The following is a 213,833-nucleotide window of genomic DNA, read 5'->3' as shown; positions in this document are numbered from 1 at the left end:
TGGCTGAATGACGACCCGGAGCGCATGTTCCTGCTGCCGTCCGCGAAGTACCCCGAGTCGCGCTATGGGCCGCCGTTCGACTACGCGCCCAGCTTGAAGGGCAAGGGCGGTAAGACGTCGCCGATCACGCCAACCTACACGCCTGTCACCACGGTATGTGATGGCACCGGCGGCGATGCGGGCGCGATCTGCTCGGACGTACCGGAAAAATTCCGGTACGGCGCCCAGGAGCGCATCTGGTCCGTTTTCGGGGTGACGCCGCCGTCTGGCCCCATGCCCGTCTGGACGGCGCCTGAGCGGGCTTGCTACAACCACGCCACCTGCGATGCCGAAGCCGCGCGCCGCAAGGTCTACGAAGAAGCCTATGCCGCGTACAAGGCGCCGCATATGGCGTTGGACGCGCGCATCCGGGAGTTCAACGCCGACTTCAACAACCGCCTGGTCGGCACGTTCACCTATTACCAGGTCCAGGAGACCGTCAGCGAGACCCGCACCCTGTCCTCCGACCCCGGCAAGATACTGTCGGGCGGGGCCATGACGCTCACCGGCGCCGTCACCAACGACAAGAGCCAGATCGCCGCGGGCGGCACGCTCACGGTGGCCGGCCCGGCCATCCACAATATCGGTGCGGGCGGCGAACGCATCATCACGCGGGTCGGGACCGCCACGGTCACCCAGGCGCGTTCGCGCGACCGCCAGGAATACACCAGCGCCTATCGCAATACCCTGGCGGGCCAGCCTATCGAGCTGCCGGTCGGCTCGGTCGGCGGGGACGTGGCCGTCCCGCTCGACGGCGCCGCGCCCGGTGCGGCCAGTGGCGGCGCCTCACCCGAGCCGTTGCGAGTGGACAGCGTCAGCCTGCCCGGCGCCACCGTGGTGCGCAGTGTCTCCAGCCCGGCCGCCGTCCCGGATAACCAATTATTCGCGGTCAACGGCCGGGCGGACGCCCCGTACCTCGTCGCGACCGATCCGCATTTCGTGGGGCAGCGTCCGGTCGTCTCCAGCGACTACCTGCTCAACCTGCTGGTCAAGCCTGGCGCGCAACCGGGTGCGCAGTGGGGCGATTGGGACACGCAGGTGCCCGCAGGCGCCATGTTCCTGACGCCTTCGGGCCAGCCCAAGCGCCTGGGCGACGGCTTCTACGAGCAGAAGCTCGTGTCCGACCAGATCCTGGCCACCACCGGCCAGCGCTTCCTCGACACGTACAGCGACAACGACAGCCAGTACAAGGCCCTGCTTGCCGCTGGCGCCCAGTTCGCCCGCGGCAACGGCATCCAGCTCGGCGTCGCGCTGACCGAGGCGCAACAGCGCCAGCTCACCACCGATCTGGTCTGGCTGGTCGAACAGACCGTCACGCTGCCTGACGGCACGACCGAGTCCGTGCTGGTGCCGCAGGTCTACCTGTTGGTGCGCGAAGGCGACCTCAAGGGCAACGGCACCCTCATGGCCGGCCGCAACGTCAAGCTGGCGGCCGAAGGCGACATCGCCAATAGCGGCACCATCGGCACCATCGGCGCGCGCGCAGCCACCGTCATGACCGCTGGCAACATCGTTAACCAGCGCGGCGGCCTGATCCAGGGTGCTACGGTCGACCTGGCCGCACGCGAGGACCTGACCAACCTGGTATCGCTGATCAAGGGCGACAACATCGCCCTGAAGGCGGGGAACGACATCGCGCTGACGTCCTCCTCGGCTGCCGAGAACTTCGGCAGCACATGGGGCACGCATGTCAGCGGCGTGGCCCGCGTGGATGCCGGCAGTCTCCTCCTACAAGCCGGACGTGACATCACGCTGACCGCGGCGCAAGTCGCCATCAAGGACGACGCGCGTCTGCAGGCCGGCCGCGCCATCGCGCTGGAAACGCTTACGGAGAACCATGGCGAAACGCTGGTTCTGAACAAGAACAACCGCCACGACCTGAGCACCAGTTCCGAAGTCGGCTCGACCGTCGCGGCGGGCGGAAACCTTACGCTGGTCGCGGGCCAGGACGTCAATGCGCGCGCGGCCGAAGTCACCGCCGGCAAGCAGCTGGCGGTGGGCGCCGGGCGTGACCTCCACCTGGCCGCGGGTGCAGAAACCGGCTCGGCCTACGACGAGGTCCGCTACAAGACCAAGCGCTTCCTCTCGTCCAAGACCACGCACACCATCACCTCCAGCGACTGGGAACAGGCCAAGGCCTCGACCTTCACGGGCGATACGGCCGTGCTGATGGCCGGGCGCAACCTGAACGTGGCGGGGTCGAATGTCGGCGCGCAGAAGGACCTGGTCCTGTCCGCCGAACGCGACGTGAACCTCCTGCCCGGCCAGAACACCGAGGACCGCTACGACTACAAGATGGTCAAGAAGTCCGGCTTCGGCGCAATGGGCGGCTTCAGTTATGGCACCCGCAAGCAAACCGACTGGATCGATGGCGAGAAAGTCTTCAACACCGCCAGCACCGTCGGCAGCGTCGAAGGCGATGCGCTCATCAAGGCCGGCAAAGCGCTGGACATTACCGGTAGCAATGTCCTCGCGCGCCAGGGCGACATCACGCTGATCGGCCAGGAGGTGACCATCGGCGCGGCGCTCGATACCGCGCAAGAGAAGGAGTTCCATGAGATCAAGCAGACGGGGCTGACGCTTACCGCCAGCAACCCTATCGTGAGTGCCGTGCAGACCGGCATACGCATGGCAGAAGCCGCGGGCAAGACGGATAACACCGTCATGAAGGGCCTGGCCGGGGCAACCGCCGGCGTCGCTGCCGTCAACGCCTACGACGCCGTGCGCGCCTCCGCCAAGGCGGCCGAGGCCGCCGAACTCGCCAAGGCCGGGTCGAGCAACAAGATCGATCAAGTGGGCGGCGTGAGCATCAAGCTCAGCCTGGGTACCAGCAAGAGTTCCAGCACCACGGATCGCAGTTCGTCCAGCGCCTATGGTTCGACGATCACCGCGGGCAAGGACCTGACCCTCGTCGCCCAAGGCGCGGGCAAGGACTCCGACATCACCGTCACCGGTTCCACCTTGTCGGCAGGCGACAAGGTGGCGCTCAAGGCCGAAGGCGATGTCATCCTGCAGGCCGCGCGCAATGCCTTCGAGCAGCAGACCGACAGCAAGAGCAGCAGCGCCAGCATCGGCATCGGCTACTCCACGGGCGGCAAGCAGAATGGCTTCACGCTGGAGCTGGGCGCGTCGCTGGGCCGGGGCAAGGCCAACGGCAAGGACGAAAGCTGGACCAACAGCCTCATCACCGCGGGCAAGGTGCTGGCCATCCAATCCGGCGGGGACACCACCCTCAAAGGTGTGACGGGCGAGGCGGAACGCATCATCGCATCCGTCGGCGGCAACCTGCTGCTGGAGAGCCTGCAGGACCGCAGCAAGTACGACTCCAAGAACCAGAGCGCAGGCTTCGGGCTGAGTCTATGCATCCCGCCGTACTGCCAGGGCGCCAGCAGCTTCTCGGCCAACGCCAGCGCCGGCAAGATGCACAGCGACTTCAAGTCCGTCATGGAACAGACGGGTTTGCGGGCCGGCGACGGCGGCTTCCAGATCGACGTCAAGAACGAGACCAAGCTCGTCGGCAGCGTCATCGCCAGCAGCGACCGGGCCGTGGCGCAAGGGCTGAACACGCTCGACACCGGCACGCTGATCACCGAGGACATCAAGAACCGCGCCAAATACAGCGGCGGCCAGGTGTCCATCGGCGGAGGCTTCGGCTTCGGAGGCGGCAAGGGCGCAGACGCAGGCCTGGGCACGACCAAGGGCGGCCAGGTGGCGGGCGGCGCCAGCAAGGAGCATGGCTCCTCCGTCGCCACTGGCAGCGGCGGCTTTGGCATGGGCACGCCCATCGTCGTGGGCGCCAAGGGCAGCAGCAGTTCGACCACACAAAGCGCCATCAGCGCCGGCACGGTCGTAATCCGCGACGAGGCGGCGCAGCAGGATCGGACGGGGATGACGGCGGCGGAAACGATCGTGGCGTTGAACCGGGATACCTCGGACAACTTGAATGCGCTGAAGCCGATCTTTGATAAGGAGAAGATCGAGGCGGGGTTTGAGATCGCGTCGGAGGCGCAACGGCAGGCGGGGCAGTTCTTAGAAAATCGGGCGAAGGAAGCGAAGGCGCTTTCTGATGAGCTGGCCACTGAGTTGAAGAAGCCAGGTGGCGGAGACCCCGCGCGTATTGCCCAGCTGACTGATGATCTGGGTGATGCGGCAAAGTGGGAACCTGGTGGTCAATACCGTTCGATCGCCACTGCGATCCTGGGCGGCGCGACTGGCAACGTTACTGGGGCTGTATCTGCCGTCGCGAAAGCCGGCGCGGTCAACTATCTCCAGGGTTTGACCGCGAAACAGATCAAGCTGTACTCGGATGCGCTGGGTGACGGTGCAGACGCGCAAGCCGCGCGTGCTGCGTTGCACACACTGGTGGGCTGCGCGGCAGGATCGGCGCGTGGTGATGGGTGCGGGGCTTCGGCGCTAGGCGCCGGAGCTGCCTCGGTGGTCAACGTCTTGTTGGACGCCACCAGCGGCAAGTCCGGCTCGGCCTTGTCGCCCGAAGACAAGGAGGCGCGTAGCAATCTGGTGTCCTCGTTGTTGGCTGGCGTGGCGGTCGGCCTGGGCGCTGACGCGAGCGCCGTGGTCAATAGCGGCAGGTCTGAGACCGAGAACAACGCGGTCGGAACCTTGCTCAAGCGCGGTGGCATGGCGGCGGTAGGCGCATGCTTCCGTTCGCCTGCCTGCGAAGAGAAGGTGATCGGGCCAATTGCGTTCGCAGCGATCACTGCGGTGACAGCGGACCTGATGGCTAAGACGCCCGGTTTGTCGGAGGACCAAGCGCTGTTGCTAGCGGTCGTTCAGTACATCGCGACCGGCGGTGAACCCCAGAGTATTCCCGGGAAACCTGGAGATCCGGTGCCACCGGTAGGTGTGCCTCCGGGTGGTGGTGTGGGTATGGCGCCGGACACGCAATTGCCTGGTAAGTCGGGGGATGTGCCTGAGATTGGTGCGCCGGGTCAAGAAGGGGCGGAAGTCGGGGGCGGAGAACTGATCAGCACGCCAAATGATGGCCCTATTATTGTTGATCCGATCTTAAGTTCGAATAAAGAACTTCAACGCAGGGCTAAGGAATTGGGGTATGCGCAGCGAATTCCGCCTCAAAAAGCGCCATTCAACTCGCACGGTCAGGTCGTCTTCTGGAATGGTAAGAATTACATCACGCCTGATGTGGATGCGCACAATGTGTCGGACGGTTGGAAAGTATTTAATCGTCAGGGGAAGAGAGTGGGAACGTACGATAGCAACCTTAATTGGGTGAAAGAATGAGCTTTAGAATCAGTTTGAGTGATGAGGTCATCGAAGAATTTGATGAGCCGGTATTGCGCGGTGAGATAGAAATTAATGGGTATAGGGAGAGTTTTTTTGCTCCGGTAGATTTTTGGTCGAAACTGGATTATGTGAAAAGTTGGAAAAAATCGCTGATCCAAGGATTGCAAACGTGTGGGCATGCAGTTTTGTTGACGTCGATGCGCGACCCCAAATTTTGTAATTTTGCTTTTTATTGGGTTGTTTACATTGAGGGGGAGGACGCATATATACAAAATGGCGTTTTTTTCATGGAAAGACTCCCATCCCCATTTGTGATTGATGACATAAATTCATATATTTCAGAAAGGCAGGAGATCGATGAGGATGGGTTTTCTATTTCTCAGTGGAAAGTTAATAAAAGATCGGTCGTTGATTTCCTATGTAAGTTGTGATTAGTTAAAGATTGTTGATAAGTCTCAGTCCTCTAGGATGAGTATCCACTGATGGATTAGAGATGGGAGAGATGAGAAAATTATCGGAGTCTGCCTCCGAGTGTGGCCATTTTGTTTTCTTCAATGAGTACGATGAGGAAAGGTTTGACGAATTTGTTGATTATGTTCTTCCGGCTATGAATGCTGAGGAGTAAAGGCGTGAACAAGGTCCTTATTCGACACTCGTCATTGCCGATTAAGAAGGGCATAGGCTGGCTTTGACAAGCGGTTGACATCGATTTTAATAAATACAATTTTTGAGATAATCGTGCTTATCAAAGATGAAAGAGAAATTGTCAGAGATTCATTCGTCTTGTGGATATACGGCGCCACGGTTTGATGACATGATTGGTCAAATTGATTATTTATAGAAAGGCGTCAGTCTGGTGCCCATTTAAGATGTTCATGCAATAAAATATTTGCCAGGAAAGTTTGGGCCGGATGTTCTAACTCGCTTGCTTAATTCTCATGAAAACATGTCGAAAAAGATACCGTCTTGCCCGTCAAGAGATTAGGCGTACTCCGGGCATAAGGCGAACGCGTTTTGAGCACGCCGAAGCACAGAGGAGAAAAATTTCTCATTGCAGCGCCAAGCGCAGAAATCTTGCTTTTGCTAGCGTCTGCAAAAAAGATGTCAGATTACATTTCCCATGGGGGAAAAAATGTAGTCTGACACTATTTTTGACGGCCGCTGCAGGTATAGTCAGTGCAACGAAAGGATCAAAAACCAATGGGCAATTGATAGGTGGGAGAAATCATGATGAGTGGGTCAACGCGGGTAAAGTGCTGGATCCCGCCGACAAGTCTGGACAGCTCTCGATGGCTGGTCGAGCTTTGCAAAAGCACGGAGGGCGAGAAGGAAGTGCGTTTCCTCCCGCAAAAGGAAACCTCTCCGAAATCAATGAAATCGGTCAGAGGATGGTCGAGGAAATTCCAAATGATCCAGCTAAGGCTGTGATTGTTAATAACACTGGCAGATTTGGTCGGGTTACTGACATCGTTGCATCCGATGGAAGAGGCGTCCGCTTCGATGCGACCGGGCGTTTTATACGCTTTTTGGAGCCCCGTAAATTATGACGACTTTTACGAAATTAATAGCGAGCCCTCCTGATAGGGAATGTGTAGTATATGAAATTTGGTTGGGAAATTCTCAGGTTGCCGAAATTTCTCGAGAACCAGGAAAATCGTTGGAAATTCAAATTTCTCCCTTGCCGGAAGGTGGGTGGCGATTTGATTTGGATGAGTTTTTGGCTGCGTTGGGAAATGGGGCAAAGGTGCTGTCAGAATCTAGAAAATAAGGTGCCAGCTTCTAAGCGTTTCCCGCGAATTCATCCTTATCATTCCATGGATTCCGCAAAAGGTGTCAGACTACATTTAGCTGGCTAGAAAATGTAGTCTGGCACCTTTTTTACTGAATGGCGTTGCTGACGAAGTGGCTATATCTGGCGGGAAGAGGACCGCAGTAGAGGCCAAGTTTGGAGAGGACTGGCACGGTTCTCTTCGAAACCCTCCGGGCCCCGCTGGCTCTAAACCTTGGTCAGTCGCAGAGCAGACCAAGATGGTAGTGACCTTAGCCCGCAAATTGGACAGTTTAAAACTGGAGAGTGGCTGCCTCTGACCTTCCCCCGCAAATTGGACATAATCCAAGTATCTAGTGGTTGCCCGCCACTAGCCTCAGGCTCATTCGCGCCGTTCCCCACAATTCGAGCAATAGTCCAAATCGCAGTGCACGCCCGTTCCATGTTCCGAAAGTCCGCAAACCGTACCGCGCAGAACTCCGGATCATCCGGCGTAGCCCACCGGTCATGAGTCTAAGGGTAATCGTCTATCCGCCGCTCCAGCATTGACATAATAAAGAGAGGGCAGTCGCCATTGCAGCGACCCTGTCGTCCGTCTTTTCCAACTGTCAATCTGGGCGATCTTTGTGGGATTGCGGTGCCAGTATCGAGCCCGACGGACATCGCAATCAAGCATGACGCGTGCCAGATTGAGCACACTTGAGCCTAAATCCGCGCCCAGCGATGCGGCCATTTCAAATTCAGACCCAGGTCACGCCAGCTCAGTCGTCATCTCCATCCCTTACACTTACATCGATCACCAGGGAGCGATATGTCGATTCAAAGATTAGGCCGTTGCAGCATCCTCTTGTTTCTCGCCGCCTTGAGCTCCGGTTGCTCATTAGGCGGCGAGTGCGGATGGAACCGCAGCAGTTGCATGTATGAAGGTAAGTACGAAGAGGGCGAGGAAGACTACGCGGAAGACGAGGCGAAGCGCTTGAACAAGAACTCGTCCGATCGGTTGCGCCGCAGCTCTGGCAATTGACCCGTGGAGCGAAAGTCTTTCGGCTCGCGAGGCCTTAGCCTGAGACCTGCCACTCTCGAAACTGCTTGAACAAGCGAAACCCCACATAGGGTTCGCTCCTGAGCCAGCGCCGCCGGTAGTAGCAGTCCCAGTAGCGGGTCATGCGCTGCTGCGCCAGATCCAGAAGGGCAAGCGCGCTTCGATGTCCTGCAGGATTTCAACGACGTATTCGTTGCAGAGCTGCACCACGAACGGCACAACCCAAGGCTCGGATGCCCCTGCCAGCCGCTCAATTTGGCGCTGGCGCACGTGGCCGTCATGATGGCGTGACTGTATGCACGTGTAGATCAGGGCCTGGGGTTCGGCCAGCTTGGAAGACCGGAAGTCGCTGCCCCGATGCTGAACGCGATAGGGCAGCGTCAATGACTCGTCCTGCACGATGACGGACAATCCGCGGCCGCGCATGACCCAGGGGCGGGATCTCCTCGGCGATATGTGCCACTTCGGCCCGCAGCCGCGCGGGGAAGGCCGCTGTTAGCAGCGCCGTCTGCTCTGGGGCGGCCTTGCGCGGGGGAGAGGGCATGTGGGGAAGGCTGCTTGCATGGCGTTTACCGTGTCATACGGTGCATCTGGCAGAAGACTGCCGCACGCACGGATGCTGACGCTGCGGCATGAAGCATGACAGGCGCTTACGCCGCCACCCCTGCTGAGTTCGGCAAAAAAAACCGGTCCTTCAACTCCTGCAACCCAATTCTATCCAGCATCTCCGTCAGCCGCTCGGCCGGCTTCCTGCGCGGCAAATCCTTGTATTGCGCAATAATGAGTTCATTCTTCATCGAATGCTCCCATCCCACCAGCTCAGTCACGCTGACCTGATACCCATGCGCTTCCAGCTGCAAGCAGCGCAGCACATTGGTGATCTGGCTGCCGAATTCCCGCGTGTGCAGGGGATGGCGCCAGATCTCGGCCAGCGGATCAGCCAGCGCCTTCGCCTTGTTCTTGCGCAGCACCGACGCCACTTCCGCCTGGCAGCAGGGGACGACGACGATGTACTTGGCTTTCTTTTCCAACGCGAAATGGATGGCGTCGTCGGTGGCGGTGTTGCAGGCGTGCAGCGCCGTGACCACGTCGATCGTGGCGGGCAGCTTGTCCGAGGTGATGGAGTCGGCTACCGATAGGTTGAGGAACGACATTCCGGTGAAGCCCAGGCGCTTGGCCAGTTCTTCCGACGACTTCACCAGTTCTTCGCGGGCTTCGATCCCGTAGATGTGGGAGCCGTTCTTCAGTGCCTCGGGCTGTTCCTTGAAGAACAGGTCGTACAGAATGCAGCCCAGGTACGACTTGCCCGCGCCGTGGTCGGCGAGGGTGACGGCACCGCGTTGTTGTTGGACGTCTTCGAGCAGCGGTTCGATGAACTGGAACAGGTGGTAGACCTGTTTGAGCTTGCGGCGGCTGTCCTGGTTCATCTTGCCGTCGCGGGTCAGGATGTGCAGGGCCTTGAGCAGTTCGATCGACTGGCCGGGGCGGATGTCGTGGGTTTTTTCGGACATGGGGTAAGGCAATGCGCCCCGCGGGGAGCGGGGCGCAGGAGAAGGCGGAAAGCGTCAGTTTAACGAAAACCCAGGCAAGGCCGGACCGAGGCGCCCGGCATCGCCTGGACGCGGCGGTCCTGCGATATCTGGATGGCCCACGCCCTTGGGCATGCGAGTAACATGCCCGATGCGATTGGAGCAGGTCATGCGTTTCTGAAAGCGTCTCGCCGTCAGGGCGGGCGCAGGGAGAGTCATCAAATGTTCAGCCACATCACTGTCGGGACGCGCGATCTTGAACGCGCGGGCCGTTTTTATGACGCGGTGCTGCTTCCGCTCGGATTGAAGCGCCGCGCAGTCACGCCGGATGGTGGCCCCGCGGCGCTTTGCTGGGTGACGGAGCATGCGCTGCTGCCGCGCTTTTATGTCTACATGCCCTACGACGGCGAGCCGGCGTCGGCGGGCAACGGCAGCATGGTCGCTTTTCTGGCGCCTACGCAGGTAGCGGTGAGCACGGCCCATGCGGGCGGGCTTGCGCAGGGCGGGACGGACGAAGGGGCGCCGGGGATGCGTCCACACTATGGCGACGGCTACTTCGGCGCGTATCTGCGCGATCCTGACGGGAACAAGGTGCATATCGTTCATCGCGGAGACCTCCCGCTGTAAGGCAGAGAGGCCCGAGATTCCTGGAGAAACGCAAATGCTCGTGAGTCAGCTTGCTCTTGTGTACGGCACTTATCTGATTGCCACGGCCAGTCCCGGCCCCAGCAATATGGCGATCATGGCTACGGCGATGCGTCACGGCCGTGTGCCGGCGCTTGCGCTGGCGGCGGGCGTCATTACGGGCTCGTTGTTCTGGGCGACGCTAGCGGCGACTGGCATTTCCGCCGTGCTGGCGGCTTCCGCCCAGGCGCTATTCATCATCAAGGTGGTTGGGGGAGTCTATCTGCTCTATCTGGCGTTCCGCACTGGCAGGTCGGCGCTGAGGCCGGGCGCGGCTTTTGCGAAGGTGGAAACGGGGCGCGCGACGCCGCGCTACCGGGCGCTCTACCGTCAGGGCGTGCTGATGCACATCGGCAACCCCAAGGCGGTGCTGGCCTGGATGGCGATCATGTCGCTGGGGCTTGGAGCTAATGCGTCGGACGGCACCTTGCCCGCGATCATTGGCGGTTGCGCGTTGCTCGGCGTGATGGTGTTCGGCGGCTATGCCGTCGCTTTTTCGACTGCGCCGATGATTGCGCTATACGCCAGGCTGCGGCGCTGGATCGAAGGGACGGTGGCCGTGGTGTTTGGCGTTGCGGGCGTCAAACTGCTGACCTGGCAGCGTTGATAGGACGGCTTGTCATCGCCGGCCAGTGCCGGCGACGACAAGCTCCAGACAAAGCGTCCGGCACGCAAGCGGCCGGACGTTTGCAGGATCAGGCAGCCGGGAAAACCGGCTCGCCCAGGTTCAGCATCAGGCGATTCGCCCAGGCGAAGATCGCATCCGAATGCAGCAGGTCCAGGATCTCGCCTTCATTCAGACCCGCATCCTTCAGTGCCTGGATGCTGTCGGCATTTACCGCGGCAGGCGCTTCGGTGATCTGGATGGAGAACTTGCCGATAGCGAGCTCACGCGCCGTGGTGCCAGCGGTGGCGGGATCCTCGAACACCTGCGCGATGACGTCGTTGCGCTTGGCCAGCTGCTCGAAGCGTTGGGCATGCACGGATGCGCAGTAGACGCAGCCGTTCACACGCGACACGTAGGTCGAGCCCAGTTCCCGCTCGGCACGGGACAAGCCGCCCGGCGCGTACATGATGGCGTTGAATGCCGTGGAGCGCTGGCGCAGGATTTCGGGCTGATGCACCAGGAACAGGTAGTAGTCCGAGACCTTGGCCTTGGGGTGGCTTTCTTCCAGGACGGCGACCTGCTCGGGCGTGGCGGTGTCGACGTTGACGACGTCGAGCCAGGCCTTCCATTCCAGGCTTTCGTTGGTGAAGCCGTGAGCCTTGATCAGCGCGCCGGGCGCGGTGGCGGCGGTGTTGGCGGGGAAGGGCGCGGGCGGGGTGCCAGCGGCGCGGTCGGGCTGTCCTTCCAGGTCCTTCATGGCCTGCAGGCCGGCGACCAGGCGCACCTGATAGGACAGGAAGGCGATGAGCTGGGACAGCGTGACCACGGCGGGCGTGGAGACGCCGGCGGCGGGCAGGGTCTTCAGCGCGGCTTCGTCGCCTTCGACGGGCTTCTCGATCAGCTTGCGCGTGAACTCCAGGATGGCGGCCAGGCGCGGGGTGGCGGCGTCCGACGGTTTGCCGGATTCGGCGACGGCGATGTCGGCCGGCGTGGCGCCGGCGTCCGTCAGGCGGGCGCGGTAGTGCGCGGCCAGGAGCGGAGACGGGGTAATGCGGGTGGCGTACAGCGCGACCAGCAGGCGCTCGGCCAGCGACAGGCCGGGAAGCTGAGGGTCGAACAGGGCGTCGTAGCTGCCTTGGGTGGCAGCGGCGACCTTCTCACGGAAGTGGCGCACTTCGTAGGTCTTGGCGCCCGGGGCCAGGCCGATCAGGCGGTCGACGAGGTCGTCCGTGACGTTGTAGACGATGGGTTCAGCCATGCGGATCTCCTTGATGCTTTACTTGGCGGCGCGGGCGGGGTTGGCGGCGTCGATGGCTGCGTCCAGGAACCGCTTCACGCCTTCCCAGGATTCCTGGTCGGCGCGGGCGTTGTCCTTGGGGTTGCCGCCGCTGGTGCTGATCTTGCCGGACACAGGATGGGCGTAGACGAGCTGGGTGGTGGGCACGTAGGGGAACAGGATGGAGTGCCCGCCGTTCTCGTAGTCCAGCCACTCGACCGGATAGGGGTGGTTCACCTCGGCCAGCTTGTCCTGCACCATCTTGGAATAGATGCTGGACGGCCAGGATCCGTCGTCGGTGCCGGACAGCAGCATGACGGGGCCCTTGATGTCTTCGACCTTGATGCGGGCGCGGGCCACGGCGTCGGGGTCTTGCAAGGCAGTGAGGATGGCTTTTTCGTGGCGGTGCGGCGAGGGGCCTTCATCAAATGGCGCCCAGGTGGCCGTGCGATTGTTTTCCCAGACGTGGGGGATGGGCTTGCCGCCCAGGAGCCACGTGGGGCCTTCGCGGCCGATCTTGGGGTCGCAGGCGTTCTGGCCGCTGTGGACCACGGCGCCGGGCACGTAGGCGACCACGGCGGACACTTCGTCGGGAAAGGTCGCGCCCAACAGCAGCACCAGTTCGCCGCCGCGCGACTGGCCGCTGATGGCCACGAAGTCGTGCTTGGGGCTTACTTTCTTGCGCAGCCAGCGCAGGCCGGTCTGGAAGTACTCCAGCGGGGTGTTGGAGATGTAGTCCGACAGACCGGGCGCCTTGAAGTAGGCCAACGCGAAGGCGGCGTAACCGCGGGACGCATAGAGCGCCGCGCGCGGTTCGTTGATGCCGCCGCCGGAACCGTTCAGGATCATGACGGCGGGATGCGGACCGGGGCCGGGCGGCAGGTACAGCGTGCCTACCAGACCTTCTTCGCGCACGTCCTGGCGGGTCACGCCTTCGGCCGCCAGACGCTGGGTGAAGCTGGCCTGGGCCTGGGAACCGGCGGCGCGCGCCACCACGTCGGTGACGAGAGCCTCGGTCACCGGGTGGTTGAAGTGTTCGCGGCTGGGCGAGTCCACGGGAGACTGCGACCAGATCAGCCCCATGGGCGACAGGCCCGCGTAGTCGCCGGACACCGGGGCGTCGCGGCTCAGGTCGACCGTGCCGTCCGGGCCCGCCACGAAAGCGGCCTGGCTTTGCCAGAGCACGCCGTTGCGGCGGGTCAGGGCGGTGATCTCCACCGTCTGGCCGGGTTCGACGTGTTCGACCCGGATCTGGCGCGGCACGTCGATCAGGTCGTCGGCCGGAGTGATGGCAAGAGTGGGCATCATGGCTTACTTGCCTGCTTCTTTGCCAGCTTCCTTGGTCACCATCATGGCGGCCGTGCGGTCGCTGGTCATGGGGGTAACCTTCAGGCCCTTCTTGGTGGCCCAGATGTTCTTGTAGTGGAACAGCGGAATGATGCCGACGTCGTCCGACACGATCTTGACCGAGTCGCGCAGGATGGCTTCACGCTTTGCCACGTCGAATTCCGAGGTGGATTGCTCCAGCGCGGCGTCGACCTTGGGGTTGCTGTAGCGGCCCCAGTTGGATGCGCCCAGGCCCTTCTTGGCGTCGGCGGTGGCCAGGATGTTGACCAGCGCGTAGCTGCCTTCGCCGGTGCCGTTGCCCCAGGCCAGCATGCTGACCGCGAATTCGTTCTTGTTGGCACGGCCCGAATACACAGCCCATGGCACGACTTCCACCTGGGTCTTCACGCCGATGCGGGTCCAGAACTGCGCCACGGCCTGGGCGGTTTCCGGGCCTTGCGGGTAGCGGTCGTTGGGCACGTGCATGGTCAGCTTGAAGCCCTCGGGGAAACCGGCATCCGCCAGCAGCTTCTTGGCCTGGGCGACGTCGTTCGGAATGTCCTTGACGTCGGGGTTGTAGCCGAAGGTGCCCTTGGGCATCCACTGGTTGGCTTCGGTGGCGGCGCCTTGCAGGATGCGGTCGGCGATGGCCTTGCGGTTGATGGCCAGGTTCAGCGCCTGCCGCACGCGCACGTCCAGGAGCGGGTTCTTGTCCAGCGCCTTGCCATTGTTGTCGGTGATGTACTGGTTGGGCGCCGGGTTGAAGCTGGGCTGCAGGATCATGACGCGCAGGCCGTCGTACGGGTAGACCGAGATGTTGGCGGCCTTTTGCAGCTTGGCCAGGTCCGACACCGAGACTTTGTCGATCACGTCCACGTCGCCGGCCAGCAGCGCGGCAGTGCGGGCGGCGGCGTTGTTGATGTAGCGGTAGTTGACCTTGTCCCAGATCTGCTTGTCGCCCCAGTAGGCGTCGTTGCGTTCCATGATGACGCGGTCGCCGGGAGTGTAGGACACGAACTTGTAGGGGCCGGTGCCGACCATGGCCTTGCCCGAGTTGTAGTCTTCGGTGGTGGACTTTTCACCGACGTGCTTGCTGACCACGTGCACCGAGGCCAGGTTCAGCGGCAGGTCGGGGTTGGGGGCCTTGGTCTTGACGATGAGCGTCAGGGGATCCTTGGCGGTCATGGTGTCGATGGTGCGCAGGTAGCCGGCGTAGGTGGCAACGCTGCCCGGAACCGCGCGCGCGCGGGTGTAGGAATAGATCAGGTCGTCGGCGGTGAAGGGCGTGCCGTCCTGCCACTTGACGCCTTCGCGCAGCTTGAATTCCCAGGTCGTGTCGTCCAGCGGCTTCCAGCTCACGGCCAGGCCGGGCTGCAGCTTGTTCCACTTGTTCTCGATCAGCAGGTCCCAGAAGTGCAGCGCCACCGAGCGGTCGCCGGCGTGGTTGTTCAGCTGGGGGTCCAGGGACGACAGCGGGTCGGCGAAGCCGATGGACAGGTCGTCCGCGCTGGCGGCGGCGGAGGCGCCGAGGATGGCGGCGGTCAGGGTGGTGAGAATCAGGCGTTTCATGTTCGGAGTCCTTGGTATAGGGGGAACGAGCGGTTAATTCGGAAAACCGTGGCGCGGGCGCCGCGGCGGATGCGTTTACGCCATGTCGTTCAGGTGACAGGCGCTCAGATGGTTGATGGCGATTCCCTTCAGCGTGGGAACCTCGGTCTTGCAGCGCGGCATCGCATGCGGGCAGCGCGGATGGAAATGGCAGCCGCCCGGCGGATTCAGCGGGCTGGGAATCTCGCCCTTGATCGCGGTAAAGGTCTTGTGGCGCGACTTCAGGCTGGGAATCTCGGCCAGCAGCGCCTGGGTGTACGGGTGGTTGGGGCGGCGGAACACTTCTTCTACCGTGGCCGTTTCCACCACGCGGCCCAGGTACATGATCACGACGCGGTCAGACAGGTGCTCGACCACGCCCAGGTCATGGCTGATGAAGAGATAGGTCAATCCCAGGTCTTCGCGCAGGTCCATGAACAGGTTCAGGATCTGCGCCTGGATGGACACGTCCAGCGCGGCCACGGCCTCGTCGCACACCAGCATGGTGGGCTGCACGGCGAGCGCGCGGGCAATGCCGATGCGCTGGCGCTGGCCGCCGCTGAACTGGTGCGGATAGCGCTGCCGCAGGGCCGGGTCCAGGCCGGCGCGTTCCAGCTGCGCGCTGACGTAATCGTCGAAGTCGCCATTGCCGACCAGGCCGTGGATGCGGGCCGCTTCGCCCACGATTTCATCCACGCGCAGGCGCGGATTGAGGCTGGCGTAGGGGTCCTGGAAGATCATCTGCACTTGCAGGCGCGCGGCATGGGCCTGCGCGGCGTTCATGTCCGCCGGGCGCACGCCGTTGATGCGGATCTCGCCGCCCGAGGGCGTGAGCAGGCCTGCGGCGATGCGTCCCAGCGTGGACTTGCCGCAGCCGGACTCGCCGACCAGGCCGACCACCTCGCCGGGGTTGACGATCAGGTCTACGTTGTCGACGGCGCGGGTCACGGCGGGCGGCTTGGACAGGCCCAGGCGCTGCATGGCGCGGACCGCGGGGCCGGCTGGGCGCTCGCCGAAGCGCTTGCTGACCTGGCTCAGGTCGATCAGCGGGGTTTGCTTGGAAGCGGGGGCGGTCGTACTCATGCCATCGCCTCGCTGGTCTGGATGCTGGGATGGAAGCAGCGCACTTTGTGTTCGGGCAGGGCCTCGGTGATGCCGGGTTGCTGGCCGCAGGCGGCGGTGGCGCGCGAGCAGCGCGCCGCGAAGGCACAGCCCGCGGGCAGGTTAAGCAGGTTCGGCGTCATGCCGGGTATCTGGCGCAGGCGTTGGCCGCGCCGGTTGTTACTGGGCAGGCTGTCGATCAGGCCCACGGTGTAGGGGTGCTGCGGACGGTCCAGCACGTCGTCGACGGTGCCGTGTTCGACGATGCGGCCGGCGTACATCACCGCCACGTCGTCGGCCAGGCCGGCCACCACCGACAGGTCGTGCGTAATCCAGATCAGGCTGGTGCCGTGCTGCTGCGCGAGCTTCTGCACTTCCGACAGGATCTGCGCCTGGATGGTGACGTCCAGCGCGGTGGTGGGCTCGTCGGCGATGATCAGGTCCGGCCGGTGCAGCATGGCGATGGCGATGGCCACGCGCTGGCGCATGCCGCCGGACAGCTGATGCGGATAGGCCAGCAGCCGTTCTTCGGGGCTGGGAATGCCCATCATGCCGAGCGTGTCGCGCGACAAGGCGCGAGCCTGGGCCACGCTCATCTTGTTGTGCGCGCGCACGGTCTCGATCATTTGCGCGTCCACCCGCAGCACGGGGTTCAGCGTCATCATCGGGTCCTGGAAGATCATGGCGATGCGGTTGCCTTGCAGGCGGCGCAGTTCGCGTGGCGCCAGCTTGGTCAGGTCGCGGCCCTGGAACAGGACCTCGCCACCCACGATACGGCCCGGCGCGTCGACCAGGCCCATGATGGAAAAGCCCGTGACGGACTTGCCGGAGCCGGACTCCCCGACCAGGCCCAGGATCTTGCCGCGTTCCAGCGTGAAGGAAACGTCGTCCACGGCGGGAAGCACGCCCGCTCGGGTATGGAAGTGGGTGCGCAGGTTGCGCACCTCCAGGGTGGCCGGCGCGCCGGAAGTGATGCTGGCGGCGGTCATTTGTGGGTCCTCGGGTTCAGCACGTCGCGCAGGCGGTCGCCCACCAGGTTGATCGCCACGATGGTGACGAGCAGCGCGATGCCGGGGTAGAAGCTGATCCAGTATTCGCCGGACAGCATGGTCTGGAAGCCGTTGGAGATCAGCAGTCCCAGCGAAGGTTCGGTCACGGGCACGCCCAGGCCCAGGAAGCTGAGCGTCGCTTCCAGCGTGATGGCGCGCGCGATCTGCAACGTGCCGATGACGATCAGCGGCGGCAAACAGTTGGGCAGGATGTGCTTCAGCATGATCCGCCAGTTGGGGATGTCCAGGCAGCGGGCGGCTTCCACGTATTCGCGGCGGCGCTCGACCAGGGCCTGGCCGCGAGCGGTGCGGGCGTAGTAGGCCCATTCCAGGATCACCAGCGTCAGCACCACGTTGCCCACGCCCTTGCCCAGATAGGCCAGGATCATCATGGCCACCAGGATGGACGGGAACGACAGGATCAGGTCCACCAGGCGCATGATCAGCGCGTCGACCTTGCCGCCGGCGTAGGCGGCCAACAGGCCCAGCAGCGTGCCGACGATGCCGGCGATGACGGCCGAGCCCACGCCCACCATCAGGCTGATGCGCAAGCCATACAGGATGCCCGAGAGCAGGTCGCGGCCCTGGCCATCGGTGCCCAGCCAGTAGTGGAAGGTGTCCAGGCCGTTCATGCTGCCCGGCGGCAGGCGCGCGTCCAACACGTCGATCTGCAGCAGGTCATAGGGGTTCTGCGGCGCGATCCAGGGCGCCAGGATGGCGGCCAGGATCAGCAGCGTGGCCACCGTCAGGCCCAGCACCGCCGTCTTGGACGACATGAACTCGGCCAGGTTGCGCCGCCACGGCGATTCGCGGCGCAGCGCGGGAGTGGGGTTTGTCGATACGGCGCTCATGCCGAGGCCTCCAGCCGCACCCGCGGGTCCAGCACTTTATAGAGAATGTCCACGATCAGGTTCAGGGTCACGAACAGGCACACCACCACGATCAGGTAGGCCACGATGACGGGGCGGTCCAGCGCGTTCAGGCTGTCCAGGATCAGCTTGCCGGCGCCGGGCCAGGCGAAGATGCTTTCGGTCACCACGGCGAAGGCGATGGTGGAGCCCAGCTCCAGGCCCAGCACCGTCACCAGCGGAATCATGGTGTTGCGCAGCACGTGCACACAGACCACGCGCAAGGGAGACAGCCCCTTGGCGCGCGCAAACTTCACGAAGTCCAGCGGCAGCACGTCACGCACGCCGGCGCGGGTCAGGCGGATCACCAGCGAAATCTTGAACAGCGACAGGTTGAACGCCGGCAGGATCAGGTGCCGCCAGCCGTCGGCCGTCAGCCAGGACCACTGGAAGCCCAGGAACTCCACCGTTTCGCCGCGGCCACTGGCAGGCAGCCAGCCCAGCGACACGCTGAAGGTCATGATCAGCATCAGCGCAATCCAGAACGTCGGCAGCGAGAAGCCGACGATGCTGCCCGCCATGATCATCTTGGAGAACCTGCTGTCCGGATACAGGCCCGCGTACAGGCCCAGCGGCAGCCCCACGACCACGGCCAGCATCATCGCGGCGATGGCCAGTTCGAAGGTGGCCGGCAGGCGCTGGATCACCAGCTCGACGGCAGGGATGTTGTAGACGAAGCTGTTGCCCAGATTGCCGTGCAGGGCGCCGTTCAGGAACGCCAGGTACTGTTCCCACAGCGGCTTGTCCAGGCCCAGTTCGGCGATGATGCGGGCGCGGTCCACCTGGTCCACGTCCTGGCCGATCAGGATGTCCACCGGGTTGCCGATGGCGTGCAGGCCCACGAAGACGATCAGCGTCATCAGGAAGACAACCACTGCGGCTTGCGCCACGCGGCGCAGCAACCAGCCGGTCATTGCGCGGTCTCCGCTTGGGGGGCGGGCGCCGGGGTCCATTCGTCGCCGAACACCTCGGGTTCCGAGAACGCTTCCATGTTGGCGTAGTGCGTCTCAACGTCCTCGCGGTAGAACAGCCCGGCGATGCCTTGCGCCAGGCGCTTGGCGCCTTCGCTGATGGCCGGGATGTCGCCCGAGATCGTGCCCTGCGTCAGCGCCGCGGGGTAGGAGAAGCAATGCACGCGGTCCAGGCCGGGACAGGCACCCGGGGTCTTTTCCTGCAGCTCGAACACGGCGCCCAGATCGGGCGAATCATGCAGTTCCTGGTCTTCGTCGCCGGCTGGCGGCACGTAGCGGTCGCCCCAGGCCCGCACGTGCGGCGCCAGCGCGGCGAATTCCGGGCGCACGGTCCAGTCGATGCGGAAACCCGTGGAGAAGATCAGGAAATCCAGCGTGAACACGCCTTTCGGCGTGGTGACGCGGATTTCGTCGTCAACCAGCGCCAGGTCCTGCACGCCGCAACCCAGGTTGAAGCGGGCGTTGGGGTGACGCGAGACGCGCAGCGTGCTGCCGCGCGGCGGCGGCACCTGGGCCGCGTTGATGTAGTGGCGGATCTTCCACTTCCATTCATCGGGCAGGGTCAGGTGGCCGTGGGTCAAGCCAGGGTTGCCTGCGCCCTTGCCCTTGTTGATGCGGGGGATGTCGTTGCGGCGGATCAGCAGGTCGACGCTGGCCGCGCCCGCTTCCAGCGCGGTGGCCGCGCTGTCCATGGCCGACGCGCCCGCGCCCACCACGCCCACGCGCTTGCCGGCCAGCGTGTTGTAGTCCATTACGTCGGACGAATGCGCCCAGCGGTTGCGCGGCAGCTTCTTCGCAAATTCAGGCACATAGGCACCACCCAGGCCGTCGCGGCCCGTCGCCAGCACCACGCGGCGCGCCAGTACCGTGCTGCGGCCGGCGGGGGATTCGATGTCCAGCTGCACCAGCTTGTCGGCGCGCGGCAGCACGGCCAGGATGCGGTGCTCGTTCCGGACGTCCAGTTCCAGCACGCGGCGGTACCAGCGCAGGTAGTCCATCCATTGCAGGCGCGGGATCTTGTCCAGCGCTTCCCAGGCTTCGGAGCCGAACTGGGCCTCGAACCAGGCGCGGAAGGTCAGCGCGGGCAGGCCCAGCGCAGGGCCGGTCAGTTGCTTGGGCGAGCGCAGCGTTTCCATGCGCGCCGTGGTGGCCCATGGGCCTTCATAACCCGCGGGCGCCTGATCGAAGATCGGGGCGTTGACGCCCAGATGCTTAAGCGAGGCGGCCGCCGCCAGACCGGCCATGCCGCCGCCGACGACGGCCACGTCCAGTACGGGCTGCCCGTCGACTAAACGGGGGATCACCCAGTTCTTGGCCGGGATTTCCAGCCAGGACAGGTCTTGCCGCAAGCGCGCTTCCAGCGCGGCTAAGCCTTGCGGCGGGTTGGCTAGGGGCAGGTTCATATAGCAGGGGATTCCGTAAGAGGGGCGTCGTCGCCATAGATCGACTGCAAGAGCGCCGAGTGCTCGGCGGCGTCATGCAGGGCGAAGCCGGGCAGCAAAGCGGCGGCGGCTTGGGCGAGCGCGTCCGCCATGGCCTGGCAGGCCGGCGTCAGCGTTTGCGACTGTGGGGTGATGACCCCGAAGAAAAAGGGAATGTCCAGGTCGATGGGGCGGATCGCCACGCCCGGCATGGGGGCGCCGTAGGCGGTGATCGGCTCCAGCACCGACACGCCCAGTCCGGCGCGCACGGCGGCCAGGGCATTGACGGACGAATTGGTTTCCATGGTGCCCGGCGTATGGGCGTTCTGCGCCAGCGCGGCGTCCAGGCGGCGGCGCAGCCGGTACGGGTTGGCCATCGTGATCATGCGTCGCCCCGCCAGTGCCGCCACCGGCACCACGGCTTGCTGTGCCAGCGGATCGTCTTCCGGCAACGCGGCTACGCAGGGCGCTTGGCCGATCCAGTGCACCGTCAGGCCGCGGTGTTCCAGCGGCAGGCTGGTCGCGCCCAGCTGGGCGGCGCCCGACAGCACGGCGTGTACCACGCGTTCCGGCGATGCGCTGCGCAGCTGTATGCGCGCGGCGCCAACGCGGTCTTCAATGCGCTTGAGCGCATCGGGCACCAGGCCCGCCGCCAGGGCGGAGGTGGCAGCCATCAGCAGCGGCTGGGCCTGGCCTCGGGCGATTTCGTCGGCGCGGCTGCGGATCTGCTGCAGGCTGGCCAGCGCGCGTTCCACATCGTCATACAGCAGGAAACCCTGCTCGGTAGGCGTCACGCGCGGGCCGCTGCGGGCAAACAAGGGGTAGCCGATCTCGGCTTCCAGCTCCTGCAGCAGGCGGCTGATGGCCGGCTGCGAGCGTCCCAACAACCGGCCGGCAGCCGTGACGCTGCCCGTGGACATGACGGCCGCGAAGGCCTCGAGTTGACGAAGTTCCATCTGAATTGATTTATGCCAAGGACGAATTCTTGCCCGGCAAGTATGCGCTTTGCAAATAATTAAAGCGCATAAGTAAATTCCCTGATGGGGTTTTCATCAGGGAATTTCATAACTAGCAGTTATTTCAAGGGCTTAGGAGGGGCGGGGCACGGGGCTCCGCAATTTAAGAATTGTCTTAGGCAAACGCTGGCCAGTCTTGATGAAAATTGAGTGCGAATCATTCGCATTCAATTGGAGTCTGTTTATGGCTTGCAAGCCTCTCTTTGCCCACACCCTCGCTCCTGGCGCGCCCTTCATCTCCGCCATGGCGGTAGTCGCGCTGGCCGCCCCGGCCCATGCGGATGGCGGCGCATCCACCGCGCCCCATGTCCTCGACCCGGTCACGGTCTCGGCTTCCCCCGTGGAGGGGTACAAGGCCAACCAGTCCAGTTCGGCCAAGTATCCCGTGCCTCTGCTCGACGTGCCCCAGACCATTACGGTCGTGCCGCGCGAGATCATCCAGGAGCAGAATGCGCAAAGCCTGCGCCAGGTGTTGTCCAACGTATCGGGCATTACCTTCAACGCCGGGGAAGGCGGGGGCGGCTCCGGCGATATGTTCAGCATCCGCGGCTTTGCCGCCACTACCAATATGCAGGTCGATGGCTTGCGCGACAGCGCCCAGACCAGCCGCACCGACATGTTCAACCTGGAATCGGTCGAAGTCATCAAGGGGCCCAACTCCGTGTATGGCGGCGCCGGCACCACCGGCGGCTCGGTCAACATGGTCAGCAAGGAAGCCCGCGAAGGCAGTTTCACGGAAGTTTCCGCCGGCCTGGGAACGGCCCGCTATCGTCGCGCTACGCTTGATGCCAACCATGAGCTTCCCGGTTCCGACGGTTTCGCGGCCTTCCGCCTCAACCTCATGGGCCACCGCAGCGACGTCGCCGGCCGCGATGAGATCTACCGGCACCGCTGGGGCGTGGCGCCTTCGCTCACGTTGGGGATGACCGGGCCCACCCGGCTTACCCTCAGCTACATCCACCAGCGCGACCACAACTTGCCCGACTACGGCCTGCCGGCCTTGCAGGGCTCCCGGCTGGACGGCGTGTCGCAGCATGCCTACTTCGGCTGGCGCAACCTCGACCGCGAGAATATCGATTCCGACGCGGTCACGGCCAAGGTGGTGCATACGTTCAACGACAAGGCCAAGTTGCAGAACCTGAGCCGTTACTCCCGCGTCAGCCGCGACACCGTCGTTTCCGCCTCGCACGTGAATACGCGGGCACTGGAGCCTGGCCGTTACCGGCCTGCGGGCCCGCAGGCCTACGGGCGCGACTCGGTCACCGATATGTGGGCCAACCAGACCACGCTGAGCACTGAATTCGACGCCTTCGGCCTGGGCCACACCATGGTCAGCGGTTTCGAGTTCTCGCGCGAAACCTACGAACGCGATACCTATTCGTACAATATCGGGCGCCATTTCCCCGCCGCGGGCTACGATCTGTCCCATCCGCCGGGGTACTGGACGGGCCCCACCGCCAAATCGTATTCGGGCCGCAACAAGACCAGCCTGGAGGTCAAGGCGCTTTATCTCATGGACACCATCGCGCTGGCCCGCCAGTGGGATCTAAGCCTGGGCCTGCGCTACGACTGGATCGACGCCGCGCTGCGCAGCACTACGCCCGCCGGCGACGTCACCAGCGTATCGGGCACCGACCGCAAGCTAAGCAGTCGCGTCGGCATCGTTTTCAAGCCCGCCCACAACGGCCGCATCTATGCGTCATACGGCACCTCGTTCAACCCGTCGGCGGAGAGCCTGGTCACCACAGGCTCGGGCTTCACTGCCACCACCAGCGACCTCGACCCGGAAAAGAACCGCGCGATAGAGTTCGGCACCAAGTGGGACGTGTTGGGTGGCAAGCTTGGGTTGACAGCGGCTCTTTTCCAGATCGAAAAAACCAATGTGCGCGAACGCATGGCCGATGGCACCCAGGCGCTAGTCGGGCGGCAACGCTCGCGCGGCCTGGAACTGGGCGCGGCAGGCGCCATCACCCCGCGCTGGAACGTCTTCGCCAACTACACCTATACCCAGGCCAAGACGCTGAGTTCGTCAGCGTACCCCGAGCGCGAAGGGCAGCGGCTGGGCAACACGCCTCGTTCTTCCTTCAGCCTGTGGACCACCTATAAGCCCGTCGATACATGGACGCTGGGCTACGGCGCGCGCTTCATCGGCTCTCGCAACGTCACGGGGCAGGGGAGCGGGGAACTGCCAAGCTACCTTGTGCACAGCGCCATGGTTTCCTATGACGTGGACAAGCACTTCAGGCTCCAGCTCAACGTGGACAACCTGGGCAACAAGGCTTATGTGGAGCGAGTGCGCCAGGTGCTGGGCAGCGAGTCGCGCTCTTCCGCCCTTGAGTATGGCGACGGCCGGGCGGCCATGCTGACCGCGAGCTACAAGTTCTGATCGCTACCGCCATTGGCAGGCCGCGGCTCATGAATGACCGCGGCCGCCTTCGCGGCGGTAATACAGATAGCGTTCGATCTCCGCCTGCTCCACCGCCGGTTCCAGCAGGCGCCACCTGACGACGTATCCACGGTGCACTGGCGGCATCCAGCCCAATATGGAGTACATCGTGACTTCGGTCTGGCCAGTATTGAATTCCGTCTCGAAGAATCCCTGGCGATCCGGCGGCTCGCTGCCGCAAATCCAGTTGGAATCTGGCATGGCGCTCTCCCGTACGGCTTCAATCCTACGCGCCAGCCTATGAAATGGCATACGTTCTAGCCCCGATGCGGGCTGCGCCGGCCTTGTGTTAGAAACACGGATGGGGCTGCGTCAGCACGATTTCCATGATCTTTGCGAACCTTTGCAGTTCGATCGGGCCAATGCCGGTAGTATTCGGTAATGGATACTCAGGAGCCCGTCATGCACAGCCAGCAACCCGCCCCCGAGCCGAACAAGCGCCGTTGGCCTTTCGGGTACGGCGAAGAGGAATAGGCCGGCAACGCTAGCCGATACGGGCAATCCGTTGGCCTGGACCGGACAACTCGTGATACACGTCGTCCAGGTACTCCGCCAGTTCATCGGCGGACACCTCAGAAGGAACGGTGAGGTCGGCAGCGCGTACGCGTTTGCCTGCATTCGATCTGTACACCACCCAGGCAGCGCCTTCGCGGTGGATGTCCAGCTGAAACCTGCCGTAGATGTCGAATCTCATGGATGCCCCGCGACGTTCATGACCACGTCAGTGCCAGTTCCTCAGCCACGTTGCGCGTAAATCGCCGCAAGGCTTGTGAGGCTGGGCTGAGCGCCTGTACAGCCGCAGGTTAGCAATTCCACGCCGTGCTCAGTGCTTGGGCAACACGAACTCCACCCGCCGGTTCTGCGCGCGGCCTTGCGGATTGTCCGCGCCATTGGCCAGCCGGTTCGATTGGACCGGTTGCGTGTCGCCCAGCCCCTTGACGGCGAGCCGCGACTTGTCCACGCCGTGGCTTGCCAACCATTGCGCCACCGCCTGCGCGCGGCGCAGGGACAGGTCCTTGTTGTACGAGGCGGATCCTTTGGCGTCGGTATGGCCTTCGATGGTCACCGTGCCGGCCGAACTGGATTTGATCAGGCTGGCGATATCCCGCAACGTAGGCTCGGCCGCCGGTCGAATGGCGGTCTTGTCGAAATCGAACAGCACATCGCCCTGCATGGCGACGGTCACGGCATTCTTGTCCTGTCGTACCGACAGGGCGTCGTGGCGAGCGGCCAACCCGTCGATCTGCGCATTCAGGTCGGATATGCCGCCGCTGGCATCCGAGGGCAGGCCCTTCAGGTCCAGGATGGTGGCCTGCAGATCGCGGATCTCGGCCTTGTAAGGGGGCTCTTGCGCCCAGGAGCCGCTGGCGGCAGCGAGTAGCGCTGCGGCCAGGAAGGTGGGCGCGCGCGTGGCGGCGGCCATGCTAGCGGTCGGTGATCTTGATGGCGTCGAAGGTCTCGACGCCCGGTATCGTCAGCGATACCTCCTTGATTTCCTTGGGCGGGGCAGGGAACTTGCCCTGCCAGGATCCGGCGATGGGGGCGTCCTTGGCGGTGCGCAGAAGCAGCTTGGGATTGGTCAGCGGCTTGTCGTTGCTGTCTTTCAGCAGCAAGTGCTTCTTGTTGCCAGCGATCACGTAGAAGCTGTCTTCATAGTCGCGCGGGCTGATCTGCGAATAGACCATCTCGGTCTTGCCCGCGACGATGGGCTTGAACCGTATCTTGATCGACAGGATGTCGCCGCTGCGCACGGCTTCGATCACCTGGCCTTCGGCGCTGCCTGAGTCGGTCAGGCCCGTGGCCAGGGGCGCGGGGGCGTCGGCCTGGCCTTGGGCGAAAGCGGCCGAGCCGGCTGCTGCCAGGGTCATGAAGGCGCCCAGCGCACAGGCGGCGGCGGTCTTTCTGATCGGAGTCACGGTAAGCGTCCTTTGTCGTTGAAAACCTTCAGGGCACGGTAGCCAGGCCGGAGCTCATGCTTTCGGCCTAGTCCAAAACTCAACCCCTGATGGTCCGACTTTCAGGCGCTTATTTCAGTTTGATGTTTTACCAAGACGTTACGGAATCTAGCGGCAAGCAGCCTTATCCGCCGCGGTGGCCGTGGTGGCGGGGGCGCGGCGACGCTGCGCATGTTGTCCTTGTGCTGCGAGCCGACCAAGGCCTTGCGACGGGCTTGCTCATGCTGCTGGTCCACGCGGGCGCGTTCTTTGTCGGCATGCGGGGCCGCGTGCGCGTCGGATGCCGGCTGGACAGGCTTGGAATGGGGGGTGTTGGGCGTCATGGTGCGTACCTATGCAGGTGCCGCGGCATATGCCGCGCTTTCACGTTACGCCCGCCGGGCGCGTTTCTCAAGCCTTCTTGTCGCGGCTTTTTTTGCGTTGCTGCAGCGCGTTTGCGCGCCGCTGGTTCCGCGGCAGCAACACAATGGTCATGCGCAGTTTTCCTAGACGTCCGTCTTTCAGGAGAGTCCCATGTGCGACTGTTCTTCTTGCGCGTATGCCCCTCAATTCAATCGCCGCCGGCTCCTGTTCGGCGCGGCCGCCGCGGCGGCGGCAGCCGGCGCTTCAGGCTGGCTGGGCGATGCCCGCGCGGCAGTGCCGTCAAACGACATCGGTCCCGACGAGGCCTTGAAGCGCCTGATGGCCGGCAATGCCCGCTATGCGGCCAACAAGCCGAACATGCGGGATTACTCCGCGGGGCGAGCTGCTCGCGCCGTGACGCAGAAGCCAATCGCCGCCATCCTCGGATGTTCGGATTCGCGGGTGGCGCCGGAACTGGCTTTCGATCAGGGGCCGGGCGACCTCTTCATCGTGCGCGTGGCTGGCAACTTCGTGAATGAAGACGGCCTGGCCAGCCTGGAGTACGGCACGCTGGTATTGCGCGCGCCGCTGATCCTGGTGCTGGGCCATGACAATTGCGGCGCGGTGGACGCGACGGTGAAAGCGCTGAAGGACAAGACCGAGTACCCGGGCCATCTGCCAGCGCTGGTAAACGCAATCAAGCCGGCCGTCGAGCTCGCGAGCAAGTCTGGCGCGAAGGACTTGATGGCCGCGGCGGTCCAGGCAAATGTGCGTCTGGCCGTCGAACGCCTGAAGGCCGCGCAGCCGCTGCTGCAAGAGATGGTGCAGCAGAAAAAGCTGGGCGTGGTCGGCGGCGTTTACAGCCTGGCCACGGGCAAGGTTGCCTTGGTATGACGCCTGGGTAGCGGTGAGAATTGCTGAGCTTTGAACGCTTTTCCCTTCGTAATATCCAGCTGAAAGGATATTGAAAGGGGAGAGGCATGGGGGCGTGCGAAAAATGCGAGGCGATCATAACGAACCGGCGCGATGCGCCCGGACATGAAAACCTGATCAGCCTGGGGGTGGTGAGATCGTTCGGGCAGGCGCGGCGGAACGTGCAACACGAAGCGTTTACCTGCGCCGCGTGCGGTACGGACTGGGACTATCTGCATGACAAGCGCGACCCGGCATCGGGGTGGCGGCGTTGCGGCGCCGATGCCGGCGAACAGATCGAGCCTGTCCAGGAGCCCTTGGCAAGAGCCGCGGGCGGCGCTTAGCTACATCTGCATCTTCTTTTTGCCCAGCAGCGTCAGCGCCAGGCTGCGGCCCGTGCGCATGAAAGGATAGAGCGCGGTCGACAGGCAGCGGTTGCGGAACACGGCTGCGTTGACGCTGTTAAACAGGTCATTGCCGGTGCTGATGAGCGCCAGCCGGTTGATGCAGTCCGCACCCCAATAATCCTGGCCGTCCAGGTGCAGCAGCATGCCCTGATTCAGGTCATAGCCTTGCGCCTTGTAGGCCACCGCCAGGTCGGGATGATCGCGCATATTCAGCATTTCGATGGGGCCGACGGCCTTCTGCAATTGCAGCATCCGCACATAGTTCGAGCAGAAAGGGCAGTCGCCGTCGTAGAGCAGGAAATTCTTTGCGATGGCCATGATGCACCGTGAGGGATTGCGCGGGCGCGGAAAGCGCGCCTGCCGCTTACTCCCGATTAAAACGCATATCGCGCGATACGCCCATCGGGCGGCAACCATGCGCGGGCGCGCGTCCGCCCTCAGCGCATCTGGCGCACGCCGTGGCCCAGGCGCCGGCGCAGCAGGTTGCGCAGCGTGGCGCCTGCAGTGGTTCAACATGGTCATGGGGGCGTTGCTGGCGCCCAGCTTGTGGCCGATGTTGAGGTGAGGAAATGCCGCAGCGGCATTTGGAAGCGCGGGGCGAAGCCGCCCCGCGTCCCGATTCAAGGGTGGGATTCGGCGGCAACCTCGTCCAGGCCGTCCCATGCCAACGTCATGGCGTAGTCGCGCACGTCGACGGGCCATTCGGCAATCTGCCGCGCAAATCGCTCCCGGTCCCCGGCATACAGCGCCCGCGTCGCTTCCTCGAACCCCGGCAGGTTGCCCGCCATGCTGGACATGAAATGGTAGGCGGCCTCCTGGCGCTTGCGCGCGCGGTCCCGCGCTTCGTTATCACGGCGCGCCTGTTCCACCAGCTTGCGCAAGGCGACCGAGGCGCCGCCCGGCTGCGCGCTCAGCCAGTCCCAATGGCGGGGAAGCAGGGTGATTTCGCGCGCCACCACTCCCAGCTTGGGACGGCCCCGGCCGCGCGGCTGTGTCTCGTCGGATGCGTCGGGCAGGGGTTCTGACGCCGGTGGCGACGGATCGGTCGGGACGTGATGGCGTTCGGCGATCGCGGCGGGGTCGCCGCTCAGGTCCAGGTCGGTCTGCTTGCCGGTCCGGTCGTCGAACACCAGGATGGTGGCGTCGGTTCCGGCGTCCATGGCCTGTTTGACGGCGAGGGCCACATCGGCCAGCGCGCCGGCGGCAAGTAGCCGGTAGCCGGCGAATGCGGTGTGCGGATCGAGAGGAGGGCGTGTGGAGGGAGTGTTCATTATTTAATCCGGGTAAAAATTGCAGTGGAATTATGATCCGGGTAGAAATTGAAGTCAATACACCCGGGTAAAAATAATTCAGAGGAGCGCGGGCCGGTTCCCAGCGCATAAATATCCCCCATAACCTAGGGTCAACACCTAGGCAAAACACGTGGGCGGCGTATAATCTTGCTTTGCGCCCGGAGTTACCCATGCGTCTCGTACAAAAAGCGCTCACCTTCGACGATGTGTTGCTGGTGCCTGCGTATTCCGAGGTCCTGCCTCGCGACACTTCCCTGGCTACGCGCCTCACTCGCAACATCACCCTGAATATCCCGCTCGTGTCCGCCGCCATGGACACCGTGACTGAATCGCGTCTGGCCATCGCCATGGCGCAAGAGGGCGGCATCGGGATCATCCACAAGAATTTGTCCGCTGATGCCCAGGCCCGTGAAGTGGCCCGCGTCAAGCGCCACGAGTTCGGCATCGTGATCGACCCGGTCACCGTCACCCCCCAGATGAAAGTGCGCGACGCCATCGCGTTGCAGCGCCAACATGGCATCTCGGGCCTGCCGGTGGTCGAAGGGCGCAAGCTGGTCGGCATCGTCACCAACCGCGACCTGCGCTTCGAAGAGAACCTGGACCAACCCCTGCGCAACATCATGACGCCGCAGGAACGGCTGGTCACCATGAAGGAAGGCGCTACGCTGGAAGAGGCGCAGTCCCTGATGCACAAGCACCGCCTGGAGCGCGTGCTGATCGTGAACGACGGCTTTGAACTGCGTGGCCTGGCCACCGTCAAGGACATCGTCAAGAACACCGAACACCCGATGGCCAGCAAGGACGCCCAAGGCCAGCTGCGCGTGGGCGCGGCGGTGGGCGTGGGCGCCGGCACCGAAGAACGCGTGGAAAAGCTGGTTGCGGCCGGCGTCGACGTCCTCATCGTCGACACCGCTCACGGCCACTCCAAGGGCGTGCTGGAAGGCGTGCGCTGGGTCAAGCAAAACTACCCCAAGGTTGAAGTCATCGGTGGCAACATCGCCACCGCGGCCGCCGCGCGCGCGCTGGTCGAGTACGGCGCCGACGGCGTCAAGGTCGGCATCGGCCCGGGCTCCATCTGCACCACCCGCATCGTCGCCGGCGTGGGCGTGCCGCAGATCCATGCCATCTCCGAAGTCGCCAAGGCGCTGGAAGGCACGGGCGTGCCCTTGATCGCCGACGGCGGCATCCGCTACTCGGGCGACGTCGCCAAGGCCCTGGCCGCCGGCGCTTTCGCCTGCATGATGGGCGGCATGTTCGCCGGTACCGAAGAGGCACCGGGCGAAGTCGTGTTGTTCCAGGGCCGTTCGTACAAGTCCTACCGCGGCATGGGCAGCCTGGGCGCCATGACGGACGGCTCGGCCGACCGTTACTTCCAGGATCCGGCCAACAACGCCGACAAGCTGGTTCCCGAAGGCATCGAAGGCCGCGTCCCCTACAAGGGCAGCGTGCTGGCCATCATTTACCAGCTGGTGGGCGGCATCCGCGCCTCGATGGGCTACTGCGGCTGCGCCACCATCGACGATATGCGCACCAAGACTGAATTCGTGGAGATCACCTCCGCGGGCGTGCGCGAGTCCCACGTGCACGACGTACAGATCACCAAGGAAGCGCCCAACTACCGCGCCGACTGATCCGTACAGTCAACTACAATGTCATGCATCACGCACCGGCAGAACCGCAAATGAATCAGCGGTTCTGCCGGTGCGGTTTTATTTACTGCGGTTTTATTCTTTACCGGTAGAGTCTCCATGCACCAGCGCATCCTCATTCTCGACTACGGTTCGCAAGTCACCCAGCTGATCGCCCGCCGCGTCCGCGAAGCCGGCGTCTACTCCGAAGTGCACCCCGGCGACGTCGACGACGCCTTCGTGCGCGACCAGATGGCGCAAGGCTTGAAGGGCATCATCCTGTCGGGCAGCCACGCTTCCGCCTACGAAGAAGGCTCCATGCGCGTGCCGCATGCGGTGTTCGAACTGGGCGTGCCAGTCCTCGGCATCTGCTATGGCATGCAGTCCATGGCGCAGCAATTGGGCGGCGTGGTCAGCTTCTCCGACCACCGCGAATTCGGCTACGCCGAAGTCCGCGCGCACGGCCATACCAAGCTGCTGGAAGGCCTGGAGGATTTCTCTACGCCCGAAGGCCACGGCATGCTGAAGGTCTGGATGAGCCACGGCGACAAGGTCACCGAACTGCCCCCGGGCTTCAAGCTGATGGCTTCCACGCCATCTTGCCCCATCGCCGGCATGGCCGACGAAGACCGCAAGTTCTACGCCGTCCAGTTCCACCCCGAAGTCACGCACACCGTCCAGGGCAAGGCCATGCTGGCCCGCTTCGTGAACGAAATCTGCGAATGCCAGGGCGATTGGAACATGCCCGACTACGTGGCCGAAGCCGTTGCCCGCATCCGCGAGCAGGTCGGCTCGGACGAAGTCATCCTGGGCCTGTCCGGCGGCGTGGACTCCTCGGTTGCCGCCGCGCTGATCCACAAGGCCATCGGCGACCAGCTCACCTGCGTGTTCGTCGACCACGGCCTGTTGCGCCTGGACGAAGGCAAGCAGGTCATGCAGACCTTCGCCGAAAACATGGGCGTGAAGATCATCCACATCGACGCCACCGCCCAGTTCATGGGCAAGCTGGCCGGCGTGGCGGATCCGGAAGCCAAGCGCAAGATCATCGGCCGCGAATTCGTCGAAGTGTTCCAGGAACAGGCCGGCAAGCAGAAGAGCGCCAAGTGGCTGGCCCAGGGCACGATCTACCCCGACGTCATCGAATCGGCTGGCGCCAAGACCGGCAAGGCCACCTCCATCAAGTCGCACCACAACGTGGGCGGCTTGCCGGACACGCTGAACCTGCAACTGCTGGAACCCCTGCGCGAACTGTTCAAGGACGAAGTCCGCGAACTGGGCGTGGCCCTGGGCCTGCCGCCGCAGATGGTCTACCGCCACCCGTTCCCCGGCCCCGGCCTGGGCGTGCGCATCCTCGGCGAAGTGAAGCATGAATACGCCGAGCTGCTGCGCCGCGCCGACGCCATCTTCATCGAAGAACTGCGCAACACCAAGGACGAGGCCAGCGGCCTGACCTGGTACGAGCTGACCTCCCAAGCCTTCGCCGTGTTCCTGCCGGTGAAGTCGGTGGGCGTGATGGGCGATGGCCGCACCTACGAATACGTCGTGGCCCTGCGCGCCGTGCAGACCTTCGACTTCATGACCGCCGACTGGGCGCCGCTGCCGCATCCGCTGCTGGCTCGGGTTTCGTCGCGGATTATCAATGAAGTGCGCGGTATTAATCGGGTCGTGTACGACGTGTCGAGCAAGCCGCCTGCGACGATTGAGTGGGAGTGATCCTGTTCAAGGGTTGAGGTAAACGAAAGAGCGCTTCGGCGCTCTTTTCATTCCAGCGACGGCAGTCGTTCATGTGATTTAAGGGACGAGTTATTATTCGGACCTTGCTCTGCTGATCGGTGTGCAACGTTTGCAGATTAGGTAAAAAAATAATCTGCGGCCGTAGAGATTTCAATGCCCGGTATTTCCGGCCGACCACATCCTTGGTCGTGTTGGACTGTCGACTGTTAACACAAGAGGGAACGCAATGGCGCGGATGTGGATGGTACGCGGCGATGGCGGCAGCTTGTATGACGCCTTTCGGGAACGCGGCGTAGCTGCCGTGGGCTGGAATCAGTTGGCGCCTCATGCCAAGCCCGGTGTCGGACGCAAGCAGTTGATCGCCCTGTACCATTCCGCTGAGCCCCTGGCCAAACAAGGCACGGTGGTTTCGGGCGCATCCCAGGTCTGGCGCTTCGTCAACGACATCCAAGAGGGCGACTGGGTCATCACCTATTCGCCCCCCAATCGCCTGTACTCGATCGGCAATGTCGCTGGACCAGCCGAGCACCACCCCGAGTGGGCAGAGCAAGGCATGCCCCTGGCGCGCAAGGTGCAGTGGCAAGCACAGGAACTGCCACGCGACAACTTAGGCACGAGCAGCAAGAACAGCCTGGGTTCGACCCTGACCCTCTTCGAGGTACCGTCCAGCGCGGCAGCGGAAGTGCTGGCCGCACTGAAGGGCAAACCAGCGCCAGCAGTCGAAGAGGAGGCCGAGGAAGTCGTCGCCGATCCACTGGCCGACATCGAGTCTCAGGCACTGGAACGCATCAAGGATCGGGTCAACGAACTGGACTGGGATGACATGCAGCAGCTAGTTGCCGGCATCCTGCGCGCCATGGGCTACAAGACCCAGGTTTCGCCGCCTGGCTCGGACCGTGGGAAGGACATCGTGGCCTCGCCGGACGGCTTCGGCTTCGAACATCCGCGCATCGTCGTGGAGGTCAAGCATCGCAAGGGACAGATGGGTAGCCAGGAAATCCGAAGCTTCCTCGGCGGCCGCCACAAGGATGATCGCGGGCTGTACGTCAGCACGGGCGGCTTCAGCAAGGATGCCCTGTACGAAGCTGACCGCGCCTCCATTCCGTTGGCGATGTGGACGCTGGACCACGTGGTGCGGGCGCTGATTGAGCACTACGACGGGACCGACGCTGAAACCAAACGGATCGTGCCGTTGAAGCGGCTGTACTGGCCGGCCTAACCAAACAAGAAGATGGTTCAATAACAATGAGCGTTAACTTTCAGCAACTCGCCAACTTCATCTGGTCGGTAGCCGACCTACTGCGCGGCCCCTATCGACCGCCGCAGTACGAGCGGGTGATGTTGCCGCTCACCGTGCTGCGCCGTTTCGACGCTGTGTTGGCACCCAGCAAACAAGCCGTGCTCAAGCGCCACCAGGAGCTCAAAGCCAAGAAGATCGCCAACGTTGACGCTATCCTCAACAACCTGGCCAAGGATGAAGACGGCACGCCGCTGGGCTTTCATAACCACAGCCAGCTCGACTTCCACAAGCTCAAGGGCGACCCCGACAACATCGGCCGCCACCTGGCCGACTACATCGCCGGCTTCTCCGAAAACGTCCGCAAGATCTTCGAGCGCTTCGAGTTCGACAAGGAGATCGAGAAGCTCGAAGAGTCCAACCGTCTCTACCAAGTGGTGTCCCAGTTCGCCGAGATCGACCTGCATCCGCGCAAAGTGGACAACATCACCATGGGGTTGGTGTTCGAAGACCTGATCCGGCGCTTCAACGAAGCCGCCAACGAAACGGCGGGCGATCACTTCACCCCCCGCGAAGTGATCCAGCTCATGGTCAACCTGCTGCTGGAACCCGACACCAGCGTGCTCACCCAGGCCGGTGTCATCGTCACCATCTGCGATCCGGCCTGCGGTACCGGCGGCATGCTGGCCGAGGCGCAGAACTGGATTCGCGCCCACAACGAGCAGGCCACAGTCAAGGTCTTCGGGCAGGACTACAACCCACGCTCCTATGCCGTGGCCGCCTCCGATCTCTTGATCAAAGGCCACAAGGACGGCCAGGTGGTGCTGGGCAACACCCTCACCGACGACCCCTTTCCGGAGCAGCGCTTCGACTACCTGCTGGCCAACCCGCCCTTCGGCGTGGACTGGAAGGCTGAGAAGAAGGTCATCGACCGCTGGCCTAACTTCCGTCGCTACAGCGGCAAGCTGCCACGCATCAACGACGGCGCCCTGTTGTTCCTGCTCTACATGATGAGCAAGTTCCAGGATTACAAGCCTGGATGCCGCGACAAGCCTGGCTCTCGAACGGCCGTCGTCTTCAATGGCTCGCCGCTATTCACCGGCGGTGCGGGCAGCGGCGAGAGCGACATCCGCCGCTGGATCATCGAGCGTGACCAGTTGGAGGCCATCGTCGCTTTGCCCGAGCAGATGTTCTATAACACCGGCATCGGCACCTTCATCTGGGTGGTCACCAACCGCAAGGCTGATCACCGCAAGGGCAAGATCCAGCTCATCGACGCCCGCGAACGCTACACGCCGATGAAGCGCAGTCTGGGCGACAAGCGCCGCTACCTTGACCCAGTCGCGCTTGATGCCATCACCCGCGAACACGGCACACTGGAAAACAGTCAGACCAGCCGCGTGTTCGACAACACGGACTTCGGCTATCGCCGCATTACCGTACTGCGCCCGCTGCGCTTGCGTTTCCAGATCACCGACGAAGCCCGCGAACGTTTCCTCAACACCTGCCCCGAGCTGTTCGACGCCCTGCAAGCGGTGCAGGACGAACTGGGCACCGAACCGCTTCTGGACTGGAACAAGACCTGGGCTACCGTGCAGCAGGTGTTCAAGACCCTGTCCAACGATATGGAAGCTTGGGCCAAGGGCGCCAAGGGCACGGCGCAGAAGAAAATCTTTCGTGACTGCTTTACCGCTGTAGACCCCGATGCGACGCCAGTGGTTGCCACACACCACAAAACAACCCCTTTGGAGGGTGCCCTTTACTTTCCGGGTCAAACCCTGCCCACCGACCTCACCACGCAAGGCCTGCATGCTTTGCTGGGCTTGCTTGGCGATGGCAAGAAAGGCTTCGTCGAGTACGAGCCCGACCCGGCGCTCAAGGATGCCGAAAACATCCCGCTGAAAGAGGACATCGTCAGCTACTTCCTGCGCGAGGTGCGTCCCTACGTGCCGGACGCCTGGATCGACCGCGAGACCCTGGACGAGCAGGACAGCGGCATCGGCAAGGTGGGCTACGAGATCAACTTCAACCGCGTGTTCTTCCAGTACCAGCCGCCGCGCCCACTGCATGAGATCGATGTAGAGTTGGCTGGCGTAGAGCAGCGAATTTTGAAACTGCTACGGGAGGTTACGGAGTGATGCAATCCGTTGGCCCGCAATCAGTTCAAGCAGCCGCGTTACTCGAAAACCTGCTGCCGGATGATTGGTCGGCAGTTCGACTTAAGTTTCTACTCGCAGCCCCGATCACGGATGGGCCTCATCTCACACCTGAGTTTACCGCTGAAGGATTTCCTTTTCTGTCGGTTGATGGCATCCAGAATGGTGAGCTCGTGTTTGAGGCGTGCCGCTATGTTTCGGAAGAGGATCATCGTGAGTTCAGCAAGAAAGCTGCGCCGCAACGAGATGACATTTTGCTTGGCAAAGCAGCTTCGACTGGGAAGATCGCAAGAGTAAAGGTCGACACTGAGTTCAGCATCTGGTCGCCATTGGCACTTATCCGGGCTGATGAGAGAAAAGTGGCAAGCGCCTTTCTTGAGCACTGTTTGAAGAGCAGTCTACTTCAGAGTCAGATTGATGATCTTTGCAGCTCGAACACTCAAAAGAACATAAGCATGGGAGATATCCCGCAGTTGACGTTGCCTTTGCCGAGCCTTCAAGTTCAGCACTCAATCGCCAACTACCTCGACCGCGAAACCGCGCGCATCGACGGGCTGATTGCCGAGAAGGAACGCATGCTGGCGCTGCTGGAAGAAAAGCGCGCCGCCCTCATCAGCCGCGTCGTCACCCGCGGCCTCAACCCCAATGCCTCGCTCAGACCCTCCGGACAGGAATGGCTGGGCGATATTCCAGAGCATTGGGATATGCAGCCGATCAAATACCTGGCTGTGGTTGGCAATGGCTCGACACCCTCGGTCGAGAACGCCGACTATTGGGATGACGAGGGATACCCTTGGCTGAACAGCTCCGTCGTCAATGCGTCACCCGTCACAACCGCAAGTCGATTCGTGACCGAAACCGCCCTTCGAGAATGCCACCTTCCCAAGATTCAACCACCCGCTGTGCTTGTGGGGATCACTGGCCAAGGGAAGACGCGAGGTATGGCTTCAGTATTGGGCATAGAGGCCACTATCAATCAGCATCTTGCGTTCATCAAGCCGCGCTCTCCAAAGCTCGACACTGAGTACCTGCGCTACTTACTGGGGCACGCCTACAAATTCCTTCGAAGCGACAGCGACGGGGCCGGTAGCACCAAGGGTGCTATTACTTGCGAGCAACTGGCGAACATGAAGATTCCCGTACCTTCAAGTAGTGAGCAGATAGATATTTGCGCTCGCATAAAGCAGTCGCTTGAAGTCTCGAAACCCCTTTGCTCCCAGATCCAGACGTCGCTCGATTTGCTGATTGAACGCCGTTCAGCACTCATCACAGCCGCCGTCACTGGCCAAATCCCGCTGGAGGATATGACTCCATGAAATTGAAAAGTCTAGGGTTGACGAATTTTCGGGGCTTTGATCGGCTGGACATCGACTTTGATGAAAAAATGACTGTGATTGCTGGCGTCAATGGTGTTGGTAAATCAACAGTTCTGCAAGCCATAGCAACCGCCTATTCCCACGCTTTGCCTGAGTTTACGGTCTCACGAGAAAAGCCGCTGACGCTACTCGACTCCGACATTCACCAAGGCAAGTCCTCCTGCACTATCGAAATGGAAAACAGTGTCTTGGGCGATGCTTCGTTGATCACTTTCCTTTTCAAGGAGAGCCTTGATCAAGGCGAAAAGCTGGAGCTTGCGCAGAAGCAAGCCATGATGAAGAAAGAGCTGGTTACTCTTGAGAGAAGATCGCCAGACTACAAAAATCTAAAAAACGAGATTGCGTGGACAAACAAACGTCTGCAAGGCAACTTCGAGAAACGCTTGAATTGGCTGTTCACCGATGCCCATGAATCCGAAATGCGCTTGAAGCGCCACTTAAAAAGTAGTCCGACTCAGTCGCTGGTTGTTTACTACGCAACGCACCGCTTGCTTTCAAGACTTCCGCCAAAGCTTCAAGGCACACTTCCGTTCAAGCAGGCTGCGGCATTTTCAAAATCCCTTGCGCAACTGGAAATTTCCCTCAATGAGTTCGCCAAGTGGCATCGCGCCATGGGTTCATCTCATGTAATTCGAAAAGACTCAAAACACGGCTTACGCATTCTGAAGCTGCTTCAGAAAGCAATTTCTGATCTGATTCCACAAATTAAAGAATTCTGGTTTCACGAGGAGTACCCGCCGCGCTACTCCGTCATGAAAGATTCAACGCTCGATGAGCAGGTCAACGGCAATAAAAGCGGAAAGCAGTTATTTTTGGAGCAGTTGTCCGATGGCGAGCGAGGATTGATTGCTTTGGTTTTTGATCTTACCCGGCGTCTTGCTATCGCTAATCCGAATCTCGAAAATCCAATTACAGAAGGCGTGGCGTTGGTGCTGATAGATGAGATCGAGCTGCACCTGCACCCGAAATGGCAACGAGATGTGATTAAGCGGCTCCCGGCAATTTTCAAGGGCTGTCAATTCGTTATCACAACACATTCGCCTCAGGTTATTGGTGAGGTTCAAGCTCGGTGCGTGCGGATACTTTCCATTAAGGATGATCGAGTCGTCAGTGAAACACCCGGCATGGCTTATGGTGCTGACTCGAACTGGATATTGAATGTTCTGATGGGTGCAGGCGAGATGAATGAATATGTCGAAAAGGATCTTCAGGAGATCGCGCACCTTGTTTCAGAGCGAAGCCTGAGTGAGGCCAGAATCAAAGCCGATGATCTTCGGAAACGTGTCGGAAATACCGAGGCGATTCAAAAACTGGCTTCAACTATAGAACGAATTGAGCGGCTCGGTAAATGAGAAGAATCGTAAAAAACCAGACTCCGGAGTGTCTACAGACTTTTATTGACGGACAACTTGCTATCGATCCCGAGCCGGTCAACGTAACTTATAGATGTTTCCCTAAAAAAGTGGAACTGTTAGCTATTTTGACAGCGGAGCAATTCGGCCTGTGCGGCTACACCGGAGTTGCTGTCGATGAGCGAATCTCAGCCCTTAAAAACTACTCCGAGCAGGTAACATTCGGAAACCATATTGAGCACTTGAAAAGTCAGACGGCATGCAGGCAGGAATTGGTTGATTGGGGTGGCGAATATGGAAGAGATCTTTGCGACGATCTCAGCTATGTAAACATGATTGCCGCTGTAGAGGTGCGGGGAGCAGAAAGAGAGCATTTCGGGGCGGTGAAAAAGAAAGCTTTAGCTTTGTCTGTACTTCCGACTCAAGAAGCGTGCGGGGAATACTTCAAGTTTCGTGAGAGCGATGGTGGCATTGAGGGGATGAATGATGCTGCTAAGCAGAGCATTACGGTTTTGGAACTGAATCACGACACCCTCAAGGGATGGAGAAAAGCAGCTATCGATGCTTGGTTAGATCCAGACGTTGTTCAGACTCGTGAAGATTTTGAAAAAGTAGCCCAAGCAATAGAAGAACCTGCTAACGGAAAGCTTCCAGAATTCGCGTTTGTCATCGGATCAATTGCAAAGAATTATCTGCCATGAAACAAACCTCAGAAGCCGCATTCGAAACCGCCATTGAAACCGTCTTGCTGGGCGACGGATACACGCGGATCAATCCCAGAAGCTTCGACCGCGAACGCGCAATCTTCCCTGATGAGGCACTGGCCTTCATCCGCGCCACCCAAGGCAAAGTGTGGGACAAGCTGGAAGCGCTGCACAGCGAGCACACCGGGGCGCGGGTGCTGGAATCGCTGTGCAAATGGCTGGACACACACGGTACTCTGGCCACGTTGCGGCATGGTTTCAAGTGCTTCGGCAAGACGTTGCGCATTGCGTTCTTTCGCCCGGCCCATGGCTTGAACCCGGAGCTGGAAGCGCGCTACAAGGCCAATCGGCTGGGGCTGACCCGCCAACTGCATTTCAGCCCCAAATCGGAAAAGTCGCTGGACGTGGTGCTGTCGGTCAATGGCATCCCGGTGGTCACGTTGGAGCTCAAGAACCCCTTGAGCGGCCAGACGGCGGCCAATGCCATCCACCAGTACCGCCACGACCGCGACCCGCGCGAACCGATCTTCGTGTTCACCAAACGCACGCTGGTGCATTTTGCGGTGGACACCGAAGAGGCGCACATGGCCACGCGCTTAGCTGGTTCATCGACCTACTTTCTGCCTTTCAATCGGGGCATGGATGGTGGTTCCGGTAACCCGCCCGACCATGAAGGCCGCAACTACAAAACGGCCTACCTGTGGGAAGAAGTGCTACATCGCGACAGCCTGCTTGATCTGCTTGCCCGCTTCCTGCATCTGAATGTGGAAGAGAAGACCACGGATGACGGCAAGAAGCTCCGCAAGGAAAGCCTGATCTTTCCGCGCTACCACCAGTTGCAGGCGGTACGCCAGATGGTGGCAGCCGCCGCAAGCGAGGGCGCAGGACACAACTATCTGGTCGAGCATTCAGCCGGCAGCGGCAAGAGCAACACCATTGCCTGGTTGGCGCACCGCCTGTCCAGCCTGCACAACGAAGGCGACGAACGACTGTTCGACAGCGTGGTGGTCATCACCGACCGCGTGGTGCTGGACCGCCAGTTGCAAAACACGATCTACCAGTTTGATCACCGGCAGGGTGTAGTGCAGAAGATTGACGAGGACTCGCGCCAGCTCGCCGAGGCACTCGAAGCGGGCGTGCCCATCATCATCACCACGCTGCAAAAGTTCCCGTTCGTGACAGGGCAACTGGCCAAGCTCAGCGAGGAACGTGGTGACGGCAGCAAAAGCCATCTGCCCACGCGCAAGTATGCGGTGATCATCGACGAGGCACACAGCTCCCAATCGGGCGAAACGGCAACCGAGCTCAAGGGCGTGCTGGGCGGTGCCGAGCTGCGCCGCAAGGCCCAGGAAATGGCAGAGGAGGAAGGAGAAGTCGAACTCGAACGGCTGTTCCGCTCCATGGCCAAGCGCGGCCACCAGCCGAACATGAGCTTTTTTGCCTTCACTGCCACGCCCAAACATAAGACGCTGGCGATCTTCGGTCGCAGCGGTGAACCCTTCAACCGCTACACCATGCGGCAGGCCATTGAGGAAGGTTTCATTGAGGACGTGCTGAAGAGCTACGTCACCTACAAGACCTATTACAAGCTGATCAAGAAGGCCGAAGACGATCCCAACGTCGAGCGCAAGAAGGCGGCCAAGGCGCTGGCTCGCTTCATGCGCCTGCACCCACACAACATCGGCCAGAAGACAGAAGTCATGGTCGAGCATTTCCAGCAGTTCACCCGCCACAAGATCGGCGGCCACGCCAAGGCGATGGTGGTGACTGGCTCGCGCTTGGAGGCGGTGCGCTACAAGCAGGAATTCGACCGCTATATCCTGGAAAAGGGTTACCCGATCAAGAGTCTAGTGGCGTTCTCGGGTGTGGTGGAAGACGACAAGATTCCGGAAAAGTCGTACACGGAGGTCGAGATGAATGGCGGCCTGAAGGAAAAGGAGTTGCCTGACACCTTCACCAAACCGGATTTCCGCGTGCTGCTGGTGGCCGAGAAATACCAGACCGGCTTCGACCAGCCGTTGTTGCACACCATGTACGTGGACAAGCGGCTGGCGGGCATTCAAGCCGTGCAGACCTTGTCGCGCTTGAACCGGACACACCCACTGAAGGACGATACCTTCGTGCTCGATTTCGTCAACGATCCCGACGAAATCCAGGAGGCCTTCCGTCAGTACTACGACGGCTCGGTGATGGGCGAGCAGGTAGATCCGGACAAGCTCTACGAGGTGAAGGCCAAGCTGGATGCCTCGGGCATTTACCTGCAAACCGAGATTGCCGCGTTTGCGCATGTGTTCTTTGCACCGAAGCGCCGCCAGAGCTCCGGTGACCATAAGCAGATGAATGCGATTCTTGATCAGGCTGTTGCGCGTTTTGTGCAGTTGCAGAACAGCGAAGAGGATGAAGCCGAGTTATGGCGCGGTAAGCTGCAGGCCTTTCGCAATTTGTACGGTTTCCTGAGCCAGGTGATTCCCTATCAGGACAGCGATCTGGAAAAACTCTTCACCTACCTGCGCCATCTCGCGCTGAAGCTGCCCAAGCGCAAGAGCGGGCCGGGCTATCAGTTCGATGAGGAAGTCGAACTTGATTACTACCGTTTGCAGAAAATCAGCGAAGGCTCGATCAGCCTCAATGAAGGCTATGCCAAACCGCTTGACGGCCCACGAGAGGTGGGCTCTGGCATGGTGCGTGAGGAACCCGTTTCGCTGTCACGCCTGATCGACATCATCAATCAGCGCTTCGGCGGCGAATTGAATGATGCAGATCAATTGTTCTTCGATCAGATCACCGAAGCCGCGAGCCAGAATGAGTCATTGCAGAAGGCGGCCGAGGTCAACTCTCTAGAGAAGTTCCAGCTCGTGTTTCGACAGGTCCTTGAGTCACTATTTATTGAGCGCATGGAGCTGAATGAAGAACTTTTCACTGATTACATGGGCAAACCAGAGATGCGGGAGCTGGTGTCCAAGTGGTTGGGTAGCCAAGTTTACGCTCGTCTTTCGGATAGGGCACCACAGAGCTAACTGTGCCTTTGAGCGAGCATGTGCTTGGTGGGCTACCGGTTCCTAAGTTAGGATATGAGGTGATTGACAATAGAGTCGAAAGAGTCGACGCCCCGCAAATCGCTCCATCTTCCGCGCCAGCATAAGATGGGCGGCTCTGACGGTAAAAGCGACGGTAAGGCCCCGTGTCGATCACTGCCAAGTCCTTTAACCATGCCGGTTCTGGGGGCCTGTTGATGATGGAGTGGGAATGACTTTCGCGGGACTGCCACTAGCGACCGCAAAAGGCCACAACCCATTGATTCTGAATATGTAGGTCTAGGCGACGGTCAGCCACTATTGCTGATCAGCTAAAGCGCTTGGCGGTAGCCCTTGCAGTAAGAGCGGGAGGACTCGGATTCGAGTCCTCCCGTTTTTTTTGTTCGAGCCTAAGCAATCTCGCAATGTCGCGTCGACGTCGCCAGCAAACTAGGGTTATCCGGGATTCTTTATGCTTAAACTTTTGTGAAGAATGAGCGGCAGATGCAGGGCTGCCGCCGCGATGAGGCATCACGGCGGTTCACCGGGGTGCGCGCCTGACGCACCGTACGCAGGATCGCGCGGTGGCGCCCTATGAGGAGAGTTGCATGCTGCGTAGACATTGCCTGGCCGTGATGATGCTGGCGCTGACGGGCTGGGCGACGGGCAGCCATGCGCAAACGCCGTCGCAGGCGTCGTGGCCCGCCAAGCCGGTGCGTCTGGTCGTGGGTTTGGCGCCTGGCGGGCTGGTCGACGTGCTGGCGCGCACGGTGCAGCCGCATTTGGCCGAAGCCTTGAAGCAGACCGTGATCGTCGAGAACCGGGGCGGTGCGGGCGGCAACGTGGCGGGGGCCGAGGTGGCACGCAATGGCCAAGACAATCATACCTTCTTGCTCAATCCATCGACGACCGAATCGGTGAACCCGTTGATGTTCGCCAGCATGCCATTCGATCCGCAGCGGGACCTGCGGCCGGTCGCCTTGCTGGCCAACAGCCAGTTGTTCCTGTTCGTCCGGTCCTCGCTGGGCGTCGATACGCTCGAGGCGTTTGTCGAATACGCCCGCAAGCGGCCCGAGCCTCTGAACTATGGTTCTGCCGGCAACGGCACGACGCCGCACCTGGCTGGCGAGCTGCTCAAGCAGGCTACCGGCATGCAGGCCACCCATGCGCCGTATCGCGGCGTGGCGCCGGCGATACAAGACCTGGCCGCCGGCCAGATCGACTTCGCGTTTGGACCGGCTACGGTCTTTCCCATGGTGCAAGCGGGCAAGCTGAAGGTGCTGGCGGTGGCGAGCCGGCAACGGGCCGCCGTGGCGCCCGACATACGAACCTTTTCCGAGGCAGGCATCGACGGCGTTTTCGCGGACAGCCTTTTTGGCGTGTATGCCGCCGCCGGCACCCGTGATGACGTGGTTGACCGCATGAACGCCGAAATCAACAAGGTGCTGGCGCGGCCTGAGATCCAGACCCGCTTCCTGGACGCTGGCGCCGAAGCGCTGCCGTTGAGCGTGGCCGACTATGCCGCGCGCGTGCAGGACGAGAAAAAGCTGTTCGCCCCGTTGATGAAGTCGTTGGGGCTGAAGGAACAGTAGTTGGATCGACGATACGATCGAACGCTCGGGTCAGGCCTGCTCACAATCCCATCTGCCCCCGTACCAGCGCCAGGTACTCGGGATCGCCCATCTGCTTGCGCGCCGCGATGATCTGCCTGGCATCTTCGCCGGCGATGTAGCGCAGTTGCTGGGTCCCGTCGGTGGCGGCTTCCCAGATGGTTTGCGCCACGACGACCGGCTCGGAGCCGCTGGCGGCGATTGTGCCAAATGCCCCCATCACTGCCTCGACGACGGGGTGGTATTCGGTCAGGCTCGGATCGAGGTTCATGTCGAATGAGCTGGTGGCGAAGTTGGTGTTGATGACGCCGGGCTCGACCAGCTTGATGGTGACCCCGATGGGAGCGAGCTCATAGGAAAGTGCTTCACTCATTCCTTCGACCGCGAATTTCGAGCCGTGGTAGAGCGTGCCCAGCGGGAAGGTGATTTTTCCGCCCATCGAGGAAATGTTGATGATCGTGCCTTGGCCGCGCTGGCGGAAGTGAGGCAGGATGGCTTGCATGGCCAGCATGGTGCCGATGACGTTGACGTCGTACTGCCGGCGCATCTTGTGCTCGGGCGTGGCCTCCAGCAGCCCATACGAGCCGTAGCCGGCATTGTTGAGCAGGACGTCGATGTTGCCGAAGCGCGAGATGCCTGCGGCGATGGCGGCGTCGATGGTGTCTTTCTTGGTGACGTCGAGCTGGGTGACCAGCACGTTGTCGAGCGCGTTGAGTTCCTGATCCTGCTCCGGCTGGGAGCGAACGGTGGCGATGACGTTCCATCCGCGTTCCTGGAAGTATTTGGCGGTCATGCGGCCGATGCCGCTGCTGCAGCCGGTGATGAGTATGGTTTGGCGGGGCATGGGTTGGTTCCTTCAAGTGTCGAGGGTCGACGGGGCGCGTCCCAAGGAATGGTGCGTCGCTGGTGGCGCCGCCGTAAAACACACTTTAAAAAGCAGGCCGCGACAGCGCTCTAGCGATGCGCGCCAATCCCGATGCAAGCCGCGCCAGCCTGGCGCTGGCGAATCCGAAAGGCGTCGAGTGGCGTGGTTTGCTGACGATGTGGCGCAATTTGAATTAAGCGGAACGCTCGGGTTCTCTATACTTTGCGCATGATCGGGGAAGGGCATGCGCCCCTTCGAATGACGATAGAGTTCCGGCGATGCAAACCAAAACCTTTTCCCTGGACATCGGCTGGCAGGCGCTGCTGAAGGATCTGGGTGTCCGGTCCGGACACGTGCTGCGCCGCGCTGGGCTGCCAGACGATTTGCTGTCCCGCGGCGGCAACGGGCTGTCGACGGAAGCGTATTTCCGCTTCTGGAACGCTCTGGAGGCCGAGACGGGCGATGTCATGTTCCCGTTGCGCATCGTCGAGGCTTTGTCGGCCGAGTCGTTCAGCCCGCCGTTGTTCGCTGCGCTGTGTAGCGCCAATCTTATGCAGGCGGTGCAGCGCCTCGCGAAGTACAAGCAACTTGTGGCGCCGATGAGCCTGGAACTGGACGTGGGCAAGGCTGGCGAGCTGTCGGTGGAGCCTCGTTGGCTCCCGGCGCCTGCCGAGGTGCCGTACTCGTTGCAGGTGGCCGAGATCGCATTCTTCCTGCGGTTGGCGCGACTGGCGACCCGGGAGCCGGTCAATGCGCTGCGGGCGACGCTGCCGCGACTGCCGCCCAGTGACTATGCCCGGCGCTATGAGAGTTTCTTTGGCGTATCGCTGCAAGCGGGGATGGGCCCGAGCATTACGTTTTCGGCGGCGGATGTCTCGCGCCCGTTTCTTACGGTGAATGAAGGCATGTGGCGCGTATTCGAGCCCGACCTTCGCCGCCGGCTCGATGAGCTCGATGCCACGGCGACGACGGCGGAGCGCGTGCGCGCGGTGCTGCTGGAGCTGCTGCCCGGCAACGCTGCCACCATCGAGAGGACGGCCGAGCGCCTGGGCTTGAGCAAGCGCACGTTGCAGCGCCGCCTGGAATCCGAAGGGGAGAGCTTTCGGGGGCTGGTCAATGCCACGCGCGAGAGCCTGGCCCGCCACTACCTGGAAAACACGCCGATGTCGGGCGGCGAAATCGCCTTTCTGCTGGGGTTCGAAGATCCGAATTCCTTTTATCGCGCCTTTCAGGACTGGACCGGGCAGACCCCGGACAGTGCGCGCCACGCCGCGCGCCTGAATTGAGAGGAGGCTCATCATGTCCACGCAAGCCGATCAACGAAAAGTATTGCTCGCCGGCGCCTCAGGCCTGGTGGGCGGCCGGATCCTGCAGGCGTTGCTGATGGACCGGACGGTTGCCAAGGTGCATGCCCTGGGCCGCCGGGCGCTGCCGGTCAGTCATCCCAAGCTCCAGGTGCACGTGGTGGATTTCGGCAATTTACCTGTGCTGCCACCGGCCGACGAGGTGTATCTGGCGCTGGGGACGACCATCAAGGTGGCGGGCAGCCAGGAGGCGTTCCGCGCCGTGGATCTGTCGGCCAATCTGGCGACGGCCAGGGCTGCGTACGCTGCCGGTGCCCGGCGAGCGGGGTTGGTGAGCGCGGTCGGGGCGAACTCGCAATCGTCGGTGTTCTATAACCGCGTCAAGGGCGAGTTGGAGGACGCTCTGAAAGCGCTGGGGCTGACGGCGCTGGTGATCGCTCAACCCTCGTTGTTGCTGGATTATCGGGAGGGACTGCAGCAGCCGCCGCGCATTGGGGAGCGGATCGCAATCCCGATCGCGAAGTTGCTCGCGCCGTTGCTGCCTGGCGCCTATCGCCCTGTGCGCGCGGAGGCGGTGGCGCAGGCGCTGGTCAAGACGGTGCCGACGGCCGAAGGCGTGGTGGTACTGCCGTCCAATGTGCTCGCGCAGATGGGTGAAGCGCGCTGACCGGGTAGGCCGAGCTTGCTCGGATTGTGACGCTGTCTTCGCCGCGGTCGCCCTTTCGTTGCGTAGCAAGCACCTGCTGCATGGAGGGCCAAGTACGCCTGGCGACTCCATGTGTGGGTTGGCATGTAGTCTGACTGCATTTTGTCGAGCGGCGGCTCTTGGCGTTGGAAAACCAAATCTTCTGCATCGGACGGAGCTCTGATCAAAAGCGGGCGTTGACTGAGGTCCCGCGACCACAAGCTCGGTCGACGGTCAACCGCCCCGATTCCCTTCAGGCATTCTATTTTCACGGCAATTAATGAAGTGATTATCGCCGCCCTAAATCGCGTGGCCGGTAGCGATTTTATTAGCGTCAATGCCGGAATTAATGATGTTTTTTATGGGCGATGGCGGAGGATTATCTTTGCATTCTCCTGGCGGAAGCATTTTGAATAGTATGACGTGATGGAATACTGCTCAAGCATATTGGAAATTGACAGAATACCGGGGCAACTTCAATCTTCAAGCCATGGAGTTTCATTTATGCGTTGATTTTCCACTGCTCCCAAAGGAGACAACTATGCGTGAACCCACGCCCGAATTGGTGGCGCGCCGTCGCAAGCTGGTCGAAGAAACCATGGCGCGCGTCCGGACCATCGAACAAGACCATGGCCAGACTCGCCAGGCTCTTGAGGCCATCAAGAACGAACTGCTTTCACTGGCGCGCCATAGCGATGTTTTCGTCACCACGGAATTCAAGCCAGCCGTGCGCGGCACGTTCAAGGATTTCGTCGCCTACCGCCTGAACGACGATGACGGCACCGGCCGCGCCTTATATCTCTCGCTGGCGCTGCCTGGAAAATCCAGCCCGCCGCATAACCACAAGAACTGGGCGGTGCTGGTCGGGATGGCGGGCGCGGAGGAAAACCGGCTGTACGAAGTCGACAGCTCGGGTGAATTCCGGCAGAGGGAGACCGTCATGGTCGGACCCGGCGTGGGCGTCGCCTTGCTGGGCGAGGACATCCACAGCATTCACGTGCAGGGCGTAGGCGACGAGCCCGTGTGGCAGCTGCGGTTCTACGAGCGCGCGCTGGAAGCCCAGGTCGACCGTGAACAGTTCGACCCCAGTGGCAAGCGGCAGACCTTCCCGCCGAATCCGAACGTCAAGCCAACGTAAGCGCGAGAACCGCTGGAAGGGGAAAAGAATGAAACGACGTGAACTCTTGAGTCTCTGTAGTAAATCCGTGATTGCACTGGGCTGTGCTGGTCTTCCGGGGATGTTGCGAGCCCAGCGTCGTTTCCCGGCGAAGGTCCTCACTTACATCGTGGCGTATACGCCGGGTTCCGCCAACGACATCCTCGTGCGAATTCTTGCGCCGGAGCTGGGCCAGCAGTTGGGGCAGAACATCATTGTGGACAATAAGCCGGGAGCGGGAGGCAGCATCGGCATGGCTGCGGTGGCACACGCCCGGCCGGACGGGTATACGCTCGGGCTGGGGTCGACGGCCACCATGGCGATCAACCGGGCGCTCTATAAGAATCTGCCCTATGACCCGCTGCGGGATTTTGCGTCAGTGGTTAAGTTTGCTTCGACCCCGAACGTGCTGGTGGTTCCGGCCGCCGGTCCGGTAAAGACGCTGAAGGACCTTAAACCCCGCGATGGCAAGTCGCTGATGTTCAGCTCGCCCGGCAATGGCACAACCCAGCACCTGGCGGGCGTGCTGTTCAGCAGCGAAACCAAGCTCCAGACTGAACACATCCCGTATCGCGGTCCAGCGGAGTCGGTAATGGCGGTGGCTTCGGGCGAGGTCGATTTTTCGATGGCGTCGCTGCCTTCGGCGCTGGCACAGATTAAGGCGGGGCGGCTGCGAGTGCTGGGCTGTACTTCGCTCAAGCCTCCACCGAGCCTGCCGGACGCCCGGTCTCTGGCGGACATGGGCTTGCCGGGCTTTGAGCGTACGGAGGTGTGGTTCGGATTGGTCGTGCCGACCAGCACGCCTGCGGATGCCGTCGAGGCGCTCGAGCAGGCTTCGATTCGCACACTGGCCTCCGCCAGGATCCGCGAGCAACTGGAGCAAGCGGGGTATCAGCCGGCGAATCCCAGAGATGAGGGAAAGTTCGACCCGTTTGTGCGAGAGCAGGTCGCGTTCTGGGCAGATCTGGTCAAGCAGGCTGGCGCGTCCATAGATTGAGCGCGAACAGATAGCGAATCAATTGGGCAAAGGGGACAGGAATGGTTGGGGAAGCAGTCAGTGCAGAGTGGCTGAAGCGGTGTCTGGAAAGCGGCGCGGAGTGCGCCGTGGTTGATCCAAGAGAGGAGGGGGCGCATTCGGTGTCGCCGCATCTGTTCCACGCGGTGAACCTTCCGCTGTCGCAATTGGAACTGCGGGCGGCCAGGTTGTTTCCCCGCCGCGATGTGCCCATAGTCGTCGCTGGCGCGGGCGATGAGCTGGACCGGCGCGCGCTGCACCGGCTACGTGAGCTCGGCTATTCGGGCGCGGTCCTGCTCAAGGGCGGTTCGCCGTCGTGGGGAGAGTTGGGCCTGCCTTTGTTCACGGGCTTCAACACGGCCAGCAAAGCATTCGGGGAGTATGTCGAGCATGGTTGCAGCACGCCCTCGATTTCAGCTGATGAATTGAAGGCCATGCAGGAGTCCGGCCAGCGAGTGGTGATTATGGACAGCCGCACGCCCGCCGAGCACGAGCGGGCGACGATTCCCGGTTCGGTGAGTACGCCGGGGGCAGAGCTGGTGCTGCGTTACGCGGAGCTGGCGGACGACCCGACGACGACGTTGGTGGTCAATTGCGCCGGCCGCACGCGCAGCATCATCGGCGCACAGTCGTTGATCAATGCGGGTGTGCCCAATCCTGTCTATGCCTTGCGCAACGGCACGATGGGTTGGTCGCTGGCGGGCCATCAGGTCGAGACCCGATCATCGCGCCGCGCGCCGGAGCCGAGCGCTAAGGCCCTGGAAGTGGCGCGCCGCCGAGCGGTGGCGATACGCGAGCGTTTTCGCATCGGCGAGATCGACGCGGCGGAGTGCTACCGCATACTCGAAAGCGGCGAGCGGTCGGTCTATCTGTTCGACGTGCGCTCGCAGGAGGAGTTCGAAGCGGGACATCCAGCGCACGCTGTTCATGCGCCCGGCGGCCAGCTGGTGCAGGCGACGGATACCTATGTGGCAGTGCGCAATGCACGCATCGTGTTGTACGACCCGCACGGGGTGCGCGACGTGATGACGGCCTCGTGGCTGCGTCAGATGGGCCACGCTGACGTGCTTACCTTGCGCGCCGCAACAGTGGATGCTGCGAGCCTCGTCAGCGGTCCGCAGGCGGCGATCGTCGCGGGGCTGGAGGGTGTTCAGGCTCGTTGGCTGGCTCCCGCCGAGGCGGCGCGCCGCTTGGATGAGTACGAGATCATCGATTTGAGCAGCTACCGGGATTACCAGGCAGGGCATCTGCCGGCGGCGCGCTGGCTCACCCGGTCCAGATTGGCCGATGCATTGAGCCCGCTGCCGCCAGGCCGTCCGCTGTTGCTGGTGTCGCCGGACCATGTGCTCGCGGAGCTCGGCTATGCGGACGTGGCTGGCCAGACCGACAGGGACGTGTACGTCCTGCGGGGTGGCATGAAACGTTGGCGCCAGGAGGGCTTGCCGCTGGAAGAGGGCGAGGGCCATCCCCTGCACGAGCCCGACGACGCATTTGTGAAGCCATTCGAGGCCAAGGATCGCGAGGCCGCGATGCGTGCCTACCTGGGCTGGGAAGTGGGCTTGCTTGATGCGGTGCAGCACCATCCCGCCGTGCATTTCGACTTGTACAAGGGCTGAGCCTCTGTTAGAGCTTTCTCTACCTACAGGAGGAGAAAGACGATATGAATCTCAGGCAGATCGAAGCGTTTCTGGCGGTGGTTGACCTGGGGACGGTGACGCGAGCGGCGGAGTCCATGTATGTGACGCAATCGGCCGTGAGCCGATTGTTGGCCCGCCTGGAGCGGGAGGTGGGATTCCAGCTGTTCGACCGCCGCCAGGGGGTGATGGTGCCGACCGTCGAGGCCAGGGCGTTGCATGTCGAGGCCATGCGCTCGTACATCGGTTTGAAGGATATTCAGCTCGCGGCTCAGCGCATTGCGCAGATCGGCAGCGGCACCTTAAAGATTTGCGTCATGAATTCACTGCAGCAGGGAGCCTTGCCCAAGCTGGTGACGGCATTCATGCGCGAACATCCGGGAATTACGGTGATGTTCGATGTGCAGCGACATTACGACGTGGTGTATGCGGTTTCGCGCGGCAGCGCGGAGATCGGTTTTGCGACGCTGCCGGTGGACCACCCGGACATTGAGTCGTTGCCGATCGCGCGTACGCCGGCGGTGTGCCTGCTGCCCGCCGGGCATCCCTTGGCGGAGCTGGAATCAATAGGGCCGATGGACTTGCAGGGAGTCGATTTCATCAATGTGCCACGCAAGCGCTTCAACGACCGGATCACCCGCGTGCACGATCGGATCACGCGCATCCTGGACGCCCATGGGGTGCGGCCGCGGATGCGTATCGAGGCGGGCACGATGCTCGCCGCCATGGCACTGGTGGAGGCTGGTGCCGGGGCTTTTGTAGTCGATGCCTTTACGTTGGGTGCCGTGCGCGATGCCAATGTCGTGATCAGGCCTTTCCATCCGGAAGTCATCGTCGAGGTAGGGGCGCTGTACTCCAGCTCCCAGCCGCTTTCCATCCTGGCATCCAAATTCCTGGATTACTGCCGGGCATTTCAACAACAGACAGAGACAACATGAATGCATCCCTGCCCGTAGCGGCATCCCAGACGACCGATATCCGTCCTCCTTCCGACCGCAAGGCGGTTGACGAGGTTGCCCGGATACTGAAGGCGGAAAATACTGAGCTGCTGTTCTGCTTTCCGATCAATTCGCTTATCGACGCGGCTACCGCGGCGGGCATACGTCCAGTGGTGGCGCGGACCGAGCGCGCCGTGGTCGGCATGGCCGATGGGTACGCCCGGGCCAGCCTAGGCGAGCGGGTGGGGGTGTGTGCGGTGCAGTACGGGCCGGGGTGCGAGAACGCTTTCGGCGCCATGGCGCAGGCCTATTCCGATTCGTCTCCGGTGCTGATGCTGCCGGGCGGGGTGAACGAGTCACGCCTGGATGTGCGGCCCAATTTTGAAACGGCCAAGCACTATCAGAACATCACCAAATGGGTCGCGCGCATCAACCGGCCGGACCGGGTGGGCGAAATGCTGCGACGCGCCTACACTGGCCTGCGCAACGGCCGGCGCGGTCCGGTGGCGCTGGAATTGCCGATGGACGTGATGGAACAGCCCATTGGCGCCTCGGTGTCCCGGCATGCGCCCATCAGGGCGATTCGGACACTCTGCGACCCGGATATCGTGCGAGAGGCATGCCGCCAGTTGCTGGCCGCGGAACGCCCCATCTTGCACGCTGGCGCTGGTGTATTGCAGTCGCAGGCTACGCCTGAACTTGTGGAACTGGCCGAACTGCTCTCGATTCCGACGATGACGACGCTGTCCGGCAAGAGCGGCTTTCCAGAGATGCATCCGCTGGCGCTGGGCAGCGGCGGCATGGCGTGGCCGGCGACAGTGTCGCATGGGCTGCGGCACGCCGACTTGATTTTCGGCATCGGCGCGAGTCTGACCAAATCGGTGTTTGCGGCGCCGCTACCGGCAGGAAAGCGGGCGATTCAGTTGGCGGTTGACGAGTCGGACCTGAATAAGGACTATCCGCTGGACTTCCCCCTCCTGGGCGATGCCAGGCTCGTGCTGAGGCAGATGATAGACATGTTGAAGGGCGAGTTCGGCGCGCGGCCAGACCGGGACCGGACGGCACGGATCGGCGCCGAGCTGGACACCATCCGTCAGGCGTGGCTCAAGGCCTGGCACGACAAGCTCACGTCGGACTCGACCCCCATCAATCCGTACCGCGTCGTGCATGATCTTCAGATCGCCTGGGCGGAGCGCGACGTCATCATTACGCATGACGCGGGTAGTCCGCGCGACCAGTTGAGTCCGTTCTACCGCTGCCGCCGGCCGGGGGAGTATATGGGTTGGGGGCGCTCTACCCATCTGGGTTATAGCCTGCCGCTGGCCCTTGGCGCCAAGATGGCGCGGCCTGAAGCGCTGGTGGCGCACCTGCTGGGCGACGCGGCGTTCGGGGAGTGCGCCATGGACCTGGAGACGGCCGTGCGTAACCAGATCGGCACGGTGACGCTCCTGATGAACAACGGCTGCATGGGCGGCTATGACAAGCACATGCCGCTATCGAGCACGACCCATCGTACCCGCTATCTGTCAGGCGACTACGAGATGATTGCGCGGGGCCTTGGCGCCTGGACGGCGCGTGTGGAGGACCCCCGCACGCTGATCGACAAGCTGCGCGAGGCCGCGAGAGTCGCCGACACGGGCCGCCCCGCGGTTCTGGAGATCATGACCGCCGAAGAGAAGGCACTGTCGCAGGAGGCTCCCTGACTGTCCCGTCCGCGTGGGTGTAGAGGGGGCGTCGCGCGGGGAGACATCGCCGGGCGCGTCGCTCGGCAAATGAAAAAGGCGCCTCGGCGCCTTTTTCATGACTACTCGGTGCGCAGAGGACAGTCCAACTACTGCTTCGGCATTCTTCGCACACGCTACGGTTTCAGCTCCGAATCAACCCAAGAGTTCCTTGCGAACGATCTCCGCGCCTTCGCTCAAAGCGAGCAACTTGCCGTGCGCAATGGCGCGCGACAGCGGCGCCATGCCGCAGTTCGTGCAGGGATACAGCTTGTCGGCATCGACGAACTTCAGGGCCTTGCGCAAGGTGTTGGCCACTTCCTCCGGCGTTTCAATCTTGTCGCTCGCCACGTCAATGGCGCCGACCATCACTTTCTTGCCACGAATGAGTTCAATCAGATCGATTGGAACATGGGAGTTGTGGCATTCCAGGGAGATGATGTCGATATTGGATTGCTGCAGCTTGGGGAAGGATTCCTCGTATTGACGCCACTCGGACCCCAGCGTTTTTTTCCAGTCGGTGTTGGCCTTGATGCCGTAGCCATAGCAGATATGCACGGCGGTTTCGCACTTGAGGCCTTCGATTGCCCGTTCCAGGGTGGCGATGCCCCAGTCGTTCACCTCGTCGAAGAAGACGTTGAACGCGGGCTCGTCGAATTGGATGATGTCCACGCCGGCGGCCTCCAGCTCACGGGCCTCCTGGTTGAGGATCTTGGCGAATTCCCAAGCCAGCTTTTCCCGGCTCTTGTAGTGGGCGTCGTACAGCGTGTCGATCATCGTCATGGGGCCGGGCAGGGCCCATTTGATGGGCTGCTTGGTCTGCTGGCGCAGGAACTTGGCGTCTTCGACGAAAACAGGCTTTTGGCGGCTCACGGCGCCAACGACGGTCGGGACGCTTGCGTCGTAGCGATCGCGGATCCTGACGGTTTCGCGCTTTTCGAAATCGACGCCGTCGAGATGCTCGATGAACGTGGTGACGAAATGCTGGCGGGTCTGCTCGCCATCGCTGACGATGTCGATGCCTGCGTGTTGCTGTTCTTGCAAGGCCAGGCGCAAGGCGTCCTGTTTGCCTTCGGTCAGTTCGTCGTCCTGCAATTTCCAGGGCGACCAGAGCTTTTCAGGTTGGGCGAGCCAGGAAGGTTTGGGCAGGCTGCCGGCGGTAGAGGTGGGCAGTAGTTTTTTCATGATTGGTGATTCCGTGTGTTTGGGTGATTAACGCGCGTAGTTGGCTGCCCAGGTTTCGAGCACGTTCTTGTACGGCTTGATGAAGTGCTCTTCCGTGAACTTGCCCTGCTTGACGGCCAGTTGGCTGCGTTCTTCCCGGTCATAGACGATCTGGGTCAACGAGTAGTCCTGGTTCTGCAGGCTCGGCTGATAGAGTTTGCCGGCCGCGGAATTGGCGTTGTAGATCTCGGGGCGGTAGATCTTCTGGAAGGTTTCCATCGTGCTGATGATGCTGATCAGCTCAAGGTTGGTGTAGTGGCCAAGCAGATCGCCCTGGAAATAGAACGCCAGGGGCGCGGCGCTGCCCGGCGGCATGAAGTAACGAACCTGCAAGCCCATTTTTTCGAAGTACTGGTCGGTCGACGAGAATTCGTTTTGTTGATACTCGACGCCCAGGATGGGGTGCTGGTTTTCGGTCCGATGGTAGGTCTTGCTGCTTGAGGCGCTGATGCAGATCACCGGCGGCTTGCTGAACTGCTCCTTGTATGCGCTGGAGTTCACAAAGTGCTTGAACAGCTTTCCGTGCAGGTCGCCGAAATCCTCAGGCGTGCTGAACGTGGGTTTATTGTTGTTGTGCTCCGGCAGCAGCACGCTGAAGTCGTAGTCGCGCACGTAGGACGAGAAATTGTTCCCGACGATGCCCTCGATGCGTTCGTTGTTGGTTCTGTCGACGATGTTCGTCTTCAGGATCTCGATCAGCGGAAAGGCGGCGCTGTTGCCTTCGGCTCCAATATTCATTTCAACGGAAATGATGTCGAGTTCGACAGCGTAGCGATCGCCCTTGGGGTTGTCCCAATGCGCCAGGCTATTGAAGCGCTTGTCGATCATCCGCAGGGTGTTGCGCAGATTCTCCTGGCGACTCGTTCCCCTGGCCAGGTTGGCAAAGTTGGTCGTTATGCGCGTGCTGTCTGACGGTTGATAATTTTCGTCAAAGCGGATGCTCTTGATGTTGAAAGTGAAGTCGTTGCTCATTTTGATGTGCTGCGCTGATTTCTGTGAAAAGTGTCGGCAGAGACTTAACGCCGTTTTTAATGGGCGCAAGGCGCTACAACTGCGTCTTGCGCCGGGCGTTCAAAGGGCATTGCCGGGTTGGAGGCGCCGGCAGCGGCTGCCGGGCCGGCGGTCCGGGTGTGGTCAGGCAGCGACCACTTCTTCCGCGGTGGCGGCTTGCGGTTGGCGCATCAATTCAACGAAGGGCAAGGCCCGTTGGATCGCCAGCCTGGCCCGCTCGATCAGGGCTTCGTCCTGCAGGCGGTAGCCGGCGAAGTCCTTGTCGGTCGCGTAGACGCCCAGCGGCAGGGTGCGGGCCTGGAAGAAGCTGAACAGGGGCCGCAACTGGTGATCGATCATCAGGGCGTGGCGTTCGCTGCCGCCGGTGGCCGCCAGCATGACGGGCTTGTCGATCAAGGCGTCCTGATCGATGAAGTCGAAAAAGTGTTTGAACAGCCCCGTATACGAGCCACGGTAGACCGGGGTTGTTACCACGACGACGTCAGCTTGCTCGACCGTGGCCAGTTCCCGCTCTACCGCGTCGGGCAGTTGCGAACGCCAAACCGCGCCAGCGAGTTGCGGGGCGAGCTGACCCAATTCAACCAGGTGCTGTTTACATGGGACTTCGCAGGCGATCAGGTCCAGCAGGTGCTGTGCCAGGGCGGCGGATTTGGAGGGGCGTTGCAGTCCGCCGGAAACGGCTACTAGACGGAGTGGACGAGTCATCTTGCTTCACATGAATGGGTCTGTGCGGTGCCGCGCCGGCTTTTGTGCAGGTGCAGCAGAGGCTGGCAGCGGATACTAGAGGAGGGTAATGATGAAGTAAAATGGTTTTATTTCACGAATCCATGAGCAGGAATCATCTGAATGCTTGAGCGCATCCACCTCAGCATCGTCCAGCAGGTCGAGAAGCAAGGGTCTTTGACGGCCGCTGCGGGCGTGTTGAACCTGACCCAGTCGGCCTTGAGCCACAGCATGAAGAAGCTGGAAGTGCAACTGGGCACCGACGTCTGGCTGCGCGAAGGCCGGAGCCTGCGCCTGACGCAGGCCGGCCAATACCTGCTGGCGGTGGCCAACCGCGTGCTGCCGCAACTGGATCTGGCCGAAGAGCGCCTGGGCCAGTTTGCGCAGGGCGAGCGCGGCGCGCTGCGCATTGGCATGGAATGCCACCCTTGCTACCAATGGCTGCTCAAGGTGGTTTCCCCGTATCTGGCTGCCTGGCCCGACGTGGATGTGGACGTCAAGCAGAAGTTCCAGTTCGGGGGGATCGGCGCGCTTTTCGGGTACGAGATCGACCTGCTGGTCACGCCCGACCCGTTATTCAAGCCGGGCCTGAAGTTCGAGCCCGTGTTCGACTATGAGCAGGTACTGGTCGTGGCCAAGGGCCATGCCCTGGCTTCGGTGGCATACGTGAAACCTCAGCAGTTGACCCAGGAAGTGCTCATCAGCTACCCCGTGGACATCGAGCGCCTGGACATCTACAACCAGTTCCTGCTGCCGGCCGGTGTCACGCCCAGGCGCCACAAAGCCATTGAAACCACGGACATCATGGTGCAGATGGTGGCGAGCGGCCGTGGCGTGGCCGCTCTGCCGCGCTGGCTGGTCGAGGAGTACGCGGCCAGGATGGACGTGGTGCCCGTGAGGCTGGGCGCGCGCGGCATCGCCAAGCAGATATTCCTGGGCGCGCGCGAGGCCGACACTGCGATTGACTACGTGCGGGCCTTCATCGAACTGGCTCGCCAATCAGCCACCGTCTCCGCCATTGCGCAAGGGAGCGAGGTCGGCGAGGTCCGCTAAAGCGGGACCTGCTGCCGGTCACGGCGGGCAGGCCCATACGCCAGTCACGCGTTACGGACGCGCCCCGCAAAGGTCCCGTAACAGCGCGATGTCCGGCTGCACTCCCAGGCCCGCCGCATTTCCGAGGTTTGCGCGTCCGTCGACGATCACATCCAATGCCGGGCTGAGAGCCACGCGCAGGGGATTCTCGTTGGAGTCGATTTCCAGCATGCCGCCGGTGCGTCCTTTGGCTGCGAGGACGTGCGCGGACGCGAGCTGGCCGACGCCCGCGCCGAGGAAGTGCGGGCAATAACACAGTCCGGCTTCGTGAATCCTGTCGATGACGGGCAGGCAGCCAGAGATGCCGCCCCATTTGGCCAGATCCGGTTGCACGATGTTCAGGGCCCGGCTGTTGATCATCGTCTCGAAGGCAGCCGCACCGATCAGGTTTTCTCCGGCGGCGAGCGGGATGTCCGTCCTTTCGGCCAGGTGCGTCCATTCAGCCGCCGGGCGGTCGGCCCGTAGGGGCTCCTCCAGCCACATCGGCGCGTACGCGCTCAAATGGCCGGCCATGCGCAGCGCGCCTTCCAGGTCCCAGGCCTGATTGGCGTCCAGCATGAGCTTATTGCCTTGGGGCAGCCGAGCCTGGACCGCCTTGACGTTGGCAAGATCCCGTTCGTCGCCAAAGCCCACCTTGAGCTTGAAGGCGCGATAGCCCTCCGCATGCTTGGCGAGCACCGTGTCCTCGGGACGGTCGGGGTTGATGCCGCTTGCATAGACGCTGATTGTTCCTGATGCGCCGCCCAGGAACTGCCATAGCGGCATGCCCGCCCGCCGGGACAGCATGTCCCACAACGCCAGGTCGATTCCAGCGATCACCTGGGCGATGGGGCCGGGCTCGCCGGATTGGATGGCAAGCACTGCGGTGCGTTCGCTCATGTGGGCAAACGCCGCTTCGGCCGAGGCGTGGGCCTGGCCGACGATCAGCGGCGCCACCACGGTTTCGAGCAGGCGGGCGCGGTGTTCCGCGCCGCAACCCGGGAAATTGCACCAGACCTCGCCCCAGCCCACGGCGCCGTCCCCGTCCTCGACCCGTACCAGCAGGGCGGGGCGGTCAAGCATGGTGCCGAACGAGGTCTGTACTGGGCGCTTGACCGGCCAGCGCAGGACGTAGGCGTCGACGCGCGCCAGCGTGAAAGGTCTGTGGGCCCAGCCTTGAGTCGTATTAGGGTTTGTCATGGCATAAAGATGTTAAGTGCTGGTCTATAGTATGTTTAGCACTTATGGTTTGCAACTCAGGTCTAACCCTCTATCCCAACCATGCGTCTTCCGTCCTTCATCTCGCGCCCCGCGCTCATCGCGGCGCCCTGGCTATGCCTCCTGGCGCTGTGGCTGGCGGTGCGGGCGAGCGGGCTCGTCAGCCCCGCTCTCGTGCCTTCGCCGGCCGAGGTCGTCGAGCAGTTCATTACCCTCTCCAAGGACCGGTTGTGGCAGGACATCTGGATGTCGGCTCGCCGCGTCTTTACCGGCGTGACGCTGGGCATCATCGTCGCGGTGCCCGTTGGCTTCTGCCTGGGCTGGTACCGCGGGTTGCGGGTGTTCATCGATCCCGTCATCAACTTCTTTCGAGCGCTCCCGCCGATCGCGCTGATTCCGCTGGTGATCGTCTACTTCGGCATCGGCGAATCGGCCAAGACGGTCATCCTGTTCTACGCCTCTTTTTTTGCGGGCGTCATCGTGATGTACGAGGGGATCGCCCAGATCAGCCCGATTTTCGTGCGCGTCGCCCGCACGCTCGGGGCCAATGACGTGGAAATCTTCATCAAGGTTATCGTGCCCCTGACCGTGCCGCACATCCTTACCGCCATCCGGGTGGCGCTGGGCGTGGCCTGGGCGACGTTGGTGGCATCCGAACTCATCGCGGCGCAGCAGGGACTCGGGGCGCTCATCCAGAATGCGTCGTCGTTCTTCCAGTTGGACGTGATCTACGTCGGGATCATTTGCATCGGCCTGATTGCAATGTTGATGGATCTTGCCCTGCGGGCGGCTACCCGCCGCCTGGTGGCGTGGCAAGACCGCATTGCCTGAGACCGATCCGGAATATCAGAGACCATGAGCATCAGCACTCCACTGCGCAGCGTAGACACGGCTTCGCCCAGTCCGTCCTCGGATCCGAAGGTCAGGATCCGTTTCGATAACGTCTCGGTGGACTTTCCCACCGCCACCGGCCCGATGAGAGTCGTGGACGGTGTAACCCTGGATATCCGGGATGGCGAGTTCGTTTCCATCATTGGCCCCTCGGGCTGCGGCAAGACCACCTTGATGAACATCGTCGGTGGATTCGTGCAGCCTACCGCCGGTGCCGTGACGCTGGATGGGCAGCCCGTTACGGCTCCCGGACCCGACCGCGGCGTGATCTTCCAGGAATACGGTGTGTTCCCGTGGCTTACGGTGCGCGGCAATATTGAATTCGGCATGAAGCTTGCAGCCAGCAAGGTGAGCCCGCGAGAGCGCGCCGAGGTCTGCCAGCGCTACATGAAGCTGATGGGCCTGGCCGACTTCGCCGACCACTTTCCGAAACATCTGTCCGGCGGCATGCGGCAGCGCTTGGCGATCGCCCGCGCTTACGCCGTCAAGCCGCAATTCCTGCTGATGGACGAGCCCTTTGGCGCGCTGGATGCCCAGACCCGTACCGCCATGCAGGATCTCTTGCTCGAAGTGCTGCAGACCGAAGGCAAGACGGTGATGCTGATCACCCACTCGGTGGACGAAGCCATCTATCTGTCGTCGAAGATCGTCGTGGTCACCGCCCGCCCTTCAAAGGTCCGAAAGGTGATTGAGGTTCCCTTCGGCTACCCGCGTTCGGAGCGGGTCCACGAGGATCCGCGCTTCGTCGAGTTGAGCCGCGAAATCCGGGAGCTGGTCATGTTCGAGTACCAAGCCCAGGCCCGCCAATCCGTTCGACCGACCGATTGAGCCGCCGTCAGCAGCGCCTACACAAGGAGACTCCATGAAACTGGACCGCAGAACCATACTCAAGGCCGGCGTTGCCGCGTCCATCGCGGGAATCGCCGCGCCCGTCATCGGCCAGGCCCGCAAGAAGCTGCGCGTCGGCTACCTGCATACGCCCGCTGTCGACGGGCACTTGTGGCTGGGACTGCAGATGGGAAGCTATGCCAAGCATGGCCTGGAACTGGAGCCCATCGTGTTCACCACGGGCCTTGAGATCTTTCAGGCCATGATAGGCGGCAGCCTCGACGTGCTGGCCACCGGCGCGGTCGTTTCGAATTTTCCCGCGCGCGGCCAGGGCAAGGTTTTTCTTGTGAACGACATCGAATATGGCACTGCCCAGCTCTGGGTGCGCGACGATTCGATCAAGACCGTAGCCGACCTGAAGGGCAAACAGATCTCGACGACGACCGGCACGACCGCCCATGTGTTCCTCGACAGGGCATTGCGCGCGGCCAAGCTGGAACCGGGCAAGGACGTGCAGATCGTCAATCAGCGCATGGCCGACGCCGTGACGTCGTTCGTCTCCGGCGCGGTCAACGCGGTCGCGCTCTGGGTTCCGTTCGATACGATCGTCAGGTCCAAGGTGCCGAACGCTCGCATGCTGATCGACGCTTCCGCCTTCTATCCCGAGGCGGCGATCATGGGTGGCTGGGCAGCCAGGAACGATTTTTACGAGGCGCAGAAGCCCGCCATCCGTAGCCTCATCGCCGCCTGGGGCGAGGCCAACGACGCCATCGTGAAAGACCCGGATGCGGCGGTGGAAACACTGCAGAAGTCTCAATACAAGGATGTGCCTCTGGCCGAGTTCAAGGCGCAGTTCAAGCAGGCGAAGTACTTTTCCACGGCCGAATGGCGCACCAAGTACGAAGACGGTTCCGTGACCCGTTGGCTGCAGCAGGTGACGGACTTCTTTGCGCGGGCGGGGAACATCCCGAATCCCGTTCCCGCTTCGCGTTACTTCGACCCCACGGCCTATCTTGAAGCGATCAAGGCATGAGCGTTCCGGCTTGCGCAGGCTTTGACTATATCGTCATCGGCGGCGGTTCGGCGGGATGCGTGCTGGCCAATCGCCTCAGCGCGGACCCTGCTGTGCGCGTGCTGCTTCTGGAAGCGGGCGCCGCCGCGCGCAATTTCTGGCTGAAACTGCCGGTGGGTTATTTCAAGACCATTTACGATCCGCGGTTCTCCCGGCAGTTTCCGATCGAAGCCCAGCCCGAGACCGGAAATCGCCCGATCCTGTGGCCGCGTGGGATAGCGCTGGGTGGTTCGAGCACCATCAACGGCCTGTTGTACATCCGAGGCCAGCATGAGGACTACGATGACTGGGCAGCGCTTGGCGCGACAGGCTGGGCCTATCGGGACGTGCTGCCGTATTTCAAGAAATCCGAACGCTACGACGCCGGCGAAACCGAGTACCACGGGGCCGCGGGCGAGCTCCGGGTCTCCAATCTTCGCAACCATCATCCCTACACGGCTGCCTGGGTGGATGCGGCGGTCGAGTATGGCTGCCGGCGCAATGAGGACTTCAACGGCGCGGAATCGGAAGGAGTGGGCCCCTACCAGCTGACCCTGGGCAGCCGCTGGCGCTGCGACGCCGCGACCGCCTTCCTCACCCCGGTGCGGTCCAGGCCGAACCTGGTGATCGAGACCCGGGCCCACGTTACGCGCATCCTGATCGAAGGCGGCAGGGCAATGGGCGCGGAATGGGTGCAGGATGGGCAGTTGAAGCGGGCGATGGCGGACGCCGAGGTGGTGCTTGCCGCCGGCGCGCTGCAATCGCCCCAGGTGCTGCAGCTCTCCGGCGTGGGCGACGCCGCGCTGCTCGCCAGGCATGGCATCACCGTGCATGCGCATTCGCCGGAAGTCGGCCGCAACCTGCAGGATCACTATCAGGCGCGCGTCATCGTCAAGCTGAAGCGACGCATGTCGCTCAATGACGCCGTGCGCAACCCCTTAAGCCTGGCGAGCATGGGCGCGCAGTGGTTGTTCCAGGGCAGGGGGCCGCTCACCGTCGGTGCGGGCCAGGTGGGCGGCTTGGCAAAGACCGAGCACGCGGTAGGCGGGCGTGCCGACATACTCTTCAACGTCATGCCGCTGTCGGTCGATAAGCCAGGCGATCCGCTGCATCGGTTTTCCGGCTTCTCGGCGTCGGCGACGCAATGCCGGCCCGATTCGCGCGGCACCGTGGAAATCGTGAGCCAGGACCCGCTGGCATCGCCTCGCATCGTTTCGAACTATCTGACCGAGCCGCGCGATGCGAAGGTGCTGGTGGCGGGTTTGCGCATGTTGCGCGATATCTATGCGCAGCCATCATTTCGCGACCTGGTGACCGGGGAAGAGTATCTGCCTGGAAACGATGTGACGACGGCCGCGGCCCTGGAGCATTTCGCCCGCAACAAGGGCGGAACGGTCTTCCATCCCGTGGGCACGTGTCGCATGGGGGGCGATGCCGAGTCTGTGGTCGACGCGCGATTGCGAGTCCGCGGAATCGAGCGGTTGCGAGTCATCGACGCGTCCGTCATGCCGCGGATGGTGTCGACGAATACGAACGCGGCCGCGATCATGATAGGCGAAAAGGGCGCCGCGCTTCTCCTCGAGGACGCGCGCGGCGGCGTCCGGCGACCCGTGCGTGATATAGTCGCGGACACTTTGACGCCATGATTCTCGACACCGCCCAAGCCCCTCTGTACGTTCAACTTTCGGATCTGTTCCGACAACGGATCCTTAAGGGCGTCTGGAAGAACGGCGACAAATTGCCGTCACTGGATGCATTGGCCGAAGAGTTCCACGTGGCCAAGGTCACGGTGCGGCAGGCGATCGAAAGGCTTACTCGCGATGGCCTGCTTTCGCCGCAGCGCGGACGCGGCACCTTCGTGACGGGCGCTCCCCAGGACAACCGTTGGTTTCGCGTCGAGACTTCGCTCGAGAACCTGTCCAGCGTCTACCGGGATACGCACCCGACCATACTCAACATCGACGAGTCGACGCGAACGCCTTTGCTGAACGAGTCCGATGGCGTTGCCGCGGAAAAGTATGTCTTCATGCGGCGTATCCATGCCCGCAACGGGCAGCCGTACTGCGTCATCAACATCTACCTGGATGCAGCCATCTTTGCGAAGCACCCTTCGCGTTTTCGCAAGGAGACGGTCATCCCCATTCTGATGGGCATGCCCTCGGTGGAGATCGTCACCGCGCGCCAGGTGCTGACCATTTCGACCGCCGACGTCGAAGTGGCGCGGCACTTGGGGATCAGCGTGAATGCGCCGGTGGCGGAAGTCCGGCGCGTGTTTACCGGACCCGAGCGTCGCGTCATCTACCTGGGCGAAGTGACCTATCGCGGCGATTTCGTGCGCATGGAAATCGACCTGAAGCCCTGACGTCGGGAAGACGCCAGCGCGTGGCTTCGCGGGCCAGGCGGCATCCCCGAGGCCCAGTAATCATCCAACATCGTCAAAGCGCTTCGATCGCGCGGCGCGCATAGGTAATGAAGGCTTTTGTCTCGGCCGGATATCGCGCCAGGTCGTCTTCCTCCAGCCCGAGATAGCTTGCGCGCGCCTTGGCCAGTATGGGGCGATAGGGCGCCTCTATCCTGTCCAGCAGCCACGTCGCTGCTCGTTCCTTGGAGGCAATGTCGCCGGACACGGCCGTGTACCAGATGCGTGCCAGCGCAAGAATGATGTTGCGTTCGTCGTCTGCCCAGTCCTCGGGCGTATTCCACTGCGCGACCGTATCGAGCAGCGCGCGTGTCAGGTCCTTACGGGGGACGGCTTCGAAAAGCTGGCTGGCCGACGGGCCAGCGATGGGGATGCTGTGGCCGCGTACCTTGGTAAGGAGTATGGCCAGGTCGTGGTCCGGCATGGGCGGTTCCATCAGCCCTGCCGTCAGGTCCGCGCGCAGCCATTCGCCGAATTGCAGCTCGCGCCTGGCAGGGTGTCGCCAGGGCACGATGTGCTCACGCGCAAGCACTGTGACTTCGAGCGCGCGCAGGCTTGCCGATGCGCCCGGCGGGGCCGAGACCGTCAGCAATTCCATGGCCAGCCCACGCAAAGCCGTCTCGCTTGGAGGTGTCGCGACGGTGACGAGCAGATCGATATCGCTGTAGCGTTGCAGCCCGTCGTCCACGGCCGAGCCGAAGAGATGGATGGCGACGATGTTGGCGCCGAGATGGCGTTCGATGACGCTTTTGGCTGCGGCGACCTGGGAAGCGATGGAGGGGGGAATAGTTGGGATCATGCTGCGATAGTAGCCAAGATTGCGCAGGCCGGCAGGTCGTCCGCGGGGGGCGTCAGGCGCGAGGGCGGGCCAGGTGCCATGGCGGGTTGCTCCGGCAATGAGGCCCGGCGCTGGTACTATGCCGGCGCAACGCCCACGTCCCAAGATCCCCCTTGTGTCCAAGACAGGCACCGAGATGACCCGTTCACTGTTTCGAGCAACCGCGCTGGCCGCGGGCATGTTCATGGCCAACGGCGGCGCGTCATTGAAGATCGAGGTTCCCATCGGGACTTATTGAGTAACGGAGTGGCGATCCGAGTGTGCCAGTCTTCAACGGGAGAGAAGTGTGTCCACACCCATAGACGTGTCTGGTGAGCCGGCGGGTTCGATATGCGAGGCTGGACGCTATCAGCTGAGCCTGACCGCGCCAGGCAGCCATGTGCTCGCCAGGGAAGCGGGGCGCGGCAACCTGATCATCGGGCCGGCCAGCCTGGGCAAGAAGGCGGATTTGCACGTGATGCCCGACGACAGCATCGACTGGACGGCGTTCAATCCTTTTTCCACGCCCGCCGGATCTCCGTGGCCGCGCCATTTCGATTATTGCGGCAATGACAGCAGCTTCTTCGGCTGGTCGCGACAACGCGGTATCGAGCAGTTCGGTTGGGCGCCGGTGTACGCCGGCAGGCGTGCCATCGACGCCAGCGAGGCCAGGATCCAGACGCTGCATATCCGGCTGGATCGCATGCCGGGGCATCTTGATGCCGCGCTGCCTCCGCTCCAGCACTTGGGGTTGTCCGGCGACCTCGCGCGCATTACCGTTGCGGGGCAGCTTCCCGGCATGCTGTCTTTGCATCCGACGCTAGGCCGCCGGCCCGGCCCGCCTGGCTATGCCTTGCCCGGTCTGGGTGTGCTACAGGACGTGGCCGCGCTGGCGTTGCACGGCGCGCCGCTGGGGCAAGCGATATCGCTGCGCGGGATCGAACGTTTCGGGGCGCTGGAAAGCCTGTCGCTTTGGGGGCGCTTCACCGACTGGGACGCGCTGGCGGGACTGCCTCGCCTGACGAATCTGGAACTGCGGTTCACGCCCGATCTGGAAGGCCTGCCGGCGCTGGGCAGTTGGCCATTGCTGGACAGGTTCATCGCGTACAACGTCGATGAGGCCGCGGGCAAACGATTGAAGGCGCAGATGAAGGCGCGCGAGAAGATTCGGGCATGGAGCGGCCACACGTCGGTTTCCAAGCTGCGCAAGCCCGATTGGTGGCAAAGCGAATATGGACGGCCTTTCGTGGGGTGGAGCGGGCGCATGGCGAAGGCCGCGAATGCGGCCTATGACGTGGCGCAAACCGCGCTGGAAGGCGCAAGGCACGTGGAAGACGCCCAGGCGGCCATTACCGAATTTGCCCGTCAGTTCAACGGGATGAAGGGCATCGAAACCACGGAACGGGAAGACATCGGCGAGGCCGTCTGGCAGTTCAGCCAGCTTGCCCGGCTTGGCCAATTGGGCGTAAGCGAAGCGCAGGCGCAGCGCTGGTTCGACGAGGCGCGGGACTACTGATCGTCTTCAGGGCAGAATCGGACCTCAGGCCAGCTACCTTTGCTGGCTCATGATGCTGAGCGCAACCGCTTCCGCGATCTTGATGCCGTCGACGCCCGCTGACAGGATGCCGCCCGCATAGCCCGCGCCTTCACCGGCCGGGAACAAGCCCTGGGTGTTGATGCTTTGCAGGGTTTCGGTGTCGCGCTTGATCCGGATGGGCGACGAGGTCCGCGTTTCGACGCCGGTGAGCACGGCGTCATGCATGCCGAAGCCCTTGATGGTTTTGTCGAAAACCGGCAGCGCTTCACGGATGGCGGTGATGGCGAAATCGGGCAGGGCGGCGGCCAGGTCGGTCAGATGCACGCCCGGCGTGTATGACGGCAGCACCGAGCCGAACTCGGTCGACGCCTTGCCTGCAATGAAGTCCCCGACCAGCTGGCCCGGCGCGCTGTAGTTGCGGCCGCCCAGTTCAAAGGCCTGGGATTCCCATTTGCGCTGGAAGTCCACGCCTGCCAGCACATGTTCGGGATAGTCCACTTCGGGCGAAATCCCGACCACGATGCCTGCGTTGGCATTGCGTTCGTTGCGCGAATATTGGCTCATGCCGTTGGTCACCACGCGATTGGGCTCGGACGTGGCTGCCACGACCGTGCCGCCCGGACACATACAGAAGCTGTACACGGAACGCCCGTTGCTGGCGTGGTGCACCAGCTTGTAGTCGGCCGCGCCCAGGATCGGATGGCCGGCGTTAGGCCCGAAGCGGGCCCGGTCGATCAGCGATTGCGGGTGTTCGATCCGGAAGCCGATCGAAAATGGCTTGGCCTCCATGAACACGCCCTGGTCGTGCAGCATCTGGAAAGTGTCGCGCGCGCTGTGGCCGATGGCCAGCACGACGTGGTCGGCCTCGATGTGCTCGCCGCTGGCCAGGGTGACGCCGGTGATCTTGCCGTTCTCGCGTTGCAGCATCTCCACCTTGCTGGAGAAGCGGACTTCGCCGCCCAGCTTGGTGATGGTGTCGCGCATGACTTCCACCATGCCCACCAGGCGGAACGTGCCGATGTGCGGCTTGCTCACGTACAGGATTTCCTCGGGCGCGCCGGCCAGGACGAATTCCTTGAGCACTTTTTCGCCGTAGTGCTTGGGATCCTTGATCTGGCTGTACAGCTTGCCGTCTGAAAACGTGCCGGCGCCGCCTTCGCCGAACTGGACGTTCGAGTCCGGGTTCAGGATGCGCTTGCGCCACAGGCCCCAGGTGTCCTTGGTGCGTTCGCGCACGGCTTTGCCGCGTTCGAGGATGATGGGTTTGAACCCCATCTGCGCCAGAACCAGGCCGGCAAACAGGCCACAGGGGCCGGTGCCGATGACGATGGGGCGTTTGGCGAGGCCGGCAGGCGCCTGGGCGACGAACTTGTATTCGGTGTCGGGAGTGGGCTTGACGTTACGGTCATCGTGAAAGCGCTTGAGCAGCGCCGCCTCGTTGTCGACGTCGACATCCAGCGTGTAGATCAGCAGGATGTTGTGCTTCTTGCGAGCGTCGTAGCTGCGGGAGGCCACGGTAAAGCCGCGCAGATCGCTGGCCGGAACGCCTAGTTTCTTGAGAATTGCGGCGGGCAATTCTTCGGGCGTGTGATTCAACGGCAGCTTGATTTCAGACAGTCGCAACATGCAGGGGTCCAGACAGAACGGGCGAGCACAACGTCGCCAAACGCGAATTGTACTGGACCTCGGTGGAGCTGGCGGGGACGCTGCGCGCCGCGTCAGGGGGCAGGCGGATTGATCCGCGCTCCGCGTCGCACGGTCTGGGGCGGCATGCCGAAGCCTCGCAGGAAGGCTTCGCGCAGGTGCCGCCGGTCGCGAAAGCCGGTTTCCCTGGCGACGATTTCCAGGGGATGCCGGCTGGTTTCTATCATCAGTCGCGCGGCCTCCAGCCGCAGGCCCTCGATGGCCTTGGCGGGTGACTGGCCGGTTTCCGCCGTGAACACGCGGCTGAACTGGCGCGGACTCAGGCTGGCGGCCTGCGCCAGATCCTCGACGCTCAGGGGGCGCGCGAGATTGCGCCGCGCGTGTTCCAGTGCCTGCTGGATGCGGTCGGATTTGGGCGCGAGCCTGAGCATTTCCGAGTGCTGGGATTGCCCGCCGGAGCGGCGCTGGTGCATCACCAGCCGGTGCGCCACCGAACGCGCGATGTCCGCGCCCAGGTCCTTTTCCACCAATGCCAGGGCCAAGTCCATTTCTGCCGTCATGCCGGCGGAAGTCCATACCGGGCCGTCAGCGATGTAGATGCGGTCGGCTTCGACCTGAATTCGGGGATGGCGCTGTTGCAGGGCCTCCGCCCAATGCCAGTGCGTGGTGGCGCGCCGTCCGTCCAGCAGGCCGGCCTCGGCCAGCAGGAAGGCGCCGGTGCACAGGCCGGCAACGCGGCGCGCGCGTGGGGCCAGCGTCTTCAGCAATTGGGGCAGCCCCGGCGCCACCGGCCTGGATACCGGAGACAGAACGCCGGTTACCAGCCACGTGTCCGCCTGGCTGCGGGCGGTGAGCGGGCGGGCTTGTACCGTCAGGCCCGTCGATGCGCGTACCGCGCCGTCCAGGGCATAGCAGTCCAGGGCGTAAAAGGGTTCGCGCGCAACCACATTGGCGAGCTCGAACACGGCCTGGGTGCCCAGGGCCAGGATCTGGAAGCCTTCGGGCAGCAGGTAGCCGATGCGATGCATGGAATCCGTCCTTGGGGAACGATGTCTTGATTAATGACTATATACGTCATTTACGCCATATGCCGCAAGCCGGAACATGGGCGCCATGGCAACCAACTTTCCTGGAGTCTCACCATGACACAAATCCACCATCCCGGCATCGCCCTCGTCACGGGCGCATCCAGCGGCATCGGCGCGTTGTACGCGGACAAGCTTGCGCAGCAGGGCTACGACCTGATCCTGGTCGCGCGCAACCGGGAGCGCTTGAACGCCCTGGCCAGCGACATCAGCACCCGCACCGGCCGCGCGGTCGAAGTGCTGCCTGCGGACCTGGGCGAGCGGGCCTCGTTGGCGCGCGTGGAAGCGCAACTGCGCGAAGACGCAAGCATCACCTTGTTGGTGAACAACGCCGGCATTGGCACGCACACGCCGCTGTTGCAGAGCGACGTGGAGCAGATGACGCGCATGGTCGAGCTGAACGTTACCGCCCCGATGCGGCTGGCATATGCGGCAGTCCCGGGCTTTGTCGCGCGCGGCAAGGGCGCGGTCATCAACATTGCCTCGGTCGTGGCATTGGCGCCGGAAGTGTTGAACGGCGTCTACGGGGGCAGCAAGGCCTTCGTACTGGCGTTCAGCCAGTCTTTGCAGCACGAGCTGGCCGGCACCGGGGTGCAAGTGCAGGCAGTGTTGCCTGGCGCCACGGCCACCGACTTCTGGGCCATAGGCGGCCGCCCGGTGGAAACGCTGGACCCGCGTATCGTGATGCGCGCGGAAGACCTGGTCGATGCCGCCTTGCTGGGGTTTGCGCGGGGGGAGAAGGTGACGATTCCTTCGCTGCACGACAGCGCGCAGTGGGAGGCCTATGACGCCGCGCGGCGCGCCATGGCGGGGAACCTGTCCAGCAACACGGTCGCATCGCGCTACGCGGCGGGCGGCTGATCCCATGAATACGCCTTCCTCCATTGCCGTCGCTCCCGGCGACGCCGCGCCCGCGCGTTTGACCGGGCGCCTGTTGGCCGTGCTGGCGGGACTGGCCGCCCTGGGCGCGCTATCCACCAATATCATCCTGCCGGCGTTCCCGAGCATGGCGTCCGAACTGGGCGCGGACACTCGCGACATGGGACTGGTGCTGTCGAGCTTTTTCCTGGCCTTCGCCGTCGGGCAACTGTTTGTGGGGCCGATCTCGGACCGCTGGGGCCGCCGGGCGCCGGTAGTGGGCGGCCTGGCGCTGTTCATTGCCGGCAGTCTGGTCTGCGTGTGGGCGCCGACGCTGCCTTTGCTGGTGGCGGGCCGGGTGGTGCAGGCGCTGGGCGTGTGCGCGGCCTCTGTGTTGTCGCGGGCGATTGCGCGCGATCTATTCGAGGGTGAGGCGCTGTCGCGGACCTTGGCGCTGACCATGGTTGCCATGGCCGCCGCGCCGGGCTTCTCACCGCTGCTGGGCAGCGCAATGGAGTATGGGCCGGGATGGCGCGCCAGCTTTGCGTTGGTTGCGCTCCTGGGCCTGTTGCTGGCCCTGGCCTATACGGCCGTGGTGGGTGAAACGCATCCGGCGGATCGGCGCGCGGCGGCCTCGCCTGGGGCGGTGTTGCGCGGCTACGCGGCCTTGGCGCTGGACCGGCGATTCATGGGGCCGGCGCTGGCCGTGAGCGTGATCGTGGGGGGGCTCTATGCCTTCTTCGCGGCCACGCCGGCAGTGTTGATGGGGCGCTTGGGCCTGAGCGCGCTGCAGCTTGGGTTGTTCTTCGCGTGCACGGTCTTCGTGGTGTTTGCCGCCGGCATGCTGGCGCCACGGCTGGCCCATCGCTGGGGCGCGGCTGCCGTGGCCCGCGCCGGCTGCGCGGTTGCGCTAGCCGGCGCGCTGGCGATGCTGGCGGGCGGGGAATCCGGCGGTCTTGCGTACTTCACGGGAGCGGTCGTCCTGTACCTGCTCGGCATGGGGTTGGTCAATCCGCTGGGCACGGCCATGGCGCTGGGGCCATTCAGCCGGCAGGCTGGCTTGGCCTCGTCCTTGCTGGGCGGCCTGCAGATGGGTTGCGCGGGCGCAATGACCGCGCTGGCGAGCGTGGCAGGGGGAAGTCCTGCATTGACGCTGGGCCTGGTACTGGCCGCGGCTGCGGTACTGGCATTCGCCGCGCTCATGGCGCGCGGGCGCATGGAATAGTATTTGCCTTTCTCTTGATAACCCTCTGTCCAGGAACACATCATGCTGCGCTCCAGTGAAATCATCGACCGCCTCATCGAACGCCAGCGCGGCACGCTGCCCGACACCTTCGGCGTGCGGCCGCTGTCCATCGAGGAGGGGCGCATGTCCATGGAGATGACTGTCGCATCGTGGATGATGGCGCCCAATGGATACCTGCACGCCGCTACCCAGGTGATGCTGGCCGATACGTGCGCTGGCTACGCCACGATGGCGCACCTGCCTGACGGCGCAAAAGGATTTACCACGCTGGAGCTGAAATCGAACTTCCTGGGTACCGCCAAAGAAGGGGTGCTGACGGTCGAGGCGGTGGCGGAACACATGGGCCGCACCACCCAGATCTGGTCGGCCACCGTGTTGGACGCGAGCGGCCGGAAGCTGTCGCTGTTCCGTTGTTCGCAGATCATTCTGTGGTGATGGCCTGCGCCAAGCCCCTGATTTCTTCCAGAAACCGTAATGCCGGACCCGGGAGTATTCCTTCACGCCGGTGATACGCCGAGAACCGGCGCTCATGGTCCAGGCCGTCCACCCGCAATTCCCGGATCAGGCCGGCCTTGAGTTCGGCGCCGTACATGGGCCGGGTCAGCCAGCTGACGAAACCCGAATGCGCGACCAGGCTTTTGAGCAGGGGAATCGACGTGCTGGAAACCGCGATGACGGGCAGGGCCAGGCCCTTGCTCTTGAAGAGCGACATGAGCCGATTATGCGGCTCGGTGCGTTGCGGCACGAAACACCAGCGCTCCGCGAGCAGTGCTTCCATGCTGATGGATGCATTGCCTTGCAGCGGGTGACCTGTGCCGACGACCACGTTCATGCTCTCGTGCCACGTGCAGTCCCTGGCGGAGACGATGCTAGGCGTCTCGGGCGCTTCCGGCGCGATTACGAGGTCGACCTGGTAGTTGTCCAGGGCTGTGGCCAGTTCGTCCCAGATGCCTTCGACCACATCGATGGCGATGCCGGGCCATTTGTCCAGGAACCCCCCTAGCGCCTTGGGAATAAAGAGGGCGGACGCGCCCGCCGTGACGCCCAGGCGCAGGGCGCCCGTGGCCAGGCCGCGCATGCGGTTCATTTCGTCGCGGGCGTTTTTTTCTTCGCGGCAAAGCAGTTGCGCATGTGGCGCAAGCGCTTTGCCATACGCCGTCAGGCGCATGCCGCCCGAATGCCGCTCGAACAGGGGTTCGCCGACGGCCGCTTCCAGGCGCTTGACGATCCGGCTCAGCGCGGGCTGGGTGAGGTTCATCCGGTCCGCGGCTTTGCCTAACGAGCCTTCGTCCAGCACGGCAAGGAATGCGCGCAGTTCATTGAGGTTGTAGGCCATACCGGACTGTAATGACTTTCGCGCTAAATAACAATTTTCAGGAATGAGTGGCGGCCTCACACTCTCGCCATCCGATACGGCACATCCTGCTGCCCTGCAACGGCTCAGGGACACGCGGCCGTTCAACCATGGAGAGTAGCGACATGCGGAAACGTTTGTTCCTGAAAGCGCTGTTGGCGTTGGCCGCCGGCTCGGGCGCGGCGACGTGCTGGGCCCAGGCGGGCGACAAGCCGATCGAGTGGGTCCATCCCTATCCGGTGGGCGGCGGCTCGGACGCCATTGCGCGCAAGCTGGCGGAAAGCGTGGGCGCGCAGATGGGGCGGAGTTTCTTCGTGAGCAACAAGCCCGGCGGGGCCACCAACATCGCCGCCGCCTACGTGGCCAATGCCAAGGGCAATGGCAATATCGTCTTCACGGGCGACTTCGCCACCCTGGCGGCCAACCCGCATCTGTTTGCCAACTTGCCCTACGACAGCGTCAAGGACTTCGTGTCGGCCGGCCTGTATGCCCGCTATCCGATTCTGCTGGTGGTTTCCAGCAAGGTGCCGGCTGGCAATCTGGACGAATTTCTGCATTGGGCTCGCGCCAATCCCGACAGCGCCAATTTCGCCAGTTCGGGAGTGGGATCTCCGCAGCACCTTGCCGCCGAGTTGTTCCGCGAGCGGACCGGTTTGAAGATGACGCACGTTGCGTACCGCGGCGGCGCGCCGGCGGTAACGGACCTGATGGCCGGATCGGTGTCGTTCGCGCTGATGGATGCGTCCACCGTGGTGCCGCAGATGAAGACGGGCAGACTCAAGGTGCTAGGCGTGGCGAGCCCGCAGCGCATGAAGCACTTTCCGGATATCCCGACGCTGCATGAACAAGGGCTGACGGATTTCGAGGCCTTTGCCTGGCAGGGCATGCTGGTCCCGGCCGGCACGCCGCGCGCGGCGGTGGACGCCCTGAACCGCGGGCTGGCGGCTGCGCTCAAGACGCAGGCGGTCATCGACTTCTACGCCAATATCGCAGTCGAGCCCTGGTTCAGTTCTCCGGACGAGATGGCTGCCTTCGTGGCAAACGAGAACAGCCGCTGGGGCAAGATCATCCGCGAACGCGGCATTACATTGCAGTAGGTGCCGCGTGTTGTTGACGGTGGAGGATTACCGGCGCCAGGCCAGGAAGGTCTTGCCCCGGTTCGTGTTCGAGTTCATAGACGGAGGCGCGGAGCACGAGACTTGCCTGCGCGCCAACCGGGACGATTTCGACCGGATCCGGCTGACGCCACGCGTGCTCAAGGATACCCGCGAGGTGGACACCACGGTCCAGGTCTATGGGGCGACGTGGCGCTTGCCATTCGCGCTGGCGCCCACGGGCTTGAATGGCGTGGTGCGCCCCGGCGGCGATGGCATGCTGGCCCGGGCTGCGGCGGAGCTCGGGGTGCCTTTCGTGCTGTCGACCGCCTCGAACCAGCGGGCCGAGGACGTGCGGGCGATGGCCAGCCATGGCGAGCAGTGGTTGCAGCTGTACGTAATGCAGGACCGCCGGCTGGCCGAGCAGCTCGTGCGCCGGGCGCGGAGGGCAGGGTACCGCGCGCTGGTATTGACCGCCGACGTGCCGGTGGGGGGCAGGCGTTGGCGCGACGTGCGCAATGGATTCTCCATGCCATTCCGAATCACGCCCCGGGTCGCGTGGGATGTGGCGCGCCGGCCTGGATGGGCGCTACGCATGCTGCGCGGCGGGTTGCCGCGCTTCGTCAATCTGGCCGAACACGCTTCTGAATCTTTGCCGATGGAGGTGCAGGCTTCCTTGCTTGCCCGCAGCATGGACCGCTCCCTGACCTGGGAGAGCCTGCGTTGGCTGCGCAGCCTGTGGGACGGCCCCTTGCTGCTTAAAGGCGTGCTGCATCGCGAGGATGCCGTTCTTGCCGTCCGCCACGGCGTGGACGGCATCATCGTGTCCAATCACGGTGGGCGCCAACTGGATGCCGCGCCGTCGTCGATCAGCGTATTGCCCGGCATTGTGGATGCCGTTCGCGATCGCATACCCGTGTTCCTGGATAGCGGCGTGCGCAGCGGCGCCGACATCATCCGCGCTCGGGAGCTGGGGGCGCGCGCGGTCTTTATCGGCCGGCCCGCGTTGTACGGGCTGGCCTGCGAGGGCGCGCGGGGCGTGGCAGCCGTGATGCGCCTGCTGGCTGCGGATTACGAGCGCGACATGGTCCTGTCGGGACTGGCGGGCTTGCCCGAATCGCCGCCCGATCACGCCTAGGCCGGGTTTGCCCCGGCGCGGCAACCGCCTCTACAATGTGAGATCAAACACACCTCAGGGAGTCATTCGCCATGCGTCATTGATGCCGCCGTCTTTTCGACGGCCAGTCTCCACCTACCCCCACAAGAGCAGGGGGAGTTCTCGGCATCCATGGAATCGCACATGACGAATCCCTATCTGACGCTGGAAGGCGTGTCTTATGTCCTGCCGGATGGCAGGACGCTATTCTCCGATCTCAACGAACAGTTCGACCTGCGGCCCACCGGTATCGTGGGACGCAATGGCGTGGGCAAGACTGTGCTCGCCCGCATTCTGGCGGGACTTGCGCAGCCCGCTGCCGGGCGTTGCATACGAACGGGCAGGGCCTATTATCTGGCCCAGCAGGCTGCGCCTTGCCCCTCCGCGACCGTCGCCGGCCTTGCCGGAATGCAGGCCATATTCGACGCGCTGGCGCGCATCGAGGCCGGCAGTACCGCCGCCCAGGATTTCGATATCGTGGGCGATCGCTGGGATGTGCGCCTTGCGCTACGGCACGAGCTGGAGCGCTGCGGCCTGGGCGGCCTGGACGCCTCGACGCCGGCCGCGGTGCTCAGCGGCGGCCAGGCCATGCGCGTCGCGCTGATCGGCGCCTTGTTGTCGGGCGCGGATTTCCTGATCCTGGACGAACCCACCAACCACCTGGACAGACCAAACCGGCAAGCGTTGATCGCGCAGCTGCAACGCTGGCCACGCGGTTTGCTGGTGATCAGCCATGACCGCCAGATGCTGGACGCCATGGAGCGCATCGTCGAGTTGTCCACGCGGGGACTGCGCAGCTATGGAGGCGGTTACCGTTTTTATGCGCAGCGCAAGGAGGAAGAACGAGGCAATGCGCAACTGTTGCTGGCGCAGCGCAAGCACGAGCGCATGCGCGAGCAGCAGTCCCTGCGCGAACAACGCGAGCGCCTTGAGCGGCGGCAGGCGCGCGGTAACCGCCAGGGACGCGATGCCAATCAGGCCAGGATCCTGCTGGACCGGCAGAAACAGCGCAGCGAAAGTTCGGCGGGCAAACTGCGTCAACAACATGCCGCGGCCGGCGCGCTATTGGACCAGCGGGTGCGCGAGGCCGCCGAGCAGGTCGAGGACGAGTGCGCCATCGTGCTGCACGCGCCGGCAGCCGCAGCGCCTGCGCAGCGACGCGTCGTGGAACTGGAATCGGCAGAGCTGCCCTTCGTGCCCGCCGCTACGCGCCGCATCGATCTCACGTTGTCCGGACAGCAACGGGTGGGCGTGGTCGGCCCGAACGGTTGCGGCAAGTCGACCTTGCTCAAATTGCTGTCCGGGCAGCTTCAGCCAATGAGCGGCACATGCCGGATCGCGGCCAAGACCGTGTATCTGGACCAGGGGCTGTCCTTGCTGTCGCCGCGGCACTCGGTGCTGGATCAACTGCGGGCCGCGAATGGCAAGGCGATGGAAGGCGATCTGCGCACGCGTCTCGCCCAGCTCGGCCTGGACGCGCGCAAGGTCACGGCGCCTGGCGGCGCGCTCAGCGGGGGAGAACGCCTGAAGGCCGCGCTGGCCTGCGCGCTGTATGCGGATCAGCCCGCGGAGTTGCTGTTACTGGATGAGCCCAGCAACCACCTGGACCTGCCGTCGATGCAAGCGTTGGAGACCATGCTGCGCGGGTACCGGGGCGCCTTGGTCGTGGTGTCCCACGATGACGCGTTCCTGGACGGACTGGCCTTGACGCATCGTCTCGTCGCGACGGGCGAGGGGTGGCGGCTGGAAATTATTTGAGCGACAGTTCCAGAATGTCGTCTCCGGCTTCGTCACGCTCTCCGGTGGGTTTCCAGCCCAGGTGCCGATAGAAGCCGTAGGAACGCACGGCGGGATCGCTTGCGCATGCGAGGAACAGGCGCGTGTGGCCCAGGTTTTTCAAAACCTGGATCGTAAGGCCCAGCAGCGTCTTGCCGGCGCCCTGGTTTTCGCTTTGCGGCAGCAGCGCCAGGACCACGATCTCGCCGGAATCCCGGTCGCCGAAGCAGTAGCCGGTCACGCGGCCTGCGTCGCAGGCGACGAAGCCAGGAACCTCGCCCGAACGGACGCCGGCGGCCCAGGACTCCCGGGTGATGCCCAGCGCGCGCAGCTCTTCCACGGAAAATGCGTTCTCTCGCGTCTGCCCCCGGATCTCGATGCAGGCGGCGACGTCATCGGCGGTGGCAGGGCGGAATGTCAGTGTGCTCATGCCCGTATATTGACACCCTGTGCGCTATCGTGGCGAGCGGTAACATCCGGCGCGCCCGCGCGGCATTAAGATCGTCGGCTTCGATCCGCGCACTGCAGGGTGTAGACATGCTCGAGTCCGTACTCGCGCCATGGGCGCTCACTGGTCGGCTGTGGCTGCGGTTCTGGCCGCAGTTGATGGCGCTGGTGCTGGCCGGCACGCTGGCGCGCGATGTGCTGCTGTGGGTGGCGGCCCACACCGGCTTTGCCAACCATCTGGCCGGCCTGGCCGTGCTCACGCTGGTGGCGTTGGCGCAACTGGTCACCACGGTCGCGATGTTTCTCGTGCTGCTGCCGGGCTTGCCGGCATTGCGCGGCGCGCAGGAGGCGGCGCACGCTGGCAATACCGCGGCCGCGGGGAGCAAAGGGAGGCTGGGGCAGGCGCTCACGGTGGCTTTGCTGCCGTTCTTCGCCTATTACGCCGCCTGGGGATTTCTGGGCGACATCGTCCGGCAATATTCGCGTCTGGCCTATGGGCTTGACCCGCTGGGTGAACACGGCAATGTGCTGGACGCCCTGGATTCGCGCTGGCTGCTTGTCTCGGTGGCGATTTCGTGGCTGGTGCGCAAGGCGGCGGTGGCGGCGCGCGACCGCACGGGCAAGGGCCGCTGGCAATGGCTGGTGGTGCTGTGTGAAACCAACTGGGTACTGATAGGCCTGTACGTCATCAGCCGCTGGAAGGACCAGGCCTGGCAATGGCTGGCCGACCCGCGTGGACTGGAGGCGCTGCTGCAGGGCCTGATGAATATGCTGACGCCCGTGTCGAGCGCCTGGGCGGCGGGTATGACGCCGGTAGAGGCGCAGGGGCCTGGCTTGGGCACGACCCTGCTCAGTCTTTTCTTCTATGCCTTGCTACCGGTGATATGGCTGGTGATGGCCGCGCTGGTCTACGGCTACGACGTGCGGGACGACGCCGACCTCCGGCGCTACGAAAGATTGGAACGCTACGGGGAGCGCTACCAAGCGGTGCCGCGGTTTCTGCGCGATTTCGTGGAGCATTTCGTGGCTGGCTACCGCAAGCGCTATCTGCCGCTGGCAAGCGGCGTGCGGCTGGCCTTTCATAGCAGCGCGCTGCTGCTCGTGACGCTTATCGTGGGCTACCGCCTGATCGACTGGGGCGCTGCGTGGCTGTGGTACGGCGCCGCGCGCTTGATCGGTCCGTACGATCTCGATACCTGGCAGGTGCTGGCGCATGGCGTATCGCTGCTGTTCGGCAGCCCGTTTCGCGATTCGTCCACGGGCTTGCTGATCGAGCCCTTGCGCATCTGCTTTCTCGCGGCGGTACTCGAATGCGCGTACGCGCCCTGGAAGGCGCGGCGTCCGGCGCCCGCGGCCGCGTCCTGATTCAGCCGGCTGGCTTCGGCGTTGTGAAACGCAGAAAGCCGGGCCGTTCCGCGTCGATCGATACGGTGATGGTCCAGGGCGCGACCGCGTCGGCCGGCACCATAAAGGCTTCCATGACATCCATGCTGGAACCGGGCGCGGTGCCGCGGTGGGCCGCTGCAACGCAGCCGCGCGCCGTGCCGGCGGGCAAGCGCAGCGCGGGTCCGGCGGCGGGCAGCCAGGTGCGTCCCGAGGCGTCGTGCAGGGCGATGCGGCAACCGCGCCAGCGCGTGGGCAGATCGGTGGCTTGGACCTGAATGGAAAAGGCCGCCAGCGCGGCGCGGGAGCCAGGCTGCCAGCCGCGGCCGGCGGGCGGCTCCAGCACGGCGAATTGCCGCAGTTGCCACTGCGCGCCTCCCAGCGGCGCCTGCGTGCCGGCGGCAACCTCGCGCGGCTGCAACTCGCGGCCTTCGAGCCAGCGCGCCACGCTTTCGCGGCCGCTCCAGTACAGGGTCAGCGCGAGCAAGGGCGGCAGCAACCAGAGGCAGCGCCGACGCCAAGCGCGTTCGTCCGGAGCCGCGTCATTCACGGGGCAGCCTCCTCCAGATCGTATCGGGCCACGGCCACGGGCTGGCCGGCGCCATCCACCGGAACGTCGTCCAGCGCGATGCGTACCTGCGAATCCAGGCGCGGGTCATAGCGGGCGGACAGCAGCAACGTGGCGCCGCGAGCTTGGTCGGGCCGGATCTCGAAGACCAGCCGTACGGTGCGCGGCAGGCCGGGTTCCAAGACATGGGGGGGCTGATTGCGCGCCAGTACGAGGCGATCCGTGTGGCGGTATGCCAAGCCGTCGGGTCCCAGCCAAGCTGCTTCACCCACCGTGGCGGAGGTATCCTTTGCCGCCAGGCGCAACCAGACTATGGCCCAGATGCCGCCGGTTTCGCGCGTTTGCGGTCCGCCCAGGCGTTGGTAGCTCAATTGCTTTGCGAACTGCACGCGCTGCACGGTGACGTCGAACTGCCTGGCGTCGAGGGTCTGACCCATGGCGCCGCGCACGGTAATGGGACCGGTCAAAGCCATGTAGCGCGGCGTGCTGTGTTGCATGGCGTACAGGGCCAGGGCCGCGGCCAGCACCAGCAGCAGCGTGCCCCATCGCGCGCTCATGGGGCGGCTCCTGGCGCACCGTCGGGCGCCACCGGCAATTCGATCCGGCCTACGCTCACGGGGTTGAACCAGCCAGGCGCGCCATACAGATTGTCGACGGGCTTGTACCTCTTGCTTTGCACGGCAAGCGCGGTCTTTTCCGGCACGGGCGCGGATGGCGGCAGTACCCAGACAAAGGCCATGCGCTCGGGCAGGCCGGGCTGCAGGTAGGGCATTTGCTGTGTATCCCGTAGACCGACCACCACGGGCTTGCCGGCGGTCGTCGCGGAGGGCGGGGCCCAGCGCAGCAGTCCCAGGTAATCGGCGCTGGATTCGGCGGTGCGGTTGGTAAGGTCCGCTTCGAGGACCAGCGCGCGGCCGCCGGGCTTGACCGGCACGCCGTAGACCTTGGCGGTGGACGAGGTCCAGGCCCGTTGCGGCACCACCTTCCATTGCCCGGTCTGGATCGAGGCGCCGGCGCTGTATACGGGTTCGGACGTCCGGTTCAATTTCCCGTAGGCGCCATACAACGCGACGCTGGCGGCGGCAACCAGAGAACCTATGCCCGCCAGGCTGGCGGCGACACGGGCCCTGAGCGAGTGCAGTACGCGCATCCGGACTCCTGGCGCGCGGGCGGCGCGCATCGAGAATTCCAGATCGTAGGCGCGCTGCGCCGGTGGGGCGTTGTCCTTATGTTTCCAGGCATGTCGGACCCTGTATGGGGCCGGACTTGCGCCAAGTTTTGAAACAATTCAATAGGCGAGGCCTGGCGCGTTCTGCTGCGTCAGAGCAGGTTCAGCGCGCGCGCTACCCACCAGCCCAGGCCGATCGCGATGCCGATCAGCAGCATTCTGCGCAGGCCGCCGCCGCTGGGCGGCACGGCCCCCGGAGCAAGGCCGGCGCGAGCGGCAGCCTGGTCAGATTGAACAGGCTGCGTTGTGGCGCGCGCCTGCGCTGTCGTGGGGTCGTCCGTCTCGATAACGAACTCGGGTTTGCCGTCCCGCGGCGTCATGCCCTGGGCGAGGTGGTCCACGTCGACGCCTGCATTGCGCAGCATTTCCCAGAGGCTGTCGTCGCCGTGACCGGCTCGCAACGCCTGGATGCGCTCGCGTTCCGGGCGGGGAACTTCGTCCAGGCTGTCGTACTTGCGGCCATTGACCGTGACTGCGCCGTTCTTGATCTCGACCTTGAAGGACTCGCCGTTCTCGGTGCCCGCATAGCTCCAGGTTTCGCTGACCGTGGCGCCATCGGTCCCGCCGTCCAGCAGCGCTTCGATGTTCGCGCGTTGTTCCGAAGACAGGGCCTTCGTGGAGCTCCAGCTGTGTGTGGTCGTGGTGCTGCGCCAGGTCTTGGTCTTTTCGTTCATGGGTCGTCCGTTGGTGTGCAAGCGCGGCAGGCCGCGTCCCTGGTGCTGTCATTAATGCAAAAGGCATTTCCATGTCAAGAAAATCGGGAGGGTGCACTGCTTGCCGCGGCGGGCGAATGCGTTGATATATCAGATCCGCGTGACGATAATTCTTCCACTGTTGCCAGCAAGGGAATCGTGATGCAGAAGCCTTACCCCGCCACGGCGGCTGATCGGATACGGCAGACGCTGGAGGATCAGATCGTCAATGCCGAGCTGCCCCCGGGTCTGGCGCTGGACGAAGCGCTGCTGGCGCAACGCTGCGGCGTTTCACGCACGCCGGTGCGCGACGCCTTGCTGCAGCTCTCGGCCCAGGGTTTCGTGCACATCAAGCCGCGCGTCGGCATATTCGTTGCCGCGCTTGAACCCGGCGAATTGGCCAATATGTTCGAGACCCTGGCCTACCTGGAAGGGCTGTGCGCGGGGCTGGCGAGCCAACGTATTACCAAAGCCGCCCGCCGCGACTTGTTGGCGGCGCATCGCGATGCCGAGCCTGACCGCGCCTCGGCACGGCCTGGCGGCTATGCCGCGGCGAATCTCGCGTTTCATGACGTGCTTTATCGTGCGAGCGGCAACGACTACCTGGTCCAGCAGATCATGGCGATCCGCAAACGCACTCATCCCTACCGCTTGCGGCACTTCGATCAGCCCGGCCGCCTCGCATGCTCCTGGCGCGAACATTCCAGCGTCCTGGATGCCGTGCTGGACGGAGACGAGCGCGCGGCCTCGCAGGCGGCCACGCGCCACATCGTCGAAGGCGGTCAGCAATTCCGCGAGTTTGCCGAACGATTTCCCCAGGGGCTGTACGCATCGGTAGGCAGCATGCGCTCGTCGGAACAGGCCGCGCCGGCCGCAACCACGCTCGCCTGGCTGTATGGCCCGCGCACGGCGGTCAGGCATACCAACCCCGTCAACTGAAGCCTTTCATGTGTTTACCGGCGTCGGCCGGGGCGTTGTGCTGCCCGGCGCATTTGTGCCACCGATTCAAAACAGAAGCAGGAGACCAGCCGTGATCCATCGAATTGCAGGCCTTGCGGCCGCCTTGTTCTTTACCGCCGTGGCTCCCGCCGTGCAGGCACAGACCACGCCGGTCAAGATCGTCGTCGGGTTTTCGCCGGGCGGTGGTGTCGACACGCTGGCGCGTTTATTGGCCCAGGGACTGGCGCAGGCGATCGACCGGCCCGTGGTGGTCGAGAATCGCGCGGGGGCGGGCGGCACCATCGCCGCCGATGTGGTGGCACGCGCCGAACCGGATGGCGCCACCTTGCTGTTGGCGGACACGTCGCTGCTGCTGGCGCCGCACATTTACCCCAAGGTCAACTACCGGATTGGCACGAGCTTCACACCCGTAGCCATGGTGGGCGATGCGGGGCTGGCGCTGGCGGTCCCGGCCAGCAGCCCGGCGCGCACGCTGCCTGATTTCCTGGCCATGGCGCGCAAGGAGCCCGGCCGCTATACGTATGCCTCGGTTGGCGTGGGATCCATGCATCATTTGGGTGGCGAACTGATCAAGTCCATGGCGAGCGTGGACCTCGTGCATGTGCCATACAAAGGCGGCAGTCCGGCTGTCCAGGCGGTCGCATCGGATCAGGTTTCGTCCGCCATTTCCAGCCTGCCGGCAGTGATCCCGCAAGCGAGCGCCGGACGCATACGCATCCTGGCGGTATTGGGCGCGGAACGATTCCCGGGCCTGCCGGACGTGCCCACGGTGGCGCAGACGCTGCCCGGCTTTGACGCCACACCGGCGATTTTCCTGCTGGCGCCCGCCAAGACGCCGGCCGCCGCCATGGAAAAGATCACGCAGGCGCTGCCCAAGGTCTTGGCCGAGCCCAAGCTGCAAGAGGCGTTCATCGCGCAGGGTTCGCTGGTGCGATACCAGCCCGCCGATGCGCTTGCCGCCTGGCTGCCCGCGCAGGAACAGCGCTGGGTCGACCTGATCGCGCGCGCCAAGCTGACGTTCGCCCCTTGAGCTTTTCGGTATTCATAGAAGGAGACGCTGTCATGCAGCAAACAAGTACGCCCGTCATCGGCATGATCGTGCCGCCCGCCGCAGGTCTGGTGCCAGCGGATGGGGCGCGCCTGTATCCCGGCCTGCCTTTCATTGCCAGCGGACTGGGCCTGGGGTCGGTCACGCCCGAGGGTTATGACGCGGTGATCGAATCGGTGGTGGACCATGCGCGCCGGCTGAAGGAGCAGGGCGCCGCAGTGGTTTCGTTGATGGGTACGTCGCTCAGCTTCTACCGGGGCGCGGCTTTCAATACGGCGTTGACGGAGGCAATGCGCGAGTCCACCGGCCTGCCGTGCACGACGATGAGCACCGCGGTGCTGAATGGATTGCGCGCGCTGGGTGTGCGGCGCGTCGCGTTGGCGACGGCCTATATCGATGATGTCAACGAGCGCTTGGCCGCGTTTCTTGCTGAAGAGGGCCTGGCTCCTGCCGGGTGCCGCAGCCTGGGCATCACGGGCGTGGACGCGATGGCCCGGGTGGATACGGACACACTGGTCGATCTTTGCGTGCGCGCCGCCGAGGCGGCGCCGGATAGCGACGGAATCCTGCTGTCCTGCGGGGGCCTGTTGACGCTGGACGCCATACCCGAGGTAGAGCGCCGCCTGGGCATGCCGGTGGTGTCGAGCTCGCCTGCCGGTTTCTGGGATGCCGTGCGGCTTGCGGGGTGCGAAGTCCAGGCGGCGCCGGGATATGGCCGTCTGTCCGGGGTCCATTGAGGATCTGCATCGCAATCCGCGACACCGCAAAGGCGCGTCAAACGCGCATTCATCCTGCCTGGAAACCCGCGTTGGCGGGTTTCTTACTTTGTCCTTAATGCAAAAGACATTTTCATGTCAAGAAAATCGATCTGATACGGTCATATGAGCGTATCAGATGGCTCAAAGAGCGCATAATGTGCGCACCCATTCCCAAGCTCAACGTTGTAGGGATCGGGTCGATTTTCTGTAAGCGAAGAGCGTGTTGTCGCTAGCTCGGCAGTTCGTGTTCCCAGGTTCATGTTCGGTAGCTAGGACAACTTGGAGTATTCACGGAGATGTCTATGACAGAAGACGCAAAGCCGCGCAGGCGGTTCCTTCAGGCGTTGGCCATCGTGCCGGCGTCGACGCTGGCGGTGGGCGCAATGACCACCGGCTGTACCAACGAATCGGACGCGAGTGCTGCGCGCGCGGCCAAGCCCTACGAACCCACTTATTTCACCAAAGCCGAATGGGCCTTCATCGTGGCCGCGGTGGACCATCTGATTCCCTCGGACCAGTACGGCCCGGGCGCGATCGAGGCCGGCGTGCCGGAATTCATCGACCGCCAGATGGAAACGCCGTTTGGCCACGGCAAGCTTTGGTACATGCAAGGTCCGTTCCATACCGATCAGGTGCCGGAACTGGGCTACCAGTTGGACCAGAATCCGCGGCAGGTCTACCGCCACGGAATCCAGGCCTGTGACGCGTGGTGCGTGAAGACGCATGGCAAGACGTATGCCGAATTGGACAAGCCGTTGCAGGAGCAGATCCTGAAGGATCTGCAGGCCGGCAAGATCGAATTCGAAACCGTGCCCTCCAGGACGTTTTTCAGCTTCCTGCTTTCCAACACCAAGGAAGGGTTCTTTGCCGATCCGATGTACGGCGGCAACAAGAACATGGTGGGTTGGAAGATGGTGGGTTTCCCGGGCGCGCGCGCGGACTTCATGGACTGGGCAGACCAGCCCAACGCGAAGTATCCCTACGGCCCCGTGTCGATCTCTGGGGAGAAGGGTTAAGCCATGGCGATCAAAAAAGACAAAGTCGATGCGGTGCTGGTCGGGTTCGGCTGGACCGGCGCGATTCTTGGCCAGGAACTGACCGAGGCAGGGTTGCACGTGCTGGCGCTGGAGCGTGGCGTCATGCAGGACACGCCCAAGGACGCCGAATACCCCAAGGTGATCGACGAACTCGCGTATTCCGTGCGCGGCAAGCTGTTCCAGGACCTGTCCAAGGAAACCGTGACCATCCGCCATGGCGTGGACGACGTGGCCGTACCGTATCGCCAGAACGGTTCCTTCCTGTTGGGCACGGGCGTGGGCGGCGCGGGCTTCCACTGGAACGGCATGCACTACCGCGTGCTGCCTGAGGAACTGGAACTGCGCACCCGCTACGAAACGCGCTACGGCAAGAATTTCATCCCGGAAGGCATGACCATCCAGGACTTCGGCGTTACCTACGACGAACTGGAACCGTATTTCTCCAAGTTCGAGTATGTCTGCGGCACCTCGGGCAAGGCGGGCAACCTGAACGGCAAGATCGTGGAAGGCGGCAATCCGCTGGAGGGCAAGCGCAGCAAGGAATTCCCCTTGCCGCCCTTGACCACCACCTATGGCGCGCAGCTGTTCGACAAGGCCGCCCGCGAAGTCGGCTTCCATCCGTATCCGGCTCCCGCGGCCAATGCCTCGGGTCCGTATACCAATCCTTACGGCGTGCGGCTGGGACCCTGCAATTTCTGCGGTTTCTGCGAGAACTACGGTTGCTACATGTATTCGAAGGCCTCGCCGCAGACGACCATTCTGCCGGTGCTGCTGAAGAAGCCGAACTTCGAGCTGCGCACGCAGTCCCACGTGATCAAGGTCAACCTGGACTCGACGGGCAAGAAGGCCGTGGGCGTCACCTACATCGACGCGGAGGGCCGCGAAGTGGAGCAACCGGCCGATCTGGTGATCCTGTCGGCCTATCAGATGCACAACGTGCGCCTGCTGCTGCTGTCGGGCATCGGTAAACCTTACGACCCGAAGACCAACGAAGGCGTGGTCGGCAAAAACTACGCCTACCAGATGAACGGCGGCGTCAACGTGCTGCTGCCCAAGGGCACGCAGCTCAATCCTTTCGTGGGCACGGGCGCAGGCGGCGTGGGCATGGACGACCTGAACGGCGACCAGTTCGACCACGGTCCGCTGGGCTTCCTGGGCGGCGCCAGTATCCGCCACGTGCGCTATGGCGGCCGTCCGATCAAGCAGACGCCTACCATGCCGGGCACGCCCACGTGGGGCACGGGATGGAAGGCAGGGGTGCAGGATGCCTACCAACGCCACATGACCATCGGCATTTCCGGGTCGGTGATGTCGTACCGCGACGCCTACCTGTCGCTGGATCCGACCTACAAGGACAGCTTCGGCCAGCCGCTCTTGCGCATGACCTTCGACTGGCATGACAACGAGTTCGACATGCTGGGCTACATGGGCAAGCGCATGGAAGACGTGGCCCGCGCCATGAAGCCCGAAAAGTACGCGGTGGCAGTGCGCAAGAAGGGCGCCCGCTACGACACGCGGGTCTACCAGAGCACGCACAACACGGGCGGCGCCATCATGGGCACCAACCCCAAGGAAAGCGTGGTTAACAAGTACCTGCAAAGCTGGGACGTGCCCAACCTGTTTGTGATGGGGGCCTGCGTGTTCCCGCAGAACATGGGCTACAACCCCACGGGCCTGGTCGGGGCGCTGGCCTACTGGTCTGCGCAGGCTATCCGCGACCAGTACTTGAAGAACCCCGGCCCGCTGGTCCAGGCTTAAGGAGACGGCACAATGATTAAGCAGACCATTGTTGCGGCCTTTTCCGCCTTGGCCGCCAGCGCCGCGCTTGCCGCGGACGGCACGCCGGCCGCCGCCGACGCGCAACTGATCAAGCAAGGCGAGTACCTGTCGCGCGCCGGCGACTGTATCGCCTGCCACACCGCCAAGGACGGCAAGCCGTTCGCGGGCGGCCTGGGCATCGATTCGCCGCTGGGCATGATCTATTCGACCAATATCACACCCGACAAGGAAACCGGCATCGGCGGCTATTCGTACGAGGACTTCGACCGTGCCGTGCGCCACGGCGTGGCCAAGGACGGGCACTCGCTCTACCCGGCGATGCCGTACACCGCTTACGCCAAGGTCACGCCCGATGATGTGAAAGCCTTGTACGCCTACTTCATGCACGGCGTGGAGCCCGTGAAGCAGGAGAACAAGGACACCGACATCATCTGGCCTTTGTCGATGCGTTGGCCTCTGGGCGTATGGCGCTGGATGTTCGCGCCGGACGTGGCTACCGCGCCCGTCACCGCCGATACCCAGGGCGCCGATCGCGCCGCGTTACTGCGCGGCCAGTACCTGGTCGAAGGCCTGGGCCATTGCAGCACTTGCCACACGCCGCGTGGCGTGGCCTTGCAGGAAAAGGCACTGACCGAGGCGGACGGCTCGGCGTTCCTGTCGGGCGGGGTGGTCGAAGGCTGGTTGGCGAAGAACTTGCGGGGCGATGCCACCGACGGTCTGGGCAGCTGGAGCCAGGCGGACATCGTGGCCTTCCTGAAGTCCGGCCGCAATGGCCATTCCGCAGCGTTTGGCGGTATGGCGCAGGTGGTGGGAGACAGCACCCAGCACCTGTCGGACGCGGACTTGAACGCCATCGCGGCCTATCTTAAGAGCTTGCCGCCGGTGAACAAGGACGCCACCCAACCGCTGGCCTACGACCCGTCTGTGGCGCAGGCGCTGCGCACGGGCAGCGACAAGGGCGATGGCGCCATGGCCTTCCTCAATAACTGCGCGGCCTGCCATCGCAGCACCGGCAAGGGCTATGCGGAGACCTTCCCGCAACTGGCGCTCAGCTCCACGGTGAACTCGGCGGATCCCGCGTCCTTGATCCACATCGTGCTCAAGGGCGCGCAGATGCCGGCCACGGCGGCGGCGCCCACCGCCTACGCGATGCCGGGCTTCGACTGGCGCATGACCGACAAGGAGGTCGCCGACGTGGTGACGTTCGTGCGGTCCAGCTGGGGCAACAAGGGGGCGGCCGTCACCGCCGCCGACGTTGCCAAGGTGCGCAAGGACGTAGGGGCGGCGCCGCAGCCCGCGCGTTGACCTTCCTCCGCCCGCGCGCCGGCTGAGGACGCGCGGAGCCGGCAAGCCTTGCCGCGGACTGCCCCCCGAGATTGGACCCTGGTCCAGTCTTCGGGGGGCGGAGTCGGTTGTCTCGTGGACGTCAGGCCGCAAATGGCCGTCCGCCCAGGGTCTCGATGACGTAGTCCACAAAACAGGTAATGCGCGCCGCCAGCGCGGTATTGCGGTAGTAGACCGCGTTGATGGATTGGCGCACGTCCAGTGTCTGGGTGGTAAACAGCTGCACGAGCTTGCCGCCCTTGCGGTCTTCGCGCGTCATGAAGTCCGACAGGCAGACGATGCCCAGGCCTGCCAGGGCCATGTGGCGCAGGGTTTCGCCGCTGGAGGAGGCGATGGTCGGCTGAATGCGCAGGATGTTGCCCGTCGCGTCGCGCAATGGCCAGTCGTTGAGCGTTTCGGGCTGGGTGAAGCCCAGCAGCGCATGCTTGGCCAGTTGCTCCGTGTCGATTGGCGTGCCGCGGCGCTTGAGGTATGCGGGGCTGGCCAGAACACGAACCTGGCTGCTGCCCACCGGCCGCGCGTGCAGGGTGGAATCCTTGAGGACGCCGATGCGAAACGCCACGTCGGTGCGTTTTTCGATCAAGTCGATGATGCCTTCGTTGGAGTTCAGCTCCAGCTCCACCTCGGGGTACCGTTCGCGAAAGCCCGCGATCAGCGGCACCAGCACATGCAGCATGAAGGGCGTGGCCGCATCGACGCGCAGCCGCCCGGCAGGCCGCATGCGCCGCGCGGCCATCTGCTCCTCGGCTTCGTCGACCGAGGCGATGATGGCGCGGGCGCTTTGCAAAAAGGTGGCGCCTTCCTCGGTCAACTCCAGCCTGCGCGTGGTGCGGCGCAGCAGCGTGGTCTGCAGCTTTTCTTCCAGCCGCCCCAGTGTGCGGCTGGTGGCTGAGATCGTGAGGCCCAGCAGTTCGGAAGCGGCTGTGATGGAGCCCGTATCCACGACTGCCACAAAGGCCTGCAATTCATCGAGGGTGGTCTTCATTATTGAATTTAATTCAAGAGAATTTATTTAATACGGGGCTTAATCCGCAAATATAAACGGAGGAGACTGCACTCCATCGAAAAATTTCACCGGATTGCAGCCATGCCTCTCGCCCTGCTTGCCCTGACCCTGGCGGCTTTTGCCATAGGGACCACTGAATTCGTTATCGTCGGATTGATTCCGACCATTGCCAACGACCTGAGCGTTTCCTTGCCTTCAGCTGGCCTGCTGGTCAGCCTGTATGCGCTGGGCGTGGCCGTGGGCGCGCCCATTCTGACGGCGCTGACCGGCCGTGTGTCCCGCAAGCTATTGCTGGTCGGCCTGATGGGCTTATTCACCGCAGGCAACCTGGTGGCCTGGCTGGCCCCGGGCTACGGCACGCTGATCGTGGCACGCCTGCTGACCGGCCTGGCCCATGGCGTGTTCTTCTCGGTGGGCACCATCGTTGCCACCAGCCTGGTGCCACGCGAGAAAGGCGCCAGCGCGATCGCGACGATGTTCAGCGGCATGACCGTGGCCTTTGTCACCGGCATTCCGCTGGGCACTTTCATCGGCCAGCACTTTGGCTGGCGCACTACTTTCCTGGTTGTCGCGGCTTTTGGCCTGGTAGCGATGATCGGCGCGCTGGCCTTGGTTCCGCGCAATATTGCGCATACCGAACCGGCGCCGCTGCGCCGCCAACTGCGCGTGTTGCTGCAACCGCGCCTGCTGCTGGTCTATGCCATGACGGCCGTGGGCTATGGCGGCTCGTTGATTGCCTTCACTTTCCTGGCGCCGATTCTGCAAGACATCACAGGCTTCAGCCCCGATGTGGTGAGTCTGGTGCTGCTGGCCTACGGTGTTTCGGTGGCTATCGGTAATTTCTGGGGCGGCCGTCTGGCCGATCGCAAGGGGCCGGTGGTGGCGCTCAAGCTCATCTTTGCGCTGCTGGCCGCCGTGCTGTTGGCGCTGACCTTCACCGCTCCCAGCAAGCCGCTGATGTTGCTGACTGTGCTGGCCTGGGGGGCCGTGGCCTTTGGCAACGTGCCCGGCCTGCAGGTCTATGTGGTGCGCCTGGCGGAGCAAGTCGCGCCTGACGCCACCGATGTCGCCACGGGCTTCAATATCTCTGCCTTCAATCTGGGCGTGGCCGGCGGTTCGTGGGCTGGCGCCCAGGTCGTCAGCCAGCTGGGCCTGGCCCACACCCCCTGGGTCGCCGCGCTGGTGACGCTGGCCGCCTTGGGCCTGACGGTGCTGTCCGGCCGATTGGACAGCCGTGCCGCCGCCCGGCAACTGGCCCGCGCCTGAAGCCAACCTCGGCTGGCGTGACTCTTTTACGGAACGCAGCCTCTCTTCTACGCAGGCGTGGCGCGGTCGCGTCATGCCGCAACTCTTGCTTCAAGGAATTTCATGAACATCACGCTGACGCAGGCGCAAGCGGCAATTGCCGCAGCCCGCAAGACGGCTGATCAGCTCGGCATTGCCGTGAACATTGCCGTGCTGGACAGCGGCACGCAGCTGACGGCCTTTGCCCGCATGGACGGCGCTTTTCTGGGCTCCATCGATGTGGCACTGAACAAGGCCAGGACCTCGGTCCTGTTTGGCGAGGCCACCGAGGTGGTGGGTGAATGGTGCAAGCCCGCAAGCCCGGCCCATGGGCTGGAGCGCACCAATGGCGGCCTGATTGTCTTTGGCGGCGGCGTGCCGGTACGCGGGACCGGCGGCCGGCTCATTGGCGCCGTCGGTGTCTCGGGCGGTTCGCCCGATCAGGACGCCGAGGTCGCCCGCGCCGCGGCCGATGCCGGGGCCCTGGACTGAGCCGGGGCAGAGGCAGATATGAGAGTCCCTCGCTATATCAAGACACCCACCGGCTATCTGATGGTTTTGCGCATGGGTGACAACGCCTTTGCAGAACTGACAAAGCTGGCCAAGGCCGAGAACGTTCCGGCTGCCAGCGTGAGCGCGCTTGGCTTCGCCCATGCCACTTTTGGCTACTGGAATGCGGACCGCAAGGAGTTCGATGCCAAGACTTTCTCCAATGTGGAGATGGGCAGCATCGTCGGCTCCGTGGCGTGGAAGGACGGCGCCCCGTCCATCCACCTGCATGGCGTGGCCGGCGACAGCAACTTCAATGCCTATGCCGGCCATCTGCTGGACCTGGAGGTCGGTACGGGATCGATGGAGATCACGCTCGTCGTCCACGACAAAAAGCTGGAGCGCGCCGTCGACGCCTGCATAGGCGCCAATGTATTGGGGCTCTGAGACCGATGCTTGCCCGCGCCGCGAACCCATGATCGGTCGTGCTCCTATATTTGACTTAATTTCAAAAGAGTTTGTTTGATATAGGGCTTAATTTGCAAATATGGAAAGCGCAAACTTCTGTCCATCGGGAAACAACTTTCGCTTTTCACATCATTCCAGGAGTCCTTCCATGAGCAATATTCCTTCCTTCGGCGTCGGCACCTTCCGCTTGAACGGCCAAGTCGTGATCGACTCGGTGCGCAACGCACTTGGCGTGGGCTACCGCGCTGTCGATACGGCGCAGATCTATGGCAACGAGGCTGAAGTGGGCCAGGCCATCGCCGAGAGCGGCGTGGCGCGCGAAGCGCTCTTCGTGACCACCAAGATCTGGACCGACAACTACGCCAGGACCAAGCTGGTGCCCAGCCTGCGCGACAGCCTGAAGAAGCTGCGCACCGAGTATGTGGACCTGACCCTGATCCACTGGCCCGCCCCGGGCAACGGCGTGGAACTGCCCGAATTCATGGAAGCGCTGGCTGAAGCCAAGGCCCTGGGCCTGACCCGCCAGATCGGCATTTCCAACTTCAACATCGAGCTGACCCGCCAGGCCATCGCCGCGGTGGGCAAGGGCGAGATCGCCACCAACCAGATCGAACTCAGCCCCTACCTGCAAGGCAACAAGCTGACTGCCTTCCTGAAGGAGCAGGGCATCCAGGTGACCTCTTACATGACCCTGGCCTACGGCAAGGTGCTCAAGGATCCGGTGTTGGCCAAGATCGCCGCCAAGCACCAGGCCACCGTGGCGCAGGTGGCTCTGGCATGGGCGCTGCAACTGGGCTACGCGGTGATTCCGTCATCCACCAAGCGCGAGAACCTGGCAAGCAACCTGCTGGCCCGCGACCTCAAGCTGGACGCGGAGGACATGGCCCTGATCGCCTCCCTGGAGCGCAATGGCCGCGAAGTCAGTCCCGAAGGCCTGGCCCCGGCGTGGGATTAAGGAGCGCCTGAAATGACTGCTCTGGCTCGTTTGACTGAAGGAGGCTTCAGCATAGGCATCGAAGCCCCTCTGGACAATGACTGGACGCTTGCGGGCGAACAGGCGCGGCGCCAGACTGGCCGCCTGCCGGGCGAGCCGGATCTGCGCCGCCATGCCGAACTGGCCCGGCTGGCCGACCGGCTTGGTTTTCGCGCCCTGTGGGTGCGGGACGTGCCACTGTACGACCCATCCTTCGGCGACGCAGCCCAGGTGTTCGAGGTGTTTTCCTATCTTGGCTATCTGGCTGGCGTCACGCAGAACATCCTGCTGGGCACCGCAGCCGTGGTGCTGCCCATACGCGAGCCGTTGCTTACGCTGAAGTCGGCCGCAACGGTGCAGCGCCTGAGCGGCAACCGCCTGCTGCTGGGCGTGGCCAGCGGCGATCGACCTGTGGAGTATCCGCTGTTCGGCCGAGAGTTCGAGGGGCGTGGCGCTAACTTCCGCGACCAGGTGGCGCTTCTGCGGGAAGGGCCGCAGGCCCGCCTGCCGGACGGACTGGATGTGCTGCCTCGCGTGGAGTCGCCCCTGCCGCTGCTGGTGGCAGGCCTGGCCCAGCAGACCCCCTCCTGGGTCGGGGAGCACATGGACGGCTGCCTGGCCTATCCGGGCACGCCAGAGAACCACGCGCGCCGCGTGGCGGCCTGGCGCGACGTGGCGGGCGACACGCCTCATACCAAACCCTATGCCAGCTTTATCCATCTGGATTTGGCGGAAAACGCCGACGAGCCGTTGCAACGCTGGCGCTTCGGCCTGCGCGGCGGCCGCAAGGCGCTGATTGCCGAACTGCACGCGCTGCGCGCCGCAGGCGTCGATCACATTGGGCTGCATTTTCGCCGCAACCAGCGCCCGCTGGACGAGACCTTTCACGAGATCGCCGAGCACGTGCTGCCAATTTTTCATCGTTCATCGGCCAAGGTGGCTGCACCGGCCGTGGAGATTTGCAATGTCTGATACCCAAGATTTCCTGTTCAAACCGTATTCCATGGGTGGGTTGACACTACCCAACCGCATCGTCATGCCGCCGATGACGCGTTCGCGCGCCAGCCAGCCCGGCGACGTGCCCAATGAGCTCATGGCCGAGTATTACGCGCAGCGCGCCAGCGCCGGCCTCATCGTCAGCGAAGGCACCTGGATCTCGCCCCTGGGCAAGGGATACGCCTGGACGCCCGGCATCCACACTGCCGAGCAATTGGCGGGATGGCGCAAGGTAACCGATGCGGTGCACGCGGCGGGCGGCCGCATCTTCGCCCAGCTCTGGCATGTGGGCCGCTTGAGCCACACCAGCCTGCTCGACGGTGCATCGCCCGTGTCTTCCTCGGCCATCCAGGCCAAGGGGGTGAATGTCTTCGTGGCCGATGCCGAGGGCAAGCCCGGTTTTGTCCAGGCCTCCGAGCCGCGCGCCCTGAGCGTTGCCGAGATCCATGCCATCGTCGGTGAATACCGCCAGGCTGCGCGCAACGCCATGGCTGCGGGTTTCGACGGCGTGGAACTGCACGCGGCCAATGGCTACCTGGTCAACCAGTTCATAGATTCGAACGCCAACAACCGCAAGGACGAGTACGGCGGCGCGCTGGAAAATCGCCTGCGCTTCCTGGGCGAAGTGGCGCAGGCGCTGGTCGAGGGCACGGGCGACGCCGCCCGCGTGGGCATACGCCTCGCGCCGCTGACCACGCTCAACGGCTGCGAGGACGCCGACCCCCAAACTACCTACCTGGGCGCGGCCAGGCTGCTGGCCGGCATGGGCGTGGGCTATATCCACATCGCCGAGGCGGATTGGGAAGATGCGCCGCACATGCCCGTGGACTTCAAGCAGCGCCTGCGCCAGGCTTTCCCCGGCACCATGATTTATGCCGGCGCCTATACGGCCGAGCGCGCCCGCGAGGCGCTGGAGCAGGGCTGGGCCGACCTGATCGGCTTTGGCCGGCCCTTTGTCGCCAATCCCGACCTGCCCGAACGGCTGCGCACCGGCGCGCCGCTGAACCTGCATGACCGCGCAACGCTGTTCGGCGGCGGCGAGCGCGGCCTGACCGACTACCCCGTACTGGAAACCGAAGAGGCCTGAGCCATGAACACGAAAACCGACAGGACCGCGCCCAAGCGCATGTCCGCGCCGACCGTAATCGGCTTCGGCACGGCGCCCTTGGGCAACATGTACCGCAACATTCCCGAGCAGGAAGCGCTGGCCACGGTGGAGTCTGCCTGGCAGCAAGGCATACGCTACTTCGACGCCGCCCCGCTGTACGGCGCGGGCCTGGCCGAGCTTCGCCTGGGCGAGGCACTGCAGCGCCATCCGCGCAGCGAATACGTGCTGACCACCAAGGTGGGGCGCCTGATCCTGGACGAGGTGGAGGATACTTCCAGGCGCGACCTGGGCGAGAAGGGCGGCCTGTTCGAGCACGGTCTGTCCAACAAGATCGCCTACGACTACACGGCCGACGGCACCATGCGCGCCATCGAGGGCAGCCTCAAGCGTCTGAAGACCGACCACATCGACCATGTCTTCATCCATGACCCGGCGGTGGACTTTCATGGCGACAGCTGGAAGGACGTGTTCCAGGTGGCCATGGATGGCGCCGCCAAGGCCTTGACCCGCCTGCGCGAGCAGGGCGTGATCAAGGGTTGGGGCCTGGGCGTGAACCGCGTCGAACCCTGCGAAATGGCGCTGGAGCAGTCCGATCCCGACGGCTTTCTGCTGGCGGGCCGCTACACGCTGCTTGACCACGCCGAGGCACTGCGCAAGCTGATGCCGGCCAGCCTGGAGCGCGGCGTGGGCATCGTGGTGGGAGGTCCGTACAACTCCGGCGTGCTGGCAGGCGGCGCGCACTACGAATACCAGAAGGCCACGCCGGAGGTGCTGGCGCGCGTGGAGCGGCTGCGCCGGCTGGCTGCCGATCATCAGGTCGACATCCGCGCGGCGGCGCTGCAATTTTCGCTGGCCCATCCGGCGGTGATCGCTGCCATTCCTGGCGCCAGCCGGCCGGAACGCATTGCCGAGAATCTGGCCTTGGCCAAGGCGCCGATTCCCGCTGCATTCTGGAATGCGCTGCGCGAGCAAGGCTTGGTGTCGGCGGACGCGCCCCTGCCGCTCTGATTGAAGCCATGAGCGCGGTCGATCCAGGACAGGGTCGGCAGCGCTCCCAGCCAACTTTTTTCGGGATTGACCATGAGCACCCCCAACACCTCCCGTCCGTTGTTCGCCGGCCGCAGCTTCCGTGTCGACTATGACGGTCTGTCGGCACACAACATCTATTCGGAAGACGGCAAGACGATCCGCTACGCCATCGTCTCCGGCGCCTATGCCGGCGCGAGCGGCGAGGCGCAATGCCAGTGGCAGGAAGTCAGCGACGGCGTTTACGCGATCTCCTGGCAGGAAGCAGACGGCGCCACGGTCGTGCATATCGACGATTTCGTCGGCGGCCGTTCGCAGGCCTATTTCACGGCCGCCGATCTGGGCTTTTACCGCATGCAGGGACCGCTGACCGAGCTCGCTATTCAGAACGCCCAAGACATTTGACAAGCGTGGACGGTGGGCGCAAGCTTCATGTCATGCGCCGATCCCTGACCCCGTTCGCCCTGATTATTACCACCATTAGGACCATGGTGGGTTAGCGCGCGTCAGTACATCGCTACACAAACCCGCCAGAGGCGGGTTTTTTGTTGGCCCGTCTCCTGCATGCAGTTTCCTCCAGGAGAGCCCCCCATGATGTCCAACACTGATGCTTCCCCTTCGGCCGCGCCCATGCTGCACTTTCTATGCGGCAAGATCGGGGCGGGCAAGTCCACCCTGGCGCGGAAACTGGCCGCGCGGCCACGCACCATCCTGCTCAACGAGGACAGCTGGCTGGCCGCGCTGTATCCAGGTGAGATTCTGGACCTTGCCGACTACGGCCGTTGCGCCAGCCGCCTGCGCAATGCAATGGGCAGCCACGTCGCCGCGCTGGTGAAGGCAGGGCTATCGGTGGTGCTGGATTTTCCGGCCAACACGCGGCGCAGCCGGGAATGGCTGCGGCAAGTGGCGCAAGCGGCAGGCTGCACGCATCAGCTGCATTACCTGGACCTGCCCGATGAGGTGTGCAAGGCCAGGCTGCGCGCGCGCAACGCCTCGGGCACGCACCCTTACACCACCACGGACGAGCAATACGATGCCATCACGGCGTACTTTGCCGAGCCGCACCCGGACGAAGGGTTCAATCTGCTGCGCCATTGGCAAGACTGAACGGGCGCGCGCGGGGCGGGCGCCTGCTATGATTGCTGGATAAATATCCAGTCTTCCGGCCCGGCCGATGTTTCCCGCCTACCGTTACTACTATCTGCACAACTTCCAGCGCGCGCTGGCGTGGGTCGGTGACCGCTACGCCGACCTGCTGGACGACGGCGAACGCCGCTTCATGGCCGAGTTTCCAGCCCTGCCGCAGGCGTCCCAGGCCCTGATGGTGCGCATGCTGATGCGGCGAGGCCCCTGGTTCCGCGCCAGCCGGCTGGTCTACGAGGAAATCGGCGCGGCGGAAGTCGCCGCCGAGCCGCTGTTGGCGCTGGGGTGGTTGGATGCGCACGCGCCGATGACGCTGGACGAGTTGTTCGGCCTTTACACCAAGCCGGAGCTCAACCGCATGTTTGCCGGGGTCTGCGTCAAATCCGGATCCCGCAAGGCCGACCTGCTGGAGGCCGCCCGGACGGCAGGCGCAGCCCCGCGGCCATGCACGGACTGGAACCCTGGCGCGCAAGAGCCAGTCTGGCGCGTGACCGTCACAGACATCTGCGAACGCTTTCGCCTGATGTTCTTTGGCAACCTGCACCAGGACTGGTCGGAGTTCGTGCTGGCAGACCTGGGCGTGTTCCAGTATGAGACGGTGCCGTTCGATGCCACATCCCGCGCATTCCAGACGCGGGACGATGTGGACTGTTATCTGGCCTTGCACGCCTGCCGCGTGGCGCTGGGCGAGGGCGCCGACCCTGACATGCTGATGCAGGCGGTGCAGGCCTGCGCCAGCGGCAATCCCTGGCTGGAAAAGCGCCGCGCCAAGGTTCTTTTGCGTATTGGGCAGGCTTGCGAGCGGGCGCAGGACTGGGACACTGCGCAACGCGCTTATGAAAGCTGTGCCTACCCGGGCGCGCGGCATCGCCGTATTCGCGTCTATGAGCGCATGGCGCGATACGGCGATGCCCTGGCCTTGGCCTTGCAGGCGCAGACAGCGCCCGAAAGCGAAGAAGAAGCCCAGCGCCTGGTGCGCATGTTGCCTCGCCTGCACCGTGGCGTCGGGCAGAGCGCGCCGGCGCGCGCGGCGGCGCCGGCCTTGCTGCGCACCGACCTGACGCTGGCGCGGCCGGCGGAGCCCGCCTCGGTGGAATTCGTCACGCGCGATCACCTGCACCGGGACGATGCGCCCGTGCATTACGTGGAAAATGCGCTGATCAATTCGCTGTTCGGGCTGCTGTGCTGGCCCGCGGTGTTCGCGCCCTTGCCGGGGGCTTTCTTCCATCCTTTCCAGCGCGGCCCGGCGGACCTGGACGCGCCGGATTTCCATCAGCGCCGCGCGGCGTTGTTCGCGCAATGCCTGGCGCAACTGGATACGCCTCACTATCGCGACTTGATCCTGCGGCGCTATGCGGACAAGTCGGGGCTGCAATCGCCCTTCGTGTTCTGGGGTTCCTTGTCCGAAGACTTGCTGAACCAGGCGCTGGACTGCCTGCCTGCCGCACATCTCAAGCTCTATTTCGAACGCCTCTTGCGCGACGTCAAGGCCAACCGGTCCGGCCTGCCTGACCTGGTCCGCTTCTGGCCGTCGGAACGCCGCTATGAGCTGATCGAGGTAAAAGGGCCGGGCGACAAGCTGCAGGACAACCAGATCCGCTGGCTGCAATATTGCGTGTCGCACGGCATGCCCGTGCGGGTATGCCACGTCAGTTGGCGTGAGGACGCCGCATGAGCTATGCCGTGGCGGTGCGGGCGTTATGCGAATTCACGGCGCGCGCCGGTGACCTGGATCTGCGCTTCACCCCCGCGCCCACGGGCCTGGAGGGCATGGCGGGCCACGCGGCCGTGACCGCCCGCCGCGGGCCGGCGTACGAGACCGAAGTGGTGTTGTCAGGCCAGCATGAAGGCCTGCTGGTCCGCGGCCGCGCCGACGGCTATGACCCGGTGGCCAACCAGCTCGAAGAAATCAAGACCTATCGCGGCCGGCTGGACAGCGTGCGCGACAACCACCGCGCCGTGCATTGGGCGCAGGCGCGGGTGTATGGGCATCTGCTGTGCCAGGCGCGCGGGCTGGATAGCCTGCGCGTGGCGCTGGTGTATTTCAATGTGGTCACCGAGGAAGAGACCGTGCTGGTGGAAACGCACGAGGCTCCGGCGCTCGCTGCGTTCTTCCGCGAACAATGCGCGCGTTTCCTGGCCTGGGCCGCCGCAGAACTGGAACACCGGCAGGCGCGCGACGTGGCACTGGAGCAACTGGCGTTTCCGCATGGCGAATTCCGCGCGGGGCAGCGCGACCTGGCCGTGGCCGCCTACCGCACGGCGCGGGACGGCGGCTGCCTGATGGCGCAGGCGCCCACCGGCATAGGCAAGACGCTGGGCACGATATTTCCGTTGCTCAAGGCCAGCCCGGGCGCGGGCCTGGACAAGATTTTCTTCCTGGCGGCCAAGAGCCCGGGCCGCGGCCTGGCGCTGGAAGCGCTGGAAACCGTCAACGCGCAGCCAGCGGCGCCCGGACTGCGCGTGCTGGACCTGCAGGCGCGCGACAAGACCTGCGTGCACCCGGACCTGGCCTGCCATGGGGAGTCCTGCCCGCTGGCCCAGGGCTTCTACGACCGCCTGCCGCAGGCGCGCGAGGCGGCGCTCGCGCACGCGCGGCTGGACGCTGCCACGGTGGCGGCGGCCGCGCGTGAGCATCAGGTCTGCCCGTATTACCTGTCGCAGGAACTGATCCGCTGGAGCGACGTCGTGGTGGGCGACTACAACTACTACTACGATGCCACGGCGATGCTGTACGCCATGACGCAGGCGTATCAGTGGAAGGTGGCTGTGCTCGTGGACGAGGCGCACAATCTGGTCGACCGGGCCCGCCGCATGTACACCGGCGAACTGGACCAGGCCTCGCTGGCGGCGGCGCGCTATGCCGCGCCCAAGGCCCTGAAGAAGTCCCTGGACGGCTTGCAGCGTTCCTGGAACGCGCTGAACAAAAAACAGGCGGAACGCTATCAGGCCTATGACGACGTCGCAGCCGGCGTGCTGGCCGCGGTGCAGAAGGCGGTGGGCGCAATCATGGATCACATGGCGGAATCGCCACTGCCGCAGGATGATCCGGTGCTGGCGTTCTACTTCGAGGCCCTGCAATTCATGCGGCTGGCCGAGCAGTTCGGTTCGCATGCGCTGTTCGACGTGACCCTTTCGGACGCAAGCGCCGCCGGCGCCAAGACGCGGCCGTCCGTTCTGTGCGTGCGCAATGTGATTCCTGCGCCGTATCTGGCGGCGCGTTATGCGGCGGCACACGCCACGGTGCTGTTCTCCGGCACGCTCAGTCCGCAGCAGTTCTACCGTGACACGCTGGGCCTGCCAGCGGCCACGCCCTGGCTGGACGTGGCCGCGCCGTTCCAGGCCGAGCAACTGGCGGTGCGGGTGGTGGGCAATGTCTCCACGCGCTATCGGGATCGCGAGCGTTCACTGGCTCCCATCGTCGAGCTGATTGCGCGCCAGTACGAGGAAAGGCCCGGGAACTACCTGGGCTTTCTCAGCAGCTTCGATTACCTGCGGCAGGTGGCCGACCTGATGCGCGAACGCCATCCCTCGGTGCCGATCTGGCTGCAGACCCCCGGCATGGACGAGGCCGGCCGCGCCGCGTTCCTGGCGCGTTTTACCGAGGCGGGGCAGGGGGTGGGCTTCGCGGTGCTGGGCGGAGCCTTCTCCGAAGGCGTGGATCTGCCAGGCAAGCGGCTGATTGGCGCTTTCATCGCCACGCTGGGGCTGCCTCAGGTGAACCCCGTGAACGAAAACATGAAGCGCGCCATGGACCAGCGGTATGGGGTAGACAAGGGCTACGACTACACCTATCTGTACCCGGGCATGCAGAAAGTGGTGCAGGCGGCGGGCCGTGTCATCCGTACCGAGCACGACGTGGGCACGGTGCACCTGATCGATGACCGCTACCGGCGCGCCAAGGTGCGCGGCCTGCTGCCCGGCTGGTGGCGCGTGGAATGATCAGGCCGGGCGCAGTTCCGTCAGCGGCTGGCTGGGGTCGCGGCTGAGCTGGTAGCCGTACCACAGGCTGCGCGCCATGCGCTTGGCCATTTCCTGGGCGGCGTCGGCCAGCGCGCGGTTGGGCAGGGCGTCCGTGGTTTCGCGCCACAGCGCCAGCCAGCGCTCGAACAATTCGGCGCTCAGGTTCGGCATGGCGGCGTGCTTGGGCATGGGCATGCCGGTAAACCGACGGGTGCCCAGCAACACGGCGGACCAGAAATCCGACAGCGTCGCCAGGTGCTCGTCCCAGTCATGCACCTGCCTGTTGAAGACCGGCCCCAGCTGCGCGTCGGCGCGCGCCTTGCCATAGAAGGTGTGCACCAGGTCGCGGATTTCGGCTTCCGTGCAAATGTCTTCGGCTGGGGTCAAGGTCGTCTCCTGTGGGGCGGAAGGCGATCTTAGGTCGAGTCTGCCAGCCCGCGGTTTGATCTGGCGCAAGTTTTCAGGCGCGCGTCGCGCGCGAACGCCGCGAGCGCGGCGCCTTCCGTTTGCGTAATATTGTCTGCCTGCGCGGCCGGCGTTCGGCTCGCGTCACCCGATAAGACAGCGCGCCCGGAACTCCCGGCGCCACAAGGAGACCCGCATGACCCTCGCAGCCCCGGCCGCCGCCGATGCATTGAACGACATCGTGGCCATGCCCGCCCACGCGCTGTCCGAGGCGATCCGGCAGCGGCAGGTTTCCTGCCGGGAGGTCATGACCGCCTATCTGTCGCACATCGACCGGATCAATCCTAAGCTGAACGCCATTGTCGCCCGGCGCGACAGCGACGAACTGCTGCGCGAAGCCGACGAGCGCGACGCCCAACTGGCGGCCGGCCAATGGCTGGGCTGGCTGCATGGCATGCCGCAGGCGCCCAAGGACCTGACGGCGGTGCGCGGCATGGTCACGTCCATGGGCTCGCTCGTCTACAAGGATCAGGTCACGGCGCACGACTCCATCATCATCGAGCGGATGCGCGCGGCCGGCGCCATCTTTATCGGCCGCAGCAATGTGCCGGAGTTCGGCCTGGGTTCGCATACCTATAACCAGGTGTACGGCACCACGGGCAACCCTTACGATCCGTCCAGAACCGCGGGCGGTAGCAGCGGCGGGGCGGCCGCGGCGCTGGCCGCCCGCATGCTGCCGGTGGCGGACGGCAGCGATTTCGGCGGTTCGCTGCGCAATCCCGCGGCGTTCTGCAACGTCTATGGCATGCGGCCGTCGGCCGGCCGCGTGCCTTACGGGCCGTCGACCGAGGTGTTCCTCAAGCAGCTCGCGTATGAAGGACCCATGGGGCGTTCGCCGCGGGACGTGGCCCTGCTGCTGTCCGTGATGGCGGGCCCCGACCGCCGCGTGCCGTTGTCCCTGACCGGCGATCCGGCGCAGTTCGCCCAAGCTCTGGATGCCGACTTGCGCGGCAAACGCGTGGGATGGTTGGGGGACTGGGAGGGTTATCTGCCGATGGAAGCGGGCATCCTGGAACTGTGCGAGCTGGCCCTCGCGGACTTGAGGCTGGCAGGTTGCGAGACGGTCGATTACCAGGTGCCGTTCGCTGGCGAACGCCTTTGGCGGATCTGGCTGGCGCATCGCCACCTCATGGTTGGGGGGCAGCTCCACCCGCTGGTCCACAACCCGGAGACGCGCAAGCTGGTCAAGCCGGCCGTGGTCTGGGAGGTGGAAGGGCTGGAAGGCATGACGGCGCGGCAGGTCTACCAGGCGACCGAAGAGCGCAGCGCCTGGTATCACACGGTGTTGCGCATGTTTGAGGACGTGGACTACCTGGCGGTGCCTTCGGCGCAGGTATTCCCTTTCGATGCGGCGCTGGACTGGCCCAAGGAAATCGGGGGGCGTCCGATGGACACCTATCACCGCTGGATGGAAACGGTCACGCCCTGGACGCTGGCGGGCTGCCCGGTGATCAGCGTGCCAGTGGGCTTTAACGCGGCGGGGTTGCCCATGGGCATGCAGTTGATCGGGCCGCCGCAGGCCGACCTGGCCGTGCTGCAGTTGGCGCACGCCTACGGCCAGGCCCGCGACTGGGTCGAATCCCGTCCGCCGGCGACGCTCTGGGGCGGAATCGCCTGAAAACGCGCTTGGTACGCATTGTTGCGGGAAAAGACAAGCCCTTGTAAGAGGGCTTTGCTTTTTTCCGACGACAACCGTCATATTTGGTGCAATTTCGGCCTTTCCCGTGGCTGGCGGGCTTCGCCTTTGCAATAATTGTCAACCAACTCACAACATCCCGTAATAAATGGACAGCCTTGTGTCCCTGGTTTGGTTCCAGAATATTTCGGTCCAATCGACGAGTTGAATTTGCATAGAGGTTTTCCGGCATGAAGAATCTGACACTACGCCAGCGCATCCTGGCCAGCTTCCTGGCGATTCTGGCCATCATGGCGTTGATGGTGGTGATGGATTACCGGCGGCTGCTGGTCATCGAGTCGGAAGTCGAGCTGATCAATAACGACGCCGTCCCCGGCATCTACTACAGCACCTCGATCCGCGCCTCGTGGTTCGCCGGCTTCGTGGTGGTGCAGGACGCCTTCAATATGGAGACCGAGCAGGAGCGGCGCAACGTCCTGGATGCGCTGCCGCAGAACGATCAGCTGCTCGAGGACCATATCGCGCAGTACCGTCGCACCATTGCGCGCGAGGACGACAGCCGGATGTTCCAGGATTTCGAAAAGGAGCTGCAGGATTACAAGCGCATCCGCGCAATGATCCTGGCGCCCGCCACACTGGCCGACCCGGCGCGGGCGCAAGCCCTGATCAAGGCCGAACTGCGGCCCGCGTTCTACAAGGGCCGCGACATCCTGGCCAAGATGGTGTCGGAGAACAAGAAGCAGGCGGACGAAGCCGCCGTCGCCATCAAGCAATCCGTGGACAGTGCTGAAGTGCGCATGCTGGTGTCCCTGGCGCTGGCCATCGTGGCCGCCATCATTTGCGGCATTCTGCTAATGCGCGCCATCGCCAACCCCATGCGCGCCATCGTCAAGACCCTTGAGGCCACGGGAGGCGGCGACCTCACTCGGCGCCTGACGCTGGCGCGCAAGGATGAGTTCAATGCCATCGAATCGGGTTTCAACGGCATGGTGGATGAACTGACCGGCCTGGTCGGCAAGACCCAGCGCTCGGCGGTGCAAGTGGCCACCTCGGTTACCGAGATCGCGGCGACTTCCAAGCAACAGCAAGCCACCGCCTCTGAAGTGGCTGCGACCACGACCGAGATCGGCGTCACCTCGCGGGAAATTTCCGCGACCTCGCGCGAGCTGGTCCGCACCATGGCCGAAGTCTCGGGCGCTGCCGAGCAGACAGCGGCGCTGGCGGGTAGCGGTCAGGTGGGGCTGGCGCGCATGGAAGACACCATGCGCAACGTGGTGGGCGCGGCGGGTTCGGTCAATGCCAAGCTGGCGATCCTGAACGAGAAAGCCGGAAATATCACACAAGTAGTAACTACAATCACGAAGGTGGCCGACCAGACGAATCTGCTTTCGCTGAACGCGGCGATCGAGGCCGAGAAGGCCGGCGAGTATGGCCGTGGCTTCGTGGTGGTGGCGACCGAGATCCGCCGTCTGGCGGATCAGACCGCCGTCGCTACCTACGACATCGAGCAGATGGTGCGCGAAATCCAGTCGTCCGTGTCGGCGGGCGTCATGGGCATGGACAAGTTCTCGGAAGAGGTCCGGCGCGGCATGGCCGACATGCAGCAGGTGGGCGATCAGCTGTCGCAGATCATTCAGCAGGTGCAGACGCTGGCGCCGCGCGTGCAGATGGTCAACGAGGGCATGCAGGCGCAGGCCACCGGCGCCGAACAGATCAACCAGGCGCTGCAGCAGCTGAGCGACGCCGCCCAGCAGACCGTGGAATCGCTGCGCCAGTCCACGCTGGCGATCGAAGAGCTGAACCTGGTGGCCAACGATTTGCGTAGCGGCGTTTCGCGTTTCAAGGTGTGATGGCAGCCATGGCGCAGCACGCTCCCTCCGCCGCGGCCGGACGCCGGCTGTACCTGCTGTTCCGCATCGGCGGCGACCGCTACGCGCTGGACGCGAGCGGCATCATCGAGGTGCTGGGCCTGCGAGAGCTGAAGCAGGTGCCGGGCGCGCCGGCCTGGGTAGCGGGCGTGCTGGACCGCCGCGGGGTACCCGTGCCGGTCATCGACATGAGCGCGCTGGCGGGTGGCCATGCCGCCGCGGCCGTTACCAGCACCCGCCTGGCGCTGGTGCGCTACCAGACGAGCCCCGCAGCAGCGGAGCATCTGCTGGGGCTGATCCTGGAGCAGGCGACCGAAACCGTGCATTACGATCCCGCTGCCTTCCAGTCCGGCGGCCTGGACAATCCGGACGCCCGCTATCTGGGACCGGTACTCAGCGATGCCGGCGGCATGGTGCAGGCGGTCAATGTGGACGACCTGCTGCCGGCGCCTGTGCGCGCGCGCTTGTTTCCCGATGATGCCGCTGGCGTGGCGCGCGGGGCGCGGCCATGATGCTCATCGACGATTTCAGCGCCTTGCTCAAGCGGCGCATGGGCCTGGACAGCGGTTCCATCGGCAAGGCCGCGGTTGAGCGGGCGGTGCGCCGCAGAATGGGCATTGCCGGCATCGCCGATGAGCAGGACTATCTGTGGCAGGTGCAGGCTTCCCCGGTTGAAATGCAGCAGCTGATCGAAGCGGTCATCGTGCCGGAGACCTGGTTCTTCCGCTATCCGGAATCGCAGGCGGCCATGGCCGCGCTGGCGCGCGCGCGCCTGTATGCCCCTGGCGCGGAGGGCCGCGTGCTGCGCGTGCTGAGCGTGCCGTGTTCCAGCGGCGAGGAACCGTACTCCATCGCCATGGCGCTGCTGGACGCCGGTGTCGCGGCCGAACGTTTCCAGATCGACGCGGTCGACATCAGCGTGCGCATGGTCGAATTCGCGCAGCGCGCCCTGTACGGCCGCAATTCGTTCCGAGGGGAAGAGCTCGGCTACCGCGACCGCTATTTTTCCGAAACGGCTGACGGCCATCAATTGGCAGCCCAGGTGGTCGGGCAGGTGCGTTTCCGCCCGGGCAATCTGTTCGATCCCGATCTGCTGGCGGGGGTTGCGCCCTATGACTTCGTGTTCTGCCGCAACCTGCTCATCTATTTCGACTCGGCCACCCAGGAACGCGCCGTGCAGCTGCTGCGCGGGTTCACGCGCGACGACGGCGTGCTTTTTGTGGGGCCAGCCGAAACCACGCTGCTGACCAGTCGCCGGTTGCCCGCGGTGGCGATGGCGCGCTCGTTCGCATTTCTGGCCAAGCCGCTGCCGCCGCCCGCAGCGCCTGTCGCCGCGCCGGCCGCGGCACGGCCCATCGTGCACAGCTGGACTCCGCCCAGGCGGCCGCTGGCCCAGACGCCGGCGCCCGGCCTGCCGGTGCCCCATGCCCCCATTCCCGCTGCGCCTGCCGCGTCGTCGGCCGCGCCAGACGGCGCGCAGGCGTCCTTGCGCCACATCGCAACGCTGGCCGACCAGGGGCGGGTACAGGACGCCATGGCGCAGTGCCGGGCGCATATCCAGAGTCATGGCGCCAGCGCGCAGGCCCTGTACTTGCAGGGCCTGCTGCAAGACGCAACGGGTGACGTGCGGCAGGCGCAGGCGGCGTACCGCAAGGCGCTTTATCTGGACCCGACGCATCGCGAGGCTCTTTTGCACCTCGCCGCACTGGTAGCCTCGGATGGCGACCACGAAGCGGCCCGCCGCCTGCAGGCGCGCGCGGCGCGCGGGGAGGCGCGACGTGGCTGAGACGATAAGCGCGCTGTCCGACGTGGACGATTGCTGGAACCGTATCGGTATCCGCGGCGACAAGAGCTGCGGACAGTTGCCGGAACACGTGCATTGCCGCAACTGTCCGGTGTATGCCGCGGCGGCCAAGCGCATCCTCGACCGCCTGCCGCCGCAGATGGACGAAGTGGACGGGGGCGCGGCCGAGGTCGTTGGCGCCAATCTGTCTTCGCTGCTGGTGTTTCGCGTGCATCGTGAATGGCTGGGGTTGCCGACGCGGGCCCTGGACGAAGTGGCCGGCACCCGCCGCATCCTGAGCCTGCCGCATCGCCGCGATCCGGCCATGCTGGGCGTGACCAACGTGCGCGGCTCGCTGACGGTATGCGTGTCGCTGGCGCGCCTGCTGGGCCTGGAAGCCGCGGCGGATACATCGCGCGAGCGGCCGGTTACCGCGCGCATGCTGATCCTGGGCGGGGCAGGCCGGGCGGTGGTGGCGCCGGTGGACGAGGTCGAGGGCATCCACGCCGTCGATCTGGAGCAACTGGAACCCCTGCCGGCGACCGTGGAGGGCGCAAGCTTGAAGTATTCGCGCGGCATGGTCCGCTGCGGCAGCCGCGCGGTAGGCGTATTGGATGACACCTTGCTGATGCAAGCGTTGGAACGGAGTCTGGCGTGAATCCGGAACAGATGCGCGATGCCTCGCTCCTGGAGCTGTTCCAGCTCGAAACCCGCACCCAGGTGCAGGTGCTGAACAACGGTCTGCTGGCGCTGGAGCACGATCCGACCTCGGCGCCGCAGCTGGAAGCCTGCATGCGCGCGGCGCATTCGCTCAAGGGCGCCGCCCGCATTGTCGACCTGCATCCGGCGGTGCGCATCGCGCACGCCATGGAGGACTGCCTGGTCGAAGCGCGTGAGGGCCGCCTGCGTTTGCAAGCGGCTGATATCGACGCCTTGTTGCTGGGCGCGGACCTGCTGCAGCGGGTGGCGACGCCGGGCGCGGAGTTGGGCAGCGAGATCGACGAGCTGGTGGAGCGCCTGAGCAACGCGCCGCACACGCCGCCGGCCGCGGTCTCGGTACCCAAGCCGTCGGATTTCCTGCCGCCGATTCCGGCCATGGACGAACCGCCCGCCGCCGTGTTGCAACGGCGCAGTTCCGATCTGGGGCTGGGCGAGGGCGAGCGGGTGTTGCGCGTGACGGCCGACACGCTCAATAAATTGCTGGGACTGTCCAGCGAGACGCTGGTCGAGTCGCATTGGATCGGACCCTTCGGTTCCTCGATGCTGCGCTTGAAACGCATGCAGGCAGGGGCGGTGCAGGCGCTGGATGGCGTGCGGGCCGCGCTGGCCGGACAGGTCCTGGACGCGCAAGCGCAGGCGGCGCTGGACGATGCGCTGCGCATCGTCGAACAATGCCAGCAGGAGCTCTCGCAGCGCACCAGCGAGGTCGACGAATTCGGCTGGCGCATGGGCCATCTTGCCCAGCGCTTGTACGACACCGCGCTGGCTTGCCGCATGCGGCCGTTTGGCGACGGGGTGGGCGGCATGGCGCGCATGGTGCGAGACATAGGCCGCGCGCTGGGCAAGCAGGTGCGGCTGGAAATCGAAGGCGAGTCCACCCAGGTGGATCGTGACATCCTGGAAAAGCTGGATGCGCCGCTGATGCATCTGCTGCGCAACGCGGTGGACCACGGCATCGAAATGCCGCAGGAACGCCTGGCGGCGGGCAAGCCGGCCGAAGGCCTGATCCGCTTGTCGGCGCGCCACGCGGCCGGCATGTTGCTGATCGAACTGGGCGACGACGGCGCCGGCATATCGCTGGACCGCCTGCGCACGGAGGTGGCGCAGCGCAAGCTGGCCAGCGCGGAAACCGCGGCGCGGCTTACCGAGGCCGAGCTGCTGGAGTTCCTGTTCCTGTCGGGATTCAGCACGCGCGGCGAAGTCACCGAGATTTCGGGGCGCGGCGTGGGCCTGGACGTGGTGCAGACCATGGTGCGCCAGCTGCGCGGCGCGGTGCGCATCCAGCAGCATACGGGCCAGGGCACGCGCTTCATGCTGGAAATGCCCCTGTCCCTGTCGGTGGTGCGCAGCCTGCTGGTCGAGGTGCAGGACGAGATCTACGCTTTTCCGCTGGCCTACGTGAACCATGCGCTGCAGGTGCGCGCGCAGGACATCGAACAGCTGGAGGGGCATCAGCATTTCCGTTTCATGGACCGCCAGATCGGATTGGTGTCCGCGCGCCAGATCCTGCGCAAGAGCGGGTCCGCGCCGGCATCCGAGACGGTGTGCGTGGTGTTGATCGGCGACCATGACAGGCTTTACGGCATCGCCGTGGACCGCTACGTGGGCGAGCGCACGCTGGTGGTGCAGCCGCTGGACCCGCGCCTGGGCAAGGTGCAGGACGTGATGGCGGGCGCCTTGATGGATGACGGCACGCCGTTGCTGATCCTCGACGTGGAAGACATGCTGGTGTCGGTGCAGAAGCTCGTGGAGGGCGGACAGCTGACGCGGGTGGATGGCGCGGGCGCGGCCGAGCAGACACGCAGGCGCAAGCGCGTGCTGGTGGTTGACGATTCCCTCACGGTGCGCGAACTGGAGCGCAAGCTGTTGGTGAACCGCGGCTACGACGTTGCCGTGGCGGTGGACGGCATGGACGGCTGGAACATGCTGCGCGGCGAGGCTTTCGACCTGGTCGTGACCGACGTCGACATGCCGCGCATGGACGGCATCGAGCTGGTGTCGCGCATCAAGGCCGACCCCAAGTTGCAGGGGCTGCCCGTGATGGTGGTGTCGTACAAGGACCGGGAAGAGGACAGGAGGCGCGGGCTGGACGCTGGCGCCGACTACTATCTGGCCAAGGGCAGCTTCCATGATGATGCGCTGCTCGAGGCCGTGGAAGACTTGATCGGAAAGGCTCACACGTGAGAGTCGGAATCGTCAACGACATGCCGATGGCAGTCGAAGTGCTGCGGCGCGCCATTGCGCTGGAACCCGGGCTGGATGTCGCTTGGGTCGCTGTCAACGGCCAGGAGGCCGTGGACCTGTGCGCGCGTGACCGTCCGGACGTGGTGCTGATGGATCTCATCATGCCCATCATGGACGGCGTGGAGGCCACGCGCCGCATCATGGCGGAAACACCGTGCGCCATCGTGGTGGTCACCGCCGACGTGGCGCGCCATACCTCGCGCGTGTTCGACGCCATGGGCCACGGCGCGCTCGACGCGGCCGATACGCCGGTGGTTGGCGGCGCGGACATGCGCACGGCCGCGGCGCCGCTGCTGCGCAAGATACGGAACGTGGGCTGGCTCATCGGCCGCTACGGCAAGCGTCCCGCCCTGACTCCCGTGGCGCGGCCCATGCCGCAGGCGGACGCCAAGCGCTTGCTGGTCATCGGCGCCTCGGCGGGCGGTCCGCCGGCCCTGGCGCAACTGCTCAAGGGCATTCCGCCGGCGTTTCCCGCCGGCATCGTGCTGGTGCAGCACGTGGACGCCTCGTTCGCCGGGGGCATGGCGGACTGGCTCAACGAACAGGCGCCGCTGCCTGTCAGGTTGGTGCGCGAGGGCGAATGGCCAGAGCCCGGCCAGATCCTGCTGGCCGGTACCGGCGACCATCTGCATATGCTGGCGGACGGCACGCTGCGTTACACCGAGAGCCCCAAGGAAAGCCTGTACCGGCCTTCCATCGATGTTTTTTTCCATAGCGTGGCGCAGCACTGGCGCGGCATGGCAGTCGGCGTGCTGCTGACGGGCATGGGCCAGGACGGCGCGCGCGGGCTGAAGGCGCTGCGCGAGCGCGGCTACCTGACGATTGCGCAGGATCAGGCCTCCAGCGCCGTCTACGGCATGCCCAAGGCCGCGGCGGCCATGCAGGCCGCAGTGGAAATCAGCCCATTGGACCAAATCGCTCCCCGCTTGATCCAGGCTTTTGCCTGAGCGGACGGACCTCGAGAGAATTCAAGGACTTACTATGCAACCTCCCATTGACAGCTCGGCCTCGGCGAACCTGCATTCGCATGCGGCCATGGTGTTGCTCGTCGACGACCAGGTGATGGTCGGCGAGGCCATCAGGCGGGCGTTGGCCACGGAGGGCAATATCGACTTCCACTATTGCTCGGATCCCGAAAAAGCCCTGACGGTGGCGATCCAGACCCGGCCCACGGTCATCCTGCAGGACTTGGTGCTGCCGGGAGTGGACGGCTTGAGCCTGGTACAGGAGTACCGCGGTCATCCCGTGACGCGCGACATCCCCATCATCGTCTTGTCCACCAAGGAAGATCCTGCGATCAAGAGCGCGGCCTTTGCCGCCGGCGCCAACGACTATCTGGTGAAGCTGCCCGATTCCATCGAGCTGGTGGCGCGCATCCGTTACCACTCGCGCTCCTATCTGGCGCTGGTGCAGCGCGACGAGGCCTACCAGGCCTTGCGCCAGAGCCAGCAACAGCTGCTGGAAAGCAATATGGAACTGCGCCGCCTGACCAATTCCGATGGCTTGACCGGCCTGGGCAACCGCCGCTATTTCGACGAATACCTCAACGCCGAATGGCAGCGCGCGCGACGCGACGGCCGCGAGATCAGCATGCTCATGATCGACGTGGACCACTTCAAGGCCTACAACGACACATACGGCCACATCGCGGGCGACGAAGCGCTCAAGCGGGTTGCCAATACCATCTTTGCCAGCTGCGACCGCTCGACCGACCTGGCGGCCCGCTTTGGCGGCGAGGAGTTTGCCCTGGTATTGCCCGGCACGCCGGCCGGCAGCGCGCGGCTCGCCGCCGAAAAGCTGCGCCGCGCGGTGGAGGCTTTGCAGATTCCGCAAAAGGACACGGGCGACGGCCCTTGGCTGACCGTCAGCATTGGCACGGCCACGGCCGTGCCCCAGGGCGAGCAGGCTTGCACCGACCTGATTCAGGTGGCTGACCGTGGCCTGTATCAGGCGAAGCGGCAGGGGCGCAACCGCGTCGTGCCCGGCGTGATGTAGCGTGCGGACCGGGGCGCGGGGTCTCAATGGCCCCTAGAGGTGCAGCCTCGTCGAGGACTTCACCTCGTGCATGGATAGCGTGCTCAGCAGCTCCTTGACCCCGGGCAAGGTGCGCAGGCGGCTGCGCACGAACTCCGAGTAGGCGTCGAAATCGCGCGCCACGATGTGCAGCAGATAGTCATGCTGCCCGGTGGTGTTGTGGCAGGCCAGGACCTCGGGCATGGCCAGCACGCTGGCTTCGAAGGCCTGGCAGGTCTTTTCCGTGTGGTTCTCCAGCGAGATGCTGACGAAGGCCACGACGCCGATGCCCAGCGCGCGGCGGTCCAGTACGGCCTGGTAGCCCCGGATCACACCGGCGGACTCCAGCCGCTTCAAACGTTTCCAGCAAGGCGAGGCCGATAGCGAAACGCGTTCGGCCAATTCGGCATTGCTGAGCCGGCCATCTTCTTGAAGGATTTTCATGATTTTCCAATCGATCGCGTCAAGTTGATGTAACAAGGCAGAGTCTTTCATGGGTGGCCGTCAATAGGAAAGGTTATTTCGCATTATGGCGGTCTGGTGAGCGAAATGGAAAGAAACTTGCCCCGCCCTGTCGCCATACTTCCATGCAGCCCGAGGCGGCCGGCGCTATCGTCTCTGCATGCGTGACGCGCCTGCCCGGCGGCCCGTCCGGGCGCCCGGAATCCAGACAGAGAGGCACACCATGAGTTATTCCAGCTATCACAAGAAAGACATCTTCGGCCGCCCGCTGCACGCGGAAACGCAGATGATGTCCTACGGCTTCGACCCCTTTCTGTCGGAGGGCGCGGTCAAGCCGCCGGTGTTCCTGACATCGACTTTCGCATTCCGTTCGGCCGAGGATGGCGCGGCGTTTTTCGACCTGGTTTCTGGCCGCAAGCCCTTGCCCCAGGGCGAATCGGCGGGGCTGGTGTACAGCCGGTTCAATCATCCCAACCTGGAGATCGTCGAAGACCGCCTGGCCTTGCTGGACGGATCGGAAGACGCCGCGGTCACTTCCAGCGGCATGTCGGCGATCAGCGCGGTGTTCATGGCTTTTTTGCGGCCGGGCGACCAGCTGGTGCAGTCGGTGCCCTTGTATGGCGGCACGGAGACCTTGATTTCCAAGATCTTTCCGGAATGGGGCATAGGCTCGCACGCCATCGAGGACGGCCTGTCGGCCAAGAGCATGCGGGCGGCGCTGGAGGCCGCGGCGGCCCAGGGACCGGTGCGTCTCTTCTATGTGGAAACGCCGGCCAACCCGACCAATGCACTCATCGACTTCGAGGCCATGAAGAACGAGCTCGACGCGTTTGAAGCGCGGCATGGCTACCGTCCGGTGTCGGTGTGCGACAACACGCTTCTGGGACCGATCTTCCAGAAGCCGGCGGAGCACGGCGTGGATCTATGCGTGTATTCGCTGACCAAGTACGTGGGCGGCCATAGCGACCTGGTGGCGGGCGCCGTCACCGGCAGCAAGTCCCTTATCAAGAAGGTGCGCGCCATCCGCAGCGCGTTTGGCTCGCAGCTGGACCCGCATTCGTGCTGGATGATCACGCGTTCAATGGAGACGGTGGTATTGCGGATGAAACAGGCGGCGCGCACGGCGACCAAGGTGGCTCAGTGGCTATCAGGCAATCCGCTTGAAAAAGTGCGCATATTCCATCCCGAATTGATCAGTGACCGGGCCTACCAGGAGGTGTACAAGCGCCAATGCACGGGGCCGGGCTCGACCTTCGCTTTCGTGCTGGATGGCGGGCGCGCCAAGGCGTTCCGCTTCATCAACGCCTTGCACCTGTTCAAGTCGGCCGTCAGCCTGGGCGGCACTGAATCGCTGATCTGCCATCCGGCCTCGACTACGCATTCCGGCGTGCCGGCCGCCGAGCGCGATGCGGCTGGCGTGTCCGAAGGGCTGGTCCGCGTGTCGATCGGCCTGGAGCACGAGGAGGACCTGATCGCAGACATGGATCACGCTTTCCGCAACTGCTGAGCTGCGGCTGGCATGGCTGGCCTGTCTCAGGTCGCCATGCGCCTGCGGTTGAAGAGCACGAATCCGGCCGTGACCAACAGCATTGCCGCCGCGGTGGCGATGACGGCGGCATAGCCGGTGTCGAAGGCCGTCTTGGCCAGGCGGGTCAACACCATGCCCAGGTCCGACGATAGGCCGTCGGCGACGATCAGCGCCTGGTCCAGGCTGTCGCGGGCCATGTCGGACTGGGCCAGGCCGGGCGGCACGGCGAGCGTGTGCGCGTAGACGCCGGACAGGATGGAACCCATCAGCGTGACGCCCACGGCGCCGCCGAGTTCGTACGACACTTCCTCGATGGATGCCGCCATGCCGGCGCGCTCCGGGGTGGCGCTTTGCATGATGGTGCTGGACGCCGCGGTCATGGTGGCGCCGATGCCCGCGCCCAGCACGCACAGGCTGGCCATTTGCGGCAGCAGCGCGCCGTCGTAACTGAGCAGGTAGCCGGTCATGCCCAGGCCCGATACCAGCAGCGACAGGAACAGCATGGTGGCGCTGTTGACATGCCCCAGCAGCCAGCCGGCCAACGGGCCGGCGATAAAGGCGGCAAGCGACAGGGGCAGGATGAAGAGGGCGGCTTCCAGGGGCGACATGCCCATGACCAGCTGCAACCGCTGGCTGAACACCAGTTCCATGCCCAACAGCGCGGCCGCGGCGAACAAGGCGGCTGCCACGGCCGAGCTGAAGCTGAGGTTGCGGAAGATGGCGAAGTCGATCATGGGATAGGGGCGCGCGCGCTGGCGCCGTACAAACACCGCGAGCATGGCCGCGCCCGCTGCGCAGGCCAGGCCGGCATCGCGCCAGGAAGGCTCGGTCTTGCCCAGTTCCTTCAGCGCGTAGGCGCACAGGATCAGGCCGGCCATGACCTGCAGTGAACCCGGCAGATCCCAGGGCCGCGAGGCGTCCGGGCGGCTGGCCGGGATGTAGCGCCAGGCCAGCGGCAGCGCCAGCAGCACGATGGGCACATTGATGAGGAACACGGAACCCCACCAGAAATGCTCGAGCAACACGCCGCCCACGACCGGCCCTACCGCGGCTCCGCCCGAAGCCACCGAGGCCCAGACCCCAATGGCAATGGCGCGTTCGCGCTCATCGGCGAAGGTCAGGCGCAGGATCGACAGGGTGGCGGGCATCATCATGGCGGCACCCACCGCCAGCAGCGCGCGCGCCGCGATCAACGCGGCGGCGCCCGGCGAATAGGCCGCCGCCAGCGAGGCCGCGCCGAACACGGCCAGCCCCGCCATGAACAGGCGCTTGTGACCCAGACGGTCGCCCAGCGTGCCCATGCCTAGCAGCAGGCCGGACACGACCAGCGCGTATATGTTCACGATCCACAGCTTTTCCGACGCGTTGACGTGCAACTCATGCGTAAGCCGGGGCAGCGCGGTATAGAGGACGGTCATGTCCACCACGATCAACAACAAGGCGCTGGACACGATGGCCAGCACCAGCCAGCGGCCGGGCGCGGCCGTGGCGACAGCGTTCGGTTCAGTCCGCTGCATGGTTCTACTCCAGAAGCTGAAACGCTTGCCGCGCCGCGTGCGCGGGCGGGGCCGGGATGGCCGGGTTTCAGAGAGCGCCATTATCCATCTTGCAATCAGCAAGAAAAAGTTAGAATCCATCTATAAATCAGATGGGTCATTGAGAAATCAGCCATGCAATGGACACTGGAGCAGCTCCGCCAATTCATCGCTGCGGCAGAGGCCGGGTCGTTCTCCGCGGCGGCGCGACGCCTGGGCCGCGCACAGTCGGCAGTCAGCACCTCGGTGGGCTTGCTGGAAGCGGACTTGGGGGTGGAGTTGTTCGACCGATCGCGTCGCAACGCCACCCTGACCGCGGCCGGCGCGGTCATGCTGCAAGAGGCGCGCGAACTGCTGCGCCAGGCGGGCTCCCTGGAGCAGCGCGCGCTGTCCTTCGCCGCCGGGCGCGAGGCGCAGTTGTCCATCGCGCTGGACGAGGGGCTGCCTTATCTGGTGGCGGACCAACTGCTCAAGGAACTCGCCGAACGCTACCCGGCGCTGGAACTGACCCAGCTCAACGGGACCGCGACGGAGGTGGCGGACTACGTGGAGCAGGGCCGTGCCAGCCTGGCGTTCCATTTCGACCGGGGCGACCCTGGCAGCGTCTTTGCACACCGCCACCTGGGCAACGTGGCCCAGGGCATTTTCGTGGCCCAGGCCCACCCGCTGGCCGCGCTGCCCGAGGTCGGACGCAACGACCTGGCGCGGCATCGCCAACTGCTGATGCAGATGGACGGCGTGGATCAGGTGGTGCTGAGCCCCACCGTGTGGCGGGCGGACAGCAGCTACAACATCGCCGCCATGGCCGCCAATGGGGTGGGTTGGGCGATCCTGCCGCTGAACATCGGCGAATACGAAGGGTTCAGCAGCGCGCTCGTCAGCGTCCGCTGCACGGATCTGTTCCTGCCCATGCTATCCGTGCGCACCCTTTGGCTGCAGGGCGGCACCCTGAGCGAGACCGAGCAATGGCTGCAGCAGCGCATGGGCCAACTGCTGCGCGCGGGGTAGCCGGCGCGGGCAGTGGCTGGCGCGCAGGGCCCGGGCGCCGGCGGGCGCGGCTTCAGCTGAGCAGCGCGCTGACCAGGTCGCTGCCGCTGCGTCCGCCATCCTTGAAGTTCAGCGCGGTCTGCACGTGTTCCAGGTGCTGGTCCATCAACATGCAGGCGCGGTCGGCATCGCCGGCGCGGGCGGCCTCGATGAAGGCGTGGTGCTCCTGCGACGAGCAACTGGCGTCGTGGGAGCTCTGATACAGCATGGTGATGACGGCGCTGCGGGCGGACAGCTCGCGCAGCATGCCGGTCAGCACGCTATTGCCCACGGCCTCGGCCAGCAGGATATGGAAATGGCCGAGCAGGCGGTTGCGTTCCTGCACGTCGCTGCTGTCGAGCGCCTTGCGTTCCTCGGCCAGGTGCGCCTCGATGCGGCGATAGTCCGCCGCGGTGGCGCGCGCCACGAACTCGCGGGCCAGGGCCGCTTCCAGGATGCGCCGCACGGCATAGACTTCGCGCGCCTCGTTCGCATCGGGCTTGCTTACGAACGCACCCTTGTCCGGCACGATATGGATCAGCTTGTCCTTGGACAGCATCAGGAGCGCGGCGCGGATCTTGGTCCTGCTGACTTGATACACCCCCGCCAGCGCCTCCTCGCGCAGCCGCGTTCCCGGAGGCAGTTTGTGCGCGACGATGGCCGCCGCGATTTCCTTGGCGATATCGTCGGCGCTGGGATCGGGGCGGTCTTCCTGGGACATGGGGCGGTGCAGGGGAGTTGGGGCGGTCAGTCTAGCAAAAACTCGGCTGCTGCTTGGCGGGGGCTGTGAACCGCCGGACCATGAACTCCACAAAGGTCGTGAGCTTGGGCAAGGCCTTGCGGTCCTTGGGGTACAGCAGCGTGATCGGCCGGGCGACTGGCCAGGCGGACTGCAGGATGGGCACCAGCCGGCCTGCGCGCACATCCTCGGCCAGCAGCAGCTCGGGCTGAAGCACGATGCCGAAGCCGGCCAGGGCCGCCTGCCGCAGTGCCTGGCCATTGTTCGACACGAAGCGGCCGGCGGGATAGGCCGCGCCGTCGCCTTCCTGCGAGTTCAGGCGCCAGCCGGTGCGGCGGTTCCAGTAGGAAAAGTCCAGGCATTGATGTCGCGCCAGGTCGCTCGCGGTTTCGGGGGTGCCATGGCGTTCCAGATAGGCGGGGGCCGCGCAGATGATCATCTGGTAGCGCCCGATCTTGCGCGCAACCAGGCCAGAGTCTGCCGGTTCGCCGATGCGCACCGCCAGGTCGTAGCGCGAGGCCACGACGTCTTCGACGGCGTCGCTGAGCGCGAGGTCCACGCTTACGTCGGGATACTCGGACAGATAGTCGGCGATCGCGGGCGCCAGGGCGAACGACCCGAAGGTCACCGTGGACGTGATGCGCAGATGGCCGCGCGGAGCCGAACGCATCGCTTCGGCGCCTTGTTCCGCATCGCGGATGTCCGACAGGATCAGCTTGCAGCGCGCGAAATAGGCCTGGCCGGCTTCGGTCAGGCTCTGGCGGCGGGTGGTGCGATTCATCAGCCGCAGGCCAAGCCGCGCCTCCAGCCCCTTGATGTGCTTGGCCGCCATGGCGGGTGACATTCCATGGCGGGCCGCCGCCGCAGTCAGGCTGCCCAGTTCAACGACCGCCACAAAGACTTCCATGCTGAGCAAGCGGTCCATGAATTACGCACCCTGAGTGTGAAGTGATCCGACCATTTTAGGATTTTTCGCCGGGAGCCCTTTGGCCAGAATGCGAGCAAGCGCTGGCGGCACGCCGGTGCGGCACACAACCTACCTGAACCGGAGTTCCCCATGAAAATCATCCTGATCGGCGCCACCGGCACCATCGGCCGCGCGGTCGCCCAAGAGCTGGGCCAGCGCCACCACATCATCGCCGTGGGCAAGTCCCGCGGCGAGCATCAGGTGGACGTGACCCGCAGCGACAGCATTCGCGCGCTGTTCGAACGAGTGGGCAAGGTCGATGCCATCGTCTCCACCACAGGCGGCCTGCACTTCGGCCCGCTTGCGGAAATGACGGCCGAGCAGTTCAAGATCGGCCTGCACGACAAACTGCTGGGCCAGGTGGACCTGGCGCTTATCGGCCAGCACTACCTCAACGCAGGCGGCTCCATCACCCTCACGAGCGGCATCGTGAGCGATGAACCTATCCGCTACGGCGCCAACGCTTCCGCGGTGAACATGGCCATCGACGGCTTCGTGCGAGGCGCGGCCGTGGAACTGGGCGGCATCCGCATCAATTCCGTCAGTCCCACGGTGCTGACGGAATCGCTGGACAGCTACGGCCCGTACTTCCAGGGCTTCGAATCCGCGCCCGCGAGCCGTGTGGCGCTGGCCTACAGCCGCAGCGTCGAAGGCGCCCAGACGGGGCGTGTGTTCCGCGTGTGGTGAATTTCGGGGATGGCTGGGGCGCGCTACCCCCAGCCATCCCATGCCCGTCGCGGGCCGGTGCGCCGGAAGAGGGTCTCGTTGCCAAATCGACACACTTAACGCCACATTGCGCAAAAGAAATGATTATTCGATAAATTAATGCGAATATTTACACGTATTACACGCCCGGATTAGGGCGTTTGGCGTAGGTATCGAAGTCTATCGTCGTTATCCCCGGCTGTTCGGGGTCTGGTTTGATAGCGTCCCCGCATGTTGCGCGGACGTCTACACGGAGACGAATCAGATGGCACACCACGCATCTCCCCCGAAGCTTCTGTTTTCCCGATCGATAGGCGTCGCCATGTCGCTGGCCGCCACGACGGCGTGGGGCGCCAATTACGCGCCATTCATCGTTCCAGCCGGCACGACGTTCACCTTGAACGGTGGTGACAGCGTAACGGGCACGGGTTCGAGCACGGCGATCCGGGTCGGCAACGCGACGTTGAACTTCGGTCCCGGCAACATCGCCATCGGCAACGTCGATCTGGGGGTGTTCGCGACCAATGGCGCGGCAGCCAATATCAACTTCCAGAGCGGGACCAACGTCACCATTACGACGGTGACGGCCACCGGCCTGGGATTGCAATCGACCACGAATTCTCGGGCCACATTTTCGCTGGCGCCGAATTCCAACGTGACGATACGCGGCTTCCAGGGCGTGAATCTGGGCCATACGCCATTCGGCACCCTGAGCCAGTTAACCGTCGGTAATGGCGCAACCCTCAAGATCGAGACCGCGCCGGCCGGCGGCAACCCCTGGCCCAAGGGCATCATGACCAGCAACAACACCGCGATTACGCTGGATGGCGGCGGCGTTCTCGACGTGCAGACGGCGGGCGGGACGTATGCACGCGGTGTCGAACTGGGCTACAGCCTGACCTATCCGGATTCGATCGTGCGCCGATTCACGTCGGCGCCCGGGTCCACGCTACGCATCAACACCACAGGCCAGACATCTGACGGCTTCTACATGCTGGGCGTGGGGGAAGCCGTGATGCAGGGCACGACCGACATCCACACCACGGGCCCGGACAGCAGCGGGGTGTTCCTGCGCCGCTACGTCAGTCCGACCAACCATCTGGTCGTGGCGCCGCAAGGCGGCTCGACGGCGCGCATTCTTACCGAAGGAGCGGATGCCTATGGCGTGATAGGCATAGACGGATCGCGTGCCGAGTTGGCGGACTTGCAGGTCGAAACCCGAGGTACCGACGCGGTAGGCCTGTACGCTTACACGAGCTCCGGCCAGCCGGCCACCGTCTTCCAGGCCACGCGTAACAACATCGTCACCACGGGCCAGGGCGGGTTCGGGATCCTGGCGCAAGGCGCGGCCAGCAGCGTGGTTTTCGACGATGGCTCCGTACGGACATCCGGCGCGCAGGCGCATGGGGTGGTCGTGGCCGGCACATCGAACTTCGCCGCGACCGGCAGCACGATCGGCGTGAACGGCGCGCAGTCCATCGGCCTGTTGCTCACCAGCGATACGGGCACGCAGGGCGCGACCATCAACGGCGGCAACATCACCAGCGCGGCCGGGACGGCCATCGGGGCGGACGGGGGCGTGGCGAACATCGAGCTGAACGGCACGACCGTCCAGGGCGCCACCAATTGGCTGCAGGTCGCCAGTTCCGGTTCCCTGCTGAGCAGCAGGACCCGCGCACTGCGTGGCATAGACCCCAGTCTGGCGCCAGAAGCCGGCAATCCGGTCGGCCTCAATGCGACCGGCGCGCTTGCCGGCTCGCCCGCCACAGCCAATGTGATGGCGCGCAACGCTACCCTGACGGGCGCGGCGGTCACGGAGACGGGCAGTACATCGAACGTAACGCTGGTGGATTCCACTTGGACGCTGACCGGCAACTCCACCATCACCAATCTGGTCAATGACCCCAGCCTGATCGATTTCACGCCGCCACAGGCAGGGGCATACAAGACCCTGACGGTGCGCAACTACAGCGGCGATGGCGTCATCGCGCTCAATACCTATCTGGGCGATGACAGCTCGCCGTCGGACAAGCTGGTCATCGATGGCGGCAGCGCTACCGGCGCGTCGCAATTGCGCATCAAGAACGCGGGCGGGCCCGGCGCGCTGACCACGGCCAGCGGGATACAGGTGGTCCAGGTGGTGAATGGCGGCGTTTCCGGATCGGGCGCGTTCGCGCTGGCTGGCCGGGCCGTGGCAGGTCCATATGAATACCGGCTGTACCAGGGTTCGGCAAGCGCGCCGGCCGATCAAAGCTGGTACCTGAGGTCCGAGAAAGAGCCGGACCCGCCTCCGGTGCCACCAGAACCGCCTGTGCCGCCCGCGCCGCCCACGCCTCCGGTGCCGCCGACTCCGCCGGATCCGGAGCCGCTATACCGGCCCGAAGTGGCCGCCTACCTGGCGAACCAGCGGCTGGTCGGTCAGATGTTCGTGCAGAGCATGCACGACCGCCTGGGAGAACCGCAATTCATCGAAACCCAGCAGTTTGAATCCCAGGACAGCAAGCGGCGGGCGCTCTGGCTGCGTGCGGTGGGCAAGTGGGAAGGCTCGCATAGCCGCGACGGCAACTTCGACGTCAGCACCGACATGTTCCTGCTGCAAGGCGGCGGCGATGTGGCGCAATGGAAGCTGTTCTCGGATACCGACCGCCTGCATGTCGGCGCGATGGTGGGTTATGGCTCCGCCGACAGCACGGCCCGCGCCGACGGCAACCCCTACAAGGCCAAGGGCAGGGTGCAAGGCTATAGCGCGGGGGTGTATGGCACCTGGTTCCAGAACGATGAGAGCAAGCTCGGCGCCTATGTGGACACCTGGTTCCAGTACGGCTGGTACAACAACCGGGTGATGGGTACCGATCTGCCGCGCGTGGACTACGATTCCCGCGCCTGGGCCGTGTCCGCCGAGACCGGCTATGCGTTCAAGCTGCGCGGAGATTGGGTGCTCGAACCCCAGGCGCAGTTGATCTATGTGAGCTCGGACACGGACAGCCTGACGGAATCCAACGGCACGCGCGTGGGTGGCGCGGACTCCCATGGAACCATCACGCGCCTGGGCGTACGCACCCATTCCACTTTCGATCTGGGCAATGGCCGCAAGGCGCAGCCGTTCGCAACCTTGAACTGGTGGCACAGCAGCACGGATAGCTCCGTGTCATTCAACCAGCTGCCGGTGGGCGATCTCTATCCGAAAGACCGCTATGAGCTCAAGCTGGGCGTACATGCGGATTTCACCAAGGGCTGGACGGGCTGGGTCAACGTGGCCGGTTCATGGGGCGCGCAGGACTATCACCAATATGCCGGCCGCATAGGGGTGAAGTACACGTGGTAGGAAGACGGCGGCGCCGGTCTTGTAGGCGCTTGGGCGGCCGAAGTACACTCCCGGCCATGCTACGCATCGACCATCTCAGCAAGCGCTACGGCGACCATCTCGTCTTCCAGGGGCTGACCCACGCGTTCACGCCCGGTTGCGTGGCGCTGTGCGAAGAAGACAGCACCGGAAAGTCCACTCTGTTGGGCATCATCGCGGGCGTTGTCTTGCCGGATGAAGGGGACGTCTGGATCGACGGGCATTCCCTGGCGCAGGAACCCGCGCAAGCCCGGGCGCGTCTGGCCTATGTGCCCGACAATTGCATGGCGGAGCCCGCGCAGACGGGGCGCGGATTGCTGGAACGGGTCGCAGCCGAAAAGAACGTGCCGCTGACCGCGGACGTGCTCGACCTGGCGTACCGGCTGGGATTGGAACCGCATCTGGACAAGCGCTTTGAACAGATGTCGACAGGCACGCGTCGCAAGGTCTATCTGACGGCCGCCGCATTGGGCGGCCCGGCCGTCATCATCGCGGACGGCGCCAGCAACGGGCTGGATGCGCAGGCGCGCGCCGTGCTGGCCGAGCAATTCAAGACCTGGGGGCGGGATAGGGTCGTGCTGTTCGCGAGCCACGATCCCGAACTGGTCCAGGCCTGCGAGGCCCGGTCGGTCAAGGTCGCGGACCTGCGCTAGGCGCGGTCCGCGAGCCAGCTCAGTCCTTCGCCATCAAACCCAGGTATTCGATCAGGCCTTTTTCCTTGACGTAAGTGGCCTGCGCCCATTCTTTGTAGTCCTGGCTGTTGCGGTACGCGGGCTCCTGGTTCAACTGCTTCATGACGTCCATGCTGGCGGGGTCGAACAACGCCTTCTTGAACGCGTCGTGCAGCGTCTTCACGACGGCAGGATCCATGCCCTTGGGCCCGGCCAGGCCATAGGGCGAGGTGGACACGACCTTGTAGCCCAGCTCCTGGGCGGTGGGCACGTCGGGCCAACGCGTGGTGCGTTTTTCACCAAAGGTGACGAGCAGGCGCATCTTGCCGGAGTCGACGAACTGATCCCAGCCGGTGGCGTCGCTTTGGGCCATGACGTGGCCGCCCAACAGCGCCTGCTGCATGTCGGCATTGCCCTTGAAAGGCACGTGGTTCAGCTTGACCTTGGCGTTGATGGCGACTTCCTCGATCAGAAGGTGGGGCGAGGAACCGACGCCGGTGGAACCGTAATCTATGGTGCCGGGCGCCTTGCGCGCGGCTTCGATGTATTCATTGAAGGTCTTGTAGGGCGAGTCGGCGCGGACGGTGAAACCGAAGGTGTAGCCCGACAGGCCCAGGATGAAGCTGAAGTCGTTGATCGGGTCCCAACTGCTTTTCTGCATGTAGGGCATGCGCAGCATGGCCAGGGTGTACAGGCTGATCGTGTAGCCGTCGGGCTTGGCGGTCTTGGCCATGGTGGCCGGGCCCAGGGTGCCGCCGGCGCCGGGCCGGTTCTCGACGATCACGGGCTGGCCCAGGTACTTGGAGGCGTCCTGCGCCACGATGCGCAGGTGCCGGTCGGTGGAGCCTCCGGCCGGGAACGGCACGATCAGTGTGATCGGCTTGGAGGGAAACGTGGCTTGTGCGATGGCGGCGAACGGCAGGGCGGCGCCGGCCATCGAGAGCAGGATGGCGGCGAGGCAGGCACGCCGCGAAGGCTGGTGGGTCATGGGGTTGTCTCCTGGGTTGTTGTTGTGTGTGGGGGGACTGCTCAGTCGCGCAGGACGACTTTGACCGGCAGCCGCGCCAGCGCGTCGCGCAGGGCGGCCTTCAACGGTTCGGTTGCGCGGGCGCTGGCCAGGACCGCGACCTCGGGCTGCGCCTGGGTATCGACGCGGAACAGGTCGCCGTCGTCGGCCAGGCCGGCATCTTGCAGCGCGCGCGCGATCACGGCCTGGGCCGACACGGCGGTGGCCAGCCGGCGCAGGTCGGGCTTGTAGATCTTGCCCACATTGGTCATGGGCATGCTTTCCAGCACGATGACGCGTTTGGGCCGGGCGGGGCTTTCGTCCACGTGCGTGGCGGCATGGGCCAGCAGGTCGGCTTCCTCGACCTGGGCGCCTTCCGCCAGCGTGACGAAGGCGATCGGCAATTCGCCTGCGTAGGCGTCGGGCGCGCCGACCGCGGCGCATAGCTGCACCGCGGGGTGCGTGGCGAGCGCGTCTTCGATGGTCTTGGGATCGATGTTGTGGCCGCTGCGGATGATCAGGTCCTTGGCGCGGCCTTGCAGGTGCAGGCGGCCGGCCTCGTCCAGGTAGCCCACGTCGCCGCTGATCAACCAGCCATCCGGGGTGAAGGCGCGCGCGGTGTCCTCGGGATCGAGAAAGCCGGGTATGACGTTGGGAGCCTTGAACAGCACCATGCCGGGCTCGCCTGCGGGGAGGTCGCGCGCCGGCGTGCCAGCAGGCATGTCCAGGCCGACGATCCGGACTTGCACATAGGGCAGGGGAAAGCCGACGCAGCCTACCGGGAACTCGCAGCCCGGCGGCGAGATGGTCGATATGCCGGCCATTTCGGTCATGCCCAGGCTTTCATTGACGTGCAGTCCGAACAGGCGCTTGAAGCGGGCCGCCAGTTCGGCGGGCAGGGGCGCGGCGCCGGTGCGGCAGTAGCGCAGCGACGAAATGTCGGCGCCCGCCAGAGGGATTTCCGCCAGCGCCGCGAGGATGGTGGGCACGCCTTGCAGCGACGTGGCGCGGTGATGTTCAACCAGGCGCCAGTAGTTGCGCAGTACATCGCGGTTGCGCAGCAGCAGGGTAGTGGGGATGACGGTTTCCACGCCCGCCGACAGCGCGGCCAGGGAGGCTGGCAGCACACCGGCCACATGGAACAGCGGATAGCCGTTGATGACCACGTCATCGGGCCCGGCGTTCTGCAATTGCACCGCGGCCCAGGCGCTGAAGACCTGGTTGGCATGCGTGTGGATGGCCAACTTGGGCGCGCCGGTGGTCCCCCCGGTATGGAAATACGCGGCTACGTCGCCACCCCGGATCTCGCGGCCGCTGACCAGGTGATCCGCCGGTTGCGCCGCGCGCGCGGCGTTGAAGTCCAGCGTCTGGTCGGGCAGCGCCGGGCGGGCCGAGGGCGGCTCATCCAGCGGCGCCACGCGCAGCAGCGTGCGCAGCGTGGGCACGCGTTCGCGCAGGCGCAGCGCCTTGGACCAGGAACCGCACTCCACGTCGGATCCATAGGCGATCAGCACCTTGGCGCGCGCCGTGGTCATGAGGGAGGCGAGCTTGTCTTCCGCCAGCAAGGGGTTCAGCGGCTGGACGATGCCCGCGGCTTCGCCGCCCCACAGGGCCAGGTGGTATTCCAGGCAGCCAGGCAGCAGAATGCCGACCGCGTCCTCCGGGCCGATGCCCAGTTCGCGCAGCAGGTTGGCGGTCTGGTGGATGCCGGCGAGCAGTTCACGGTAGCTCCAGCGCACCGGCGCGTCGCCCGGGTCGGCGCTGCGCAGAAAAGTCAGCGCGGTCTTGTCGCCGAAGGCCGCAGCCGAGTTGCGGAAGATCTCATAGGTACTGTGCACCGTGAGCGTTTCGGCCAACGGCCGGGCCTGCAGCCGTTGCACGTCCGCCGCGCTGCGCACGGCAAACGGCGCGGCAAAAGGGGGCGACAGGGGCGGGGCAGCGAGAGCCTGGGTCATTGCGCGGGCCTCCGTTCAAGCCTGCCCCAGCGCAATGTAGCGCCGCAGGTGGTGGTCTTCGTCGCCGAGCTGGTGGTCGATCATGACCAGACGCTTGGCGTAGTGCGCCAGCGGCAGCTCCCAGGTCATGCCGATGCCGCCGTGCAACTGGATGCTTTCCTCGGCCACCAGGGTGCCGATGCGGCCGATGGTGTATTTGGCCGCGGACAGCGCGCGTTCGCGGCTGACGCGGTCGGGGTGGTCCAGGGCCGCAGCGGCATTGATCACGGCCGAGCGCGCCTGTTCGATCTCCAGCAGTACGTCGGCCATGCGGTGTTGCAGCGCCTGGAAGCTGCCCAGGGGCGCGCCGAACTGGCGGCGCGTGCGCAGGTACTCCAGCGTGGCATCGCGCGCGCAGTCCATCGCGCCCACGGCTTCGGCGCACAAGGCCAGGATGCCGCGGCCGGCAGCGCGTTCCAGCAGCGGATAGCCGGCGCCGGCCTCGCCCAGCAGGGCTTCTGGCGAAAGCCGTACCTCGTCGAACACCAGTTCCGCGGCGCGGCCGCCATCGATCAGGCCGTAGCCGCGGGCCGTCAGGCCGGGCGTGCCCGCGCTGACGAGGAACAGGCTGATGCCGGCTTCGTCGTCCGGGCCGCCCGCGCTGCGGGCCGCAACCAGGAACAGGTCGGCATGTTCGCCTGCCGTGACCACCCCCTTGACGCCAGTGAGCACCCAGCCGTCGGAGCCCCGGTCGGCACGGGTTTCAATGTGCGCAAGTTCGTAGCCGGAGCCAGGTTCCACGTGGACGAGGGAGGCTGTCAGGGCGCCCGAGATCAATCCTTCCAGTGCTTCACGTTGCGCCGGCGTGCCCGCGGCGGCGATGGCGCTGCCGACCATCAGCGCGTCCAGCAGCGGTTCGACCGCCAGGCCGCGGCCCAGCGCCTCGAACACGACGGAAATATCGAATCCGGTGCCGCCCAGACCGCCGTCCGCCTCGGCGAACAACGCGCCGATGGCGCCCAGTTCGGCATAGCGCTGCCACAGTTCCAGGCTGTAGCCGCGCGGCGAACGGGCGTTGCGGTCGCGCGTGGCGAAGTCGCTCTGTTCGGCGACAAAGCGGCGCAGCATGTCGGAGAGCATGCGCCGGTCTTCGGTGTGTTCAAAGTTCATGGCCGGCCTTTACAGTCCCAGGATCATCTTGGAGATGATGTTCTTCTGGATTTCATTGGAGCCGCCGAATATCGACAGCTTGCGGTTGTTGAAGTACTGCGCGGCGGCGCTTTCCGCGCCCTCGGGCCCGACGGGCGGCGCGTCGTAGCCGTCGTGCAGTGCTTCGGGCACAAAGGGGCGGGCGTAAGGGCCCATCGCGCGTCGGTTCAGCGCGCTGATCTCCTGGCGGATCTGGGTGCCGCGTATCTTCAGCATCGAGCTTTCGGCGCCGGGCGCGCCGCCGCCCGCCACGGCCGCCACCACGCGCAGGTTGGTGGTGCGCATATTGGCCAGCTCGATCTCCACGCGCGCCAGGCGGGCGGCGAAGTCCGGGTCCTCGGATAGCGGGCGGCCGTTCTTGCGCTGGCGCTGGGCGACGGCTTTCAGGCGGGCGAGCGCCGCGGTTGATTGTCCGACGCCGGCGATGTTGGTGCGTTCGTAGGTAAGCAGATACTTGGCGCAGGTCCAGCCCCGGTTTTCCTCGCCCACCAGGTTGGCGGCGGGGACGCGCACGTCGGAGAAGAAGACTTCGTTGACTTCGTGCTCGCCGTCCAGCGTGATGATCGGGCGGACCTCCACGCCGGGGCTCGTCATGTCGATGAGCAGGAAGCTGATGCCTTCCTGGCGGCGGCCCTCCTGCGACGTGCGCACCAGGCAGAAGATCATGTTGGCGTATTGGCCCAGCGTGGTCCAGGTCTTCTGGCCGTTGACGATGTAGCTGTCGCCGTCGCGTACTGCCGTGGTCTTGACCGAGGCCAGATCCGAGCCCGCGCCGGGTTCGGAATAGCCTTGGCACCACCAGTCGGATCCGTCCAGGATGCGGGGCAGCCAGTGGCGCCGCTGTGCCTCGGTGCCGTATTTGATCAGCACCGGGCCCAGCATGCTCAGGCCGAATGGCACGATGCGCGGCGCTCCCGCCAGCGCGCATTCGTTTTCGAAGATGTATTTCTGCACCGTGCTCCAGCCCGTGCCACCGTATTCGACCGGCCAGTGGCTGGCCAGCCAGCCCTGTTGGTTCAGGATGGCATGCCATTCGGCCATGTCGGCGCGGGTCAGCAGCTTGCCTTGCTCGACCTTGGCAGACAGGCGTTGGGGCAGGCGGTTGGCGAGAAAGGCGCGCACGTCGTCGCGGAAGGCGTTTTCTTCGGGGGTGAATTCCAGGTCCATGGGGATCCTCAGTAGATTTCGAACAGGCCGGCCGCGCCCATGCCGCCGCCCACGCACATGGTGACGACGGCATAGCGGGCGCCGCGGCGGCGGCCTTCAATGAGTACGTGGCCGGCCAGGCGGGCGCCCGTGACCCCAAATGGATGGCCCAGCGCGATGGCGCCGCCGTCCACGTTCAGGCGGTCCATCGGGATGCCTAGCTTTTCCTGGCAGTACAGGGCTTGCGAGGCAAAGGCCTCGTTCAGTTCCCAGAGGTCGATGTCCTGCACCTTGAGGCCGTGGCGCGCCAGCAGCTTGGGCACGGCGTAGACCGGGCCGATGCCCATTTCGTCGGGTTCGCAGCCCGCGATCGCCAGTCCGCGGAACGCGCCCAGCGGCCGGATGCCGGCGCGCTGGGCTTCCGAGGCCTCCATCAGCACGCAGGCAGCGGCGCCATCGGACAATTGCGAGGCGTTGCCCGCCGTGACGAACTGGCCGGCGCCGCGCACGGGCGCAAGCGAGGCCAGGGCGTCGTAGGTGGTGCCGGGCCGGTTGCAGGTGTCGCGATCCACCGTGACCTCGCGCTCGCTGACGGCGCCCGTCGCGCGGTCGGTGACGGACATGGTGGTGGTGACGGGAATGATCTCTTCCTGGTAGCGGCCGGCGGCTTGCGCGGCTTCGGTGCGTGCCTGGCTTTGCGCGGCGTAGCGGTCCTGGGCTTCGCGGGAGATGCCGTAGCGGGCCGCCACGATGTCCGCGGTTTCGATCATGGGCAGATAGAGTTCGGGCTTATTGGCCACGATCCATGGGTCCATGCCGCTGACGCCGTCGTCGCGGGTGCGGATCTGCGACACCAGTTCCACGCCGCCGGCAATCATGGCGGGCGCGCCATCCATGACGATGCGGCTTGCTGCCGAGGCAATGGCCTGCAGGCCCGAGGCGCAATAGCGGTTGATGGTGGCGCCGCCCACGGTGACGGGCAGGCCCGCGCGGATGACGGCCTGGCGACCGACGTTGCGGCCCGTCGCGCCTTCCGGGTAGCCGCAGCCGATGAAGGCGTCCTCGATCAGGGCGGGGTCGATGCCGGCGCGGTCGACGGCGGCGCGCACCGCATGCGCGGCCAATGTGGGGCCGGCGATCAGGTTGAATTCGCCCCGTCCGGCCTTGGTGATGGGCGTGCGGGCAGTGGAGACGATGACGGCTTCGCGCATGGCGGTTTCCTGTCTGGTAGCGGGGTTCAGGCGGTCTGGTTCAGGCTGGCAAAATTGCGGCCGGAATCGGCCAATTGCACGAGCAGGGGAGACGGTTTCCAGAAGGCGGGGTCCTCTTGCGCGTAGCCGCGGATGTCGGCCAGCACGCGGTCCAGCCCCACGCTGTCGGCGTAGTGCATGGGACCTCCACGATGCCGCGGAAAGCCGTAACCGGCCAGGAACACCACGTCGATGTCGGACGGACGCTGCGCGATGCCCTGCAGCAGCACATTGGCGGCTTCATTGATCATGGCGGCCAGGTAGCGGCGCTGGATGTCCTCTGGCGTAAAGGAACGCGGCGTGACGCGGGCGCGGGCGCGCTCCGCCGCGATGATGGCGAGGACCTCGGGGTCCTGCTCGCCCTGGCGCGCGCCGTCCGGGTAAAGGTAGAAGCCGCGGCCGGTCTTCTGCCCGAACCACCCGCGTTCGCAGAGCCGGTCCGGAATCTGCACATAGCGCTGGGCCGGATCGCGGGTGGGCGCGCGGCGCTTGCGGGTGGCCCAGCCTATGTCGCCGCCGGCCAGGTCCGCCATCTGGTAGGGACCCATGGGGTAGCCGAAGGCGCGCACCGCAGCATCGATCTCATAGGGCGAAGCGCCGTCCTCCATTATCATGTCGGCCGCCTGGCGATGCACGGCCAGGATGCGGTTGCCGATAAAGCCGTCGCACACGCCGGCGCGCACCGGAATCTTGCGCAGGCGCCGCGCCAGTTCAAAGCCGGTGGCCACTGTATCGGCGGCGGTGTGTTCGCCCACCACGACTTCCAGCAGCTTCATGATGTTGGCGGGCGAAAAGAAATGCAGGCCCAGCACGTCGGCGGGGCCGCGCGTGGCAGCCGCGATGCGGTCTACGTCCAGATAGGAGGTATTCGTGGCCAGCACTGCCCCAGGCTTGGCGACGCGGTCCAGCTGCGCGAACACGGCCTGCTTCACCGCCATGTCCTCGAACACGGCCTCGATGATGAGATCGGCATCGTCCAGCGCACCGTAATCCGTTGCGCCGGTGAAACGCGCCAGCCGGCTTTCGCGCTCTTGCGGCGTGAGGCGGCCCTTCTTGAGCAGCAGGTCGTAGACCTGCGCGACGCGCGCGCGGCCGCGTTCCAGCGCGGGGTCATCCTGTTCGACCATGGTGACGGGAAAGCCGGCGTCCAGCGCCGCCACGGCGATGCCCGCGCCCATGGTGCCGCCGCCAACGATGCCGATGCGTTCCAGCCGGCGCGGCCGGGCAGGCTGTCCCGGCATCTTGGCGGTATCGCGTTCGGCGAAGAAGGCGTGTATCAGACCCGCGCGCTGGGGGCTGTCCAGGCATTGCAGGAACAGGGCGCGTTCGGTGCGCAAGCCCTCGTCGAAAGGCTGCTCGATGGCGGCGCGCACGGCCTCCACGATCTTGGCGGGCGAATACAGTCCGCGGGTGGTCGCGGCGACGCGTTCGGCGGCGGCCTCCACCTGTGCGAGCGCCGCCGTCTTGTCAGCGAGCGCGCCGGCGTCGCGGCTGCGGCGCGGGCCCGCGCCCACGGCCAGCAACTGGCGGGTGTAGGCCAGCCCCGCGTCCAGGGGATCTGCATCGCTGGACAGTGTGTCCACCAGTCCGGCCTCCAGCGCGGCTCGCGCGGACAGATGCTTACCGGTCAGCATGAGATCCAGGGAGGCCTGCGCGCCCATGAGGCGGGGTGCGCGTTGCGTGCCGCCCGCGCCGGGCAGCAGGCCCAGGTTCACTTCCGGCAGACCCAATTTGGCGCCCTCCAGGGCGACCCGATAGTGCGCGGCCATGGCGATCTCCAGCCCGCCGCCCAGTGCCGCGCCATGCAGCACGGCCACCACGGGCTTGGCGCTGGCTTCGATCTGGTTGCAGACCTCGGGCAGGATGGGCGCTTGCGGCGGCTTGCCGAATTCGCGGATGTCGGCGCCCGCGATGAAGTTCTTGCCCGCGCCCATGAGCAGAACGGCACGCACCTGCGGATCGGCTTGCGCTTCGCGGATGACGCGCGCCAGGTCGCCGCGCACGGCGGCGCTCAGGGCGTTGACGGGAGGGTGGTCGATGGTAACGACGAGGATGTCGTCGTAGCGGCGCGTGCTGGCCGCGCCGGTGCTTGCGCTGTCTGTCATGGACAGTGTCTCCGTTGTGGCCTGCCTCAGCGCGCCGCAGTCGACTGCCGCAAAGGCCAGGGCTGATGGGCCAGGAGCGGCCCGCTTGTTATTGGCCCATTCTTTCTCAGTAAAGAAGTCTTGACAATGACATCGATAATTGACATTGAGGTCAAAGAAATTTGACAATCACGCCGTGCACAGGATCGGCGCGGAGGCTCACGATGGACACCAAATCCCTGACATTGCTGGTGGAAATACTGGATGCGGGCAATCTCAGCGAGGCCGCGCGGCGCTTGAAGATGACGCGCGCCAATGTCAGCTATCACCTGAACCAGCTGGAGCGGTCGGTCGGCATGCAGTTGGTGCGCCGCACCACCAGGCATGTGGAGCCCACGGAAATAGGACTAAAGCTGTATCAGCATGGCCGCAGCATCCAGGACGAACTCGCGGCGGCCCGGGAGTCCGTCGAGACCCTGGGCAAGACGCCGCAGGGCAAAGTGCGCTTGAGCGTGCCCAGCGGCTACGGCCAGTTTGTGATGACGCCGTGGCTGCTGGAATTCAAGCGCACCTATCCCGATATCGTGCTGGACGTGCTGTTCGAGAACAGCGTTGATGACCTGTTGCGCGACGAGGTCGATATCGCCGTGCGCATCATGTCCGAGCCGCCCCAGAATCTCGTTGCGCGTGAACTGGGCCAGGTCCGCTACGTGGCCTGCGCCTCGCAGGCCTACATGGCCGCCCGCGGCCTGCCGCAGCGTCCGGAGGACCTGACGCGCACGCCGATCATCAGCGCGGCGGTCATCGGCCGTCCCTTGCGGCTTTCCGCCTACTACGGCGGCCAGCCGCGGCAGCACGTGGTGTTGGAGCCGACCGTCATTTCGCGCAACTACGCGTTTCTGCGCGACGCGACGCTGGCAGGGCTGGGCGTGGGCGTGGTGCCGGACTACGTGGTCCACGACGACATCGCGCGCGGCGATCTGGTGGCCGCGCTGCCGCAGTGGCGGCTGAGCATTTTCGGACGCGGCATGTACATGCTGTACATGCCCAACCGGCATCACCCGCGGGCGATCGCGATGATCATCGAATTCATCCTGGAACGGGCCCAGGCCGCCCACGAGGGCCGGCCGGGATTGCTGGGCGCGGCGGGCTAAAGCCTGTGGACATGCCGCGGTCGAGCGGGTTTCCTGACTGGGCGTTCAGCTTGGCGGGAATAAAATCCCGTTTCCTCACGGCAAACGGCCGCAGGGCCGCGCCCATCTTTTTCCAGGCCCGTCCATGTCCTCCTCCGACATCCAACTGCTTCTTACCGCCCTGGCCAGCGTGCTGGTGCTGGTTGCGCTTATCGTCTCGCGCATCCGCATGCATCCGTTGCTGGCGCTATTGATCGTTTCTATCGGCGTGGGGTTCGCCACCGGGATGGAGCCCGTTGCCATCGTCAAGAACCTGAGCAACGGCGCGGGCAAGACTCTGGGCGCGGTGGGCGTGGTGATTGCGCTGGGTGCGATGCTGGGCAAGATCCTGGCGGATTCTGGCACGACCGAACGCCTGGCCAATGCCATTCTCAGCCATACGTCTGCCCGCATGATTCCCTGGGCCATGACCCTGGTGGCTTTCGTTATCGGCATACCAATGTTCTTTGAGGTGGGCCTGGTGGTGATGCTGCCGTTGATCTTCAGCGTGGCGCGCAAGCTGGAAAGCCAGGAACGCTTCAAGGGCTCGGCCTACGTGTACGTGGGCGTGCCGGTGATCTCGGCCCTGGCTGCGATGCACGGCATGGTGCCGCCGCACCCCGGGCCGCTGACGGCGATCGCCACGTTGAAAACGACGGTGGGGCCGACCATGATCTACGGCTTTATCGCCGCGCTGCCGGCCATGATTTTCGGCGGCCCCTTGTATGGCGCGTTCATCTCGCCGCGCATGACGACGCGTCCGGACGAGGCGCTGCTCGAGCAGTTCACCACCACCCGGCAGGAAGCAGCCGGCCGTAACCCGCCCAGCGTCGGCCTGGGCGTGCTGGCGGCCTTGTTACCGGCGTTGTTGATGCTGGTGCACGCGGGCGCCGAGATGTTGCTGCCCAAGGGCTCCAGCGCCATGCGCGTGGCGGCATTCCTTGGGGATCCGATGGTCGCCATGCTGCTGGGCGTGCTGTTTGCCGCGTTCACGCTGGTGTTGATGCGGGGCGGGGATGCCGAAAAACTGCGCGACGCGATGGGCAAGAGTCTCAAACCCATTGCCGGCATCATGCTGATCATCGCGGGCGGCGGCGCATTCCAGCAGGTGCTTACCAGCGCCAAGGTGGGCGACGCCATCGTGCAGCTGACGCATCAGTTCTCGCTGCCGCCGCTGGCGCTGGGCTGGCTGATCGCCATGCTGCTGTCGGTGTCCACGGGGTCGGCCACGGTCGGCATCGTGGGCGCGGCGGGTCTGCTGGCACCGCTGGCGGGTGCCGATCCCAGCCTGAACCTGCCGCTGCTCGCCTTGTCGATCGGCTGCGGTTCGCTGTTCTTCAACTATGCCAATCACGCGGGCTTCTGGATGGTGAAGGAGTCCTTCGGCATGACCATGGGCGAAGCCACCAAGACGATCTCGGTAGTGCAGTCCATCGTCTCCGTGGTGGGACTCATCATGGTCCTGCTGTTCAACCTGCTGCCGCCCCTGGGCTGATCCAGCCCGGCCGGCGGCCGGCCTCTATTGTTATGCTGGGGCTGTCCACGCCGGAGAGCCCATGACAGACACGCCCCATTTCGCCGCCACGCATTCCGAGCTGGCTTCCGATGCGCGCCGCGCACAGCTGCGGCGCATGAAGATCGCCGCGCTGGCTCTGCTGGTGGCGATGGTAAGCGGCTTCATTACCAGCCATGTGATGGGCGGGCAGGGCGCCTGGGCTTGGGTGCGGGCGTTCTGCGAGGCGGCCACGGTCGGGGCGCTGGCCGACTGGTTCGCGGTGGTGGCGCTGTTCCGCCGGCCGATGGGCCTGCCCATTCCGCACACTGCCATCATTCCCAGCAACAAGGACCGCATTGGAGACAACCTGGCGGTCTTCGTGCGCGATCATTTCCTGGATCCGGACACGCTGATGGAGAAGCTGCGGGTGTTCGATCCGGCGGCGCGCCTTTCCCGCTGGCTGGCGCGTCCGCGTCAGGCGCGGGCCCTGAGCGAGGGCGCGCGCAATGTGGCGCTCCAGACCCTGGATCTATTGGATGACCGGGCGGTGCGCGGCGTGATCCAGGAATTCGTCGTGAAGAATCTGCGGCGCTGGGACGCGGCCGATACCGCGGGCGAGGTGCTGGGCCTGCTGACCCGTGACGGGCGGCATCAGGAGCTGCTGGATGCCGCGCTGGAGCGGCTGGGTGGCTACCTGGGTGACGAGGACGTGAAGGCGCGGGCGTCGAGTCTGCTGGTGAAGTTCGCGAAGAAGGAATGGCCGCGCATCATTGCGGCGGTGGACGTGGTCAAGTCGGTGGACGGCATCGCGGACAATCTGGCGGACCGGCTGGCGCGGGCATTGGTGGAGGAACTGCGCGAGGTGCTGTCCGAGCCCGGGCATCCGGTGCGGCGGGACTACGAAGCCTGGGTGCAGGACTACATCCGGCGGCTGAAGGATGATCCGGCCTTGTCGGCGCAGGTGGAGGCGCTGAAGCAGCGGGCGATCGATCATCCGAAGGTGCAAGAGTACGTGCAGGGTCTATGGGATGACATTCACGCGGCGCTGCGGCGTGATCTGTCGGCCGAGGATTCGGCGCTGGCGCGGCATCTCGAAAACGCCTTGCTGGCCTTGGGGCGCAAGCTGGGCGAAGACCCCGGATTGCGGGAAGCGATCAACAACCATGTGCTGGGCGGGGCGCGGCGCCTGACCGGAAGGTTGCGCAGCGGGGTCACGGAGCATATTTCCCGCACGGTGAAGAATTGGGATGAACGGCATCTGGTCGACGAGCTGGAACTGAGCGTGGGGCGGGATTTGCAGTACATCCGGTTCAACGGGACGTTGGTGGGCGGGTTGATAGGGGTGGGCTTGCATGCGGTGGTGTTGCTGATGCGGGGGTGATGCCCGGGGTGGCGTTTGTATCAGGAACGAAGATTGCTGGCGGACCGCGGGAGGCGAATGCTATTGTTTTTTTCGGCGTGGGCGGCAACGGGCCGGTCATGCACCACCGGGCGTCCGCGGCTCGCGGGCGCGTATCTTGGAGGCACTCCATGAAGAAAATCTCGATGCTGGTCACGGCGCTTGCGTTGGCTGGCGCGTCTGGCGCGGCGCTGGCGGAAAATGTGTCGATGTCGTTCCTGAGCGTGGACGGCGTGGGCAAGAGCGCTGGCACGATCTCCCTCAAGGACACCAAGGGCGGACTGCAGTTCACGCCGAACCTGAAGGGCCTGCCACCGGGCGAGCATGGTTTCCATGTGCATGAAAAGGGTTCCTGCGGGCCGGGCATGGTGAACAACCAGATGGCGCCGGGCGGCGCTGCGGGCGGGCACCTGGATCCCAAGGGCACCAAGGCGCACAAGGGGCCGATGGCCACCGATGGCCATCAGGGCGATCTGCCGTTCATCGTGGTTGCCGCGGACGGCTCGGCCAAGAAGGCGGTGGTGGCGCCGCATCTGAAGCTGGCCGACGTGAAGGGTCATGCGCTGATGGTGCACGTGGGCGGCGACAACTACAGCGATACGCCCGCACCCCTGGGCGGCGGGGGCGGCCGTCTGGTTTGCGGCGTGGTGAAGTAGCAGGCAGACTGCGTCAGGCCGTGCCGCGTCAGGCCGTGCCGTTGCGGCCGTACAGCCGGTAGCCTTCGCGTTCGGCGAGCCGGTCGTAGTAGGCGGCCACAGCCGGCAGCCGGGGCTTGTCGAATGGGGTGTGGAACCATCGATTGACCGACAGGCCCACCGGGATATCGGCCAGCGAGAACGCGGGGCCGGCGACGTGGCCGCCGGCCTGCTCCAGGCGCCGGTCCAGTATTTCCATCGTGTGCGTCCAGTCGCGGCAGGATGCCGCCAACGCGTCGCCGTCGCGGTGCGCGGGGGACAGGCGCGCGAGGGCCATGAAGGCGTAGCTCCAGGAGCGGTTCAGGTCGGTCGCTTGCCAATCCATCCACTGGTCGACGCGGGCGCGCAGGCGGGGCTCGGCGGGGTGCAGGTGCTGGCCGCCGTATTGCGCAGCCAGATAGCGGATGATGCTGTTGGACTCCCAAAGCACAAAATCGCCGTCCTGGATGACGGGCACCATGGCGTTCGGGTTCAAGGCGAGGAATGCGGGATCGTCGGTGGACTGGAAGCCGGAACCCCAGTCTTCGCGTTCAAAAGGCAGGCCTAGTTCGGCGCAGGTCCAGAGCACCTTGCGCACGTTGATGGATGAGGCTTTACCCAGGATTTTCAGCATCGTGCCGGCACCGTGTTGACTGACCGGTGCAGTCTAGCGGCCCGCCGCTGCCGCCGACAGATACAGATTTTCGTTTTTCCGTGCGCAACAGCGTTCAGCAGGCGCCGGCTTCGGGCTGGCTGCGCAACCGCAGCACCGGCGAGGTATACAGCACCACGAACTGTACGGCAAAGCCGGCGGTGGATACCCACAGGCAGGCCTCGACGCCGACCCGGGCGGCAAGCGTGGCGCCGATCAGCGCGCCCACGGGCCGCGCGCCGAAGGTGGCGGTCAGGATCACGGCGGACACGCGCCCCAGCAGGACGTTGGGCGTGATCGCCTGGCGCAGCGTGGTGGTGGTGATGGTCCAAAGGATAGGGCCGGCGCCAAACAGGAAGAAGCCCGCCGCCGCCCAGGCGCCGGACGGATACGCCAGGGTGGACAACAGGATGCCGCTTGCGATCAAGGCTGCCAGCGGGCCGACGGCGATCATGCCGCCAAAACTCAGGCGCTGGGCCAGCCAGGGCGCCAGCAGGGCGCCCGCCACCATGCCGCCGCCGTATACGCCCAGCGTGACGCCGACGGCCGCGGCCGACAGGCCCAGCCGTTCGATCGCGTAGGCCACGTAGATCGCCTGCAACACGAACCAGGCCGTGTTGAAGAACACGGCGGTCACCAGTACCGGGCGCAGCAGCGGGTGCGTGAGGACGAAGGCCGCGCCTTCGCGCAGTTCCTCCAGCAGGTGCCGGCGCTGCGCCGGTCCCGGCGTGTCGTGGCGCAGTCCCGCCAGCAGCCCCGCCGCCAGCAGCGACAGCACGGTGGCCAGCGCGTAGGCCGACGGCGCGCCCATCCAGCCGACCAGCGCCCCGCCGGCCGCCGGGCCGGCGGAGAAGGCGGTGCTGCGCGCCAGTTCGAGCCAGCGGTTGGCGCTGGCGAGTTCGGCGGGCGCGACCAGCCGCGGCACCAGCGCGGGGGCCGCGACGTTGTAGGCGACCGTGCCGACCGCGCCAAGAAATCCCAGCGCCGCCAGCCAGCCCAGGCTGAGCCCGCCCGTGGCCAGCAACGCCAGCAAGCCCAGCAGGCTGGCGGCGCGCACGCATTCGGCGGCGGTCATCAACGTGCGCCGCGATATCCGGTCCGCCAGCACGCCGGCGGGCAGGGACAGCAGCAGGAACGGCAGGGTTTGGGCGGTTTGCAGATAGCCCGTCTCAGCGGCGCTGGCGCCTAGCGCCAGTACCGCCACCAGGGGAGCGGCCGCCAGCGCCATCTGTTCGGAGAATTGCGCGGCCAGGTTAGAGGCGGCGAGGCGGCGGAATGCGGAGGGCAGGGCGGACATGGAGCGCGTATGGCGGAAACGGCAAGGGCACGATCATGATCGTGCCCTTGCCTGTCCGCACTCCGTTCCTTGCCACGGGCAAGGCTGAGTGGGGCGTCACGCCACGGGATCAGGGAATGGGAGGATAGTCGCCGAAGCCGTCCGGCCAGGGCGTCAGGACCTCGTAGCCTGTCTCGGTCACGACCACCATGTGTTCCCATTGCGCCGACAGCGAGCGGTCCTTGGTGACCACGGTCCAGCCGTCGGGCAACTGCTTGGTCTGGGGCTTGCCGGCGTTGATCATCGGCTCGATGGTGAACATCATGCCGGGTTGCAGCACGAGGCCTTCTCCGGGACGGCCGTAGTGCAGCACTTGCGGATCGTCGTGGTAGATCTGGCCAATGCCGTGGCCGCAGTACTCGCGCACGATGCTGAAGTGCTCGCGGTGGGCCACCGTCTGGATGGCATGGCCCACGTCGCCCAGCGTGGCGCCCGGCTTGACCGCCATGATGCCCGCGCGCATGGCTTCATAAGTGGTGTTGACCAGGCGCCGCGCCAGCGGGCTGGGCTGGCCGACGTAGTACATGCGGCTGGTGTCGCCGAACCAGCCGTCCTTGATGACCGCGACGTCGATATTGAGGATGTCGCCGTTTTTCAGCACCTTGGCCGACGGGATGCCGTGACAGATCACGTGGTTGGCCGAGGCGCAGATGGTCTTGGGAAAGCCGTGGTAGCCGACGTTGGCGGGAATGGCCTTTTGCACGTTGACGATGTAGTCGTGGCAAATGCGGTCCAGCTCATCGGTGGTGACGCCCGGACGGACATGCTCGGCAATCATGTGCAGCACTTCCGCCGCCATGGCGCCGGCCTTGCGGGCCATTTCGATGTCGGCGGCGGATTTGATGGAAACCTTCTTTGCCATTTATGCGGCCTCCTGCTGGGCGGATTGCGGTAGCCCTTGGGACAGCGAGGCGATGGCAAAGCCTTCTGCCTGTTCGATGCGGATCAGCAATTGGCAGATATCGGCGTGGCGCAGTTCGGGATAGAGCTCGGACAGCATGCCGATGCGCATCCAGTGTTCGGCCTGAGAGTTGATGGAGCGGCTGAGCGCGCCGCTGGCGACGCGAAGGTTCTCATGCATCTGCTCGGAAATCTTGACGATGCCCATGGAGTGAATGATCCATATATGGTTTGTATATGGAACGTATCTTACTGCCGATGGCCGGGCAGGCGCAAATCGAGCGGGCCGCGAGGCGGTGGCGACCCGCGTTAGCGCCCTTTGCCGCGCGCCGTTTTCTTGGCGCCCGCGCGGGGGGCGGCCTCCCTGGGAGGGGGTGCGAGAGCCGCGTGCACCTGCTCCAGCCACATCAGCGCATCGGTATAGGACAGGAACTGCTGCAGATAGCCTGGCGACACCTCGCGCATCAGGGACAGCGCGCGGTGCACCAGCTGATTGGAGTTGAGCGGGCCGGCGTTCTTGTGCACCTGTTCCTGCGACTGCCGGACCTGGCGATCGGCGCTGACCCGCGACCAGACGCTGCGGAAGTACTCGAGCGACTCCAGTTCGGGGTAGGAGGCGCGCAGGTTTGTGGTCCCGCGCGCATCAGCTCCGGGATCGGCCATGTAGGCGGTCAGCGCGGCCAGCGGGCCGGGTTCTGGCGTCGCGGCGGCAGGCCGGTTCGGCGTCGAGTCTGGGTCCCGGGCGCTATCCAGTTCGGACTCATAGGCCTGGATCAGCGCCGCCAGCTTGCCGTCCAGCAGCCTGCGGGCTTCGCCGCCGTGCGCCGCGGCACGGCGCTCCAGGGCGTCCATGAACTGGAAGCGGACGGGCGCGACGCGGTCCGCGCCAGCTTCGCGCCAGGCGTCCAGCATGGCTCGGGCGCCGACGAGCTCGCCGCGGGTGCCGTCACTGGCCATGCGATGTCCCGGCGTCGCTGGCGGGCTTGGGGATCGGGGCGATTTCCACCCGGCGGTTCTTGGCGCGGCCTTCCTCGTCATTGTTCGAGGCCACCGGCTGCTCGGAACCGAAGGCCGCGGCAAACACCGCGGACGACGGGACGCCCTCGTCGATCAGCGCGCGGGTCACGGTCAGGGCGCGTTGCGCCGAAAGGTCCCAGTTGTCGGCGAAGCGGCGGTTGCCTTCGCGCACCTGCTGGTCATCGGTGTAGCCGCTGACCATCAGGATTTCGTTGTGCGACTTCAGATAGGCCGACAGCGGCTCGATCAGGGTCTTCAGGACTTCCCGGCCTTCGGGCTGCAACTGGTCGGAGTTCAGCGCGAACAGCACGCTGCCGCTGATGCCGATGCGGCCGTCGATCAGGGTCACGCGGCCGGCGGCCAAGGGGCCCGCCAGCGCCTGTTCCAGTGTCTCGCGGCGTTGGGTTTCTTCCTGGCGCTGCTTGACCTCTTCCTCGAGCTGGGTGGATAGCTGCAGCTGCACGGCGACGACGCTGACCAGGATCAGCACGAAGGCGCCCAGCAGCACCGACATCAGGTCGCCGAAGACGGCCCAGGCCGGGACTGTCGGCTCCACGCCGCCGTCGATGTCCTCGCTCATGCCGTTTCCGCTCCGGCCGTGGCGCGTTGGCTGGCCAGTTGCTGCAGGTTCTCGATGATCTGCTTCTGCGACACCATGCTCAGGTCCACGACTTCGCGGGCCTGCGCCACGTAATAGGCGAGCTGTTCGTCACCGCGCGCGATGGACTTGTCCAGCGCCGCTTCGATACGTTGCAGATGCGCGACCAGCTTGTCGTTGGATTCGCCAAAGAGCTGCACGGCGGCGCCGAACGATTCGCCCAGGCTGGCCACTTCGACCGCGCCGCTCGCGACCTGCGCGGCCACTTCCGCCAGCCTGCCGGTTTCGGCCTGGACCTGGTCGGTGAACTGCGTGCCGACGCGGTCCAGCAGATCCGCGGACGAGGACACCAGCGCGTCCACCGCCGTGCGCTGTTCGGCGGCGGTATGGTTTACGGCGTCCAGCAGGGTGCCCAGTGTTTCCAGCAGGCGGTTGCGTTCTTCCAGCATGTCGTTGTCGCGCTCCATGCTGTCGGAGAGTTTCTGCCGCAGTTCGCCGATGACCTCGGCGGCGGCGCGCGGCGCCTCCGAGGCCGCCTGCACCAGGCGGCCGATTTCGGCGATGGTGTCGTTGGCGGACGCCTGGGCCTGGGCACTGATGTCCTGCGCGGTCACGGCCAGGGTGTCGCAGATCTGCTGCTGCTGGTTGGCCGTGTATTCGCTGGTGTGTTCCCATTCGGTGCGCAGCGTGTCGGCGATCGTGCCGAGCTTGCCGGTCCAGGCGTCCAGCCGCGCTTCGTCCTTGGCCGCCAGCGCGGTTTGCAGATCCGCTTGCGACTGTTCCAGCGTCTGCAGCAGCGCGGCCGAATGCTGTTCGAAGGCGGCGGCCGCGGCTTCCAGCGCCTGCTGGTTGTCGCCCGCCAGCTTGGCGTTGACCTGTTCCTGGCGTGCCTGCGCTTCGGTCCAGGCCTGGGTGACGCCGTTGGCCGCCGTTTCGAGGCGCGCCGAGGCGCTTTCCAGCAGGTCGGCCTGGGCCTGGGTCTGGGCAGTGATGTCGCGCGCGGTCTGGGCCAGTGTGTCGTTGACTTCCAGCTGGCGCAGGGCGGCTTGCGTGCCGGCCTGTTCCCACTCCTGGCCGAGCTTGGCGGCCATGGCGGTCAGGGTGCCGGTCCAGGCGGACAGGCGTTCCTGGTCGCGCGAGGCCAAGGTGTCCTGCAACCCGGCGTGGGACTGCTCCAGCGTTTGCAGCAAGGCCGCCGAGTGCTGTTCGAACGCGGCGGCGGCCGCTTCCAGCGCTTGCTGATTATCGCCAGCCAGCTTGGCGTTGGCCTGCTCCTGCCGCGCTTGCGCATCGGTCCAGGCCTGGGTGACGCCGTGGGCCGCCGTTTCCAGGCGGGCCGAGGCGTTTTCCAGCAGATCGGCCTGGGCCTTGGTCTGGGCGGTGATGTCGCGCGCGGTCTGGGCCAGTGTGTCGTTGACTTCCAGCTGGCGCAGGGCGGCCTGGGTGCCGGCCTGTTCCCATTCCTGGCCGAGCTTGGCGGCCATGGCGGTCAGCGTGCCGGTCCAGGCGGTGAGGCGTTCCTGGTCGCGAGAAGCCAGCGCGGCCTGCAGTTCGGCGTGCGATTGGTTCAGCGTCTGCAGCAGGGTGGCGGCATGCTGTTCGAAGGCCGCTGCGGCGGTTTCCAGCGCCTGCTGGTTGTCGCCGGCCAGCTTGGCGTTGAGGTGTTCCTGGCGTGTCTGCGCCTCGGTCCAGGACTGCGTAACACTGCCGGCCGCCGCTTCCAGGCGGGCCGATACGTTTTCCAGCAAGCCGGCCTGGGCCTGGGTCTGGGCAGTGATGTCGCGGGCGGTCTGGGCCAGCGTGTCGCTGACGGCTTGTTGGCGTGCCACCGTGTCGGCGCCGGCCTGCTGCCATTGCTGGCCCAGCGTCGTGGCCATGGCGGTCAGCGTACCGGTCCAGGCGGCCAGGCGCTCCTGATCGCGCGAGGCCAGCGCGGCCTGCAATTGCGCGTGCGACTGGTCCAGCGTCTGCAGCAGGGCAGCGGAATGCTGCTCGAAGGTGGCAGCTGCGGCGGCCAGTGCCTGGCGATTGTCGTCGGCCAGTTTTTCGCCGGCCTGTTCCTGGCGGGCCAGGGCGCTGGCCCATTGTTGCGAGACGCCGTTGGCTGCCGCTTCCATGCGGGCCGACACGCCTTCCAGCAGCTGAGCCTGGACTTCCGCCTGCGCGGTGATGTCGCGCACGGCCTGCGCCAGCGTGGCACTGATGGCCTCCTGGCGTTGGGCGGCCTGCGCGCCGGACTGTTCCCACTCCTGGCGCAGCGTGGCGCCCATGGCGCCCAGGGTTTCGGTCCAGGCGGCAAGGCGCTGCTGGTCGCGCGAAGCCAGTTCGGATTGCAGGAGGGTATGCGATTGGTTCAGGGTGCGCAGCAGCGAGGCCGAGTGCTGTTCGAAGCTGGCGGCCGCCGCCGTCAAGGCCTGCAGATTGTCGCCAGCCAGCTTTTCGCTGGCCTGTTCCTGGCGCGACAGCGCCTGGGTCCAGGCTTGGGACATGCTGCCGGAGGACTCTTCCAGGCGGGAGGAAACGCTGTCCAGCAAGGCGGCCGAGCGCTGTTCGAAGGTTTGGGCAAACTGCTCGAGCGAGGCGCGCAGGTTCTGGGACATTGCCTCGCTGGCGCGTTGCTGTCCGGCCAAAGCCTGGTTCCAGATATCGGCGACATTGCTGGTGGTGGCCTGCAGGTTCGCCGTCAGGCCTTCCAGTTGGCGCTGCACGGCCTCGGCCACCGTGTCCTGCAAGGACGCGGTTTCGCGCGACAGCCCGGCCATCGTCGCTTCAACCACCGGTTGCAGCGCGGCGCCGGCCGAGCGCGCGCTCTGCGCCACGGTTTCCTTCATGGATTGCTCCATGACGGCGGCCAGGCGCGAGTAGGCCGCTTCGGCCTTGCTCTGGAACGCATCCTGGCTGGCCATGTGGCGGTCGCTCAGGGCCTGGTTCTGCTGCGCCATGCCGTTCATCATGGTTTGCAATTGTTCGACCAGGGTGGGCATGGACTCGGCCTGGCGCTGCATCACTTCGGCCTGGCGCTGCAGCAGCTTGAAGGACTCTTCACGCTGATAGCCCTGCGAGTACACGCGCAGGGTGGTCGCGGCCTTGCTGTCCAGCAGTTGGGCCGCGCGCACCCGTTCGCGGCGGCACAGCGCCGCCAGCAAGCCCAGCATCGCGGAGCTGGCCACGCCGGCGATCGAGGTGCCGAACGCGAAGCCCAGACCCTTGACCGGCGCGGCGAGCGAGGCGCGTATGGCGGCGAGGTCGGTTGCGCTTTCCAGTGCCAGACCGGTGCCGCGCAGCGTCACGACCATGCCCAGGAACGTGCCCAGCATGCCCAGCAGCACCAGCAGGCCGACCAGATACGGCGTCAGGGCGGGGCCGGGCAGGCCGGCGCGCTCGCCTTCGATGCGCAGGCGCGTCGCGTTGCGCAGGGCAGGCGGCAGCTTGTCCAGCCAGGATCCCAGGTTGCCCGGCGCATCGGTCAGGTCCGACAAGGCGCGCGTCAGCGCAGAGGTTGCCTGCTGATAGCGCAGCAATTCGAGCGCGCCCGTCAGGTAGCAGACGGCAATCAGCAAGGTTACGGCCAGCGCCAGCGGGTTGCTGCCCGCATAGCCCATGCCGATCCAGCCCACGACGGCCAGACCCGCCAAGAAAACAACGAGATTAGTCAGATATTTGGACATAGTGTCCCGGTTAGCTGGCGCGAAGGGTGGCAAGCAGCCCTTCGACCGGTTGTAAACGAACATCCAATTCGGCAAGCAGGACGCTGCGCATGTCATTGCGGAACGTATCCAGCCATGCGCCTGGCGTGACAGCCGTCGGCGCCGGCGTTTCGTCCGCCTCGCCATCGGGCGCGGCTTCCGATTCGGCCTGGGCCTCGGCTTCGGCTTGCGCCGCAGCCAGCGCAGTGGCCTCGGCCTCGCGCAGGCGGTCGAAATGGCCTTGGAGCAATCTCGGAATCGCGCCGAACAGCGCGCGTTCCTTGGGCAACAGGGCGCGGTCCATGATGGCGTCGACCACCGCCAGGCGCGTCATTTCGCCATTCTTGGCCGCGACCATGCCCCGCAGCCGGCTGCGCAGATTACCCACGGCCGTTTCCATCGTGTGCTGCAACGATAGATAGCGTTGGCGAAAATTCGCGTAGTCGGCGTCGGCTTCGGCCAGCGCCGCCAGCTGCTTTGCGGGCGCGGGCGCTTGTCCAGGCACGGGCCGCTTGGCGGCCGTCGCCGCGGTGTCGCTGGCGATGGCGTCGGCCAGAGTGGTCCGCACGCGGGCGCATTCGCGTTCCTCGGCGCTGCTGAACATGCGCGCGCCGGGGGCGATCACCGGCGGGCTGGTGTTCAGCGCCGCCGAAAGCGCGATCGCATCCGTCCAGCCAAGCCACTGGCTCAGATGGTCCGAAAGCGATTGCCTGGATTGCGGGACGTCGGCATCCGTCAGGCGAGTCAGCAAGCGAATGAGCGTCGGGCCGCTTAAACCTGTGCGCTGTGGGGCCTGCAACATACCACCAGAGTCAAAAAGGGGGGAGTTTACACGGTGGACGGCAGGGTCAGGGGCAAGAGGCGGCTGGAAACGGCGGCATGCCCGGAAAAAGGGGGCCGCATCGTCTCGGGATGCAATATTGTGACGGGCGTCAGGCCGCGCGGCGGATCTGCAGATCGGGCGCCCGGGCGCGCGCCGGGTTGTCCAGATAGTCGGCCAGGAAATCGATGAACCGTCGGGTCCGCGCGGGCAGCAAACGCGTTTCGGTCACGGCGTGAACCTCGACGGGCGCCAGGCTCCACGCCGGCAGCACGCGCGCCAGTTCGCCCGAGCGCAGGCGGCCGCTTTCATCGCCGCCAAGCGCGGCAATGCCCGCGCCCAGCACGGCGAGCTGCCTGGCCATGCTGGCGTCGTTGGCGCCGTAGCGGTGCTCCACCGGCACCAGCAACTGGTCGCGGCCGCGTTGCAGCGGCCAGGGCGCGGGCTGGCCGCCTCCCGTGCGCAGGCCGATGCAGTCGTGGTGTTGCAGGTCGGCGGGGCTGGCGGGCGTGCCTCGGGCGGCCAGGTAGGCGGGCGAGGCGTACAGGTGGGCGTGGACCTCGCCCAGGCGGCGCGCCACCAGTGAGGAATCGGGCTGTTCGCCCAGACGGATCGACACGTCGCCGATTTCGGGCGGGTGCTCGGCGAACTCCGGTCCGGCCACGCTCATCTGGAGGCGGATTTCCGGGTAGCGGCCGCCGAACGCCACCAGCGCGGGTATCAGCGCGTCCAGGGCATAGGCGGCCGGCAGTTGGACGTGCAGCGGGCCGCTGGGAATTTCCAGCTGGTCGCGCAGTTCCTCGTGGGCAATCTCCGCCTCGGCCACGATGCGGCGGCAGCGCTCGAAGTACAGCCGTCCCGCGTCGGTCAGCTCCACCCGGCGCGTGTTGCGGCTGAGCAGGCGCAGGCCGACCGAGCGCTCCAGCTCGGCCACCTGCCGCGACACCGTGGAGGTGGGCATGCCGAGCGCGGCGGCAGCCCGGCTGAAGCTATGCGCCTTCGCCACTTCGGCGAACAATTCCATGCCATGCAGGCGTTTCATGTATGCATCTCCCGCGCGCGGTCCAGACGGACTTGCGCCAACTTTCATTGCTATGCGTGGATCGAGCGGGCCGGTAGACCCGTCTTCACAGGAGCGCATTGTCGGCACGGGGTATTAATAATTCTTTAAAGCGTTGCCGACAGGCAGAATGGGGCAGTCCGTCCTATGGGAAGAGGAGGGGCTGCCCCGTTCTCAGCGTATCGCGGGATAGCCTGCCGCCTCCGCGGCGCGCGCCATGTCGTTCAAGGCCGCATAAGAGGCCGGATTGGCAGGCGTGAAACGCGCTACATGGGCGGCGCGCAGCAATGGCGCGCAAGCGGGATCTTCATGCATTGCCACCAGCGCTTCCGACAGGGCCCGCACGGCGGCCTCGGCCACATCGGGTCCGGCGACCAGCAGCGGATTGGGCGTCCATGGCGTGTATGCCAGGGTGCGCACTCCAGCCAGCGCGCCCGGATCGTGCTCGCGCAGCAGATCCAGGTACCAGCCGTCGGCCGCGGTCAGATCGATTTCGCCTTCGGCCAGGGCGCGAAGCAGGCCCCGCGGATTGCCGTAGGGCCCCTTGGATGCCGCGAACAGGGAACCGCCGGCGGGCGCCAGGCCAGCCAGGGCCGCGCGCGGCGCGTTCCAGCCCGATTGCGAGTCAAGCACCATCCAGCCATAGCGGCTGCCGGCCGCATCGGCCAGCGACGACCATGTGCAGTCGGCGCGCACCAGGAATTCGCTGCGGTAGCGCGGCAGGTTTTCATAGGCGGGCCAGTCTGGCACCACCGCGGCCACGGCGGCAAAGGTCCGGCCCGCCTGCAGGGCCGCGATGTAGGGCCAGCCGCACATGAAGGCGCCGCACAGGCCGGGGCGTTCCCATAGCTCGCCGATGGGCGTGGGCCAGCCGTGCTCGACGAAGCGCACGCGCAGCCCGGCGCGCGCATGGGCAGTCTCCAGCAGCGCATGCCAGGCATCCCGCGCTCCCGGCGCCACGTCGTACATCCGGGTCGAAGTGATGAGCTCCATGGCGCGGCGCCTACGCGAATTTCAAGGTCTGGCCCAGACCCATTCCGCGGGCCTTTTCAAGCATGGCATGGCCCAGCGCGATGTCGGTGGTGGACAGGCCGCGGTGCCAGAACAGGATGGTCTCGTCGTCGCGCTCTCGGCCTGGTCTCAGGCCGGCCACGATCTGGCCCAGTTCGGCGTGAAGATTTTCCTCGGTGATGCGGTCGCTGTCGACGTGGGCGCGCAAGGCGCCGTAGGGCAAGCCTTTGCGGCATTGGCCCCAGTCATCGACCACCACCTTGCTCATGATGTCGGTCAGGCTCAGTTCCACGGCGCTCATGGTGCCATAGGGCATGACGAGGGCGCCGGGCTTGATCCATTCGGTCTTGAGCAGCGGCGTGGGCTCGGGCAGGCGCGAGGCCTCGACCACGATGTCGGCGCCCCGCACGCAGGACTCCCAATCGTTGACGACCTTCACCGGTTTGCCCAGATCGCGCGACAGGCGCTCGCCAAAGGCCTGCTGGCTTTCCGGGCGGCGCGAATGCACGCGGATCTCGTCGAAGTCGTAGAGGCTGTCCAGCAGGCGCACGTTCCAGTATGAAGTCCCGCGCGACCCGACATGGCCCAGCACCTTGCTGTTCTTGCGCGCCAGATACTTGGCGCCCAGCGCCGTCACCGCGCCGGTACGCATGTCGGTGATGGCGGTGGCGTCGACCACGGCCAGCGGCTTGCCATTGACCGGATCGAACAGATTGAGCAAGGCCATTTCCGAAGGCAGGCCGACCTTGTAGTTGTCGACGAAGTCGCTGACCACCTTCACGCCGGCCACGTGCAGCGGCTCGATATAGCCGCGCAGCACATTGAAGTGCCCTTTGGCGGAAGACTCGGGCACCAGGTGCATGCGCGGTTCGATGACGGTCTTGCCTCGTCCCTGGGCGTCGAGCGCGTTTTGCACTGCCGCCAGGATTTCCGCGTCGGTCAGGGCCAGCGCGCGGACGTCGGGGCCATTCAGGTAGGTAATGTCTATGGATTGCATGATGTCTCCTCTGTTATTGGATCGGTTGTATGCCGGCCTGCTTGACGATGGCCGCCCATTTGTCGGTTTCCTGCTGAATCGCCCGGGTGAAATCCGCGCGGCTTGAACCGGCGGGGTCGACGCCCAGGCCGGCGAACTTCTGGCGCACGGATTCTTTCTGGAGGGCCTGCGCGATGTCTGCCTGTAGCTGGTCGAGGATCGCGGCGGGCACCTTGGCCGGCGCGACGATGCCGTACCAGGAGGTCACGTCGAAGCCGGGATAACCGCTTTCGGCCACCGTGGGCACGTCCTTCAATTGCGGCAGGCGCTGCGGGCCCGCGACCGCCAAGGCGCGCAGCTTGCCGGACTGGATATGCGGCAACACGGTGGACACGCCGGCGAACATCATGTCCACATTGCCCGCCACCACATCGTTCACGGCGGCAGCCATGGCGTTGTACAGGATGTGGCGCGTGACGATGCCGGCCGACTGGTTCAGCAGTTCGCCCGCCAGGTGGGCGCCGCTGCCGGGGCCCGGCGAGGAGTAATTGAGCTTGTCCGGATGCTGGCGCGCATAGGCCACCAGTTCGGTGAATGTCTTGGCGGGCACGCGGTCGTTGACCACCAGCACATTGGGCGAGGTGGCCAGCATGGTCACCGGCGCGAAGTCCCTGGCCGTATTGAAAGACAGCTTGGTATAGAGCAGCGGGTTGACGGTCAGATTGCCGGCGGGCGCCAGAGCCAGCGTATAGCCGTCGGGATTGGCGCGCGCGACGTAGTCCATGCCGATGTTGCCGGAGGCGCCGACCTTGTTCTCAATGATGACCGGCACCCCCCATTTGCCGTTGAGTTCCTGGCCGACGATGCGGGGCAGCGCATCGGCGATGCCGCCGGCCCCGAACGGCACGACGATGGTCACGGGTCTGGCAGGATACTTGCCTTCGGCCGCCGCCGCGGGCCCGGACAGTGAGGCGGCCAGCAAGCTGCCGCCCAGGTACAGCGCAAGATACTTGTTCATGGAATTCCCCTTGTTGTCGGTCGGACTGTGGCGCGGCGCCTATCGCGCGGCGCCGCGCTCCGTGTCAAGAAACTGATCGGCGCGCGCAATGTCGTCGGCGAGCCTCCTGTCTTGCGAAAGAAATGGCACTTCCTGCCGGAAGGCCGCGAGCACCGCGCCGGTTCCCTTGCCCACGGCACGCTGCGGGTCGGCGCGGGTGCGCAGGTCCACAGCCTGCGCCGCGTGGATCAGTTCGATGCCGAGCAAAGTGCGCAGGCGCGCGGCCTGTTGCGCGACGCGTTGCGCGGCCAGCGGGCCGTTCGTGGCCACATCCTCGATGTTCCCCGCAACGGCCAGGGCGTCCGACGATACGGGCTGGGACAAGGCCCGGATCTCCGTGGCAAGCAGCGAAACGGGCTTCTGGATGGTGGTGTAGGCCAGTGTGGTTTCGTTGGGTGACAGAAAGCGCGGCAGCTTGGTGAAGGCCGGGTCGCCCATGCGCAGCACCCGCTGCGCCGAAGATTGGGCCACCTGCGACAGCGCGACCCCCACCGACTGCAACGGCACCACCCAGGCCGTGGGGTCGAACCCGGCGCTGGGCAGCACGGCGCCGCGCAGCTTGCCTTCGGTGACGTAATAGCGGGCCTCCTGCGGCGTCGCGCCAGCCGGCGGAGAGACGTCCAGCGCCACGGTCGGGTTGTCGTCCGACGTATTGATCTGCACCACCAACTGTGTGTCCAGCTGCCGCAAGGCTTCGCGGGCGGCGCCATGCACCTGGCTCACGGTACGGAAGCTCAAGGGGTCCTGCAGGGGACGCTGCGCATCCACCTGCCACAGCGCGCTGCCTTCAAGCAGCGACAGAATCCGCCGCGCCACCTGCTGCTGGGCCGGATACGGACGTTGGGCCTGGGTGGCGGGCAGCAGGGGAGCGACGTTGCCGTTCAGGCCTTCAAGCGACAGGGCGGCAACCTCGTCCGCGCGGTCCAGCACCCGGCTGGCGTCGTGCGCGGCCAGGATGGCCAGCGCCGCGCCGTAGGCATTGGAGCTCAGCAGGGAAAGGGAATCCTTGGCGTAAGGCTTGACCGGCGACAGGCCCGCCTGGCGCATGGCTTCGGCCGCCGGCAGGCGCTTGCCGCCGGCTTCCACCATCCCTTCACCCATCATGGCCAGGCCGATCTGCGGCAGGATAGTGATGTCGGCCTGGCCGACCGAACCTTGCCCGAGCACCACCGGCGTCAGGCCCTTATTAAGGAATTCAGCGTACTGACGGATCAGGGGCGGGCTCATGCCCGTGCCGCCGGCCAGCGCGGTGTTGAGCCGTATCAGCATGGCGGCGCGCACCGTGTCCGCCGATGCCGGTTCGCCATAGGCCACGGTGTGCGACAGCAACATGCGGTGGTTGAAAGCGGCGGACAGCGCCCGGGCCTCGTCCGACAACGTGTCGCCGGAGAAGATTGTCTGGTCCTTGTTCTGGCCGACGCCGCGATTCAGGCCGTACACGGGTTGTCCCAGGCGGCCGTACTCCAGCAGCAGGTCGTGCGAACGGGCCACGCGCTGCCACGCGGCCTCGGTGGGCGCTACGGGCTGGCCGCCGCGCGCCACGGCGACCACGTCCGCCGCAGTGAGCGAACGCCCGTCCAGTGCCAGGGGGGCTTGGCGGGCTGCTTCGTGCGTCTGCGCGGATGCGGCCAGCGCGGCGGCAGTGGCGGACATGGCCGGAGCGGCAGGGAGAGCGGCGGCGAGGGCCAGCAACAACGGACCAGCAAACCTGCGGGAAAAGCCTGTCTGAACGCGAACTTCAACAACGGGAAGACGACGCATCACAGCTCCTCGAACGGAGGAAGGGGGAAAGGAGGGGGGACTGCACCTTGAGCATGGACAAAGCCAGGCCGACGGCTTGCGCGCACACGATGGCTAAGGGGTGTTGCCCAGGTGCGGTGCGGCGGATGGCGCTCATGGCGCGTTCCGGGGATGCGGTATCGGCGAGATTTATTTAACTCGTATATACAAGTACAGTCAAGCGAAGAATGCGACCCTGTTTCTCTGGCCGGATCGACGGGGGCGCTTGTTAAAATGCGGCGCTCAAGTGCTTTGCCTGGCAAGGCTTTTCCCCGCTCCTGCCCATGTCCGTTACAGCCGCGTGGCAGGGGCAACGGCTTTTAATCAGTTCTTAAAACGCAGCCGGCATGCTGCGGCATCATTTACCCCTCTGGAGCTTTCTTGCGTGTCCTGCTAGTAGAAGACGACGCCATGCTGGGCGACGCCGTGCATACGAGCCTGGTGCAATCGGGCGCCGACGTGCAATGGGCGCGCGATGTCGCCCAGGCGCGCCTGGCTTTGGTGGAGCACGGCTTTAACGCCGTGCTGCTGGACCTGGGCCTGCCCGACGGCAGCGGCCTGGCGGTCCTGAAACATTTGCGCGCGCGCTACGACGCCACCCCGGTCCTGATCCTGACCGCCCGCGACCGGCTGAGCGAGCGGGTGCAGGGCCTGGACGCGGGCGCCGACGACTACATCGTCAAGCCGTTCCAGCTCGATGAACTGCTGGCTCGCTTGCGCGCCGTGGTCCGGCGCAGCAGCAATGCCGTGGTTTCGGCGCTGCGCTGCCGCGACGTGGTGCTGGAGCCCGCCCGACGGGCGGTGACCCGCGACGGCGTCGAAGTCAATCTCAGCGCGCACGAGTACCGGACGCTGCTGGCGCTCATGGAGCGCGTCGGCCACACGGTCAGCCGCGAACAGCTAGAGGCCGCCGTCTATGGGGACAGCGGCGCCATCGAAAGCAACACGGTGGCGGTCTACATCCACCAATTGCGGCGCAAACTCGGCGACAAGCTCATCGTCACAGTCCATGGCCTGGGTTATCGCATCGAGGCGCCGGAATGAAGACGCTGCGCAAGCAGCTGACCCTGACGCTGCTGTTGACGATGACCCTGTCCTGGATCGCCGTGTTTGGGTTCCAGCAATATGAAGCGACCCGTTCGCAGACCGGCGCGCGCGACCAGTGGCTGCACGACGCGGCCAGTCAGATGCTGGCTTCCCTGCCGGTCAGCCTGCTGGGCAACGAGGCTCCGTCCGAACGTTTCACGCCGCCTACGCCCAGCCGCGTCGACCGCGACAAAGTGCGCTTCCATTTGTGGTCGCTGGCTGACCGCCGGCTGCTCCTGCGCTCGCCGGAGTCGCCCGAGCAGCCCTTGAGCGGCGGTTTCCGGGACGGCTATTCCGACGTGACCGCCGACGGCATGGATTGGCGCGTGTATGCGATCTCCGACGCGCAGGGCCGCGTGCAGGTGCAAGTGGCCCGGCCGCAGAGCGAGTTGCGGGCGCAGTCTCTGCAAAGCCTGAAGCGCGGGCTGATCATCGTGTCCGTTCTGTTTGTGTTGCTGGCGGTGGTGAGCTGGGTAGTGGTCGGCCGTGCATTCAGGAAAGTGGACCGCGTCGGCGTGGCGGTTTCGCGGCGCGGTCCGTTCGACCTGGCGCCGCTGCCCATGGCCGGGATGCCCGGCGAACTGCGCCCCTTTGTCCGCTCGATCAATCAGCTGCTGCTGCGTGTCAAGGGCGGCATGGATCGCGAGCGCCGCTTTCTGGAGGATGCCGCGCACGAACTGCGCACCCCGCTGGCCGCCTTGAGCGCGCACGCGGAACTCGTGGCCCGCAGCGCCGGCTCCGGCGACGCGCCGGCGGCCATCGAGAAATTGCGCCTGGTGGCCCAGCGCACCTCGCGCCTGTCGGAGCAGCTGCTGGACCAGGCCCGCATGGACGCGCTTATTGCAAGCGCCGACGAGCCAGAATTGATCGAGCTGGACAAGCTGCTCGTCATGCTGGTGCGCGATTGGGAAACGGACGCAACCCGCAAGCAACTGCGCATCCAGCTGGACGTGCAGGCTTGCGTCGCCCGCGGGCGGCTGGACGCGTTGGGAGTGCTGGTGCGCAACCTGCTGGACAATGCCGTGCGCTATACGCAAAGCGGCGGCCAGATTGCCGTGTCTTGCGGGCCGTCGCCCGTTGGCGGGGCCTGCCTGCGCGTGGCTGACGATGGTCCCGGCATTGCGCCGCAGGAACGGTCGCGTGTGTTCGACCGCTTTTACCGCGCCCCGGGCAGCGCCGCCGGCGGCAGTGGCATCGGCCTGTCGTTGGTGGCGCAGATCGCGCAACAGCATGGCGCAAGAGTGGATCTGGACGTGGGCCTGCGCGGCAGGGGCGTGGGGTTGACGGTGACGTTCCCGCCCGTAGCCGGTACGCCGGTCGCCTGAATTCCCATCGTCGAAGATCAGCCTGCCGGATGGCCGGGCATCAGGACTGCGCTGCGCAAGCCTGCCAGATGGTAGATTAGTTTCCGGTCAGCGGACTGCGGGAGCGGCGGCAGTGGCGGGATTTCAATGGATGTTCTGATCACTACGGCTGCGCGCGCGCTGGCGGCCGGCAACCCGCTGGGCGCGCTGAACCTCGTGGCCTTGCGCGACGACGCGCCCGCGCTGGCCTTGCGCGGTATCGCCATGGCGCAACTGGGAGATTTTCGCCGCGCCCGCACCTTGCTGCGCACCGCGGCCAGGAACTTCGATCCCAAGAATGCGCTGGCCCGGGCCCGGTGCGTCGTGGCCGAGGCGGAAATTGCCCTGGTTTCGCGCGACCTGTCCTGGCCGGAGAAGGCGCTGGAGGCCGCGCGAGCCGCGTTGGACGCCCACGGCGATCCTGCAAATGCCGCGCACGCGCGGCATTTGCAGGCCAGGCGCGAATTGCTGATCGGTCGGCTCGATCGCGCCGAGGACGCCCTGGCCATGCTGGATCCGGGCACCCTGGCGCCGGCGTCCCGCGCCATCCACGAACTGATCGCAGCCGGCATTGCCTTGCGGCGGCTGCGCACGGGCCCGGCGCGCGCGGCGTTGACGCAGGCCGAGCTGGCAGCTCGCGTTGCCGGCATTCCGGCCCTGATGGCCGAAGTCGAACACGCTACGCTGGTCCTGAACACGCCCGCCGCGCGGCTGGTCGGGCAGGGGGGCCAGCGGCCCATCCTGCTGGATGAAGTGGAAGCGCTGCTGGCGTCCGACATGCTGGTGGTGGACGGATGCCGCCATGCGGTGCGCGGAGAGGGTCTGGAGATCCCGCTGGCCAGCCGTCCGGTGCTGTTCGCGCTGGCCCGCGTCCTGGCTGAAGCCTGGCCCCAGCCCGCGCCCAGGGAAACACTCATAGCGCAGGCCTTTCGAACCGCTTACTTCGACGAGACGCACCGCGCGCGCCTGCGTGTCGAAATCGGGCGCCTGCGCGCGGCCTTGGAAGGGGTGGCCGGGATCAGCGCGGCGCGCGGCGGCTTTGTCCTGAAGCCAAGAGAGGGCAGGCAGGTGGCGTTGCTGGCGCGGCCCGCCGGCGAAGGCGACAGGGACCAGGGAGCCGTCCTGGCCTGCCTGGCCGATGGCGAGGCCTGGTCCAGTTCGGCCCTGGCGCTGGCGCTGGGCGCAAGCCAGCGCACCGTGCAGCGCACGCTGGACGCACTGGCCGCGGCCGGCAAGGTGCGGGCTTGCGGGCAAGGCCGGGCCCGCCGCTGGATGACGCCGCCCGTGCCGGGATTCACGACAACCTTGTTACTCCCGGCCGCGCTCGCCGACAACTAGCATGAATGCTCGAACCCCAGTTAAAGGACATCGACATGAAGCGCACGCAAGCCCAGATCATTCGCGAGTACGGCCCCTTTCCCGGCGTGCAGGCCGTGCATGGCGTTACCTATGATGGCCGCCAGGTATGGTTTGCCACCGGTGAGAAACTGGTCGCCATGGATCCCGACAGCGGCAGCACCCAGGCTTCCATCGACATGGTCGCCAATGCAGGCACGGCCTTTGACGGCAAGCATCTCTACCAGATCTCCGACGGCAGCATCGTGAAGCTCGAACCGCAAAGCGGCCGGGTGCTGGCCCGCATTCCGGCGCCGGGCGGCGGCGGCGCTTCGGGCATGGCCTGGGCCGAGGGCAGCCTTTGGGTCGCCGAGTACCGCCAGCGCAAGATCTACCAGGTGGATCCGGAATCCGGCCGGGTGCTGCGCACCATTGAATCCAACCGCTACGTCACGGGGGTGACCTGGGTGGACGGACAGCTCTGGCACGGCACCTGGGAGGATGGCGCCAGCGATCTCCGGCAGGTGGATGCGCGCACCGGCGAAGTGCTGCAAAGCGTTGAAATGCCGGCGGGTACCGGCGTATCCGGATTGGAGTCGGATGGCGCCGGTTGCTTTTTCTGCGGCGGCGGCGAAAGCGGCAAACTGAGGGCGGTGCGCCGTCCGTCAGCCCAGTCCGACGATACGGTGGTCACCAGCGGATGATGTAGGGCCTGTCTCCCAGCTCCCACACGCCGCTCTTGCGTTCCAGCATGATGTGCTCCGTCTGCCATTCGTCCGGCTGCTCCTGCGAGGCGAAGCCGGATATGTGCGGACGGAAGGCGGGATCCACCGCCCAAGCCGCGGCGGCGCGGTCCAATCGCCATTCGAACTTCACTGCCGAGACCAGGTTGGGATTGTCGTCGAACGGATTCTTGAGCGGCTTGGTATAGGTGAGAATCTTGCCGATCTGCAGGCCGGGGGCGCAGAACTTCGCGGTGTAGACCAGCTTGGAACTGATGCGGGCCTCGCCGTCCGTGTAGTACGGGCGGCCCTTGTCGGTCAGCTCCACGCGGCTGGTCGCGTCCTCGGGATCCTCGTCCGCTTGGGGCGGCCCGCCGTCGCCGCTGGCGCTGACGCGCTTGACCGTGATCAGCTCGTGCTTGATCAGTCCCTGCACGATCCTGTCCTGGCTTTCCAGGATCGAGGTGTAGGCATTGGTGGGCAAGGGCCGCACGCCCACGACGCTGACGCAGGCGCCGACCGGCGCGTACGCCGGCTGCGCCGTCGCCTCGAGCAGGATCTTGCGTATCTTGCCTTCGTTCAGGCCCGGGCCCAGCGGCGATTCCCACCATGCATAAAAACCCGCGGCGCCAGCGATGATCAGGCCCAAGGCCCAGGCCTTGCGTGGAATCCGGCGGCGTTCGGTCGTGCGCTGCTTCTGGTTCATTCCCTTCCTTGCGGCTTGTGGTCCCGCGATAGTAACGCGGGCCGGCCCAGGGCCCGGCACGCCTCGTCGGCGGTCCCGCGGCGCAAGGCGGGTAAGCAAAGACCATACAGGACGGCGCCCGCGATCCACGGCCATCCGTTCCAACCAGGTGGTGACGCATAGAGCGCGGTGATGGCCACGGGCCCGACTATTGAACTCAGGTTCGACAGCCCGGCCAGCGCGCCTTGCAGCCGACCCTGGCGCTGCAGGTCCACTTGCGCCGACAGCATGGCTTGCAGCGCGGGCATGCCTACGCCGCCCGAGGCCAGCAGGATCATGATAGGAAAGGCCATCCATCCACGCGTTGCGAATGCCAGCAAGACATAGCCCAGGGCATCCGCCGCCATGCCCAGCAACAGCGTCCGCGCTTCGCCCAGCCGCGCTGTGAGGGCGCCTGTGGCCAGCGCCTGCACCAGCGCGTGCAGCGCGCCGAACGCGGCCAGCGAAATGCCGACGGTGGCGGCATCCCAGCGGAAACGGTCTTCGCCGAAGATGACCCACAGCGTGCCGGGCACTTGCCCCGCGAACTGCATGACGAAAAAAACGGACATCAATGCGATGACCACCGGTTTGCCGCGCGCCCACAGGAAGGAAGACGCGGGCATGAGAGCCTTCAACGACAGCGGGCGCCGCTCGCCGCTACGTGATTCCGGCAGCAGGAAACAAGCCATCAGGAAATTCAGCCCATTCAAGAATGCGGCGCCCAGGAAGGGCATGCGCGGCGAGATACCGCCCATCAGTCCGCCGATGACGGGACCGGCAATCATGCCGAGTCCGAAGCAGGCGCTCATCAGCCCGAAATAGCGGGCTCGTTCGCGGCCGTCGGCGAGGTCGGCGATGCAGGCGCCCGCCACGGCGCCCGTCGCGCCGGTGATACCCGCGACGAGCCGTCCCAGATACAGGACGAGCAGGGTCGGGGCCGTTGCCATGACCAGATAGTCAATGGCGGCCCCTGCGAGCGAGAGCAGCAGAATGGGCCGCCGCCCGTAGCGATCGGAAAGCGCGCCCAGCGCCGGGGCGCAGAGGAACTGCATCAGCGCATAGGCCGCGAGCAAGGCGCCATAGTGGCCGGCGATGTCCTCCGACCGGACCAGGTCGCGCAATAAACCGGGCAGGACCGGCATGACCAGGCCGACGCCTACCGCGTCCAATGCAACGGTGCTCAGGATGACGAGGACGTTGCCGGCCTTCATGGTCGGTTTCCGGGGAGTTTTACGGCATGCATGGATGTGAATTATTTATCGTTGATAAATTGTTCAGCACAGTAATTTATCATTGATAAATTTTCAAGCCGTTCGAGGAAGAAACATGACGAAATTGCAGCGGGATACCGTGATCCGCGCGGGGCTGGACCTGCTTGACGAGGTCGGGGTGGACGGTTTGACGACACGCAAGCTGGCCGAGCGCCTGGGCGTCCAGCAGCCCGCGCTTTACTGGCATTTCAAGAACAAGCGCGCATTGCTGGATAGCCTGGCCGAAGCGATGCTGTCGGAGCGCCACACGTACGCCATGCCCAGGCCCGGCGACAGCTGGCGGACGTTTCTGAAGGGCAACGCGCGCAGCTTCCGGCGGGCGCTGCTGGCCTATCGCGACGGCGCCCGCATACACGCCGGCACCCGACCGAGCGAACCGCAGTTCGATGCGGTGCAAGCACAACTGGGCTTTCTGTGCGGCGAGGGGTTCGCGCCGGCTGACGCAGCTTATGCCTTGGTGGCGATCAGCTGCTTCACGGTCGGAGCGGTTCTTGAGCAGCAGGCCGCGGAGAACGATGGCCAGGACCGCCGAACCGGCCAACGGGAAAGCCTGGCGCCCAAGGCGCCTTTACTCGCCGCAGCCTTGCGGACTTTGGACGACGGCGGGCCCGATGCCATGTTCGAGTATGGGCTTGCGATGTTGCTCGATGGTCTGAAGCAGAAGCGCAGCCCGTCGCTCAAGCCCGATTGACTCATCCAAAAGTCGTAGTCATCCCGTCTAGGGTAATTCCTGACGAGAAGCTGATTGTCAGCGATTAGTCAGAAAGGTTTAATCAGCACACGGTTGCGCCTTGTCCGCAATCGCCTCGGCGGGATACCGCAGCAGGCGTCGCCATCCCGCGTCCACGCAGGAGAAGTAACTACAAGCTGGTCCATGTAGTCCTTTCAGGAGACAACAAGCCATGCAACACGTTACAAAGCCCCGCCGCAAGTTCATCTCGGGCGCTGCCGCCGCCGGCGCCGCGGCCCTCGGATTTCCGGCTGTCACCCGGGCGCAGAATGCCCCGATTTCCCTGCGTTTCCAGAGTACCTGGCCCGCCAACGACATCTTCCACGAGTTCGCCCGCGACTACGCGCAGAAGGTCAATGACATGGCCGGAGGCCAGTTGAAGATCGAGGTGTTGCCGGCTGGCGCCGTGGTCAAGGCATTTGATCTGCTGGACGCGGTGTCAGCGGGCACGCTGGACGGCGGACATGGCGTGGTCGCCTACTGGTACGGCAAGAATACGGCGGTGGCGCTGTGGGGGTCCGGCCCGTCTTTCGGCATGGACGCCAACATGCTGCTCGCCTGGCACGAATATGGCGGCGGCAAGGAGTTGCTGGTCGAAATCCAGAAGGCCATGGGCGTAAACGTGGTGTCGCTGATGTACGGGCCGATGCCGACTCAACCTTTTGGATGGTTCAAACGGCCGATCACGAAGATGGAAGAGGTCAAGGGCCTGAAGTTCCGCACCGTGGGCCTGGCCATCGATATGTACACCGCCATGGGCGCGGCCGTGAACGCGTTGCCCGGCGGGGAAATCGTGCCGGCGCTGGACCGTGGGCTGCTGGACGGGGCGGAATTCAACAATGCCTCGTCGGACCTGGCCCTGGGCTTCCAGGATGTGTCCAAGATCTGCATGCTGCAGAGCTTCCACCAGAGCGCCGAACAGTTCGAGGTGCTGTTCAATAAGGCCAAGTACGACGCGCTGCCCGAACACCTGAAGCACATCCTCAGCTACGCCGCGCAGGCTTCCAGCGCGGACATGTCCTGGAAGGCGTCCAACCGCTATTCACAGGACTACATCAAGCTGCAGAAGGATCACAACGTCAAGTTCTACAAGACGCCTGACGCCATCCTGCAGCAGCAGTTGAAGATCTGGGACGAAATGATCGCCAAGCGCTCGGCTGAAAACCCGCTGTTCAAGAAGGTGCTGGATTCCCAGCGCGCCTTCGCCGAGCGGGTGGGGCGCTGGCACGGGGATACCTCGGTCAACTTCCGCATGGCCTACAACCACTACTTCTCGCGCAGTACCAAGACCGCCTGAGACCCAGCCCGTACCCGCTGACGCGGCCCCCCTCCAGGGGGGCGCCTACGGACCGGCCAAGCCGGATCCGTGGCGCCCTGGATTGGGTAGAGCATCTTGATTGTGCAGTGCATATCTGCCGCATGCCGCGCGCCTTTCCCGGAGTGCGGCGGGACGCCACGCGTCTTGACCTGGAAGTGAGATGATCCGAATCATACGTTTCATAGACCGTATCTCCACTTTTGTCGGGCAGGCCTTTGCCTGGTTGATCGTAGTCCTGACATTGCATGTCTGTTGGGAGGTGGCCGCGCGCTACCTGTTGAACCAGCCCAGCGCCTGGGCGTTCGATCTGCAGATGATGTATTACGGCATCCTTTTCATGATGGCCGGCGCGTATACCCTGGCCAAGAATGGCCATGTGCGCGGCGACATCCTGTATGGCTTCCTGCCACCTCGCGTGCAGGCGGGGCTGGACCTGATCTTGTACATCGTGTTTTTCTTTCCGGGCGTGATCGCGCTGGTGTGGGCAGGCTGGTATTACGCCGGCTATTCGATCGCCATCCGCGAACACTCATCGTTAATGGCCAACGGGCCACCGATCTATCCCTTCAAGGCTTTTATCCCGATAGCGGGCGCGGTATTGCTGGTGCAAGGCGTGGCGGAGGTGCTGCGCTGCGTGCTGTGCCTGCGACGCGGCGCCTGGCCCTCGCGCGCCGAGGACGTCGAGGAAGTGGACGTCGACAAGCTCAAGCAGATGGTGCATGTGAAGGACGAAGACATCGCCAAGCTGGATCGCTACGTCACTTCCGGGGAGCCGCGCTCATGAAGATCCACAAGGCGCTGTGGTTCGGCCTGTCATGCATCGGGCTGGTGCTGCTGATGATCGCGTTCCTGACGCCCTGGGACCACCTCACTACGGGGCATATAGGCCTTTTGATGCTGGCGCTGATCGTGGTGGCGATCATGCTGGGCTTTCCGACCGCATTCACGCTGATGGGCATGGGGGTGCTGTTCACCTTCCTGGCCTACTACATGCAGAGTTCCGATGCAGGCCGTTCGGTCGGGCAGACACTGGACCTGATGGTGCAGCGCACGTACGCCACGATGACGAACGATTCGCTGATCTCGATTCCCTTGTTCGTATTCATGGGCTATCTGGTCGAGCGCGCCAACCTGATCGAAAAGCTGTTCCGTTCCATGCACCTGGCCCTGGCGCGTTTGCCGGGCGCGCTGGCGGTGGCCACGCTGGCGACCTGCGCGATCTTCGCGACCGCGACCGGCATAGTCGGAGCGGTGGTCACGCTGATGGGCCTCTTGGCCATGCCGGCCATGCTCAAGGCGGGCTACAGCGTCCGCCTGACCGCCGGCTCCATCACGGCGGGCGGCTGCCTGGGCATTCTGCTGCCTCCCTCCGTGATGCTGATCGTGTATGGCGCGACCACCGGCGTATCGGTCGTGCAGCTGTATGCGGGGGCGCTGTTCCCGGGCATCATGCTGGCGGTGCTGTACATGATCTACGTGATCATCGTCGCGAAGCTGCGTCCCGACATGGCGCCGCCCCTGCCCAAGGAAGAGCGCGGCGTGCCCTTGTCCCAGGAGTCCGCGGCGCTGGCGTCCGGCGGTTACACGCGCGCAGTCTCCGGCATGCTGGCGGCCTTGTTCAAGGGACGCCGCAACCAGAATGTGCCGCTCGGCTTCCTGATGCGCAACATGGCGCTGGCGCTGGCGCCGTTGGCGGTGACGGTGCTGCTGGTGGCGGTGGTCTACCAGGCGTCGACGCGCCCGGAAGTCGTTTACGAGATTCCAGCCGAACTGCAGCTCGGCTCGGGAGGCTTCGATTCAGGCTTGAGCGAACCGCCTGCCGACGGCTTGGCGGAACCGCCATCGAATGAACTGGCGGAACCTCCTTCCAATGAACCGGCCGCGCCGACCGGCCTGGCCGAGCCGCCGGGCGCGCAGGCCGCCCCGGCGCCCGCCGCCGGGCAGGCGCCGCCAGCCGCTGACGCCGGCATCGCCGCGCCGAAGGGGTTCTGGATCTTCGCGGGCATATGCGCGGCGATCCTGGTGGTGTTCTATGCGATGCTGACCTGGGCGCGTATGGAAATCTTCAAGATGCTGATGGCCTCGTTCTTTCCGCTGGCGGTGATGATCGCGGCGGTGCTCGGCTCCATTGCCTTCGGGCTCGCCACGCCCAGCGAGGCCGCCGCCATGGGCGCCATGGGCGGAGCGCTGCTGGCGCTCGCGTACCGGAGGCTGAACCTGCCGGTGCTGCGCGAATCGGTGTTCCTGACCGCCAAGACCAGCGCCATGGTGTGCTGGCTGTTTGTCGGTTCGTCGATCTTCTCTGCGGCGTTTGCCTTGCTGGGCGGGCAGCGCATCATCGAGGAATGGGTGCTGTCGCTAGGCCTGTCGCAACTGCAGTTCCTGCTGTTGGCGCAGGTCATCATCTTTCTGCTGGGTTGGCCCCTGGAGTGGACCGAGATCATCGTGATCTTCATGCCCATCTTCGTGCCGCTGCTCAATACGTTCGGCATTGACCCATTGTTCTTCGGCCTTCTGGTCGCGCTGAACCTGCAGACGGCGTTCCTGTCGCCGCCGGTCGCGATGTCGGCCTTCTATTTGAAGGGCGTTTCGCCGCCGCATGTGACCCTGAACCAGATCTTCCTGGGCATGATGCCTTTCATGGGCATCCAGGTGGTCGCGATTTTCCTGCTGTATGTCTTCCCCGGCATCGGCATGTGGTTGCCGACGGTGTTGTACCGGTAAAGGATTTCAGGGAGGCGGCCTGCGGCTTGCCTCCCGTCCTGCCGCGGCTCAAGCGGTGCCCGGTATGGCGCGGCGCCCCAGGCCGGCCGAGAACCGGATCAGATAGCCGTCCGGATCCTGTACCAGGAACTGATGCACGCCGACTTCGGTCGTCCCCGCGCGGTACCACTTTTCTTCAGCCTGCATATACAGCGGCCAGCCGGCGCCGCGCAGGGCGTCGACTATCGGCGTAATCGCGGGAACCTCGATCTGCAGATTGATCCCGCGCCCCAGCGGCGCTTCCAACGGGCCGGTAATCCAGTTCCTGCCATGACCGTATTCTTCCAGCATCACCTGCGAGCCGTCGTGGTCCAGGTAGGCAAAGCGATCCTCCGGACGGTCGTAGGCTATCGAGAACCCGCACAACCCGCACCAGAAGCGCAGGCTCTTGTCGATGTCCGAGACCAGCAGCTCGGGCACGACGCGGGCCGCGGAAAACTCGGAAGCGGGAAGCACGGGATAGGTCATGGCGGATATCGTCAGAGGGAAGCGCCAACTGGCGCGGATGAGATCCGGGATGATAGGCCGGAATCTGGGGCGAGGTGGTGCTGATGAGCCTTGCTTGTGCGCGCCCATGGGAATATAGTTAGGCGCCTTATTAATATTTGCGCTGACTCGCCCAAGACATCGACCATGCAAAACACACAACTCATGCTGGAACCCAAGCACCGGGCATTGCTCGACGTGGCGGCAAGGCGCGGCCTGCCATCGGCCGAGGGAATCGGCCTGTGTTTTCAGCTGCTGTCGCTGGCCAGCGCCATCGACCGCGACTGCGCTGCCCGGCTCGCGCCGCGCCAATTGTCGGAGGGAAAGTTCGTGCTGTTGTTCCTGCTGCACGAGCAGGCCGGCGGCATGTCGCCCCATGAATTGGCCGAGGGCGCCGGAGTCACGCGTGCCACGGTCACGGGCTTGTTGGACGGGCTGGAGCGCGACGGGTTTGTTTCGCGGCGCGCGGCCAAGGAAGACCGGCGCAAGATGCTCGTGAAGCTGAGCGCCAAGGGTCGGGCCGAAGCGGACCAGCTCTTCAAGACGCACACGGACTGGATAGGCGCTTTGTTCACGGGCCTGAGCCTCACGGAGCGCGCAAGCCTGCGCGACCTGCTGGGCAAGATTTGGCAGGCAACGGACGCGGGCCGGGCCGCGAGCCAGGAGGATCTGCAATGAGCAGGAAAGTCCCCATTGCCGCCGCGCCGTCGGGCCGGGGCGTGAAGGACATCAGCGCCGAACGCCTGGCGCAGCTGAACGCGGGTGAACCCGCCCGCAACCTGACCGAATGCCTCGCGGTGGACTTCGCCGAACTGCTGCGGGCTGCCGCGCCTGGGTTGGGCCCCCGATCCATCGCGGCCCTGCGCGCCCAGGCGGGAGCGGGCATTTCCAAACGCATGGTCTTGGCGGCGCAGATCCTGCTGGAAGGACTGGGCCCGGATGCTTTCAGACAACTGCGCGATCATCGTTCCGACACCGTGCGGGGCTGGGCTTGCTTCATGGTTGGCGCGATGCCGGACTTGACGCTGAAGCAGCGCCTGGGGTTGATCCGACCCCTGGCCGATGACGCACATTTCGGTGTGAGGGAATGGGCCTGGTTGGCGGTGCGCCCGCAATTGGCGGCTGATCTGGACACGGCCGTGGAACTGCTGCAGCCCTGGACCGCGGAAGCTTCCGAGCGTCTGCGGCGCTACGCCAGCGAGTCCTTGCGGCCGCGCGGGGTCTGGTGCGCGCACATAGCCGTGTTGAAGGCAGACCCCGGCCGGGCGCTGCCTTTGCTGGAGCCGCTGCGGGCCGATCCGTCTGCCTACGTACAGGACTCGGTGGCGAACTGGCTGAACGACGCAAGCAAGGACCAGCCCGTCTGGGTGCGGGAGGTCTGCGCGCGCTGGTCGGCGGGCAAGCCGGCCGAGGCGACGGCACGCATCTGCAAGCGCGCGCTGCGTTCCATCGGCGCCTAGCCTACAACTGGCTCATGCCGCCGTCGGCGATGATTTCCGTGCCCACGATGAAGGCGGATTCTGGCGAGGCCAGGTGCAATACGGTGGAAGCGATTTCCTGCGGGGTGCCGAAGCGGCCCAGCGGAACCTGGGCGCGGATGCTGGCAGCGGTCTTCTCCAACGTGGCGGCGTCCAGCCCCAGCTTGTCATAGATCGGCGTGGCCACGGGTCCGGGGCTGATGACATTGACGCGGATGCCTCGCGGCAGCAATTCCGCCGACAAGGTCTTGGCCAGCGAGATCAGCGCGGCCTTGCTGGCGGCGTAGATGGATGAGGCCGGCATGCCGATGCGGGCATTGATCGACCCGTTGAGCACGATGGATGCCCCCGGATTGAGCAGCGGATCCAGCGCCTGCAACTGGAAGAAGGCACCCTTGACGTTGGTGGAAAACGTCTGGTCCCAGAGCGCTTCCGTGGCTTCGGCCAGGGGAGCGAAGCGCGCCACGCCCGCGTTGATGAATACGGCGTCCAGGCGGATACCGGCCTGGCGCAGTTCGGCGGCCAGCGCCGTGGCGGCGCCGGGAGCGCCGGCATCGTTGCGCAGGGCCAGGGCATGGGAGCCCAGGCTGGCGCGGACCTGCTTCAGCACTGCGGCGTCGCGGCCGGTGACGACCACGCGGGCGCCTTCGGCGGCGAAGGCCTGGGCGGCGGCGAGTCCGATGCCGCTCGTGCCTCCGGTGACCAGGACGGTCTTCTGTTCAAAACGGTTCATGGTGGGCTCCTTGGAAGCCGGGAAGTGTCCTGCGCGCTTGCGGCGGGCGGGATCGCCGCATTCCACGATAGATCAATCGGAAGCCTTGCGGGCGATTCGTTATAGTCATTGCGGACCGCAATCCGAATCTGCGGCAATGCGGCAAAGTCCGCGCACAACAGTCCAAGGGACGGGCATGGAAGAGACGACACCGAATTGGGCATCGCTGGTCGATGACTTGAACAAACTGCTGCGCCTGAAGACGACGGTCATCGGCATGAAGCTCTACGAGCGCGAAGCGGACATGGCGGCCGTAAAGGGTTTGCGCCGTCCGCAGGCCACGCACACCACCGATCAGATCGTCGGCATGGCCGCACGCCTGGGATGGACGGTGGGCATTACGGGCGACGATCTGGTTGGCGCGCAATGCCGCGCCGTGATCGGCCTGGGGCCGCAGGACGACGCCTGGAAAAGCGGCAAGGATTATGTGGGCGTCTGGCACGCCACCCAGGAAGATGCGCAGGCGCGCCAGGAGGCGCTGTCCTGTGTGCCGGCGGGCAAGTACCGCGGGTTGGTGGTGTCGCCGCTGGCGTCCGGCCGGCTGGATCCGCCGGACATCTGCCTCATCTACGCTACGCCGGGCCAGATGATCATTCTTATCAATGGCCTGCAATGGAAGAACTATCGGCGCTTCGACTGGAGCGTGGTGGGCGAGACGGCCTGTGCGGACTCCTGGGGCCGCGCGCTGGCCACGGGGGAACCCAGCCTGTCCTTGCCCTGTTACGCCGAGCGCCGTTACGGCGGCGTGCCTGATGAGGAAATGCTGATGGCTTTGCCGCCGCATTACCTGCCCATTGCCATCGCGGGCATGAAGGCCTTGTCCGCCAACGGCCTGCGCTATCCGATTCCGCCCTACGGCATCCAGAACGACGTGCGGGCAGGCATGGGCGTCAGTTACGCCCGCCCGCCGGCGGCATCCGCGCCGCAATCCTGATGGGCGGCTGCGCGCAGGGCGGCCGCCAGGACGCGGGCGGCGGGTCCCAGGGGCTGGTCGATGCGATGCGCCAGGTAGGTTTCGCTGGCCACCTGGCTGCCGCGCCCCAGGCTGTCCGTCGGCAGGCGCAGCAGCCGGCCCTCGGCCAGATCGCGCGCCACCTGCCAGTAGGGCAGCCGACCCCAGCCCACGCCCGCCAGGATCAGCGCGTGTTTGGTGTCCTGGCCGCTGACGCGGCAGGTTTGCGGCGACAGCACCGCGAAATCGCGTCCCGGAGTCAACGAAGACGGGTCCATTTGCACGATCTGCACGTGGTCGGCAAGCTCGGGCGGGCCCAGTGGCGCATCGGCGGCCACGCGCCGCGCCAAGGCATGTCCTGCGCCAACCACCGCCACCATCTGCACGGACGACAGTGCCTGCATGACGATGCGCGGATGACGGAAATGGTCGCCAGCGGTGATGGCCAGCGTGTGGCTGCGCGTCAGCAGGGCTTCGACCGGGCCGCCCAAAGGCAGCACGGACACCCGGACGGCGACCGAGGGATAGGCCGCGCGCAGCGCGTTCAGCGCGGCGCCCACTTCGGCGATGGGATACAGCGTGTCCACGGCCAGCGACAGTTCCAGTTCAACGCCTTCACCCAGGCCCTGGGCGCGGGCTCGCATGGCGTCCACGCGAAGCAGGATGTCCCGGGCGTTGGCCAGCAGGGCTTCACCCTGCGGCGTCATGACGGGCCGGTGTCCGCTGCGGTCGAACAGCGTCACGCCCAGTTCCGCTTCCATGTTGGCGATGGCGTGGCTGACAGCCGATTGCACGCGCGACAGGCGCCGCGCGGCCGCGCGGAAGCTGCCGGCATCGGCCACGGCGGCGAATACGCGCAACTGGTCCAGGGTCAGGGCGTCTATCATCCGGCAAGTTGATCTATTTAATCGATCGATTCCATCAAAAGATTATCACTTACCAGGATCGGCCGGCGCTGGCATCCTGCGTGGGTTGAAGCAAGGGGAGACAGGGATGGGCAAGGAAGGAACGCGTTGGTCGGCGGTGCTGGCCATCGTGGGGGCCGGCGTGGTGTCGGCGCTGCAAGTCGGCAAGGTCATCATCGCGGCGCCGCTGCTGCGCAAGGATATGGGCCTGGATCTGGCCTCCATCGGCGCGCTCGCCGCGGTGTTTTCGATCCTGGGCCTGGTCGGCGGAATTGCCGCCGGCGGTGTCATCAACCGCTATGGCGCCCGGCGGATGCTGCTGGCGGGGCTGGCCGCGACTGCCGTGGGCACGGTGACCGGGGCGATGGCGCCGGTCTACAGCGTGCTGCTGGCTTCGCGCATCGTGGAAGGACTGGGCTTCCTGATGATCACGGTGGCTGGGCCCGCGGCCTTGCAGCGCATGGTATCGGCGTCCACGCGCGACTTTGCGTTTGCGCTCTGGAGTTGCTACATGCCTGCCGGCATGGCCATCGCAATGCTGGCCTCGCAGGCTTTCAGCGGCTGGCAGGCTTATTGGTGGTGCGCGGGCGCGGCGGTGCTGGTGGCGCTGGCCTGCGTGGCCGCCTTGGCGCCGGCCACGCCGGGCGGCGCGAGGCTGTCATGGGGCGGCTTGCGGCAGGATACGGTGGACACAATGGGCGCGCCCGGCCCCCGATTGCTGGCGCTGTCGTTCACGCTCTACAGCCTCATGTTTTTCGCGTTGTTCACCTTCCTGCCGGTCTTGCTGACCGAACAACTGGGTTTGCCCCTGGCGACCGCCGGCCTGTACAGCGCCATCGCCAGCGCCGCCAACGTGGTTGGCAATCTGGGCGCGGGGGTGCTGCTGGCGCGCGGCTGGCGGCGTTCGACGCTGATCGCCTGCGCCAGCCTGATCATGGGCGCAGTGGCGCTCCTGATATTCCGCTCGGTGCTGCCGGCCATGCCCACCTTTCTGCTCTGCGTGCTGTTCTCCGCGGTCGGGGGCCTGATACCGGCCACGTTGCTGGGCACCGCGCCGCTGCTGGCTCCCAAGCCCGCGTTGACGCCGGCGTCGGTGGGGCTGGTGATGCAGGGCAGCGGCCTGGGCCAGGTGATAGGGCCGGTGGCGGTGGGCGGGGCGATCGACCATTACGGCTGGTCGGCGGCCTCGTTGATCGTGGCGGCGGCGGGGCTGGGAGGCGTATGGCTGGCATGGCGCCTGCGGCGCCTGAATGGTCCTGGCCTGTAAGCGGCGTGCAATGCGCGCGGTTGTCACGGGACCGGCATATCATGGCACTTCGTCCCTTATGGAGCCATCATGCCTACGCCTGCCCCCAGCCTGGTCATCTTCGACTGCGACGGCGTTTTGATCGATAGCGAGATCATCGCGGCGCGCGCCCAATCCCGGGCGCTGGCCGCGCATGGCATCGCCATCACGCCCGAGGAAGCTGCGCGCCGCTTCGCAGGCATACCCGACGCGGATATGTGGCAGACCTTGCAGCAGGAAAGCGCTTGCAGCCTGCCGGAAGGATTCGCGCGCGAATACGCGGATGGATTGGCTGCCACCTTCCGCCAGGAACTGCGCGCGCTGCCGGGCGCGCTCGAGACAGTCCGGGCGCTGCGCGAGCGCGGGCTGCAGGTCTGCGTGGCATCGAGCAGCACGCCGCCCAAGCTGGAGGCGGCCCTGAAGCTGGTCGGCCTATGGGACGAGTTCGCGCCGCACGTGTTCAGCACGGCGCAGGTGGCGCACGGCAAACCAGCGCCGGACGTGTTCCTGTTCGCGGCCCGGCAGATGCGCGTCGCAATCCTCGATTGCGTGGTGGTGGAAGACAGCGTGCCCGGCGTGCGGGCCGCCCGCGCCGCGCGCATGCGCGCGGTGGGCTATGTGGGCGCCTCGCACAACGGACCGGACCAGCGCCAGCGGCTGCTCGACGAGGGCGCTTCGGACGTCATCGACGATCTGCGCCGCTTGCCCGAATTGCTGCTGGCCTAGCGCGCGGCGAAACGCGCGCGTCTTCAGGCGGGGGCCGGCACGGCTTCGGGCTTGACCCGGACCGCGCGCAGCACGCCCACGATCAGGCAGGCGATGCCGATCAGGGTCAGCGGTTGGGGCATCTGCCCGCGCAGGATGTAGGCATAGGCCAGCGCCGCCAGCGTTTCGAACACGATCAACTGTCCGGCCAGCGCGGTGGGCAGGCGCTGGCTGGCTTCGTTCCAGCACAGGGTGCCCAACCAGGACGCGAACAGGCCGATGATGGCCATCAAGGCCAGGAAGACCTCGGGCCGGGGACCGGCGGGCATGGGAAAGCTGCTGCCGGCGGCTGCCATGCCCGCCCACAACGCCGCGTAACCCGCCAGTGCCAATGGCAGGGTCGCCACACCCTGGGCCGTGGCCCAGGTGCGCGGGCTGCGGTCCGGATGCGCGCGCAGCCAATCCGCATTGCGCAGCGGATACCAGGTCCAGCACGCCACCGCGCCCAGCGCCAGCAACGCGCCCACGGTATAGCGCGACATGTCGGCGTCCGCCTCCTGGCGCAGTGCCTGCAACTCCACCTGATTGACGCAGGCGATGCCCAGGGCGATCAAGGCCAGGGCAGGGGCCAGGCGTTTCCAGGGCAGCCTGCCGTCGCGCCTGGCGTTACGCAGGTTGGCGCTGATGGCGATGACGACGGGCAGCGTGCCGATGATCATGGTGGGCAGGGGACCGCCGGCGCGCTGGATGGCGCTGGCCAGGCACAGGTAGTAAAGCAGGTTGCCGATGGCGGCCAGCTTCAGCGCCTCGACCCAGTCGGCGCGGCCCAGCCGGCGCAGCGCGCGGCGATCCATCCAGGCCAGCGGCAGCGCGATCAGCCCGAACGCCAGGTAGCGCGCCACGGATTGCAGCGCCGCCGGGTATTCCGGCAGCAACAGGGGGCCCACGAACACCAGCCCCCACATCAGGCCGGCGGCCAGGGCGTAAAGGGTTCCAGCCCACATAGCAAGTCGCTCCAGATCAAGAATGCGGGCAGTCTAGCCAGGCCGTTGCTGGCGCGTCTTGTACCAGATTGCTGCGTGCGGCTCAGGCGCGGACTTGCTTCTGATAGCGGGCGGGCGTGACCCCGTAGCGGCGGGAGAAGGCGCGGGTCAGATGGGCCTGGTCGGTCAGGCCGGCAGCCAGCGCCACCTGTGCGGGCGATTCGCCCGCGGCCAGGCGGCGTTTGGCTTCGAACAGGCGCAAAGCCATCAGCATCTGCTGTGGCGTGGCATGGTATCGGGCCTGGAAGCTGCGCAGGAAATGAAAGGGGCTGAGGCCGGCAACGGCAGCGAGTTCGTCCAGTGTCAGGCGGCGCGACAGGTGGGCGCGCAGGTAGTCGATGACGGAAGCGAAGCGCGGCGCGCCTTCATTGGGCGCCGCCCGCGCCGTGCGCGCGTGGCGGCGGAACTCGCCCAGCAGCGCATACAGCGCGCTATCGAAAGCGAGCGGCTCGCGCGCCTGCCACAAGGTATCCAGCAGCGCGGTGACGCGCTGTGCGCCTGCGGCGTCATGGCCGACGGCCGTATCGAACCACCAGCCGGAGTCGCCCGTGACGCGGGCTACTACATCCGGATCCAGGTAGACCATGCGGTAGCGCCAGCCTCCCTCGGTTTCGGCGCGGCCCGTGTGCAATTCGTCCGGGTTCATCAGTACTACCGACCCCGAGGGCGCCAGATGGTCCGCGCCGCGGTAGCGGAAGCGTTCGACACCCGTTTCGATCGCGCCCAGGCCATAGGCTTCATGGGTATGGGGTTCGAAGGCATAGCGGATGATGTGCGCGCGGTACAGCTCCACGCCGGGCAGATGCGCTGCCTGGCGGAATTCGGCCCGATCGCCGGGATGCTCGAACGCCGCCGGCACGCCCGGCAAGGCGGGCGCGGCGAGGTCGGACGAGGCGGGGGCGATGGGGTGCATGCCTGGATTTAAGCATGCCGGCCTCAGGCTACGGGCATCTCCCGCGCCCGTCCCAGCAGCATTTCCCGTTCACGCGCGTTGCGCGTCATGCCGGCGGCGCGTTCGAACTCGGCGCGGGCTTCGGCGTGGCGCCCCAGCTTGGCCAGCAGGTCTGCCCGCACGCTGGGCAGCCAATGGTAATTGGCCAGCGCGGGTTCCTGCGCCAGATGGTCGGCCAGGTCCAGTCCGGCCTGGGGGCCGAAGGCCATGCCCACCGCGACGGCGCGGTTCAGTTCCACCACAGGCGACGGCATGGCCTGCGCCAGCGCGTCGTACAGCGCCACGATGCGCGGCCAGTCGGTTTCTTCGGGCGCGCGGGCGCGGGCGTGGCAGGCGGCCAGTTCCGCCTGCAGCGCATAGGGACCGCGCGGCGCACCCAGGCTGTCCGAGAGCGCCAGCGCCGCCAGGCCGCGGCGGATCAGCAAAGGATCCCAGCGGCTGCGATCCTGGTCCATCAGCAAGACGGGGCGGCCCTGGGCATCGGTGCGCGCATGCAGGCGCGAAGCCTGCAATTCCATCAGCGCTGCCAGCCCATGGACCTCGCTTTCATCGGGAGCCAGCTGCGCCAGGATACGGCCCAGGCGCAGGGCTTCGTCGCACAGCGCGGGACGCATCCAGTCATCGCCCGAGGTGGCCGAATACCCTTCGTTGAAGATCAGGTAGATGACTTCCAGCACGGACGCCAGGCGCGGCGCCCGCTCTTCGGCCCGCGGCACCTCGAAGGGCACGTTCGCAGCGGACAAGCTGCGCTTGGCGCGCACGATGCGTTGCGCGATGGTGGACTCGGACGCCAGGAAGGCGCGCGCGATTTCGGCGGTGGTCAAACCGCCCAGCAGGCGCAGGGTGAGCGCCACGCGCGCTTCGGTGGACAGGAGCGGGTGGCAGGCGGTGAACACCAGCCGCAGCAGGTCGTCGCCTATGTCGTCCTGGCGGGCGGCATCCAGCGCGTCGACGAAGTCGGGCTCGACGTCGGCTTGCAGGGCCTCCAGCTCGTGCCCGATCTGCTCGTGCTTGCGCGTGTGCAGCGCATCCAGCCGCAGACGGTCGCGCGCGCGATTCTTGGCGGTAGTCATCAGCCACGCTCCCGGGTTGTCCGGCACGCCGGTTTCGGGCCAGCGTTCCAGGGCGGCGACCAAGGCATCTTGCGCCAGCTCTTCAGCCGGCCCGACGTCGCGCACCAGGCGCGCGACGCCGGCGATGACGCTGGCGGCTTCGATCCGCCAGACCGCCTCGATGGCGCGATGCACGGCCTCCCGCGTCATGCGTTGGGGACCTCGCCGGGAGCCATGTACACCAGTTCCCAGACATGGCCGTCCAGGTCCTCGAAGCCGTGGGCGTACATGAAGCCGTGGTCCTGCGGCTGGCGTGGCGCGGTGCCGCCAGCGGCCAGGGCGCGCGCCACCTGTTCGTCCACTTCGGCGCGGCTGTCGCAGGACAGCGCGATCAGCACTTCGGTGGTCTTGGTGGCGTCGGCCACCGGTTTGCCGGTGAAGGTCTGGAAGAAGTCCTTCACCAGCAGCATGACGTAGATGCTGTCGCTCACGACCATGCAGGCGCCCTGGTCGTTGGTGAACTGCGGGTTGAAGCTGAAGCCCAGGCTCTTGAAGAAGGCCTGCGATTTCTGCATGTCGGCGATGGGGAGATTGACGAAGATCTGGTTGTGCATGATGTTCCGTTTCCTGATGGTAAGCATGGCCTGGCGCCAATGCCAGGGGGCTGGTGATGGTTACGCGCGAGGTTGCGCCCGGCTATTGGCCATTGCCCGGTATCTGCCGGAAGCGTTCGACGCCTTCGCTGGGGCCGAACTCGTCCAGCTCGAAGACCTGGCGCACTTCGACGGCGCACGGCTGGCCCGGGAAGGGCTCTGGAAAGCGCAGTGCCCACTGCATGGCTTCCTCGCGCGACCGCGCCTGGATCATGGTGTAGCCGGCGATCAGCTCCTTGGTTTCGGCGAAGGGGCCGTCCACGACTTCGCGCTTGCCCTGGTTGTACTGCACGCGCCACCCCTTGGAAGAGGGGTGCAAGCCATTGGCGTCCAGCAGCACGCCGGCCTTGGCCAGCGCCTCGTGATAGGTCGCCATGGCGCCCAGCAGACTTTCCTCCGGCATCACGCCCGCTTCACTGTCCGGCGTGGCCCGGACGATGATCATGTATCGCATTCCTGAGACTCCTCGGTTCTGAAACACAGCCCGTGGCAGGGCTTGTACTGGCACGACGAACGGCGGGAAGCGGGATCGACAAGAAAATCGTAAACCTAGGGTAAGTACCAGGCGGCGGTGTTGGATTCAGCACCTGGTTACAACGGCACAGCCCTGGTTGCAGGCAGCGTCCCTACACTCGCAGCGTCTACAACTTTGAATGCCGATATGAAAATCCTGTGCAGTCTTGCCTTGCTGGCGTCCTTGCTTTCGGGCTGTGCCGTCTATACCCCCAGCGGCGCGGTGATTGTTGATCCGCACGACGGCGGCGGCCGCGGCGGTTTCTGTCCGCCAGGCCAAGCCAAGAAAGGAAACTGTTGAAGAAAGCGGCTGGCCGCGGGGCCGGCCGCTATTTCGCCTGCAAGCGTGCCTACATGAAGCACGGGCCCAGTTCGCGGACCTCCACCGTGGCCCATTGGGCGGCAGGACACTCTGCCGCCAGGGCCAGCGCCTCTTCCCTGGTATCGCAGTTCAGCAGGAAGAAGCCGCCTATCATTTCCTTGGCCTCGGCATACGGGCCGTCCAGCACCGAACGTTCTCCGTCGTGGATCCGCAGGCGCACGGCTTCGGATTCGGACTTCAGGGATTCCGCTCGCGCCAGCAGGCCGCGCGATGTCAGGTCTTGCGCATAGCGCAGCATTTGCGCATAGGCTTCGCGGCCCTCTTCGGGCGTGCGCTGGGCGCGCTGGCCCACCGGTTCGACGATGAAAAGCAGATAGGACATGGGATCTTCCAGTGCGGACTGCCGACAAGGTTCGCCAGATTACCGCTATTTGTTGCGCCCGCGCCATCTTGGCTTGGGTTGGCACGCGAGCTTTGTAAGCAGAGGTAGAGGGGGGCGGCATCGGACGTCCGTGCGCGGATTCGCCGCCCGCGCTTGCCGCATCCTCGGGATTGTTCATCTGGAGCATGCCGCGACCTGCCAATATCTGTATAAATAGGGGATGCCCCAACCATGCCCCGTGCGGGTGTGGCCGCAAGCAGGAATAATGCGTCAGACTACGGAATCGGCGCGGCCGGAGGCCCGCTAACACTGCGAAGGTTTCATGGCTACCCATACTCCCGCCTCCGAGGATGTTCCTGCCCCCGGCTGGCTGCGCTGGCTGCCGGGACTGGCGGTGCTCCGGTCGTACCAGGCCGCCTGGCTGCCCAGGGACTTGGCGGCCGGCCTGGTGCTGACGACCATGCTGGTGCCGGTGGGCATCGCCTATGCGGAAGCTTCCGGTGTCCCGGGCGTCTACGGCCTTTATGCCACCATCATCCCGCTACTGGCCTATGCGCTGTTCGGCCCCAGCCGGATCCTGGTGCTGGGGCCGGACTCCGCGCTGGCCGCGCCCATCCTCGCGGTGGTGCTCAGCGTGTCGGAGGGCGATCCGATGCGCGCGGTGGCCGCGGCCAGTCTGATGGCCATCGTCGCGGGCCTGTTCTGTATCGTGATGGGTTTGCTGCGGCTGGGCTTTATCACCGAACTGCTGTCCAAGCCGATACGCTACGGCTACATGAACGGCATCGCGCTGACGGTGCTGGTCAGCCAATTGCCAAAGCTGTTCGCCGTGTCCATCGACGATGCCGGCCCGCTGCGGGAACTGGCGCAGTTGGGGCGGGCTGTCTATAACGGCGAGACCAACTGGTACAGCTTCGCCGTGGGGGCGGCAACGCTGGCGGTGATCCTGCTGCTCAAGCGCTTCGAACGCGTGCCCGGCATCCTGATCGCTGTCATCCTGGCCACGCTGGCGGTCAGCCTGTTCGACCTGGACAGGCAAGGGGTGAAAGTACTGGGCGAGATCCCGCAAGGGCTGCCCGCGTTCGCGTTACCGTGGCTCAGCCACGCAGACCTGGTCAAAATCGTGCTGGGCGGTTGCGCGGTGGCTCTTATTGCCTTCGCGGACACCAGCGTGCTGTCGCGCACCTACGCTGCGCGCACGAACACGCGCGTGGATCCCAATCAGGAAATGGTCGGCCTGGGCGTGGCGAACCTGGCGGCCGGTTTTTTCCAGGGCTTTCCGATCAGCAGCAGCGCGTCGCGCACGCCGGTGGCCGAGGCCGCGGGATCGCGCACGCAACTCACCGGCGTGGTGGGCGCCATTGCCGTCGCGGGGTTGCTGGTGGCCGCGCCCAACCTGCTGCGTTACCTGCCAAACAGCGCGCTGGCCGCCGTGGTGATTGCGGCGGCCATCGGGCTGTTCGAATTCAAAGACCTGCGCCGCATCTACCGCATCCAGCAATGGGAGTTCTGGCTGTCCATGGCATGCTTTGCGGGCGTTGCCGTGTTCGGCGCCATTCCGGGCATCTGCCTGGCGGTGGTCATCGCTGTCATTGAGTTCCTGTGGGACGGCTGGCGTCCGCACTACGCGGTGCTGGGCCGCGTGCCAAACCTGCGCGGTTACCACGACCTGAAACGCTATCCGAATGCTGCGCTGATCGACGGGCTGGTGCTGTTCCGCTGGGACGCGCCGCTGTTCTTCGCCAACGCCGAACTATTCCAGCAACGCCTGATGGAAGCGGTGGAGGCCTCGCCCACGCCGGTGCGCCGCGTGGTGGTGGCGGCCGAGCCTGTCACCAGCGTCGATGTCACGTCGGCGGACATGTTGCGCGAACTGAGCCGCAGCCTGGCCCAGCAGGGCGCGGCGCTCCATTTCGCGGAAATGAAGGATCCGGTCCGCGACAAGCTCAAGCGTTTTGAACTGACCGAGATATTCGGCGACGACCGCTTCCATCCGACGGTGGGTAGCGCGGTGGACAGCTACCTCGAGAGCGCTGGCAGTGGCCACCCGGGGGATTAAGGCAGGCTGCGAGGTTCAAGCCATCACGGCGGCAAGCTGTTCACCGAACAGGATCAGCGCGATGACGACCATGGCCAGGCCTGAGAATTGGCTTACCCGCCGCGCCGCGAGGGGGCGCGCCTGCAGTACCGCTTTCGAGCCCAGCCCCACCAGGGTGTAGATCACGGCGCAGTTCATGATCTGCAGGATGCCCAGTGCCGTGATCTGCGTGGAAATGGGCCACGCCCCGTCACGGCTGGTGAATTGCGGCAGCAAGGCCAGGAACAGCAGGATGGCCTTGGGATTCACGCCGCTGACCGCAAAGCCCCGCGCCGCCCAGCCGAACCAATGTCCGGCGGCCCGCGCTTCGCCGGCGGCGGGTTCGGAAGGGTGGGCCAGCACGTTGGCGCCGAGCCAAAGCAGATAGGCTGCGCCCAGCAGGGTCAGGACGGTAAGGATGGCGGGTTCGCTTGCGACCAACGCGCCTATCCCCGCAGCGACCACCAGCGTGATCATCAAGTAGCCGGTCAACATGCCCAGCACGGCGGGAAGAACCGCCTTGTCCCGCAAACCGGCGGAGATGGCATACGCCCAGTCCGCGCCAGGGACGACAACCAACGAAAGCGAAAGAAGCCAAAACGCCACCAGATTGCCGGTTTCCAACTGCATGCCCCAAATGAATCTCAGGCGGGGAATGTTATCGGCGATGCAAGGGGAAGTGCTCCCGCAATCTACCGGTATTCTCGACATCCTGGGTAAAATCTTCCGCATGGACGATTTAGATAGAAAGATTCTTGCCGAGCTTCAGCAAGATGGCCGGATTTCGATAACGGACCTGGCGGAAAGGGTCGGCTTGAGCCTGTCTCCCTGCCATCGGCGGCTGCGGGCGCTGGAAGAGGCTGGCGTGATCAGCGGGTACGGGGCAAACATCAATCTGGCCGCGGTTGGCCTGAACTTTTCGGCCATCGTCTTCGTGACGATGCGCGAAGGCAGCAGCGACCGGGTGTCGGCGTTCGAAGCGGCCTTGAGCAATATTCCGGAAGTGGTGCAGGCGCAGCGGCTGTTCGGCGATCCGGACTACATGCTGCATGTCGTCACCCAGGATTTACCGGCATTCCAGGCGCTCTATGACCGGGTGTTGTCCGCGCTGCCCAGCGTGCTGCGGCTGCGCTCCACGCTGGTAATGAAGAACGTGCTGCGGAATCGGCCGGTGCCGCTCTGAGGCGGCGGTTCCGCGAGGCGGCCCGCGGGCGGGCCGCCCGCCTCAAGACTTGGCGGCGGGGGCGGGCGCTGTTGCGGTGGCGCCCTGTGCCGCTTTTTGCGGCGCCGTGATGTCCATGATCAGCTCGACGCGCCGGTTGGCGGCGCGGCCGGCCGGGGTGTCGTTGGACTCGATGGGACGGGTTTCGGCGTAGCCGACGGCGCGCAGGCGCTGCGCCGACACGCCGTCGCGAACCAATTCGCGCAGCACGCTGGTGGCGCGGCTGCTGGACAGTTCCCAGTTGGATGCGAACTGGCGGGTCTGGATGGGCACCGGATCGCTATGGCCTTCGACCGAGACCTGATACTCATTTTTGTTCAGGATGGCGGCCAGGCGCTTGATCACGTCCAGGCCGGTGGGGCTGAGCGTGGCCTGGCCGGACGGGAACAGCAACTCATTGCTGATGCGGAAGCTGACGGACTGTTCGTTGATGATCACGTCGACCGATTTGCCCAGGTCGCCCAGGCCCAGCGATTCCTTGGAAGGAGCGCGCAGGGGCGGGGCTGCTTCGGCCACGACTTCACCTTCCTGGGAATGCGCCGGCTGGACGGCGGCAACGGCGGTCGCGGGCGGGGGCGTTTCGGCTTGCGCCCAGCTTGCCGGAATGTGGACGGCGTCGAACTCGGAGTACTCGCCGTCGTACGTGGGCAGGCCGCTGGCAGCCAGCGTGCCGACCAGCTCCACCGGCTGCTCCGATTGGCCGAAGGCGCCGCCGTGCAGGCGCGTCAACGCCAGCAGCACGACCAGCATGGCCAGGAGCAGGGTGATCAGGTCCAGGTAGCTGAGCAGCCAGTTTTCGGAGTCTTGCTCGACGGTTTCTTCAACGTGCCAGCGGGCGTAGCGATCCTTGCGGTCGCTTTCGCTGGGGCGCCAGCCGCTATTGGCCGCCGCTTTCTCGGCGCGCAACTGGGCCTGGCGGGCCTGCTCGATCCGCTGCGCCAGGGAGGGAGAAATCAGGCTCATTGGCGCGCGGCGGCAGGGCGGGCGATCGAGACAGGCTGGGTGGCCGGCTTGGCCTGGGCCTCGGCCTTGGTTGGCGCAGCCTGGGGCTTGGCATCCACGCCGCCATCGTAGATTTCGTCTTCGACGTGCATCACGAACGAATTCAGGGTTTCGCGCACCACGGCGGGTCCGCGTTTTTCGCACATCATGGCGATGCCCTGGAGCACCATGTTCATGGATTCCACGCGCCTTGCGGTGCGGCGTTCCAGCTTGAGCGCGATCGGTTTGCAGACCAGGTTGGCCAGCAGGATGCCGTAGAAAGTGGTCATGAGACCGATGGCCAGTTGCTGGCCGATGGTCTGCATGCTGCCTTCTCCCAGCACCGACATCAGGTTGATCAGGCCGACCAGGGTGCCCAGCATGCCGAAGGCGGGCGCGAAGGTGGCCATGACCCGGAACATCTGGGCCTCGGCCTGCTCGCGGGCGCGCAGCCGCGCCACGCGCCATTGCAGCAGTTCGATGATCTGGTCTTCGGGCGTGTTGTCGATGATCAGTTGCACGCCGGTGCGCAGGAACGGGTTGCTGACCTTCTTGAGTTCCTGTTCGACCTTGCGGACATCCGTGTTCATCCACAGCTGGGCCATGGACACCAGTTCTTCGATGTCGCGCTGCTGATCGTGCTGGTCATTGCGGAACACGGTGCGCACCAGTTTGAAGACGCGCAGCACTTCGGACAACGGATAGGCGATGAACACGGCGGCGGCGGTGCCGCCCAATACGATGGCCAGTCCTGGTAGGTTGATGTACATGCCGGGGTCGGTGGCGGCCAGGGCCACGACGATAACCAGGGTGAGCAGGCCGACGGCGGCGCCGATGACGGTAGACGGATTCATGGATCTTGCCCGATAACGAGGGCATCCCGTGTGCGGAATGCCGGATTTTCGGGAATTCTAGCCAGCGCCGGCCCAGGTCAATCGGCCGGAAAAAGGGGCGAAAAGGGCGGTAAGCGACGGCTTGGACGATCTAGCGGGCGGGCGCCCTGCTGAAATAAATGGGGGCGGATTGGGCCTGAAATTCCCGGCCGCCCCGAACCTGCGTCATGCCCGGCTTGCGCCGGGCCCGCGGCCGTGCCGGGCGATCCATTCTTCCCGGGTGATCTCCCAGATTTCGGTGGGGAGGCGTCCGCTGACGTAGCCGCGCTCTTCCGTGGCGATCAGGCGCATGCCGCCGCGCGCGGAGATCCGGCGCGAGGCCACGTTGGCGAGGGCCTTGGGCGCGCGCAGCGCGGGCTTGCCTAGCACTTCGAACCAGTAGGCGGTGGCGGCCTCGCTGGCTTCGGTCATGTAGCCGCGGCCATGGTGGACGGGGTCCAGCCAGAAGCCGCGGTTGTTTCCGGTGTCGTCGTCCATCAGGCTGACGATACCGATCAGCACATCGGGCTGGGCGCGGGTGCGGATCGACCAATGCCATTGCTCGCCTCGGCGCATGGCGGGCACCGCCACCTGCTCCAGATAGACGCGCGCCCCGTCGGCCGGATAGGGCCAGGGCACCTGGTCGGCCAGGAATCGCACGATTTCCCATTGGGGAAAGACGCGTTGGATGGCGTCGGCGTCCTGGATTTGCAGGGGTTGCAGGACAAGGCGGTCGGTAAAAAGAGGCGGGAACAATGGGGTGTCGGGCATGGTTGCCGGGCCGGCGCGCGGTGGACGGGAGGCAGATATGTATATCATGGGCGTCATCTGGCGGCTTCAGCCCGGCTGCCGCAGCATTGGAGCAAACCATGAATACCCCCAACGAAAACGTCAGCATGGCGCTTTTCTGTGATTTCGAGAACGTGGCGCTGGGCGTGCGCGACACCAAATACCAGAAGTTCGATATCCGGCCGGTGCTGGAAAGGCTGCTGCTCAAGGGCAGCATCGTGGTCAAGAAAGCCTATTGCGACTGGGAGCGCTACAAGGAATTCAAGGCCCCCATGCACGAGGCCAACTTCGAGCTGATCGAGATTCCACATGTGCGCCAGTCCGGCAAGAATTCGGCCGACATCCGGCTGGTCGTGGACGCGCTGGACTTCTGCTATACCAAGTCGCACGTCAATACTTTCGTGATCATCAGCGGCGATTCCGATTTTTCGCCCCTGGTGTCCAAGCTGCGCGAGAACAACAAGAAAGTGATCGGCGTGGGCGTGAAGCAATCCACCTCGGACCTGCTCATCGCCAACTGCGACGAGTTCATTTTCTATGACGATCTGGCGCGCGAAGGCCAGCGCGCGGCGGACGCGCGCCGCGACAATCGCGGCGGCGCAGCCAACCAGCAACGCCGTACGCCCGACGAAGAACGCCGCCGCAAGGAAGAACTCGAGGCCCGCAAGACCCAGGCCGTGGAGATGGTCGCGGAAACGTTCGAAGACCTCATGGCCGAACGCGGCGACAGCGGCAAGATCTGGGCTTCGGCCTTGAAGGACGCGCTCAAGCGCCGCCGACCCGATTTCAACGAGTCCTACTACGGCTTTCGCGCCTTCGGCAATCTGCTGGACGAGGCGCAGTCCCGCGGCCTTCTGGAAGTGGGGCGCGAGGAAAACGCCGGCACCTATGTGTACCGCGACAGCGCGGGTGGCGCGCCGGCGGCGGATCGTGCCACGGTCAACGGTGGCGCCCGTACCGCGCCGGCTCGCCAGCCGGCCGTGACCGACACGGGCGATACGCAAGTCGCCGCGGTCCAGGAAGAATCAGGCTCCCGGTCTGGCCGTAAATCGCGCGGCGGCCGCAAGTCCGGCGGGGAGGCCAAGGCCAATCGCCAGGCTGCCGAGCAAGGTTCTGGCGACGTAAGCGGCGAGAACGCTGCCACGTCTGCCGAGGCTTGGGCAGCGGCTGCGCCGGGTCCGTCCTCCCAAGCGGCATCCGAAGCGCCGGCCGCGGTGGCTGCGGCCGTGCAGACGCCCGCTGCGCCGGCCGCCGACGTTGCCAGGCAAACGGAAGATCAAGCGGACGCCGCCAGGGTCGACGCCATGCGAGCGGATGCGCTGGCGCGGGCGCAGGCGCCCAAGCCTTTCCAGCCTTCCAGGCTGCCGCCGATGCCCAAGCCCTTGCCGCAAGCGCGCCAGCCCTTGCCCGCGGTGAACATCGCCGAATGGACCTTTGCCGAACCGGCGGCAGAAAGCCGCCGCGAATCTTCCGGCAAGGCGCCTGCCAAGGTATCCGATCCGTTCGAGGGCGGCATGGCCCGGGCGGCCGCCCGGGACGAGGCCAGCAGCCCGGCCGCTGACTCGTCCACGGCGGACAAGCCTGCTGCGAAGCGGGCCGCAAGCCGCAGCCGCGCTCCTGCGAAGAAGACTGCCGCCAAGACCGCGACGGCTGCTCCGGTTGCGGCTGAGCCGGTGGCGGCAGCCGATACGCCGGCTCCCGCCAAGCCTGCCTCGAAGACCGCCGGCAAGGCTGCCGCCAAAGCAGCCCCGCGCGCGCGCCGCGCCAGCAAGAAGGCCGAAGAGTCCTGAGTCCGCGAATGGGTGCGAGGGGCTGACACGCCCTAGTCGGCCGGGCCGCTGTAGCGGCCTGGCGTCGCGCCCAGTTCGCGCTTGAACATGGCAATGAAGGCGCTGACGTTGTCGTAACCCAGTTCCAGCGCCACCGTCGTCACGGCGGCGCCCTCAGCCAGCATTTCCTGCGCCCGCATCAGCCGGGCGCGTTGTCGCCACGCACCCAGGGTCAGCCCGGTTTCCGCCAGGAAGCGGCGAGCCAGCGTGCGCGGCGACATGCCGATCGAGGCAGCCCATTGGTCCTGCGTCCGCAGGTCGGAAAGCTGGGCCGACAGCGTTAGCGCCAGCCGCTGCAGCCGCGGGTCGCCGGGCAGCAGCAGGGCCTGGCCGGCACGCGGCAAGGTGCGGATCTCGTCCCGGATCACTTCTGTGAGACGGCTGCGCGCAGGACTGGTCTTGTCGTCGCGCCAGGACGAGGCGCGGTCGACGGCGGCCAGCAGCAGGGCGGAGGCATGCAGCACGCAGGGGGCTGCCGGCAGGCCCGCGCACGCCGCCGGGCTCAGATAGGCACTGTAGCCGGCATAGGGCCCATGGGAGTACAGGCCATGCGGGTGATTGGGCGGAATCCAGACGGCTTGCCTTGCCGCCACCACCCATTGCTGGTCGCCGGCGTAAACCGTCAACAAACCATGCTGGGCGCCCAGCAATTGCCCCCTGGCGTGCCGATGCAAGGCGGTGTGCCGCAGCGCGCCGTCCTCGAGGCGCACGGCGATCAAGCGGGGGCCGCTGCGGGAGCGGGCGAGCGCCGGATCCAGCAGGGGCGGTAGGGAAGCAGGATGTGGCATTGGCAGAAACACCGTATTGAATGGCCATAACAACGCAGTTTTGCCAGGCCGGCGGATCTATCGTAACCCTGTATGGATTCAACTGGAGCAGCGCATGAAAGCACACGATGTCTTGCCGGACGGCATGGAGGCAGGAGACTTCAATGGCGTGGTCGTACGCAAGGGGACGGTTGGGGCATTTCTTGCAAATGCCCGCGTCTGCCTCGACCCGCAGGCATCGGCCCAGGCCTTGGCCGATGCGCGCCAGGACATCCAGGCGGCATTGCCCGCCCTGAACGCATTGGGCCTGTTCGATGTGCTGCAGGTCCGTGATCCCGCTCTGCGCGCCTGGATGCGAAAAATGGGTGCCGCCGGCAGCTGACGCAGGGTTGGCGAGCAGCCGGATTGCGGCACCGGTGCTCTATCATGCGTGCTTGTATCCGGGGCTTGCGGCCCCTCATGTCGGACGACGCATGCAATATGTTCTGGTCAGTTCCTGCCTGTTGGGCAACCCCGTGCGCTACGACGGCCGTGGCGTTTCCCATGACAATCCCGTGCTTGCCCGGTGGCGGGAAGAGGGCCGGGTGGTCGTCGTCTGCCCGGAAATGGCGGGCGGCATGCCCGTCCCGCGTCCACCCGCGGAGATAGAGCCGGCCGCGGACGCGGCGGCGGTATTGGCCGGCCGTGCCCGCGTGGTGGCGGTTTCAGGCGAGGACGTGACGGCACCCTTCGTGCAAGGCGCGCAAGCCGCGCTGGCAACCGCGCGCAAGCACGCAATCGGCATTGCGGTCCTCAAGGAGGGCAGCCCATCCTGCGGCAGCGGCTATGTGTACGACGGCCATTTTGCTGGCCGCAGGCAGCCCGGAGTCGGCGTGACGGCAGCACTCCTGGCGCGGGCGGGCTTGTGCGTCTTCAGTGAAAAGCAATGGCAGGAAGCCCAGGACTGTCTGGCCCGCCTGGAGGCCGCCGATGGGCCTTGATGCCGGCGACCTGCTCGTGCTGCTGGGCGTGGCGGGATGCGCAATCCTGACATGGAAGATTGCGGCGCGCGCCGGACGCAGCACGGGCCTGTTGCGTTTGGCTGCCGGGATGAGCCTCGCGTTGTCGGCCTTCTTTTTCTATATCTGGTATGCGCAGTACCTGAAGTGGGATTTCAACGAACTGGGCCGCTATTACGACCCGGTAGATCAGGTGGTCTACACGGATTCGGGGTTCGTCTGGGTGCTGCCGGCCGGCGCCTTGCTGGTCTTTGGCCTGCTGTGCGCCTGGCGTGGCTGGCGGCGCTGAGCCGCCTGCCACACGGGCGCGTTTGACGGAGCGCCTCCGATTCACCGCCGTCTATTCACTGCGGATATTGGCCCGCTTTACGATCTGACCGTTGTCCGCGTACTCCTTCTGCACCTGGGCGCTGAACTGCTCGACGGTGCCGGGCGACATGATATTCAGCGCGTCCGTCAGCGGTTTGCTGATGTCCGGCATGGCGGCGATGCGGTTGATCAGGCCGTTCATGCGCTTGCGGAAGTCCGGACTGGTGGTCGCGGGCGCAAAAAACCCAAAGGTAGAGGTCATGTTGGCCATGGGATAGCCCAATTCGGCCAGCGTGGGCGTGCCTGGTCTCGCTGGCAGGCGGGCCGGCGAGCCCACGGCCAGCAGGGTGAGCTTGCCTTCATCGATCAGCGCATTGATCGGGCCCGACGCATTGACCAGCATCAGGGTGAACTGGCCGCCCAGGGCATCGGGCACCATCTGCGCCATGCCTTTGTACGGCACGTGGGTAATGCGCACGTCGGCCTGCCCATTGATCTGCTCCAGCATCAGGTGCCCCAGCGAACCCACGCCCGCGGTCGCCAGCGACAGGCCGCCGGGGTCGGCCTTGGCCTGGGAGAGCATGTCCTGGAATGTCTTGCCGGTGAACTTCGGGCCACCCACCAGATAGACGGGCGAATACATGACGGCGGCCACGGGCGCCAGGTCCTTCAAGGGGTCGTACAGTGTCTTCATCACGTGCGGCGACAGCGTGACCGGGCTGACGGCCGTAAAGGCCAGGGTGTTCTCGTCATGCGCCCGGGCCACCGTGTTCATGCCTATCATGCCGCCGGCGCCGCCGCGGTTCTCCACCACCACGGGCCGGCCCAGTTCCGCCGCAAGCTTCTGCGCGAAGGCCCGCGCAGTGTTGTCGACGATGCCACCCGCGCCGTAGGGCACGACGATGGTCATGGCCTGGGACTTGGCGTCGGACTGCGCGTAGCTGGCGGCAGAGAATGCGCAGGCTGCGCCGATGGCGCACACCCCCGCGATCCGCTTGAAATTCAACATGCTTTCCCCTTTATATGCCCGGCGGCCGATCCGCCAGGACGCGGCGGCCCTTCAATGAGGCGCGCCGGCATGCAGTGTGTGCAGGCCGGCGCGGCAGGGCAAGCGGGAATACCCGGTATGCGCTTTCAGTGGGCGCGGTAGCCGCGGCTGGTCATGCAGGAATCGAGCGCGCGGTTATAGGAATCCACCATGACTTGGGTGGTCCATTGCGTGATGGTGGCCGGGTCGTAACCGCTTTGGTTCATGGCCCAGCGCTGGCAGTCCAGGGTGGCGCTGGCCTGGGCGCTGTTGACGGGCGCCGTGGACTCATATTGCACCGGCTCGTACTGAGGCTGCGGCGCGCTGTAAACGGGAGCCGCCTCGTATACCGGGGCGTTGTATACGGGGGCTGTGTAGACTGGCGGGCTGGTGTAGCCCACGCCCGACGAGTAGACGCCGGCCTGGGTATAAGTGGGCCCGGAGTCGGCCGCCAGCAGCAGGCCTATGGTGGCCAGCGCGAAGGCGCCGCCTATCCACCAGCCGTCGGAACTGCTGCTGCCGCCATGGTAATTGTGATATCCGCCGTGATAGCCACCGCCGTGATATCCGCCGTGGCCGCCGCCCCAGTAACCGCCGCCACGCCCGCCGGCCATGGCGGGCGCGCTTGCCACGGCCAGCGCCAGCGCCGCGACGATGGCCATACGGCCAGAAAACCGCTTCATGATCTTGCTCCTGATCCGTCCCGGGAGCCGGCGTAACGCCAGGTCCGGGCCGATAGTCCTACTTTACCGCCTGGCCGCCTCCATAAAGTGTCTCAAGCGCTTCGGAGATTTCAACTGATTTCAGCGTGGACGGGCAGGTTCTAACGGTCTGGCCAGTTGTTGCAGGAACGCGACTCGCCTGGGCGCAATGGGATCTGCGGTTTGTGGTTGAAGAGCGCGGCATCGCGGTCCAGGGTCTGGTAGGTTTCGTAACCCGCTTTTTCCACGCACCAGTTCCAGAAATACACCTGCGCCCCGTGGATCATCATCGATTCGGCGCGCCACTCTTTCAGGGCCTTGAACGTGGCGCTGCCATCGGCGGCGCTGCGGGTTTCATTGCGGAATTGTTCCCGGCCGTACGGGTAAGTGCTGCTGATCAGGACGACCCGCGCATCCGCCAGGGGCTGGGAATTTTCATCCAGCACGATGGCCTGGGCGTCCGGCTGCATGGTCTTGTAGACGGGGTAGGGCACGCAGCCCGATATCAGGCTGCCAAGAATCAGGACAGCCACAGTAGGCAAGCGCCTTGGGGATGATATTGCAATGGATGTATCTGCGCTGGAAACAGTCATTGAAAGCAGTGGCTAAAAGCGCCGAAGGGTAGTATTTTCTCGCGATGATTACGGCACGACCCACTTCTTTACCGCAAGACAAGCGTCTCACCAAGGGTGAACGCACACGGCTACAGCTCCTGGAGGTCGCGGCGGCGGAATTCGCGGAGCGCGGATTCCAGCATACCCGGATCAGCGACATCGTCGCCCGGGCCGGCGTGACCCAACCTGTCTTCTATCAGTACTTCCCCAGCAAGCAGGCAGCCTACGACGAGCTGGTGGGCATGTTCGCCCAGCGCCTGCGCCAGGCCATCGGCCAGGCGCGCCTGCCGGACGACCTGCAGGGGGCTGAACTGGCCGGGCGCATCCGCCAGGGCGTGAGCGGCCTGCTCGCCATCCTGCAGGAAGATCCCAACCTGACCCGCATCGGCTTCTTCCAGGCCGCCGAGGCGGAGGCATTGAAGGACGAGCTGGTGGCGTTGATCGCCGGCAACGTGGCCGCCGAACAGCAGGCCGGCCTGTTCCGCGAAGACATTCCGTCCGATTGGTTCGCGCAATCGCTGATGGGCATCATCGAACGCTTCACAAGGCAAACGCCGGATGCGGGCCGGCGCTTGGTTCTGGCGGAATTCATCACCGATCTGCTCTTGGACGGGATACGCAAACGACAACGACAAGCCTCCTAGCCGGAGGCTTTTTTTTGGCCGTTGCCCGCTACAGCCGCCGGCCTTAACGCTCCAGCGCCGGCGTGCCGCCCGCGCCCAGGTCCCAGTACAGTCCGGTCATCAGGCTCAGCCCCTGGCGCAGCAGCGCTGGCGGCAGGTGTTCGTTTGGCGCGTGCTGGGAGCAGCCGGGATAGGAGTGTGGCACCCAGATCGTGCGCAGGCCCAGCACGTCGGTGAAGATGTCGTTGGGCAGGGAGCCGCCCAGGTTGGGCAGCACGGCGGTCTTGGCGCCGGACGTGCGCTCCAGCGAGTCCACTGCCCAGCGCACCCAGGCGTCGTCGGGGTCGATGCGCGTGGCGCGGAACATGTTTTCGCGCGTGAGCGCGATCTTCACCATGGGAAACCCCTGGCGATCCAGGTGGCGGCGCAGGGCGGGCACCAGATCGTCAGGGTCCACACCCACCACGAAGCGCAATTGGCAGCGCGCCCAGGCTCGGGGTGGGATGGCGTTGACGGGGGTGTCCGGGTTGCCGGTTTTGTAGGCCAGCACCTCGAACGAACACCAGCCGAATACGCGTTCGGCCGGCGACAGGCCGGGCTCGCCCCACCACGGCTCGATGTCGGGGCCATCGGTGCCGCCGTCCACCTGGCAGTCGGCCAGGGCGCGCCGCACCGCATCGGGCAGCTCGCGCGGCACCCATTCCGGGATGCGGATCTGGCCGGTGGGCGAGACCAGGGTGGCGATGGCGTGGGCCAGCTGGATGCCGGGGTTGGAGATCAGGCCGCCCCAGTTGCCGGAATGGTGGCCGCCTGCGCGGGCTTCGATGCTGAGGTCGAAGTTCAGGCTGCCGCGCGCGCCCAGGAAGAGGGTGGGCCGCTCAGCGCTCAGCCGCGGCCCGTCCGAGGCGATCAAGAGGTCCGCCGCCAGCAGCGCGCGATGTTCCTCGCATAGTTCGCGCAGGCCCATGGAGCCCGTTTCCTCGCCCATCTCGATCAAGTATTTGGTGTTGAACCCCAACTTTCCGCGTGTTTCCAGCACCAGCCTCAACGCTTCCATGTTGACGGTGTGCTGGCCCTTGTTGTCGGCAATGCCGCGCCCGTACCAGCGGCCTTCCGACTCGGTGAGCGTCCAAGGGGACAGCCCTTGCTTCCATTCCTTTTCCAGGCCGCGGATCACGTCTCCGTGGCCATAGCCCAGCACGGTGGGCAAGGCAGGGTCTTCGATGCGCTCCGCATACAGAAAGGGCGCCAGCGCCTTGGGGTGGGTAAGCGTGCGGCAGGTGAAGCCCATGGCTTCGAAGGCGGGCCGGATATCGGCTTCCAGATAGGCGGCGAGTTCAGGGGCGCGGTCCGGATTCTGGCTTTCCGTGGGTTGCGCCAGGCGGCGCGCAAGCAGGGCGCGGAATGCGCCGGAATCGAAACACTGCTCGGCCTGGGCGATGGCTTGTGCACGGGTCATGATGGCTGGGCTCCGTCGGAGGAAGAGGGGTAGAGGTGGCAGGCCACCACGGCTTGCGCGCGCAGCGTCAGCGCCGGGCGTTCAGTTTTGCATAGCGCCATGGCCTGCTGGCAACGGGGATGGAAGGGGCAGCCCGAAGGCGGACGCAGCGGGTCGGGGAAAGACAGCCCCAGGCCCATATCGGGAATGCCCAGGCCGGGCTCGGGCGTCAGTACCGACGCCAGCAGGGCTTGGGTGTACGGGTGGCGCGGATCATGGAACAGTTGCGCGGTGGCGGCGGACTCGACTACGCGTCCCAGGTACATCACCGCCACGTGGGTGGCGATGTGCTCGACCACGGCCAGGTTGTGGCTGATGAATACATAGGTCAGGTTGAAGTCGCGGCGCAGGTCCATCAGCAGATTCATGATCTGGGCCTGCACCGATACGTCCAGCGCCGAGGTGGGCTCGTCGCAGATGACGATCTCCGGATGCATCACCAACGCCCGCGCGATGGCCACGCGCTGGCGCTGCCCGCCGGACAACTGGCCCGGCGTGTTGTGGGCCAGCCGCGGCGGCAGCCCGACGCGTTCCAGCATCTCGATGGCTTTCTGCTGCTTCGGATTGGCGATGCCGTGCACTTCCAGCGGCAGCGACACGATGGAGGCGATCGAGCGTCGCGGATTCAGCGACGAATACGGATCCTGGAAGATCGGCTGCACGCGGCGGGCCAGGGCTCGCCGGCCCAGGGTGCGGATGTCCTGTCCGTCCAGGCGGATCGCCCCTGCGCTTGGCGGCGTCAGCCCCAGCAGCATGCGGGCCAGCGTGGACTTGCCGCAGCCTGATTCGCCCACGATACCCAGCACCGAGCCACGCTCCACCGCCAGGTCCACGCCATTGACGGCATGCAGCGTGCTGCGAGGCCGGAACATGCCCGAGCGGATCGAGAACTGCCTGCTGACGGCGTCGGCTTGCAGCAAGGGGCTCATGCCAAGACTCCTTCTGGATGGAGGATGCAGCGCCACCGCTGTCCTGAGGCCGCGTCATGCACGGGCACCTCGTTGCGGCATTGCGCTTGCGCATGGGGGCAGCGGTCGAAGAAGGCGCAGCCCTGCAATTGGCCGACCAGCGCAGGCACGACGCCCGGTATGGTGCCCAGCGCTGCGCCGGGGGCCGTGCGCCCTGGCACGGGGATACAGGCCAGCAAGCCCTGCGTGTAGGGATGGCGGGGCGAGGCGAAGAGCTCCGCGACCGGTCCTTCCTCCACGATCTGGCCGGCATACATCACGGCAACCTGGCGCGCGATGCGCGCCACCACGCCCAGATCGTGTGTGATCAGCACCATGGCGATGCCGAGCTCGGCCTGCAGATCGGCCAGCAGCCGCAGGATCTGCGCCTGGATGGTGACGTCCAGCGCGGTGCTGGGCTCATCGGCAATCAGCAGTTCCGGGCCGCACATCAGCGCCATGGCGATCATTACCCGTTGGCGCAGGCCGCCGGACAGCTGGTGCGGATACTGCGAGAGCCGCTGCGCGGCCGAAGCAATGCCTACCTTTTCCAGCAGCTCTACCGCGCGGTCGCGCGCCTGTTGCGCGCTCGCCTTGCAGTGATGGATATAGTGCTCGGTCAATTGTTCGCCGATGGCGTAGGCGGGATTGAGCGCCGTCATGGGTTCCTGGAAGATCATCGCCATCTTCCTGCCGCGCAACGCATTGACGCGCCGCCCGCGCGCGGACGACAGGTCCTCGCCCAACACCGAGAGCCGGCGCGTGGCGCGCCGCGCCGCTTTGGGCAACAGGTCCATGATGGCCAGCGAGGTCATGGACTTGCCGCAACCCGATTCCCCCACCAGGCAGAGCGTTTCGCCGCGCCTGACCTGGAAGGAGACGTCGCGCACGGCGTGCAGCGTGCCGCGCGGCGTGGCGATGTCGACGGTGAGTCCATCCACGTCCAGGACGATTTCGTTGTCGATCATGGTCACGCTCTCTCTTCGGGCGTCAGCAGCTGATGCAGCCCGTCGCCGGCCAGGTTGATCGCGAAGATCAACAAGGCCAGCGCCGATCCGGGAATGGCGATCAACCAGAATGAAAAGAACATGTAGGCCTTGGCCTCGGAGATCATCAGGCCCCAGGAGGGCAGCGGCGGTTGCACGCCCAGGCCCAGGAAAGAGAGAGAGGCTTCCAGCAGGATCGCGCTGGCAGCCTCCAGCGTGGCGATCACGATCAGCTGCGGCACCACGTTGGGCAGCACCTCGCCCCAGACGATGCGCCAGGTGGACGCGCCCGCCGCTTGCGCCGCGGCCACGTACTCCAGGGAGCGCACCTGTTGCGTGGCGCTGCGCATGACTACCGCGTACCGGTCCCACTTGAGCAGTCCCAGCACCAGGATGACGACCCAGAGCGAGCCGCCGACGATGGCGACGGTGGCCAGCGCCACCAGGATGACGGGCATGGACAGGCGGGTGGTGATCAGGAACGACACCGCCATGTCGGTCTTGCCGCCGAAGTAGCCGGCCGCCATGCCCATGGCCGTGCCGATCAGGCCGGAGATCAACGCCACGCTGATGCCGATCAACAGCGAGATGCGGGCGCCGTAGAACAGGCGCGACAGGTAGTCTCGCCCAAGCTGGTCGGTGCCCAGCGGATGCAGCCAGGTGCCCTTGGCGTACCAGACGGGGGGCGCAGTGCGGTAGGCCAGGTCCTGGTAATAGGGATCGTGCGGCGAGATCCAGGGCGCGAACAGCGCGATCAGCACGATCACGAGCAGAATGCCGCCGCCGGCCAGCAACGCCTTGTTGCGGCGCAACCGGCGCCAGCGCAGGGCAGAGGCGGACAGTTCCAGCGGCGCCGGGGCGGGAGCGCCGGGCACGGACGGAGTCGGGGAGGGCGCGCGCATGTCAGGACACCCGGATGCGCGGGTCGAGCCACGCGTTGGCGACGTCGGCCGCCAGGGTCAGCAGCACATAGAGCACCGACAGCAGCAGCACGATGAGCTGCATCACGGGATAGTCCTTGTAGGTGATGCTTTGATAGGCCAGGTAGCCCAGGCCGTCCAGGGCGAAGATGGTTTCTATGACGACCGAGCCGCCCAGCAGGTAGCCCAGCTGCACCGCGGCCAACGCCACCACCGGCACGATGGCGTTGCGCAACGCGTGCTTGAAGACGATCTTGCGCGCCGGCAGGCCCTTGGCCCGGGCGGTGCGGATGTAGTCGGCGGCCAGGACTTCGATCATGCCGGCGCGGATCAGGCGCATGAAGGCCGGGGCGACGTAATAGCCTAGCGCGATGGCCGGCATGACAAAGTGCTGCCAGCTGCCGCTGCCCGACACCGGCAGCAGCCGCAGCGATATCGAGAACAGCATGATCAGGATCAGGGCGAAGAAAAAGTTCGGCAGCGCCTGGCCCAGCACGGCGATGGCCAGGCAGGCGCGGTCGATCAGGCTGCCCTTGTAGAGCGCGGCCAGCACCCCCAGCGGAATCGAGATCAGCAGCGCGAAGGCCAGCGCGCCCAGGCCCAGCAGCAGCGTGGTCTTGAGCTTGGAGAGGATCAATGGTCCGGCCTCGGTCTTGAAGTACACCGAGGTGCCGAAGTCGCCCTGCAGGATATGCCAGAGCCAGTCCGCATACTGCACGATCAGCGGCCGGTCCAGGCCGTAGGTCTTGCGGATCATGTCGATATCGGCCTGGCGCGCGCCTTCGCCGGCCAGGGCGAGAGCCGGATCGCCGGACAAATGCAGCAGCAGGAACGCCAGGATGGATACCGTCAGTGCCACCAGCACCGCCAGGCCCAGGCGCCTGATCGTGAAATACAGCATAGGGCTTCCTCTTCGTTGGGTTCACGCCGGCCCGGCGCATCGCAGGGCCGGCGCGAGCCCGCGCCTCACTTCCAGCTCATGTCCCAGAAGCGCACCAGCTCATCCGAGTAGGGCTTGAAGTTCACGTCCTTGGTGGCCACGTAGTAAGCAGGCAGGGTCCACAGCGGCACCGCGTAGGCCTTCTGTGCGATCAGATCGAGCGCCTGCTTGTAGGCGGCATTGCGCGCGCCGCTGTCGATGGTGCGGTCACCCTTGTTGAGCAGATCGCGCACTTGCGGATCGCGGGTGATGTCGTCGTTGCCGAAGGCGAAATACACCGGCGTGGACGCCGACACGTCGTTGACCAGGTTGGAACCCCAGGTCTGGTGCGTGAGGGATGCCTTGTTGGCCCGGATCATGTCGCGCATGGCGGCGTATTGCAGGAAGTTGAGCTTGGCGCGAATGCCGACCGCTTGCAGGTAGTTGATGATGGCTTCGGTCTGGTTGCGTTCACGGTAGGCCACCAGGTCGATGTCGAAGCCATTGGGATAGCCGGCCTCGGCCAGCAGCTTCTTGGCTTGCGCCGGGTCGTACTTGTAGACGGGCGCGCCGTCCTGGGTGCAGCCCGTCTGGGACGGCGTGCAGATGGTGTTGATGAGGCCGCCGCCTTCGCCCACGATGTTCTTCAGCATGGACTCGCGGTCGATGGCGTGGATGATGGCGCGGCGCACGCGCTCATCCTCGAGCTGGGGCGCCGGCGTGCCTTCCTGGATATTCATCTGCATGAAGACGATGCGCATGGTGTTGCCGGTGACCATCTGCAGCGTGGGCATGCCGCCCAGTTGCTCCGCCTGGTCCTTGGGAACGCTCATGATCAGGTCTTCGCCGCCCGAGATGACTTCGGCCATCTGCGTCTGGCGGTCGGGGATGAAGCGGATCACCACTTTGCCGATCTTGGGTTGGGCCTTGGGCGACTCCTTGAAGTAGTCGGCGTTGCGTTCCAGCGTGATCGACTTGCCGGGCTGGTAGTCCACCACTTTGTATGGACCGGAGCCCACAGGCTTGGCGTTCATACCCTTGGGGCCGACTTCCTGGTAGTACTTGGCGGGATGGATGGCGGCGGTCGTGGACAGGTACTCCTTGGCGCCGGGGAAGGGCTCCTTGGTGGTCAGGCGCACCTTGTACTTGTCGATTTTCTCGACCTTGTCGATCCACGCCACATTCTGCTGCGTCACGGCCTTGTTCTTCGGGTCGGCCACGTAGTTCAGCGTATACACCACCGAGTCGGCGTCGAACTCCTCGCCGTTATGGAATTTGACGCCTTCGCGCAGCTCGAATTCCATGGTCTTGTCGTCGACCTGCTTCCAGCTCTTGGCGAGCTGGCCCTTGTACTCGTTGGTGACCGGATCGCGGTAGAGCAGGGTGTCCCAGACATTGGCGGCAATGATGACGCCTATCCGCACGTTGTTGTAGTAAGGATCCACGCTTTCCGGAGCCTGGTCATAGGCCATGCGCAAGGTGTCGTCCTTTTTGCCCGCCAGCGCTGGCTGGGCCGCCAGCGTGGCGCAGGCCAGCATCGCGGCTGCAAGCGTCTTGAGCGGAACGGCGTGGCGCCAGGACGGCGCGGGTGCTGCGGGGGTGATGCGGAAATCAGTCATGGTGAGGCTCCTGTGGAAGTCACTGCACGTACTGCTCATCTGCCATCTGGTCGCGGGCGGCGCGGCCCGCTGTCCTGCTCGCGCCCGAGCACGGGTCAGCCGGAATCGGCGGCCGCGGGTGGAATGCCCAGCGTCTTCAGCGCGGCATCGCACTTGCGCTGCAGGTGCTGGCGCATGATGCCCGACAGCCGGTCGGCGTCGCGCGCCTCCAGGGCCTCGGCCATTTCGATGTGTTCGCGCATGGCCAGATCCCATTTCTGCCGGTTCTCGTTCGAGACAAAGCGCAGGTTCTGGATGCGGGCGTTCTGGGCGTCGTACAGCTGCTTGAGCAGGCTGTTGTGCGCGGCCAGGCTGATGCGTTCGTGGATCTCGCGATTGGTGCGAAAGTAGGTGGGCAGGTCGTGGCGCGCATGGCTGGCCATCATTTCGTAGGTCAGCGCGCGGATCTCGGCGATCTCGGTGTCCGTGGCCCGCTCACAGGCCAGCCGGCACGACATGGCTTCCAGCCCGCCGATGACCTCGAAGGCTTCGCGGATGTTCGCTTCCGATAACGCGACGACCTGCGCCCCGCGGTTCGGTTCGATTTGCACCAGCCCTTCGGCGGCCAGCACGCGGAACGCTTCGCGCAACGGCGTGCGGGACACGCCCAGCAAGTCGCACAGCGCGCGTTCGTTCAGGCGTGCGCCGGGCGGGAATTCGCCCTGGATGATGCGTTCGCGCAATTGCCCGGCCACTGTGGCGGGCAGCGTGCGGCCATTGCCCGCGCCGCGGGCCGCAGTCGGCGGCGCGGTTTCGGCGGCCACGCTGGCGGCGCCGGAATCAGGCATCAGGCTGGAAACGCTGCTCATTGGTATACAAAAATTCCCCGTGTTTTGCCAGACTATATACCCGGTCCTGTTGCCGGCCCGATGGGTGTATACCCTAGGTTATTAACGTAAAAACAATGGGATAGAGTGACGCATGCCGCAAGTCCGCATGCCGGGCATCTCCTGCTTGTTTGCTTGGCGCCTTTCGTTGGTATACAAAAATATTCCACTTTGGGACTACGCATGCTTACCCTGAACAGTCATCCGTCCGGCCGGCATTTCCTGCAGATTCCGGGGCCGACCAATGTGCCCGACCGTGTGCTGCGCGCCATAGACCAGCCCACCATCGATCATCGGGGTCCGGAATTCGGCGCGCTCGGGCTGGCAGTGCTGGAAGGCGTCAAACAGGTCTTCCAGACGCAATCCCCGGTGGTCATCTTTCCGTCGTCCGGCACCGGGGCGTGGGAGGCCGCGCTGGTCAATACGCTGTCTCCGGGCGACCGTGTGCTGATGGTGGAAACCGGCCATTTCGCCAGCCTGTGGCGCAAGCTGGCTGGGCGGCTGGGCCTGGAAGTGGATTTCCTGGAAGGCGACTGGCGGCATCCGGTGGACGCGGCGGCCATCGCAGCCCGGCTGGCCGAAGACACCGCGCACGGCATCAAGGCCGTGTGCGTCGTGCATAACGAAACTTCCACCGGGGTGACCAGCGATATTGCGGCCGTGCGCGCCGCGATCGACGGCGCGGCGCATCCGGCGCTGTTGATGGTGGACACGATCTCATCGCTGGGTTCCATCGACTATCGCCACGACGAATGGGGCGTGGATGTGACGGTGGCCGGCTCGCAAAAGGGCTTGATGCTGCCGCCGGGGCTGGCGTTCAACGCCCTCAGCGCGCGCGCCCTGGCCGCGGCCGACGACGCGCGGCTGCCGCGCTCGTATTGGGATTGGCGCGAAATGCTCGCCGCCAATGCCCGCGGCTATTTCCCCTACACGCCATCGACCAACCTGCTGTACGGATTGCACGAAGCCCTGGCCATGCTGCGCGAGGAAGGCCTGCCGCAGGTCTATGCGCGCCACAGTCGCCACGCGCAAGCGGCGCGCCTCGCGGTGGCCGCTTGGGGACTGGAACTCCTGAGCCTGGATCCGACCGCGCACAGTGCGGCGCTGACAGCGGTGATCATGCCGCAGGGCCATGGCGCCGACGCTTTCCGCAAGCTCGTCCTGGAACGTTTCGACATGTCGTTGGGGCAGGGGCTGGGCAAGCTCGCCGACCGCGTGTTCCGCATTGGGCATCTGGGCCACTTCAACGACCTCACGCTGTGCGGAACGCTGGCAGGCGTGGAAATGGGCCTGGCCGCGGCAGGCGTGCCGCATCGTCCGGGCGGGGTGCAGGCCGCAATGGAATTCCTGGCCGGGGAACGCGCAAGCGCCCCGGCCTGACACAAGACACATAACGAGGGAAACAATGAACGCACTCATGCAGCAAGCGATCCAGTTCGCCAATGACCACGAATCCACCTGGGACCGCAGCGTCAAAGGCAACTTCGGCGTGCACCTGAACGATCCGCCGCCCTGGAACCGCCTGTTGGGTCCGATCCACGACCGCGGCCCGGTGTCCGGCGTAGTGACCGTGCGCGGCGAAACCATCGCGTCCTGGGGCGAGCCCGATCGGGCCGACCTGACCTTCAGCGTTGCCAAGCTGTACCTGGCGATCCTGGCCGGCGTGGCGCACGACCGCGGCCTGCTGCCGGACGTGGACGAACCTGTAGGCAAGCGCGTGCCGGGCATCGGCTTTGACGAAGGGCAGAACGCCGACATTACCTGGCGCCACCTGCTGCAGCAGACCAGCGAATGGGAGGGCGAGCGCTTCGGCGTATCCGACCAGGCCGACCGCTACCGCGCCGTTACCTTTGGTGTGCCGCCCGGCGGCAAGAAAGGCGATGCGCGGCCCCTGCAGCGTCCGGGAACGTACTGGGAATACAACGATGTGCGCATCAACCAGCTGTCGTACGCGTTGCTGCACCTGTTTCGCAAGCCCTTGCCCGAGATCTTCCGCGAGGCCGTCACGCGGCCCATTGGCGCCAGCGAAGATTGGCAATGGGTGGGTTACGACAATGCCTGGGTCGAGATCGACGGGCAGCGCATGCCGTCCGTGCCGGGCGGCTCGCACTGGGGCGGCGGCATGTCCATCAGCGCGCGCGACCAGGCCCTGATCGGCCAGATGCTGCTGAATGACGGCATGGCCAATGGCCGCCGCATCCTGTCCAGCGAGTGGATCCGCGACATGCGCACGCCATGCGCCATCGCGCCGTATTACGGCTACCTGATCTGGCTGAACCATGAAGGCCGCGTGTTTCCGAGCGTGCCGGCTTCCAGCTTCTTTGGCGTGGGGGCAGGCAGTTCGTTTACCTGGGTGGAGCCGGAGCGGCAGATGGTGGTGATCGTGCGCTGGCTGGATTCGGCGCATGCGGATGCGTTGTTCGGCAAGATCCTGGGCGCGGTCGATGCTGGGGGCTAGAGCATTTTTGGCTTGGCTTTTTGATGGTCAGAATCCAGGGGCTTCGAGCTTGCGGATGCCGGAGTTCATTAGCCGCCGAGGCTGCCCTGCGCCATTCCGATGCTCGCCCCGGTGGGGCTGCGCTTCGTATGGCTCCGGGGTCCTCGGCTGGCAGTCGCTTGATGCATTGGCTTTGGATCCCGTTCATGGGCAGATGCCGGCGACTCAAGAACCCCAGCCGTACAAACCGATCACTCACGATCCAGCCAAGAATGCCTGGGACGCGAATTTGACTGGCGCGCGCTTGCCGTTGCATGCTCGCGTCTAATCCATTTCCGTGAATGAGAGGAAGCCAACCATGAACTACCGCAGACTCGGCCGGAGCAATCTCCGGGTATCGCCGCTATGCCTGGGCACCATGATGTTCGGCGAGCAGACGCCCGACGACGAAGCCGCGCGCATCGTCGCGTCCGCGCGCGATCATGGCCTGAACTTCATCGACACGGCGGACGTCTACAACGGCGGCCGCTCCGAAGAGGTCGTGGGCAAGCTGCTCAAGGGCCAGCGCCATGACTGGGTGCTCGCCAGCAAGATCGGCAACGCTGTCGGCACCGGCCCGAACCAGGCGCACTATTCGCGTCAGTGGTTGATACGGGGCGTGGAGGACAGCCTCGCGCGCCTGGGCACCGACTTCATGGACATCCTCTACCTGCATCGCGACTACCACGAGGAAAACCTCGAGGAAGCCCTGTGGGCGCTGGGCGACCTGATCCGCGCGGGCAAGCTGCGCAGCTTCGGACTGTCCAACTTCCGCGGCTGGCGCATCGCCGAGGTGATGCGCCTGTGCGAAAAAATGGGCGTGCCGCAACCGGTGGTGTGCCAGCCTTACTACAACATGCTCAATCGCGGCCCGGAAGTCGAAATCCTGCCCGCCTGCAAGCACTATGGCCTGGGCGTGGTGCCTTACAGTCCCATTGCGCGCGGCGTGCTGACCGGCAAGTACCTGCCGGGCCAGGCGCCCGCGGCCGACAGCCGTGCCGGGCGCGGAGACCGCCGCATCCTCGCGACCGAGTTTCGCGAAGAATCCCTGCAAATCGCGCAGAAGCTGGTGGCCCATGCCGCTGCGCGCGGCGCGCAGGCCGGGCATTTCGCCACTGCCTGGGTGCTGGCCAACCCCATCGTCACCGCCGTCATCGCCGGGCCCCGCACCTTGGCGCAGATGGAGGACTACTACGCGGCCCTGGACGTGAAGATCACGGCCGAGGACGAAGCCATCGTCAACGATTGGGTGACGCCGGGCCATGCGTCCAGCCACGGCTACAACGATCCCAACTATCCGTTTTACGGCCGCCCGGTAACGGCGGCCTGACGCCCAAAGCCCTGTTGCGATGCGCCGGCCCTTGCGGCCGGCGCGTTCACGTTCAGGCCTTGCCCCATCCTCCGCGCGGCATGGCGGGCGGCGTTGCCGCCTCCATGTCAGCGGGCTGCGCACCGCGTCCGATCAGCATGGCGCACACTGCCGACACCACGCCCGCGAACAGCACGTACAGGCAGATCAGCCAAGGCTGGCCGCCGCCCGTCTTCAACAGCGCGGTGGCGATGATGGGCGTGATGCCCGAGGCGAAAATTCCCGAGAACTGATACACGAACGAAATGCCGGTGTAGCGCACCTTCGCGTCGAAAAGCTCGCAGAACAGCGCTGCCTCGGGGCCATAAACGGCGGCGTACAGGATCCCGAACGGGATGATGATGGCCAGCCAGATCAGCATGACGCTGCCCTGGTTGTTGAGCATCAGCCAGAAGCCCGGGAAAGACGCCGCCGCGGTAATGAGCGAACCCCAGAAATAGACGCGGGTGCGGCCGATGCGGTCGGACAGGCGGCCGAAGAAGGGAATGAAAAAGCACATCACGAGCGCCGCGGCCATTACGCCGATCAGCGCCTCGGTGCGCGAGATCTGCACCGTCTGCGTCAGGTACGAGATCGAGAACACGCCGAACACGTTAAAGAACACGCCGTCGATGTAGCGCGCGCCCATGCCCTTGAAGACATTGCCGGGGTAGCGCTTGAGCATGTCGAAGAAGGGGATGCGGCTTTCGGCGTTGTTGGCCTTTACCGCCGCGAACTCCGGCGTTTCCTTGATGTTCAGGCGGATATACATGCCCACCAGCACCATGGCGGCCGACGCCAGGAAGGCGATGCGCCAGCCCCAGGCCATGAACTGCGCGTCGGTCAACAGGGTGGACAGCAGCGCGACCGTGCCGGAGGCCAGGCACAGCCCGATCGCCAGCCCGATCTGCGGCAACGAGGCGTAGAAGCCCTTCTTGCCGGGCGGCGCGTATTCGTACGCCATCAGCACGGCGCCGCCCCATTCTCCGCCCAGCCCGATCCCCTGGAACACGCGCAGCAGAAGCAGCAGGATCGGCGCCCAGATGCCGATGCTGTCGTACGTGGGCACCAGGCCGATCAGGAAAGTGGCGATGCCCATGATCATCAGCGTCAGCACCAGCATGCTCTTTCTGCCGATGCGGTCGCCGAAGTGGCCGAATATCAGCCCGCCCAGGGGCCGGGTGACGAAACCGACGGCGAAGGTGGTGTACGCCAGCATCGTCGAGACCACCGGATCGCCCGTGGGGAAGTACAACTTGTTGAACACGATGCCCGCGACGACGCCATACAGGAAAAAGTCGTACCACTCGATGGTGGCGCCGATCAGCGACGCGGCGACGACTTTGCGCACCGCGGCTTCGTTTTGCTTGGCCATGTCTAGTCTCCTTTGGTGGGGCGGTGGATCAATCTGCGTTGTCCTGCGCCTTGGGGTTCCGCTATCCGGGGTCCGTCATCTCCGATTCAGGCGGCGACGCGCAGCGCCTGTGGCTGCGCTTGCCTGAGGTCCTGCAAAATGAAGTCGGCCGCGCGTTCGGCCAGCATGATCACCGGCACATTGGTGTTGCCCGACACCAGCGTGGGCATGATCGAACAGTCCACCACGCGCAGCCCCGCCACGCCATGCACCCGCAGGCGCTCGTCCACGACCGCCATGGGGTCGCTGGACGGACCCATCTTGGCGGTGCCCGAGGGGTGGAAGATGGTGGCGCCGTACTCGCGGCAGAAGTGCAGGATCTCGTCGTCCGTGCGCACCTCGTGCCCGGGCCGGAATTCACGCTTCATCAGCCCGGCCAGCGGTTCGGTGGCGGCCAGCCGCCGCGCGTACTTCACCGCCGCCACGGCCATGCCGCGATCCAGTTCGGTCGACAGGTAATTCGGCTGCATCGACGGCGCTTCGAAAGGGTCGCTGCTGCGCAGGCGCACGCGGCCGCGCGACGACGGCCGCAACTGGCAGACGGAATACGTGCAGCCTGAGAATGGATGCACCTTGCCGCCGGCCATATCGGCCGACAGTGTGGCGAAATGGAATTGGGTATCGGGCGTGCGGCTGGCCGGATCGACGCGGCAGAACACGCCGCCCTGGTTGATGCCCACGGCCAGGGGCCCGCCGCGAAACAGCAGCCACTCCAGGCCCATGCGCGCGCGTCCAAACAGGCTGCGCAACTGGTCGTTGGTGGTGATGGGGCGCGTGGTTTCGTAGATCAGGCGGATCTGCAGATGGTCCTGCAGGTTTTCGCCCACGCCGGGCAGGTCGCGCACCACGCCGATGCCGAACTGGCGCAGCAGGGCGGCCGGGCCGACGCCGGACAGCTGCAGCAACTGCGGCGATTGCAGCGCGCCGGCGCACAGCACGACTTCGCGGCGCGCGCGCAGAGTGTGGACTTGGCCGTCGCGCCGGTAGCGCACGCCGCAGGCGCGGCGGCCCTCGAACAGCACGGCCATGGCGTGCGCATCGGTTTCCACGCGCAGGTTGCTCCTGCCCTGGGCGGGGCGCAGGTAGGCCACGGCGGTGGAACAGCGGCGGCCATTGCGCGTGGTGAGCTGGTAGTAGCCCACCCCCTCCTGGTCGCCGCCATTGAAATCCTGCAAGCGGGGCAGCCCCAGCTTTTGCCCGGCATCGATCAAGGCCTCCACCAAGGGGTGCGGCGTCTTGATCGACGTGGCATTGAGCATGCCTTCGGTACCGCGCGTGGGGCCGGGGCCCAGGTCATTGTTTTCGAGCTTGCGGAAGTAGGGCAGGCATTCGTCCCAGCTCCAGCCCGGATTGCCGGCCGTGGCCCAGGCGTCGTAGTCCTGCCGCTGGCCGCGGATATAGATCAGGCCGTTGATGGCGCTGGATCCGCCCAGCGTGCGCCCGCGCGGCCAATAGATGCGGCGGTCCAGCATGCCGGGATCGGGGTCGGTGTAGTAGCCCCAGTTCACCACCTTGTGGAACATCGTCTTGCCGTAGCCGATCGGTATGTGTATCCACGGGTAGCTGTCCTTGGGGCCGGCTTCAAGCAGGCAGACGCTATGCGTGCCGTTGGCGCTCAGCCGGTTGGCCATCACGCATCCGGCCGAGCCGGCGCCAACCACGATGTAATCCACGGTATCGGACATGTCCGCAAGCTCTCCCTGCAGCCGGGCGCCGCGCCTGGCCTACGGCGCGTTTACCCTGCTTGTCGTTGTGGGGCGCACTTATATACTGGATCGATGCCGGCGCTTGGGCGCTGCGGCATTTGTGGCGATTCTAGAAAGCAGGCGCGCAGAACAAAGCACAACAGGCGCAGGGGCGGAAAAGTGGAACAGAATATGCAGATTCAGTTTCAAAATCGCGGTGCAGCATCGGCGCAGCAGACCGACGACGCCACGACCCACCAAGAGGCCGCGCGTTCCCTGCGCGCCTTGGTGGTGCTGGACCACCTGGCGCGGGCCCAGCATCCGCCCACCCTGGCGCAACTGGCGCAGCGGCTGGACATGCCCAAGACCACCTTGATGCGCTTGCTGGCCGCCATGCAGCGCGCTGGTTTCGTGGCCGCCACCCCCACCGAGAACGGCTTCGTGCCCGGGCCGCAAGCGGCCACGCTGGCGCTGGCCACGTTGCGTGCGTCTGCGTTCACGCGCGCCTGTCGCGCCGTGCTGGCGCAACTGGTCGGCACCCTTGGCGAAACTTGCAACCTCACTGCACCGGACGGCGACCGCGTGATCTACATGGAACGCGTGGAAACGGCGGAACCCTTGCGCCTGTTCTTCGCGGTAGGCAGCCACGTGCCCATGCATTGCACCGCCAGCGGCAAGCTGTTCCTGGCGTCCATGAACCGGCTGGAGCGCGGGCGGGTGCTGGCGCGCTTGCCGCTCACACGCAATACGCCGCGCACGCTGACCGACCCCGCGCGTCTGGCAGAAGAACTGGACCGGCTGGCTGCGCGCGGCATCGGCATCGACAACGAGGAATTCGTGCGTGGCATGAGCGCCGTGGCGGTGCCGGTGCGCGATGCGGACGACCGCGTCGTGGCAGCGGTGGCCTGCCATGCGCCGACCGCCCGGGTCATGCTCGACGAATTGCTGCGCGCCGTGCCCACGCTGGAGCGCGCGGCGCGGGCCATGCACGAGGTGCTGGCCCAGCATCGCGCGGGCGCAGCCTGAGCACGTGGCCCTCAGGCGGGCGGATTGAACAGATCCGGCGGCAGGCGCGCGACGGCGTCGTAGGTGAGGCGGATGTGGGCGGCCAGCAGATCGCAGGCGCGGTCGGCATCGCGGGCCAGGGTGGCGTCCAGGATGCCCTTGTGTTCGTCGTCGAGATCGCGCGCGATGGGTTTGCGGGTGACGGTCAGGCGGCGGTAGCGCTCTGCCTGCTGGTAGAGGATGCCCAGGAAATGATGCAGCCAGCGCGAGGGACAGGCGCGGATCAGTTCGCGGTGGAATTCGCGGTTGCGCTGCTCCCATTCCTCGAAGCGGGTGTCGGGGTCGGCGGCCAGGCGTTGTTCGGCCTTGCTCAGGCGGTGGAAGGCGGCCAGCACAGCGCTTTCCCAGTCGTCGTCGCCCAGGGCGATGGACTGGCGCAGGGCCTGGGTTTCGAGCAGCACGCGGTTTTCGGTGATGTCGCGGAAGTCTTCGAGCGAGATCGGGGTGACGTGAAAGCCGCGTTGTCCTTGCGCGATGACCAGGGCATCGGAGACCAGCAGCGCGAGGGCTTCGCGCAGGGTACCGGCGCCCACGCCGTAGTCGTCCTTGAGGTGTTCGACCCGCAGGCGGGAGCCTGGCGGGTGCACGCCCTGGATGATGTCGCGGCGCAGGTTGACGTAGGCCGCGCCGACCAGGGTGTTGGCGGAGGCGGAGTGAGCGAGCGGGGGGAGGGTGGCGCCGTCTGACATGGGAGGTACTTTATCACTGCGTTCAAAAAATCTCGATAAAAATTATTGACGCCGAGATTTATGCTGCTTATCGTAGAAAAAAGCGTCGCGATGACGACCGGCATGAAGCCGGCGGCGGGCGCCACCAGGAGACAAGCAGTGATACGGCTACACGACATCCGGCAAGCCCGGCTGCGCACCCGCAATCCGTCCCGGACGCCCGCCCGTCGACCCTTGCTAAAGCGCATGGCGGCCTGCCTGGCCGCGATTGCCGCAGTGGCGGTGAGCCCGTGGGCCAGCGCCCAGGACTGGCCGGCCCGGCCGGTCACCATCTTGGTCAACGGCGGCCCTGGCAGTCTGCCCGATCTGTTTGCGCGACCCCTGGCCGAACGCCTGCACCACGCGCTGGGCCAGCCCGTCGTAGTCGAGAACAAGCCCGGCGCCGGCGGCATGCTGGCAATGCAGCAATTGAAGTCCGCCCCGGCGGACGGCCACACCTTGGCGCTGGTGACCAACGCGCATCTGGTGTGGAACCCCTATATTTTTCCGGCGCTGACCTACGACCCGGCGCGTGACCTGCAGCCGGTCAGCCCGCTGGCGGTCATTCCCATGGCGCTGACGGTCAACGACAAATTGCAGGCCCGGTCCCTGGACCAGTTGCTGGCGTTGGCGCGCCAGAAGCCGGGCCGGCTCAACTACGCGTCCTCGGGCAACGGCAGCCCGCCCCACGTGTTGTTCGAGATGCTGCGCGAACAGGCGGGCGTGGACATCATGCACGTGCCATTCAAGACTGGCACCGGCGCGCTGAACTCCGTGCTTGCGGGCGACACGGAAATCTACTTCGCGGGCACCGCGCTGGTGGAGCCCATGGTCAAGGAAGGGCGCCTGCGCGTGCTGGCCATGAGCGAAGCCGTGCCGGACGCGGCCTTCGGCAAGGCCCCCACGCTGGCTGCCAGCCATTTCACGGGCTTTGAAGGCGCGGTGTGGCTGGGCGTGGCGGCGCGTGCCGGCACGCCGGACGCCATCGTGCAACGGCTCAACGTAGAGATCGGCCGCGCCCAGCAGGACGGCGCGCTCAAGCAGATGTACGCCAGCCACGGCTCCTTGCCGTACCATCTGGCGGCGCCGGCCTTCGCCCAGCGCGTGGCAGAGGAGCGGGCCGCATCCGGCCCCGTGCTGCGCAAGCTGGGCATCAAGCCCGATTGATTTCCCTTCTTCCAACCTAGTATCGCGCGCCCCGCTTGCGGAGCCCGCAGCAGCTTATGAACCTGATCGAAGAGATTGTTGAAAATTCCCCGTCCATCCGCGATGTGCGCAGGGACATCCATGCGCATCCGGAACTGGCGTTTGAAGAGAACCGCACTTCCGATCTGGTGGCCCAGCTGTTGGAAAGCTGGGATATCCCGGTGCACCGCGGCTTCGGCAAGACCGGCCTGGTGGGCGTGATACGCAACGGCGATTCCGGGCGCACGCTGGGGCTGCGCGCCGACATGGATGCGCTGCCCATGCACGAGGTCAACCAGTTCAGCCATGCCAGCAAGCATCCCGGCGTGATGCACGCCTGCGGCCACGACGGCCATACCGCCATGCTGCTGGGCGCGGCGCAGCACCTGTCGCGCCATCGCCACTTCGACGGCACGGTCTACCTGATCTTCCAGCCGGCCGAAGAGCGCGGCGGCGGCGCGCGCGAGATGATGCGCGACGGACTGTTCGAGAAATTCCCCATGGAGGCGGTCTTCGGCATGCACAACATGCCAGGCATTCCGGTCGGTTGCTTTGCCTCGTCGCCGGGGCCGGTGCTTGCTTCCAACAGCGAGTTCCATGTGACGATACGCGGCAAGGGCGGCCACGCCGCCATGCCGCACCTGGCCATCGATCCGATTCCCGCGGCGGCCCAGATGATCGAGGCTTTCCAGACCATCATCAGCCGCAATAAAAAGCCGTTGGAGACGGCCGTCATCTCAGTGACGACGGTACAGGCAGGCGGGGTCGTCAACGTCATTCCCGACACCTGCGAACTGCGCGGCACCGTGCGCGCCTATACCCGCGAAACCCTGGACCTGATCGAGCGCCGCATGGGCGAGGTTGCGCAGCACGTGGCGGGCATGTTCGGCGCCGAATGCGATTTCGTCTTCACGCGGCACTACCCGTCGACCATCAACCACGAGGCCGAGACCGCGTTCATGCGCACGGCGCTGACTGCCGTCGTGGGACAGGATCGCGTGCTGCCCCAGGCGCCCATCATGGCAGCCGAGGACTTTTCCTTCATGCTGGAAGCGGTGCCCGGCAGCTATTGCTTCATTGGCAACGGCGAAGGCGAGCACCGCGAACCGGGCCATGGCGAGGGGCCTTGCCTGGTTCACAACACCAGCTATGACTTCAACGATGCGCTTTTGCCCATAGGCGCCAGCGCGTTCGTGAAACTGGTGGAAAACTGGATGCCGCGCCCGTAGTGTCCGGGCCGGCTGGCGCGGCGCGGGCAGTGGCCGCCCGCCGCCGCGCCAGAGGAATGCGGTTCAGTGCGTTGGTCCGGCCTGGACCGACATTTCCCGGTTGCGCGAACGCAGCAGCAGCGCGCTCAGGGCCGCGGCCAGCGCCGCAATCAGGGCGCCCGCCAGAAACGTCAGCTGGTAACCGCCGTTCAAGGCCGCGACCGGCTCGGCGCCGGCGGCCGCCAGGCCTGCGCTGCGGGCCGCGGCCAGACTGGCCAGCACGGCCAGGCCCAGTGCGCCACCCATCATGAAAGCCGTGTTGACCACGCCGGAGGCCAGGCCGGACTGGCTGGGCTCCACGTCGCTCATCGCGGCCAGCAGCATGGGATTGAAGGCCACCCCCGCACCCAGTCCCAGCAGCAGCATCGCTGGCAGGACATCGGCGGCAAAGCTGCCGTCCACCGGCGCGCGAGCGAACAAGGCCAAACCCAGCGCGGCGATGAACAGGCCCGTGGCCAGTGGCGCGCGGATGCCGAAGCGCATCACCAGCTTGGCCGACAGGCCCAGCGAGAACGCCGCCATGATCAGGTTGGCCGGCAGGAACGCCAGGCCCACCTCCATGGGGCTGTAGCCCAGCACCAGCTGCATATACAGGGCCGACACAAAGAACCAGGCGAACATGCCGGCTGCCCATAGCACGCCGACAACATTGGCGGTTGCCACGTTGCGCAAGCGGAACAATCCCAGCGGCATCAGCGGGGATTCCACCCGCGCTTCAATGGTGAGGAACAACACCATCAGGGCGGCCGCCGCGCCCAGCAGCGTCAGCGATTGCGCCGAGGTCCAGCCGGCTTCATTGCCGTTGACCACGGCATACACGGCCAGCATGAGCGAGGCAGTAACGCTGAGCGCGCCCGCCACGTCCAGCCGGGTGCCCGCTGCGGCGGGCCGGGCCGCGGGAATCAGCCGCAGGCACAGCGCATAGACCAGCACGCCGATCGGCAGGTTGACCAGGAATATCCAGTGCCATGACAACGCGCTGGTGAGCAGGCCGCCCAGCAACACGCCGATGCTGCCGCCGCCCGCGCAGACAAAACCGTACACGCCCATGGCGCGCGCCCGTTCGCCGGTCTCGGTGAAGAGGTTCATGATGAGGGACAGCGATACCGCAGAGACCACCGCGCCGCCCAGGCCCTGGGCCGCGCGCGCGCCGATCAGCAGCGCCTGGCTCTGGGCCAGGCCGCAGGCCAGCGACGCCACGGTGAAGACGACCAGGCCGGCAAGAAACATCCGGCGGTGGCCCAGCAGGTCGCCCAGCCGCCCGCCCAGCAGCAGGAAGCCGCCGAACGTGAGCATGTAGGCATTGACCACCCAGACCAGCGAGGTCTCGGTAAAACGCAGGTCTTCGCGGATCGAAGGCAGGGCCACATTCACGATCGTCGTGTCCAGCACGATCATCAATACGCCCAGGCAGAGCACCATCAGCGCCCACCATCGTTGCTTGCCATGTATGCCATGCGTCATTAGTTGTCGCTCCGTGGAGGGCGGCGGGGTCGCCGCCTCGTGTCTTCTATTGGGAAAGGCGTCCGCCGCTGACCATCCAGCGGGTGCCGTAGCGGTCTATCAGCGCGCCATAGGCCTCGGCCCAGAACGTTTTTTGCAGCGGCATGGTAATGCTGCCGCCGTCGGCCAGCAGGTCGAAGACACGCTGCGCGTCCGAAACGGTCGGGTAGGCCAAAGACAGGGCCACGCCTTGCTTGCCGGGGTAGGGGTGGCCGGCGGTGGCATCGCTGCCCATCAGCGTCTGCTCGTCCAGGCCCAGGCGCGCGTGCATGATACGCCCGGCGTCCTCGTCGGACAGGGCCGGCATGGCGGCGTCGGGCGGCGCGTCCGCGTAGCGGATCATCGCCTCCATCCGCCCGCCCAGCACGCGCTCGTAGAAGCGCATGGCCTCGGCGCAATTGCCGTCAAAGCTGAGGTAGGCGGATAGTTGGGGCATGATGTCTCCAGAGTGTTGAACGGACGGTGCCATGACGGCCGGCGCCGCTCTATGATGGAAGCCCGACCCGACGTTAATGAAGGAGCCCGGCCATGCTGAAAGGAAGCTGCCATTGCGGACACATCGCGTTCGAAGTCGAAGGCGAACCGTCCCAGGTCCTGGAATGCAATTGCTCGCACTGCAGCCGCAAAGGCTATCTGCTGTGGTTCGTGCCCCGCGCCAGCGTGCGCATCACCACCCCCGCCAGCGGCATGTCGACCTACCGGTTCAACAAGCACGTGATTTCACATCATTTCTGCGCCAATTGCGGTTGCGCGCCGTTCGGCTTCGGCGTGGGGCCCAAAGGCGAGGAGACGGCGGCGGTGAATGTGCGCTGCCTGGAAAACGTGGATCTCAACGCCTGGCCCCGCATTCCGTACGACGGCCGCAGCGTCTGAGCGCCGCTGGCCGGGCTACATCATAGGGCATGGCCGCGCCGCGCGATACGGCGAGTGCGTGACATGTCTTTTCATCGAATTGAACGAGTTTTCAGGAAAGCGAAGCATGAGCACCGTAAAACTGCTGTCCGACGAAGAAGTCCGCCAAAGCCCGCAAGCCTGGGCCGTGTTCGAGGACATCCGGGCCACGCGCAAGTCGGATTTCGTCAACAACTTCTGGCGCGCCCTGGCCAACGACCCGCCACAGCTGGAGCGGGTGTGGGGCCAGCTCAAGCTCGTCATGATGGCGGACGGCGAGCTCTCGCCGCTGGTCCGTGAAATGATCTATATCGCCGTGTCCACGGCCAACGGCTGCACCTATTGCATCCATTCCCATACCGCTGCCGCCCGTGCCAAGGGCATGACCGACGGCCAGCATGCCGAACTGCTGGGCGTGATCGGCATGGCCGCGCAGACCAATGCCATGGTCACCGCCATGCAAGTGCCCGTCGATGAGGCATTCATCGTGAAATAGGAGGCCGCCATGTCTCTGATCCCGCTGTTTCCGCTATCCAACGCGCTGTTCCCCGCAGGCGTGCTGCACCTGCGCATCTTCGAGGTGCGCTACCTGGACATGATCCGCCGCTGCATCGCGGACGGCAGCGAATTCGGCGTGGTCGGCCTGTTGTCGGGCCAGGAGGTCCGCACACCCGAAGGCGTGGAAATACTGGCTCCGGTGGGCACCATGGCGCGCATCGACGCCTGGGACGCGCCCATGCCGGCGTTGCTGGAGCTGCGCTGCGTCGGCACCAGCCGTTTCCGGCTGCTTTCCAGCGAGGTGGCAAAATACGGCCTTTGGATGGGCCAGACCGAGCCCATCGCCGACGACCCGCCCGCGCCCGTGCCGGCCGCCATGCAGGCTAGCGCCGACGCATTGGGGCGCCTGGTGGCCCAATGGCAGCAGGACGGCGTGTCCCCCGAAAGAATGCCGCTGGGCCCGCCGTTTAGGCTGGACGACAGCGGCTGGGTAGCCGACCGCTGGTGCGAACTGCTGCCGCTGCCGCCCGACGACAAAGCCACCTTGCTGGCCATGACGGATCCGGTGGCGCGGCTGGCGGCGATCCAGGACGTGCTGCGAGGTCAGGGCCTGGCGTAGCCGGGGCAACTGTATTTTGGACAATATGGAAATCAGGATAGACGAGGGCCTGCGCGCCTACATAGACCCCTTGACCGACGACGAGCGCGACGCGCTTGAACGCAGCCTGCTGGCCGAGGGCTGCCGCGACGCCCTGGTGCTATGGGGAGACCTGCTGGTCGACGGCCACAACCGCTACGCCCTGTGCCAGAAGCACGGCATTCCATTCGAAACCCGCCAGAACACCTCGTTCAAGTCCATGGAGGACGTGCATCTCTGGATGATCGAAAACCACCTGGGCCGGCGTAGCGTGTCGGATTTCCAGCGCGGCGTCCTGGCGCTGCGTAAAAAAGAAATCCTGCAAGCGCGCACCGCGTCGGCGCCCGCACCCGACGATCCTCCCTGGGACGAAGACTCCGGCGACCCGCCGCCGCTGCCGGCCACGCCCGTGCCCCAGGCGCTGAGCCGCCAGGCCCTGGCCAGGGCCGCCCGCATCAGCAGCAACACCTTGGGGCAGATCGAGAAAATCCAGAAGGCCGCGGCGCCCGAACTGGTGCGCGCGGTCAAAGACGGCGCCATCTCCATCAACGCCGCCGCGGCGGTGGCGCAACTGCCACCGGAACGCCAGGCCGCGGCGGTGGCCGGGGGCAAAAAGGAATTACAACAAGCCGCCCGAGAGGTCCGCCAGGCCAAAGCCCCGCCGCCGCGCGAGGCGGTGCCGGATATTCCTATTGAGAATATTGCCGACTTGCCGGCGGAGGTGGCGCGGTTACGCGACCTGCTGACTCGGTTGACGGATGAAAGGGATCAGCTGAAGAAGAAGGTGATGCATTTGACGGTGGCCCTGGCCGAGGCGCGCAATGCGGCGGGGGGAGGGGATGATTGACGGCGTGGGGCCTGCGCAATCATTCATCCTTAAAACTTCCTGAACGTGACGTTTCGGCTAAAGCCGTGTCGGCCGGCGTGACGCGTCACGCCGTCACGGCACTTCACTTCAGAGGTCCGTTACGGGATACTGTAACGGCCGCCAGTCTTCTTTCCTGCGTCACCACATTCCTGCCGTGTTGATCAAGGATTGTGCCGGTACAGTATTTGAGGGACGTCACCCAAAGGAGAGTTCCATGTTTGATACTTTTCCTGTACTGCGCCGTACCAGTATGGCCGCCATCGCGATCAGTGCGGCCGGATTCTTGCTGCCGGGCTGTACCACCACCCCGCCGTCCAAGCCGTCTGCCCCGGCGAAGACCGATACGCGGCAATCATTGGATAGCGCGGCCAGCGCAACCTTGAGCAAGCTTTACCAAGCCGCGCCCTCATCCAAGGAGCTGGTCGCTGGCGCCCGGGGCGTGTTGATTTTCCCCGATGTGCTCAGTGGGAGCTTCATCGTCGGCGCCGAGCACGGCAAGGGCGTGCTGCGGGTGGGCGACTCGGCTGTAGGCTACTACCAGACCACGTCCGGTTCGATCGGCTTTCAGGCGGGCGCGCAATCAAAGGCCATGGTCCTGCTGTTCATGACGGATGAGGCCTTGAACAAGTTCCGCAACAGCAGCGGTTGGACGGTGGGCGCGGATGCCACCGTGGCTATCGTCAATGTCGGCGCCAACGGACGCATCGACAGCAACACGGCGAAAAAGCCGGTTGTCGGCTTCGTGATGAACAATGGCGGGCTGATGGCCGGCGTGTCGCTCGAGGGTACGAAGATTTCCAAGTACGAACCCTGATCGCGCCTGAGCGATGCAAAATAGGTGTCAGGCTCTGCGGTTTCCCCACGAATTCATCGCCGTCCTCCAGCGATTTCGGCAGAGCCCAGTGATGTTTGCAAGCAACGAGATGGTCGGCCTATCTTTCCGATTGTTGGATTCGTAGGCCGGCCTCTGCTTGCGTCCCTCGACCAACTTACCAGCCAGCCACATCAGGAACGTTGCCAACGCGTGGATCAACAGCAAGATCTGCAGGCGTGCAGCGCCCGCGCTTTGACTATCTTCGAACGCGAACCCGAACTGATGGGCTTGGACTCGGCGCCCAGCGCAAGGGTTGGATGATGCTTTTGCGCCTTCGCCCAGGCGCGAGGGTAACGACGGATAGGCGGCCGCCCCTCCACGGTTTTAGGGATGTGCCCGCAAGCGGCATGACCCCGGGGTGCGACCCGCAATGCGGTAGGGCGCAAGCCTTTATCGGACTCCTCCTATTTCCCCTTTTCGGCGGCTCACATACAACAGGAGGTCCGTTGTTCGAACCCTGATGCCGCCGCCGCGCGCCTGCATTTCCCCCCAATACGCATGATGTCCAAGCTTCGCTCGCTGATCATCTGGTCCGTCGTCTTCACGCAAGTCTGGTCGCCTGTGCTGGCGCAGACGCTGCCGATTTCGGTGGACAGGAACGTGCCTGGCGCAAAGCCTTCGGTGGGCGTCAGCAACGGCGTGCCCGTCATCAATATTGCGCCGCCTTCCGCGGGCGGTGTTTCCAATAACCGTTATACGCAATTCAACGTCGGCCCGTCCGGCGCGGTGCTCAACAACAGCGGCGGGCCCAGCCAGACGCAACTGGCCGGCCAGGTGGGCGGCAACCCCATGCTGGGCAACCAGCGCGCCCGCACCATCCTCAACCAGGTCACCGCGCCCAATCCTTCGCAACTGCTGGGCACGCTGGAAGTGGCCGGCAACCGCGCCAACGTGATCGTCGCCAACCCCGCGGGCATCACGTGCAACGGCTGCGGCTTTCTGAACGCGGACCGTGCCACGGTGACCACGGGCAAGCCCCGGGTGGGCGCCGAGGGCGGCATCGGCTTCGATATCGCGGCGGGCAAGATCCACGTCGACGGCGCGGGCTTGAACGGCATCAATCTCAGCCAGGTAGACCTCTTGGCGCGCACGCTGCAAATCAATGCCGATGTCTGGGCAGACCGGCTCAACATAAGCGCGGGCGCGGCGCGGGTCGACTACGCATCGGGGGATGTCTCAGCCCAGGCTGGGCAAGGCGCGGCGCCCGAGCTCGCCCTGGACACCGCGGCGCTGGGCGGCATGTACGCCAACAGCGTGCGCCTGATCGGCACCGAGGCCGGGGTGGGCGTGAATATCGGCGGCAATCTGGTGGCGCTGACGGGCGACCTGCAGCTCACTGCCGCGGGCGACGTGCGCATCGCGCCGCGCGGCGCCGCGCAGGCGGCCGGCAATCTGCGCCTGGACAGCGGCCGCGACCTGACCCTGCAAGGCACGGCGCAGGCGGGCGGCGCCGTCGCGCTCGCTGCCGGGCGCGACCTGGTTCTGGATGGCGTCCTCGCCTCCACGGCCGACGCGGACCTGCGCGCGCGGCGCAATCTCCACGCCAACGGCAAGGCGGTCGCCAACGGCGCCCTTCGCGCGGACGCGGCAGGGAACCTGACCATAGGCGAAGCGGGGCTCGCGCAAGGCAGCTCGCGGCTGCAGCTGGGCGCGGGCCAGGACTTGCGCATCGCAGGTACCGCAGGTACCGCGGGCACCGCGGGCACCGCCGCGGGTGCCGGAGTTGGTGCCCGCACTGCGGGCGGCATCTTGCAGGCCCAGGCGGGCCGCGACCTCTTCATCACCGGCACGGCGACCGCCGGCTCGCCCATCGTCCTGGGCGCGCGGCGCGACATTCGCCTTGACGGCATCGCCACGGCGCTGGAAGGCGGGCTGACGGCCGACGCCGGCGCGAACCTGCGAGTCGGCGCGGCGGGCAGGTTGCAGGCCTCGGACAGCTTGAGTGCCCGCGCAGGCGCAGACCTGGATTCCGATGGCGTCGTTGCCGCGGGCGGTGGCCTGGCGCTTGCCGCAAGGGGAGACGTCCTGCTGGGCGGCGTCGTGGCGGCGCTGGGCGAACGCGCGACGGGCAATGCCTCAATCACGGCCGCACGCGATTTCATCGTCAAGCAGAACGGTCAGTTGCAAGCCGCGGGCACGCTCACTGCCCGCGTCGATCGCGACCTGTACGCAACGGGTGTCCTTAGTTCGGTGGGCGACATGCTGCTGGACGCCGCGCGCGACACGCGCACGGACGGCTTCGCCGCCACCCACGCCAATCTGACGCTGACGGGCCGCGACGTGACGGTCGGGCCGGGTGGGGCGGCGCAGGCCGGCGGCAAGCTGACCGCCAGCGCGCAAGGCGCGTTGCAGGCGGCGGGACGCCTGCTGGCGGGGGGCTCGCAATCGCTGGCTGCGGGCGACAGACTCACGGTTGACGGCACGGTCGTCGCTTTGCAAGACGACCTGTCGCTCACCGCGCAGCGCGGCGATATCGCGCTGGGCGCGGCCTCGCACCTGCAGGCGGCAGGCACGTTGACGGCGCAAGCGGCAGGCGCGTTGACCGCGCTCGGCTGGGCTGCCGCCGAACAAGGCATGACGTTGCAGGCGGGCACGGACGCCACGCTGGGCGGCATCACCGCCACGCAGGCTGGCAACCTTGTCGTCAGCGCCGCAGGCAAACTCGCCGTCACGGCGGACAGCCGCCTGCAGGCCGGCGCGGCGCTGGATCTGAGCGCGGGCGGCGCGCTGCTTAACGCGGGTATTGCTTCGGCGGACACGCATGCCAAGCTATGGGCCGGATCCGCGCTGGACAACGCCGGCTCGGTGTTGGCAGGCGAGGACCTGATCGCCACCGCCTCGGGCTCACTTTCCAACGCGGGCCGGTTCGTGGCCGGGGTGGGCGCCGATGGCGCGCTCAACCGGTCGGGCAGCATCACGCTGACTGCGGACGCCATCGTTCATGGTGGCACCAGCCTTGCCGGCACGGATCTGAGCCTGTCCGCGGGTGGATTGAATCTGGCGGACGGCAAGCTGTCCGCGATAGGGAAGGTCGCCCTGTCGACGCCGGGCGACATGGACAGCCGCAACGCCGTTGTGCAAAGCGGGGTCTTGGACATCACCGCCGCCACGCTGCACAACCAGCGCGGCCAACTCACGTCGACGGGCGACGCCGCGATCAATCTGAGCGCGGCGTTGAACAACACTGACGGGGTTATCGTCGCCGCGGGCGACGCGCGCATCCAGACCGCAGGTGTCGTCAACCGCGAGGGCACGCTCGCCGCCCATGACCTTGCCGTCACCGCCACCGGCGCGGTGGACAACCGGGGCGGCCTGATCCAGGCCGACAACACGCTGGCCCTGAACGCGGCCAGCCTCGACAACCGCGGCCCAGGCGCCGCCGGTCTTGGCAACCGCAGCATCCCGGACGCCGTCAGGCCGCCGACAGGCGTGCTCGGCAAGGTGGTCTCCCTCATGGCGGACCGCATCGACAACCGGTCGGGGGATATCCGGGCCGTTGAAGCCCTGAGCCTGACCTCCTCCCACTTGGACAACACCGGCGGCCAGATCGCCTCCCTGGGCGATTCGCGCATCGTCGCCGACACGCTCAGGAACTCCCGTGGCCAGCTGCACGCGAACCGGACCCTGACTGTCATCGTGCAAGCGCTGCAAGGAGTCGGATCGCTGCAATCCGCGGGCGACCTGGGGTTGCAACACGCGGGCTCCCTGGACCAGGACGGGGATATCTCCAGTGGCCGCGACCTGATCCTCGTGATCGGCGGGGCCCTGGATAACCGCGCCCGCGTCAGTGCCGGCCGCGACTTGAGCATTACCGCGGATTCGCTGAACAACCAGGCATCGGGCGCTTTGCTGGCCACGGGCGTGAACACCATCGCGGTGGCGCAGGGCCTGACCAACGCCGGCCTCATCGACGGCGGCTCGACCCGCATCACCGCAGGCCACGTCGACAATACCGGCCGCATCTACGGCGATGCCGTGTCGATCCAGGCGGGCGCGCTGGTCAACGGCGCGGATGGGGGTGGCAGCGGCGGGGCGGTCATCGCCTCGCGTGCCGACCTGGACCTGGGGGTGGCGTCGTTGGTCAACCGCGACCATGCGCTGATCCACGCGGATGCCGACCTGCGTATCGGCGGTGCGCTGGATGGCAGCGGCCACGCCATCGGCCAGGCCGCCTCGCTTGTGAACGCCTCCGCCACCCTCGAGGCGGCCGGCAATGCCGACATTTCGGCCGCGTCCCTCCGCAACCAGAACGACCGCTACGCCAGCGTAACGGTGCAGGTGTCCAGCACGCCCAAGGTGTACTTCACCCCGGCCGGC

191 protein-coding genes are annotated in these 213,833 nt (G+C 65.3%); 104 read left to right on the top strand and 87 right to left on the bottom strand.

The features are described from left to right. Positions 1 to 24: 24 nt before the first annotated feature. The 3 genes from CEY08_RS25205 to CEY08_RS30035 all read left to right on the top strand — a co-directional run bounded on the left by CEY08_RS25205 (position 25) and on the right by CEY08_RS30035 (position 6,848). Positions 25 to 5,298 carry a hemagglutinin repeat-containing protein gene (locus CEY08_RS25205; protein WP_088607820.1) on the top strand — a complete coding sequence of 1,758 codons (5,274 nt, stop codon included), beginning with the start codon at positions 25 to 27 and terminating at the stop codon, positions 5,296 to 5,298. Continuing rightward, on the top strand, positions 5,295 to 5,732 hold the full coding sequence (locus tag CEY08_RS29890; protein ID WP_126389598.1) for a hypothetical protein: 438 nt from the start codon (positions 5,295 to 5,297) through the stop codon (positions 5,730 to 5,732). The genes CEY08_RS25205 and CEY08_RS29890 overlap by 4 nt, the downstream gene beginning before the upstream one ends. A gap of 507 nt (positions 5,733 to 6,239) precedes the next feature. Then, on the top strand, positions 6,240 to 6,848 hold the full coding sequence (locus tag CEY08_RS30035; RefSeq protein ID WP_157123403.1) for a hypothetical protein: 609 nt from the start codon (positions 6,240 to 6,242) through the stop codon (positions 6,846 to 6,848). A gap of 1,383 nt (positions 6,849 to 8,231) precedes the next feature. Here CEY08_RS30035 and CEY08_RS30225 read toward each other — a convergent pair. Further along, on the bottom strand, positions 8,232 to 8,537 hold the full coding sequence (locus CEY08_RS30225) for a hypothetical protein (RefSeq protein WP_232033845.1): 306 nt from the start codon (positions 8,535 to 8,537) through the stop codon (positions 8,232 to 8,234). 224 nt (positions 8,538 to 8,761) lie between these two features. Then, positions 8,762 to 9,622 (bottom strand): class I SAM-dependent methyltransferase, encoded by an 861-nt coding sequence (locus CEY08_RS25185; protein ID WP_076814093.1) that lies wholly within the window; start codon positions 9,620 to 9,622, stop codon positions 8,762 to 8,764. Between the two features lie 240 nt (positions 9,623 to 9,862). Here CEY08_RS25185 and CEY08_RS25180 point away from each other — a divergent pair, with 240 nt between their 5' ends. Then, entirely contained in the window at positions 9,863 to 10,267 is a 405-nt protein-coding gene (locus CEY08_RS25180; protein WP_042793952.1) for a VOC family protein, read from the top strand. A 34-nt stretch (positions 10,268 to 10,301) separates the two neighbouring features. Next, positions 10,302 to 10,931 carry a LysE family translocator gene (locus CEY08_RS25175; RefSeq protein ID WP_076814092.1) on the top strand — a complete coding sequence of 210 codons (630 nt, stop codon included), beginning with the start codon at positions 10,302 to 10,304 and terminating at the stop codon, positions 10,929 to 10,931. Positions 10,932 to 11,019: 88 nt separating this feature from the next. Here the strand turns inward: CEY08_RS25175 and CEY08_RS25170 are convergent, their stop codons facing one another. The 9 genes from CEY08_RS25170 to CEY08_RS25130 all read right to left on the bottom strand — a co-directional run bounded on the left by CEY08_RS25170 (position 11,020) and on the right by CEY08_RS25130 (position 21,526). Continuing rightward, positions 11,020 to 12,189 (bottom strand): CMD domain protein, encoded by a 1,170-nt coding sequence (locus CEY08_RS25170; protein WP_076814091.1) that lies wholly within the window; start codon positions 12,187 to 12,189, stop codon positions 11,020 to 11,022. Between the two features lie 18 nt (positions 12,190 to 12,207). Continuing rightward, the gene (locus tag CEY08_RS25165) at positions 12,208 to 13,515 is read right to left on the bottom strand and encodes an acyl-CoA thioester hydrolase/BAAT C-terminal domain-containing protein (RefSeq protein WP_076814090.1); all 1,308 of its coding nucleotides are present in this window, start codon (positions 13,513 to 13,515) and stop codon (positions 12,208 to 12,210) included. A gap of 3 nt (positions 13,516 to 13,518) precedes the next feature. Then, positions 13,519 to 15,102, bottom strand: a complete 1,584-nt coding sequence (locus tag CEY08_RS25160) for an ABC transporter substrate-binding protein (RefSeq protein ID WP_076814087.1) — start codon at positions 15,100 to 15,102, stop codon at positions 13,519 to 13,521. Positions 15,103 to 15,177: 75 nt separating this feature from the next. After that, a complete protein-coding gene (locus tag CEY08_RS25155) occupies positions 15,178 to 16,203 on the bottom strand; it encodes an ABC transporter ATP-binding protein (protein ID WP_063640036.1) in 1,026 nt (341 codons plus the stop codon). Beyond that, a complete protein-coding gene (locus CEY08_RS25150) occupies positions 16,200 to 17,210 on the bottom strand; it encodes an ABC transporter ATP-binding protein (protein WP_063640034.1) in 1,011 nt (336 codons plus the stop codon). The genes CEY08_RS25155 and CEY08_RS25150 overlap by 4 nt, the downstream gene beginning before the upstream one ends. After that, the gene (locus CEY08_RS25145) at positions 17,207 to 18,121 is read right to left on the bottom strand and encodes an ABC transporter permease (RefSeq protein ID WP_042793948.1); all 915 of its coding nucleotides are present in this window, start codon (positions 18,119 to 18,121) and stop codon (positions 17,207 to 17,209) included. The genes CEY08_RS25150 and CEY08_RS25145 overlap by 4 nt, the downstream gene beginning before the upstream one ends. Further along, positions 18,118 to 19,092 carry an ABC transporter permease gene (locus CEY08_RS25140; protein ID WP_063640032.1) on the bottom strand — a complete coding sequence of 325 codons (975 nt, stop codon included), beginning with the start codon at positions 19,090 to 19,092 and terminating at the stop codon, positions 18,118 to 18,120. The genes CEY08_RS25145 and CEY08_RS25140 overlap by 4 nt, the downstream gene beginning before the upstream one ends. After that, positions 19,089 to 20,552 (bottom strand): flavin-containing monooxygenase, encoded by a 1,464-nt coding sequence (locus tag CEY08_RS25135; protein ID WP_076814083.1) that lies wholly within the window; start codon positions 20,550 to 20,552, stop codon positions 19,089 to 19,091. The genes CEY08_RS25140 and CEY08_RS25135 overlap by 4 nt, the downstream gene beginning before the upstream one ends. Further along, the gene (locus CEY08_RS25130) at positions 20,549 to 21,526 is read right to left on the bottom strand and encodes a LysR family transcriptional regulator (RefSeq protein ID WP_042793946.1); all 978 of its coding nucleotides are present in this window, start codon (positions 21,524 to 21,526) and stop codon (positions 20,549 to 20,551) included. Before CEY08_RS25130 ends, CEY08_RS25135 begins: the two co-directional genes overlap by 4 nt. Positions 21,527 to 21,770: 244 nt before the next feature. Here CEY08_RS25130 and CEY08_RS25125 point away from each other — a divergent pair, with 244 nt between their 5' ends. After that, positions 21,771 to 23,972 carry a TonB-dependent receptor gene (locus CEY08_RS25125; RefSeq protein ID WP_076814082.1) on the top strand — a complete coding sequence of 734 codons (2,202 nt, stop codon included), beginning with the start codon at positions 21,771 to 21,773 and terminating at the stop codon, positions 23,970 to 23,972. Between the two features lie 27 nt (positions 23,973 to 23,999). Here CEY08_RS25125 and CEY08_RS25120 read toward each other — a convergent pair whose 3' ends face one another. From CEY08_RS25120 to CEY08_RS25105, 4 genes are all read right to left on the bottom strand, one after another. After that, positions 24,000 to 24,233 (bottom strand): hypothetical protein, encoded by a 234-nt coding sequence (locus tag CEY08_RS25120; RefSeq protein WP_042793944.1) that lies wholly within the window; start codon positions 24,231 to 24,233, stop codon positions 24,000 to 24,002. A gap of 283 nt (positions 24,234 to 24,516) precedes the next feature. Then, a complete protein-coding gene (locus tag CEY08_RS25115; RefSeq protein WP_076814077.1) occupies positions 24,517 to 24,726 on the bottom strand; it encodes a DUF7661 family protein in 210 nt (69 codons plus the stop codon). 129 nt (positions 24,727 to 24,855) lie between these two features. Then, positions 24,856 to 25,455 (bottom strand): OmpA family protein, encoded by a 600-nt coding sequence (locus CEY08_RS25110; RefSeq protein ID WP_076814075.1) that lies wholly within the window; start codon positions 25,453 to 25,455, stop codon positions 24,856 to 24,858. Between the two features lies 1 nt (position 25,456). Further along, positions 25,457 to 25,948, bottom strand: coding sequence for a hypothetical protein (locus CEY08_RS25105; protein ID WP_232033846.1), 492 nt, complete (start codon positions 25,946 to 25,948; stop codon positions 25,457 to 25,459). A gap of 552 nt (positions 25,949 to 26,500) precedes the next feature. Here CEY08_RS25105 and CEY08_RS25095 point away from each other — a divergent pair. Next, positions 26,501 to 27,223, top strand: a complete 723-nt coding sequence (locus CEY08_RS25095; RefSeq protein WP_076814073.1) for a carbonic anhydrase — start codon at positions 26,501 to 26,503, stop codon at positions 27,221 to 27,223. 200 nt (positions 27,224 to 27,423) lie between these two features. After that, the gene (locus CEY08_RS30220; RefSeq protein ID WP_232033847.1) at positions 27,424 to 27,585 is read left to right on the top strand and encodes a hypothetical protein; all 162 of its coding nucleotides are present in this window, start codon (positions 27,424 to 27,426) and stop codon (positions 27,583 to 27,585) included. Here CEY08_RS30220 and CEY08_RS25085 read toward each other — a convergent pair whose 3' ends face one another. Together CEY08_RS25085 and CEY08_RS25080 are read right to left on the bottom strand one after the other, a co-directional pair. Then, positions 27,586 to 27,966, bottom strand: a complete 381-nt coding sequence (locus CEY08_RS25085; RefSeq protein WP_042793939.1) for a DCC1-like thiol-disulfide oxidoreductase family protein — start codon at positions 27,964 to 27,966, stop codon at positions 27,586 to 27,588. A 302-nt stretch (positions 27,967 to 28,268) separates the two neighbouring features. Beyond that, positions 28,269 to 28,919: a DUF2239 family protein gene (locus tag CEY08_RS25080; RefSeq protein ID WP_076814069.1), complete on the bottom strand. Its 651-nt coding sequence runs from the start codon at positions 28,917 to 28,919 to the stop codon at positions 28,269 to 28,271. A 191-nt stretch (positions 28,920 to 29,110) separates the two neighbouring features. Here CEY08_RS25080 and guaB point away from each other — a divergent pair, with 191 nt between their 5' ends. From guaB to CEY08_RS25040, 9 genes are all read left to right on the top strand, one after another. Continuing rightward, a complete protein-coding gene (guaB, locus tag CEY08_RS25075) occupies positions 29,111 to 30,571 on the top strand; it encodes an IMP dehydrogenase (protein WP_042793936.1) in 1,461 nt (486 codons plus the stop codon). A 117-nt stretch (positions 30,572 to 30,688) separates the two neighbouring features. Beyond that, positions 30,689 to 32,281 carry a glutamine-hydrolyzing GMP synthase gene (guaA, locus tag CEY08_RS25070; protein WP_042793935.1) on the top strand — a complete coding sequence of 531 codons (1,593 nt, stop codon included), beginning with the start codon at positions 30,689 to 30,691 and terminating at the stop codon, positions 32,279 to 32,281. Positions 32,282 to 32,528: 247 nt separating this feature from the next. Continuing rightward, the gene (locus tag CEY08_RS25065) at positions 32,529 to 33,521 is read left to right on the top strand and encodes a restriction endonuclease (protein WP_076814063.1); all 993 of its coding nucleotides are present in this window, start codon (positions 32,529 to 32,531) and stop codon (positions 33,519 to 33,521) included. Between the two features lie 26 nt (positions 33,522 to 33,547). Beyond that, positions 33,548 to 35,677: a type I restriction-modification system subunit M gene (locus tag CEY08_RS25060; RefSeq protein ID WP_076814061.1), complete on the top strand. Its 2,130-nt coding sequence runs from the start codon at positions 33,548 to 33,550 to the stop codon at positions 35,675 to 35,677. Next, complete coding sequence (locus CEY08_RS25055; protein ID WP_076814058.1) at positions 35,677 to 37,011, top strand: restriction endonuclease subunit S; 1,335 nt, start codon at positions 35,677 to 35,679, stop codon at positions 37,009 to 37,011. Before CEY08_RS25060 ends, CEY08_RS25055 begins: the two co-directional genes overlap by 1 nt. Next, a complete protein-coding gene (locus CEY08_RS25050) occupies positions 37,008 to 38,423 on the top strand; it encodes an AAA family ATPase (protein ID WP_076814056.1) in 1,416 nt (471 codons plus the stop codon). The genes CEY08_RS25055 and CEY08_RS25050 overlap by 4 nt, the downstream gene beginning before the upstream one ends. Continuing rightward, the gene (locus CEY08_RS29880; protein ID WP_126389604.1) at positions 38,420 to 39,124 is read left to right on the top strand and encodes a hypothetical protein; all 705 of its coding nucleotides are present in this window, start codon (positions 38,420 to 38,422) and stop codon (positions 39,122 to 39,124) included. The genes CEY08_RS25050 and CEY08_RS29880 overlap by 4 nt, the downstream gene beginning before the upstream one ends. Then, positions 39,121 to 42,144: a type I restriction endonuclease subunit R gene (locus CEY08_RS25045; protein WP_076814051.1), complete on the top strand. Its 3,024-nt coding sequence runs from the start codon at positions 39,121 to 39,123 to the stop codon at positions 42,142 to 42,144. Before CEY08_RS29880 ends, CEY08_RS25045 begins: the two co-directional genes overlap by 4 nt. 605 nt (positions 42,145 to 42,749) lie before the next feature. Continuing rightward, entirely contained in the window at positions 42,750 to 43,733 is a 984-nt protein-coding gene (locus CEY08_RS25040; RefSeq protein WP_076814049.1) for a Bug family tripartite tricarboxylate transporter substrate binding protein, read from the top strand. Positions 43,734 to 43,773: 40 nt separating this feature from the next. On the opposite strand, the gene CEY08_RS25035 is transcribed toward CEY08_RS25040, so the two are convergent. Beyond that, a complete protein-coding gene (locus tag CEY08_RS25035; protein ID WP_076814046.1) occupies positions 43,774 to 44,595 on the bottom strand; it encodes an SDR family oxidoreductase in 822 nt (273 codons plus the stop codon). A gap of 299 nt (positions 44,596 to 44,894) precedes the next feature. On the opposite strand from CEY08_RS25035, the gene CEY08_RS25030 reads away from it, so the two are divergent. The 7 genes from CEY08_RS25030 to CEY08_RS25000 all read left to right on the top strand — a co-directional run bounded on the left by CEY08_RS25030 (position 44,895) and on the right by CEY08_RS25000 (position 53,051). Continuing rightward, entirely contained in the window at positions 44,895 to 45,902 is a 1,008-nt protein-coding gene (locus CEY08_RS25030) for an AraC family transcriptional regulator (protein ID WP_076814044.1), read from the top strand. Between the two features lie 13 nt (positions 45,903 to 45,915). Next, positions 45,916 to 46,587 (top strand): Rossmann-fold NAD(P)-binding domain-containing protein, encoded by a 672-nt coding sequence (locus tag CEY08_RS25025; RefSeq protein ID WP_076814041.1) that lies wholly within the window; start codon positions 45,916 to 45,918, stop codon positions 46,585 to 46,587. A 559-nt stretch (positions 46,588 to 47,146) separates the two neighbouring features. Continuing rightward, the gene (locus CEY08_RS25020) at positions 47,147 to 47,743 is read left to right on the top strand and encodes a cupin domain-containing protein (protein ID WP_076814039.1); all 597 of its coding nucleotides are present in this window, start codon (positions 47,147 to 47,149) and stop codon (positions 47,741 to 47,743) included. A gap of 28 nt (positions 47,744 to 47,771) precedes the next feature. Next, entirely contained in the window at positions 47,772 to 48,758 is a 987-nt protein-coding gene (locus tag CEY08_RS25015) for a Bug family tripartite tricarboxylate transporter substrate binding protein (RefSeq protein WP_076814036.1), read from the top strand. Positions 48,759 to 48,799: 41 nt separating this feature from the next. Continuing rightward, positions 48,800 to 50,392, top strand: a complete 1,593-nt coding sequence (locus CEY08_RS25010) for a rhodanese-like domain-containing protein (protein WP_076814034.1) — start codon at positions 48,800 to 48,802, stop codon at positions 50,390 to 50,392. Between the two features lie 44 nt (positions 50,393 to 50,436). Further along, a complete protein-coding gene (locus CEY08_RS25005) occupies positions 50,437 to 51,348 on the top strand; it encodes a LysR family transcriptional regulator (protein ID WP_076814032.1) in 912 nt (303 codons plus the stop codon). Then, a complete protein-coding gene (locus CEY08_RS25000) occupies positions 51,345 to 53,051 on the top strand; it encodes a thiamine pyrophosphate-requiring protein (RefSeq protein ID WP_076814030.1) in 1,707 nt (568 codons plus the stop codon). Before CEY08_RS25005 ends, CEY08_RS25000 begins: the two co-directional genes overlap by 4 nt. Before the next feature lie 174 nt (positions 53,052 to 53,225). Here CEY08_RS25000 and CEY08_RS24995 read toward each other — a convergent pair whose 3' ends face one another. From CEY08_RS24995 to msuE, 3 genes are all read right to left on the bottom strand, one after another. Further along, positions 53,226 to 54,254 (bottom strand): methionine synthase, encoded by a 1,029-nt coding sequence (locus tag CEY08_RS24995; protein WP_042793926.1) that lies wholly within the window; start codon positions 54,252 to 54,254, stop codon positions 53,226 to 53,228. A 27-nt stretch (positions 54,255 to 54,281) separates the two neighbouring features. Further along, on the bottom strand, positions 54,282 to 55,265 hold the full coding sequence (locus CEY08_RS24990; RefSeq protein WP_042793925.1) for a DUF1852 domain-containing protein: 984 nt from the start codon (positions 55,263 to 55,265) through the stop codon (positions 54,282 to 54,284). A gap of 162 nt (positions 55,266 to 55,427) precedes the next feature. Then, positions 55,428 to 56,009: an FMN reductase gene (gene msuE / locus CEY08_RS24985; protein ID WP_063962321.1), complete on the bottom strand. Its 582-nt coding sequence runs from the start codon at positions 56,007 to 56,009 to the stop codon at positions 55,428 to 55,430. 141 nt (positions 56,010 to 56,150) lie between these two features. On the opposite strand from msuE, the gene CEY08_RS24980 reads away from it, so the two are divergent. Then, a complete protein-coding gene (locus CEY08_RS24980) occupies positions 56,151 to 57,080 on the top strand; it encodes a LysR family transcriptional regulator (RefSeq protein WP_063640000.1) in 930 nt (309 codons plus the stop codon). 51 nt (positions 57,081 to 57,131) lie between these two features. Here CEY08_RS24980 and CEY08_RS24975 read toward each other — a convergent pair whose 3' ends face one another. Continuing rightward, a complete protein-coding gene (locus CEY08_RS24975; protein ID WP_076814028.1) occupies positions 57,132 to 58,298 on the bottom strand; it encodes a mandelate racemase/muconate lactonizing enzyme family protein in 1,167 nt (388 codons plus the stop codon). Positions 58,299 to 58,379: 81 nt separating this feature from the next. On the opposite strand from CEY08_RS24975, the gene CEY08_RS24970 reads away from it, so the two are divergent. From CEY08_RS24970 to CEY08_RS24950, 5 genes are read left to right on the top strand one after another with little or no spacing between them, the layout of a single operon-like run. Further along, complete coding sequence (locus CEY08_RS24970) at positions 58,380 to 59,147, top strand: ABC transporter permease (protein WP_042793921.1); 768 nt, start codon at positions 58,380 to 58,382, stop codon at positions 59,145 to 59,147. Positions 59,148 to 59,171: 24 nt separating this feature from the next. Then, positions 59,172 to 60,035: an ABC transporter ATP-binding protein gene (locus CEY08_RS24965; RefSeq protein ID WP_084738561.1), complete on the top strand. Its 864-nt coding sequence runs from the start codon at positions 59,172 to 59,174 to the stop codon at positions 60,033 to 60,035. A gap of 34 nt (positions 60,036 to 60,069) precedes the next feature. Then, positions 60,070 to 61,068 carry an ABC transporter substrate-binding protein gene (locus CEY08_RS24960; RefSeq protein WP_042793920.1) on the top strand — a complete coding sequence of 333 codons (999 nt, stop codon included), beginning with the start codon at positions 60,070 to 60,072 and terminating at the stop codon, positions 61,066 to 61,068. Continuing rightward, positions 61,065 to 62,732, top strand: coding sequence for a GMC family oxidoreductase (locus CEY08_RS24955; RefSeq protein ID WP_076814026.1), 1,668 nt, complete (start codon positions 61,065 to 61,067; stop codon positions 62,730 to 62,732). The genes CEY08_RS24960 and CEY08_RS24955 overlap by 4 nt, the downstream gene beginning before the upstream one ends. Continuing rightward, positions 62,729 to 63,448 carry a GntR family transcriptional regulator gene (locus tag CEY08_RS24950; protein ID WP_042793919.1) on the top strand — a complete coding sequence of 240 codons (720 nt, stop codon included), beginning with the start codon at positions 62,729 to 62,731 and terminating at the stop codon, positions 63,446 to 63,448. The genes CEY08_RS24955 and CEY08_RS24950 overlap by 4 nt, the downstream gene beginning before the upstream one ends. A gap of 73 nt (positions 63,449 to 63,521) precedes the next feature. On the opposite strand, the gene CEY08_RS24945 is transcribed toward CEY08_RS24950, so the two are convergent. After that, positions 63,522 to 64,304 carry an aminoglycoside adenylyltransferase family protein gene (locus tag CEY08_RS24945; RefSeq protein ID WP_076814024.1) on the bottom strand — a complete coding sequence of 261 codons (783 nt, stop codon included), beginning with the start codon at positions 64,302 to 64,304 and terminating at the stop codon, positions 63,522 to 63,524. Positions 64,305 to 64,629: 325 nt separating this feature from the next. Here CEY08_RS24945 and CEY08_RS24940 point away from each other — a divergent pair, with 325 nt between their 5' ends. After that, positions 64,630 to 65,838 carry a hypothetical protein gene (locus CEY08_RS24940; protein ID WP_076814022.1) on the top strand — a complete coding sequence of 403 codons (1,209 nt, stop codon included), beginning with the start codon at positions 64,630 to 64,632 and terminating at the stop codon, positions 65,836 to 65,838. A 33-nt stretch (positions 65,839 to 65,871) separates the two neighbouring features. On the opposite strand, the gene CEY08_RS24935 is transcribed toward CEY08_RS24940, so the two are convergent. Next, a complete protein-coding gene (locus CEY08_RS24935) occupies positions 65,872 to 67,485 on the bottom strand; it encodes an NAD(P)/FAD-dependent oxidoreductase (RefSeq protein WP_042793916.1) in 1,614 nt (537 codons plus the stop codon). A gap of 92 nt (positions 67,486 to 67,577) precedes the next feature. Then, positions 67,578 to 68,531, bottom strand: coding sequence for a GlxA family transcriptional regulator (locus CEY08_RS24930; RefSeq protein ID WP_088607818.1), 954 nt, complete (start codon positions 68,529 to 68,531; stop codon positions 67,578 to 67,580). A gap of 114 nt (positions 68,532 to 68,645) precedes the next feature. On the opposite strand from CEY08_RS24930, the gene CEY08_RS24925 reads away from it, so the two are divergent. The 3 genes from CEY08_RS24925 to CEY08_RS24915 are packed head-to-tail and all read left to right on the top strand — an operon-like array spanning position 68,646 to position 71,127. Beyond that, positions 68,646 to 69,449: an SDR family NAD(P)-dependent oxidoreductase gene (locus tag CEY08_RS24925; RefSeq protein WP_088607817.1), complete on the top strand. Its 804-nt coding sequence runs from the start codon at positions 68,646 to 68,648 to the stop codon at positions 69,447 to 69,449. Between the two features lie 4 nt (positions 69,450 to 69,453). Beyond that, positions 69,454 to 70,671: a Bcr/CflA family efflux MFS transporter gene (locus CEY08_RS24920; protein WP_063639985.1), complete on the top strand. Its 1,218-nt coding sequence runs from the start codon at positions 69,454 to 69,456 to the stop codon at positions 70,669 to 70,671. 42 nt (positions 70,672 to 70,713) lie between these two features. Then, positions 70,714 to 71,127 (top strand): PaaI family thioesterase, encoded by a 414-nt coding sequence (locus CEY08_RS24915; protein WP_076814018.1) that lies wholly within the window; start codon positions 70,714 to 70,716, stop codon positions 71,125 to 71,127. Here the strand turns inward: CEY08_RS24915 and CEY08_RS24910 are convergent. Continuing rightward, positions 71,114 to 72,028 (bottom strand): LysR family transcriptional regulator, encoded by a 915-nt coding sequence (locus CEY08_RS24910; RefSeq protein WP_076814015.1) that lies wholly within the window; start codon positions 72,026 to 72,028, stop codon positions 71,114 to 71,116. The two genes, CEY08_RS24915 and CEY08_RS24910, sit on opposite strands and share 14 nt — an antisense overlap. Positions 72,029 to 72,171: 143 nt before the next feature. On the opposite strand from CEY08_RS24910, the gene CEY08_RS24905 reads away from it, so the two are divergent. From CEY08_RS24905 to CEY08_RS24895, 3 genes are all read left to right on the top strand, one after another. Beyond that, positions 72,172 to 73,143 carry a Bug family tripartite tricarboxylate transporter substrate binding protein gene (locus tag CEY08_RS24905; RefSeq protein WP_076814013.1) on the top strand — a complete coding sequence of 324 codons (972 nt, stop codon included), beginning with the start codon at positions 72,172 to 72,174 and terminating at the stop codon, positions 73,141 to 73,143. Positions 73,144 to 73,150: 7 nt separating this feature from the next. Beyond that, positions 73,151 to 74,278, top strand: a complete 1,128-nt coding sequence (locus CEY08_RS24900) for an alpha-hydroxy acid oxidase (RefSeq protein ID WP_076814010.1) — start codon at positions 73,151 to 73,153, stop codon at positions 74,276 to 74,278. 162 nt (positions 74,279 to 74,440) lie between these two features. Continuing rightward, positions 74,441 to 76,054: an ABC-F family ATP-binding cassette domain-containing protein gene (locus tag CEY08_RS24895; protein ID WP_076814008.1), complete on the top strand. Its 1,614-nt coding sequence runs from the start codon at positions 74,441 to 74,443 to the stop codon at positions 76,052 to 76,054. Here the strand turns inward: CEY08_RS24895 and CEY08_RS24890 are convergent. Then, the gene (locus tag CEY08_RS24890) at positions 76,047 to 76,502 is read right to left on the bottom strand and encodes a GNAT family N-acetyltransferase (protein WP_076814005.1); all 456 of its coding nucleotides are present in this window, start codon (positions 76,500 to 76,502) and stop codon (positions 76,047 to 76,049) included. The genes CEY08_RS24895 and CEY08_RS24890 overlap by 8 nt on opposite strands. 107 nt (positions 76,503 to 76,609) lie before the next feature. On the opposite strand from CEY08_RS24890, the gene CEY08_RS24885 reads away from it, so the two are divergent. Further along, on the top strand, positions 76,610 to 77,884 hold the full coding sequence (locus tag CEY08_RS24885; RefSeq protein ID WP_076814003.1) for a hypothetical protein: 1,275 nt from the start codon (positions 76,610 to 76,612) through the stop codon (positions 77,882 to 77,884). 1 nt (position 77,885) lies between these two features. Here CEY08_RS24885 and CEY08_RS24880 read toward each other — a convergent pair whose 3' ends face one another. The 4 genes from CEY08_RS24880 to CEY08_RS24865 all read right to left on the bottom strand — a co-directional run bounded on the left by CEY08_RS24880 (position 77,886) and on the right by CEY08_RS24865 (position 80,372). Beyond that, positions 77,886 to 78,452 (bottom strand): hypothetical protein, encoded by a 567-nt coding sequence (locus CEY08_RS24880; protein WP_042793907.1) that lies wholly within the window; start codon positions 78,450 to 78,452, stop codon positions 77,886 to 77,888. Beyond that, positions 78,449 to 79,027 (bottom strand): hypothetical protein, encoded by a 579-nt coding sequence (locus tag CEY08_RS24875; protein WP_076814001.1) that lies wholly within the window; start codon positions 79,025 to 79,027, stop codon positions 78,449 to 78,451. The genes CEY08_RS24880 and CEY08_RS24875 overlap by 4 nt, the downstream gene beginning before the upstream one ends. Continuing rightward, a complete protein-coding gene (locus CEY08_RS24870; RefSeq protein WP_076813998.1) occupies positions 79,024 to 79,620 on the bottom strand; it encodes a hypothetical protein in 597 nt (198 codons plus the stop codon). Before CEY08_RS24870 ends, CEY08_RS24875 begins: the two co-directional genes overlap by 4 nt. A gap of 170 nt (positions 79,621 to 79,790) precedes the next feature. Continuing rightward, positions 79,791 to 80,372: a hypothetical protein gene (locus CEY08_RS24865; protein WP_076813995.1), complete on the bottom strand. Its 582-nt coding sequence runs from the start codon at positions 80,370 to 80,372 to the stop codon at positions 79,791 to 79,793. A gap of 180 nt (positions 80,373 to 80,552) precedes the next feature. Between CEY08_RS24865 and CEY08_RS24860 the strand changes: the two genes are divergently transcribed. From CEY08_RS24860 to CEY08_RS24835, 6 genes are all read left to right on the top strand, one after another. Beyond that, complete coding sequence (locus CEY08_RS24860; RefSeq protein ID WP_076813994.1) at positions 80,553 to 81,329, top strand: GntR family transcriptional regulator; 777 nt, start codon at positions 80,553 to 80,555, stop codon at positions 81,327 to 81,329. A gap of 91 nt (positions 81,330 to 81,420) precedes the next feature. Continuing rightward, on the top strand, positions 81,421 to 82,380 hold the full coding sequence (locus tag CEY08_RS24855; RefSeq protein ID WP_165611712.1) for a Bug family tripartite tricarboxylate transporter substrate binding protein: 960 nt from the start codon (positions 81,421 to 81,423) through the stop codon (positions 82,378 to 82,380). A 32-nt stretch (positions 82,381 to 82,412) separates the two neighbouring features. Beyond that, complete coding sequence (locus tag CEY08_RS24850) at positions 82,413 to 83,135, top strand: arylmalonate decarboxylase (RefSeq protein ID WP_042793904.1); 723 nt, start codon at positions 82,413 to 82,415, stop codon at positions 83,133 to 83,135. A 323-nt stretch (positions 83,136 to 83,458) separates the two neighbouring features. Further along, entirely contained in the window at positions 83,459 to 84,172 is a 714-nt protein-coding gene (locus CEY08_RS24845; protein WP_076813993.1) for a gluconate 2-dehydrogenase subunit 3 family protein, read from the top strand. A 3-nt stretch (positions 84,173 to 84,175) separates the two neighbouring features. Then, positions 84,176 to 85,951 (top strand): GMC family oxidoreductase, encoded by a 1,776-nt coding sequence (locus CEY08_RS24840; RefSeq protein ID WP_063639958.1) that lies wholly within the window; start codon positions 84,176 to 84,178, stop codon positions 85,949 to 85,951. 12 nt (positions 85,952 to 85,963) lie between these two features. Beyond that, positions 85,964 to 87,277 carry a c-type cytochrome gene (locus tag CEY08_RS24835; protein WP_042793902.1) on the top strand — a complete coding sequence of 438 codons (1,314 nt, stop codon included), beginning with the start codon at positions 85,964 to 85,966 and terminating at the stop codon, positions 87,275 to 87,277. A 121-nt stretch (positions 87,278 to 87,398) separates the two neighbouring features. Here CEY08_RS24835 and CEY08_RS24830 read toward each other — a convergent pair whose 3' ends face one another. After that, positions 87,399 to 88,301 (bottom strand): LysR family transcriptional regulator, encoded by a 903-nt coding sequence (locus CEY08_RS24830; protein ID WP_063639954.1) that lies wholly within the window; start codon positions 88,299 to 88,301, stop codon positions 87,399 to 87,401. 102 nt (positions 88,302 to 88,403) lie between these two features. Here CEY08_RS24830 and CEY08_RS24825 point away from each other — a divergent pair, with 102 nt between their 5' ends. The 11 genes from CEY08_RS24825 (at position 88,404) to CEY08_RS24780 (ending at position 99,751) form a co-directional block, all read left to right on the top strand. Further along, entirely contained in the window at positions 88,404 to 89,588 is a 1,185-nt protein-coding gene (locus CEY08_RS24825) for an MFS transporter (protein ID WP_076813990.1), read from the top strand. A gap of 102 nt (positions 89,589 to 89,690) precedes the next feature. Then, on the top strand, positions 89,691 to 90,098 hold the full coding sequence (locus CEY08_RS30085; RefSeq protein WP_042793899.1) for a GlcG/HbpS family heme-binding protein: 408 nt from the start codon (positions 89,691 to 89,693) through the stop codon (positions 90,096 to 90,098). An 18-nt stretch (positions 90,099 to 90,116) separates the two neighbouring features. Then, positions 90,117 to 90,542 (top strand): PPC domain-containing DNA-binding protein, encoded by a 426-nt coding sequence (locus tag CEY08_RS30080; protein WP_076813986.1) that lies wholly within the window; start codon positions 90,117 to 90,119, stop codon positions 90,540 to 90,542. Positions 90,543 to 90,711: 169 nt separating this feature from the next. Next, positions 90,712 to 91,518: a 2,5-didehydrogluconate reductase DkgB gene (gene dkgB, locus CEY08_RS24815; protein WP_063639950.1), complete on the top strand. Its 807-nt coding sequence runs from the start codon at positions 90,712 to 90,714 to the stop codon at positions 91,516 to 91,518. Positions 91,519 to 91,530: 12 nt separating this feature from the next. Continuing rightward, positions 91,531 to 92,508, top strand: coding sequence for a TIGR03571 family LLM class oxidoreductase (locus CEY08_RS24810; protein ID WP_076813983.1), 978 nt, complete (start codon positions 91,531 to 91,533; stop codon positions 92,506 to 92,508). Continuing rightward, complete coding sequence (locus CEY08_RS24805; protein ID WP_076813981.1) at positions 92,501 to 93,619, top strand: alkene reductase; 1,119 nt, start codon at positions 92,501 to 92,503, stop codon at positions 93,617 to 93,619. Before CEY08_RS24810 ends, CEY08_RS24805 begins: the two co-directional genes overlap by 8 nt. A 3-nt stretch (positions 93,620 to 93,622) precedes the next feature. Further along, positions 93,623 to 94,648: an aldo/keto reductase gene (locus CEY08_RS24800; RefSeq protein WP_076813978.1), complete on the top strand. Its 1,026-nt coding sequence runs from the start codon at positions 93,623 to 93,625 to the stop codon at positions 94,646 to 94,648. 72 nt (positions 94,649 to 94,720) lie between these two features. Then, complete coding sequence (locus CEY08_RS24795; protein WP_076813976.1) at positions 94,721 to 95,071, top strand: phenolic acid decarboxylase; 351 nt, start codon at positions 94,721 to 94,723, stop codon at positions 95,069 to 95,071. Positions 95,072 to 95,260: 189 nt separating this feature from the next. Next, complete coding sequence (locus CEY08_RS24790; protein WP_084738670.1) at positions 95,261 to 95,773, top strand: P-loop nucleotide/nucleoside kinase family protein; 513 nt, start codon at positions 95,261 to 95,263, stop codon at positions 95,771 to 95,773. A 67-nt stretch (positions 95,774 to 95,840) separates the two neighbouring features. Then, positions 95,841 to 97,484 (top strand): VRR-NUC domain-containing protein, encoded by a 1,644-nt coding sequence (locus CEY08_RS24785; protein ID WP_076813971.1) that lies wholly within the window; start codon positions 95,841 to 95,843, stop codon positions 97,482 to 97,484. Continuing rightward, entirely contained in the window at positions 97,481 to 99,751 is a 2,271-nt protein-coding gene (locus tag CEY08_RS24780; RefSeq protein WP_076813968.1) for an ATP-dependent DNA helicase, read from the top strand. Before CEY08_RS24785 ends, CEY08_RS24780 begins: the two co-directional genes overlap by 4 nt. On the opposite strand, the gene CEY08_RS24775 is transcribed toward CEY08_RS24780, so the two are convergent. After that, positions 99,752 to 100,159: a group III truncated hemoglobin gene (locus tag CEY08_RS24775; RefSeq protein ID WP_076813965.1), complete on the bottom strand. Its 408-nt coding sequence runs from the start codon at positions 100,157 to 100,159 to the stop codon at positions 99,752 to 99,754. A gap of 214 nt (positions 100,160 to 100,373) precedes the next feature. Here CEY08_RS24775 and CEY08_RS24770 point away from each other — a divergent pair, with 214 nt between their 5' ends. The 8 genes from CEY08_RS24770 to CEY08_RS24735 all read left to right on the top strand — a co-directional run bounded on the left by CEY08_RS24770 (position 100,374) and on the right by CEY08_RS24735 (position 110,483). Then, positions 100,374 to 101,855 (top strand): amidase, encoded by a 1,482-nt coding sequence (locus tag CEY08_RS24770; RefSeq protein ID WP_076813963.1) that lies wholly within the window; start codon positions 100,374 to 100,376, stop codon positions 101,853 to 101,855. Between the two features lie 248 nt (positions 101,856 to 102,103). Further along, positions 102,104 to 103,723 (top strand): methyl-accepting chemotaxis protein, encoded by a 1,620-nt coding sequence (locus CEY08_RS24765; RefSeq protein WP_076813959.1) that lies wholly within the window; start codon positions 102,104 to 102,106, stop codon positions 103,721 to 103,723. Then, positions 103,723 to 104,253, top strand: a complete 531-nt coding sequence (locus tag CEY08_RS24760; RefSeq protein WP_076813957.1) for a chemotaxis protein CheW — start codon at positions 103,723 to 103,725, stop codon at positions 104,251 to 104,253. Before CEY08_RS24765 ends, CEY08_RS24760 begins: the two co-directional genes overlap by 1 nt. Then, a complete protein-coding gene (locus CEY08_RS24755; protein WP_076813955.1) occupies positions 104,250 to 105,527 on the top strand; it encodes a CheR family methyltransferase in 1,278 nt (425 codons plus the stop codon). The genes CEY08_RS24760 and CEY08_RS24755 overlap by 4 nt, the downstream gene beginning before the upstream one ends. Beyond that, positions 105,520 to 106,182, top strand: coding sequence for a chemotaxis protein CheW (locus tag CEY08_RS24750; protein WP_076817741.1), 663 nt, complete (start codon positions 105,520 to 105,522; stop codon positions 106,180 to 106,182). Before CEY08_RS24755 ends, CEY08_RS24750 begins: the two co-directional genes overlap by 8 nt. Next, positions 106,179 to 108,428 carry a hybrid sensor histidine kinase/response regulator gene (locus CEY08_RS24745; RefSeq protein ID WP_076813952.1) on the top strand — a complete coding sequence of 750 codons (2,250 nt, stop codon included), beginning with the start codon at positions 106,179 to 106,181 and terminating at the stop codon, positions 108,426 to 108,428. The genes CEY08_RS24750 and CEY08_RS24745 overlap by 4 nt, the downstream gene beginning before the upstream one ends. Beyond that, on the top strand, positions 108,425 to 109,435 hold the full coding sequence (gene cheB / locus CEY08_RS24740) for a chemotaxis response regulator protein-glutamate methylesterase (RefSeq protein ID WP_076813950.1): 1,011 nt from the start codon (positions 108,425 to 108,427) through the stop codon (positions 109,433 to 109,435). Before CEY08_RS24745 ends, cheB begins: the two co-directional genes overlap by 4 nt. Before the next feature lie 34 nt (positions 109,436 to 109,469). Next, positions 109,470 to 110,483 (top strand): response regulator, encoded by a 1,014-nt coding sequence (locus CEY08_RS24735; protein ID WP_042793887.1) that lies wholly within the window; start codon positions 109,470 to 109,472, stop codon positions 110,481 to 110,483. Positions 110,484 to 110,516: 33 nt separating this feature from the next. On the opposite strand, the gene CEY08_RS24730 is transcribed toward CEY08_RS24735, so the two are convergent. Further along, a complete protein-coding gene (locus CEY08_RS24730; RefSeq protein WP_076813948.1) occupies positions 110,517 to 110,996 on the bottom strand; it encodes an Lrp/AsnC family transcriptional regulator in 480 nt (159 codons plus the stop codon). Positions 110,997 to 111,186: 190 nt separating this feature from the next. Between CEY08_RS24730 and CEY08_RS24725 the strand changes: the two genes are divergently transcribed. Next, entirely contained in the window at positions 111,187 to 112,470 is a 1,284-nt protein-coding gene (locus CEY08_RS24725) for a cystathionine gamma-synthase family protein (protein ID WP_042793886.1), read from the top strand. Positions 112,471 to 112,496: 26 nt separating this feature from the next. On the opposite strand, the gene CEY08_RS24720 is transcribed toward CEY08_RS24725, so the two are convergent. Beyond that, positions 112,497 to 114,008 carry an MFS transporter gene (locus CEY08_RS24720; RefSeq protein ID WP_042793885.1) on the bottom strand — a complete coding sequence of 504 codons (1,512 nt, stop codon included), beginning with the start codon at positions 114,006 to 114,008 and terminating at the stop codon, positions 112,497 to 112,499. Positions 114,009 to 114,161: 153 nt separating this feature from the next. Between CEY08_RS24720 and CEY08_RS24715 the strand changes: the two genes are divergently transcribed. Next, complete coding sequence (locus CEY08_RS24715) at positions 114,162 to 115,034, top strand: LysR family transcriptional regulator (protein WP_076813945.1); 873 nt, start codon at positions 114,162 to 114,164, stop codon at positions 115,032 to 115,034. 52 nt (positions 115,035 to 115,086) lie between these two features. Here CEY08_RS24715 and CEY08_RS24710 read toward each other — a convergent pair whose 3' ends face one another. Both CEY08_RS24710 and CEY08_RS24705 read right to left on the bottom strand, forming a co-directional pair. Then, positions 115,087 to 115,773 carry a GntR family transcriptional regulator gene (locus CEY08_RS24710; RefSeq protein WP_042793883.1) on the bottom strand — a complete coding sequence of 229 codons (687 nt, stop codon included), beginning with the start codon at positions 115,771 to 115,773 and terminating at the stop codon, positions 115,087 to 115,089. A 31-nt stretch (positions 115,774 to 115,804) separates the two neighbouring features. Further along, positions 115,805 to 116,716 (bottom strand): LysR family transcriptional regulator, encoded by a 912-nt coding sequence (locus CEY08_RS24705; protein ID WP_063639928.1) that lies wholly within the window; start codon positions 116,714 to 116,716, stop codon positions 115,805 to 115,807. Positions 116,717 to 116,848: 132 nt separating this feature from the next. On the opposite strand from CEY08_RS24705, the gene CEY08_RS24700 reads away from it, so the two are divergent. The 3 genes from CEY08_RS24700 to CEY08_RS24690 all read left to right on the top strand — a co-directional run bounded on the left by CEY08_RS24700 (position 116,849) and on the right by CEY08_RS24690 (position 121,459). Beyond that, complete coding sequence (locus CEY08_RS24700) at positions 116,849 to 117,445, top strand: short chain dehydrogenase (protein WP_042793881.1); 597 nt, start codon at positions 116,849 to 116,851, stop codon at positions 117,443 to 117,445. A 283-nt stretch (positions 117,446 to 117,728) separates the two neighbouring features. Further along, positions 117,729 to 120,788 carry an autotransporter family protein gene (locus CEY08_RS24695; protein WP_076813943.1) on the top strand — a complete coding sequence of 1,020 codons (3,060 nt, stop codon included), beginning with the start codon at positions 117,729 to 117,731 and terminating at the stop codon, positions 120,786 to 120,788. Between the two features lie 56 nt (positions 120,789 to 120,844). Further along, on the top strand, positions 120,845 to 121,459 hold the full coding sequence (locus tag CEY08_RS24690) for an ABC transporter ATP-binding protein (protein ID WP_076813941.1): 615 nt from the start codon (positions 120,845 to 120,847) through the stop codon (positions 121,457 to 121,459). A gap of 19 nt (positions 121,460 to 121,478) precedes the next feature. Here CEY08_RS24690 and CEY08_RS24685 read toward each other — a convergent pair whose 3' ends face one another. Genes CEY08_RS24685 through CEY08_RS24660 form a run of 6 tightly spaced genes read right to left on the bottom strand, consistent with a single transcriptional unit; the run spans position 121,479 to position 130,127 of the window. Continuing rightward, the gene (locus tag CEY08_RS24685) at positions 121,479 to 122,465 is read right to left on the bottom strand and encodes a tripartite tricarboxylate transporter substrate binding protein (protein WP_076813939.1); all 987 of its coding nucleotides are present in this window, start codon (positions 122,463 to 122,465) and stop codon (positions 121,479 to 121,481) included. A 41-nt stretch (positions 122,466 to 122,506) separates the two neighbouring features. Further along, positions 122,507 to 124,438 (bottom strand): acyl-CoA synthetase, encoded by a 1,932-nt coding sequence (locus CEY08_RS24680; RefSeq protein ID WP_076813937.1) that lies wholly within the window; start codon positions 124,436 to 124,438, stop codon positions 122,507 to 122,509. 15 nt (positions 124,439 to 124,453) lie between these two features. Then, positions 124,454 to 125,587 (bottom strand): acyl-CoA dehydrogenase family protein, encoded by a 1,134-nt coding sequence (locus tag CEY08_RS24675; RefSeq protein ID WP_076813935.1) that lies wholly within the window; start codon positions 125,585 to 125,587, stop codon positions 124,454 to 124,456. Between the two features lie 9 nt (positions 125,588 to 125,596). Continuing rightward, positions 125,597 to 126,793 carry an acyl-CoA dehydrogenase family protein gene (locus tag CEY08_RS24670; RefSeq protein ID WP_042793875.1) on the bottom strand — a complete coding sequence of 399 codons (1,197 nt, stop codon included), beginning with the start codon at positions 126,791 to 126,793 and terminating at the stop codon, positions 125,597 to 125,599. Positions 126,794 to 126,801: 8 nt separating this feature from the next. Then, positions 126,802 to 127,983: an acetyl-CoA C-acyltransferase gene (locus tag CEY08_RS24665; protein ID WP_076813931.1), complete on the bottom strand. Its 1,182-nt coding sequence runs from the start codon at positions 127,981 to 127,983 to the stop codon at positions 126,802 to 126,804. A gap of 26 nt (positions 127,984 to 128,009) precedes the next feature. After that, on the bottom strand, positions 128,010 to 130,127 hold the full coding sequence (locus tag CEY08_RS24660; protein ID WP_076813928.1) for a 3-hydroxyacyl-CoA dehydrogenase NAD-binding domain-containing protein: 2,118 nt from the start codon (positions 130,125 to 130,127) through the stop codon (positions 128,010 to 128,012). Between the two features lie 203 nt (positions 130,128 to 130,330). Between CEY08_RS24660 and CEY08_RS24655 the strand changes: the two genes are divergently transcribed. From CEY08_RS24655 to sodC, 4 genes are all read left to right on the top strand, one after another. Then, positions 130,331 to 131,260: a LysR family transcriptional regulator gene (locus CEY08_RS24655; protein ID WP_063639918.1), complete on the top strand. Its 930-nt coding sequence runs from the start codon at positions 130,331 to 130,333 to the stop codon at positions 131,258 to 131,260. A 124-nt stretch (positions 131,261 to 131,384) separates the two neighbouring features. Beyond that, complete coding sequence (locus tag CEY08_RS24650; protein ID WP_063962359.1) at positions 131,385 to 132,773, top strand: GntP family permease; 1,389 nt, start codon at positions 131,385 to 131,387, stop codon at positions 132,771 to 132,773. A gap of 61 nt (positions 132,774 to 132,834) precedes the next feature. Next, positions 132,835 to 134,154, top strand: a complete 1,320-nt coding sequence (locus CEY08_RS24645; protein WP_076813925.1) for a DUF445 domain-containing protein — start codon at positions 132,835 to 132,837, stop codon at positions 134,152 to 134,154. A 149-nt stretch (positions 134,155 to 134,303) separates the two neighbouring features. Continuing rightward, positions 134,304 to 134,828, top strand: coding sequence for a superoxide dismutase family protein (gene sodC / locus CEY08_RS24640; RefSeq protein WP_063639914.1), 525 nt, complete (start codon positions 134,304 to 134,306; stop codon positions 134,826 to 134,828). A 28-nt stretch (positions 134,829 to 134,856) separates the two neighbouring features. Here sodC and CEY08_RS24635 read toward each other — a convergent pair whose 3' ends face one another. The 13 genes from CEY08_RS24635 to CEY08_RS24575 form a co-directional block, all read right to left on the bottom strand. Beyond that, a complete protein-coding gene (locus CEY08_RS24635; protein WP_076813923.1) occupies positions 134,857 to 135,480 on the bottom strand; it encodes a glutathione S-transferase family protein in 624 nt (207 codons plus the stop codon). A 94-nt stretch (positions 135,481 to 135,574) separates the two neighbouring features. Beyond that, positions 135,575 to 136,795, bottom strand: a complete 1,221-nt coding sequence (locus CEY08_RS24630) for an MFS transporter (RefSeq protein ID WP_076813920.1) — start codon at positions 136,793 to 136,795, stop codon at positions 135,575 to 135,577. Between the two features lie 109 nt (positions 136,796 to 136,904). After that, positions 136,905 to 137,696, bottom strand: coding sequence for a type I methionyl aminopeptidase (gene map / locus CEY08_RS24625; RefSeq protein ID WP_042793869.1), 792 nt, complete (start codon positions 137,694 to 137,696; stop codon positions 136,905 to 136,907). Then, positions 137,697 to 137,942 carry a ParD-like family protein gene (locus CEY08_RS24620; RefSeq protein ID WP_042793868.1) on the bottom strand — a complete coding sequence of 82 codons (246 nt, stop codon included), beginning with the start codon at positions 137,940 to 137,942 and terminating at the stop codon, positions 137,697 to 137,699. Between the two features lie 101 nt (positions 137,943 to 138,043). Then, the gene (locus CEY08_RS24615) at positions 138,044 to 138,691 is read right to left on the bottom strand and encodes a DUF2894 domain-containing protein (RefSeq protein WP_076813918.1); all 648 of its coding nucleotides are present in this window, start codon (positions 138,689 to 138,691) and stop codon (positions 138,044 to 138,046) included. Further along, positions 138,681 to 139,331: an OmpA family protein gene (locus CEY08_RS24610; RefSeq protein ID WP_076813916.1), complete on the bottom strand. Its 651-nt coding sequence runs from the start codon at positions 139,329 to 139,331 to the stop codon at positions 138,681 to 138,683. The genes CEY08_RS24615 and CEY08_RS24610 overlap by 11 nt, the downstream gene beginning before the upstream one ends. Continuing rightward, positions 139,328 to 143,017 carry a DUF802 domain-containing protein gene (locus CEY08_RS24605; RefSeq protein WP_076813914.1) on the bottom strand — a complete coding sequence of 1,230 codons (3,690 nt, stop codon included), beginning with the start codon at positions 143,015 to 143,017 and terminating at the stop codon, positions 139,328 to 139,330. Before CEY08_RS24605 ends, CEY08_RS24610 begins: the two co-directional genes overlap by 4 nt. Before the next feature lie 10 nt (positions 143,018 to 143,027). After that, complete coding sequence (locus CEY08_RS24600) at positions 143,028 to 143,837, bottom strand: DUF3348 domain-containing protein (protein ID WP_076813912.1); 810 nt, start codon at positions 143,835 to 143,837, stop codon at positions 143,028 to 143,030. A gap of 130 nt (positions 143,838 to 143,967) precedes the next feature. Then, complete coding sequence (locus CEY08_RS24595) at positions 143,968 to 144,897, bottom strand: LysR family transcriptional regulator (protein ID WP_042793866.1); 930 nt, start codon at positions 144,895 to 144,897, stop codon at positions 143,968 to 143,970. 192 nt (positions 144,898 to 145,089) lie between these two features. Continuing rightward, entirely contained in the window at positions 145,090 to 145,908 is an 819-nt protein-coding gene (locus tag CEY08_RS24590) for a phosphate/phosphite/phosphonate ABC transporter substrate-binding protein (protein WP_076813910.1), read from the bottom strand. Positions 145,909 to 145,918: 10 nt separating this feature from the next. Continuing rightward, positions 145,919 to 146,923, bottom strand: a complete 1,005-nt coding sequence (locus CEY08_RS24585) for an ornithine cyclodeaminase family protein (protein WP_076813908.1) — start codon at positions 146,921 to 146,923, stop codon at positions 145,919 to 145,921. Between the two features lie 13 nt (positions 146,924 to 146,936). After that, a complete protein-coding gene (locus CEY08_RS24580) occupies positions 146,937 to 147,920 on the bottom strand; it encodes a Bug family tripartite tricarboxylate transporter substrate binding protein (protein WP_076813906.1) in 984 nt (327 codons plus the stop codon). Positions 147,921 to 147,959: 39 nt separating this feature from the next. Next, positions 147,960 to 149,612: an HAL/PAL/TAL family ammonia-lyase gene (locus tag CEY08_RS24575; protein ID WP_076813904.1), complete on the bottom strand. Its 1,653-nt coding sequence runs from the start codon at positions 149,610 to 149,612 to the stop codon at positions 147,960 to 147,962. Between the two features lie 507 nt (positions 149,613 to 150,119). On the opposite strand from CEY08_RS24575, the gene CEY08_RS24570 reads away from it, so the two are divergent. The 4 genes from CEY08_RS24570 (at position 150,120) to CEY08_RS24555 (ending at position 154,206) form a co-directional block, all read left to right on the top strand. Continuing rightward, positions 150,120 to 150,782, top strand: a complete 663-nt coding sequence (locus tag CEY08_RS24570) for a response regulator transcription factor (protein ID WP_042793862.1) — start codon at positions 150,120 to 150,122, stop codon at positions 150,780 to 150,782. Next, a complete protein-coding gene (locus CEY08_RS24565; RefSeq protein WP_076813901.1) occupies positions 150,779 to 152,149 on the top strand; it encodes an ATP-binding protein in 1,371 nt (456 codons plus the stop codon). The genes CEY08_RS24570 and CEY08_RS24565 overlap by 4 nt, the downstream gene beginning before the upstream one ends. 126 nt (positions 152,150 to 152,275) lie before the next feature. Beyond that, positions 152,276 to 153,505, top strand: coding sequence for a helix-turn-helix domain-containing protein (locus tag CEY08_RS24560; protein ID WP_076813899.1), 1,230 nt, complete (start codon positions 152,276 to 152,278; stop codon positions 153,503 to 153,505). 35 nt (positions 153,506 to 153,540) lie between these two features. Continuing rightward, positions 153,541 to 154,206 (top strand): DUF5074 domain-containing protein, encoded by a 666-nt coding sequence (locus tag CEY08_RS24555; protein ID WP_063639887.1) that lies wholly within the window; start codon positions 153,541 to 153,543, stop codon positions 154,204 to 154,206. On the opposite strand, the gene CEY08_RS24550 is transcribed toward CEY08_RS24555, so the two are convergent. Together CEY08_RS24550 and tet are read right to left on the bottom strand one after the other, a co-directional pair. Further along, complete coding sequence (locus CEY08_RS24550) at positions 154,193 to 154,930, bottom strand: hypothetical protein (RefSeq protein ID WP_076813897.1); 738 nt, start codon at positions 154,928 to 154,930, stop codon at positions 154,193 to 154,195. The two genes, CEY08_RS24555 and CEY08_RS24550, sit on opposite strands and share 14 nt — an antisense overlap. Further along, a complete protein-coding gene (gene tet, locus CEY08_RS24545) occupies positions 154,927 to 156,162 on the bottom strand; it encodes a Tet(A)/Tet(B)/Tet(C) family tetracycline efflux MFS transporter (RefSeq protein WP_084738556.1) in 1,236 nt (411 codons plus the stop codon). Before tet ends, CEY08_RS24550 begins: the two co-directional genes overlap by 4 nt. A 115-nt stretch (positions 156,163 to 156,277) precedes the next feature. Here tet and tetR point away from each other — a divergent pair, with 115 nt between their 5' ends. The 4 genes from tetR (at position 156,278) to CEY08_RS24525 (ending at position 160,994) form a co-directional block, all read left to right on the top strand. Then, complete coding sequence (gene tetR / locus CEY08_RS24540) at positions 156,278 to 156,913, top strand: tetracycline resistance transcriptional repressor TetR (protein WP_076813895.1); 636 nt, start codon at positions 156,278 to 156,280, stop codon at positions 156,911 to 156,913. A gap of 211 nt (positions 156,914 to 157,124) precedes the next feature. Then, a complete protein-coding gene (locus tag CEY08_RS24535; protein WP_042793857.1) occupies positions 157,125 to 158,249 on the top strand; it encodes a TRAP transporter substrate-binding protein in 1,125 nt (374 codons plus the stop codon). A gap of 181 nt (positions 158,250 to 158,430) precedes the next feature. Beyond that, positions 158,431 to 159,054: a TRAP transporter small permease subunit gene (locus CEY08_RS24530; protein ID WP_042793856.1), complete on the top strand. Its 624-nt coding sequence runs from the start codon at positions 158,431 to 158,433 to the stop codon at positions 159,052 to 159,054. Next, on the top strand, positions 159,051 to 160,994 hold the full coding sequence (locus CEY08_RS24525) for a TRAP transporter large permease (RefSeq protein ID WP_076813893.1): 1,944 nt from the start codon (positions 159,051 to 159,053) through the stop codon (positions 160,992 to 160,994). Before CEY08_RS24530 ends, CEY08_RS24525 begins: the two co-directional genes overlap by 4 nt. Positions 160,995 to 161,042: 48 nt before the next feature. Here CEY08_RS24525 and CEY08_RS24520 read toward each other — a convergent pair whose 3' ends face one another. Then, positions 161,043 to 161,501, bottom strand: coding sequence for a bleomycin resistance protein (locus CEY08_RS24520; protein WP_076813891.1), 459 nt, complete (start codon positions 161,499 to 161,501; stop codon positions 161,043 to 161,045). Positions 161,502 to 161,666: 165 nt separating this feature from the next. Between CEY08_RS24520 and CEY08_RS24515 the strand changes: the two genes are divergently transcribed. Together CEY08_RS24515 and CEY08_RS24510 are read left to right on the top strand one after the other, a co-directional pair. Then, a complete protein-coding gene (locus tag CEY08_RS24515) occupies positions 161,667 to 162,197 on the top strand; it encodes a MarR family winged helix-turn-helix transcriptional regulator (RefSeq protein ID WP_232033850.1) in 531 nt (176 codons plus the stop codon). After that, positions 162,194 to 162,979, top strand: a complete 786-nt coding sequence (locus CEY08_RS24510) for a DNA alkylation repair protein (RefSeq protein ID WP_076813885.1) — start codon at positions 162,194 to 162,196, stop codon at positions 162,977 to 162,979. The genes CEY08_RS24515 and CEY08_RS24510 overlap by 4 nt, the downstream gene beginning before the upstream one ends. Before the next feature lies 1 nt (position 162,980). On the opposite strand, the gene CEY08_RS24505 is transcribed toward CEY08_RS24510, so the two are convergent. Beyond that, entirely contained in the window at positions 162,981 to 163,730 is a 750-nt protein-coding gene (locus tag CEY08_RS24505; RefSeq protein ID WP_063962375.1) for an SDR family oxidoreductase, read from the bottom strand. Positions 163,731 to 163,905: 175 nt separating this feature from the next. On the opposite strand from CEY08_RS24505, the gene CEY08_RS24500 reads away from it, so the two are divergent. After that, the gene (locus CEY08_RS24500; RefSeq protein WP_042793853.1) at positions 163,906 to 164,703 is read left to right on the top strand and encodes a DUF169 domain-containing protein; all 798 of its coding nucleotides are present in this window, start codon (positions 163,906 to 163,908) and stop codon (positions 164,701 to 164,703) included. Here CEY08_RS24500 and CEY08_RS24495 read toward each other — a convergent pair. Beyond that, complete coding sequence (locus CEY08_RS24495; RefSeq protein ID WP_042793852.1) at positions 164,664 to 165,608, bottom strand: LysR family transcriptional regulator; 945 nt, start codon at positions 165,606 to 165,608, stop codon at positions 164,664 to 164,666. The two genes, CEY08_RS24500 and CEY08_RS24495, sit on opposite strands and share 40 nt — an antisense overlap. A 106-nt stretch (positions 165,609 to 165,714) precedes the next feature. Between CEY08_RS24495 and CEY08_RS24490 the strand changes: the two genes are divergently transcribed. Beyond that, positions 165,715 to 166,893, top strand: coding sequence for an MFS transporter (locus CEY08_RS24490; RefSeq protein WP_076813883.1), 1,179 nt, complete (start codon positions 165,715 to 165,717; stop codon positions 166,891 to 166,893). A gap of 69 nt (positions 166,894 to 166,962) precedes the next feature. Further along, on the top strand, positions 166,963 to 167,637 hold the full coding sequence (locus CEY08_RS24485) for an HAD family hydrolase (RefSeq protein WP_063962377.1): 675 nt from the start codon (positions 166,963 to 166,965) through the stop codon (positions 167,635 to 167,637). 23 nt (positions 167,638 to 167,660) lie between these two features. Here CEY08_RS24485 and CEY08_RS24480 read toward each other — a convergent pair whose 3' ends face one another. The 6 genes from CEY08_RS24480 to CEY08_RS24450 form a co-directional block, all read right to left on the bottom strand. Further along, entirely contained in the window at positions 167,661 to 168,620 is a 960-nt protein-coding gene (locus CEY08_RS24480) for a DMT family transporter (RefSeq protein WP_076813881.1), read from the bottom strand. 82 nt (positions 168,621 to 168,702) lie between these two features. Further along, complete coding sequence (locus CEY08_RS24475; protein WP_076813879.1) at positions 168,703 to 169,572, bottom strand: AraC family transcriptional regulator; 870 nt, start codon at positions 169,570 to 169,572, stop codon at positions 168,703 to 168,705. A gap of 23 nt (positions 169,573 to 169,595) precedes the next feature. Then, a complete protein-coding gene (locus tag CEY08_RS24470; protein WP_076813877.1) occupies positions 169,596 to 170,873 on the bottom strand; it encodes an RNA polymerase sigma factor in 1,278 nt (425 codons plus the stop codon). Continuing rightward, positions 170,870 to 171,277 (bottom strand): VOC family protein, encoded by a 408-nt coding sequence (locus CEY08_RS24465; RefSeq protein ID WP_042793848.1) that lies wholly within the window; start codon positions 171,275 to 171,277, stop codon positions 170,870 to 170,872. The genes CEY08_RS24470 and CEY08_RS24465 overlap by 4 nt, the downstream gene beginning before the upstream one ends. A gap of 82 nt (positions 171,278 to 171,359) precedes the next feature. Continuing rightward, positions 171,360 to 171,770: a YciI family protein gene (locus CEY08_RS24460; protein WP_076813875.1), complete on the bottom strand. Its 411-nt coding sequence runs from the start codon at positions 171,768 to 171,770 to the stop codon at positions 171,360 to 171,362. 409 nt (positions 171,771 to 172,179) lie between these two features. Further along, complete coding sequence (locus CEY08_RS24450) at positions 172,180 to 172,533, bottom strand: YciI family protein (protein ID WP_076813865.1); 354 nt, start codon at positions 172,531 to 172,533, stop codon at positions 172,180 to 172,182. 322 nt (positions 172,534 to 172,855) lie between these two features. On the opposite strand from CEY08_RS24450, the gene CEY08_RS24445 reads away from it, so the two are divergent. Then, positions 172,856 to 174,592 (top strand): SulP family inorganic anion transporter, encoded by a 1,737-nt coding sequence (locus tag CEY08_RS24445; RefSeq protein ID WP_076813863.1) that lies wholly within the window; start codon positions 172,856 to 172,858, stop codon positions 174,590 to 174,592. A 15-nt stretch (positions 174,593 to 174,607) separates the two neighbouring features. Here CEY08_RS24445 and CEY08_RS24440 read toward each other — a convergent pair whose 3' ends face one another. Then, positions 174,608 to 175,240, bottom strand: a complete 633-nt coding sequence (locus CEY08_RS24440; protein ID WP_084738555.1) for a LysE family translocator — start codon at positions 175,238 to 175,240, stop codon at positions 174,608 to 174,610. Between the two features lie 100 nt (positions 175,241 to 175,340). Between CEY08_RS24440 and CEY08_RS24435 the strand changes: the two genes are divergently transcribed. Further along, the gene (locus tag CEY08_RS24435) at positions 175,341 to 175,793 is read left to right on the top strand and encodes an Lrp/AsnC family transcriptional regulator (RefSeq protein WP_063962379.1); all 453 of its coding nucleotides are present in this window, start codon (positions 175,341 to 175,343) and stop codon (positions 175,791 to 175,793) included. A gap of 42 nt (positions 175,794 to 175,835) precedes the next feature. Here CEY08_RS24435 and CEY08_RS24430 read toward each other — a convergent pair whose 3' ends face one another. From CEY08_RS24430 to CEY08_RS24420, 3 genes are all read right to left on the bottom strand, one after another. Then, complete coding sequence (locus CEY08_RS24430; RefSeq protein WP_084738554.1) at positions 175,836 to 176,795, bottom strand: OmpA/MotB family protein; 960 nt, start codon at positions 176,793 to 176,795, stop codon at positions 175,836 to 175,838. After that, positions 176,792 to 177,667, bottom strand: coding sequence for a motility protein A (locus CEY08_RS24425; protein ID WP_063962380.1), 876 nt, complete (start codon positions 177,665 to 177,667; stop codon positions 176,792 to 176,794). Before CEY08_RS24425 ends, CEY08_RS24430 begins: the two co-directional genes overlap by 4 nt. 204 nt (positions 177,668 to 177,871) lie before the next feature. Further along, entirely contained in the window at positions 177,872 to 178,456 is a 585-nt protein-coding gene (locus tag CEY08_RS24420; protein WP_076813861.1) for a GNAT family N-acetyltransferase, read from the bottom strand. Positions 178,457 to 178,554: 98 nt separating this feature from the next. Between CEY08_RS24420 and CEY08_RS24415 the strand changes: the two genes are divergently transcribed. Continuing rightward, on the top strand, positions 178,555 to 180,264 hold the full coding sequence (locus CEY08_RS24415) for an NYN domain-containing protein (protein WP_063639855.1): 1,710 nt from the start codon (positions 178,555 to 178,557) through the stop codon (positions 180,262 to 180,264). A gap of 32 nt (positions 180,265 to 180,296) precedes the next feature. On the opposite strand, the gene CEY08_RS24410 is transcribed toward CEY08_RS24415, so the two are convergent. Beyond that, on the bottom strand, positions 180,297 to 181,091 hold the full coding sequence (locus CEY08_RS24410) for an AraC family transcriptional regulator (protein ID WP_076817737.1): 795 nt from the start codon (positions 181,089 to 181,091) through the stop codon (positions 180,297 to 180,299). Positions 181,092 to 181,185: 94 nt separating this feature from the next. Here CEY08_RS24410 and CEY08_RS24405 point away from each other — a divergent pair, with 94 nt between their 5' ends. The 3 genes from CEY08_RS24405 to CEY08_RS24395 all read left to right on the top strand — a co-directional run bounded on the left by CEY08_RS24405 (position 181,186) and on the right by CEY08_RS24395 (position 182,357). Continuing rightward, positions 181,186 to 181,452, top strand: a complete 267-nt coding sequence (locus CEY08_RS24405; RefSeq protein ID WP_042793837.1) for a hypothetical protein — start codon at positions 181,186 to 181,188, stop codon at positions 181,450 to 181,452. 91 nt (positions 181,453 to 181,543) lie between these two features. Beyond that, complete coding sequence (locus CEY08_RS24400; protein WP_076813859.1) at positions 181,544 to 182,050, top strand: 2-thiouracil desulfurase family protein; 507 nt, start codon at positions 181,544 to 181,546, stop codon at positions 182,048 to 182,050. Continuing rightward, positions 182,040 to 182,357 carry a hypothetical protein gene (locus tag CEY08_RS24395; RefSeq protein WP_076813857.1) on the top strand — a complete coding sequence of 106 codons (318 nt, stop codon included), beginning with the start codon at positions 182,040 to 182,042 and terminating at the stop codon, positions 182,355 to 182,357. The genes CEY08_RS24400 and CEY08_RS24395 overlap by 11 nt, the downstream gene beginning before the upstream one ends. A 51-nt stretch (positions 182,358 to 182,408) precedes the next feature. Here the strand turns inward: CEY08_RS24395 and CEY08_RS24390 are convergent, their stop codons facing one another. The 3 genes from CEY08_RS24390 to CEY08_RS24380 all read right to left on the bottom strand — a co-directional run bounded on the left by CEY08_RS24390 (position 182,409) and on the right by CEY08_RS24380 (position 184,638). Further along, complete coding sequence (locus CEY08_RS24390; protein ID WP_063962384.1) at positions 182,409 to 183,386, bottom strand: Bug family tripartite tricarboxylate transporter substrate binding protein; 978 nt, start codon at positions 183,384 to 183,386, stop codon at positions 182,409 to 182,411. 125 nt (positions 183,387 to 183,511) lie between these two features. After that, positions 183,512 to 184,087: a hypothetical protein gene (locus CEY08_RS24385; RefSeq protein WP_082900715.1), complete on the bottom strand. Its 576-nt coding sequence runs from the start codon at positions 184,085 to 184,087 to the stop codon at positions 183,512 to 183,514. 140 nt (positions 184,088 to 184,227) lie between these two features. After that, on the bottom strand, positions 184,228 to 184,638 hold the full coding sequence (locus CEY08_RS24380) for a carboxypeptidase regulatory-like domain-containing protein (RefSeq protein ID WP_232033851.1): 411 nt from the start codon (positions 184,636 to 184,638) through the stop codon (positions 184,228 to 184,230). Positions 184,639 to 184,742: 104 nt separating this feature from the next. On the opposite strand from CEY08_RS24380, the gene CEY08_RS24375 reads away from it, so the two are divergent. Next, positions 184,743 to 185,363, top strand: coding sequence for a TetR/AcrR family transcriptional regulator (locus tag CEY08_RS24375; protein ID WP_063639847.1), 621 nt, complete (start codon positions 184,743 to 184,745; stop codon positions 185,361 to 185,363). Between the two features lie 43 nt (positions 185,364 to 185,406). Here CEY08_RS24375 and CEY08_RS24370 read toward each other — a convergent pair whose 3' ends face one another. From CEY08_RS24370 to CEY08_RS24340, 7 genes are all read right to left on the bottom strand, one after another. After that, on the bottom strand, positions 185,407 to 186,801 hold the full coding sequence (locus CEY08_RS24370) for a M20 family metallopeptidase (RefSeq protein WP_076813855.1): 1,395 nt from the start codon (positions 186,799 to 186,801) through the stop codon (positions 185,407 to 185,409). Then, entirely contained in the window at positions 186,798 to 187,769 is a 972-nt protein-coding gene (locus CEY08_RS24365; protein ID WP_063962386.1) for an ABC transporter ATP-binding protein, read from the bottom strand. The genes CEY08_RS24370 and CEY08_RS24365 overlap by 4 nt, the downstream gene beginning before the upstream one ends. Next, positions 187,766 to 188,755 (bottom strand): ABC transporter ATP-binding protein, encoded by a 990-nt coding sequence (locus CEY08_RS24360; protein WP_042793831.1) that lies wholly within the window; start codon positions 188,753 to 188,755, stop codon positions 187,766 to 187,768. Before CEY08_RS24360 ends, CEY08_RS24365 begins: the two co-directional genes overlap by 4 nt. 2 nt (positions 188,756 to 188,757) lie before the next feature. After that, positions 188,758 to 189,675 carry an ABC transporter permease gene (locus tag CEY08_RS24355; RefSeq protein WP_076813853.1) on the bottom strand — a complete coding sequence of 306 codons (918 nt, stop codon included), beginning with the start codon at positions 189,673 to 189,675 and terminating at the stop codon, positions 188,758 to 188,760. Between the two features lies 1 nt (position 189,676). Beyond that, entirely contained in the window at positions 189,677 to 190,594 is a 918-nt protein-coding gene (locus tag CEY08_RS24350; protein ID WP_063639843.1) for an ABC transporter permease, read from the bottom strand. A gap of 65 nt (positions 190,595 to 190,659) precedes the next feature. Beyond that, positions 190,660 to 192,231, bottom strand: coding sequence for an ABC transporter substrate-binding protein (locus tag CEY08_RS24345; RefSeq protein ID WP_076813850.1), 1,572 nt, complete (start codon positions 192,229 to 192,231; stop codon positions 190,660 to 190,662). A gap of 95 nt (positions 192,232 to 192,326) precedes the next feature. Further along, positions 192,327 to 193,058: a GntR family transcriptional regulator gene (locus CEY08_RS24340; protein ID WP_408609586.1), complete on the bottom strand. Its 732-nt coding sequence runs from the start codon at positions 193,056 to 193,058 to the stop codon at positions 192,327 to 192,329. A gap of 222 nt (positions 193,059 to 193,280) precedes the next feature. Between CEY08_RS24340 and CEY08_RS24335 the strand changes: the two genes are divergently transcribed. From CEY08_RS24335 to CEY08_RS24325, 3 genes are all read left to right on the top strand, one after another. Further along, positions 193,281 to 194,477: a pyridoxal-phosphate-dependent aminotransferase family protein gene (locus CEY08_RS24335; protein ID WP_076813848.1), complete on the top strand. Its 1,197-nt coding sequence runs from the start codon at positions 193,281 to 193,283 to the stop codon at positions 194,475 to 194,477. A 25-nt stretch (positions 194,478 to 194,502) separates the two neighbouring features. Continuing rightward, on the top strand, positions 194,503 to 195,555 hold the full coding sequence (locus tag CEY08_RS24330) for a serine hydrolase domain-containing protein (protein WP_170946340.1): 1,053 nt from the start codon (positions 194,503 to 194,505) through the stop codon (positions 195,553 to 195,555). Positions 195,556 to 195,892: 337 nt separating this feature from the next. Continuing rightward, complete coding sequence (locus tag CEY08_RS24325; RefSeq protein ID WP_076813846.1) at positions 195,893 to 196,903, top strand: aldo/keto reductase; 1,011 nt, start codon at positions 195,893 to 195,895, stop codon at positions 196,901 to 196,903. Positions 196,904 to 196,955: 52 nt separating this feature from the next. Here CEY08_RS24325 and CEY08_RS24320 read toward each other — a convergent pair whose 3' ends face one another. Together CEY08_RS24320 and CEY08_RS24315 are read right to left on the bottom strand one after the other, a co-directional pair. Further along, entirely contained in the window at positions 196,956 to 198,296 is a 1,341-nt protein-coding gene (locus CEY08_RS24320; RefSeq protein ID WP_042793826.1) for an MFS transporter, read from the bottom strand. Between the two features lie 86 nt (positions 198,297 to 198,382). Continuing rightward, a complete protein-coding gene (locus tag CEY08_RS24315; RefSeq protein ID WP_076813844.1) occupies positions 198,383 to 200,020 on the bottom strand; it encodes a GMC family oxidoreductase in 1,638 nt (545 codons plus the stop codon). Positions 200,021 to 200,200: 180 nt separating this feature from the next. Between CEY08_RS24315 and CEY08_RS24310 the strand changes: the two genes are divergently transcribed. Further along, positions 200,201 to 201,046 carry an IclR family transcriptional regulator gene (locus CEY08_RS24310; protein WP_063639839.1) on the top strand — a complete coding sequence of 282 codons (846 nt, stop codon included), beginning with the start codon at positions 200,201 to 200,203 and terminating at the stop codon, positions 201,044 to 201,046. A gap of 11 nt (positions 201,047 to 201,057) precedes the next feature. Here the strand turns inward: CEY08_RS24310 and CEY08_RS24305 are convergent, their stop codons facing one another. Next, positions 201,058 to 201,774 (bottom strand): GntR family transcriptional regulator, encoded by a 717-nt coding sequence (locus tag CEY08_RS24305; RefSeq protein ID WP_076813842.1) that lies wholly within the window; start codon positions 201,772 to 201,774, stop codon positions 201,058 to 201,060. A 138-nt stretch (positions 201,775 to 201,912) separates the two neighbouring features. On the opposite strand from CEY08_RS24305, the gene CEY08_RS24300 reads away from it, so the two are divergent. Continuing rightward, complete coding sequence (locus CEY08_RS24300; RefSeq protein ID WP_232033853.1) at positions 201,913 to 202,959, top strand: Bug family tripartite tricarboxylate transporter substrate binding protein; 1,047 nt, start codon at positions 201,913 to 201,915, stop codon at positions 202,957 to 202,959. Positions 202,960 to 203,015: 56 nt separating this feature from the next. Beyond that, positions 203,016 to 204,206 carry a M20 aminoacylase family protein gene (locus CEY08_RS24295; RefSeq protein WP_063640069.1) on the top strand — a complete coding sequence of 397 codons (1,191 nt, stop codon included), beginning with the start codon at positions 203,016 to 203,018 and terminating at the stop codon, positions 204,204 to 204,206. Positions 204,207 to 204,269: 63 nt separating this feature from the next. Here the strand turns inward: CEY08_RS24295 and CEY08_RS24290 are convergent, their stop codons facing one another. Then, positions 204,270 to 205,709 carry an MFS transporter gene (locus CEY08_RS24290; protein ID WP_063962404.1) on the bottom strand — a complete coding sequence of 480 codons (1,440 nt, stop codon included), beginning with the start codon at positions 205,707 to 205,709 and terminating at the stop codon, positions 204,270 to 204,272. A 46-nt stretch (positions 205,710 to 205,755) separates the two neighbouring features. Continuing rightward, entirely contained in the window at positions 205,756 to 206,184 is a 429-nt protein-coding gene (locus tag CEY08_RS24285) for a VOC family protein (RefSeq protein WP_042793822.1), read from the bottom strand. 92 nt (positions 206,185 to 206,276) lie between these two features. Between CEY08_RS24285 and CEY08_RS24280 the strand changes: the two genes are divergently transcribed. The 6 genes from CEY08_RS24280 to CEY08_RS24255 form a co-directional block, all read left to right on the top strand. Next, positions 206,277 to 206,621, top strand: a complete 345-nt coding sequence (locus tag CEY08_RS24280; protein ID WP_042793821.1) for a GFA family protein — start codon at positions 206,277 to 206,279, stop codon at positions 206,619 to 206,621. A gap of 106 nt (positions 206,622 to 206,727) precedes the next feature. Next, a complete protein-coding gene (locus tag CEY08_RS24275) occupies positions 206,728 to 207,135 on the top strand; it encodes a carboxymuconolactone decarboxylase family protein (RefSeq protein WP_042793820.1) in 408 nt (135 codons plus the stop codon). Between the two features lie 9 nt (positions 207,136 to 207,144). Then, a complete protein-coding gene (locus CEY08_RS24270) occupies positions 207,145 to 207,756 on the top strand; it encodes an LON peptidase substrate-binding domain-containing protein (RefSeq protein WP_042793819.1) in 612 nt (203 codons plus the stop codon). 25 nt (positions 207,757 to 207,781) lie between these two features. Then, positions 207,782 to 208,621 (top strand): ParB N-terminal domain-containing protein, encoded by an 840-nt coding sequence (locus CEY08_RS24265; protein ID WP_076813841.1) that lies wholly within the window; start codon positions 207,782 to 207,784, stop codon positions 208,619 to 208,621. A 235-nt stretch (positions 208,622 to 208,856) separates the two neighbouring features. Then, on the top strand, positions 208,857 to 209,456 hold the full coding sequence (locus tag CEY08_RS24260) for a BPSL1445 family SYLF domain-containing lipoprotein (RefSeq protein ID WP_076813839.1): 600 nt from the start codon (positions 208,857 to 208,859) through the stop codon (positions 209,454 to 209,456). A gap of 558 nt (positions 209,457 to 210,014) precedes the next feature. After that, a partial coding sequence (locus tag CEY08_RS24255; protein ID WP_141099897.1) for a two-partner secretion domain-containing protein occupies positions 210,015 to 213,833 on the top strand: 3,819 nt, incomplete at its 3' end.

This window comes from Achromobacter insolitus (assembly GCF_002209555.1).
In the GTDB taxonomy this organism is placed as follows: domain Bacteria; phylum Pseudomonadota; class Gammaproteobacteria; order Burkholderiales; family Burkholderiaceae_B; genus Achromobacter; species Achromobacter insolitus.
This window is presented reverse-complemented; position numbering and strand designations above follow the sequence as displayed.

Excerpts from the sequence above, each read along its gene's own strand:
- CEY08_RS25205 (WP_088607820.1), top strand. The coding sequence starts at position 25 with ATGTTCCTGCTGCCGTCCGCGAAGTACCCCGAGTCGCGCTATGGGCCG.
- CEY08_RS29890 (WP_126389598.1), top strand. The coding sequence starts at position 5,295 with ATGAGCTTTAGAATCAGTTTGAGTGATGAGGTCATCGAAGAATTTGAT.
- CEY08_RS30035 (WP_157123403.1), top strand. The coding sequence starts at position 6,240 with ATGAAAACATGTCGAAAAAGATACCGTCTTGCCCGTCAAGAGATTAGG.
- CEY08_RS30225 (WP_232033845.1), bottom strand. The coding sequence starts at position 8,537 with ATGCGCGGCCGCGGATTGTCCGTCATCGTGCAGGACGAGTCATTGACG.
- CEY08_RS25185 (WP_076814093.1), bottom strand. The coding sequence starts at position 9,622 with ATGTCCGAAAAAACCCACGACATCCGCCCCGGCCAGTCGATCGAACTG.
- CEY08_RS25180 (WP_042793952.1), top strand. The coding sequence starts at position 9,863 with ATGTTCAGCCACATCACTGTCGGGACGCGCGATCTTGAACGCGCGGGC.
- CEY08_RS25175 (WP_076814092.1), top strand. The coding sequence starts at position 10,302 with ATGCTCGTGAGTCAGCTTGCTCTTGTGTACGGCACTTATCTGATTGCC.
- CEY08_RS25170 (WP_076814091.1), bottom strand. The coding sequence starts at position 12,189 with ATGGCTGAACCCATCGTCTACAACGTCACGGACGACCTCGTCGACCGC.
- CEY08_RS25165 (WP_076814090.1), bottom strand. The coding sequence starts at position 13,515 with ATGATGCCCACTCTTGCCATCACTCCGGCCGACGACCTGATCGACGTG.
- CEY08_RS25160 (WP_076814087.1), bottom strand. The coding sequence starts at position 15,102 with ATGAAACGCCTGATTCTCACCACCCTGACCGCCGCCATCCTCGGCGCC.
- CEY08_RS25155 (WP_063640036.1), bottom strand. The coding sequence starts at position 16,203 with ATGAGTACGACCGCCCCCGCTTCCAAGCAAACCCCGCTGATCGACCTG.
- CEY08_RS25150 (WP_063640034.1), bottom strand. The coding sequence starts at position 17,210 with ATGACCGCCGCCAGCATCACTTCCGGCGCGCCGGCCACCCTGGAGGTG.
- CEY08_RS25145 (WP_042793948.1), bottom strand. The coding sequence starts at position 18,121 with ATGAGCGCCGTATCGACAAACCCCACTCCCGCGCTGCGCCGCGAATCG.
- CEY08_RS25140 (WP_063640032.1), bottom strand. The coding sequence starts at position 19,092 with ATGACCGGCTGGTTGCTGCGCCGCGTGGCGCAAGCCGCAGTGGTTGTC.
- CEY08_RS25135 (WP_076814083.1), bottom strand. The coding sequence starts at position 20,552 with ATGAACCTGCCCCTAGCCAACCCGCCGCAAGGCTTAGCCGCGCTGGAA.
- CEY08_RS25130 (WP_042793946.1), bottom strand. The coding sequence starts at position 21,526 with ATGGAACTTCGTCAACTCGAGGCCTTCGCGGCCGTCATGTCCACGGGC.
- CEY08_RS25125 (WP_076814082.1), top strand. The coding sequence starts at position 21,771 with ATGGCTTGCAAGCCTCTCTTTGCCCACACCCTCGCTCCTGGCGCGCCC.
- CEY08_RS25120 (WP_042793944.1), bottom strand. The coding sequence starts at position 24,233 with ATGCCAGATTCCAACTGGATTTGCGGCAGCGAGCCGCCGGATCGCCAG.
- CEY08_RS25115 (WP_076814077.1), bottom strand. The coding sequence starts at position 24,726 with ATGAGATTCGACATCTACGGCAGGTTTCAGCTGGACATCCACCGCGAA.
- CEY08_RS25110 (WP_076814075.1), bottom strand. The coding sequence starts at position 25,455 with ATGGCCGCCGCCACGCGCGCGCCCACCTTCCTGGCCGCAGCGCTACTC.
- CEY08_RS25095 (WP_076814073.1), top strand. The coding sequence starts at position 26,501 with ATGTGCGACTGTTCTTCTTGCGCGTATGCCCCTCAATTCAATCGCCGC.
- CEY08_RS25085 (WP_042793939.1), bottom strand. The coding sequence starts at position 27,966 with ATGGCCATCGCAAAGAATTTCCTGCTCTACGACGGCGACTGCCCTTTC.
- CEY08_RS25080 (WP_076814069.1), bottom strand. The coding sequence starts at position 28,919 with ATGAACACTCCCTCCACACGCCCTCCTCTCGATCCGCACACCGCATTC.
- guaB (WP_042793936.1), top strand. The coding sequence starts at position 29,111 with ATGCGTCTCGTACAAAAAGCGCTCACCTTCGACGATGTGTTGCTGGTG.
- guaA (WP_042793935.1), top strand. The coding sequence starts at position 30,689 with ATGCACCAGCGCATCCTCATTCTCGACTACGGTTCGCAAGTCACCCAG.
- CEY08_RS25065 (WP_076814063.1), top strand. The coding sequence starts at position 32,529 with ATGGCGCGGATGTGGATGGTACGCGGCGATGGCGGCAGCTTGTATGAC.
- CEY08_RS25060 (WP_076814061.1), top strand. The coding sequence starts at position 33,548 with ATGAGCGTTAACTTTCAGCAACTCGCCAACTTCATCTGGTCGGTAGCC.
- CEY08_RS25055 (WP_076814058.1), top strand. The coding sequence starts at position 35,677 with ATGCAATCCGTTGGCCCGCAATCAGTTCAAGCAGCCGCGTTACTCGAA.
- CEY08_RS25050 (WP_076814056.1), top strand. The coding sequence starts at position 37,008 with ATGAAATTGAAAAGTCTAGGGTTGACGAATTTTCGGGGCTTTGATCGG.
- CEY08_RS29880 (WP_126389604.1), top strand. The coding sequence starts at position 38,420 with ATGAGAAGAATCGTAAAAAACCAGACTCCGGAGTGTCTACAGACTTTT.
- CEY08_RS25045 (WP_076814051.1), top strand. The coding sequence starts at position 39,121 with ATGAAACAAACCTCAGAAGCCGCATTCGAAACCGCCATTGAAACCGTC.
- CEY08_RS25040 (WP_076814049.1), top strand. The coding sequence starts at position 42,750 with ATGCTGCGTAGACATTGCCTGGCCGTGATGATGCTGGCGCTGACGGGC.
- CEY08_RS25035 (WP_076814046.1), bottom strand. The coding sequence starts at position 44,595 with ATGCCCCGCCAAACCATACTCATCACCGGCTGCAGCAGCGGCATCGGC.
- CEY08_RS25030 (WP_076814044.1), top strand. The coding sequence starts at position 44,895 with ATGCAAACCAAAACCTTTTCCCTGGACATCGGCTGGCAGGCGCTGCTG.
- CEY08_RS25025 (WP_076814041.1), top strand. The coding sequence starts at position 45,916 with ATGTCCACGCAAGCCGATCAACGAAAAGTATTGCTCGCCGGCGCCTCA.
- CEY08_RS25020 (WP_076814039.1), top strand. The coding sequence starts at position 47,147 with ATGCGTGAACCCACGCCCGAATTGGTGGCGCGCCGTCGCAAGCTGGTC.
- CEY08_RS25015 (WP_076814036.1), top strand. The coding sequence starts at position 47,772 with ATGAAACGACGTGAACTCTTGAGTCTCTGTAGTAAATCCGTGATTGCA.
- CEY08_RS25010 (WP_076814034.1), top strand. The coding sequence starts at position 48,800 with ATGGTTGGGGAAGCAGTCAGTGCAGAGTGGCTGAAGCGGTGTCTGGAA.
- CEY08_RS25005 (WP_076814032.1), top strand. The coding sequence starts at position 50,437 with ATGAATCTCAGGCAGATCGAAGCGTTTCTGGCGGTGGTTGACCTGGGG.
- CEY08_RS25000 (WP_076814030.1), top strand. The coding sequence starts at position 51,345 with ATGAATGCATCCCTGCCCGTAGCGGCATCCCAGACGACCGATATCCGT.
- CEY08_RS24995 (WP_042793926.1), bottom strand. The coding sequence starts at position 54,254 with ATGAAAAAACTACTGCCCACCTCTACCGCCGGCAGCCTGCCCAAACCT.
- CEY08_RS24990 (WP_042793925.1), bottom strand. The coding sequence starts at position 55,265 with ATGAGCAACGACTTCACTTTCAACATCAAGAGCATCCGCTTTGACGAA.
- msuE (WP_063962321.1), bottom strand. The coding sequence starts at position 56,009 with ATGACTCGTCCACTCCGTCTAGTAGCCGTTTCCGGCGGACTGCAACGC.
- CEY08_RS24980 (WP_063640000.1), top strand. The coding sequence starts at position 56,151 with ATGCTTGAGCGCATCCACCTCAGCATCGTCCAGCAGGTCGAGAAGCAA.
- CEY08_RS24975 (WP_076814028.1), bottom strand. The coding sequence starts at position 58,298 with ATGACAAACCCTAATACGACTCAAGGCTGGGCCCACAGACCTTTCACG.
- CEY08_RS24970 (WP_042793921.1), top strand. The coding sequence starts at position 58,380 with ATGCGTCTTCCGTCCTTCATCTCGCGCCCCGCGCTCATCGCGGCGCCC.
- CEY08_RS24965 (WP_084738561.1), top strand. The coding sequence starts at position 59,172 with ATGAGCATCAGCACTCCACTGCGCAGCGTAGACACGGCTTCGCCCAGT.
- CEY08_RS24960 (WP_042793920.1), top strand. The coding sequence starts at position 60,070 with ATGAAACTGGACCGCAGAACCATACTCAAGGCCGGCGTTGCCGCGTCC.
- CEY08_RS24955 (WP_076814026.1), top strand. The coding sequence starts at position 61,065 with ATGAGCGTTCCGGCTTGCGCAGGCTTTGACTATATCGTCATCGGCGGC.
- CEY08_RS24950 (WP_042793919.1), top strand. The coding sequence starts at position 62,729 with ATGATTCTCGACACCGCCCAAGCCCCTCTGTACGTTCAACTTTCGGAT.
- CEY08_RS24945 (WP_076814024.1), bottom strand. The coding sequence starts at position 64,304 with ATGATCCCAACTATTCCCCCCTCCATCGCTTCCCAGGTCGCCGCAGCC.
- CEY08_RS24935 (WP_042793916.1), bottom strand. The coding sequence starts at position 67,485 with ATGTTGCGACTGTCTGAAATCAAGCTGCCGTTGAATCACACGCCCGAA.
- CEY08_RS24930 (WP_088607818.1), bottom strand. The coding sequence starts at position 68,531 with ATGCATCGCATCGGCTACCTGCTGCCCGAAGGCTTCCAGATCCTGGCC.
- CEY08_RS24925 (WP_088607817.1), top strand. The coding sequence starts at position 68,646 with ATGACACAAATCCACCATCCCGGCATCGCCCTCGTCACGGGCGCATCC.
- CEY08_RS24920 (WP_063639985.1), top strand. The coding sequence starts at position 69,454 with ATGAATACGCCTTCCTCCATTGCCGTCGCTCCCGGCGACGCCGCGCCC.
- CEY08_RS24915 (WP_076814018.1), top strand. The coding sequence starts at position 70,714 with ATGCTGCGCTCCAGTGAAATCATCGACCGCCTCATCGAACGCCAGCGC.
- CEY08_RS24910 (WP_076814015.1), bottom strand. The coding sequence starts at position 72,028 with ATGGCCTACAACCTCAATGAACTGCGCGCATTCCTTGCCGTGCTGGAC.
- CEY08_RS24905 (WP_076814013.1), top strand. The coding sequence starts at position 72,172 with ATGCGGAAACGTTTGTTCCTGAAAGCGCTGTTGGCGTTGGCCGCCGGC.
- CEY08_RS24895 (WP_076814008.1), top strand. The coding sequence starts at position 74,441 with ATGACGAATCCCTATCTGACGCTGGAAGGCGTGTCTTATGTCCTGCCG.
- CEY08_RS24890 (WP_076814005.1), bottom strand. The coding sequence starts at position 76,502 with ATGAGCACACTGACATTCCGCCCTGCCACCGCCGATGACGTCGCCGCC.
- CEY08_RS24885 (WP_076814003.1), top strand. The coding sequence starts at position 76,610 with ATGCTCGAGTCCGTACTCGCGCCATGGGCGCTCACTGGTCGGCTGTGG.
- CEY08_RS24875 (WP_076814001.1), bottom strand. The coding sequence starts at position 79,027 with ATGAGCGCGCGATGGGGCACGCTGCTGCTGGTGCTGGCCGCGGCCCTG.
- CEY08_RS24870 (WP_076813998.1), bottom strand. The coding sequence starts at position 79,620 with ATGCGCGTACTGCACTCGCTCAGGGCCCGTGTCGCCGCCAGCCTGGCG.
- CEY08_RS24865 (WP_076813995.1), bottom strand. The coding sequence starts at position 80,372 with ATGAACGAAAAGACCAAGACCTGGCGCAGCACCACGACCACACACAGC.
- CEY08_RS24860 (WP_076813994.1), top strand. The coding sequence starts at position 80,553 with ATGCAGAAGCCTTACCCCGCCACGGCGGCTGATCGGATACGGCAGACG.
- CEY08_RS24850 (WP_042793904.1), top strand. The coding sequence starts at position 82,413 with ATGCAGCAAACAAGTACGCCCGTCATCGGCATGATCGTGCCGCCCGCC.
- CEY08_RS24845 (WP_076813993.1), top strand. The coding sequence starts at position 83,459 with ATGACAGAAGACGCAAAGCCGCGCAGGCGGTTCCTTCAGGCGTTGGCC.
- CEY08_RS24840 (WP_063639958.1), top strand. The coding sequence starts at position 84,176 with ATGGCGATCAAAAAAGACAAAGTCGATGCGGTGCTGGTCGGGTTCGGC.
- CEY08_RS24835 (WP_042793902.1), top strand. The coding sequence starts at position 85,964 with ATGATTAAGCAGACCATTGTTGCGGCCTTTTCCGCCTTGGCCGCCAGC.
- CEY08_RS24830 (WP_063639954.1), bottom strand. The coding sequence starts at position 88,301 with ATGAAGACCACCCTCGATGAATTGCAGGCCTTTGTGGCAGTCGTGGAT.
- CEY08_RS24825 (WP_076813990.1), top strand. The coding sequence starts at position 88,404 with ATGCCTCTCGCCCTGCTTGCCCTGACCCTGGCGGCTTTTGCCATAGGG.
- CEY08_RS30085 (WP_042793899.1), top strand. The coding sequence starts at position 89,691 with ATGAACATCACGCTGACGCAGGCGCAAGCGGCAATTGCCGCAGCCCGC.
- CEY08_RS30080 (WP_076813986.1), top strand. The coding sequence starts at position 90,117 with ATGAGAGTCCCTCGCTATATCAAGACACCCACCGGCTATCTGATGGTT.
- dkgB (WP_063639950.1), top strand. The coding sequence starts at position 90,712 with ATGAGCAATATTCCTTCCTTCGGCGTCGGCACCTTCCGCTTGAACGGC.
- CEY08_RS24810 (WP_076813983.1), top strand. The coding sequence starts at position 91,531 with ATGACTGCTCTGGCTCGTTTGACTGAAGGAGGCTTCAGCATAGGCATC.
- CEY08_RS24805 (WP_076813981.1), top strand. The coding sequence starts at position 92,501 with ATGTCTGATACCCAAGATTTCCTGTTCAAACCGTATTCCATGGGTGGG.
- CEY08_RS24800 (WP_076813978.1), top strand. The coding sequence starts at position 93,623 with ATGAACACGAAAACCGACAGGACCGCGCCCAAGCGCATGTCCGCGCCG.
- CEY08_RS24795 (WP_076813976.1), top strand. The coding sequence starts at position 94,721 with ATGAGCACCCCCAACACCTCCCGTCCGTTGTTCGCCGGCCGCAGCTTC.
- CEY08_RS24790 (WP_084738670.1), top strand. The coding sequence starts at position 95,261 with ATGTCCAACACTGATGCTTCCCCTTCGGCCGCGCCCATGCTGCACTTT.
- CEY08_RS24785 (WP_076813971.1), top strand. The coding sequence starts at position 95,841 with ATGTTTCCCGCCTACCGTTACTACTATCTGCACAACTTCCAGCGCGCG.
- CEY08_RS24780 (WP_076813968.1), top strand. The coding sequence starts at position 97,481 with ATGAGCTATGCCGTGGCGGTGCGGGCGTTATGCGAATTCACGGCGCGC.
- CEY08_RS24770 (WP_076813963.1), top strand. The coding sequence starts at position 100,374 with ATGACCCTCGCAGCCCCGGCCGCCGCCGATGCATTGAACGACATCGTG.
- CEY08_RS24765 (WP_076813959.1), top strand. The coding sequence starts at position 102,104 with ATGAAGAATCTGACACTACGCCAGCGCATCCTGGCCAGCTTCCTGGCG.
- CEY08_RS24760 (WP_076813957.1), top strand. The coding sequence starts at position 103,723 with ATGGCAGCCATGGCGCAGCACGCTCCCTCCGCCGCGGCCGGACGCCGG.
- CEY08_RS24755 (WP_076813955.1), top strand. The coding sequence starts at position 104,250 with ATGATGCTCATCGACGATTTCAGCGCCTTGCTCAAGCGGCGCATGGGC.
- CEY08_RS24735 (WP_042793887.1), top strand. The coding sequence starts at position 109,470 with ATGCAACCTCCCATTGACAGCTCGGCCTCGGCGAACCTGCATTCGCAT.
- CEY08_RS24730 (WP_076813948.1), bottom strand. The coding sequence starts at position 110,996 with ATGAAAGACTCTGCCTTGTTACATCAACTTGACGCGATCGATTGGAAA.
- CEY08_RS24725 (WP_042793886.1), top strand. The coding sequence starts at position 111,187 with ATGAGTTATTCCAGCTATCACAAGAAAGACATCTTCGGCCGCCCGCTG.
- CEY08_RS24720 (WP_042793885.1), bottom strand. The coding sequence starts at position 114,008 with ATGCAGCGGACTGAACCGAACGCTGTCGCCACGGCCGCGCCCGGCCGC.
- CEY08_RS24715 (WP_076813945.1), top strand. The coding sequence starts at position 114,162 with ATGCAATGGACACTGGAGCAGCTCCGCCAATTCATCGCTGCGGCAGAG.
- CEY08_RS24710 (WP_042793883.1), bottom strand. The coding sequence starts at position 115,773 with ATGTCCCAGGAAGACCGCCCCGATCCCAGCGCCGACGATATCGCCAAG.
- CEY08_RS24705 (WP_063639928.1), bottom strand. The coding sequence starts at position 116,716 with ATGGACCGCTTGCTCAGCATGGAAGTCTTTGTGGCGGTCGTTGAACTG.
- CEY08_RS24700 (WP_042793881.1), top strand. The coding sequence starts at position 116,849 with ATGAAAATCATCCTGATCGGCGCCACCGGCACCATCGGCCGCGCGGTC.
- CEY08_RS24695 (WP_076813943.1), top strand. The coding sequence starts at position 117,729 with ATGGCACACCACGCATCTCCCCCGAAGCTTCTGTTTTCCCGATCGATA.
- CEY08_RS24690 (WP_076813941.1), top strand. The coding sequence starts at position 120,845 with ATGCTACGCATCGACCATCTCAGCAAGCGCTACGGCGACCATCTCGTC.
- CEY08_RS24685 (WP_076813939.1), bottom strand. The coding sequence starts at position 122,465 with ATGACCCACCAGCCTTCGCGGCGTGCCTGCCTCGCCGCCATCCTGCTC.
- CEY08_RS24680 (WP_076813937.1), bottom strand. The coding sequence starts at position 124,438 with ATGACCCAGGCTCTCGCTGCCCCGCCCCTGTCGCCCCCTTTTGCCGCG.
- CEY08_RS24675 (WP_076813935.1), bottom strand. The coding sequence starts at position 125,587 with ATGAACTTTGAACACACCGAAGACCGGCGCATGCTCTCCGACATGCTG.
- CEY08_RS24670 (WP_042793875.1), bottom strand. The coding sequence starts at position 126,793 with ATGGACCTGGAATTCACCCCCGAAGAAAACGCCTTCCGCGACGACGTG.
- CEY08_RS24665 (WP_076813931.1), bottom strand. The coding sequence starts at position 127,983 with ATGCGCGAAGCCGTCATCGTCTCCACTGCCCGCACGCCCATCACCAAG.
- CEY08_RS24660 (WP_076813928.1), bottom strand. The coding sequence starts at position 130,127 with ATGACAGACAGCGCAAGCACCGGCGCGGCCAGCACGCGCCGCTACGAC.
- CEY08_RS24655 (WP_063639918.1), top strand. The coding sequence starts at position 130,331 with ATGGACACCAAATCCCTGACATTGCTGGTGGAAATACTGGATGCGGGC.
- CEY08_RS24650 (WP_063962359.1), top strand. The coding sequence starts at position 131,385 with ATGTCCTCCTCCGACATCCAACTGCTTCTTACCGCCCTGGCCAGCGTG.
- CEY08_RS24645 (WP_076813925.1), top strand. The coding sequence starts at position 132,835 with ATGACAGACACGCCCCATTTCGCCGCCACGCATTCCGAGCTGGCTTCC.
- sodC (WP_063639914.1), top strand. The coding sequence starts at position 134,304 with ATGAAGAAAATCTCGATGCTGGTCACGGCGCTTGCGTTGGCTGGCGCG.
- CEY08_RS24635 (WP_076813923.1), bottom strand. The coding sequence starts at position 135,480 with ATGCTGAAAATCCTGGGTAAAGCCTCATCCATCAACGTGCGCAAGGTG.
- CEY08_RS24630 (WP_076813920.1), bottom strand. The coding sequence starts at position 136,795 with ATGTCCGCCCTGCCCTCCGCATTCCGCCGCCTCGCCGCCTCTAACCTG.
- map (WP_042793869.1), bottom strand. The coding sequence starts at position 137,696 with ATGGCAAAGAAGGTTTCCATCAAATCCGCCGCCGACATCGAAATGGCC.
- CEY08_RS24620 (WP_042793868.1), bottom strand. The coding sequence starts at position 137,942 with ATGGGCATCGTCAAGATTTCCGAGCAGATGCATGAGAACCTTCGCGTC.
- CEY08_RS24615 (WP_076813918.1), bottom strand. The coding sequence starts at position 138,691 with ATGGCCAGTGACGGCACCCGCGGCGAGCTCGTCGGCGCCCGAGCCATG.
- CEY08_RS24610 (WP_076813916.1), bottom strand. The coding sequence starts at position 139,331 with ATGAGCGAGGACATCGACGGCGGCGTGGAGCCGACAGTCCCGGCCTGG.
- CEY08_RS24605 (WP_076813914.1), bottom strand. The coding sequence starts at position 143,017 with ATGTCCAAATATCTGACTAATCTCGTTGTTTTCTTGGCGGGTCTGGCC.
- CEY08_RS24600 (WP_076813912.1), bottom strand. The coding sequence starts at position 143,837 with ATGTTGCAGGCCCCACAGCGCACAGGTTTAAGCGGCCCGACGCTCATT.
- CEY08_RS24595 (WP_042793866.1), bottom strand. The coding sequence starts at position 144,897 with ATGAAACGCCTGCATGGCATGGAATTGTTCGCCGAAGTGGCGAAGGCG.
- CEY08_RS24590 (WP_076813910.1), bottom strand. The coding sequence starts at position 145,908 with ATGGAGCTCATCACTTCGACCCGGATGTACGACGTGGCGCCGGGAGCG.
- CEY08_RS24585 (WP_076813908.1), bottom strand. The coding sequence starts at position 146,923 with ATGCAATCCATAGACATTACCTACCTGAATGGCCCCGACGTCCGCGCG.
- CEY08_RS24580 (WP_076813906.1), bottom strand. The coding sequence starts at position 147,920 with ATGAACAAGTATCTTGCGCTGTACCTGGGCGGCAGCTTGCTGGCCGCC.
- CEY08_RS24575 (WP_076813904.1), bottom strand. The coding sequence starts at position 149,612 with ATGTCCGCCACTGCCGCCGCGCTGGCCGCATCCGCGCAGACGCACGAA.
- CEY08_RS24565 (WP_076813901.1), top strand. The coding sequence starts at position 150,779 with ATGAAGACGCTGCGCAAGCAGCTGACCCTGACGCTGCTGTTGACGATG.
- CEY08_RS24560 (WP_076813899.1), top strand. The coding sequence starts at position 152,276 with ATGGATGTTCTGATCACTACGGCTGCGCGCGCGCTGGCGGCCGGCAAC.
- CEY08_RS24555 (WP_063639887.1), top strand. The coding sequence starts at position 153,541 with ATGAAGCGCACGCAAGCCCAGATCATTCGCGAGTACGGCCCCTTTCCC.
- CEY08_RS24550 (WP_076813897.1), bottom strand. The coding sequence starts at position 154,930 with ATGAACCAGAAGCAGCGCACGACCGAACGCCGCCGGATTCCACGCAAG.
- tet (WP_084738556.1), bottom strand. The coding sequence starts at position 156,162 with ATGAAGGCCGGCAACGTCCTCGTCATCCTGAGCACCGTTGCATTGGAC.
- tetR (WP_076813895.1), top strand. The coding sequence starts at position 156,278 with ATGACGAAATTGCAGCGGGATACCGTGATCCGCGCGGGGCTGGACCTG.
- CEY08_RS24535 (WP_042793857.1), top strand. The coding sequence starts at position 157,125 with ATGCAACACGTTACAAAGCCCCGCCGCAAGTTCATCTCGGGCGCTGCC.
- CEY08_RS24530 (WP_042793856.1), top strand. The coding sequence starts at position 158,431 with ATGATCCGAATCATACGTTTCATAGACCGTATCTCCACTTTTGTCGGG.
- CEY08_RS24525 (WP_076813893.1), top strand. The coding sequence starts at position 159,051 with ATGAAGATCCACAAGGCGCTGTGGTTCGGCCTGTCATGCATCGGGCTG.
- CEY08_RS24520 (WP_076813891.1), bottom strand. The coding sequence starts at position 161,501 with ATGACCTATCCCGTGCTTCCCGCTTCCGAGTTTTCCGCGGCCCGCGTC.
- CEY08_RS24515 (WP_232033850.1), top strand. The coding sequence starts at position 161,667 with ATGCAAAACACACAACTCATGCTGGAACCCAAGCACCGGGCATTGCTC.
- CEY08_RS24510 (WP_076813885.1), top strand. The coding sequence starts at position 162,194 with ATGAGCAGGAAAGTCCCCATTGCCGCCGCGCCGTCGGGCCGGGGCGTG.
- CEY08_RS24505 (WP_063962375.1), bottom strand. The coding sequence starts at position 163,730 with ATGAACCGTTTTGAACAGAAGACCGTCCTGGTCACCGGAGGCACGAGC.
- CEY08_RS24500 (WP_042793853.1), top strand. The coding sequence starts at position 163,906 with ATGGAAGAGACGACACCGAATTGGGCATCGCTGGTCGATGACTTGAAC.
- CEY08_RS24495 (WP_042793852.1), bottom strand. The coding sequence starts at position 165,608 with ATGATAGACGCCCTGACCCTGGACCAGTTGCGCGTATTCGCCGCCGTG.
- CEY08_RS24490 (WP_076813883.1), top strand. The coding sequence starts at position 165,715 with ATGGGCAAGGAAGGAACGCGTTGGTCGGCGGTGCTGGCCATCGTGGGG.
- CEY08_RS24485 (WP_063962377.1), top strand. The coding sequence starts at position 166,963 with ATGCCTACGCCTGCCCCCAGCCTGGTCATCTTCGACTGCGACGGCGTT.
- CEY08_RS24480 (WP_076813881.1), bottom strand. The coding sequence starts at position 168,620 with ATGTGGGCTGGAACCCTTTACGCCCTGGCCGCCGGCCTGATGTGGGGG.
- CEY08_RS24475 (WP_076813879.1), bottom strand. The coding sequence starts at position 169,572 with ATGCACCCCATCGCCCCCGCCTCGTCCGACCTCGCCGCGCCCGCCTTG.
- CEY08_RS24470 (WP_076813877.1), bottom strand. The coding sequence starts at position 170,873 with ATGACGCGGGAGGCCGTGCATCGCGCCATCGAGGCGGTCTGGCGGATC.
- CEY08_RS24465 (WP_042793848.1), bottom strand. The coding sequence starts at position 171,277 with ATGCACAACCAGATCTTCGTCAATCTCCCCATCGCCGACATGCAGAAA.
- CEY08_RS24460 (WP_076813875.1), bottom strand. The coding sequence starts at position 171,770 with ATGCGATACATGATCATCGTCCGGGCCACGCCGGACAGTGAAGCGGGC.
- CEY08_RS24450 (WP_076813865.1), bottom strand. The coding sequence starts at position 172,533 with ATGTCCTATCTGCTTTTCATCGTCGAACCGGTGGGCCAGCGCGCCCAG.
- CEY08_RS24445 (WP_076813863.1), top strand. The coding sequence starts at position 172,856 with ATGGCTACCCATACTCCCGCCTCCGAGGATGTTCCTGCCCCCGGCTGG.
- CEY08_RS24440 (WP_084738555.1), bottom strand. The coding sequence starts at position 175,240 with ATGCAGTTGGAAACCGGCAATCTGGTGGCGTTTTGGCTTCTTTCGCTT.
- CEY08_RS24435 (WP_063962379.1), top strand. The coding sequence starts at position 175,341 with ATGGACGATTTAGATAGAAAGATTCTTGCCGAGCTTCAGCAAGATGGC.
- CEY08_RS24430 (WP_084738554.1), bottom strand. The coding sequence starts at position 176,795 with ATGAGCCTGATTTCTCCCTCCCTGGCGCAGCGGATCGAGCAGGCCCGC.
- CEY08_RS24425 (WP_063962380.1), bottom strand. The coding sequence starts at position 177,667 with ATGAATCCGTCTACCGTCATCGGCGCCGCCGTCGGCCTGCTCACCCTG.
- CEY08_RS24420 (WP_076813861.1), bottom strand. The coding sequence starts at position 178,456 with ATGCCCGACACCCCATTGTTCCCGCCTCTTTTTACCGACCGCCTTGTC.
- CEY08_RS24415 (WP_063639855.1), top strand. The coding sequence starts at position 178,555 with ATGAATACCCCCAACGAAAACGTCAGCATGGCGCTTTTCTGTGATTTC.
- CEY08_RS24410 (WP_076817737.1), bottom strand. The coding sequence starts at position 181,091 with ATGCCACATCCTGCTTCCCTACCGCCCCTGCTGGATCCGGCGCTCGCC.
- CEY08_RS24405 (WP_042793837.1), top strand. The coding sequence starts at position 181,186 with ATGAAAGCACACGATGTCTTGCCGGACGGCATGGAGGCAGGAGACTTC.
- CEY08_RS24400 (WP_076813859.1), top strand. The coding sequence starts at position 181,544 with ATGCAATATGTTCTGGTCAGTTCCTGCCTGTTGGGCAACCCCGTGCGC.
- CEY08_RS24395 (WP_076813857.1), top strand. The coding sequence starts at position 182,040 with ATGGGCCTTGATGCCGGCGACCTGCTCGTGCTGCTGGGCGTGGCGGGA.
- CEY08_RS24390 (WP_063962384.1), bottom strand. The coding sequence starts at position 183,386 with ATGTTGAATTTCAAGCGGATCGCGGGGGTGTGCGCCATCGGCGCAGCC.
- CEY08_RS24385 (WP_082900715.1), bottom strand. The coding sequence starts at position 184,087 with ATGAAGCGGTTTTCTGGCCGTATGGCCATCGTCGCGGCGCTGGCGCTG.
- CEY08_RS24375 (WP_063639847.1), top strand. The coding sequence starts at position 184,743 with ATGATTACGGCACGACCCACTTCTTTACCGCAAGACAAGCGTCTCACC.
- CEY08_RS24370 (WP_076813855.1), bottom strand. The coding sequence starts at position 186,801 with ATGACCCGTGCACAAGCCATCGCCCAGGCCGAGCAGTGTTTCGATTCC.
- CEY08_RS24365 (WP_063962386.1), bottom strand. The coding sequence starts at position 187,769 with ATGAGCCCCTTGCTGCAAGCCGACGCCGTCAGCAGGCAGTTCTCGATC.
- CEY08_RS24360 (WP_042793831.1), bottom strand. The coding sequence starts at position 188,755 with ATGATCGACAACGAAATCGTCCTGGACGTGGATGGACTCACCGTCGAC.
- CEY08_RS24355 (WP_076813853.1), bottom strand. The coding sequence starts at position 189,675 with ATGCGCGCGCCCTCCCCGACTCCGTCCGTGCCCGGCGCTCCCGCCCCG.
- CEY08_RS24350 (WP_063639843.1), bottom strand. The coding sequence starts at position 190,594 with ATGCTGTATTTCACGATCAGGCGCCTGGGCCTGGCGGTGCTGGTGGCA.
- CEY08_RS24345 (WP_076813850.1), bottom strand. The coding sequence starts at position 192,231 with ATGACTGATTTCCGCATCACCCCCGCAGCACCCGCGCCGTCCTGGCGC.
- CEY08_RS24340 (WP_408609586.1), bottom strand. The coding sequence starts at position 193,058 with ATGCCTGATTCCGGCGCCGCCAGCGTGGCCGCCGAAACCGCGCCGCCG.
- CEY08_RS24335 (WP_076813848.1), top strand. The coding sequence starts at position 193,281 with ATGCTTACCCTGAACAGTCATCCGTCCGGCCGGCATTTCCTGCAGATT.
- CEY08_RS24330 (WP_170946340.1), top strand. The coding sequence starts at position 194,503 with ATGAACGCACTCATGCAGCAAGCGATCCAGTTCGCCAATGACCACGAA.
- CEY08_RS24325 (WP_076813846.1), top strand. The coding sequence starts at position 195,893 with ATGAACTACCGCAGACTCGGCCGGAGCAATCTCCGGGTATCGCCGCTA.
- CEY08_RS24320 (WP_042793826.1), bottom strand. The coding sequence starts at position 198,296 with ATGGCCAAGCAAAACGAAGCCGCGGTGCGCAAAGTCGTCGCCGCGTCG.
- CEY08_RS24315 (WP_076813844.1), bottom strand. The coding sequence starts at position 200,020 with ATGTCCGATACCGTGGATTACATCGTGGTTGGCGCCGGCTCGGCCGGA.
- CEY08_RS24305 (WP_076813842.1), bottom strand. The coding sequence starts at position 201,774 with ATGTCAGACGGCGCCACCCTCCCCCCGCTCGCTCACTCCGCCTCCGCC.
- CEY08_RS24295 (WP_063640069.1), top strand. The coding sequence starts at position 203,016 with ATGAACCTGATCGAAGAGATTGTTGAAAATTCCCCGTCCATCCGCGAT.
- CEY08_RS24290 (WP_063962404.1), bottom strand. The coding sequence starts at position 205,709 with ATGACGCATGGCATACATGGCAAGCAACGATGGTGGGCGCTGATGGTG.
- CEY08_RS24285 (WP_042793822.1), bottom strand. The coding sequence starts at position 206,184 with ATGCCCCAACTATCCGCCTACCTCAGCTTTGACGGCAATTGCGCCGAG.
- CEY08_RS24280 (WP_042793821.1), top strand. The coding sequence starts at position 206,277 with ATGCTGAAAGGAAGCTGCCATTGCGGACACATCGCGTTCGAAGTCGAA.
- CEY08_RS24275 (WP_042793820.1), top strand. The coding sequence starts at position 206,728 with ATGAGCACCGTAAAACTGCTGTCCGACGAAGAAGTCCGCCAAAGCCCG.
- CEY08_RS24270 (WP_042793819.1), top strand. The coding sequence starts at position 207,145 with ATGTCTCTGATCCCGCTGTTTCCGCTATCCAACGCGCTGTTCCCCGCA.
- CEY08_RS24265 (WP_076813841.1), top strand. The coding sequence starts at position 207,782 with ATGGAAATCAGGATAGACGAGGGCCTGCGCGCCTACATAGACCCCTTG.
- CEY08_RS24260 (WP_076813839.1), top strand. The coding sequence starts at position 208,857 with ATGTTTGATACTTTTCCTGTACTGCGCCGTACCAGTATGGCCGCCATC.